The organism is Sutcliffiella horikoshii, from assembly GCF_021991925.1.
Lineage (GTDB): Bacteria > Bacillota > Bacilli > Bacillales > Bacillaceae_I > Sutcliffiella_A > Sutcliffiella_A horikoshii_F.
Genome location: NZ_RXZI01000002.1, coordinates 1 through 230,686 on the forward strand (window position 1 = coordinate 1; position 230,686 = coordinate 230,686).

Genomic DNA, 230,686 nt, shown 5'->3' on the forward strand with positions numbered 1-230,686 from the left:
TGGGCTTTCACATCAGACTTAAAGGACCACCTGCGCGCGCTTTACGCCCAATAATTCCGGACAACGCTTGCCACCTACGTATTACCGCGGCTGCTGGCACGTAGTTAGCCGTGGCTTTCTGGTTAGGTACCGTCAAGGTGCGAGCAGTTACTCTCGCACTTGTTCTTCCCTAACAACAGAGCTTTACGACCCGAAGGCCTTCATCGCTCACGCGGCGTTGCTCCATCAGACTTTCGTCCATTGTGGAAGATTCCCTACTGCTGCCTCCCGTAGGAGTCTGGGCCGTGTCTCAGTCCCAGTGTGGCCGATCACCCTCTCAGGTCGGCTACGCATCGTCGCCTTGGTGAGCCGTTACCTCACCAACTAGCTAATGCGCCGCGGGCCCATCTGTAAGTGATAGCCGAAACCATCTTTCAATAAAGAACCAGGAGGTTCCTTATATTATCCGGTATTAGCTCCGGTTTCCCGAAGTTATCCCAGTCTTACAGGCAGGTTGCCCACGTGTTACTCACCCGTCCGCCGCTGACCTTTCAAAAGCAAGCTTTTGAAAGGTCCGCTCGACTTGCATGTATTAGGCACGCCGCCAGCGTTCGTCCTGAGCCAGGATCAAACTCTCCAATAAAGAGTCTGAGCTTTTGCTCAAAATTTGCTAGCTTGTGTTACTTAAAATCATTTTGCCAGTTCCGTAGAACCGACGTTATGACGCTGTTGTTTTGTTTAGTTTTCAAAGAACTCTTTAGTTGGTGTCACTTGTCGAAAGCGACTTCACTAATATATCATTTACCAGCGTGTAAGTCAACATCTTTTCATTATCTTTTTTTAAGATTGTGAGGATGTAACCTGCTGTCGTTGCTGACTTGATTGATTATAGCACGGTGGTGATAGGGATGCAATTACTTTTTTAATATATTTTTAATTTCTTTTTCTAGTGAGCTATTATCGATGCAGGTCTTGATCGGCCTCTCAGCCAAAAGAAAAGTAGGGGCAAATACAACCCCCTACTTAAAAGTCTATTTCACGATTTCTTCCATATAGATATCTAACTCCTGGGTCAACGTTATGAACCGATCGGAATCAAGTTCCCTTACCATTGGCCTTGGGGGATTATTGGGATCTAGAAAAACAATTTCAGCGATTTTCTTATTGGAAAGCCTGATTTTGTCTCCTATGCTGAAACTGCAAACATTTGTTATAAGGGCTTGGACGATAGATAGATCATATTTTCCGAAGGTTTCATGCTTGAGCTGTTCCAATACTTTAAAGGGTGATTGCTTGCTTCGATATTTTCTTGGTGATGTCATGGCATGGAAGACGTCTGCAACAGCAAGTATCTTTGTATAAGGATGGATCTTGTCTTCTGCAAGCCCAAAAGGATACCCGGTTTTATCATAGCGCTCGTGATGTTGGAGAACCGCAAGTTTTATTTCATCTTGGATGACCGGTTGTTTGCTAACCATTTGGTAACTCAAGATGGGATGTTCTTTGATCTGGGAAAACTCTTCTCTTTTTAGTACAGCCACATTTTTCAAGATTTTTTGATCAATGCGTGACATGCCGCAATCCATCAGGAATCCAGCTATTCCAACCTGGATGATGTCTTTCTTTTTATTCCCAAGGGCATTTGCTATAGCCGCAGCGATGAGTGCCACTGCCACGGAATGGTGATAGATGTATTCTTCTTCATTTGTATAATGATAGACGGTGAACACTTCTTCTTGGTGTTGAAGGGACTTCTCAATCAAAGGAATGATTGTCTTACGTACAGCGCTGTAATCGATGGGGGTCCCGGACTCCCAACCTTCATACATTCTTTTATAAGCTTGGGTCGCTTTAAAGTACAATTGCAGGAAGGAGTCTTCTTTTGGCTTTTTTTCTACCATTGCTAAAAGTTGAGGATTGAAGGGCTGTCCATTTGATAGAAAGGTTTCCACTTCTACTTTTTCCACAAGAAAAGATTCCAGTATTTCGATATGCTCGTTTGTCAGGACGGTTCTTTTGGTCATGATCGGTTTGGAGGTGAGTGCTTTTACCTCCTTTGCTAAGATACATCCTTCCACCAACTGCTCGGTTTTTACTAACATGAACGTCTCTCTCCTTATAAACAAAGAGGAACACATGAAAGTGCTCCTCTGTTAGAGTTGATCAATTACTATGCATCTTTTATTCTTCGACCTCTTGGGTGGAATTTCCTTCTTCGATTTCTGTATCTTCCGAACCATCTTCTGGTTCGTCTTCTTTGTCCACTCTTGCCACTGTCGTGACAAATTCATTATCTGCAAGGCGGATCAGCTTCACTCCTTGGGTGTTTCGGCCCATTTGAGAGATGCCATCCACTGACATACGAATCAGAACGCCGCTCGCAGTGATAAGCATCAAGTCCTCTTCGGTTGTTACAGTCTTCACTGCAACAAGCTCCCCATTACGCTCGGTAATGTTACACGTCTTGATTCCTTTTCCTCCACGGCTTTGGATTCGGTACTCTTCTGCCGGGGTACGTTTACCATATCCGTTCTTGGTTACGACCAATACATCAAGGCCCTCATCCAACAGCTCCATTCCCACTACTTCATCGTTGTCGGAAATGGATATACCTTTTACGCCGGTTGCTGTTCTTCCCATGGAACGTACATCTGTTTCATGGAAACGGATGAGCATCCCTTTCTTCGTCCCGATAATCATCTCTTTCGTTCCGTCCGTTAATTTGACTGAAATCAATTCATCGTTATCACGGAGTCCTAAAGCAATCAATCCACCTTTACGGATGTTGGCGAATTGGGATAATGGAGAACGCTTGGAGATACCATGCTTGGTTGTAAAGAATAGGTACCAGTCATCCACAAAGTCTTCTACCGGGATAATGGCATTGACCCATTCCCCTTTTTCCACCTCTAGAAGGTTGATGATCGGAATTCCTTTGGCTGTACGGCTGAACTCTGGAATTTCATATCCTTTTGCACGGTATACTTTTCCTTTGTTTGTAAAGAATAAAAGCGTATCGTGTGTGGATGTAGTCAATAGATGTTCGACAAAGTCGTTCTCATTGGTCCCCATTCCCTGTATCCCACGGCCACCTCTTCGTTGGCTACGGTAAGTGGAAAGTGGCAGACGCTTAATATAGCCATTATGCGTAAGGGTGATCACGACATTTTGACGTGGAATCAAATCCTCGTCCTCAATGTTTTCAAAGCCTCCGACCATAATCTCGGTACGACGAGTGTCATTGAATCGTTCTTTTACTTCTGTTAATTCCTCACGAATAATTTCAAGTACCTTTTCTTCATCTGCAAGGATTGCTTTCAGTTCAGCAATAAGCTGCATGAGCCCTTGATATTCTTCTTCAATCTTTTCGCGCTCTAAGCCTGTTAGACGTTGTAGGCGCATATCCAGGATAGCCTGTGCTTGTTTCTCAGATAGAGAGAATTCGGTCATTAAGCCTTCACGGGCTATATCAGCCGTTTGGGAACTACGAATCAGGGTGATAACAGCATCCAAGTGATCTAGGGCAATGCGCAGACCTTCTAAGATGTGTGCTCTTGCTTCCGCTTTTCGCAGTTCAAATGCTGTGCGACGCTTGATTACCACTTTTTGATGTTCTAAGTAGTAATACAGACATTGTTTCAAGTTCAATACTTTCGGTTCCCCATTTACTAATGCAAGCAGGTTGATACCAAAGCTTGTCTGAAGGGAAGTCTGTTTGTATAAATTATTGAGAAGGACATTGGCGTTTGCGTCTTTTTTGACTTCCATGACGATGCGCATTCCGTTACGGTCGGATTCATCACGTAAATCGGAGATGCCTTCTATCTTCTTATCACGCACAAGGTCTGCGATTTTTTCAATCAATTTTGCTTTGTTAACCTGATAAGGTAGTTCATGGACAAGGATGACTTCCCTGCCGTTCGGCTTCGTTTCAATCTCCACTTTTGCACGAACCGTGATGGATCCGCGACCTGTTTCATACGCTCTTCTGATTCCGCTTCTGCCCAATATTTGTCCAGCAGTCGGGAAATCCGGGCCAGGGATGATTTCCATCAATTCTGGAATGGTGATATCAGGGTCCTTACTTACGGCAAGTACCCCGTCTATTATTTCTCCAAGTTGATGAGGTGGAATATTCGTTGCCATTCCTACCGCGATACCAGATGCACCGTTTACTAGCAGGTTTGGAAAACGTGCAGGTAACACGATTGGTTCTCTTTCAGAACCATCGTAGTTATCTTGATAGTCAATGGTATCTTTGTTGATGTCCCGAAGGATTTCCATCGAGATCTTTGACATTCTTGCCTCGGTGTAACGCATTGCTGCTGCAGCGTCTCCATCGACTGAACCGAAGTTACCGTGTCCATCGATCAGCATGTAACGGAAGTTGAAATCCTGCGCCATCCGGACCATTGTGTCATAAACGGCAGAGTCACCATGTGGATGGTACTTCCCGATTACTTCCCCGACGATACGGGCGGATTTCTTATAGGCTTTATCAGCTGTCATCCCCAAGTCATTCATCGCATACAGAATGCGTCGGTGTACAGGCTTTAATCCGTCACGTACATCCGGCAGGGCACGGGATACGATAACACTCATGGCATAATCCAGGAAAGATGTTCTCATTTCCTGACTGATATTTATTTCTTTAACTGAGGACCTCTCAGACATAATTACGAACCTCCTTGCGAAATGTGAGTTCTAGACTACATTCGCTTTCGCTCTTCTCTATGTAAAAGACAGGATAGCATGACACTACCCCGCTTTCTTGTTTGGTTTTAGATTAGATATCCAAGTTCTTTACGTAACGCGCATTATCTTGGATAAAGTTTCTTCTTGGTTCTACTTTATCGCCCATCAATATCTCAAACGTTTCATCCGCTTCGATTGCATCCTGCAAACTTACTTGCAGAAGCGTTCTGGAAACAGGATCCATCGTTGTTTCCCATAGCTGCTCAGGATTCATCTCTCCAAGACCCTTGTAACGCTGGATGCCGGCTTTTGGTTGGTCGGACATCGTTGCAAGAATTTCCTCTAGCTGTCGCTCATTATAGGCATACTCGATCTTCTTGCCCTGTTGGATCTTGTACAACGGTGGTTGTGCAATGTAGATGAAACCATGTTCAATGATCTGACGCATATAGCGATAGAAGAACGTCAGCAACAGGGTACGGATATGGGCCCCGTCGACGTCGGCATCAGTCATGATCACGATTTTATGATACCGGGCACGGGAGATATCGAAGTCCTCGCCAATTCCGGTTCCAAGTGCCGTGATGATGGCACGTACCTCGTTGTTGGATAAAATCTTATCCAGTCTTGCCTTCTCTACGTTAATGATTTTTCCACGTAAAGGCAGGATTGCTTGGAAGTGGCGGTCACGGCCTTGTTTAGCGGATCCACCCGCCGAATCTCCCTCTACCACATATATTTCGCTGATAGCCGGATCTTTTGAGGAGCAGTCGGCCAATTTCCCAGGCAAGCTGGAGATTTCGAGCGCGCTTTTTCTTCTTGTCAGCTCTCTCGCTTTTTTTGCAGCCATACGGGCCCTTGAGGCCATCAAACCTTTTTCGACGATCTTCCTTGCCGCAGAAGGGTTTTCCAGAAGGAAGCCTTCAAACTTCTCGGTGAAAACAGAGTCGGTTACCGTTCTTGCCTCACTGTTTCCTAGTTTTGTTTTTGTTTGGCCCTCAAACTGCGGGTCCGGATGTTTGATGGATACGATCGCGGTCAAACCTTCTCGCACATCTTCCCCTGTCAGGTTGCCATCTGCATCTTTGAATATATTGTTTTTACGTGCATAATCGTTGATTACTCTCGTCAATGCCGTTTTAAAACCTGATTCATGTGTTCCACCTTCATAGGTGCTGATGTTATTGGCAAAAGAGTACAGGTTGCTTGTGTAGCTATCATTATATTGAAGTGCCACTTCGATGGAGATGCCGTCCTTTTCTCCCTCTACAAACACGACTTCCTCATGAATGACTTCTTTGGTACGATTCAAATGCTCCACATAAGATGCGATACCGCCTTCATAGTGGTATTCATTCTTCTTGGATCCTTCTTCACGCTTATCCTCAATGGTGATCCTTATTCCTTTATTCAAAAACGCAAGCTCACGCAAACGGTGCGCTAACGTATCGTAATCATATTCCTTCGTTTCTGTAAAAATCTCTTCATCGGGAACGAAATGAATGATGGTCCCTGTGATGTCGGTTTCCCCGATCACTTTCAGGTCCTCATTCGGTACCCCTTTGTTATATTTTTGATAGTGGATGTTTCCATCACGATGAACGTAGATCTCCAGTTCGGAAGATAGGGCATTTACTACCGACGCACCAACCCCGTGAAGACCCCCGGATACTTTATAACCGCCACCGCCGAATTTCCCTCCGGCATGAAGGACGGTCATGATGACTTCCACTGCAGGTCGGCCCATTTTTTCATGGATTCCAACCGGGATTCCACGACCATTATCTTTTACCGTGATACTGTTGTCTTTTTCCACAATGACATTGATCTCAGAGCAATATCCTGCCAACGCTTCATCGATACTGTTATCGACAATTTCCCACACCAAGTGGTGCAATCCTTTGGCACTGGTGGAACCGATATACATACCAGGTCTTTTACGAACGGCTTCTAACCCTTCGAGTACCTGTATATTACTCTCATCATAGCTATTTTCTTGCAGTTCTTTTTGGTCCATCGTCATATCTATCACCTTCACTTTTTATTTCTACACAATAGACTTCGTTTATGGTTAACGGGGTGCGTTCCCCCTTTTGAAAAGATAGTGGTTCTCCATTGGTGATTCTTACACAGGGCTGCGCTTTCCTTGGGGTCTCAAAAATGTCGCTATCCCCCTGCTGGAGTCTTCGCCTAGTACTTCATTCACCAGCTGAAATATCTGCTATATCTAATAGAGCGTCTCCTCAAAGGAGGTGTCCATTCTTTTTTTTAAGGTTGTCGAGGCTAAGGGAGAGAGATAAATATTCTCTTCGGTAATCACAATTGATTTGATATCATGCTTACTGATATTTTTGATGGATTTGCTTGCCACATCCGGAAGGGTGCTTTTCCAATCCGACTGCAACAATCTGCGATCTAATATGGCAATTATTTGCGAAGCTCGCACCATCACTTCTTCTCCAATGTGCAGATACATGCCCATTCACCTCAATTTCGTTTCTTGATCGTACCTGAAACCACTTCATACGTAGCCGCCTGTTTCAAGGTCTGATGATCTATTCCATCAACATTTGTCGTCGTCACGAAAGTTTGGACCTTTCCTTGTATCGTATTCAAAAGGTGGGACTGCCTATAGTCATCAAGTTCCGAAAGCACGTCATCTAGGAGGAGAATGGGATACTCCCCTACTACCGAGTGAATAAGATCTATTTCGGCAAGCTTCAGCGAAAGAGCGGTTGTGCGCTGCTGTCCTTGCGATCCAAATGTTTGGACGTCTTTTCCGTTCACTTGAAAGAGTAGGTCATCACGATGCGGTCCGAAGAGTGTCACGCCTCTTTCAATTTCTCTAACTTTTATTTTATCAAACTTTTCGTTATATGCTTCTATCATTTTCGACAAGTTTGTTGTTTCTGATACATAATCAATAGATGGTTTGTAGATAATGGTTAATTCTTCCAAACCTCTGCTGATGCTTTTATGGATGGGCTGAGCCCAGCTTTGTAACAATTGGACAAATTCCTGCCGTTTTTCCGTGATGCTTGCGGCAAGTTCAATGAGTTGCTCTGTCAGGACCAACAGCATGGTCTCGTCCTTTTGTTTTTTCGTCTGCAATTGCTTTAAATAATGGTTCCGCTGCTGCAATACCTTTTGATACCTAGAGAGGTCATGCATGTACCTCGGAGATACCTGCCCCAGTTCCATGTCGATGAAACGACGCCTTACCTGAGGACTGCCCTTCACCAGTGTCAGATCCTCAGGTGCAAACATGACGATATTCATATTTCCGATATACTGGCTTAATTTTGTTTGCTCGATATGGTTGATCTTTGCTTTTTTCCCTTTTTTACTGATAACGAGCTGCAAGGGCAATGGCCCATTTCGTTTATGTATCCTACCCTCTATTTTACCATACTCTTCGTCCCATCTGATAAGATCTTTATCATTGGACGTCCGGTGTGATTTAGCCATCGCCAGGACATAGATGGATTCCATGACATTTGTCTTGCCTTGTGCATTTTCTCCCAAAATAACATTCACACCGTTTTCGAATACAGCATGCAGGCTTTCATAATTCCGATAGTGTCTCAAGCTCAATTCTTCAATATACAATCCGCTTCACCAACTCATCAGGAAACAACAACATAGCTTCCTTGACCGTCTATTTCTACTACATCCTGCACGACTAGCTTTCTTCCTCTTCTATCTTCGAGCTCTCCATTCACCTTCACTTCATACTCCTGAAGGAACCACTTCGCCATCCCACCTGATTGAATGACATCTGCAAGTTTTAAGAATTGCCCAAGCGTAATAAACTCTGTTGAAATTTGGATTTCTTTCATCGATTCGCGCTCACTTTCTTTTTAAGGGTTATGTGATGTTTCCTGTCTTCTCGTTAACATTCCCTTATTGTCTATTTCCTATTGTACTAGAACTTCCCCATATAGAAAAGAAAGCCACTAGGAATGGTCGCTAGTAGCTTTCTTCATCACGTTCTTAATAGGTTCTGACAGGCAGGATAAGTTGAAGCATGGAATCGTCATGCAATGTTTTGATGACGAATGGTCTCATCGCTCCGGTAAAGTTGATCAGGATCTCGTTACCTTCAAGCGCTTTTAACGCATCCATCATGTATTTCGCGCTAAAAGAGATTTTCAATTCTTCGCCACTTATGGAGTTACTTTGGACTTGCTCCACTACTTTCCCTACTTCCGGAGAGTTAGAGGAAACCTCCAAAGCATCTGCCTCAAGTGTCGCCAACTTTACGACATTGTTTCTTCCCTCTCTTGCCAAAAGGCTTGCACGATCGATGGCCTGTAGGAATTCCTTCGTCGTTACCGTGATGTCTGTTTTACTTTCGGCAGGAATCAATCGGGACGTATCCGGATAGTTTCCATCAAGCAAACGAGAAAAGAAAAGAATGTTCTTGGCTTTGAACAGAACTTGGTTTTCCGTTACCACGATATCCAACAGTTCATTATTGTCATCAAGGATTTTATTTAATTCATTCAAGCTTTTACCAGGAATCACCACATTGCAAGAAATGTCGTTCTCCGCTTCTACCTTTGCCTTGCGTAAAGCAAGTCGATGACTATCTGTTGCAATACAGGTTAATTCATGGTTTTCAAGCTTCCAGTTTACACCTGTCAAGATAGGGCGTGTTTCTGAGGTGGACACTGCGAACACTGTTTGTCGAATAATATTTTTCAAAAGATCTGTCGGTACCTTGAATACATTTTGCTCTTCTACTTGTGGCAGATGAGGATATTCAGCGGCATCCTGGCCATTCAAGTTAAATTCAGAGTTACCGGAACGGATGGTCGTTACATATTGGCTTTGTACCTCAATCTCCACTGTATCCATAGGGAGTTTTTTAATGATTTCACTAAAAAAGCGAGCTTGGAGCACGACACTACCTGATGTTTTCACTTCTACATTTTCAGATCCTTCTTCTTCACTAGGAATGAAAGATTCTATAGAAATATCAGAGTCACTACCAGTCAGGGTTACCCCTTCTTCTGTCGCGACAATTTTTATTCCAGTAAGAATCGGAATCGTTGTCCGGGAAGAGACGGCTTTTAGTACATCTTGAACGCTTTGAACCAGCTTGTCGCGTTGGATAATAAATTTCATCGTAATCCTCCTTATAGGGCAGGTCTATTTATATATTTTTATTAATAAAAAACAGTAGAAGTAATAGTAGGGGCTGTGATTATGTGGATAAGTCCTTTTTCTGTAACAAGGAGTAGATATCCACATGTGTATAAACTGTGTTTAACTTAAGCCCACTTATGCACAGTTTCCACGGATGACTAACGAAACGCTTCAGGCTCCGTAGTTGATTTCCGCACTTGGCTTCGCTTTCCGCGGGGCGGTGCTTGAGCCTCCTCGACTTTGCCTGCGGGGTCTCCTCTAACCGCTACCTCCCGCCGGAGTCTTTGCCCTGTGCTACAACCAACTGCTAGGTTATCTATTATCTAGTTTAACTCTTAAGGGAATCGGCTATTGCTTGTATCTGTTTTTGCAAGGATGTATCTGTTTTTACTAGATTAGATATTTTTTCATGGGCATGAATGACGGTTGTATGGTCACGTCCGCCAAACTCCTCGCCGATTTTCGGTAAGGAGAAATCAGTGAGCTCCCTTGATAAGTACATGGCAATTTGACGAGGGAAAGCGACAGATTTTGTCCGCTTTTTCGCCTTGAAATCTTCTAGTTTCACGTTGTATTCTTCTCCGACGGTCCGTTGGATGTCATGAATGGTCACGACTCTCGGCTTGGAGCTTGGAATGATATCTTTTAACGCTTCCGCTGCCAAATCGGCATTGATATCTTTATTGATCAAGGAGGAATAGGCGACAACCCGAATAAGTGCCCCCTCCAATTCACGGATATTGGAATCAATTTGATTGGCGATATAAAGCATCACTTCATTCGGAATATCCAAACCTTCCGCTTTCGCTTTCTTTCGTAAAATGGCGATACGCGTTTCCAGGTCCGGAGGCGTGATGTCCGTTATCAGTCCCCATTCAAAGCGGGATCTAAGACGATCTTCCAATGTTGGAATCTCTTTAGGTGGACGGTCACTGGAGATGACAATTTGCTTGCTTTCTTCATGTAAGGTGTTGAAAGTATGGAAAAATTCTTCTTGTGTCTGTTCTTTTCCAGCAAGGAACTGAATATCATCAATAAGCAGCACATCGACATTTCGATATTTATTGCGGAAATCGACAGCTTTATTGTCACGGATGGAATTAATGAATTCATTGGTGAATTTCTCGGATGATAAATAGACCACCTTTGCCGCTGGGTTATGCTCGATGACATAATGTCCGATCGCATGCATTAAGTGGGTTTTGCCGAGTCCAACGCCCCCATAAATGAAAAGCGGATTATAGGCTTTTGCCGGCGCTTCCGCCACGGCCAAGGATGCCGCATGGGCAAACCTGTTCCCAGAGCCGATCACAAACGTGTCGAATGTGTATTTCGGATTCAACATATTTTGCGGAATTTCTATAGAATCATCGTCTTTTTTCACTTTTGTAGGCGGAGTTTTGATTTCTATCTCTTCATCCGCTTGGTTTTGAGGAATAATGAATTTAATGGATAGCTCTTCGCCTGTTATATCTGAAATGGTTTCTCCAATAAGACCAGAATATCTGGACTCAAGCCAGTCCCTGGCAAATTCATTAGGCGCGGTAATGACCAAATTATCACCTTGGAGTGAATGGGCCTTTGTACTCTTCAGCCATGTTTCAAAGCTTGGCTTGCTTATTTTTTTCTCTATCTGATTGAGTGCCTTGACCCATAGGTCAGAAATGTTTTTCATCCTGAATCCCCCTTTCGTCTGTGTATGGAAAACCTTTTAACAATAGAAAAAGGTGCTTATCTGTACAAGTTTTGTTCAACAAACACTCTGCTAGAAAAACACCCGATGTATGTTTATTCATTGATATACTGTGCAAAACATATAATATAGTAGAAAAGTAGTTTTCGACAAAAACACACACCTGTGGACAAATACTTACAAACACCCTTGGATAACTATCCACATCTTATCCACAATCTGTGGAAAACTATTTTCAGTCAAACTTTTATTAAGAGTGAAAACACAATAATAATATCAAAAAAAACCTTACGTTGCAATTGCTTTTTGATATTATCCACAATCACCACAAATTGTGGAGAAAAGTTTTCCACAACACAAGATACTGTGTAAACCTTGTCGATAACTGTTGTGGATGACGAAAAATAGCGAAAAAAGTTATTCACAGGTTAAAATTTATTAAACGCATAAAAGGGGTCAGACCCCTTAATGGTTCCAGACCCCGATTTTGAAATTGGCGAGGATGATCAAGTATTTGTTTTCGGGGTCAGGCACCTTTGGCATCTCCCTTATAATTTTTGTGGATTTTTTTGAACTAAATTTGGTTGTTAGTTTTTACTATATAAAAAGAAAGGGTTGCTTTGTGAGGCTGGGGAATTTATACTTACATTTGGGAAGTTGACATTCCGATGGTATATTCTCTATAATTAGTAAGACTGTCTGTAAAGAAATTTTATATTATAGGAAAGCAAGACTTTCCAGTGGTGTTGAAAAACGGCTTATAAATGTCTATCGATCATATAGAGGTGTTTTTCCACTTAGATTTTGAAGTATCCTCAGGGAGGTGTCATAGTAATGAAAAGAACGTTTCAACCAAATAATCGTAAACGTAGTAAAGTACACGGTTTCCGTGAGCGTATGAGTTCTGCAAATGGACGTAAAGTTCTTGCACGTCGTCGTCGCAAAGGAAGAAAAGTATTATCAGCATAAGGCCACTGACTGTCAGTGGTCTTTTTTACTATTTCGGGCATATTCCGGTTATTTTTTCTCTAGATTTGAGAAAGAATGTTGAAATAAGACTGAATTAGAGGATTTGTGTAAGGCAGGAGGAGACACATTGAGGAAAGAACAAAGAATCAAAAAAAATAAAGAGTTCCAACATGTGTTCCAAAAAGGAAAGTCGATGGCCAATCGGCAATTTGTCATATATGCTGTGCAGAAAGAGGACCAACCGGTATTCCGGATCGGCTTATCTGTAAGCAAGAAAATTGGAAACGCTGTAACAAGGAATCGAATCAAGCGGCTTGTCCGGCAAGCAATTCACGAAATGAAAGAACAGTTGCCTGGTGGAGTCGACATTGTCATCATTGCTCGAAAACCAGCTGCGGACATGTCATTTGAAGAAGTAAAGAAAAGCTTGCACCACGTAATAAGAAAACTACCGACACTATCTGCTAAGAAATAAAACATTAAGAGCTCCTTAAATATCCGAAAAGTTTATAGCTTTTGATTGGAGCAAAAGGCGGAGACTCCTGAGGGAGATAGCGCTAGGTGGAGAACCCGCAACGAAGTGAGGAGGCTCTCGTCAGCCCCTAGGAAAGCGAAGCCATTTGCGGAAGTCAAAAGCGGTGTTGAATGGGATAGGGAAAAAATGTGTTGGAAGTGTGACATATATTCAATTTGTCAGATAAAAATGATAGGATGTAAAAGGAATCATTTTTTTTGTGTAAAAAGGAGGAAAAAGAGGTTGAAAAATCGAATATGGCTACTAATGGCCCTTATTGGACTTGTAGCTTTGCTATCAGGCTGTACAGAAATCAATCAGCCGATCACCAATGAAAGTGAAGGCTTCTGGAACGAATATGTGGTTTATCCGCTATCTTGGTTGATTACTTATTTTGCTACATTACTAAACAATGATTACGGCCTATCTATTATTATTGTAACGTTATTAATCCGATTTGCTATCTTACCGTTGATGATCAAACAAACGAAGAATGCAAAGGCGATGCAAGCCTTACAACCGGAAATGAAAGCACTTCGTGAAAAATATAGCTCTAAAGACCAGAAAACCCAACAGAAATTGCAACAAGAAACGATGGGTCTTTTCCAAAAGCATGGTGTTAATCCGTTAGCTGGATGTTTTCCGTTATTGGTTCAAATGCCGATTCTTATCGGATTTTTCCATGCGATCACCCGTACGACGGAAATTGCCAACCATAATTTCTTATGGTTTGACTTAGGAGATCCGGATCCATACTTCATCTTACCTGTTGTTGCTGGTATCACGACGTTCATTCAGCAAAAAATCATGATGGCGGGCATGGACAATAACCCGCAAATGGTGATGATGCTTTGGATCATGCCGATCATGATCGTGGTCTTTGCGATCAACTTCCCGGCAGCACTTTCCCTATACTGGGTAGTAGGTAACATCTTTATGATTGTACAAACTTACTTTATTAAAGGACCGGAGCTGAGAAAAGCAAAAGAAACAGCTACTGGAACTGCAGGAGGAACGAAAAAGTGAGAGAAATAACTGCAACTGGTCCAACAGTCGAGGAAGCTGTCCAATCTGCTTTAGCTCAACTAAACACATCAAAAGACCGTGCAGACATTACAATCGTTGACGAAGGCAAGAAAGGTCTCTTCGGATTGTTTGGCTCTAAACCTAGTGTTGTAACTGTCAAATTGAAGCATGACCCAATCGAAGAATCAACGAATTTCTTGAAGAAAGTTCTTACCGAAATGAATATCATCGCTGAACTTGATGTAAAAGTGGAAGGTAGGAATATCTACATTGGCATCAGTGGCGAGAAAACCGCATTAATCATCGGGAAAAGGGGACAAACCCTTAATTCCCTGCAATACTTGACACAAATTGTCGCAAACCGCTATTCCAATCAGTACCTTTCTGTTGTCATTGATGCAGAAGGGTACCGTGAAAAGCGCCGGGAAACCCTAGAGCAGCTTGCGGAGCGGCTTGCACAAAAAGCAATGAAAACCAAACAGGATGTACATCTTGAACCGATGCCTTCTTTTGAACGCAAGGTGATGCATTCGATCATCTCTGCCTACCCTGAAGTAGAAACCTATTCGGTAGGAAAAGAACCGAACCGTTCCCTTGTCATCACAACCAAAAAGAAAGTCGCTAAAAGATAATCCAAAACGTAAAACGGCTGACCCTATGCAAAAGGGCCGGCCGTTTTTTTGATTTATGAGAATATACCTAGAGATTTAGTGAAAGGTTTGAGGGAGATAGGGAGATAGGTTATGGTCAATGAAAAACCTAAAAACTTACTTTTTTATGGTTTCTAGCTGTTAATTGGAGCAATAGGCGAAGACTCCAGCGGGGGAATAGCGACAATCTTGAGACCCCGCAACGAAGTGAGGAGGCTCAAGGTCGCCCCGTGGAAAGCGAAGCCGTTTGCGGAAATTAACAGCGGTGTTTATCAGAATATAAAAATTCATTACTTTTTCAGTCTCCTAGCGAAGTTAAGAGGCTCAAACATCGTCCTGCGAAAACCGAACACCTGAAACGGAAATCTGAAGGAGTTGAATGTTATTAAAAGCTTTTCAACTCGTTAAGTTTTAATCGTCTGAAAAAAGGAAAAACTAATGACACAAATGTGCGAGATTTGTTTATTGTTATTCACATGTGGATAAGTTAAAATTATTCTAGCGGATTTACGTTTCGGGAAATTTTTGTGGATAACTGTCGAAGGGGAATACTTTAAAAGAAGAAAAAATTATGCTAACCTTAGTAGGTTAAAGGTCGATAACTTCCATTGATTATAGATAGGCAGTTTTTGTTGCCGAAAAAATGAAAAAGAAATGAGGTGAATGATATGTATGAGTTTGACACGATTGCAGCCATTTCGACTCCGATGGGAGAAGGGGCGATTGCCATAGTCCGATTAAGCGGAGAGGAAGCTTTTCGAATCGTTGATGAGATCTTTGTCACTCCCTCCGGTAAAAAAATGAAGGACGTTGCTTCTCATACCATTCACTACGGACATATCGTAGACCCAAAAACGGATAAAACCATAGAAGAAGTTATGGTATCGGTTATGAGAGGGCCGAAAACCTTTACTCGTGAAGATGTTGTGGAGATAAATTGTCACGGTGGACTTGTTTCCGTTAATAAATTGCTTCAGCTTGTATTAAGCAGGGGGGCAAGACTCGCAGAACCTGGAGAATTCACCAAACGTGCCTTCCTCAATGGGCGGATCGATCTTTCCCAAGCAGAAGCAGTGATGGATTTGATCCGTGCCAAGACGGACCGGGCAATGAATGTGGCACTTGGACAGATGGAAGGTCGATTATCAAACCTGATCCAGAAACTTCGTCAGGAAATTTTGGAGACATTGGCCCATGTGGAAGTGAACATTGATTACCCAGAATATGATGATGTGGAAGAGATGACCCATAATATGTTGCTTGAAAAGTCCACTTTTGTAAAAGAGGAACTGGAAAAGCTGTTACAAACTTCCCAACAGGGTAAGATATTAAGAGAAGGTCTCTCAACAGTCATTATTGGGCGTCCAAATGTAGGGAAATCCTCTTTGTTAAATAGTCTTGTTCATGAAAATAAGGCGATTGTGACCGATATTCCCGGAACCACACGTGATGTCATCGAAGAGTACGTCAGTGTTCGTGGTGTTCCGCTGCGCCTGGTGGACACAGCTGGAATCCGTGAAACGGAAGATATTGTGGAACGCATCGGGGTGGAGAGATCGCGTGAGGTACTTAAGAAAGCGGACTTGATTTTGCTCGTGCTAAACAATAATGATGAACTAACACATGAGGACAAGCAGTTGTTTGAAGCGGTGAGCGGAATGGACGTCATTGTCATCGTCAATAAAACCGATTTGCCTACGAGGATAAATCTTGCCGAAGTGAAGGAACTTGCTGACAGGCATACTGTCATCTCCACTTCATTAAAAGAGGAACAAGGGATCGATGAACTAGAAGAAGCGATTTCGTCCATGTTCTTCCAAGGTGACTTGGAAGCAGGCGACATGACATATGTCTCGAATTCTCGCCATATAGGTCTGATTACACAAGCCCAGCAAGCACTCGAAGATGCCATTCAAGGTGTGGAAAGCGGCGTGCCAATAGATATCGTTCAAATTGATTTGACAAGAACGTGGGAAATCCTTGGTGAAATCATTGGGGATGCTGTTCATGAAAGCTTGATCGACCAGCTTTTCTCACAATTTTGCTTAGGGAAATAGCGGCTATTTTCGTAAAATTAGAGAACATAGCCTATAGAATAGGAGGGAACAAACATGGAATATCATGCAGGTTCCTATGATGTAATAGTAATTGGCGCTGGTCATGCAGGAGTAGAAGCAGGACTGGCAGCAGCTCGTCAGGGAGCGAAAACGTTAATGGTGACCATCAACCTGGATATGGTTGCCTTTATGCCATGTAATCCATCTGTCGGAGGTCCTGCTAAAGGAATCGTCGTGCGTGAAATTGATGCACTGGGTGGAGAAATGGGAAGAAATATCGATAAGACGCATATTCAGATGCGAATGCTTAATACAGGAAAAGGTCCTGCCGTTCGTGCCTTGCGTGCCCAGGCGGATAAATTCCTCTACCAGCATGAGATGAAAAAAACCATAGAAAATGAAGAAAATATCACTCTTTTACAAGGCATGGTGGAAAAGCTAATCGTAGAGGACGGTGTGTGTAAGGGTGTCATCACCCAAACAGGTGCCATCTATGAATCTAAGACGGTGGTCATCACCACAGGGACCTTCCTTCGCGGAAAAATTATACTGGGAGAACTTCAATATTTAAGTGGACCGAACAACCAACAGCCTTCCATTACGCTATCTGAGCATTTGGAGGAACTTGGGTTTGATTTGGTTCGTTTTAAAACAGGAACACCTCCTCGTGTAAACAGTGCATCCATTGATTACAGCAAAACGGAAATTCAACCAGGCGACGATGTACCGCGGGCATTTTCCTATGAAACGACAGAATACATCACCGATCAACTACCATGTTGGTTGACATATACTAGTGCCGAAACACATCAACTTATAGATGACAATTTGCATCGTTCACCGATGTACTCTGGAATGATTAAAGGGACAGGCCCTAGGTATTGCCCATCGATTGAGGATAAAGTAGTTCGATTCAACGACAAACCTCGACACCAAATCTTTTTGGAGCCGGAAGGGCGTAATACGCAAGAAGTATATGTACAGGGGCTTTCCACAAGCCTTCCTGAAGATGTGCAGCGTAAAATCCTTTCCACCATTCCGGGACTCGAAAATGTGCGGATGATGCGTGCAGGTTATGCTATTGAATACGATTCTATTGTTCCAACACAACTTTGGCCGACATTGGAAACGAAAAAGGTACAAAACCTGTATACGGCAGGTCAGATAAATGGGACCTCGGGGTATGAAGAGGCTGCCGGGCAAGGAATCATGGCCGGAATTAATGCAGGCCGCCGTGCCCTTGGGAAAGAGGACCTTATCCTCAGCCGTTCCGATGCTTATATCGGGGTATTAATCGATGATCTTGTCACCAAAGGCACCAACGAACCATATCGCCTGTTGACATCCCGTGCGGAATACCGCCTTTTGCTCCGCCATGATAATGCGGACTTGCGCCTGACGGATATCGGGCATGACATCGGCCTAATTTCTCCAGAACGCTATGAGCGGTTTACGGCGAAAAAGCAGGAAATTGAAATGGAAAAAGAACGCCTTCAGTCCATCATTATCAAACCGAACGAACAGGTCCAAACCATCATAAGAGAAGCTGGTGGAAGTGAGCTGAAAGATGGCATCAGAGCGGCAGATCTTTTAAAGCGCCCTGAAATGACTTACCAGCATATCCACAGAATGGTACCTGCGGACAAGGAAATTTCTCCTGATGTGGCGGAACAGGTGGAAATACAGGTGAAATACGAAGGATATATCCAAAAATCGCTTCAGCAGGTAGACCGCCTGAAGAAAATGGAGAATAAAAAGATACCGGAAAATATCGATTACGATGATATTCACGGGCTTGCGAATGAAGCAAGGCAGAAGCTGAAAGAGGTACGCCCTCTATCTGTCGCACAGGCTTCGCGGATCTCGGGAGTGAACCCTGCGGACGTATCCATCTTGCTTGTGTATTTGGAACAGGGGCGGATAGCAAGAGTATCCAACGAGTAAATCCAAAGATAGAAAGGATACGAGCACATGAATAAAGAACAATTTATTTCCCTGTTGGAGGAGAAAGGGATTTCCCTATCTCCCCAGCAGCTTTCTCAATTCGATACATATTACAAGCTGCTTGTGGACTGGAATGAAAAGATGAATCTTACAGCCATCACAGATGAAGAAGAGGTTTATCTGAAGCATTTCTACGATTCCATCACGGCATCGTTTTATGTGGATCTCAATCAAGAACTGACTCTTTGTGATGTAGGAGCGGGTGCTGGTTTCCCAAGCATTCCTCTTAAAATATGTTTTCCAAACCTTAAGGTTACGATTGTAGACTCCCTTAATAAGCGAATTACGTTCTTACAGAATCTTGCAAGTGAACTAGGTTTGGAGAATGTCCATTTTGTTCATGACAGAGCCGAAACCTTCGGTAAAAATGCGGATTACCGTGAAAAATTCGACCTTGTTACTGCAAGAGCGGTGGCTCGGTTGTCTGTGCTAAGTGAATTATGTTTGCCATTGGTAAAAGAAGGCGGCATGTTTGTGCCAATGAAAGCTGCCGCAGCAAGCGAGGAACTTGAAAAAGGGAAAAAAGCCATTCAAATCCTAGGTGGAAAATTAGAAGAAGTACATTCTTTTTCTTTGCCTTTAGAAGAAAGTGAAAGGAATATCCTTATCATCAACAAAATAAAGCCTACACCTAAGAAATACCCACGCAAACCGGGAACACCTAATAAACAACCTCTAGAATAGGCAACTCCCTTTGCAAATAGCTATAGGCGCTATATTTCATAGCGGGTATATCGCCTCCCGCTATGGGCATCTATTCATGATAAGGCTGAAGTTACAACAAAATTTGCAAAGTGTGTTTCATGTGAAACATTTTGATCGGCAAAACAGGACTTATTGGCGTATAGAGCGAATTACGTTAATAGGATTCTATCCATAAGGTGGTGGAACTATGAAGTCTCCGTTCTCTCGATTTTTTGGAATCGGCGAAAAAGAAGAACAGGAAATAGTAGAAAAGACTGATCATGAAAAAATAATGCAGGTACCTGTAAAGGACATTGTTCCGAATAGATACCAACCTCGTACTGTTTTTGTAGATGAAAGAATAGAAGAATTATCCTTGACCATCCGTACACACGGAATCATTCAACCGATAGTTGTTCGTCAGTTTGATGAAGGCCAATATGAAATCATCGCTGGTGAACGCCGTTGGAGAGCAGTCCAGAAGCTAGGCTGGGAGACGATCCCTGCGATTGTAAAGGAATTTAACGATGCGGAAACAGCCTCTGTTGCTCTAATTGAAAACCTTCAACGGGAAGAATTATCCGCCATTGAAGAAGCAATTGCATACTCCAAGCTGTTGGAGCTGCATAGCCTGACCCAGGAAGCATTAGCCCAACGTTTAGGAAAAGGTCAATCCACGGTAGCCAATAAGCTGCGCTTGCTAAAATTGCCTTCTGAAATACAGGATGCCCTCCTTCAAAAGAAGATAACAGAACGTCATGCACGTGCTCTTATCCCTTTGAAACAGCCGGAAAAACAAGTGGCCATCCTTGCTGAAATCCTTGAAAAGCAATTGAATGTAAAGCAGACAGAGGAACGTGTAGTGAAAATGCTCGAGTCCTCTAATCCCAAACCTAAAGCTAAACGTAAAGCGTTCAGTAAGGACATGCGTATCGCCATGAATACGATTCGTCAGTCTCTTACAATGGTTAACGATAGTGGAATCAAATTGGATTCCCAAGAAGAAGAAACCGAGGAATACTACCAATTCACTATTCGTATCCCCAAAAAATAATTAAATGAAGGGACGGATTTTTCCATCATTCTACGTGTAAAACCTTGCACTCTATTCATCTATCATAATGATGATAAGGTTGGAATGATTGGAGTTTCCGTGCCCTTTTTTCATTATTTCCCGAGAAACATTCTTCGACATGATCCTTCTTTTCACTCGAATTTAGTCGATTTTAGATTCTCCCAGCGACAATAAGGCCTGAACTCCTCCCTTTAATACCTGTCCATATTAATTCTCAAAAACAAGTTAACTTTCTGTCAATTCATGATAAAATAGGTGAGAAACGAAAACTCAGTTAAAACTAATGTTAAAATCAACAGCGGTGTAACCCAGAACCAACGAATAAAAAGTATGTTCTTTTCTGAAGGCAGGTGACGGCATGGGCAGAATTATTGCTATTGCTAACCAAAAAGGTGGAGTTGGAAAAACAACTACATCTGTTAATCTAGGTGCTTGTTTAGCATATATTGGTAAAAAAGTACTTTTAGTGGATGTGGACCCACAGGGAAACGCCACTAGTGGTGTTGGTATTGAAAAAGCAGAAGTCAATCAGTGCATTTATGATATTTTAGTAGAGGATGTAGAAGCCAAAAAGGCGATTCTTCCCACCAAGGTCGAAAACCTTTCTATCATCCCTGCAACCATACAACTGGCAGGTGCGGAAATTGAATTAGTTCCCACTATTTCAAGGGAAGTGCGATTAAAAAGGGCATTGGATGATGTGAAGCATCTATTTGATTACATAATCATAGATTGTCCCCCGTCATTGGGATTGTTGACGATCAACGCCTTGACAGCTTCTGATGCTGTTGTCATTCCTGTACAGTGCGAATATTACGCGTTGGAAGGTTTGAGCCAGTTATTAAATACGGTGCGATTAGTACAAAAGCATCTGAATAAGGAACTGATGATTGATGGGGTCCTATTGACGATGCTTGATGCAAGAACGAATCTTGGCATCCAAGTGATTGAAGAAGTGAAAAAGTATTTCCAAGATAAAGTATATCGGACCATCATTCCTCGCAATGTTCGTTTGAGTGAAGCGCCAAGCCATGGAGAACCTATTATCATTTATGATCCGAAGTCACGTGGAGCGGAAGTTTACTTAGATTTAGCAAAGGAAGTGGTTACGCATGGGTAAAGGATTAGGTAAAGGCATTAATGCTCTCTTCCCTTCCATTGAAGCTTCCAAGGAAGAAGCCGTTCAAGAAATCGCGATTAAAGAGATTCGTCCCAACCCCTATCAGCCACGAAAATACTTTGAGCCGGAAGCGATCCAGGAACTGAAAGAATCCATCCTCCAGCATGGGATCCTTCAGCCTATCATAGTGCGCAAAAGTATCAAAGGCTATGAAATCGTTGTGGGAGAACGACGTTTCCGAGCTGCGAAAGAGGCAAACTTAACAAAAGTTCCAGTAGTGGTTCGGACTCTTACGGAGCAGCAAATGATGGAGCTAGCCCTCCTAGAGAATCTGCAACGTGAGGACCTTACACCGATTGAAGAGGCAGCCGCCTATCAATCGCTTATGGCTAAGCTCGAGCTGACCCAGGAACAATTGGCAAGCAGGCTCGGTAAGTCCAGACCGCATATTGCCAACCATATCCGTCTATTATCTCTTCCTAAATCTGTACAGGAACTGATGAACGACGGCAAGCTTTCCATGGGGCACGGCCGGGCACTACTCGGACTAAAAAGGAAAGAAAAACTTAAAGCGGTCATTGAAAAAGTATTGCAAGAACACTTGAATGTGCGACAGTTGGAACAACTTATCCAGCAATTAAACGAGAGCGTTCCACGTGAAACGAAAAAAGACTCGGAAGAAAAGGATATCTTTCTACAAGATCAAGAGTCCTTCCTACGGGAGCGTTTTGGCACTTCGGTGTTTATCAAACGTACAAAAAACAAAGGGAAAATTGAAATTGAATTTTTCTCTGATGATGATTTGAACAGACTGCTGGAATTACTGGCTCAATCAGAAGAATAAAAAGCAGACCACTTAGCGGTGGTTTGCTTTTTTGGATGGTTCCTTTCACCAGTTTTGTTGCTTATTGAACGTCTGAGTATAGTGACTGCAGCGAAAAGGAACGGTCAAACTTGAAGTAATGACTAGTTGGCCACGTTGCCCCGTGCCGGGTACGGGGCAACGTGGCCTTATAACAGAGAAAAACATCTATTGCTCACAATAGGTTAAAAGAAATGGGGCTTTGAAGTGGTTTTATTAGGAACCATTGTAAATGGTATATGTATTGTTCTGGGAACACTCCTCGGAAAGTTATTCACCCGGATCCCTGAAAATACAAAAGAGACGGTCATGAAAGTAATCGGTCTTGCGGTATTTCTCCTTGGGACGCAAATGGGCTTTAAAAGTAATGAATTTCTGATTGTCATTATCAGCCTTGTTGTAGGGGCTGTCCTTGGCGAGTGGATCAATCTGGATGGAAAACTGAACAGTGTGGGCAATTGGCTTGAACGCAGGCTGGGGTCTAATCAACAGGGTTCCGTATCAAAGGGATTTGTCACGGCTACGCTTATTTTTGTTATCGGAGCAATGTCCGTTGTCGGTTCATTGGATAGTGGGCTCAGAGGGGACCATCAGGTTCTTTATACCAAATCAATCATTGATGGTTTCACAAGCATTGTGCTTGCAACTACTCTGGGAATCGGTGTGTTATTCTCCGCTATCCCCGTTATGCTCTATCAAGGCAGCATTGCTCTTTTTGCCACACAAATAGATTTATTTGTGCCACCGGAATTACTGGAGTTACTAATCTATGAAATCACTGCTACCGGGGGTGTCATGATTATGGCGATCGGCCTCAATATTATCGGCATCTCCGCGATCCGAGTGGCCAATCTGCTTCCCGGAATTATTGTGGCAGCAGGCTTAGTGCTTGTTCAATATTTCTTTTTACTTTAACGCTAAGTTTTTATGAAGGCTGACCGTCCATGGTTGGTCTTTTTTTAGCTTTTTTAAAAGGTGTTGCCTTACTTATTCCTGAGCCTGGATAAATGGTGGCTCCTGTTCTCTAGCGGCAGAAGCGATGAAATTCTTCCGCTCAATGGACTTATCGAGCTCCTGGATGGAGTTTGCCACTACATTAGCCATTTTCATTACTAGGCTAAGCCTTGTATTTTGCAGGACGAAGAACTCCATAAACCCACTAACGTTCACAATTCCCGTAATATGAATATCCCCAACAGGAGGCAAGTCTTTTTTTACCCCAGCACCAGGCATGACGGGTCCATCTGCAATCGTGATCTGTCCGACACTTTTTAACCTGCCAAGGCATGCGTCGATGGCAATGATAAATGGTGTCAAATGCTTTGTTTGAATGTAGGCAAGTTTCTCTTCCAAATTGACGGCATGAATAGGATCATCCAGCGTGCCATATACATGAACATGCTCCAAGTTTTTATCAAACAGCTTTGTCCCGACGAGTGGTCCCAGGGAATCCCCTGTTGAACGATCTGTACCGATGCAGACAATGACAATGGGACGGTAGATAAGGCTTGTAGGAAGGTGGGATTGTAAAGTGAGTGCCAGTTCTTTATAGGCATCTACTTCATCATGAGCAATACGAATATTGCCTCCCTTCTTCTCGAAAAAATTAGATTTAAGATTCATAGGTTCCACTCCTTCTTAATAGTAGTAACAGTATACGACTATTGTTTGGAAACTATACGTCCACTTTTTTATTTTGGACATTCAGGAGGTTACTTTTTATGTGGAAAAGCGGGTTTCGCTGGATGTTTTTAATTTTAGGAACGGTGATTGGTGCAGGGTATGCCTCTGGCCGTGAGCTTTGGCAATTTTTTGGCACAGAAAGCGGACTGGCTATTCTCTTATTTACCTTTTTCTTTATCATTTCTTGCTATGTTATCCTCCAAATCAGCAGGAAGGAGCGTACGGAGCACTTTTCTCCGGTTCTCCAAAAGCTGGTTGGGGAGAAGGTGTCTCATTTATATAACATCATCATGGTAATCTATCTATTTACTACCACAGTTGTCATGCTTGCAGGAGGAGGCGCTGCCTTGCAAGTCTTTTCTATCCCTTATTGGGCTGGAATTGCCATCATTTGCCTTCTGCTGATTTTATTATTTGTGTACGATGTCAAAGGGATGGTAACGGTGAATGTAGTGATCATTCCTGTTATTGTCTTGACGCTGGCATTTGTATTGGTCCATAGTGTCATGAACGGTACGCAGGAGGTCACCTCTTCTTTTTCCAAACAAAGCAATTGGCCGGCTGGATTCACCTTTACGGCTCTCAATATCCTGCCGCTGGTCGCTGTCTTGTCTGCTATTGGAAAAGAGGTGAAAAGCAAAGGTGAGATTATCGTTGCAAGTGTTGGAAGCGGGGGCATATTAGGGGTCATCTCGCTCTTTTACAACCAAACACTCATTTCGGTAGAAAGTAAGCTTGCTCTTTTTGAAATTCCGTTGTTTGCCATTATACAAAGCTACCCTTTTTATATGCTTTTCCTGATGACCATCCTGCTTTGGATCGCCATCTATACCACTGCTGCTTCAGGTCTGCTCGGACTTGTCACCAGATTCAGGAACACCATGCCGATTCCGCTTTGGACTCTTTGTTTGCTGTTCATTCTCCTGATGGTTCCTTTTACCGCGGTCGGCTTTTCTGTCCTTGTAGCAATCCTTTACCCGCTATTTGGTCTTATCAACCTTTATCTGCTAGTTTGCATTCTACTTTATCCAATTAAAAACCGGGAAAACTGGTGAGGTATCTATCTGATTTGTCAAAATGATGGGGTATTTATTTTAGTAAAATAGTATTTTCTTGGAGAATCTAAAAGCAAACCAATTAAAGTGCCGAGGTAGGATGCAAATGGAATGGTTAAACCGTGTGTTATTGAAAATGGCAGCTTCTTTAACAAATGAGGATCTATGGGTCTCGATAGGCGAAGGATTGCTCCGGGTCTTTCTTATTATCCTTGTCGCGGGGCTTGTCATTAAAGTCGGGAAAACGCTTATCCAAAATTTCGTGAAGCTTCGGGAAAAAGGTCCCATCCGTATATCGGAACGAAGAGAAAATACTTTGTTGAAGCTTCTTCAAAATGTGTTAACGTATGTGGTGTATTTTGTTGCTTTTATCATGATTCTGGATATCGTACATATTGACGTCAGGGCTCTCTTGGCCGGTGCCGGGATTGTCGGTCTTGCGGTTGGGTTTGGGGCTCAAAACCTAGTCAAGGATATCATTACCGGATTTTTTATTATATTTGAAGATCAATTCTCTGTCGGTGATTATATCAGGACCGGAGCTTTCGAGGGGTATGTCGAGGAAATCGGACTGCGGACAACCAAGATAAAAAGTTGGACAGGGGAATTGCATATATTGCCCAATGGCAGTATTGTAGAATTAACGAACTTCTCCATTCATAATAGTGTGGCGGTGGTAGATGTGAGCATCGCCTATGAAGGAAAAATAGATGAAGCGGAACGAGTGATCCAGGAGCTCCTATCCGAGCTGCCGGCTAAATACGGAGATATGACTGAACCACCAGAGTTATTGGGAATCCAGACACTCGGAAACTCAGAAGTCGTCCTCAGGATCGTATGCGAGACGGTGCCGATGAGACATTGGTTCATCGGGCGAGCGATAAGAAAGGAAGTCAAGAACCGCCTGGATGAAGCGGGTATTGAAATTCCATTTCCGCGGCTCGTATTATATAACCGTGACCCAAAGGGAGAAGGTGCATTGGAATAGGAATGTTCCTTCCATGATAAGGAAAGATTGTTGGTAGGGAGTGTAGAAAAAAATGACAGATAAAGAATTCGGATTGAATGATGTGGTGGAAATGAAAAAAGCACACCCATGTGGAACAAATAGATGGAAAGTCGTCCGGATGGGAATGGATATCCGCATCAAATGTGAAGGCTGCGACCACACCGTGTTGATGCCCCGTAAAGAATTCACAAGGAAAATAAAGAAGATTTTGGTGAGAAGTGAAGAGTAGGGCTGGCTTGGGTAGGGAGAAAATTGCAGGAAATGAATGGTGAAAAGGGATTTAGAAACTATTCGGACATTTTGGCGATTGGTTTGGACATTTAAACACGAAAAAAAGCGTGTGTTCGGACAATTTAACGCTTCGTTCGGTCAACTATTAACGAGTTTCGGTTATTTGATAATTTCGTTCGGACACCTTTTTCAAAACTTCGGACAACAATGCGAAAACTTTGGACAACTTCGCTGAAACTTCGGACAAAAAACCTGAAAACTTCGGACATTTGCAATCTGCAACATCCAAATTCTCCGAAAAGTTGAGTAAACCCCAAACTTCTGTCGTGTGATGCCATAGCTGCTCTGCTGGAATTCAAATAAACTTGTCTTTTCCTCCCATTCTCTCTATAATTGTGGGAGGTTTAAATATGTGTTAACGGAAGTTAGGAGTGGATAAAATGGCTTTAACAGCAGGTATCGTTGGTCTTCCAAACGTAGGGAAATCAACGCTTTTTAATGCAATCACACAAGCGGGGGCGGAATCTGCCAACTACCCGTTCTGTACCATAGATCCGAACGTAGGAATCGTAGATGTTCCAGATGAGCGTTTACAAAAATTAACAGAACTTGTCAATCCGAAGAAGACTGTTCCAACACACTTTGAGTTTACCGATATTGCCGGAATCGTAAAAGGTGCAAGCAAAGGGGAAGGTCTTGGAAACAAGTTCTTGTCTCACATCCGTCAAGTAGACGCCATTTGTCACGTGGTTCGTTGTTTTGCTGATGACAATATCACCCACGTATCCGGTGGGGTGAATCCGATCGATGATATCGAGACCATCAACCTGGAGCTTATCTTAGCCGACTTGGAATCTGTCGATAAGCGTCTAGAGCGTGTAGCGAAATTGGCGAAGCAAAAAGATAAAGAAGCAGTGTATGAGCATGAAGTGCTTGTAAAAGTAAAAGAAGCACTTGAAGCCGAGCTTCCTGCACGTACAGTGGAAGTAACGGACGAGCAAGTGAAATACTTAAAAGGTATGCATCTATTAACGAGCAAACCTGTCCTTTATGTAGCAAATGTTGGGGAAGACGATGTAGCAGACACTTCAGACAACGAATACGTACAACAAGTTCGTGAATTCGCTGCAAAAGACAATGCAGAAGTCATCACCGTGTGTGCGAAAATCGAGTCCGAGATTGTCGAACTAGATGCAGACGAAAAAGCAATGTTCCTTGAAGAGCTTGGCATTAAAGAATCTGGTCTAGATCAACTGATCCGTGCTGCTTACAACTTGCTTGGTCTTGCGACTTACTTCACTGCAGGTGTACAGGAAGTCCGCGCATGGACATTCCGTACAGGCATGAAAGCTCCACAATGTGCAGGAGTCATCCATACCGACTTTGAGCGTGGATTCATCCGTGCGGAAACGGTATCATACGAAGACCTACTAGCTGCCGGCTCTCATACAGCTGCAAAAGAAGCTGGAAAAGTCCGCCTAGAAGGAAAAGAATACATCGTAAAAGACGGAGACGTCATTCACTTCCGTTTTAACGTATAAATTTGGTTCAATGAGAGGGGAATATCCCTCTCTTTTTTGTGTTTTTTGGAGAGTTCGTGCCAAAATGAGGCAAGTTGATGCCAAAATGACCCGAGTTCATGCCAAAATAAGGCAAGTTCGTGCCAAAACACCCCAAGTTGGTGCCAAACCGAAAATGTGCCCTCTTTCAATCGATCTAATAGGACATGTTGCAATAAATCCTCCCCTCTGGTATAATCTTAATTTGTGAGTAATGATTATTTATAATTGATTGCTCCTTGCCCACCAAGGGCCGCTTAGACCAAAAGGAGGTGACTGTGATGAACAAGTACGAAATCATGTATATCATCCGTCCAAACATTGAGGAAGACGCTAAAAAAGCTCTTACAGAACGTTTCAATACGATCCTAACTGACAACGGTGCAGATCTATCTGAATCAAAAGAGTGGGGCAAACGCCGCTTAGCTTACGAAATCAATGATTTCCGTGACGGCTACTATATGCTAGTAAACGTAGCTGCTGAGCCAGCTGCAGTTCAAGAGTTTGATCGTCTTGCTAAAATCAGCGAAGACATCATCCGTCATATCGTTGTGAAAAAAGAAGAAAAATAATAGTTGTCCTCTTTATGGACGTCGTCTCAAGGAGGAGTGGTTCTGATGTTAAATCGCGTAGTATTGGTCGGTCGCTTGACCAAAGACCCTGAATTGCGTTATACCCCAAGTGGAGTGGCGGTTGCTACTTTTACATTGGCAGTAAACCGTACGTTCCAGAATCAGCAGGGCGAACGTGAAGCTGATTTTATTAACTGTGTTGTCTGGAGAAAGCAAGCCGAAAACGCAGCAAACTTTCTGAAAAAAGGAAGCCTCGCTGGTGTGGATGGCCGTGTGCAGACACGCAATTATGAAGGCCAAGATGGAAAACGTGTATACGTAACGGAAATAGTGGCAGAAAGTGTTCAGTTCTTGGAGCCTAAGGGATCCGGTGGTTCTGGAAATGCATCTCGTCCTAATCCAAATCAAAATCAAGGCTATGGTTCATCACCTAACTTTGGGTATGATCAGAACCAACAGCGCAGCAATAACAACAACCAAGGTTATACTCGTGTTGATGACGACCCATTTAAGAATGATGGCCAACCAATTGATATATCCGACGACGATTTACCGTTCTAATTCTAGAAGGTATCGTTTTATAAAAATGGCTCTATAAGCCGAAAAATCTAAAAAAGAAGAGGTGAATAAAATGGCAGGAGGACGCAGAGGTGGACGTAACAAACGTCGTAAGGTTTGTTATTTCACAGCTAACGGTATCACTCATATCGATTACAAAGATACTGATGTACTAAAGAAGTTCGTTTCTGAGCGTGGTAAAATTTTACCTCGTCGTGTAACAGGAACTAGCGCTAAGTACCAACGTAAATTAACGATCGCGATCAAACGCGCTCGTCAAATGGCATTACTACCATACGTATCTGGTGAGTAATACAGCCGAATAAAAGTTAAAAGGAAGGCAGTGAGAGAATATCTTGCTGCCTTCCTTTTTGCTAGTCGTTTAATATAAGTTCCACCCTGTTGCCTGAAGCGCAAGGTGTGAGACTCCTCGCTAACTCATTTTCTTCGTGCGATGAATCGCTGTCGTAGCTTTCCTTGTCCTGCGGGGGGAAACGGTAGCTTGAGACCCCGCAGGCGAAGCCGAGGAGGCTCAAACACCGTCCCGCGGAAAGCGAACACCTGGAACGAAGGACAACAGGGAGTTTACGATACTGTCCAACATAACATTTGATTGTAATAGAATCTTAAGGATAAACTATACATATTGTGTAACTAAGCGTTCTTGGAGGTTTATATAGTGAAAACCAAACAAATAACAGAAGGAGCCACACTGCTTGGCATCTACGTGCTGCTCCTCCTCATCACACTCTATATTCCATTTCTAGGCATGATCACCCTCCTCGCGATGGTTGTCCCATTTGTCGTGTTCACCGCCAGAAACGGTTGGAAATCAGGGGTTTGGCTTACTGTAGTCGCCGGTCTATTAAGCGTTCTGCTTGGATCGCCATTGGCCTTGGTATTGAGTATTCCAGCCAGCACGGTTGGTGTCGTGATGGGACACCTCATCGGAAACAAAGCCAACCGTTATGCTATTCTAGGCGCTGCTACAGGGGTCTATTTAATCAATTATATTCTGGCATACATTGTTGCCATCGTTCTTTTTAACATTGATTTCATGGAAGTATTGCAGGGGATGATCAGGGAGTCGATGCAGGCATCAGAAGCCATTGCCACTTCTCTTGGGCAGGAGAATGCACAAGAGGGTCTAGAAAGAATGGAGGAGTACCTTAGCTATTCCACCTATCTTTTGCCGGCAATGTTTGTGCTTACTTCATTTGTGCATGCCTTTTTCTCTCAGCTCTTCACTGTTTTTATTGTGCGAAGATTGAAGATGCAGGTGACACCTTTCCCACCATTCAGGGAATTGATGCTGCCAAGAAGCTTGCTTTGGTATTATTTGATTGTACTGATTTTGTCCCTCATGCAACCGGAACAGGGATCGACCTTATATATGGCGGTACTTAACCTTTCGTTTATCCTGATGCTATTGATGACGGTACAAGGATTTTCATTCATTTTCTTCTTTTGTTATAAAAAAGGAATATCAAAAGCGGTGCCGATTACCGTCCTAATTTTATCCTTCCTAATCCCACCTTTGGTCTATATAATAAGAATGATAGGAATAGTAGATATCGGCTTTCAATTAAGAGAGAGAATACAGGGCAATAATAAAGGAAAATAACTAGCGAAACTATTAATTAGGAGCTGAACATACATGCCTAATTATTTTGAAAAACTGAATTTGCGTTATCCCGTTTATTTACTTTTTGTCATTGCACTGATTCAACTTGGGATAATCGTGTTTTTCCAATGGCAAATAGGGATTGTCAGCTTTCTGCTCCTAGGCTTGGTTGTATATCTTTACATCAAAGTGGAACAAAAGGCTAAAAAAGAAATGGAATCGTATATTTCCACCCTTTCCTATCGGTTAAAAAAGGTCGGGGAAGAAGCGTTGATGGAAATGCCAATTGGGATCATGCTTTACAATGATGATTATCAAATCGAATGGACCAACCCCTTTCTTGCTTCCTGTTTTCATGAGGAAACATTGGTAGGAAGGTCTTTATATGATGTTGGGGAGAACATGATCCCTCTTTTGAAACAGGATATCGAGACAGAAACCATTCCCTTGCATGATCGAAAATATAAAGTGGTCATCAAAAAGGCAGAACGTCTCATTTACTTTTTTGATATTACAGAACAGACTCATATCGAGAAGTTATATGAGGATGAGCGGACGGTTCTTGGCATTATTTTCCTTGATAACTATGATGAAGTGACACAGGGAATGGATGATCAGACAAAAAGTGCGATCAACAGTCAAGTGACCTCTATTATCAATAAATGGTCCATGGAAAATGGCGTCTTTTTGAAAAGAACGTCCATGGAGCGTTTTATTGTCGTGCTGAATGAACATATTCTTGTTCAATTGGAGAAGAACAAGTTCTCTATTTTAGATGAAGTACGTGAGCAAACATCCAAACAAAACATGCCTCTAACCTTAAGTGTTGGTATTGGTACAGGGGTTCCTTCCTTACCGGAGCTTGGACACCTTGCCCAATCAAGCCTTGACTTGGCATTAGGTCGTGGTGGGGATCAGGTGGCGATCAAGCAGACAAACGGAAAGGTTCGCTTTTATGGAGGCAAAACCAATCCGATGGAAAAACGCACACGTGTACGTGCACGCGTCATTTCCCATGCATTGAAGGAATTGATTCAAGGTAGTGACAAAGTCATCATTATGGGACATCGCTATCCAGATATGGATGCACTTGGCGCGGCAATTGGTATCGCCAAGGTGGCGGAACTTAACCACAAAGATGCCTATATCGTGTTAAACCAACAGGAAATGGATGCAGGCATTCACCGCCTGTTGGAAGAATTAAAAAATCATAGTGAGCTATGGGAAAAATTCATTTCACCAGAAGATGCCCTAGAGATAGCGACAGGTGATACCCTTCTGGTCGTGGTGGATACGCATAAGCCTTCCCTTGTGATCGAGGAAAAGCTGTTAAATAAAATGGACAATGTCGTCGTCATTGACCACCACAGACGTGGAGAAGATTTTATAGAAGATCCATTGCTCGTATATATGGAGCCATATGCCTCCTCCACGGCAGAGCTGGTAACAGAGCTCCTGCAATATCAGCCAAAGCGGATCAAAATCACAATGCTTGAAGCGACCGCCCTATTAGCTGGTATAATAGTAGATACGAAAAGCTTCACGGTCCGGACCGGTTCCCGTACATTTGATGCCGCATCCTACCTACGTTCCCAAGGTGCAGACACGATTCTTGTCCAAAAGCTATTAAAAGAAAATCTGGAACGCTTTGTAAAACGTGCCAAATTGATTGAGAGTTCCTATCTATTCCAAGAAGGCATTGTCATAGCCAAAGGAATACCTGAGGAGTCGTTTGATCAGGTCATGATTGCGCAGGCGGCAGATACCTTGCTAGCCATGAGCGATATCAATACATCCTTTGTCATCGCCCATCGGAATGGGGAGCAGGTCAGCATCAGTGCGAGATCGCTCGGTGATATCAATGTACAGGTCGTGATGGAAAACCTCGGCGGAGGAGGTCACCTGACCAATGCGGCGACCCAGATGAACACGACCATCGATGAAGCGGAAGAAAAACTAAAACAAGCAATAACAGAGTACTTAGAGGGAGGTTCCAAGGAATGAGGGTAATTTTTTTAAAAGATGTTAAAGGGAAAGGCAAAAAAGGCGAAGTGAAAAACGTGGCAGATGGTTATGCCCATAATTTTCTACTAAAACAAGGGTTGGCGATGGAAGCTTCAAATGGTAACCTTAAATCATTGGAAGCTCAAAAGAACAAAGAAGTCAAAGAAGCCGAACAAGAACTTGAAAATGCGAAAGAGCTAAAAGCGACGCTGGAGAAGCTGACGCTTGAATTCCATACAAAGGCTGGGGAAGGCGGCAGGCTATTCGGCAGCATCACCACCAAACAAATTGCAGAAGAGCTTCATAAGAAGCATAAAATAAAGATCGACAAGCGCAAAATGGAGCTGAACGATGCCATTCGTGCCTTAGGATACACAAATGTGCCAGTGAAGCTGCATACAGACGTTACAGCAACCTTAAAGGTGCATGTGACAGAACAAAAGTAAGAAAGATGCTCGGCTATTGCCGAGTTTTCTTTATGAGAGCTCTTTTCTAAAAATTAGGCTCTGTTAAAATATACTGTTGATTTAGCAGGAACCTAAGCTGTTGTGATAATCAACAGCTGTGTTAAACAGAGCCAAAAGATAAAAGAGCATTGCCGGAAGTAGACAATACGGTTTTCCGGGGAGGAGGAACAGGGATGAGTGATATTTTTGAAGATAGAATTCCACCGCAAAATATAGAAGCGGAACAGGCGGTCATCGGAGCCATTTTTCTAGAGCCGTCCTCACTTACATTGGCATCGGAGCTTGTCATGCCTGATGACTTTTATCGTGCCGCCCATCAAAAGATATATGACTGCATGCTCAATCTTTCCGACCGCGGGGAGCCGGTCGATTTGGTCACCGTCACATCGGAGCTTGCAAATCTGAAACTTTTGGAAGAGGTCGGAGGGGTTTCTTACCTAAGTGACATCGCTGGCTCTGTACCAACGGCAGCGAACATTGAGTATTACGCAAAGATCGTGGAGGAGAAGTCCATTCTTCGCCGTTTGATCCGCACCGCAACGAACATCGCACAAGAAGGATATAGCCGGGAAGATGAGGTAGCGGGATTATTAAACGAAGCAGAAAAACAGATTCTGGAAGTGTCCCAGCGAAAAAATTCCGGTGTATTCCAAAACATCAAAGATGTCTTGGTAAAAACCTATGACAATATCGAAACCCTTCATAACCGTAAAGGGGAAGTGACAGGGATTGAGACAGGCTTTACCGAATTGGATAAAATGACCGCAGGATTCCAGCGAAATGATTTGATCATCATCGCTGCCCGTCCTTCTGTTGGTAAAACGGCATTCGCCTTGAATATTGCACAAAACGTTGCAACAAAGGCCCGTGAAAATGTTGCCATCTTCAGTCTGGAGATGGGCGCGGAGCAGCTTGTCATGAGGATGCTTTGTGCAGAAGGAAACATCAATGCGCAGAACCTTAGAACAGGCCAGCTGACAGCAGAGGATTGGAGCAAGCTGACCATGGCCATGGGAAGCCTCTCCAATGCAGGTATCTACATTGATGATACCCCGGGTATACGTGTAAGCGAAATTCGCTCCAAGTGCCGTCGTCTAAGACAGGAAAGCGGACTTGGAATGATTCTGATTGACTACCTTCAATTGATCCAGGGAAGTGGACGTGGAGGCGGAGAGAACCGTCAACAGGAAGTATCCGAAATCTCCCGTTCCCTAAAAGCATTGGCAAGGGAACTGGAAGTCCCTGTTATCGCCCTGTCCCAGCTATCTCGTGGGGTGGAGCAACGTCAAGACAAGCGACCGATGATGTCCGATATCCGTGAATCCGGAAGTATCGAGCAGGATGCCGATATCGTTGGTTTCTTATACCGTGATGACTATTACGATAAAGAAAGTGAAAACAAGAACATCATCGAGATCATCCTGGCAAAACAGCGTAACGGCCCTGTTGGAACGGTTTCACTGGCTTTCGTAAAAGAATATAATAAATTTGTTAATTTGGAGCGGCGATTTGATGATGAATCCGTCCCTCCAGGGGCATAATAAAAGGCATCTACGTCATGTAGGTGCCTTTTTGGTTATACAAAGCTGTTTTCATCTTCAATATGCAGTAACCATGTTGATCGTAGTGGAAGGCGCGAAGACTTCTGCGGGAGGAAGGGACAAGGAAGACCCCGCAACGTAGTGAGGAGGCTTCCGGACCGCCCGCGAAAAGCGAAGCGCCTGAAACGGAGATCAACGAGCTAAGTGCAGTATATAAGTTAATTTAGGTTTAGATGTTAGTCTTAATTACGAACAAATAAGTTTTACTTTTATATAATTGTTCGTGTTTTGGTTGACTTTCTTGCGATCAGCTGATAAACTTACTTTGGTTGAAAAATGAATTTAAAAAGTTACATATTTAGTGGAGGTGTACGCTCTATGGCATCAGTAGTCGTAGTAGGAACACAATGGGGAGACGAAGGAAAAGGGAAAATTACCGATTTTCTTTCTGAGAATGCAGAGCTTATTGCACGTTACCAAGGGGGTAACAACGCAGGACACACAATTAAATTTAACGGTGAAACATATAAATTACACTTAATACCTTCTGGAATTTTCTATAACGACAAGACTTGTGTTATCGGGAACGGAATGGTTGTAGATCCTAAAGCATTAATCAAAGAATTAAAATATTTACATGACCGCGGTGTGAGCACAGACAATCTGCGCATTTCAGACCGTGCCCATGTGATCCTTCCATATCACTTGAAGCTTGACGAAGTGGAAGAAGAGCGCAAAGGCGCAAACAAGATCGGTACAACGAAAAAAGGAATCGGACCAGCTTACATGGACAAAGCAGCTCGTGTTGGTATCCGTATTGCGGACTTGCTTGACCGTGAACTTTTTGAGGCGAAGCTTGCACACAACTTAGCTGAAAAGAACCGTCTTTTAGAAAGAATGTACGAAACAGAAGGATTCAAGTTAGAAGACATCTTAGATGAGTACTACGAGTACGGACAGCAATTTGCAAAGTACGTAACCGACACTTCTGTTGTGTTAAACGATGCGCTTGATGATGGCCGCCGTGTTCTTTTCGAAGGCGCTCAAGGGGTTATGCTTGATATCGACCAAGGAACATACCCATTCGTAACATCTTCCAACCCTGTAGCAGGTGGAGTTACAATCGGTTCTGGTGTTGGCCCATCAAAAATCGACCATGTGGTAGGTGTGGCGAAAGCTTACACTACTCGTGTTGGTGACGGTCCTTTCCCAACAGAACTAGACAATGAAATTGGTCACCAAATCCGTGAAGTAGGAAGAGAGTACGGTACCACTACTGGCCGTCCGCGCCGTGTTGGTTGGTTTGACAGTGTAGTTGTACGTCACGCACGTCGTGTAAGTGGTATGACAGACCTTTCCTTGAACTCCATCGACGTGTTAACAGGTATTGAAACGCTGAAAATTTGCGTAGCTTACAAATATAAAGGTGAAGTGATGGAAGCATTCCCTGCAAGCTTGAAAGTACTTGCTGAATGTGAGCCAGTTTACGAAGAAATGCCAGGCTGGACGGAAGACATCACAGGCGTCAGAAGCTTGAGTGAGCTACCAGAGAACGCTCGTCATTACATTGAGCGCGTATCTCAGCTTACAGGCATTCCATTGTCCATCTTCTCTGTAGGGCCAGATCGCTCTCAAACGAATGTGGTACGCAGTGTGTATGCGAAGTAATTAAATTAGTGTAGCCCTCCTTTGTGGGGGCTTTGTTTTTTGTCTGATTTAGACAGAACGTGCGGGACTTTTTTAGAAACTATTATTTTTTTGAAAAAGTTATTGCAAGGTTCGTAGATAGTATGCTATTATTAAAAACGTCGTCAAAAGAGATTCTGAAATACATAAGGCGAAGTTGATTTTAGGTGCCGTTAGCTCAGTCGGTAGAGCATGTTGGATAAGCTGCGAAGCGCAACTTCAGCGCACTCGTTGACATTCATCCAGATTAAGCTAGTAGAAACGAGGGCGTCTACAGAGTATGCTTCCTCGAACCTATTAAAGATTTTAAATAGTATCAATATTGTAATTAATCACTTTAATTAGGTGCCATTAGCTCAGTCGGTAGAGCATCTGACTTTTAATCAGAGGGTCGAAGGTTCGAGTCCTTCATGGCACACCATTCCTTTTAAAAATAGTAAGGCCCATTGGTCAAGCGGTTAAGACACCGCCCTTTCACGGCGGTAACACGGGTTCGAATCCCGTATGGGTCACCATTTTCTTTTAACTTAGGTCCCGTGGTGTAGCGGTTAACATGCCTGCCTGTCACGCAGGAGATCGCCGGTTCGATCCCGGTCGGGACCGCCATTTATACATATTCTTAGCTCTTTTTAAGAGTTCTAGGCTCGGTAGCTCAGTTGGTAGAGCAATGGACTGAAAATCCATGTGTCGGCGGTTCGATTCCGTCCCGAGCCATCTCAAAGCAGCGCGTTCATCTTATGGTGAACGTGCTGTTTTTTAGTTTGGAGTCTAGGTAATTCAAACTTTTTCTAAAAGCCCGAAACATCTCCGGAAGTCATACAAGGGTCAAATAGTAGTACTCTAATCACCAATTTAACTTTCGCTCTAAGCCCAGCCATTCCAGCAATGTTACCCCTCTGTAACAATAAAGGATAAATTCCCCTTCCATTCCAGCCACAACATTAAAACTATGTAAAATTACCCATAAAACATACCTAAATAAGGAAAAAAACCTATGAATCGCCTAAATATGACAAGAATAATACAATTCTATTACATCTTTCGTTCTAGTATTCTATTGGATTATGGACATATGGTATGGTAAAGTAGTCGGAAATTTTAAATGGGTATCATTAGACCTAATACGAGGAATCTAGTAAACCTAAATAAAAACTGTTTAAAGAACGGGGAAAGAAATCAGGGGGAAATAAAGACCATGATGAACCGATTAAAGCGTATATATAGTACATACACCAAAAAACAAAATAGTAAACATATATCTCAAAAAAATCGTTTTTCTACTTTTACAAAAAGAGTTATGGTGGTAACGACTGTAGCTGCTTCTACCATCTCGTTGGGCGCTATGGCTGTCCATGCAAGTGAAAATTCCCTACTAGGTACTATTTATCATGTGTACCTGAATGGTGAGCGTGTGGGAGCTGTGGACGATAAACAAGCGTTGGATAAAGCGGTAAATGAAAAGATCGATTCTGTTCAGAAGCAATTTAAAAATCTGGAGCTTTCCGTTGGTAACCAAGTTTCTGTCGTGCCTGAAAAGGTATTTCGACCATCAGCTGAGAACCAAGAGACGATTGATACGGTTGTCGAGCAGGTAGAAGTGAAAGCAAGCGCGTCCGCATTGACCATTAACGGGAAAGAAGTAGTACTTCTTAAAGATCAGGAAGAAGCGGAAAAAGTAATGGAGCTTCTCAAATTGGATTATGTGTCCAAGGAAGATCTAGAAGCTTTAGAGAAAAAGCAAAATGATGAAAACGCTGATAAGGAACTTCCTGAATTGAAAAAAGGTGAGTCTCGTATATTAGACGTTTCCATCTCGGAAAAAGTTTCATTTTCTAACAAAAATGTTGAACCGGAAAATGTAGTTTCTGTTAAAGAAGCACTTGAACAGATTAAAAAAGGAACAAAAGAAGCAAAAAAATATGAAGTACAAGTTGGAGATTCCTTAGGGGATATTGCGGAAAAGCATGATTTGACTTCAGAAGAGTTATTGAAATTGAATCCAGATATCGAAATGAGTTCATTGCTTGCAGTCGGGAAAACATTGAATGTGTCCGCTAAAAAGCCGTACCTCAAAGTATTGGTAAAAGAAGAGGCTTCTAAAAATGAAGAAATCCCTTACGAGCAGGAAGTCATTGAAGACAAAGAACTTCCAAAGGGAGAAACGAAAGTGAAGCAACAAGGAGTAAATGGTGAAAAGAACGTCCGCACCATTACGACGAAGGAAAATGGCGTTACGATGAAAACGGAAGTAACGCATGATGAAACGTTGAAAGAACCTGTGAAACACATCGTGATAAAAGGTACAAAAGTGATTCCTTCCCGCGGAAGCGGCTCACTTGCATGGCCTGCAGTAGGCGGCTATATCTCCAGTAAAATGGGACACCGCTGGGGCAAAATGCACAAAGGGATCGACATCGCCCGTCCAAGTGACAGAACGATTAAAGCAGCCGATAACGGCGTTGTGGAATCTGCCGGTTGGGATGGCGGTTACGGAAACAAGATTGTCATCAACCATCAGAATGGCATGAAAACCATTTATGCTCACCTTGATTCCATGAGTGTATCCGTAGGAGAAACTGTTTCTCGTGGATCAAAAATTGGTGTCATGGGAACGACTGGTCAATCAACAGGCGTCCACTTACACTTTGAAGTATACAAAGACGGTCAGCTAAAAGACCCATTGCAATATCTAAACAACTAAACACATACACCAGCCTCTAGCAACCTGAAAGACAGCTAGAGGTTTTTATTTGCTATAGAGCCATACAAATTCACCTTGTAGTGCAAGGTGTGAGACTCCGGACCCCGGCGTGGGTTGAGCTCCCTGAAGCAATGTGAGGAGGCACAAGCAGCGCCCTCTGGATAAGCGAACGCCTGGAATGGAAATCTACAAGGAGTTACCAAAGCTTTCCCTTAATAGATGCTTTACAGAGCACTACATGGTAAAGTAAATAGTATAATGCTTTCGTAAATACTGAATGATATAAATAGATAGAAGTTGAAGGAGCGAAACTCAGATGGAAAAGAAAATATTAGTGGTAGACGACGAGAAACCAATTGCCGATATATTGAAATTCAACCTTCAAAAAGAAGGCTATGAAGTGTACTGTGCTTATGACGGCGAAGAAGCGGTCAATAAGGTAGAGGAAGTACGCCCAGATTTAATTTTACTCGATATCATGCTACCGCAACGTGACGGCATGGAAGTATGCAGGGAAGTACGTAAAAAATATGAAATGCCAATCATCATGCTGACAGCAAAAGATTCCGAAATTGATAAAGTACTCGGGCTTGAGCTTGGGGCTGATGACTATGTAACGAAGCCATTCAGCACGCGTGAGTTGATTGCACGTGTGAAGGCCAACCTGCGCCGTCACCAGCAAAAGGCTGCCGACACGGAAGAACCGACGGAAATCACGATTGGGTCCCTTGTGATCCATCCTGATGCCTATATGGTGACAAAACGTGGAGACATGATCGAATTGACGCACCGTGAGTTTGAATTGCTTCATTATCTTGCCAAGCATATTGGACAAGTAATGACACGTGAGCATCTCCTGCAGACAGTTTGGGGTTACGATTATTATGGAGATGTGAGAACCGTGGACGTAACGGTACGTCGCCTACGTGAAAAAATTGAGGATAATCCAAGTCATCCGACATGGATAGTTACAAGAAGAGGAGTTGGCTATTACCTGCGACAAACCGAGCAGGAATAATATACATGAAAAAGGTAGGTTTTTTTCGATCCATTCATCTTAAGTTTGTGGTGATTTATGTATTGCTGATATTGGTTGCCATGCAGATCATTGGGGTTTATTTTGTCAGTAAGCTGGAAAGTCAGCTGATTGAAAACTTTAATGAATCCTTGAATGAGCGTATCAACCTTTTGGCATACAGCATTGAACAAGAAATAAAGAAGCAACGGGATGATACCTCTCCAACCATTGAGGAGGATATCCGTGCCGTGCTGCAAGATGTAACAATGGAAGACATTGATGAGATTCGAGTCATGAATGCAAACAGCAGGGTTTTGGGGACCTCTAATCCATACAACCAAACAAGTGTCGGAAAAAGGACGACAGAGCTTCTAGTAAAAAGGGCTTTAGTCACAGGAAAGTCAACTCCAAAGGATGCAATAGATCGGCAGACCTTGAATCGGATTAGACAAATAGCCACTCCTGTAAAATCGAATAACCAAGAGATTATCGGTGCCATTTATGTAGAGGCTTCCATGGAAAAGCTCTATACACAGATGCGTCAGATCAATGGGATATTTGCCACAGGAACGATCATTGCCATGGCATTTACTGCGGTACTTGGAGTCATCCTTGCCCAGACTATTACAAGACCGATGTCTGATATGAGAAAACAGGCCCTGGAAATGGCAAGAGGGAACTTCTCTCGTAAGGTTAATATCTACGGAAACGATGAAATCGGTCAATTGGCGCTTTCCTTCAATAACTTGACAAAAAAGTTGCAGGAAGCTCAAGCGACCACTGAGGGTGAACGTAGAAAGTTGAGTTCTGTTTTATCCCATATGACTGATGGCGTAATTGCCACTGATAGAAAAGGAAGGATCATCCTCATTAATGAACCTGCCTTGGGAATGTTAGATGTTCCACGTGAAACAGTCATAAACAAATCAATTATTGAAGTGTTAGGGATTGAGGAAACCCATACATTTGACCTCTTGATTTCCGAACAGGAATCCTTGATTCTTGATTTCAGTACGGAGAAAAAACCGTTTATACTCAGGGCGAGCAACTCTGTCATTCAGAAGGAGACAGGGTTTATTAATGGTTTGATTACCGTCTTGCACGATATCACCGAACAGGAAAAAATCGATCAGGAGCGGCGTGAATTTGTGGCGAATGTATCGCATGAATTAAGAACGCCACTGACTACGATGCGCAGTTATTTAGAGGCATTGGCTGATGGGGCCTGGAAGGATGACGAGATCGCACCTAGGTTCTTGGATGTCACGCAAACCGAAACGGAAAGGATGATCAGGCTCGTAAATGATCTATTGCAACTTTCCAAAATGGATTCCAGAGATTATCATTTTTATAAGAAGCAGATAGATTTTGGTGAATTCTTTAATCGAATTATTGACCGATTTGAATTATCCAAATCTCAGAAGGTTTCTTTTATCCGAAACATTCCTAGCCAAGAGGTTTTGGTTTCTATTGATACAGATAAAATCACGCAGGTCTTGGATAATATTATTTCCAATGCCATGAAATATTCGCCAGAGGGTGGGACCATTATCTTCACCGTTGATATTGAGGAATCAGCCAATCAAATCTTGGTAAGCATCAGTGATCAAGGAGTTGGAATTCCAAAAGCTGATATTAATAAAATCTTTGAGCGTTTCTATCGAGTGGATAAAGCAAGAACAAGAATGCTTGGGGGTACTGGACTGGGGTTGGCGATTGCCAAAGAAATGATCCAAGCCCATGACGGTGATATATGGGCATCGAGTGAAGAAGGAAAAGGCACTACCATCTACTTCACACTTCCTATCTCCCAAGAGGAACAAGAGGATGACTGGGCATGAATTATGAAACTATTAAATCATTAATTTTAACCTTTCTTGTACTACTAAGCCTCGTTCTTACATGGAATCTGTGGACCTATCAACCTGATTATGAATACATCAATAGCGATCGGGTCATCAGTGATGTGGAAATCAGGGAAAAGAAGGAAATCAACCAACTTATAAAACCAAGCTATATGCTTTTTCATTATGATGATGTACATCATGGCAATGTGGATACAGATCGTTTTATGAATGAGTTTAAAAGTTGGAGCCTTTATGATATTGAACGGGTGGACAATAACAACCATGACTTTACTTCTTTCGTGCATGGCAACAGAAAAATGGAAGTGGTATTTCCTGATGACATCCCGTTGCAGACATTCCGTTATCTAACAAACTTTAGGGATAGTGAAATCCCGGAAATTAATATCAACAGAATATTGGTTGATTTTAACGTCGTATCGGAAGGTAGTGAGCAAACCATCTTCTTGGTCAACTACGAAGAGAAGGATGTTTATTCGGCAAGAGTAAGCAACTTATCCCTTAACCAAATGGAGCGTGCCTTTTATCAAACAGGAAGAACAAATCCGCTCTACCTCTCTTTAAAAGCGGAGGATGATCGATATGTATTCTTCCCTGCCCTGGATAGGAAAGAGGAGCAAATACGCACCTATAGTTACTTTACCGATCAGTTAAATCCGGAAGATTTCAAGGATGCACTTTTTAGCGATCCGAGTATTGTAACAAAAGACATGACGCTCGATGCGGAGGTATACCGTGATGATTCCAGGCTGATGAGGGTAACCAATCATGATTATAAACTCCAATATGTAAACCCCGGGAACACCGGACAAGGAAATACGTTGGAATTCAATGTCATTGAGCAAGGAATCGAGTTTGTGAATAATCATAGCGGCTGGACGGGACCTGTAGAAAATTATAAGCTGGATAAATGGAATAGAAGTACTCTCGAGGACACCGTTTCCTTTCGAATGTATGTGGGTGACTATCCAATATTCAACTTTAATTCAGATGCCGTCACAGAGATTGTGCAATCTTGGAGGAATAATGAACTGCGTGAATATACCCGGCCAATTTTTGAATTTGGCATCATTGTGCCAAGATCGCCCCAAAAGAAACTTCCTAGGGGCGAGCGTGTATTGAGGGAAATGGAAAAGTGGAACATCGATACAAGCAAAGTGACGGATATTAAAATCGCTTATGAACTCAAGCGAAGTTCTGAAACAACGGAGATCATCACGATTGAACCGATATGGGTTTACCAGGAAAACCATTCAACATGGTCTAAGCTTACCTTTACGGAAAACGATGATCTAGAAGGGGGAATGTAAGATGGATTGGAGGAAAACCAAGACAATCTTCATCCTTACGTTCCTTGTCTTAAATATCTTCCTTGGTGCAAAAATACTTGATAAAAGAGAGAAAAGTCAGTTGGAATTACTTGCTGAAGCCTCTACAGAGGAAAAGTTTGAGGTAGATGAAATTACCTATGCAGACCTTCCAAAAGCACCTTCCAAAGAAAGCTATATCAGCGGGAGCAGCTATGTGTTCACGGATGATGATGTGAAAAAGTTAATGGAGGAAAAGGGGCAAGAGGTAAAGCGTATAGATGAAACGACCATACATGCAGAGTGGAAGGAACCGATCGCGCTTCCAGAAACGAATATGACCTCAAAGCTCCATACTATTTTCCAAGATCAAATCCTTTTTGCAGACCAATATAAGTTTTGGGGCTTTAATCCTGTGAGCAATACGTTATATTTTTTCCAGCAATATGATGGTAAGCATATTTACAGTAACTCAAGTGGGATGGTAACGGTGCAATTAAACGAGCTTGGTGAGATTGTTGCCTATATGCAGACATATATCACCGATCTTGAGGAAATGGATGTAGAGCAAGACGTCATCTCCGTTTTCAATGCATTGGAGAACTTATACAACAGCGGCGATTTACGGTCAAGAAGCCATGTCAGTCATATGGAACTCGGTTATTACACCTTGTTGGATAATACGAACTCACATGTATTGATTCCGACTTGGCATATCGTCATCAACGAGAACAAGAACTTGGAACAGGACTTTTTCGTAAACGCATTTGAAGGATCCATTATTAAAAAAGACAATCGAACATTGGAGTGAAGTGACATGAGCCTGCATTTTAGCGTGCTAGCAAGCGGCAGCACAGGAAATGCAATTTATGTCGCGACAGAGGAGCATTCTTTATTAATCGATGCTGGTTTGAGCGGCAAAAAAATGCAAGAACTGTTTAATGGGATAGGCAGAAAAATAGAAGATCTATCCGGAATTTTGGTGACACATGAGCATAGCGATCACATCAAGGGGCTTGGCGTTCTTGCCAGAAAGTACAAGCTCCCGATCTATGCCAATGAAAAGACATGGAAGGCGATGGACGGCCTGGTTGGCGTCATCCCGACAGAACAAAAATTCACGTTTGAGATGGAGCAGGTGAAAACATTCGGTGGACTTGATGTCCAATCCTTCGGTGTATCTCACGATGCAGCAGAGCCGATGTTCTATTCCTTCCATGACGGTGATAAAAAAGTAGTTGTCATCACCGACACAGGTTATGTCAGCGACAGGGTGAAAGGCATCATTTCCGATGCCGACGCCTATGTTTTTGAGAGCAATCATGACGTGCAGATGCTGCAAATGGGACACTATCCATGGAGCATCAAACGACGTATCCTAAGCGATGTAGGACACGTATCCAATGAGGATGCAGCCCTTGCCATGGCAGATGTCATGGGAGACAAAACGAAGCGTATTTATTTGGCGCATTTAAGTAAAGATAATAACATGAAAGATCTAGCGAGGATGTCTGTCCAGCAAACACTTGCCACACAAGGTGTAATCGTGGGGGAACAAGTGGAATTGTATGACACAGACCCTGAGAAACCAACCGCGCTTGCTTTCGTGTAAAAGTCTTAGGCTTATAGCGCCTTTCTTTTTGTCTTTTTCCTGGACTTTTACATGAAGCGTCGAGGGTAGTAGCGATGTGAAGGAAAGGAAGGTCAACATGGGATATTACGACAATCAAGATCCATCCAAACATTCTAAGCAAAAAGGAAACAGAGGGAAGTATTTTCTCCCTGGTATCGTGGCATTATCACTTGGTGTTTTATTACTCGTCGTGGCATTCCCCGGACTGACAGGAAGAGTGATGCCAGATGGAAGTGACCGTCAGGCGGTGGAGCAACGCGAGCAGCTCCCAAATCAGCCTGAATCAGGTGGGACAGCCGCAGAGATCCGCAATGTCTCCGTTAATGTAACATCAGGTGTAACAGAAGCGGTCGACAATGTCGCAGAAGCAGTGGTCGGCGTCATCAACCTGCAAAATGCCTCCTTCTGGAACGATACAGAAGTGGAAACAGATGAGGAAGGCGAAGCAGGGACAGGCTCTGGCGTCATCTATAAAAAAGAAAATGGAAAAGCCTATGTGGTGACGAACTATCATGTGATTGAAGGGGCATCCCAAGTGGAACTCAGCCTGATTGACGGTACAAGGGTACCGGCAGAAGTGCTTGGTGAAGATCCGCTGACAGACCTTGCTGTGTTATCCATGACAGATGAAATGGTGACAAAGGTGGCGGACTTTGGCGACTCTGACAGCGTGCGTACAGGCGAGCCCGTCATCGCGATCGGAAACCCACTTGGACTGCAATTTTCCGGCTCGGTAACACAAGGAATTATCTCCGGAACAGACCGGAGCATCCCTGTGGATGTAAACAGGGATGGCACACCGGACTGGCACTCAGATGTGATGCAGACAGACGCTGCCATCAACCCTGGTAACAGCGGAGGCGCATTAATTAATATCCAAGGGAAAGTCATCGGCATCAACTCGATGAAAATTGCCCAGTCTGCGGTAGAAGGAATCGGCTTGGCCATTCCGGTCAACTCGGCGATCCCAATCATTAATGACTTGGAGCAATACGGTCAGGTAAAACGTCCATACTTCGGTGTCAGCATCGGTTCTTTGTCCGATGTATCAAGCTACCACTGGCAACAGACCTTGAAGCTTCCGAAAGAAGTAAGTGCAGGAGTGTATATTACAGGAGTGACACCTGGTTCACCGGCAGCAAAAGCAGGGTTGCAGGAGTATGACGTAATTGTGGACCTTGACGGCGAACAGGTGCGGGATGTCATTGAGTTGCGTAAGCATCTTTATAATGAAAAACAGGTCGGCGATGATATGACGGTTACGTTCTATCGAGGCAAGGATCAAAATTCAACGACTGTGAATTTGACGGAAGACACAACAGGCGAATAAGAAGAAAAGGGGAGGGATGGCAGAAATCTCTCCCCTTTCTGTTTTCACACATGTGGATAAATGGTATCCTAGTGAAGTTAAAGAAGGATTGGAAAGGACTGTGGATAAAATGAAATGCTGTTTAGAACATATCGAGTTAGCAATGGAAATGTACATAGATGAACACGAGGAAGCACCAATTCTAGAGATGTTACCGGAAGAAGAAAAGTTATCAACAACCTGTGAATTTTGTAAAGAAGCTGCAATATATATGGTGGGGAACTAATATTCGCCCACTAAATGTGGATAGAAATTGTTGATATGTGGATAACTTTTGTGGATAAACTGTTTGCAAGGTGGTATGACATGTGAATATCTCAATAATCACAATAGGAAAACTAAAAGAGAAGTATCTGAAACAAGGAATCAATGAGTATTTGAAACGTTTGAGCGCCTACGCAAAAATAGACATCATTGAGCTCCCAGACGAAAAAGCACCAGAACAACTAAGCGACGCCGAAATGGAACAAGTAAAAAATAAAGAAGGCGAACGGATCCTAGGGAAAATTTCCGATGACACGCATGTGATTGCTTTGGCGATTGAAGGAAAGCAGCGTTCATCTGAAGAGTTAGCAAAGGAAATGGACAAGCTTGCGACATATGGAAAGAGTAAGGTGGCGTTTGTGATTGGGGGATCCTTAGGATTGAGCGGGGACGTGATGAAGAGGGCGAATGATACGTTGTCTTTTTCGAGGATGACGTTTCCGCATCAGTTGATGAAGTTGATACTCTTGGAGCAGGTTTATCGGGGGTTTCGGATAATAAGGAATGAACCATATCATAAGTAGTTAATGTATAAAAAAGAACCACCTAGAACATTTAAACTATAGAGTTTTAGGTGGTTTTAAAATTATAATTTTCATTTCTTTACCCACTTTCTACCTTTCTCTTGGGTTGGTGGAAGTCGGTCTCCCTTATCAATTTTTACTTCGCGTGGTTTAGGCACTTCCCCACCTCTTGGACCCACTTCTACATATTTTCCAGGGGATTGATTATCCATACCAGGCTTTTTTAAGTTGCTCAAATTTTTCACCTCCTTTTCAAATTGCTACTACTGTCTGTAGTTGTTATTTTATTATTTAAAGTTCAGTTCTTACTATATTGCTGTAAGGTCTCAGCTAGGATTTTTTTGAGTTAAACTCACAACTGGTAGAGTTCCCATGAAAACCAACTCAGTATCTTTCTTGGTCCTCCGCAACCTTCCCAACCTTAGGCGACAAATCTTCATACACAACAGACTTGTTCAGTCGCTTTCTAAAATACATGTTCAACTCCGGGTCTGTACAAAAAATAAAACAACCTTTTTGTCCCCTAGTCATAAGTGTCCTATAGGTATTGCGAATAATCTGATCTGCCAGCGCCTGAGCTTTTTCAGGGTCTTCTTTTGCAATAGTTTTAATCCCTTTAAGTGACTGATCTGTTTTTGCTCGTTTTTTATAATCTGTTACAACTTGTTCATCTTGATAGGCAAGATCTGGCCCAATAATAACTCCTACGTAATCAAACTCTAGTCCCTGAGAGGTATGAATACAGCCGGCTTCGGTTACGGAATCAGGTTCAATAGCCCATATGCTGTCATTTAGATTCCAGCTGATGTTAAAGTTGTGTTCAGGAATTTCGATATCTTTATGAAGCGTATTATTCCTACCATTCTTCGGCCATTCCCAACAGTAGCCTGCAAGAATACGTGATTTATTATTTTTCATGTTGAGCTGTTCAATTTCTTTCAATATGGCATTCGGATCATCGTATACCTGGAAATCATAATCAATTCCACGGTCGTGGGCATTGGCGGTTTCCCTGATCTGAAGCACATCATCAAGCCATGCCATATATGCATCCGAACCGTCACAGCGGAATTGTGAAGAAAGTTTGCCTTGAATCAGTTCTGCACCAAATTCTTCTGCATACTTTTTAATTAAGTCAATGCTGCCAATGTCTTTTAGTGTTACCTTTTGATTTTCATCAATAAAGAATAACGTAAACTTAGAGGAATGGATGACTTCTTTTATTTGATTCTCCCCTTTATTGCTGAACAGACCTGATTTTTCATTCAATCGGTGGGCTTCATCAATAATAAGAACATCAAATTCATTCTCATCAGATTCCGTAAAGCTACCAGATCCTTTAAACAGATTGTCTATTTGTGTTTTTTTAATCGTCCCTTTCAGTTTAGAAGCATACACATTGCGAGGTGCTGAATTCTTCGAGACGTACATTGCAGTTAGACCTTGGTTAATGAGATTTACTAGTAAGTTAATTGCCATAACAGACTTTCCGGTTCCCGGTCCACCTTCAATAACCATGACACTCTTCTTGTTATTTTTAATGCTCTCCAGTGCTAGCTGGTAGGCGTCCTCATAGAACACTTTTTGCTCATCAATTAATACAAATTCCTGGTTTCCTTTCAGCAAGCTTGCAAGTGAGTCCTGTAACGATTTGGATGGTCGAATTTTCCCGTGCTCAATCTGGTAGATTAGCTGGTTGCGGTCACCGAAGCGCACGTATTTTTTAATAAAATCCCTTAATCTCTGAATTTCTCCTTTTCCAAAGACAGGTGCTTTGGCTATATGATCCGCATAGTGAGGATCCAATATAGGATCGTTCTCTGCCTTTCGGTAATTATGTAAATAGGCGCATGGATTCAACGCAATATGCTGATTCTGCACATTTTGATTAAAGTCTTCGATTAAGGCTGCATAGGACCAAGCCTGATAAGAAGGGTGAGTCACAGTCCGCATACTTCCCCCAAGGTAGGTAGAGACAAGGGCATCCTTGGTAGTTACTTTTTCCACCTCAGACCACTGTTTCAACTCCACAATCACCACATGATCCTGCTCACCATCGTGGCCGGCTATTAGAAAATCAACACGTTTTGATGTATTTGGAATCTTAAATTCTATTGCGACAGATGTATCACTAGGAATCTCTTGATCCTGCAAAACATTCGACATTCGGTGGAGAGAATTCTCCCAAGAGTTGATTTCACTTTTGCTTGTGCGGCCAATTTTTTTTTGATAGGACTCGTATAAGCGTTCTACTAGAAGTTCATTTGTAACATCGAATATAAACTCGGTTTTGGTAGCTTCGTAAATGATCAATGGGGTTCACCTCTGGAAGGGTTGTTTTGTTATATATTATCATTTATTGGAAAGTTCAGTGGTATAAAAATACAGATAAGTGTAAAAAGTTCATACTCATATATTATAATAGAGTGTGAAAGAATATTATGGCGAACTTTAATTTATTCTACTTCTTACAATAATTAGTATAATTTATAATGAAGATGCTTTTGAGAATAGAGGGGTCGGTATTTTATGAGAAACCAAATAAAATTACAAGACATTAATGAACATTTCAATGAAGATAAAAAACTAATTTCTGATGAAGAACAAGACAAGCTATTATTAGTAAATGTTAGATTATTTAAATGTAGACTTTATAATTTAGGATTGAAATATCTAATAACTTCTACTTGTGCGATTACTCAATCAGATATTGAAAAGTGTTATTTAAGGTATGCTACGTTTAATAATGTTGATTTTACTGGTACAAATTTTATTAATTGTGATTTAGAAAATGCAATTTTTAATTCTTGTAACTTGCGATATGTAACTTTTAGAAACTGCAAGTTAAATCTAAAAGAAATTTTAGGATGTTTACCTTCAGAGATAAATTTAAAAGTATCTTTACTAAAAGAGTTAAGGATGAACCAATTAAGTTTAGGAGATAACAAAACAGCAGATGAATTATTAATAAAAATTCATGATGCAGAAAAGGATTTACTATTAGAAAGGGTTAAATGTAATACTAGTTATCATAAAAAAAGGGAAGATGGCATTTCAAGAACAATAGCGTTTTTCAATTACATAATGTTACAAATAAATGATTTTGTTTGGGGGTATGGCCTCAAATTAAAAAAATTATTTAGAACAGGGGTATTAATATTACTTTTATTTGCTGTATTAATATATTTTTTTACAGGTGAAGAGTATATGGTTATTCTTGAAACATCCCATGATAATAAAGTTAAATTGAATTTTTGGGAATCACTATATGCAAGTTATACTAATTTTACGACTATAGGATACGGCCATTATATCCCCACAAGATTAACAAGTATAATACTATTTTCAATACAAAATTTATTGGGATTAGTTTTTTTAGGGTTTCTAATTTCTGGTGTCTACAGGAGAATTGCTAAATGAAAATAGTGGATTTCTCGTATACAACAGACATAATAAATGTAATCCTATTTGGATCAACAGCTAGAGAAGACGCAGATGAGTTTTCTGATGTTGATATATTCTTGTTAGTAGAGGATGTATCCCAAGAAAGAACAGAGGAATTAATTCAATTCGTTAAAGAAAAATTAGAATATGACAATATAGGATTTTCTTTATACAGGAAATCAATTTTTGAAAAATTAATGTCGGAAGGCTCAATGTTTTTATGGCACCTAAAAACTGAAGGTAAGTATATATATTCTAGAGATAACCTAGATTTATTTAAAGACTTAAAACCTTTTGAAAACTTCACGAAAAATTTAAATATTTATACAAAGTTATACTCTCAAACCATTAACAGTATAAAAGTAAATGGTAGTAATGCTTTTGATTTTTCTCAATTATTTTTTATATGTAGAAACATTTGTCTATTAACTTGTTATAGATTAGGATTCCCGACATTTGGTAGAATTGAAGTTTACTCAAAATTAGTTGATTACTTAAATTTTACACCAATAGATTGGGAGAATTATATCTATTTATCAAAATGGAGATTGAACTATACGAGGGGGGTGGGTTTAAAAATAAATCAACCTAATGCTAAAAAGTTATTAGAACTATTTCAACAAATAGAAGCATTAGTTAAAATTTGTACTGAAATTATTATACAAGGGGAAAACAATGAGAGAATTAGATACGCTGAGAAAAATACTTGAAGATATAAGAGAAAATAAAACTATAATTTTTGATTATGAAAAAGTAAGTAACCTCGAGAGGGAACTTTTTCTATCTGTAAATAGGTTAATGAAAGTAAAGTTTGATTATGAATTAGATGGTTTTAATAATACTCATTTGATGAAATTTTTAGATTATCTAAAAAGATCAAAAGTAGATGTAGACGAACAGGTGAGAGATTTAATAACAACTGGATTTATTCTTAATTCAATGATTACAAAAAGAAATTTAAGTTTAGGTTATGGAGATTCACACAAAGTAATTGAGAATAAAAATTTAGTACAGTTTTTAGAAACTCTAGAAAAGTATATAGAAAATTATGAATATATATTAGCAAACATGTAATTATGTTTAGGGCAAATTTATGTGTATGGATTCCAGTGTTATACTTGCTGTGTTAGTAGTAAAGGAGTATAAAGCTGTTAAACGGATGAAAAAAACAAGAGTCAATTATGGTAAAAGCTTAAAAAGTGCCCTTTCTAAATTGTAGAGGGACTTTTTTATTAGTCAAGGGGGATAGGGAATACTGCTCACTCCACAAATATAGGAGGAAGGTTAGACGTTAGCCTTGCATCTTTTTCTCACAATTACCTCGCAAAAGATTAAGTTATAAAACCTCTACTAAGAGGTATTGTTACCTTTACACGGAATTTGTGGAGGTAACAATATGCGTGTTGGTGGATTGGGATTAGTCATTTTAGCAGCAATTTTATGGGGGATTTCCGGAGGACTCGGCGGCTTCTTAATGGATAAAGGTTGGGATCCCTTGGTCATCTCCTTTTATAGGGGAACAGTAGGTTTATTATGTATTCTTATTTGGTTTTTGTTCCAGCCGACCCGGTGGAATAAGCCGCTAATGTTATGGTCTATAGTTGCTGGTATTGGAGTAGCAGGAAATTTTATTTTATACTTTATCAGTATCTCTGAAGCCAGTATTGCGGTAGCGGCAACATTGATGTATACTGCGCCCGTTTTTGTTCTTCTTATTTCTTTTATCTTTCGCCTTGAACAGGCGTCATTATTTAAATGGTTGGCTATTGGTTTTGTGATGGCTGGAGTGGTATTGCTGACAGAGGTTTACAGCATTGGCTCCGACAGCATCACGATCCTTGGACTTGTTACAGGGTTAGGCGCGGGGTTCTCGTATGCATTGTTCATTTTTGGATTTAAATATGCATCCCGCCACGGGCAACCGCAAGGAATTCTAACGATTGCATTCCTTGCCTTTACAATCATCACGCTGTTTTTCACTGACCGCAGTGAAGCTGTTTCTGTTTTTTACTCAACGGACTTATTATGGATGATTCTTTTAGGGGTAATAGGAGCAGGCTTGTCCTTCTTCTTGTATGTAGTTGGTTTAAAACGGACATCACCGACCTCGGCTTCCATTATTGCAATGGTGGAACCGGTCACTGCATCCCTTTTTGGATTTATTGTTCTGAGTGAACTGCTTACAGCAACCCAACTTGGGGGTATGGCCATCATCTTGGTGACAGTGACCATCTTGAGTGTGAAACAGAGTTGAAAAAGCACCTCTAGGATTCATTAAAATACAATACAGGGACGGGTTCACTGCTAATCAAAGCAAAAAAACCGTCCCTGTTTGTTTGAACCTAGAGAAAATTATCGATCACATGTAACGACAACAAATTCCCCTGTTCTCATGGATACCGTTTGTGTTGGCGGAGTACTTACTCTTCTTTCACAAAATACATCAAGTGTGGTTAAACCGCAAAAAATTCTAACATATTGGTTTCCTCTTAGGTTGACGTCTGGTAATCTTCTCGTTGGAGCACCAAAAATAGGCAAACAGAACACGACACCGATCTCCCCGGGTCTTAAAATCTCTTCACTTGCTAGGGATGTTCTACTTCTGCCTTCTGCATCGACGATGGTAATTAAATGACCGCCGACGTGAGGAATATTGCAGAGATTACCCAAGCCCTGTCTGATAGACTTAAGGATATTTTCATCCATCTTTTTAACCTCCTTATTATTTTCATAGATTCATAGATATAATATGAACTTTGAGAGAAACTGACAGGGCATTCATACATAAATCGGATATCTTTTTAAAGAATAATAATCCGAAAGTTTCGACTATCTAAATAGTCCATTAGAAGGTCTGTCTACTAATTAGTCAGAAAAATATGATTATTAGTTCCCATCTCCTTATTTAGTGGTTTAGTCATATCTGATCATTTTTCGGAACCCGAAAGGAATCGAGCGTAAAATGTAGAAATCCTTCCTTGCAACTACATAAAAGCATGGAGGGATTTAGAATGAAGAAGGTTTGGAAAATTTTAAGTTCAACAGCGCTGGCAGCTTCATTAATGGCTGTACCGACGATGGGTTCTGCTAACCCGGGGCCGAGTCCACAGCCGAATGAAACTTTGCCTATTAATGGGTACATCAATTATGAGGAGCTTGGAAGAAAATTAGAACAAATTCAACAGACAAGTAAAGGAAAGGTAACGGTGGAGACTGCCGGCTATACGAATCAGGGGCGTGGTATTTACAAGGCGTCTGTGGGGCGTGGCGATAAGGTAGTCCTGATCCAAAGTGAAATCCACGGTAACGAGAAAACCGGTACGGTTGCACTTCTTAATATTTTGCAAAAACTAGGATCCAGCAATTCTCCTGAAGTGAATAGAATATTGGATGAGCTGACGCTTGTGGCCATTCCTATGCTGAACGTGGATGGCTCCGAGTTAAGTCGCCGTGCAAATGAGATGGAATGGGCAGAAGTGGTGGCAGCATTCCCACAGCTAGCAGGGGTCTCACCTGCATGGAACTACTATACCTATCCTGGCATTTGGAACTATGACCAAAACCCTGGCTTTGACGTGAACCGTGATTTCAACCCTGACTTGGACTATGTTCCACGGGCGGAAGATTTCCCTGGGGCGTCCAATGCCTATGGATGGTATATCACACCGGAAGCACAAACTGTACGTGATGTGTACAAGGACTTAAAAGCGGAGTTTGGAAATGTGGATGTATTCGTTGATCTTCATCATCAAGGGTTCCCATATATCGAGGGGACAGATGACCGGGTGACCATGTCCATCTCAGGTAAGTTTGTCACGGATCCTAACAGTCCTGGTGGCGAAAAATATGCTGCTTACGCGGACAATTATGACTACGATTTCTCTCGCCAGTTGAACTTGGCACTTTATGATGCCCTGCAGGCAAAAGGGGAATCCGGCTTCACCAAAATTTCTCTTTATGATCAAAATATTGATTTGCCTGGTACGGCCCTTGGTTCTTTCGCATTAAACGGTAGCGGAACCGTCCTATTTGAAGTAAGCGGCCAAACCCAGAATTTCGGTCAAAAGAAAAAAGGACAGCTGGTAAAAACAGTCGAAACAGGCATTATGGGTATCATTAACGGCGTAGCCGATGGCTCTGTGAACGAACTAGATCCTGAAAGATATGAGGATATTCCATTGAGTTCGCGCACTCCTGGGTTTTAATAGAATTGAATAATCAAGGGGACAGGTATTTCAAACCGTTTTACACATAAAGCGTAAACGGATCGACGGGCCTGTCCTCTTTCAGGTGTAGTATAATAAGAACTGAATTACATTTAAAGCTTAAAAATAGGAGATTAAAAAATGGAAGTAATATATTTTGCAGGTGGATGCCTTTGGGGAGTACAAGCATTTATAAAGACGTTGCCAGGCGTTACGTTCACCGAAGCGGGAAGAGCTAATGGCACAAGTCATACCCTTGAGGGTGAGTATGACGGCTATGCAGAATGTGTCAAAACAGAATTTGACCCCCAAGTTGCAACTGTAACGAGATTAATGAAATATTTCTTTGAAATAATTGATCCATATAGTTTAAATCGACAAGGACCTGATAGTGGGGAGAAGTATAGAACGGGAGTGTATAGTGAAGAACCTAAACATTTGGAAGAAGCGAAGGCGTTTATTAGTAACAGAAACGATTCGGACCGTATAGTTGTTGAAGTATTACCTCTTACAAACTATGTGAGAAGTGCTGAAGAACATCAAGACAGGTTAACAAGATGTCCAGATGATTATTGTCATATTCCAGAAGAGCTATTAAGTAAGTATAGGAAGGGTTAAGGGATAGGTAAATTTACCCGTTCTTTTTCTTATACAATACATAAAAAATGTTAATGACAACCAACAGTAATGATCCGCTTAATGCACCTAGTATATAACTTGAACTAGGATTTATGATTAAGCTCCCAATGACGCTACCTATGAAAACCAATAAAGCATACCCGCTAAGACTCCACTGAGAAGATAATATATTTTTCATTAAATCCAACCTCTTTCCTGTATAGATTTCATGTGTTTTTATCATTACCATTCAACTAAAATAGTAACATGATTCAAAAAATTTACAATTAAAAATAAAAATAGATTGTTCTCTCGAGGAGAGATTCCACTAATCAATTCAATTTACCAAATACCTAGCCGTAAGGAGTAGATGAAATGACAGACCTGTTTCTCTTACACAAATACAGCTATAATAAAATTTAACAAAAAGAAAAAGAGAAGGGAGGAGGCACTCGCATGTGGAGGTTTTTTAGGCGTTTAAAATTCATCTTTACCTTTTGGAGGTTCATTCCTTTCCTACTAGATTACTTTAGATCAGTTGAAGTATCGGGGACAAAAAAGATCATGGGTTTGTTGCTTCTTCTTATCTATGTGATCTTCCCTTTTGACTTGATTCCGGATTATCTTCTGTTTTTTGGTGTATTGGATGACATTATGATTGTGACATTTGTGCTGGAGCGGATGGTGAAGATGGCGCCGGTTTCCTTAAAAGAGAAGCACAAGCTGTTGGATAAGTAACAGTTTTTTAGAGGTGAGGATAATGAATGAAAAAATAGCTCCTTTTCTTATTGTAATGGCGGCGGTACTTTGGGGAACGACCGGTACGGCGCAGACTTTTGCACCTGAAGCGGCACATCCGGTTGCCATTGGGGCGGCCCGGTTGGCAGTGGGAGGTCTTTTTTTATTGGCGCTTGTTTTTATGAGCGGCGGATTGAGCTTGAAAAATTGGCCAATGAAGGCAACGATTTTAGCTGCTTTAAGCATGGCGCTGTTTCAACCATTATTCTTTACTGCCGTGACGGTAACAGGGGTAGCTATTGGGACAGTGGTTGCGATAGGCAGTGCGCCAATTATATCAGGTTTATTGGAATGGGTTTTCCTTAAAAGGCGACCAAGTAGGATTTGGTGGGGATCGACTTTTTTGTCCATCACGGGCTGTCTTATGCTCTTTTTAAATAAGGAGTCAGTAGTAGTGGATCCAGCTGGGGTGTTGATGGCATTGGGTGCAGGGTTGTCGTTTGCTGTTTATGCGATTGTCAGCCGGGATTTGGTGGGGAAATATCCATCCCTCTCGATAGTTGCGGTGGTGTTTACGCTTAGTGCCATTTTTTTAGCGCCATTTATGTTTGTACTTGATATGTCTTGGGTGGCGGATGTGAAAGGCTGGGGCATTGTTCTTTATCTAGGGGTTATGACAACAGGGGTGGCCTATTTCCTGTTCGGGAAGGGGCTTACCTATGTCTCCTCTTCCACCGCGGTTACCCTTGCTTTGGCAGAGCCGTTAACAGCAGCTTTATTTGGAGTGTTTCTTTTAGGAGAACAGTTGAATGCAACCTCATGGATTGGGATGGTCCTTTTGTTGCTTGGGATTGGGTTATTGGTTGTTGGAGCCAAGGGGACAGGTAATTCTGCCCGTTTATCTTTTAAAGGATAGATGGGTTGATGCACCTGTATCTTCAACGAAAGGAAAATATTTGATTTTGTGGGTCGTTGGACCTGTCCCCTCCCCCCACTTTTCCTATATAATGGAGAAATATAAGTTTTTTACAGGATGTGGATGGAATGAAGGCTTTGTTGGATCGTGCTTATCGGTCACACCATGCTCTTGAGGTAATCTTTTCTTCGTTGCGCTGGTTTTTCTTAGTGTTGTCCATCGGTGTATTCAGCGTTCAATATGTGGAAAATCCCAATGAGGACAAGTTATTTTTCTTTATTGTGTTAGTGGTCTTTGGTTTTATCTATATGGGCGTTTCTGATTATTATTTACATAAAACCCCGGAAGGATCAAAGATGTACACCCTCATGACAAAATGTGGGCCATTTTTTGATTTTATTGCCTTCTCAGCCCTGATCCCGTTAACTGGTGGATTGAAAAGTCCGCTTTTCCCATTAGCTTACTTGATTATTTTGCATGTGGCAGTGTACTGGAGATTCCTTGGTGGAATGATTGCAGCCGGATGCTTTACACTGGTCTATTCCATTATTTTTTTCATGCAGGCACAAGATGCCACTTCCATACATAGTATGATCGACTTCTTCAGTGCGGTGTTCTTTCTGCTATTAATTGGAGGCTTAGGAGGCATCATTGTTTCAAGGGAGCGGAAGCATCAGTGGGAAAATAGCATATTAGTGGAAGCGGCAAATCGGGATTACCTTACTAATCTAGCAAATCATCGCTCGTTTCAAGAATGCTTGCGAAAAGATTTAGAGCAAGGAAAAGAATTCTATCTTGCCCTAACGGATATAGATAAATTCAAATCGATTAATGACAAATATGGGCATGTGACAGGAGACAGGGTGCTTCGCCAAATCGGCGAGATTCTTACAACTGTTCTATCTAACAAGCAGGGAAAGGCATTCCGCTATGGAGGAGAGGAATTCGCACTCATCCTTTATTACCACGACGAGAAAGAGGTAAAAGAACTTCTCGATGAAATAAAAGAAGCAGTAGCCAGCCATAATTTCTACGATAAAGGAGAGGCATTCTCCGTCACCATGAGCTTTGGCTCCGGTAAACAAAACGGGGAACGACCAGACTTATTAGTGGAAAAAGTGGACAAACTGCTATACATCGCCAAAAACGGTGGAAGGAACAGGATTGTCTGGGCAGAGGTTGGCTAAACAAAAATAGTTTTTAAGATCAAACCATTACTTGTAAAAAATTGCTATAATAAACCATATACATGTGAACAAAGGGGGAGAGAAAATGGCCGAAATGAATGAAAATCCTTTATTGAAGAGGGATGAAAATAAACCCAAGGTCAAAGTGGAAAGAAAAGAAGGCGAGCCGACTGCCGCGTTTAAAGGGGCAAGCTGGGCTGCCCTTGTGGTAGGGGTTTCCGCTTATCTCATCGGACTGTTCAATGCCGCGATGGAACTGAATGAGAAGGGCTATTATTTTGCTGTATTGGTATTCGGCCTGTACGCTGCCGTATCTCTCCAAAAAGCGGTAAGGGATAAAGAAGAGGATATCCCTGTTTCCGGCATCTACTACGGACTCAGCTGGTTTGCAGTCATTGTAGCGATTTCCTTGATGGCGATCGGACTGTACAATGCGGGCAGTATCATCTTAAGTGAAAAAGGATTCTACGGCATGTCCTTTGTGCTAAGTCTATTTGCTGCTATCACGATCCAGAAGAATATTCGAGATGCGCAAAATGCCAGAGAACGAGATTAATAGGTAGGGCGGTACTGTCGGCTTTGATCTAACAAAGCCTGTCAGTACCGTTTTTTTCTTGTGTATGAGGACTACAGTGATGGTGGAAAAGGTTGGGAGAGGTCTTATGTGGGTTATGAGGACATCGGTAACGCGGGAATGGAGCGAAAGAGGTCTTCATGAGGGCTATGAGGACTTCAGTAACGGGGAAATGGAGTAGGAGAAGTCTTCATGTGGGTTATGAGGACTTCAGTGACGGTGGAAAAGAATGGGACAGGTCTTCAAGGAGGTAATGAGAACCTCGGTGACTTGGGAAACGAGTGGTAGAAGTCTTTATGGAACTTATCAGCACCCACTTGCCAAAAGCAAAACCCGGTGCCAAAGTCAGTAGTGATGCTAACTCAGTACATATCGCTAAAGTGACAAGCCTTGCCATCTTACGCTATAATTAGGAACGTTGTGATTACACACCTTTCAATGTAATGGGAAGGGGTTTTTTTATGATTACATTACATCATGTCAGTAAAGAATTCGAAGGTTTTCAAGCGGTAAAAGCTGTTTCGTTGAAAATAGATAAAGGAGAAATCCATGGGATTATTGGAGCAAGTGGTGCTGGGAAGTCAACCTTGCTGCGTTTGATCAACCTATTGGAAGTCCCGGAAGCCGGACAGGTGGAAGTGAACGGTCAGGATCTCACAAAGTTGCGGGGCAACAAACTCCGCGAGGCTCGAAAGGCCATCGGGATGATTTTTCAGCATTTTAATCTTGTGGCAAATAAAACGGTTTACGAAAATGTTGCTGTCTCCCTTCAATTGTCAGGCTTTCCGTGGAAAAAACGCCGTCAACGAGTAATGGAATGCCTTCAATTTGTAGGGATGGAAGGTTTTGTGGAGAAATACCCTGCACAGTTGAGCGGGGGACAAAAGCAACGTGTGGCCATTGCAAGGGCCTTGGCGAATAATCCCCAGGTGCTATTGTGCGATGAACCCACCTCTTCGCTTGATCCCAACACAACTGCTGAAGTCCTGCGTGTATTGGAAAATGTCAACAGAAGTCTTGGTGTCACGGTGGTTGTGGTCAGTCATGAAATGGAAGTCATCAAGAGTATCTGTCATAACGTGACGGTCATGGCAAACGGGGAAGTATATGAGTCTGTGCGGACAAAACCCCAGGGTGTCAAACAGATAGACAGCAATCCCCAGTATTTTGTCGACCAGCTGGTGAAGGAGGCTGTCACCGATGATGCCTGAAATTTTACTCCAATATGAAGCAGAAATCTGGCGGTCCATCGGGGAGACATTCATCATGGTCGGCGTGTCGATTCTCGCTGCTATTTTGGTTGGGCTTCCGGTAGGGACACTTCTTTTCCTATGCAGAAAAGGGAACTTGCTAGCCAATCAGCTTACTTTCTCCACGTTGAATTTATTGGTGAACATCATCCGCTCTTTCCCATTTTTGCTATTGGTCGTATTTCTGATTCCTTTTACCCGCTGGATTATCGGGACAGCTATCGGAACGGCGGCAGCAACCGTGCCGCTTGCGATCATTGCCATCGCGCATTACTCCCGTCTTGTCGAGCAGTCCTTATTGGATGTGCCAAAAGGGGTGCTCGAGGCAGCTGTCTCAATGGGTGCTTCCGTAAGGGAAGTGGTCTTCAAATTCCTTTACGTAGAAGCCCGGTCCGGCCTTGTCCTTGGATTGACCACCTCGATCATCAGCTTTATTTCCTACTCTACCATCATGGGCGTGGTAGGCGGCGGAGGAATTGGGGATTTCGCCATCCGCTATGGCTATCAACGATTTGAAACTGAATTGATGATGTATATGATCATCATTATGGTCATACTGGTACAACTGATACAATTTACAGGCATGACTGTATCAAGAATGATTGATAAAAGATAAGCATGAATGTGCAACAGGAGGATATTCTTAATGAAAAAATTAATATTACTAATGACGTTAGCTATCGTAATGCTAGCTGGCTGTGCGCAAAATAATCAAGGAAATGAAGGAGAGGCCGGGGATGCTGGCCAGAATCAAGAAAAAGAACAAGTAACACTAAAGATAGCTTCCTTGATCCCGCCAATGACAGAGATTTTGGAGCTTGTGGAACCAAAGCTTGCAGAGGAAGGCATTGATTTAGAAGTGGTGGTATTAGGCGATAATGTCCAACCAAACAGCGCCCTTGCAAACGGAGAAGTGGATGCAAACTTCTTCCAGCATGTCCCTTACATGGAGGATTTCAACCGTAACAACGACACGGAGTTGGTTGGGATCACACCAATCTATTACGCGAACTATGGAGTATACGCGAAAGACTACACCGATATGGAAGAACTGCCAGAAGGCGCTGTCGTTGCCATTGCAAATGACGTTTCCAATATCGACCGCTCATTAGCACTCCTTGCCCAACACGATGTCATCAAGTTAAAAGAAAAAACAGGTCCATACTATACACAAGCAGATATCGTAGAAAACCCGAATAATTATAAATTTGAAGAAGTAGACCTGCTGATGCTTGCTAGAATGTACGATGACGCAGATGCGGTTGTCATGACGCCTGCTTATGCAGCTCCGCTTGGGTTGACGCCAAAAAGTGATGCCCTTCTTACAGAAGGAACCGACAACGAATTTGCCATCACACTTGTAGCGCGCGAAGATAATAAGGACTCAGAAGCTATTAAGAAGCTTGCTGACGCCATGACAAGCCAGGAAGTACGTGAATTCTTAGAAGAAAACTATGACGAAACGGCGATTCCGGCATTTTAAGAGTATATTCGAAAAGACCCTTTCCCTATATGAATAGGGGAAGGGTTTTTCATTAATAGTAGGTCTTTCGCTAGATTTGGCGTTCGAACGATTGCTCGTGAAAAGCGCCCGTAAAATCAAATTATCGCCCGATTCCACTTAAGAAACGCCCGTAAATATGAATTATCGCCCGTTTATACGGAAAAGCGCCAGAAAGCCCTCCAAAATCGCCCGAATGCCTTTTAGGCGAACTCCCTCCGAATTTTTCCTTGACGGATTTATTAGGCCACTTGCTCCAAATTTCTCTTGGTTTATTTATCAGGCCACCCGCCCCATGGAAAGACTTCACACTTTTGTAAGTGCTCAAAATAGTTTATAATAGTCAGATAAATAGAATGATACTCTTATGAAAAATTCTAGTAGAATATGATATGATAGAAATTAAGATGGACAAGTGTGTTTATAGGTGGTGTCTTGCTTAAGGTACCTTTTTAGCAAGTATGCCTGCTCTTTATTATAGGCTGTTTTCGTAAATTTTGTTGCTGTTTCAGATACTCAAAATAGCCGTTATATGACGTGCTCTTTTATCAGCATACTACTTGTGATTTTCAGGGTATGTAAGCAATGAAAAGTCCAATTTCCGACTTTTTACCAATGAATAGCAACAATCTTCGAGAAACGAGCTTTTTTATAAACTTAGGGGATGTGTAATGATGAGCAACATGCAGAAAAAAACAGACGTTATCTTAATTGGTGCCGGGGTCATGAGTGCGACGCTTGGATCGTTATTGAAGGAGTTAGCGCCAGATTGGGAGATTAAAGTATTTGAGAAGCTGGCAAGCGCTGGGGAAGAGAGCTCGAATGAATGGAATAATGCGGGTACGGGACATGCGGCACTGTGCGAACTTAACTATACATCCGTGAAAGCGGACGGCTCCATTGATATCAGCAAGGCGGTCAAAGTGAACGAACAGTTCCAACTTTCCAGACAGTATTGGTCCTATCTTGTAAAACGCAACCTGATTAGCAATCCGCAGGACTTTATCATGCCAATACCACATATCAGCTTTGTGGAAGGGACAGAAAATGTCACGTTTTTGAAAAAACGGATGGAAGCGCTGTCAAGAAATCCGTTGTTCAAAGGCATGGAATATTCCGAGGATCCGGCAAAACTAAAAGAATGGATGCCTCTTATGATGGAAGGGCGCACCTCGAAGGAGCCGATTGCGGCAACGAAAATTGACTCTGGTACAGATGTAAATTTTGGTGCGTTGACCCGCATGTTGTTTGACCATTTAGAGAAAAGCAACGTGGAAGTCCATTATGAGCATAGTGTGGAGGACCTGAAGCGTGCCAAGGACGGCTCTTGGGAATTGAAAATCCGTGATATCAAATCTGGAAAAGTCGAATCTCATTATGCCAAGTTCGTCTTTATCGGCGGGGGTGGCGGAAGCTTGCCGCTATTGCAGAAAACCGGTATCCCGGAATCAAAGAATATTGGCGGTTTCCCGGTAAGTGGCCTCTTCCTTGTATGTAACAATCCGGAGGTCGTCGAGAAGCATCATGCGAAAGTCTATGGAAAGGCAAAAGTTGGAGCTCCTCCGATGTCTGTACCGCATCTTGATACAAGGTATATCAACAACAAGAAGAGTCTGCTGTTCGGCCCATTTGCAGGCTTCTCACCAAAGTTTTTGAAAACAGGCTCCAATCTGGATTTAATCGGCTCCGTGAAGCCGTATAATGTCATGACGATGTTATCGGCAGGATTCAAGGAAATGGCTCTGACGAAATATTTGATTCAACAGGTGTTGCTATCCAATGAAAAGCGTATGGATGAGCTGCGCGAGTTTATCCCGAACGCGAAAAGCGAAGATTGGGAGATTGTCGTGGCGGGTCAACGTGTTCAAGTCATCAAGGATACAGAAGCTGGCGGCAAAGGAACACTTCAATTCGGTACGGAAGTGGTCAGCGCCAGTGACGGTTCGATAGCAGCATTGCTGGGAGCTTCTCCAGGGGCTTCTACCGCTGTTCATGTCATGCTGGAGGTCTTTGAGAAATGCTTCCCAGAGCAGATGTTTGAATGGAAAGAGAAAATCCAAGAGATGATACCGAGCTATGGTGTATCTTTAGTAGATAACCCTGCACTATTTGATGAGCTTTTTGCATCCACGGCGGAAACTCTTTTTCTTAGTAAGGAACAAAAAGTGCTTTCCTTTCATTAAAATTAGAATAAACGGTAAAACCTTCGATCCTCCACTGGATTGAAGGTTTTTTTGTTGCTTTTAAAGCCGGAAACTTGAGATGGAGATTCCAACTTCTGTATGCTGAAAGTAATAACCAAGATTTTAAGGAGGTATTTTTATGAAAAAGGCTAATCGAGTAATCAGGGACCACTGGAAGGTGCAATATAAAAATCCAGGTTATCCCCATGTCCAGCAAGGGTGGGTATTGCCCCCGGACCGGATGTATGAGTATGACCCGTTCATCCTGATGGCGGATGATTGGTTCAAGCGGGGAACCTTCTCCGATCACCCTCACAGGGGCTTCCAAACCATTACCTATGTGATCGATGGCAGGCTAGAGCATACCGATAACCAGGGCGGTCATTCTGTCTTGCACGCAGGGGATGTCCAGTACATGAATGCGGGGAGCGGCGCCCGCCATGCCGAGGAAGCGGTCGATGAGGATGTCATCCACACGTTGCAGCTCTGGTTGAATTTGCCGAAGAGCTTGAAGCAAACGGATTCCTCGTATCAGAATGTTCTTTTGGAAGATGCTCCTTTGGTCGAAGTGGACGGTGGTTCGTTGCGAATCTACTCGGGAAGTGTGGAGGGAGTGACAGGTACGATGAACTCATTGGTCCCAATTAATATGTTTGAAATCTACTTGAGAGCAGGAGAGCAATATTCTTTGGAGTTGCCTGCAAATCACAATGGTCACGTGTACATGCTGCAAGGCAAGATGAGTTTTGGAATAGAAGGAGATGGAGTGGTGACGTTAGGGAAAACAGAGGCGGGGCTACTGTCTTACGATGAGAAGGCGAAAGATGGGGAGACGGATGTTCTTCACATCAAGGCTTTGGAGCGGTCGAAAATGCTAATCTATACAGGTAAGCCTATTGGGGAGCCCCTTGTTGCGAGAGGACCGTTTGTGATGAATACCGAGGCGGAGATTGAGGAGGCGTTTGAGGACTACCGTAGGGGAAGGTTTGGGCCGTCTTCCCAATAATAGCGGAGCATTTTTTTAAAGGTTGGTTGATAGATAGGGTAAATATAGTTATTATAGGCGAAGGTGAAGCTTGAAACGATAATTGGTATCGTTTCGACAACCAGTTATGGGAGCTTACATATTTACTATCTATTTTGTTCAAATAGGGAAATGAGGATGGACATGTTAAACACTACCAAACGTAAATATATACTACTCTACCTTATTTTAGCCATCTGCATGTTCTCCTCCTTTTTCTTTGTCCAACATAACCATTCCTTTTATGACCGGCCAATAGCCAAAGTAGTGGATACAAAGCTTGAGGATCAGAAAAAGCTAGTTGATATGTACGAGAATGAAGATGTCCTATACAGGCAGCAGGTTATTGCGGAAATGCAAAACGGACAGCACAAAGGTGAGCGAATCTCTTTAATAAATGAGTATTCGAATTCCGGGGGTTACGACCAGGAATACCGTGTTGGTAATGAACTTTTTGTTTCCTTCCAATCTTCCCAAGAAGAGGGTGCCATGCTAAAAGGTAACATAGAGGACGTGAAGCGGGATAAATTTCTTCTTTTAACGGCATGGTTCTTTGTCTTGGTGTTAGTACTAGTAGGAAAAAAACAGGGAATATACTCGATCGTAAGTCTCGTCGTGAACGCGATGTTACTCTCCTATGCATTAACTATTTATATGAAATCCTCCAATATTAGCTTGGTGTTGATATGTGGCATCAGTGCCATTTTGTTCACGGTCATTTCTCTCTTGCTGGTGAATGGACGGAATGAAAAGTCCTATGCGGCGGTCATATCGACCTTACTGGGCACGTTGGCATTAATGCTCATTACCTATCTCGTTATCGGGGCGACTTCCGGCAATGGATTAAGGTATGAGGACATGCAGTTTTTAACTCGGCCTCCTGAGGTGGTGTTCACGGCTGGGATCTTGGTGGGGTCGCTCGGTGCGGTAATGGATATTGCCATTACGATGTCCTCTTCCATTTTCAGCTTATATGAAAAGAAGCCGAACATATCGGTTAAGGCACTCGTGGCATCTGGAATGGATATCGGGAAAGATATCATGGGAACCATGACCAACATTTTGTTCTTCGCTTATGTGAGCGGTTCTATTCCCATCCTGATTTTATATTTCATGAACGCTTCTCCTTTCGGCTACACCCTATCCCTTACCCTTTCCTTAGAGCTTGCCAGGGCGTTGGCTGGGGGAATAGGAATTGTGCTGACGATTCCAATCGGTTTATATGTGTCGATATTTTTTGTCAATCGGAAGAGGGCGAGGGCATGAATGTATTAATGGTACTTGCAGCGATTTTGTTCCTCTTGATGGTTCTTGTTGGTGGGAAAAAAGGGGTGCGTTCCTTCATTGCACTCTTCGTTAATTTCGGTGTACTTTTTATGACCATACTGTTTATGACAGATCCCAATGCCAATCCGATTGTCCTGACCTTGATAGCCTGCATCATCATTAGCTGTGTCAGCCTGTTTTATATTAATGAATGGAACGTCAAAACAACCATTGCATTTATTTCGACGATCATTTCGATCATCATCATGCTACTTTTTATATTTTTTATCACGAAATATTCCATGATCCAGGGGTTCAGTGAAGAGGAAATAGAAGAGATGGGCATGTATTCCATGTATCTAGGAGTAGATTTTGTGAAAATTGGGGCTTCCGTCATCATCATGAGTACAATCGGCGCCATGGTTGATATTGCCATCTCCATCACCTCCCCCATGCGTGAAATACATCATCATAACCCGAACATCAGCCGAAAAGAGCTGTTTCTGTCCGGAATGAGCATAGGAAGGGATATTTTAGGGACAAGTGCCAACACCATCTTTTTCGCCTTTTTCGGAGGCTATCTGGCCTTGCTTATCTGGTTTAAGGAACTGTCCTATTCTGCCGGGCAGATCATCAATTCTAAAGTGTTCAGTGCCGAGATGATCACGATCCTTTGTGCCGGGACAGGTATCGCCATTGTGATTCCAATCGCTTCCTGGATTACGGCGTATGTTTTAGTGAAAACAAATAAGGAAGGGCATTAGAGGGAGAAGGTTACCATTCTCCCTCTTTCCTTTTTTTACCCTCCAACAATTTACCTGAAAAGAATAGTCTATTAAAGCCCTTTCAGTTAAGATGAAGGCAGTATGTTTTTATTGGAGGAAATGAATGATTAAATTAATGGCAGATTCAACTTGTGATTTATCCAACGAAGTGCTGGAGATGTATGACATTAGTTTGGCACCATTGAGCATTAATATTGAGGGGAAGACCTTTAAAGATAGAGTTGACATAGAACCTGATGAATTTTACGGCATGATGGAGGCACTTTCGGAGTTTCCGACGACAGGGATGCCTAGTCCGGTGGAGTACCTGAACATTATCAAGGAGGCCATCGAGAGTGGCTACAAGGAAATCCTTTGCATTTGCATGTCCAGTGGGACAAGTGGATCCCACCAGTCAGCTGAACTGGCCAAAGGATATTTCTTTGAGGAGAATCCAGATTCACCAGTGAAAATTCATGTGGTAGATTCCAGATGTATGAGTCATGGAAGCGGCTGGCTTTTGTTGAAGAGCGCGATGATGAGGGAGAAAGGCGCCTCTTTCCAAGAGTTGATTGATTTTAATGAGAACTATAAAACCAATGTGAAACACTTTTTGTCCGTGGACGATCTGGATCATTTAATCAAAAGTGGAAGGCTGTCAAATGCCAGTGCATTCCTCGGAAAGCTGCTGATGCTTAAGCCGATTATGACCATGAAAAATGGGAAAGGCGCCATCGTTGCGAAGGAAAGAGGCTTGAAAAGGGTTCTCAAGCATTATGTGGAGGAGTTCATCAAGCGGAATGATGAAGCGGTGACCGACTTTATTATCATCGGCTACACATCTGACATCAAGATTGCCGAGAACCTGAAAGTGAAGCTAGAAAAGGAAACAGATTTTACCGGAGCCATTCACATCATGCAAATGGGGGTATCTGTTGGAACCCATGTGGGACTTGGTGCCCTTTCCATGTTCTTTGTTGAAAAAAAATAATGTCCGTGAAGCCACCCATAGAGGTGGTTTTTTTTTTTGAGAATTTTTATCCTAAGGGCTTTTGTGTTAGTGTTAGTATATTGGAATAATAGTTTTAATTTTATAAAATCATACTACCAAAGGGGGGATCCACATGTCTTCAAAACAGAAGAACACGTACGATGATTTACAAAAGCCTAAAAGTAACTGGAGTGTCTTGCTTGGTGCGGCTTTCCTGATGGGGGCTTCTGCCATCGGGCCTGGATTCTTAACACAAACGGCTGTCTTCACCGAACAACTTTTAGCTAGCTTTGGATTCGTGATATTAATGTCCATCATCCTGGATATCGGGGTACAGGTAAATGTATGGAGAATCATTGCGGTTTCTAAAAGAAGGGGGCAGGATATTGCCAATATGGTCCTACCTGGACTTGGGTATTTCCTCGCTTTTGCCGTTGCCTTGGGTGGTCTTGCATTCAACGTAGGTAACATTGGTGGAGCGGGCCTCGGAATGAATGTACTTTTCGGTATCGATGTGCGAATTGGAGCCGTCATCACCGCTGCCATTGCCATAGGGATTTTCCTATCCAAAGAGGCAGGAGTGGCAATGGACAAGATTGCTCGTTATTTGGGGTTGATGATGGTTTTGCTCACCCTTTATGTGGCATTCCAGAGCAATCCACCTGTAGGTGAGGCTGTTTTCCGTACGTTCGCACCGGAAACGATTGATGTCTTTGCCATCATCACCCTGGTTGGGGGAACAGTTGGGGGCTATATCACGTTCGCTGGTGGACACAGGCTATTGGACGCCGGAATCAGCGGAAAGGAAAACCTGCATCATGTGACGAAGAGTTCTGTATCAGGAATTGTCATCGCTTCCATCATGCGAATCTTCTTGTTCCTTGCCGTGCTTGGTGTTGTTGCCACCGGCTTTACATTAGATCCAAACAATCCACCTGCATCCGTGTTCATGGAGGCAGCGGGAATGGTTGGTTATAAAATGTTCGGTCTTGTGCTCTGGGCTGCGGGGATCACCTCTGTTGTCGGGGCAGCTTATACATCCGTTTCCTTTTTACGAACATTGTCTAAAAAGATTGATCGAAATAACTCGAAGGTCATCATTGGGTTCATTGTCGTTTCCACAATTATTTTTGCTTTCATCGGCGAGCCAGTTCTATTGTTGATCTTGGCAGGTGCGTTTAACGGACTTATTCTGCCTGTCGCACTTGGAACACTTCTGATAGCAGCTTACAAAAAAGAGATTGTCGGGGATTACAAACACCCATTGTGGCTGACGATTTTTGGTGCAGTTGTGTTTATCGCAACAGCTTACTTGGCAGCGGTCACGTTAATCAACCAGGTGCCAAAGCTGTTCTCATAATATAGACAGAACTTAGGAGGGGAGCCAAATTGAAAGTCCAATTTCACCCATTAGGGGATACAGGAATACAGGTTCTATTTGGGTCCGACATATCAGAAAAAACGAATTATCAGATTAGACTGATTGCGGATACCCTTAGGAAGCAAGAGGTAGAAGGTATTATAGAGTGGGTGCCGGCCTATACGACGCTCACCATTTTCTATCAACCAGATAAAATCATCTATAAGGATTTGTGCAAAAAGCTCGAGGATATTCTAGACCAATTACAGAGGGAAGAGGTACAGTCCAACTCTACTGTCTATGAAATCCCTGTCTTGTATGGAGGGGAGGTCGGGCCTGACTTGTCAGAGGTGGCAAGCTGCAATGGTTTGACAGAAGATGAAGTCGTAGCTATCCATTCTGCCCAGTCCTATCTTATATACATGATGGGGTTTGTCCCGGGCTTTCCTTACTTGGGTGGCATGGCGAAAGATATTGCCACACCAAGACGAGAAAATCCAAGGGTAAAAATCGAGGCTGGATCTGTAGGAATAGCGGGGGAGCAAACAGGTGTCTATCCTTTAGAAACTCCAGGCGGCTGGCAGATTATCGGGAAGACGCCCGTAAAGCTCTATGATCCAGATAGGGAGGAGCCGATCCTTTTATCTGCCGGAGATTATATCCGCTTCGTTCCTGTTGGGCAAAAAGAATATGAAAAGATAGAAGAAGCCATCAAGCTTGATAAATATAAGGTGAAAAGCTATGAAAAAGGGGGAGGACATGATGAAAACCATTGATCTGAACAGTGATTTAGGCGAAAGCTATGGAGCGTATACCATCGGAAATGATCAGGAAGTGCTGAAGTATATTTCGTCTGCAAACATTGCCTGCGGGTTTCATGCCGGGGATTACAATGTGTTGATGGAAACCGTCAAGACAGCTGCAGGCCTTGGAGTTTCCATTGGGGCCCACCCTGGATTCCCTGACCTGGCGGGGTTTGGTCGACGTGATATGCTTATGAACCGGGAAGAGATCTTCAACCTAGTAGTCTATCAGATCGGAGCAATACAGGCTGCTGCAAAAGTATATGGCACACACGTCCATCATGTGAAGCCGCACGGTGCTTTGTATAACTTGGCATCTAAAGACAGTGAGGTGGCTATGGCCATTGCAGAAGGGGTCCATGCGGTCGATTCAAATCTGATTTTATTCGGCTTGGCAGGAAGTGAACTCGTCCGGGCAGGAGAAAAAATCGGCTTAAAAGTGGCGCAGGAAGTATTCGCCGATAGAACCTACCAACCTGATGGGACACTCACCCCAAGGTCCCATGCCAATGCGATGATACACGATGCGGATATTGCAGTAGAGCGCGTGCTGAGAATGGTGACGGAAGGAAAAGTGGAAGCCGTAGATGGACAGGACATTTCCATCCAAGCCGATACCATCTGTGTGCACGGAGATGAACCGGAAGCATTGGAGTTTGTGCGAAAGCTAAGAGCAAAATTAGAGGAAGAACAGGTGGAGATTCAAGCCTTTGGGGTGGTGGAAATCCATGAGTAAACCTCTGTTTCAAGTAATGAAACCAGGCCTATTAACAACCTTTCAGGATTTAGGGCGAACAGGACTTCAGGAATTTGGGGTGGTTGTTTCAGGCGCGATGGATGAGTACGCCCTTCAGATAGGTAACCTTTTGGTCGGGAACGATAAAGGAGAGGCAGCACTCGAAGTCACCATCGTGGGACCAGAGCTGAAGGCGCTGGAGGATATGGTGGTCGCCATTTGCGGGGCCAATCTTTCTCCCAAGGTCAATGGGAAACAAGCACCCATGTGGAAGAGCTTCAAAGTTAAAAAGGGAGAGCTCCTTGAGTTTGGGAAGCCAATAGAGGGTGCCCGTTCTTATATTTGTGTGGCAGGTGGGTTCGATGTCCCGGTTGTAATGGGAAGTAAATCAACCTTTTTAAAAGCGAAAATTGGCGGATTGAATGGCCGAGGGCTCGAGAAGGATGATATCTTGCACGGAGAAGGTCATGTTGGAGTGCGGACAGGTAGATCCATCCATCCTGACAAAATCCCTACCTATAAAAAAGAGATGGAAATCAGGGTATGCCTCGGTCCTCATCTGGATGCCTTTCCTGAATCTTCTGTGGAAACGTTCTTGTCCTCGACTTATGAAGTGACCCCACAATCAGACCGAATGGGGTATAGGATTAAGGGGCCGAAGATCGAACACAAAACATCCGCAGACATCATCTCGGAGGCCATTCCGCTTGGCGGGATTCAAGTTCCTGCAGACGGAAACCCGATACTTTTGATGGCCGATAGGCAGACAACCGGTGGATATACAAGGATCGCTACCGTCATTTCCTATGATATACCGCTGCTTGCCCAGGCCCAACCAGGCACGAAGATTCGTTTCCGTGACGTTACAGTAGAAGAAGCACAGGCTCTTTTTCAGAAGAGGGCCAAGCTTTTTCGCGTATTGGAGAAAGTTACGTGAGGATTATCAGCATTAGGGGAGATTGCGCCCCTAGTGTTTTTATGTTGGGGGAGGCTGGGGAGAAGGGAAATTAGGGTTTGGCACGAACTCCGCAATTGAGACACACTCACTTCCAACATCGCCATCGAATTATTAGGAATATGTAACAAAAGAGCCTAATATACTAGTCAAACCTCATTTCAAACTGAAAAAGTCTACAAAAAGACCTCATATCACATAAAACACCTGCCCCCAAATAAGTCGGAGGCAGGTGTTTTCATATTAATTCGCTTCCCTTACAGCTTTCTCCGCACCTTTTCCTGTGTTGCCTCGCTTCCAGAATATCTGTAAAGCTAGCATTACACCAAAGGCGATGAATCCGAAGATATCTGTATTGGCCTCAGGGTAAATTAAAAGCAACCCTGTAGAAACGGTGAGGATACGTTCGATCCAGTGAAGCTTTCTGTACCAGAACCCGATAAGGCCGGCACCGATGGATATCATTCCGACGATGGAGGTCACAAGTATCCAGGAAACTTCCGGAATGGTCGTATCGATCATAAGCAACTGTGGCTGGAATACAAACATGTACGGGATGATAAATGCCGCAATGGCTAGCTTGGAGGCATTTATTCCGGTACGTATCGGCTCCCCTTTGGATATCCCTGTTGCTGCAAAGGCGGCAAGGGCTACAGGTGGAGTGATATCGGCTACAATTCCGAAGTAGAACACGAACATGTGCGCAGCAAGAATCGGAATGGCAACATCTAATTGGTTATTCAATGCGATGATGGCAGGTAGCGCAATCGTCGATGTAATAATATAGTTGGCTGTCGTCGGTGAGCCCATCCCCAAGATGATCGAAGCAATCATTGTGAAGAAAAGAGTCAACAATAACAGCAAGGTTGGAGTGGACGTGATGGAAGCAGCAATGCTTACAAGGCTGTTCCCCATTTTTAATCCAAGTCCTGTTTTCGTCACGACCCCTACGATGATACCGGCACAGGCAGTGGCAGCAGCAACACCAAGTGCGGTACGTGCCCCATTTGTCAGGGCAAGAATGAATCTCTCTAAATTAATTCTTGTATCTTTTCGGAACATACTTACGATGATCGTACTTAAAATCCCAAGTAGGGCAGTACGTTCAATACTGAAACCTTGGAATAAAAGGAATACGATGATAAGTATAGGCAATAACAGGTGAATCTTCTTTAGTACTTCGCGCTTTTTTGGTATTTCTTCTTTTGGCAAGCCATGCAGGCCTTGCTTTTTCGCTTCCAGGTGAGTCATGATCCAAATCCCTGAGAAATAAAGAATGGCTGGGATGGTAGCGGCTTTGGCAATATCCCAATAAGCCACACCTGCAAATTCAATCATCAAGAACGCGGCAGCACCCATGATTGGTGGCATGATTTGTCCACCAGTGGAAGAAGCTGCTTCTACCGCTCCGGCAAAGTTGCGGTGGTATCCCAGTCGCTTCATCAAAGGAATGGTGTAGGAACCAGTTGTGACGGTGTTCGCAACAGAGCTTCCAGAGATGGTACCTTGCAAGGCACTGGAAAAGATGGCAACTTTCGCGGGTCCACCGGTTCTTCTGCCTGCTAGGGAAATAGCCAAATCATTAAAGTAGTTACCGACACCAGTTTGAACAAGGAACGCACCAAATAATAAGAATAAGAAAATATAGGTAGATGATACCTGTAGCGGTGTTCCTAGAATTCCTTCTGTCGTAAAGAACATGCTCTGGATGAATTGATTAAGGCTGAGACCTCTATGTGCAAGCATTCCAGGCATATATGGTCCGAATAAAGCGTAAATCATAAACACGGTAGCGATGATGGTGATCGGTAGCCCGATCGCACGCCTTGTCGCTTCTATAACCAAGAGGATGGCGAGTCCACCGATTACCGCTTGTTGGGAATTGATGCTGCCGATCTGTTGGATCATCGTGTCATAAAATACTGGCCAGTATCCGCAGACGACAATGGTCAATCCGACAAGGATGTAATCGTACCAAGCGACCTTATTTTTAGGTGCCCCTCTTCTGGCAGGGAACAACAGAAAGATCAGTGTAAGGGCAAAGCCCAAGTGAACAGTACGTTGGATATATGCCGTAAATTGGCCGAATATCCCTGTGTAAAGTTGAAAAAGGGAAAAGGCGATCAACATGAAAAAGACTACTTTTCCTGCGTAACCTGTCAGATGGCGGGTCTTCGCATCTGGATCGTACTTTTCAAGCAACTGTTCTTGCTCTTCTGCCGTCAATGCCTTGTCCTTATTAGCGTTTGTATCACTCATGAATTTTCATTCCTTTCATATACTGCCATAATGTCAACTTTTCGACTCTTACATTATACCAGTCTCCTGGAGTAAAGTATTCGTTGAACCAAATCATTTTTGTTCCGTTTTCGCCCCAGGAAAGGCGGTTTTTTGAAACGGTTTTACCATTTCGGATATTCATAGAGGAGAAGACATTATTCAAATCTTTGATATGGTATTTACCATTTTCATAGACGAATTCCTCTCCTTCTTCTGCATTGGACGGCATGCCAATTCCGAATTCTTCATAGATGATCTCGGTTTGCAGGATTTGGAGGTCATCGGTCACTTCATACTTTTCCACTACATCTGTCAGATGGATGGAGTGTGTAAAGGTGATTTGAAAGGTTTCCTCTTTATTAATGGGGAGGTACGCTTGGATGTGTCCGGTGTTTTGCGTATCGAAAACAAGTGCGGTCCGCAAAGGAACCAAGAAGAGAACCGATAATAGCAAAACGGTGGTAGAGGATAATATGATAGCAAGCATTCTTTTCTTCTTCATGTTAACCCACCTAGTAATATAAAAAGAAGGACCGACAGCAAAGTATAACCAAGTGTCGGTCGATCTGTTCTATATAGCTGATATTAGTCGATGATGCCTTCTTCTTTGAAGTATTTCTCAGCACCTGGGTGGAAGTCGATACCGATTCCGTCTGTTGCCGTTTCAAGAGTGATAAACTCACCTTTTGCATGGGCAATTTCCCCAGTGTTTTCATAGATTGCTTTTGTAATTTCATATACAAGGTCCTCGGAAAGATCCGCAGAAACAGCTAACATCGCAAGTACCGCGACAGTCGTCACTTCGTTTTCCATGTTGTACGTTCCCGCTTCGATTGTATCAGCAGCATAGTATGGATATTTTTCCACTAGCTCATCAATTTTATCTTGAGCGATTGGAACGATACTAACGGATGTAGAAGCAGATAGACCTTCTACCGCACCAGTTGGTGTACCGGAAGTGATGAACGCAGCGTCGATGTTACCATCCTGGATTCCACCAGTGGACTCACCGAAGTCAAGGTTTTGTGCATTGATGTCGTCCATTGTCATGCCATGCACTTCAAGGATTTGTTGTGCGTTGATGTACGTACCGGAACCAGGAGCACCTACAGAAACTGTTTTACCTTTCAGGTCTTCTACACTGGAAATGCCGGAGTCAGCCTTTGTAACGATTTGGACTGTTTCCGGATAAAGAGATCCAAGAGCCAAAACGTTATCAACAGCTTTTCCTTCAAAAGCGTTCGTGCCTTCCACTGCATTAGCCATAACATCCGTTTGTACGAATGCAAGCTCTGCATCACCTTCAGATAAAGCGATTACATTGTCCGCAGATGCGTTGGAAGAAACTGCGTCCGTCTGAATGTCCGTTTTCTCACCGATAATTTTTGCCATTGCTCCACCTAGCGGATAATATGTACCACTTGTTCCACCAGTTAGCATGCTCAAAAATTTCGGATCTTCACTGCCGCCTTCCCCGCCAGAACCATTATCTCCGCCACCACAAGCAGCTATGAATAATGATAATACTAGAACCATAGATAAGGCTAAGAAACTATTCTTTTTCATCAAACTCCCCCTAATTATTAATTTAACATCTCTTATTTTACAATCATTACAGAGATTTATCAAATGTGAACCCAGTATTTAGGCGATTTTCTGTTATACTCACGCATTTTTAGAGGGGGGTGTGCTATTACACTTATACTCTACCATGCTAAAATAGTGGATAAATAAAACGTAGCAGTGGGGAGTGCTCTTTTAATGAAAATAAATAATATCCTTTTTACAGGTAGGTTGGTAAAAGAGTTAGATTCGTTGTTAGATTCTTGTGAAGCATTGAAAGGAAGAGGTCTGCGTTTTATTCCTGAGAGTGTCGTCAGCCGGGAGGACTTGGAGTGGGCGGATGCATATGTGGCATTTCAACCGACAGAGAATTTTCACTTTGGCAATGTGAAGTGGATACACTCGCTTGGTGCCGGGGTAGACCGATACATGGCCCTGGGGAATTGGCCTGATGATGTCCTACTAACAAGAACGATCACCTCATTTGGGCAGAAGATCGCAGAGTACACGCTTAGTTATATGCTAAAAGACTTACAGCATCACGATACTTTTCGTGATCAGCAGGGACGTGGGGAATGGAAGATGGTTGCTCCACGGGCCTTGAATGAAGTGAAGGTGGTCATTTTTGGGACAGGGGAGATCGGACATGAGGTAGCGCGGATCCTTGCTTACTTTGGGGGGAAGGTGTACGGGGTATCCCGCAGTGGGACGGACAAAGAGTACTTTCGTGAAGTGATGCCTTTAGTGGGGGTACGGGATAGTCATCTTGGAGAAGTGGATTATGTGATTAACACATTGCCACTAACTGAGGAGACGGAGTGTTTGTTTGATGAGGATTTTTTCGGGAAGATGAATCAAGCGGTGTTCCTGAACGTAGGAAGAGGGGGAACCGTTGATCATGGTGCTTTGTTGGCTGCATTGGATAGCGGGAAGCTGAAGGCGGCTGTACTTGATGTATTCGAGGAGGAGCCGTTACCTGCGGAAAGTCCGTTATGGAGTCATCGAGGTGTGACGATCACCCCACATATTTCGGCGATTACGACGCCTGAAGAAGCGGTGGCATGTTTTCTGGAGACGTTGGAGTGTGTGGAGAGCGGAGGGAAGTTACGGAATGCGGTTAATGTTGGGCGGGGGTATTGATGGAAGAAGTGGGAGATGGTTGGCAGGGGAAATGGCGCGGCGGTTCCTGTTGGTTTCCTGATAAAATGTAGTACTTCATGATATATGGTAGGAATTCATGATATAAATGGAAATTCATGATATCCTTCGAAAATTCATGATATATTTCAAAAATTCATGATATATCTCAAAAATTCATGATATATCTCAAATTTTTCCTGATATCCAACTGGAGTTGGTTAGATTCTGTTGATATTTCAGCCTAATTGGTTGAGATATCCACCAATCCAGTTGATATTTCCCCGAAAGTGATTAGTACCCTACCGAATCCGGGTGATATTCCATCAAAAGTGGTCCATACCCCCATTAAATCAGGTCAATCTTCCCACCACTAAGTAATTTTTGTCGCTCCTCCTTACCCAACCCCTACAAACAAGATCCAGGTTTCATTTTCCAAAAAATGTGCTATGTAACTAGTAGTGCTTTTCGTCTGCTTGGGTGTAAATCGACTTACTCCGCACAAACCTGTCCTATTCTCGCAAAATAGTATAAATTACCCATCTTAACTCATTCAAAAATAAATAGTTTTCATCATTTTGGTATTTTTCTTCCATGTTATAGTAAAAGGTATTGAGAAAATGATCTATCCAGTTGTTTACATAAGAGCAATAAATATATTCCTATTGAGGTGATGAAATTGTCTATCGCATACTATAATTCTCTGCTGAGGGAAAAGCAGCAGCATCTCCAGCGGCTTCAGGACTGTCAAAGTCAACTAAAGGGTAAACAGCAGGAGTTTGCCAGATTTAGAGCTTCTGTCACAAGGCCTGAACTTTCCTCATTCACCTGGCAGGGCACACTTGCCAACCGATTTGAGGATATCAGGACAAATGGGATGCTTCATTATTATTCCGAGATGGAACAAAGTCAGTTCAGTGCCATCTTCTCCGGTATAGACAACAAAATCCAACAACTTCATCGTGAAATCAACTCACTAAAGCAGACCATCGCTTCATTGGAATTGCAGCTTGCAGAAGAACGGGCTGCGAAAAGGTACAATTAATTCATAGGAGGTCTCCATATGAGCACAGAAATTAAAATCAAGCAAAGTGAAATAGAGCAGGCACTCACACAAATGAAATCCTCCTCAGAAGCTCTTACTTCCTCATTCCCCTCCTCTATTGGAAGCGGTAATCAATTAGATGTAGTCAATAGATTAAATGAAATAAACCGTAAATTGGAGCAGCTGACAGAAAATTATAAAGAACTCTTGCTTCATAATGAAGAGATGACCAGACAGTCAGTCCAGCAGATGGTAGAAAAAGATCAGCAGCTATCCTCCAATATGCAGCTCCGGTAGCAGGAAGGAGAAAAATAGATGAAAACGCTTGAAGTATCGACCTTACAATCTGGTGTGGACCAATTGCTGACAAAGTTATCTCAGCATAAAGAGCAAGTGAACTCGTTGGAATCTGCGGTGAAAAACTTCACCTCCCTCGATGACTCTTTTACAGGCCAAGCAGGGCAGTCCATTCGGGGTTTTTATCAGGACAGCCACCAGCCTTTTCTGCAATTCTTCAAAGAAATAGTGGATACATATGAATCCACTTTAAATGCGCTCAAGAATGAATTAAGCAGTGTGGAGCCGGCCTCAAACGGCGTCATAAAGGAAAGTTTCCTTCAGCACGATGTAGACCAGGGATTGAACCAGGCGAGGGACTTTGTGATGGATCTTGCTGACGAAACCAATCGGAAGGTCCAAAGTGTATCCGATATCGTATCCTTGCCAAGAATTCAGGATGGTTCTTTTCAAGGGCAGGTTCATGCAGCAAGGAATCATGTCGACCAAACACTTGAAAAATTGCACCGCTTTGATCAGACACAGACAAGCGCCCTTGACCCGGTAGAGCAGGGCCTTCAGTTTATGAATCAGTATGTCCAGCAAGTACAAGGCCTTTTTACAAGTGGAAATGTCTCCATCGACACCTATAGCCCCAACTTTTGCTATGCACCAGAGTACCTGGAGCAAGGCGGTAGCAGGGACCCATTCTATGGATTTTCCACAGATCCACGTGTTGTCGCAAACGGGGTGGATGCAGCCGATACTGGTAGAGATGTGCCGTTTCATTGGGATCCTACCCCGACGCTCGGTTTGAATTTTGATCAATGGAGAGAGCAGCCGATCAATGCAGCAACTAATTTCGGGGTCGTTACTGCCACGGCATATGGGGCGTCCAAGCGAATCAATCTTGCCAGACAAGGTTTTGGCGTGCAATTATCCAGTTATACAACCGCACAAGGAGTGACCAAGCCGCGAATTACAGTAAGTGAGCCCCAACTAGCTGGGGTAAATAAGAAAACGTATAGTGGTACCAATGCCACCAACCATCCTAAGTTGTGGAAGATGGTCAATCCCGCTGCAAGCGTGAAAGATGCCTTTAAATGGACTAGTAATCGCTTGGGTTATATTGGAGTAGGTGCTACGGTAACAGGAGATATTGTCCATGGGGTACAGAACAACCAATCTGCAAGTGAGATTGCGGGGAATGTAACGGGTGATGTAGTGGTTGCCGGTGCCTCCATTGCAGGTTCCGCATACGCCGGTGCCAAAGCTGGTGCTGTAGCTGGGGCATTCATTGGTGGTCCTGTAGGTGTGGCTGTAGGAGCAGTGGTTGGAGCAGCGGCAGGAATTGTGGTCACGACGGTCCTTAGTGATGTGAAATTCATGGACGTCGATAATGATGGCAAGAAAGATTCCATCGGGGATGCCATTAAAAAAGGTACAACCAAGATTATTGATTCAGTAGGTTCTTGGTTTAACAAGTCTTGATTAGATGAGGTGCACGAGTGAAAAATCAACAAGAAGTAGATAAAGTAACAAAATCTTATTTAAATCTGCAGACTCCAAAGGCGCACAGAGGTAATATTATTATATTTTTTCTGATTTTCTTAGATGTAATGGGACTACTGCCAATCTTAGGGGAGCCATTCTCCCCATTGTACTTTTGGCTGGCAATTGGTCCAATCGTATTCATTCACGTATGGGGAATACTATATATTTTAGCCCCTTATAAATTTGAAAGATCATATTATCTGTTCTTTGGTGTATACGGAGTTATAAATACGTATGTGTATTTCTTGGTTATACAAAAATTCTTATATATGAATTTAGGTGTAACAAGTATGATTCCTTTTATCATTGGAGTTGTTTCTTTAATAGCTTTACTTATATTCTTTCAATATTTCAATCTTCGGATGCTGTATTCTGGGACATATGCCAAACTGCAAAAAAATAAGCAGAATACGAATATGTCCCCATATATTGGGGCGGCAGGGATTGGATATGTCATTGCGCAAGTTTTGATGTCTTCCTTGTTTGCCGATTCTTTCATTATTATCGTTCTAATTCTGCTAGTTTCCTTAATGTCTATTTTGACGGCATTCTTTTCCATTTATATACACAGGTATTTTTTCATCAAAAAGAATTACGATACAGTCAAGAGACTATATCCAGAATTTGGGTTACCTAAAAAGCAAAGGAAATATATTTTTTAACCCAAAGGGGATCTTGCAATGAGAAACGTTGATAAGAGGGAGATTGCCCTTTCTTATTTAAATCTACAAACACCAAAAGAAAATAGAGGGAACATCTTAGTCTTTTTCATCGTAGCGCTGGATTTGATTGGTTTGTTGCCACTACTTGCGTATCCATATGCATGGGATTACTTTATAGCTGCAATTTTTCCTGTAGTTATCATCCACCTTTGGGCAATTTTATATATTGTTGACCCATATAGATTTGAAAAATCTTATTATTTGTTTTTAGGAGTATATGGATATATCAACACGTATGTCTACTTCCTTGCAACACAAAAGCTGATGTATGCTCACTTAAATCTCACCTCTCCTATACCATTCATAATGGGAGTTATTCTATATGGAGGTTTGTTGATTGGTTTTAACGTTTTTAATGTTAAAGCCCTGTATTCTGGTCTTTACGCAAAATTACATAAAAATGGTAGTAAAGTAAATGTCTCGCCTATCATTGCATTTTCTGGGGTGGGATACTTTTTGGCACAATTAATTATGTCTCTCGTATATTCGGAATCCTTTATTATTGTTTTAATAGTTTCCCTATTATCTTTACTGGCAATTGTGACAGCATTCTTTTAAATATTTTTTTATTAAGAAAAATTTCAGCTTGGTAAAAGAAATTCATCCTGACTTCGGATTGCCGAAAAATCAGCGGAATATCTTCCAAATGAAACGTAAAAAAAAGTCTTAAAGGACTTATTGTTGAAAGGATGTATCACTTGAAAAAAGAAATAGATTCTATAACCGCGTCATATTTACGGTTCCAAGCCCCTAAGGAAAATCGAAGCAATATAATCGTGTTTTTTCTTATTTTTCTTGATTTCATCGCTTTTTTCCCAATTATAGGTGAACCTTTTGATAAAACGTTCTGCCTTGATACCTATGATTTTTATACATATCTGGGCAATCTTGTACATCATAGATCCATATAAATATGAACGTTCTTATTATTTGTTTTTTGGGGTATATGGTGTAATCAATTCATATGTATTATTTCTTTCTATTCAAAAAATCCTTTACTTAATAATAGGTGTTAAGGGGTATATGCCATTTATTATAGGGCTAATCTCGTTGGTAGCTTTAATATTAATAATGAATTTTGTTAATATTAAGGTGCTATACAGCGGAACGTATGCAAAGCTACAAAAAATGGAGTATAACAAAACTACAACTCCATACCTAGCTGCAGCTGGTATAGGTTACTTGCTCTCCCAGCTATTCCTGACTCTTGTTTATGATAAATCTATTAAAATGCTTTTTTATATTTCCCTTTTTTCTTTCTTTACCATCTTAACAGCTTATTTCTCAATTTTTATTCATAGATACTTTTTTATACGCAAAAACTACGAAGCTGTTAAAACTATATACCCAGAATTCGGACTCCCTAAAAAAATGAGGAAAGAAAATGCCAGCAACTATTTTTAAGTCTATGGAGGTGTAAAGAATGAACTGGACCCTAACAATAAAAGACCTCTACCTTTTAACCAAAATGCTAGGAGCAAAAGTCCTTGTCGGCATTCCAAATCCATTCCTCAGACACCGCGCTGAAGACATGGAGCAGGAATGGGAGGATACTTTCAAGAAGCTTCATAAAATGGAGCTGGTAGACCTGGTGGAAGGCGAGTTGAAATTTGAAGAAGATTTCATTCAAACGTTGTGGGTAATGGCAAAGTCCAACATGATTACCGAAATATTGACCGACCAATCCGATCAAAGCCTCTTTTATTTCAGCGAGGACAAGGTGGTGGAAGTGAGAAAGCGTGATGAAGAGGCGTATGATCTTCAAAGCCATCCTGCCCCCGATTGGACGTGGAATCAAGTGATCATTCCGCGGATGTTGACGGGGGTGGAGAATATTCCAGTCCGTCAGACTAAGAGTCTCTATCTTACTCCAGAAGAATACAATATTTATTGTGCGACTATGAAACTTGAAAACAAGGACGAGCTAGCAAAAAGGCATGCGTTACTGGTAGAAGAACCGATTATCAAACAACTGGACATGGCTATCCAAAGAAAAATACATACAAACCGACTGATGACCTTTTATCGGGGAGACGAGCAGTGGAGGGTCGAAGGGATGCACCTATTGACCTCTCCTTCTGCCAATTGGACATTAAGGATGGTACAAAAGGACGGAAACGAAGTGCTCGAGGCAAAGCAGTCACAAGGACAGGCACTCATGGACGAGATACTTGGTGTGGTTCAAAGGGTAAAAGTGAAACAGCCTTCCTAAATGGCACCGAAAGAAAGAAACAGAAAGGTGGAGGGTGTACATGTTTAAAAAGAAAAGGAAATATGAGGATTATGCTGTTGCCATTCTGGTAGAAGACGAATTATCCCGGGAGGAATATGACAAGCTTGAAGTGCAATTTAGTGACTTGAAAGCTGTTGGGTTAGTTAGCGAAGTTTTAGTTGATCGATTTGTCGAAGAGTGGGGAATATTTCAAAGAAAGTTCCCGGAAAGACAATTTTCTTCGTTCCCACGTTTTGTAGCCATCAAGGTTCATGAAGACAAAGTGAATCAGGCGGTAAAAGAGATGGAGCGAAAAAAATGGTGGGACTGGCTATTCAATGCCATTCACCCGGATGAGTATATGGTAACAGAGCTAAAAGTCATCTATGATTACGAAAACGCAGAATTTTACACAGATAATCTAGAAGAGGCCGTCGCCTATTTGAATAATAAATAAAATGAAAAAGAGTGTCCGACTTATCAAACAAAGGTTGACACTCTTTATTTATACAATTTGATTTCTAAAAATACAGAATATTATTTGAAGTGAAACTATTATTCTGGTAAAATATTTCCGAACGCTTATCCGAACGATTTTTCAAAACAAAGGGGAGGGTTAACAATGAAAAAATTCAAGAAATTAGGTACAACGATTGTAAGCGCTTTAGCTATAAGCTCCATGCTTGTGGCATGTGGCGGTGGAGAAGGTGCTAGTGGTGGGGACGGCGAAGGTTTGGATACTAGATTGGTAACAATCGGGACAGGTGGATCATCTGGCCCTTACAATATCATCGGTTCATCTTTGGCTAACATCTATTCTGATGAGTACGGGGTAAATTCTAAGTCACAGGCTACTGGTGCTTCTGTTGAGAACATCAACCTAATTAAAGAAGGCAAGATCGAAATGGCCTTTGTGATGAGTGATGTGTTGACAGAAGCGGTGGAAGGAACGGGTAACTTCTCTGAAAAGGTAGAAAATGTCGCACAAGTTGCAACGCTTTATCCGAACTTTGTACAGATTGTCACAACAGCGGATTCTGGAATCGAGACGATTGAGGACTTGGTTGGGAAACGTGTTGCAGTAGGAGATCAGAACTCTGGGGTGGAAGTGAATGCAAGAAACCTTCTTGCTGGTCACGACATTTCCTATGACGACATTACGGTCGACTATTTGGGGTATGCAGAAGCTGCTGATGGGCTGAAGTCCGGGGCGATTGACGCAGCCTTCCTGACAAGTGGATTACCGAATGCGTCTGTATTGGAACTTGCTAAAACAATTGATTTGAAGCTTGTATCTGTAGATCCTGCCAAAATTGAAGAGATTGCACAAGATCAACCATACTTTGTCGCATTAGAAATCCCGGAAGGCACATACGATAACGAAGAAGCCATACCGACTGCGGCAATTATGAATGCACTGGTAGTTAACAGTGATCTTAGTGAAGATGATGTCTATGAATTGACGAAAACGTTCTTTGATAGCTTGGATACACTAGGAAATGCCCACCAAGCTGCAACGGAAATCTCTTTAGAGAACGCACAAGAGGGCATGGTAGCGCCAATACATCCAGGAGCACAGAAGTTCTACGATGAACAATAAGATTTTCATTCTTGGGAGCACAGTTTTGATCGTGCTCCTTCTTTTCCTTTTTATGAAGGTTCCGACCCTTTATGTATCCTATGAAGGTGGCGGTTTTGCTTTAAAGGAGGACAGGTTTGAAGTCTCTTGGATCCATTCTGTTGAAAAAGAAGCGTGGATGGAAACTTATGAGAAAGAGGGGAGCCGTCTCTTTTTGGTGAAGACCAGATTTAAGACGTTTGGGGCAGGCACTCCATCTGATGGGGAAGTGATCCCATCCACCGATGGCTATGTCCATATGAAAATAGACCGTGAAGTGGAATCGGTCGATTTAATCGTTTCGGCGAACGTGGAAACAATGCTTATCACGGACTCAAAAGAGTACCGTCTCTATGAAATGGTAGCAGACTACGATAGTGTAAAAATTGAAATAAAAAAACTGCCAGTGTGGGAGTTCCTAAGAGGTGAGATACAGTGACGGATAAGCAAAAAGTGACAGATCCATTAAAGGATACAGACATGATATCGGAAGAGAAGAAGGCCGAGGTATTGGAAAAGTATGATGCAGAGTCCAAGGTCCGCAAATTTGCAAACAAAAAAATTGTTTTATTGGTTTCTGCCATCGCCATCCTTTATTCCTTATTCCATTTATACATTACTTTTAACCCAATGCCCGCCTTGCAACAAAGGGCCATTCACGTGGCGGTGGGGATTGCCCTGATCTTTGTTTTGTATCCTGTTACAAAAAAGCAGGACCGTAAAAAGGTAGCTTGGTATGACTGGATTTTATTTTTCCTGGCCCTTGGGTCTGCAGGCTATCTGATTGTAGAATACACGCAAATCGTTACTTCCCGTGGAGGGATTCCAAATACATTGGATATCTTGGTGGCCATCATGACCGTCGTTCTGGTCTTGGAGGCGGCAAGGCGTGTAACAGGAATTATTTTACCGATCATTGCACTCATTTTCCTTGCCTATCCTTTTGTCAGCCATATGAATTGGATGCCGCTTAAAATGGCAACACGTCCATATGACCTTGGGGACATTTTTGGACAGCTATTTTTGAAAACGGAAGGGCTTTATTCCACTGCCATCGGTGCTTCGGTAAACTTCATCTTCCTGTTCATCCTGTTCGGCGCCTTCTTGGCACGTTCTGGCATGGGGCAGTTCTTCAATGATCTTGCTTTGGCTCTAGCTGGACATAAGCAAGGGGGACCCGCAAAAGTGGCGGTCATCTCGAGTGGATTCATGGGAAGTATCAACGGGGCAGCAGTAGCAAACGTGGTTGGTACAGGAGCATTTACCATTCCTTTGATGAAAAAAATCGGCTACTCAAGGAATTTTTCCGGTGCGGTAGAGGCAAGTGCATCCGTTGGTGGACAAATCCTGCCGCCGATCATGGGGGCAAGTGCCTTCATCATGGCCGAAACAACGGGTATTGCCTACGGTACGATTGCGCTTGCTGCTTTAATCCCAGCTGTCCTTTACTTCCTTGGTGTCATCATGCAGGTCCATTTCCGTGCAGGAAAGGACAACCTGAAAGGCATCCCGAAAGCGAACCTGCCGAAAGTAAAGGAAATCATGAAAGAGCGCGGTCATTTATTACTGCCGATCGTCTTTTTAATCGTATTGCTTTATCAAAATCTTCCGATTGCGCATGCTGCGTTCTATACCATCATCTCGACGGTGGTTGTGGCGGCATTTAGGAAGAACACCAGAATGTCCTTCAAGGATATCCTTGGAGCGCTTGAAAATGGTGCGAGACAGTCCCTATCCGTGATGGTGGCCTGTGCGGTAGTGGGAATCATCATCGGTGTCGTCAGCTTAACAAGTTTTGGTAATGTGATGACAACATCCATCACAAGCCTTGGGGCAGATTCCCTGTTCCTTACTCTGTTCTTCACGATGATTGCATCCATGGTATTGGGAATGGGGTTACCATCGATCCCGGCCTATATCATTACGGCTACGATGGCTGCTCCTGCGTTGGCGGAGTTCGGCATTCCTATCCTGGTTGCGCATATGTTCGTGTTTTACTTTGGGATTTTCGCCAATATCACACCACCTGTTGCACTTGCAGCATTTGCAGGAGCTGGGATATCGGGTGGCGATCCGATGCGAACCGGTTTCAACGCCCTGAAGCTGTCCATTGCAGGTTTTATCATTCCATATCTATTTGTCTATAATCCTGCAATGTTAATGATTGATACGACAGACGTCGCGGTAAATGCAAGGGATTTCGCCATGCCTCCGATCATGGAGATCCTTTTAATATCTGTAACGGCCATCATCGGAATTATCGCGTTGAGTGCAGCGGTGGAAGGCTACTTCAGAACAGGACTGAATGTCATCTTACGTATCCTGATGGGTGCTGGTGCGCTAATGATGATCCTGCCTGAATCCAATTCAGATATTTACGGGATTATTATGGTGGGAGTGACCATGGCAATCAATTTTATCCAAGGAAAGAAGCAAGACGAGAAACCTAATATTACGGTATAAAAAAAAGCAAGGTCCCGGTATGTTGATAGGGTCCTTGCTTTTTTTAGCTTATCTTTTTATTACGGTGTACAAGTCGCTTCCTCTTCTCCTTGAACCAGTTAAAAAATCCGCTCGCTTCTTCCATCGACACTCCATGAAGTTCACTTATGTGAAGTGGGTTTGCCCGGTTGTGAAAGTACAAAGAGGCAATCCCGAATTTTCTCTGCAGCCAGGAGTGTTCCACCGACACCTGTTGAATTCGTTTGTAATGTGTGATAAATGTTTCGTTTGTAAGTCCACCCTTGCGAATCTGAACGGTGTTTTCTTGGCGGAGATAACTGGTGAAAAGGTAGTCCAATATGCGAGTAATCAGCGTGACTGCTAAAACAATACCCGCAATCCAGATCCAATCCTTTTTGAAAATAAATAGCCCAATAGCTGTAATGATAGTGAAGTAATAAGGTACAAGCAATTTGTAACAGAGCACTTTAATTGGAAATCGCTCCATTTCTTCTTGTATTGGATAGTGTGGCAACAGGGCCTCCATTAGCTGATATGCCTCTTGTTTAGGCATAAAAGGATAGAGAGAACTTGTCTCCTGTTCTTCAGTTTTCATAGCACCAACACTGATCAATTTTACAGAAGCAAGACCCAGAAGGCGTTTAATCATTGATTGTTCCACTACAACAGCTTGTACTTTTTCTTTTTGAATGACAAAACTGCTCGTGCTTCCTACACCTTTTTTTATATAAATTCTCTCTTCATCGTCACTGATTTCATAGTTTCCATACTTGATGGTTGTTTGCAAATAGCCGATGCCTACAGAAATGGCCATTGCCAGCAAGAAAAGGATGATCAGCATCCACCAATGCAAAAGCAAATAATCAAAAGCTCCTTCTGCTGTATCCTCTACGTCGAAGAAATCGGCCAGGTTGAAATATATCGTAGATAGCAAAGGGAAAATGGCCAGAAAGCTTAAGGAAGTAAAGGAGGCCTTCCATAAATCTTTTTTGTTGGAACGGAAGTGAATATTCCTTCCTTCCTGCCCTACCTCGATATCGGAGATTTCCACTGTTTCAGGATCTTTATTTTCAAGTCTAGATAGGATTCGTTCCTTTTCGTCTGTTTTCAATACAGGAAAATAAACCACTGCTTCCTCAAGTGAAGTTCCTGTTTCAAGTGTCAGAGAGGTCAAGCCTAACCATTTATGCAAGAAGGTGGTCTTGGTATGATGATTTTGTATCTTATCAAAAGAGACAGTCCGTTGCTCTTTTATGAAGATTCCTTCTTTAAGGGCAATAGAATCTCCGACTACTTCATACCGATAGAAGACCCATTTTAATAGAATCATAATCAGTGTCCAGCCGATACCAACCAAAAAGAGGTAACGTCCCCATATTACCCATTCGGATGTAGAGTTGATTTTTAAAACAAATAGGAAGAGAAAGATGGCGATGGAATTCTTCATCAGTTTGACTACCTCAAACATCATCCACGCTGGATGAAATCTTTTTACCTCTTGGGTCATCAACCTTCCTCTCCTTCAGCCAAATCACTTTCTTTCACCTTTGCCAGATGTGCTATTTTTATTTTTAACAATTTGGCCTTTTTTGCGGGAATGGCGGGAATGGTATGCTGGCTAGTGGTAGTCCCTATTATAAGGTTGTATAGTCCGTACTTTCTCATAATCGGACCTTGCTCTGTCCGGACAAATTCCACCTTTTCCATGGGTACCAACGTATGACTTTCATTCCATCTTCCATTTTTCATCTGAATAAATTCCTCATCGATCTCATAACGCCATGTTTTTTGTAAAAAAACCGGTTCTACAAAGATGGAAAATATGGCGGATAGTCCAATTAAACCAACTAGCACAAATAAAGTGATTTGTATCCAACTGTACCAATTAAAGTGCTCACTGCTATATAGGAGGATTCCTAAAACGATGAGTGCAATGCCATGTCCAATCGTATTAGAAATGCGCCATACTTGAACGGCTTGATTAGCTATCTTCTCCCTTGGTTCATTCATTGTTATATTCATATCATTCACACTCCTACTACCTATACGATCTGGTCAAAAGGAAGGTTTCACTAAATAATTCCAAAGGTTAAGGAGAAGCTATCTAAGGGAATAAAAGAATTATATCGGACCAAAGAATAAAGGAGGTAGAGCATGTTACTGAAATACTTTTATGACGAGAACTTGGCGCAGGCTTCTTACATGGTAGGATGCCAAGCATCGAAAGAGGCATTCATCATCGACCCTGCGCGTGATATCTTGCCTTATATAAAGGCTGCCACAAAGGAAGGTCTAAAAATTGTAGGCTCACTAGAAACACATATACATGCTGATTTTGTTGCAGGGTCAAGAGAGTTGGCCAAACAGATAGGAGCGAAAATGTATCTCTCCGACGAAGGCGATAATGAATGGAAATATGAAAATATCGAAGAGCTTCCTCATCAATTGGTGAAGGACGGAGATGAAATAATGCTTGGTAATATTTTATTCCAAGTGATCCATACTCCAGGCCATACACCTGAGAGCATTTCTTTTTTAGTGACGGATGGAGGAGCGAAAACGGAACATCCCATGGGTATTTTCACAGGTGATTTTGTTTTTGTGGGGGATGTGGGAAGACCAGATCTCTTAGAAAAGTCGGCACAAAAGGAAGGTTCGGCTGACAAAGGTGCAAGAGATATGTATGGTTCTTTAAGCAAATTCAAGCGCCTCCCTGATTATGTACAAGTGTGGCCAGGTCATGGGGCAGGAAGCCCATGTGGGAAGTCATTGGGTGCCATCCCTTCTTCCACTGTTGGCTACGAGAAACAAGTAAATTGGGCATTTAAACATGAAGAGTATGATTCCTTTGCCAAGGAGTTATTGGAAGGACAACCGGAGCCGCCGAAGTATTTTGGGGTGATGAAGCGCGTAAACAAGGTTGGCCCTAATTTCATAGAGGATATGGAGAAGCCTAAACGCTTGGATGATATATCAGTTTTGAACAGGAACATAAAGGAAGGGGCACAGGTCATTGATACCAGGGAGGCTGCACTCTTTTCAAAAGAGCATATTCAAGGAACAATGAATATCCCATTCAACCAGGCATTCACTAATTGGGCTGGGTGGATCATTGATTACGAACGTCCACTTTACCTTTTGACTGACCCCAATAAACTGGAAGAGATACAAAAGACGCTTCAATCCATCGGGATAGATAAATTGAAATGGTATATGGATGTAGACTTGGCAATCCGGATGACAGCTGAGCTGGAATCCTACCATGACATTACGCCGGAAGAAGCAAAGGAACTGATCAGTAGCAAGGATGCACAAGTAGTGGATGTGCGTTATGATTCCGAGTGGAAGAGTGGACATATTGAAGGGGCGCAGCATATCATGCTTGGCGACTTGCCTGATAGATTGGATGAAGTACCTAAGGATCAGCCCCTTATCCTTCAATGTGGCTCAGGGGTTCGGTCGGCGATAGCCATTAGTTTGTTGCAGGCAAATGGCTTCAAGGATGTCCATAATATGCTTGGTGGTTATGCAAGGTGGAAAAAGGATATGAAATAGTAAGGCACTTTTCTTAAAGATTGTTGCTATTCACATGCAAAAAGTCGACAATTGAAATTTTTCCGAGAAGCAACAACGTTTACGGAAAAAGCAAATAGTATTGATAGGTGCCATTCATGGAAGGGCACCTTTCTTTAATTGGCCTTGGAACGATAAGGAATGATATAGATACCATCATCTTTTATCCAGTCGGCATATAGTACATCATCTACCTTGGAATAACCTTTAGAACGAATCTGCTGCTGTAGCCACCCCATGTCAAAGCCAAGGTCTTTCACATTGTCTTCTAGGACCTCGCCATCGATAATCAAAGATGTACTTAGGTAGGTTGGTTGAGGGGGGATTTGTAGATCTTGAAGGGTAACCTTCTGGTATTTACTTTTCTTCATTATGCTGATAGAACCATTGGATTCCAGGATGGCAAAGGCAACTTCTCTTATCGAGAAGGTCTCACTTTGTCGTAATACACTAAGCAACTGATTAATATTCATACGGTTCTTCTTTAGTTGATAGCGGTCAATCTGACCATCCCGGATGATGATGGATGGATTTCCTTCCAAAACACCTCTTAGCTTTTTGAATTTCAAAAGCAACTTTTCCATGATTACCAATAATACTCCCCAAGTGAAAATAGTGAAAAAAATATAAGCAATATGGACCTTTTCTTCATAGATTCCGTTCCCAAGTAGCTCTGAAAGAACTATGGCAGATATAAAATCAAAGGGGGTCAACTGCTTAATGGTGGTTTTCCCAAGTATTTGGGTAATCGTGAATAGCATAAAGAAACCAACTACAACTTTTATCAAAATTTCTATCCAATTAAGTTCCACTTTAAATAACCTCTCCCTACCAATTAGATCCTTCTCTTTATCTAGCAGTCTGTACGAAAAATAGAGCTTTTAATCTTTATAAATGGCTGGAAATAGAGAGTTTCACGTGAAACATAAAAAAAATACAGAAAAAAGCTAAAATAGCATTGACTTGAAAATGATTATCATTACAATAGTAAATGAGAGTGATTATCATTTTTAATAAAACTAATATATTTATAGGGAGTGTACATAGTGAAAAAGTTTACTGTCATCTTAAGTATGATGCTGGCTCTAATGTTGGCATTAACAGGCTGTGTGAGCAGCACGAATAACAACGGAAATACAGGAAATACATCTTCTCAAGGCAACAATACAGAAGAAGGTACCAACGAAGAAGCAACAAATGAGCAAGAGTCCGGAGAAGTGAACCTATATACAAGCCGCCACTATGAAGCGGACCAAGCACTTTACAAAAAGTTTGAAGAAGAAACTGGAATCAAAGTGAACGTGGTAGAAGGTAAAGGCGAAGAGCTAATGGAGCGCTTAAACATTGAAGGAGAAGCAACAGAAGCGGATGTTTATATCACAGCCGATGCTGGTAACCTTCACCAAGCAAAAGAGCGCGAACTATTACAAGCAGTTGAGAGTGATGTCCTTGCAGAAAACATCCCGGAAAAATTACGTGATGTGGATAATCATTGGTTTGGTTTGACAAAACGCGCTCGTGTTATTGTCTATGATAAAGAGCGTGTAAGCCCTGAAGAGCTTTCCACTTATGAAGCTCTGACTGAACCGGAATGGAAAGACCGTGTGGTGGTAAGATCTTCTGAAAATATGTACAACATGTCACTTTTAGCATCTTTCATCGACATCATGGGAAGAGACCAAGCAAAAGAGTGGGCACAAGGGATTGCAGATAACATGGCCCGTGATCCTGAAGGTGGAGACCGTGACCAAGCCAAAGCTGTAGTTGCAGGCGAAGCAGATGTAGCGATCATGAACACGTACTATATTGGTGTTATGTTAAATGGAATAGATGAAGAAGAGAAGAAGGTTGCTGAAAACGTTGGCGTATTCTTCCCGAACCAAGAGACAACAGGAACGCACATCAATATCAGTGGTGCTGGTGTTACTAAGCATGCGAAAAACAAAGAAAATGCCATCAAGTTCATTGAGTTCTTAAGTGGCGAAGAAGCACAAGGCCAATTTGCTGAAGCGAACTCTGAATACCCTGTGAATGCAAATGTAGAACCGTCCGAGCTATTAAAATCTTGGGGTGAGTTCAAGGAGCAAGACATCAACCTTTCCAAATTGGGTGAAAACCAACAAGAAGCGATCCGTATCTTCAACGAGGTTGGCTGGAAATAAATATGAACAAACCATGAACCGAAGCACACCAGATAGTGCTTCGGTTCTATTTATTTGCAATCTTCTGTTCCATTTGAGAATGATTTTCGTTATAATTTAGAATGGAGAAACAAAGAGGCAACAGGTCTTTACCAACGAAGGATGTGTCATCTGTGGGTCGGTTTCATTGGTCAAGGGTGCGCCATAAAGGATGGGCTCTTGCTAGTCTTCTTTTTATAACGATTATATTGATACCTAATTTACTGATAGCCGTTGAATTCTTTACAGAAGGAAATGACAACTGGCTTCATATAAGAGAATACTTACTGAAGGATTATCTTCAAAATACAGTAGTAATCATTATTTTTACGTCACTTGCGACGATGCTGATCGGTACAAGTCTTGCGTGGCTGATCACGATTTATCACTTTCCGATGCGGAACTTTCTGAAGTGGGCGCTGATTCTTCCGTTGGCGATTCCACCATATATTGCCGCTTATACGTTTCACGGTATTTTAAATTATACAGGTGTCATACAGACGACCCTGCGCAATTCATTTGATATGCAGGTTAATCAGTCCTACTTCAATATTATGAGCATACAGGGAGCTATCTTCATTTTTACCGTGACGCTGTTCCCATACGTATACGCAATTACGCGAAGCTTTTTCCAGAATTTATCTGCATCCGTATTAGAGAATGCAAGATTGCTAGGCGGAAATGATATAGATACATTCTTCCGGGTTGCGTTGCCGATCTCACGGGCTGCAATTGTGGGGAGTGTGACACTTGTCATCTTAGAAGTACTGAATGATTATGGGGTAACAAGCTATTTTGGCATACAGACTGTGAGTACCGCTATCTTCCGTACATGGTATGGGATGATGGATTTGGATTCTGCCTTGAAGCTTGCTGGGACCTTGATGATCATCGTGATGGTCGTCCTCATGTTTGAAAGGATTCTAAGGGGTAGGAAAAAATTCTTTGATCCCTCTTCCAAAGTCCGTCCGATCAAGCCCAAAAAACTTACGGGAGCAAAAGCCTGGGGGGTTTTTGCTTATTGTTTCGGGATTTTTACCATCGCATTCATCATTCCGTTACTTCAGTTGCTGCGCTGGGCATTCATGACGTATGAGAAGGTATTTAATGCACAATTCATCACCCTTGCTAAGAACTCTATTTTCGTAGCAACGATTGCTTCACTTATCATCATCTTTGTGGCACTGATCATTTCCAACTATACAAGGTTGCAATCAGGCCTTTTGACCAAGTTCATTTCAAGGGTGACGACACTTGGCTATTCCATTCCTGGTGCTGCTATAGCCATTGCGGTCATTACGATATTCATGTCATTGGATCAATACATTGTGACCTTCTTGGCGCAATTCAACCTGAAACCGGAGTTTGTGTTACGCACGACCCTGGTGATGCTGATATTTGCTTATGTGATACGATTTCTTGCCATTGGATTTAACAATATTGAGGCAGGCTTTGAAAAGATAGGGAACAGATACTCGGAAACCTCGAGGATGCTTGGAGCTTCGACGTTGAGGACATTTTTCCTTGTGGACCTTCCACTATTGCGCGGTGCGATCGCCAGTGGATTCATCTTGGTGTTTGTGGATATTCTAAAAGAACTACCGTTGACTTTGTTCTTACAGCCGTTCAATTTTTCCACACTCGCCACGCAGGCTTTCAAATATGCAAATGATGAACGAGTACAGGAGGCTTCCATCGCTTCCCTGATGATCATCTTCATAAGTGCTTTGTGTATCTTTATTTTTCACCGGGTACTTGATAAGGAGGCAAACTGATGTTTATTCAGATCAGAGACTTGCAGTTCCAGTATAAAAATACGAAAAAGAATACGCTCGACCATATCCAGGTCGATATTGAGCGCGGGGAGATCGTTTCCATACTAGGAAAAAGTGGAAGTGGAAAGAGTACGCTGTTACGAATCATTGCAGGACTCGAAAACCCTACGTCTGGAAGTATGAAAGTAAATGGGGAAGTGATGTTTGATCCCAAAACATTCATCGTACCGGAAAAGCGCGGAATAGGAGTGGTATTCCAAGATTATGCATTGTTTCCGCATATGACGGTAGCCCAGAACATCAAGTATGGATTACGAAAAATGAACAGGAAAGAAAAGCAGGAGCGACTAGAGGAAATGCTCCGCTTAATCAATTTGGCGGAATACGGACATCGTTATCCGTATGAGCTAAGCGGGGGACAACAGCAGCGTGTGGCCCTTGCCAGAGCCTTGGCGCCCGCACCGTCACTATTGCTCCTTGACGAGCCGTTCAGTAATCTGGACGCCCATCTGCAAGAGAAAATCCGTGACGAGTTAAAAGAGATCCTCAAGAAAACAGGCATCACCTCCATCTTCGTCACCCATGACTTTGCAGACGCCAAAGCCATCGCCGACCGCATCCTCTATATTGACGAAGGTCAACTAGTGAATAGGGCCTGTGATTTGGTAATGAGTTAAAGGGATAAAAGGGGTCTGACCCTCACCGCTTTACAGCGGTGAAGGTCAGACCCCTTTTTTATTTCTTCAACAACAAATACATAAAATAAGGCGCTCCAATCAATGCGACCATGATGCCTGCTGGAATCCCACTATCGATCAGGTTGCGTCCGATTGTGTCGGCAAACAATAACAGCCAGCCACCAATGAGGACCGCTACCGGGAGAAACAGTTGATTTCTAGGCCCGACCAAGGATTTGGCCATATGAGGTGCCATTAACCCGACGAAGGCAATTCCACCTGTCACCGAGACCGCCGAAGCTGCCAATGCCACTGCCGCCAACAACAATACCACGCGCTCTTTTTCAAGCGATACCCCAACCCCGATGGCTACTGGCTCACTCATGCCAAGCAAGTTCAAACGATTGGCTCTATACAGGGTAAAAGGAACCAACACAAGAAGCCATGGCAATAAAGCCAATATAAATGGCCAATCCGAGCCCCAAATGTTACCTGCCAGCCATTTGGCGATGAAATCCACTTTTACACGCTCAGCAGAAGATATCAAGATGATCATCATCCCCGAAAGTGCCATGGAAAAACCGACTCCGACCAATACGAGCCGGACAGGCTGAAGACCGCCAACCCTCTGATAAGAGAACAAATAAATCAATATTGCCGTAATCAGCGCACCTAAAAAAGCAACCGCTGGCAACATATAAACAAAAGAGCCCACATTAATCGGGACGTACAAGAAGAAAATGGATATTGCCACCCCTGCCCCTGCATTGATCCCGATGATTCCTGGGTCCGCCAAGTCATTACGGGTAATTCCTTGTAGAATGGCACCTGATAATGCGAGCGCCATGCCTGCAAGAATCGTGATCACAATACGTGGAAGCCTGATGGAAAACAAAACAAACTCTTCTTTAAAAGTACCTTGCCCCAAAATCGTTGGTATCAGCCGGTCAAATGACAAGGAGGCAGGTCCCACGCCGATTCCGACAACTACGGTGAGCAAGATAAGCAAAGTTAAAAGAAGCACGATAATACGTTGTTTTTTTATAATAGATGGATGGATCATGAGAATGCTTTCCCTCCTTTACGGACAATGACAAGGAAGAAAGGGAGCCCGACCATTGCCACGATAGCAGCTACAGGCGTTTCAAAAGGGGCGTTGATGGTACGGCCTAATGTATCCGCGAAAAGCATGAAGATGGCCCCAACGATCGCGGACATCGGCAAGATAAAGCGGTAATCCGTTCCCACGATGGCGCGCACGATATGTGGGACCATCAGCCCGATAAAGGCCATATTCCCGACAAGTGCTACAGAAGCACCCGTCAATAAAATAATGACGATAAATAATATCCCTTTGACCACTGCGATCTTTTGCCCCAACCCAACAGCCACTTCCTCGCTGAGACTGAGGATGGTAAGCTGTCTGGAGAGGTAAAGCGCCACAAGCAACCCAACCGTTATCAAAGGGATGATTAGTTGCAGTTGCCCCCAGGTGGTCCCGATAATCCCACCAGCTGTCCACATAGAAACATTTCGTGATAGCTTAAAGGTCAATGCTACTCCTTCAGCGATGGCAAAAAGAAAGGCGGAGACTGCCGCACCAGCCAGGACGATGCGAAGAGGGGAAAATCCGCCTTTTTTCATCGCACCTAAACCAAATACCATGATTGCCCCTACAGCTGCCCCAATGAAACAAGCAATGGTGATTCCGTAGTAGTTAATAGAAGGAAAGAATGCCAGTGTAATAGCAAGGGCAGCATTCGCCCCAGCTGTTAAACCAAGCAGTCCTGGATCTGCAAGGGGGTTTCTGGTCATTCCCTGCATAATGGCACCTGCAACCGACAAGCCAGCACCCACAAATATCGCAGCCACTTCACGTGGAAGCCTTATTTCACGAAGGATCAGAATTTTATCTCCACTTGATGTGGGAGAAGTTAAGGCCAACCACACATCCCGAATGGTAGTGTCAGCAGCCCCAAAAACCATCGCAGCAAAAAACACCGCCACAAAGACGATGAGCGCCACAATGAATTTAATTGTAAAGGGAATGCTTCTTTCCAACGAAATCTTCATATTCCTCATCTTTTCTATATCAGAATGGAGCTATACCTTGTTGATCCGCAGTGTCTTGAACAGAGATCAACGAGCTCAAGCAAAAACAAATGGTAACGATAGAATAAGAGGGACCTTCTACTAATAGAAGCATCCCTCCAAAAAGTCTTAGTTTCCTAAAAAGCTATCCTTAAAGAACTCCAACTGGAAATCAAGGGAAATTGGATCATTAAAATAGAACTCTTTCGCATCCGCCTCAAAAACCTGTCCATTCTTCACAGCCGGGATATTCTTATACGTTTCGGTTTCCTGGAAGGATGTATCTCCCTCTGAATTTTTACTAAAGACAACATAATCCCCAGCAAACTCAGGTAATACTTCAAAGGAAAGCATATGATACCCTGCTTCTAAAGCTTCTTCTTTTACTCTCTCAGGCATCTTCAACTTCATTTCTTGATAAATAATTTCTGTTCCGCGTCCCCAATTGTCGCCGAAAACGTAAAGCTCTTTATCAAAGTTTTCGATAACGGAGACAGTAGCATCTTCGCCGATTTTAGCGCGAATCTCTTCTCCAGCTTCTTGAGCGCGTGTCTTGAAGTCATCCACCCATTTTTGGGCTTCTTCTTCTTTGTTTAGTAGTTTGCCAATTTCAACATGCTGTGTAAGATAATCCACATTTCCATATGTGTACGCGACAGTAGGAGCAATATCCGCAAGCTTATCAAGATTGTTTGCATTGGAGGCAGCGATGATAAGGTCTGGATCTAATTCGATAATTTTCTCTAAATCTTGATCCGTCACTTCCACTGCATCTTTCAAGTATTCTTGGTAACGAGGATTTGCCATTGCCCAAGAGTCAGTCCCAACAATATTCGTTCCAAGGGCCATGACATTTCCAGCAACGAAAGAGTTTATGACAACGACTCTTTGAGGATTTGCTGGTACATCAATTGGTCCTGTTTCGGCTTGATAAGTAATGGTCTCAGAGGAGGAAGCATTTCCCTCATTTGAAGTATCACCATTGTTATTGGTTGCATTATTATTTGTGTTCCCGCAGGCACTAACGACCAGCAATAGCAGGAATACGAAGGGAATCATTAATTTTTTCATCATGGTTGTCTCCTTTAAGTAAGTTGTAGGTTAAGCACATAGGTTTATTTGTTCTTGGATCTCGGCCGATTTCGGCGTCGATTTGAAAGACTTGTCTTAATACATCCGGTGTAATTACTTCTTCGCAATTACCCGACTTGACGATGTTCCCATCCTTTAAGGCGATCAGGTAGTCGGCAAATCTGGCAGCTTGGTTCAAATCGTGGAGGACCATGATAATGGTGCGTTCCTGTTCTCTATTTAGCTTTTGTAAAAGTTCCAGGACTTCCAATTGGTGGGCCATGTCCAGATAGGTAGTAGGTTCATCCAGGAAAATGATTTCTGTTTCCTGGGCAAGAGCCATGGCAATCCAGACGCGCTGGCGTTGACCGCCGGATAGTGCGTCAACCGGACGATATTTAAACTCTGTTGTTCCTGTTACCTCAAGTGCCCAATCCATGACCTCATAATCCTTTTTGGTCAAACGTCCAAATCCTTTTTGATAGGGGAACCGGCCATAGGAGACAAGCTCACCGACTGTTAATCCGCTTACACTTTCAGGTGTTTGGGGGAGAATGGCCATCTTTTTGGCAAGAGATTTGGTGTTTTCTCTGGCAATCTCTTGTCCATCTAGTAGGATAGCGCCAGATTGATGGGAGATAATCCTGGTGATAGCCTTTAAAAGGGTGGATTTTCCGCAGCCATTGGATCCGATGATGGTCGTGATCTGCTTATCTGGTAGTTCAACCGATAAATCCTTTATTATCAAGCGTTCACCATAGCCAATGTTCAAGTCCTTTGTATGTAGGCGAACCATTTATGTAACCCCCAGTTTATAGTAAGTTTACACTAGTGATAATGATTATCAATGTCGTAACAATTATTACTATAAGACTATTAATAGGGGTTGTCAATGACTAATTGAGAAATATTTTCAATGAAAAACATGGATAAAAAAGAATCTCCCTAAATAAAAAGTAGGAAGGGAGCAATTCCCTTTCCTACTATAGTGCGTCTTTGATGACTTTTTTATAGGACAGGACAGACAGGAATCCAAAGATGGAGTAAAGTCCTGTATAGATAATCATCACGATAATCATCGGCGTCCATACTTCCGTTCCGAAGAAGAACCAGCCTGATTGTACAGCGAAGTAGCTGTGTAGCAACCCGACAACAAGTGGAATACCAAAATTAAATAGCTGTTTAGCCTGAATGCCTCTTAACAAGTCCCATTGAGTAAACCCTAATTTTCGTAAAATAGTATAGTTAGGTTTTTCCTCTTCACTTTCGTCCACCTGTTTAAAGTAAAGAATGCAGCCGGATGTGACGAGGAAGGTCAAACCAAGGAATCCTACGATAAACATCACAAACCCCATGTTGTTTTTCATGCTGTTACTTGTAAGCAGCTGTGAATCATTGGGTCCTGTACTCCCTAAATCCAGGTCCTCAAAAATAGAAATGGCTTGATTCAAATCTTGCTTATCAGAAATATCTATTCCCGTATATAAATAAGAGGATCGCTGTATTTCTTGATCTAAATCGACAGATAATCTTTCCATGACGGTATTATCCACTACCACTATCGGAAATCCACTTGATGTAAAGGGAAGGGATAAAAGGTAATCATCCCGTAATTCCAAATAGTCGAGGGGAATACGTTCTGTCATGCCGATGAGTTCTATCCTTCCGGAATCCTCAAAGCTGATAATGGAAGCTAGCATACTGCTGAAACCGGTCAATATCGCTTCACCCTCTGATAGTTCAAGGCCTTCCACTGAATTCTCCCCGATAACAGCTGTCTGTATGGAAGCAATATCAACATATAGTCCTTCCGCATTTGAATTTATTACCTCTTCCATATTTACTTTTGCCTGGTACACTTCTATTTCCTTAGCAGAATAGAGGATATCTACTTCGTCCAGCGATTTTCTGAAGGTATCTGCATCCTCAGAATGATAAATGGAGAAATCATTCGGCACATTTTGTTCTGCGGATTTTTCGGCAGAATAATAAGAAATATAACTTAACGACAACAAACCGATTGCCAAGGCAGAAACGGTGGTGATGACCGTTAACAGAAAGGCGTTCGATTTCATTCGGAACATGATGGAAGAAAGGGACAAGACTTCGTTGATGGACAAATAACCATCTTTTTTCTTTCGGATCAAATGAAAGATAAATCGAACAGAGCCCTTATAAAATAAATACGTCCCGATAATGACTGACCCAAGTATATAAATCATGGTCAAAAAAAGCATAGTAGCAGAGGTCAAGTCACCGTCAAACATTTTAGATGACATATAGTAACCGGAGCTGATAAGGCATAACCCAGCAATGCCAATGAGGATTTCCCAAACAGAAATTCGCTTGACCATTTCCTCTGATGAGGAGAGGACACGGAACAAGGAAAGAATGGTCTGCTTTTTGATAAAAAGATAATTCATCGCCATGATCAATAAAAAGATGCATCCAAACACAAGTAGCGTCTGCGAAAGAGCCTCTGGTGAAAAGCGTAACTGGGCAACAGAATCGACACTTGTCACCTTAAACAAAATCAGTAAAATGAGTTTGGAGAAAGAGAACCCGGCCAAAACCCCAAGCAAGATGGAAGAGAAATAAAGAAGGAAGTTCTCCATGGTCAGTATCCGGAAAATCTTCCCCTTTGTCATGCCGATTAATTGAAAGAGTCCAATCTCCTTGCTCCGGCGCTTGATGAAAATCGTGTTGGCATAAAGCAAGAAGACAGTGACAATCCCAATTAATAAGACAGAAGCTGCTTTAATGGCACCTGCCCCTTTAATCGAGCCTTCTGCTGCATCCATGGATGGATCGAATTGAAGCGTCACGAAGGCAAAATAAAGGGCCACAGTAAAGACCAATGCAAATACATAGAGCAGATAATTCTTTAGGTTCTTTTTTAAATTTCGAAGGATCAATTGATTAGTGCTCATACTGCACCCCACTAAGCACACCTTGTGTTCGCATGATGTCCTTGAAAAAATCCTGTCGCGTTTCATCCCCTCTGTTTAATTGTGTGTAGACTTGTCCGTCTTTAATAAAGATGATTCTGCTGCAATAGCTTGCCGCGACAGGATCATGCGTCACCATGATGATGGTCGCCTTGCGTTTCTTATTCAGATCACTCAACTTATCTAATAGATCAGAAGCGGCCTTTGAATCCAGCGCACCGGTTGGTTCATCCGCAAAAATGATGCTTGGCTCATGGATGAAGGCCCTTGCTGCAGAGGTTCTTTGCTTCTGGCCTCCGGATATTTGGTTGGAGTATTTATCTTTTAAATCAAATATGCCCAATTCATCCGCTACTGTCTTGAACTTTTCATCTGCAGTCTTCTTTGAAACCTTGGCAACGGAAAGGGGTAGAAGAATATTTTCTTTAACGGTCAATGTATCAAGCAGGTTGTATTCTTGGAAGATAAAGCCGAGGTGGTGCTTGCGAAATTCCGCTAACTGTTTTTCTTTCATGATCGTGATTTCTTTATTGTTTATTTGAATGGTCCCATCTGTCACTTTGTCGATGGATGATAAGACATTTAATAGGGTGGTCTTCCCAGAACCGGAAGCTCCCATGATGCTGACGAATTCGCCTTCTTCCAAACTAAGATCGATTCCTTTTAGAACTTCTTGTCTGTTGAATCGATTACCGTAACTTTTTTGTATATTTGATGCATGCAGGATGCTCATGCGTTTCACTCTCCTTTTCTAACACCAGTATAGTACGGAGGTTTTTTCTTTTCCTGCGATTCTCCTAACAAAATGAAGAAGCGTGTGACAGTTTTGTCACATGCTCCAAATATCTACAAATTCATTGTTTCTGGAAAAGGTCAGGATGAAGGTGGAGCCTTGTGCAGGTGTGGATTTTACATCGATGTATATGGAGAGCGCATCTGCTGCCCTTTTAGCCAAAAATAACCCCATCCCAGTTGCTGCCTGATTATGGTGATTGCTGGTGGAAGTGAATCCTTTATCAAATATTCTTGGCAAGTCACGGCTGCTTATACCTAGTCCATGATCTGTTATGGATAATATGATCAATCCATCATCAGTAAAGCTTTTTATTTCAATGTCCCCTGAATGGCTGTACTTGACGGCGTTGGTAAGCAACTGTCGAATAATAAAGGAAAGCCATTTACTGTCACTCACTACATTTCTTTCAGAAAGCTCCACATCAAATCCTATGCCTTTTTGAATGCACCACGATTGAAGGGTCTTGATTTCATCAAAGATTAGCGCTTCCATGTCTACTTTTTCCATATATAAATCATTTTCCATGGAGGGGATTCTGCGCCGATGAAGCTGTTGGTCGAGGAGAAGGTGTATGCGCAACCATTCATAAGTGATTTGCTTTTTCACTTTGGGATCATCCAGCCTATCCATCATCAGCTTCATTGCTGTCAGCGGGGTTTTTACTTCATGAATCCATGCAAGCATTTCCTCTTTCTCCAACTCTAACTCCTTCGTGTGTGCTGATTGTCGGCGTTTTTGGTATTGGATATGGTGGACAAGGGCGGTTTGGACAACCTTTTCAAAAGGTAGATTTGCTTCCCTCATCTCTGAAAGATCCATGGTAGGATCCAATTCCTTTAGCTCCTTATAGAAAATCGTTTCTCTCTGATAACGATATACAAGGAAACCGATAAAAAGGATGGTAGAAAGGAAGGTGTAATAGGCAATGGAAGTGATATTTATCGAGGCATCCAGATAGGCGATGAAAAGAAGTAGTGAATGTATGCATAGAAAAAAAACCAGCCAACTTTGCCTTTCTTTTAGAAAAAGTTTAACCATGGATGTTTTCCTCTTCCCAAGCCATATAGCCTTGTCCTACCTTCGTCTCAATGTATTGACCAAGCCCGATCTCCTCCAAGCGTTTGCGAAGCCGGTTGACGTTTACAGTCAAGGTATTATCACTCACAAATCTTTTGTCGTCCCACAACCGGTTTATGATTTCATCTCTGCTGACAATCGTGTTTTTATGTTCAATCAATAATTGCAAAATGAACAGCTCATTTTTGCTGAGCTCAATGGTTCCGTTAGGATTGGAGACCGTATTCTTCTCATAGTGAATGGTAGCTCCGGCCCATGTTTTCAAAGTGACTTTTTCGAAACTGTAATTATAGACGCGTCTTAGGGTAGCTTGTATTTTGGCAATAAGCACATCAAAATGGAACGGCTTTTGAACGAAGTCATCCGCTCCTAGCTGCATCGACATGACCATGTCAGTCGGATGGTCTCGTGAAGATAGAAAGATGATGGGAACCTTGGAATGATTCCGGATCATCCTGCACCAGTGGAAGCCATCATACTTTGGCAACTGGATATCAATGATGACAAGGTCTGGCTCGATGTTTGTGAATTCCTGCAGCACGGAGCTGAAGTCAGACACGCCATGCACATCATAAGTCCATTGCGTCAAACGTTCTTCCAATTCTGCAAACAATGTTTGGTCGTCTTCTATAATGAAAATTTTGAACAAAGGTATCACCACACGTTTTTTTTCAGACTGTTGACAAACTCTAATTATATTTAGTTTTGCATTTTCTTGTTGTTCTTCGTTACAGGCGCTTCGCTTTCCAGCGGGCGGTCCGTAAGCCTCCTCACTCCGTTGCGGGGTCTTACCTGTCCCTTCCTCCCGCAGGAGTCTGCGCGCCTTTCACTACGATCAACATGGGTATTGCATATTTCATTAAGATTATACTTTGTCTACACACTGCAAGGAAATATTTCCTTTTATTGTAGCGGAAAAAATGGAAAAAAAGAAGGTGCCAGTCCTCCTTGCATGGAGGACTGGCACCTTCAAACCTATTTACTGTGCATCTTGAACTCTAAGAACAGTTCATTGTAATAAGCTAAGTTCCGTTTTCCGAGGTTCTCGTATACCTCAAGCTTTTCCGTCAATTCTGGCGGAGGATAGAAGCGCTCGTCACCTGTCAGCTCCTCATCAAGCAACGGCAATGCCGCTTTGTTTGGCGTTGAATAGCTCACATAATCGGTGTTTTCCGCTGCAACCTCCGCATCAAGGATAAAGTTGATGAACTGGTGGGCCGCTTCCACATTCTTAGCTGTTTTCGGGATGACCATATTATCAAACCAAAGGTTAGATCCTTCAATCGGTACGACATATTCAAGATCCTCGTTCTCCCACATCAATTCCGCCGCAACCCCGGACCAGACAAGTCCGATCGCAGCTTCTTCATTCTCAATCAGCATCCTGCTCTCGTCCCCCACAATGGCTTTGAGGTTGGGGGTGAGCGTATCGAGCTTTCTTTTTGCTTCAAGCAGGTGCTCTTTGTTTGTATCGTTTAAGGAATAGCCTAAACTGTTAAGGCCCATCCCCATCACTTCGCGGGCACCATCGATCAGGAGGATTTCATTTCTAAGATCCTCATCCCAAAGGTCGTTCCAGCTTGTAATCTCTTTTCCTCCAAGCATGGAAGGATTGTAGACAATCCCGACCGTCCCCCAGAAGTAAGGCACAGAATATTTATTTTCCGGATCAAAAGGAAGATTCATGAACCGCTCATCGATGTTCCCGAGGTTGGGGAGCTTCGAGTGATCCAACGGGAGGAGCAAGTCCTCCTGAATCATTTTATCAATCATATATTCAGATGGAACCGCGATATCATAGGTGGTTCCGCCTTGTTCTATTTTCGTTTTCATCGCTTCGTTGGAGTCAAAAGTCTCGTAAATGACCTTTACACCGGTCTCATCTTCAAACTGCCTGACCACATCCATGTTGATATAGTCACCCCAGTTATAGATGGTCAGGGTGTTACCGCCTGAGTACCCTTGAGAGGAGTTCAACTCGGTGATCGTGTACCAAAGTACAGTCGAGACGACCACAACAGCAAGAAAGAACTGGACTAGTTTTTTCATCGTCTAACCCCCATTCCAGTGGGCTTATTTCTTACGGTGATGAAGTAATACACAATCACCAGCACGATTGTGAACAAGAACAACAGGGTGGAAAGTGCATTGATGTTTAAGGCGATTCCACGGCGCGCAAGCGAATAAATTTCTACAGAAAGTGTCGTAAATCCGTTTCCTGTCACAAAGAATGTGACGGCGAAATCGTCAAGGGAATAGGTCAGTGCCATAAAGAAACCAGCAAATATTCCTGGTGTGATGTATGGCAGGACGACCTTTCTCATCACATCCCAACGGCTTGCTCCAAGATCATGTGCCGCGTCGATCAATGTTGGGCTCATTTCCAAGAGCTTTGGCAATACCATCAATACGACAATCGGTACACAAAAGGCAATATGGGAAAGAAGAACCGAATACATCCCAAGCTTGATCCCAGCCATCGTGAACAATATCAGGAAGGAAGCACCGATAATGACATCAGGGCTCACAATCAAAACATTGTTTAAGGATAATAAGGTACTCTTTGTCCTTCTATTTTTAAACGAATAGATAGCGATGGCACCCATCACCCCAATAATGGTTGAAATCAACGCCGAAAGCAGGGCGATAAGTAGCGTGTTCAAAACGATAATCAGCAGTCGCGTATCCGCGAACAGCTCCCGATACCACTCCAATGTAAAGCTTTCAAAGTCATACATCGATCCCCCGCTGTTAAACGAGTAAAACACGAGGAAGAAAATAGGTAAATACAGAATCGCGAAAATCAAGACGAGAAATAACGTCGATAACGGAGATGTTTTTCTATTACCCATGTTAAATTCCTCGCTTTCTGCTGCTTGTCATTTTCATGAATAGGAACATGATGATAATCAAAAATACGGCAATGGTCGAACCCATCCCCCAGTCTTGAGTGACAAGGAAATGCTGTTCAATTGCCGTTCCAAGTGTGATGACCCGGTTTCCGGCTATCAATCTTGTAAGCATAAAAAGGGATAGAGCTGGAATAAAGACAATCTGACATCCGACCTTTACTCCGTCCATCGTAAGAGGTAAGGTGACCCTCCAAAACGTCGTGAAACGGGAGGCACCAAGGTCATTGGCCGCATCGATCAATGTCGGATTCAACTCATTCAATGCGTTAAAAATAGGTAAGATCATAAACGGAATAAAAATATAGACCGAAACGAACACAAAGCTAAAGTCTGTGAACAAAATTTGCGTGGATCCGATCCCGATTACTTCTAAAAAGCTGTTGGCGATTCCGTACGTACCGAAGATACCCAGGAAGGCATATGCTTTCAGGAGCAGATTGATCCAGGAAGGAACAATGAGCAACAAAAGCCATAAGTACTTATGACGGGTTCGTGTTAACAATAATGCCGTCGGATAGGCGATCAGTAGGGTGATGGCTGTGATCAAAAACGCATACCAAAACGAACTCAACGTCATTTTTAGATAAACAGGTGTAAAGAATTTTTGATAGTTTTCAAGTGATAGATTGCCCTCGATGTTAAAAAAAGAATAATAGAGGACAAGTAGGATCGGCGCTATAACAAACAGCGCGATCCAAAGTGCATAAGGGATAAAATAAAGGTTTTTCGTCAGTCTATTTTCCATGGCTCTCTCCGCTTGCAAGGGAATAGCCTTCTAGTCGTCTATCAAAATCTTCTTCCGATTCCCCAAGGCGCATGACGTGGATAGCTTCGGGGTCAAAGAATAAACCAATCTGATCCCCAACGGTCGCTTTCTTGGTAGAGTGAACAAGCCACTCATTGCCTTCTTGGTCATAGCTGCTTATCTCATAATGAACACCTCTGAACAGCTGCGAGTCCACCCGTACCTGCAGCTTGCCTTCTGCTGGCGTGGTGATGGCCAAATCCTCAGGTCGGATGACAATGTCCACCTTTTCGTCGTGTTTAAGCCCCTTGTCCACACACTCAAATTGTTTGCAGGCAAATTCCACAAGGTAATCCTTGATCATCCGGCCTTCAACGATATTGGATTCTCCAATAAAGTCGGCGACAAATCGGTTAATCGGCTCGTCATAAATATCTGTCGGGGTCCCGCTTTGAATGATTTTCCCTTCATTCAAGACGAAGATCTCATCTGACATGGCCAATGCTTCCTCCTGGTCATGGGTGACAAAAATGAAAGTGATGCCAAGGCGTTGCTGAAGTTCTCTTAATTCGTACTGCATCTCTGTACGGAGTTTCAGGTCCAATGCGGATAGAGGTTCGTCTAGTAGAATCACTTCTGGTTCATTTACGATGGCACGAGCAATCGCTACACGCTGGCGCTGACCACCGGACATCTCCCTGATTTCGCGAGTTTCGAAGCCTTCGAGATTAACAAAGCTAAGCGCTTCGGTCACCTTTTTTTCAATATCCGCTTTTTTCATCTTTTTAATCTTCAGCCCAAATACCACATTTTCAAACACATTCAGATGAGGGAAAAGAGCGTAGTCCTGAAAAACGGTATTTACCTGACGTTTGTTGGCCGGTACATCGTTCATCTTTTTGCCGTTAAAATAAATGTCCCCTGCAGACGCTTCCGTAAATCCGGCAATCAATCTAAGGATGGTAGTCTTCCCGCAACCGGAAGGTCCAAGTAAGGTATAGAATTTTCCCCGTTCAATTTCAAAACTAACATCATTAAGCACAGCAGGATCGTTGTCGAACTGCTTGCGAACATCTTTAAACTGAATAATTGCGTTAGTCATAGCAACCTCCCTATATATAAGCTTCTATTAATTGATTTCTGTAAAGTATCATCTAGCTGGTTGTTGGAGCGAGCAATAGGCGAAGATTCCGGCGCGAAGTAGCGTTAGGTGGAAACCCGGCAGGCGGGGCTCGAGGAGGCTCGAGCAGCGTCCCGTGGAAAGCGAAGCCCGACGCATCAACCAACATCCGTAATTAACAGAACAAACATGTATTTTCCAGTATATTAATTCGTGATTCGGAACAATTATACAGGAATGGTTTCAAAATACAATATAAAAAAACGCCCGTCCCCCCTAGCCAATTTATGGACAACGGGGACAGGCGTTTTTTTACCATTCTTTCGGTTCATAATTCAACTCTGCAAATAGCTGGCGTTTTTCCTTTTTGCTAAGGTCACGCCATTGACCCATCGGCAAGTTACCAAGCTCGATATTCATGATCCGGGTCCGCTGAAGGCGGAGCACCTCATATCCGAGCTCTGCACACATGCGGCGGATCTGACGGTTCAACCCTTGCGTCAGGATGATTTTAAAATCAAACTTTGAGAGTTGCTCCACTTCGCATGGAAGGGTTTTGGTTCCAAGTATTTTGACACCTTCGGACATCTGCTTCACAAAGTCCGGGGTGATTGGTTTATCGACAGACACCATATATTCTTTCTCATGCTTGTTTTCAGGGCGCAAGATCTCATTGATGATATCCCCATCGTTGGTCAGTAGAATCAAACCTTCCGATTCCTTGTCCAAGCGTCCAATATGGGAAAGGCGAAGCGGATGGTTCACAAGGTCAATGATATTACCCTTCACATGTTTTTCAGTCGTTGAGGTGATGCCAATCGGTTTATTCAAGGCAATATAAACATTGTCTCTTGCAATTCTGATTAGCTGTCCATTGACCAATACCTCGTCCCCTGGGTTAACTTGTCCACCGATCTTGGCGACCTTACCGTTAATTTTAACTCTACCTTCTTCAATCAGTTTGTCGGCTCCGCGCCTTGAGGCGACACCGGAATCACTGATAAATTTATTGATTCTCATACTATTACACGTCCTTATATGAAAAATGAACTCACTCTTATATAGGAAGAGGAGAGAAAAATTTCTATATATGTACCCTATCATACAATAAACAAAGGACCGCTTACAAATAGGGGGAAACGAGTAGGAAGGTGGAGGGGGGTGGTAGCGCTTTAGTGCTTTAACGGGGAGCGGGTCAGACCCCTCTATGAGACCCCTCTATGTAATTTCTACCAGTGAAGGTAGTAGAAAGCTAGTATTTATCTGCAATTTTTCGACAAGTTCTTGAATTAGGTCCTTTTATTCATGGAATTATGATTATATTTGTAAAATCATATATTGAAATATAATAAATTTAAGAATATAGTAATGTTAGTAAAGGTTTTCAATTTACTATCAATTTTAATTTTGGGGGAGTTCAAGCATGAAAAAGGGTTTAATTGCAACGATCATCACTGTTATGACAACGATGATCTTTTTGGTAGGTTGCGGTTCCGACAATACTGGTGGCTCTGAATCTGCATCAGGTGATAAAAGCGGTTCTGGTATGTTAGTAGGAATGGTTACGGACGCTGGTACGATTGATGACAAATCTTTCAACGAAGGTACTTGGAAGGGAATTCTTCAAGCGAAAGAAGATTTCGGAATTAAAGAGAAATACTTAAAACCTGCAGGTACAACAGAAGCAAACTATATGCAAGAGATCACTAACCTGTATGACGCTGATTTCAAATTTATCGTTACTCCTGGTTTCAAATTTGAAACCGCTGTATTCCAAGCACAAAGCCAATTTGAAGATGCTAAATTCGTTCTAATCGATGGAGCTCCACACAATGGGGATTTCAATCCTGTAGTAGGCGAAAACACGGTTTCTATTTTCTTTGCTGAGCATGAGGCTGGATTCCTAGCTGGTGTTGCAACTGCATTAGAATTAAAAGAAGGCGAAGCTGGATTCATCGGTGGTATGGAAATTCCTCCAGTTCAAAAGTTCAACTGGGGCTTCCAACAAGGTATCGCGTATGCAAATGAAAACTTAGATACAAATGTAAGCATTAAAGCAGAAAACGTAATATACCAAGGTACGTTTGACGCAGTAGCTGCTGGTCAGCAAATTGCTGCGGCAATGTTCGATCGTGGAGTAAATGTTATTTTCGCAGCAGCGGGTGGAGTTGGCGTTGGGGCAATCAACGAAGCAAAAACTCGTGTTGAAGGCGGAGATGATGTATGGATGGTTGGAGTAGACGTTGACCAATACGAAGAAGGAAAGATGGACAATGGCGATTCTGTTATCTTAACTTCTGCAATGAAGAAAATCGACACAGCAGCTGCTGACATGATCAAAGCGGAAATCGATGGAGAGTTCCCAGGTGGAGAAACTCTTACATTTGATGCAACAAACGATGGGATTGGACTTCCTGAAGAAAATCCAAACCTAAGCGATGAAACAACTTCTAAAGTGAAAGAGATCTTTGAATTGATTAAATCCGGTGAAGTAAAAGTTTCTTCTGAGCAAGGCGATTTGATCAAATAATATTAAATGCCTGGCAGATGAATAAAGAAAAAGGCGGGGGGACCCGCCTTTTTTAATGCCAATGAAAGAGGTTAGTTGTCTGTCCTCTTGGGATAAAAAAACAAAAAAGGGAGAATCGCTCTATGGACTATGTAGTGGAGATGCTCAATATCCGGAAAGAGTTTACTGGAATAGTTGCCAATGATGATATTACACTTCGTCTGAAGCAAGGAGAAATTCACGCCCTCCTTGGGGAGAATGGTGCCGGGAAATCAACGCTGATGGCGATACTGTTCGGAATGTACCAACCGGATAGAGGATCGATAAAAATCAATGGCAAGGAAACGAAAATTGCCAATCCAAACGTCGCGACGAAACTTGGAATCGGGATGGTGCATCAGCATTTCAAACTGGTCAGTAACTTCACGGTAACAGAAAATATTATGCTAGGCTCTGAGTTGCATAACATGTATGTACTAGATAAGAAGACTGCCAGCAAGAGAATTGAGGACCTGTCCAAAAAGTATGGACTGAACGTAGATCCTCATGCCAAGATTGAAGACATTTCCGTTGGGATGCAACAGCGTGTGGAAATTTTGAAGATGCTGTATCGTCAAGCAGACGTGTTGATTTTGGACGAACCTACTGCAGTTCTTACTCCTCAGGAGATCATAGAACTTGGGAAGATCCTGAAAAACCTGATTGCAGAAGGCAAATCGATCATCATCATCACCCATAAGCTGAAAGAGATCAAAGCGATGGCAGATCGTTGTACCGTTATCAGAAGAGGAAAGACAATTGGCACTGTTAATGTAGCAGAAACAAGTAAAGAACAAATGGCTGAAATGATGGTAGGACGCGAAGTAAACTTCAAAGTCAGCAAAAAAGAAGCAACACCAGGTGAAGTCGTTCTAAAAATGGATAATGTGTCTGTGAGAAAGGGCAAAGATGTAATCGCCCTTAAGAACATGTCCTTGGAACTGAAAAAAGGGGAAATCCTTGGAATTGCAGGAGTAGATGGGAACGGTCAGTCTGAAATTGTGGAAAGCATCACAGGCCTGAAGCAAGCAGACTCCGGATCGATTCTATTTGAAGGAAAAGATATAACAAAAATGCCGGTTCGCTCACGAATCGCCAGCGGAATCGCTCATATCCCGGAAGACCGCCATAAGCATGGACTTGTGCTTGATTACACGATTGAAGAAAATATGGTGTTAGAGCTATATCATAAAGAGCCGTATTCCAAACGTGGCGTGTTAAACTTTTCCGCCATTAAAAAGCATGCAGATACTATCATCAAAAGCTTTGATGTTCGTTCAGGAGAAGGTGGGAAATCGATTGCCCGTTCTCTATCAGGCGGAAATCAGCAAAAAGCGGTTATTGGACGGGAGATTGAGCTTGATCCAACGCTATTGATTGCTGTTCAGCCAACTCGAGGTTTGGATGTTGGGTCGATCGAGTACATTCATAAAAGGCTTGTGGAACAAAGGGACAAAGGAAAAGCTGTTCTGCTTGTATCCTTGGAATTGGATGAAGTAATAAATGTTTCAGATCGCATTGCCGTTGTGAATAATGGCCAATTAGTCGGAATCGTGAATGCAAAAGAAACAAACGAAAACGAACTTGGTCTGATGATGGCTGGCGTGATGAAGGGGGAAGAAGAATGAGAAATGGCATAATCTCGTTACTTGCTGTCCTTTTCGGTCTGATTGCAGGTGCGATATTGATGGCAGTCACAGGTAACAATCCTGTGGAAGGATATAAATACTTATTCGAAGGCGGTTTGAAAAACCTGTCTAGAATAGGGAATACGCTAGCTACAGCAACTCCACTTATTTTTACAGGTTTATCGGTAGCTTTTGCATTCCGTACAGGCTTGTTTAATATCGGAGCTGCCGGACAAATGCTTTTCGGAGGTTTTTGTGCGGTTGCAGTTGGCTTGACATTTGATATGTCGAGACCGCTATTGTTGGTGTGTATGGTGTTGGCAGGTTTCATCGGAGGAGCTCTATGGGCATTCATCCCTGGCTTATTGAAGGCCAAATTCAATGTTCATGAAGTAGTATCCACCATCATGATGAACTGGATTGCTTACTGGACGGTTTATTATGCGGTACCGGCTTACTTTAAGGGTGAGTTTTTGGAAACGGAATCTAAAAAGCTACCAGAATCTGCGTCTTTGCGCACACCTATTTTAACAGACATGTTTGATGGTTCGTACATCAACTTAGGATTATTCATTGCGGCCATCACCGTCATCATTTTCTCTTTTATCATCAATAAAACAACACTTGGATACGAGTTGAAAGCGGTAGGGTTCAACCGTGACTCGGCAGAATATGCAGGGATTGCGGTAAACCGCAGCATCATCACTTCCATGGTCATTGCAGGTGGACTTGCAGGACTCGGTGGGGTGGCATTTTATGCAGGAAATGCGACAAGCATCCAGATCGGAATTTTGCCGACTCAAGGATTTGATGGAATTGCTGTAGCACTTCTTGGGGCGAACACTGGAATCGGCGTGTTACTTGCGGCAATCTTCTTCGGTCTTCTATATTCCGGCCGTGGATTCATGAATGCGATGACAGACATTCCACCGGAAATTGCGGATTCCATCATTGCGATCATTATCTACTTCGCTGCGACAAGCATCCTGATAGATAGAATGATCCGTTACTTCATCAATAAAAAGAAAAATAAAAAACAACCAGCAATAGTCCGTAACACGACCGAGACTGAGAAGAAGGAGGAGGTATAAGATATGTGGACAACGATTCAACAGATAGCTCCGTATGCAATTATCTTTACTATCCCTCTTTTGATCACAGCGCTGGGAGCTTTATTCAGTGAACGAAGTGGTGTTGTTAACATCGGTTTAGAAGGATTGATGGTCATCGGTGCTTTCACAGGTGCCCTTGTCATTCTGAAGATGCAGGCAATGATGCCTGGTCAGCAAAAAGCAATCTGGATCGGTCTTGCCCTGGCAACCTTGATGGGATTATTGTTCTCCCTCCTCCACGCCTTTGCAAGTATCAATCTTCACGCCAATCAGATTATCAGTGGTACAGCCATCAATATGATTGCCGCTGCTATCACAGTCTTCTTGGCACGTAACATTACAGGAAGTGGAAACATCCAAATCAGTACGTTAAAGCCATTCAATGTTCCGTTTTTATCAGATATCCCTGTGATTGGCAGTTTACTTTTCACACGAACCTATGCCACTACTTGGTTGGTTCTGGCTATTTTGCTCTTTAGTGCGTTTTTACTCTACAAAACGCCATTTGGATTGCGCTTGCGTTCTTGCGGAGAGCATCCTCATGCAGCTGAAGCAGCAGGAATCAGCGTATATAAAATGCGTTATATCGGCGTTATGATCTCCGGTGCTTTCTCTGGACTTGGTGGAGCGGTATTCATCGTCACAACAGGTGGGGAGTTCAACGGTACGGTTGCAGGCCTTGGTTTCTTAGCACTTGCATCCTTGATCTTCGGGCAATGGAAGCCGCTGGGTATCCTTGCAGCAACGCTATTCTTTGGCTTTGCCACTACGGTTGCAAACGTATCACAGGTGGTTCCTTCATTGGCTGTCATTCCGCCAGTTTTCTTGAAGGTATTCCCTTATGTGGTCACATTGATCGCATTGATCATTTTCTCGAAATCCTCCCAGGCACCAAAAGCTGTTGGTGAACCGTTTGATTCTGGGAAACGATAAGAGGTTGGTTTTAGTTTTGTGGCACGCTCTCTATTTGAGGGCGTGTTTTTTTGTAAGGGAATTTATGCGCTTACATATCTGATTATTAAGAATAAAATATATTGACAGAATTTTTACTAGGTTTATAATGAAGTTAACATATGTTCATCAGTAAATTTACAAAAGTTTATAAAAACGCTTACGACTACCGAAAGAACCTAAATTTCTACAAAAGTCATCATGTTTCTAAGCACTTTCGTACTCTTTCCATGAACATAATTTGAAATCGGGTGAAACGAACATGTCGAATGAAAAAATAGCCCGTTTAGTAGAAGTGGCTAAAATGTATTATCTATTCAATTACAGCCAACAGGAAATCGCCAAAAAGCTTGGTGTATCCCGTCCTACCGTATCACGCCTGCTTGATCAGGCAAAACAGGATGGCGTTGTACATATCAAAATTTGTGATCCGACAGAAGATGTAAACGGGCTGGCAGCTAGACTTCAAGAAACCTTCGGACTGAAAGATTGCGTGGTCACATCCGTTCCGGCCTATGAAGATAACCATATCAAAGGCAGAATCGGGGAGGCAGCGGCCGAATACTTGTACGGCATTGTGAAAAATGGCGACACAATCGGCATTACTTGGGGGACGACACTTTATCAATTGTCCCAGCAGCTTAACCCTAAAAGCGTTCATGATGTGGAAGTTGTCCAATTGAATGGCGGTGTGAGTTACTCGGAACTTAACACCCACGCTTCTGATATCATCAATGGACTCGCAACGGCATTCCATACCACACCACATTTCCTGCCTGTCCCGGCAGTGGTCGATCATCCTGTTGTAAAGCAGGCGATTGTCGCAGACAGACACATAAATAAGGTGCTGGAGCTCGGGCGAAAAGCCAACATCGCTATCTACACGGTAGGAGAAGCTGGGGAGCAGTCGACACTTATGCGGGCGGGTTACTTTTTAGACACAGATGTGGAAACGTTGATAAAGAATGAAACAGTGGCAGATATCTGCTCGCGCTTCATCGACATCAATGGTCATATCAGTAATCAATCCCTAAATGACCGCACCATCGGTATCGAACTTTCCCAATTGGCGGAAAAAGACTACAGCATTCTTGTGGCAGGCGGTAACAAGAAAGTGGAAGGGATCTTAGGGGCACTTAACGGTAATTATGCCAATGTCCTGATAACCGATCAATATACAGCAAAAGCTTTGTTGGAAATGGGGGGGAAGAACAATGGATCGAGCGACCATTAAGGCACTGGTCCAAGAGGTGGTTCAGAACACCTTGAAGATTTCTACGAAACAAGTCCCGATTGCCGTATCCAACCGACATATCCATCTGTCTCCCGAACACGTGGAACGCCTTTTCGGGAGGGGCTACGAGCTGAAAAAGCTGAAGGAGCTCTCGCAACCCAATCAGTTTGCCGCAAAAGAAACGGTCACACTGATTGGGCCAAAAGGAAGAATCCCAAATGTGCGGGTTCTCGGACCGGCAAGAGGGAAAACCCAAGTGGAAGTCTCCTTGTTTGATGGTTACACCTTGGGGGTGACTCCTCCGGTCCGCCAATCGGGAGATCTAGCAGGCTCGGAATCCATCACGATCATGGGGCCAAGAGGACAAATAAAAGTGGAAGAGTGCTTGATTTGCGCCTCCCGTCATATCCATATGCACCCAGATGATGGAGGTAGATTTGGCGTGAAGGACGGAGACATGGTGGACATAAAAGTAGATGGTCCACGTGGTGTCACCTACTCCAACGTTCTTATCCGAGTCTCACCTATATACAAATTGGAGATGCACATCGATCTAGATGAGGCCAATGCAGCCAATATTAAAAATGGCCAGCTCGGTGAAATTACCGCAATAAAGTGTTCTCCAGAAAAGGAGGGAGGTTGTGGCTGTGGATGTAAAGGAAACGGTTAGAGAGCTTGTCAAGAAGGCTGTCGAAGCGTACATGTCCGAACAAGCCAAAGACACCCTTACCAAAAGCGTCAAAAAGAAGCCATCCATAACCGTCCTATTAAGCTACCAATCTACTGATCCTAACAGTATTTTGAAAGCGGTTACGGAAATGAAGTCGTCATTTCAGGTGAGGATAGCAGCTTCAAAGGAATGGGAGGAGCTGCTTGAAGGAGAAGGGGAGGTGCTCCCGTTGGAAGGCGCAGTCTACCAGGAGCTGGAGGCACTCTGGACATCCACGGACCTACTAATTCTACCGGTTGCATCCTTCCAGCTAGTAGCCAAGCTTGCACTGATGCTGGATGATGATCGTGCAGCCAAGACAGCCATTCAATTCCAGCTATTAGGCAAGCCGGTCGTAATCGCCAACAATGAAGTGGAGCTCGGAGTGTATCAACAAATCCTCGCTCCGCATTCTGTCCAAGAAAAACTGCAAACTTACATGCGCACCACCCAAAAGGACCAAGTGAAATGGGTACCACTGAATCAGCTTGTACGCATAGCAAAAGAACAACACAAGCTATATCAGGAAAAACAGCCACTTGTCCTGGCAAAGCACATGGAGCGTGCATCCAGAGAAAATGTAAAAGCCATCAAGGTCCCGAAGAATAGCAAAATCACACCAGTCGCCAAAGACATGGCCAGAGAACTGAAGATTCAAATCCAAAAAGAAACATAAGGCTGACGGGAATAGTGGATTGGAGCGGAAGGCACTCGACTTCTGCGGGGGGATAGCGACAATCTTGAGACCCCGCAGGGCGTAGCCTGAGGAGGCTCAAGGTCGCCCTCTGGATAAGCGAAGCCGTTTGCGGAAATCAACAGCGATGCTAACCAAATCATTAGTGTTCATTACTTTTTCGGTGGCCTCGGCAAAGCCGGAGAGGTTCCCGAACCTCCCCGCGGAAAGCCAGTGCCTGCAGCGAAAAGGAACGGTTAAACTAAATGTTACACGAGGCTCCTAGAAAGGAGGCAACGTACTCATGATCATTGCAAAAGTAACAGGCTCCATCGTCGCAACCACCAAAGCGGAAAAACTCAAAGGCAAAAAACTGCTGATCGTCACACCGCTTGATATGAAAACAATCGAAGAAAATGGCAAGCCCCTTGTTGCCATTGACACAGTCGGGTCTGGCGTAGGGGAAGTCGTTTTAATCGTAAGCGGAAGCTCTGCGAGACAGACAGAAATTACGAACGGGGTACCCGTCGATGCGGCCATAGTAGGAATTGTAGATCAGATTGAACTAAATGGATCCCTGACCTTTTCAAAAGGAGGTAATTAAACGTGCAAATCAAGGAAAGCGACATAAAGGAAATGGTTGCGCAAGTCCTTGCCCAGCTTGGGGATGAAAGCAAACAGCCCTCACCTGGTCCAGAACAGGCACCCAGCGAAGTTCCACTGGGAAATGGGGTGTTCACAACCGTTGATGAAGCGGCAGATGCTGCAACAGAAGCATGGGACAAGCTGAGAGCGACCCCACTTGAAACACGAAAGAACATGATTGAAAAAATGCGGGAAGTGAGCCGGGAGCACGCAAAAGAACTGGCAGAACTTGCAGTAAAAGAGACAGGGCTTGGACGGGTGGAGGATAAAGTGGCGAAGAACCTCTTGGCCGCTGATAAAACTCCTGGAGTGGAAGACATTGTTTCTACCACCTATTCCGGGGATGGGGGTCTGACCCTAGTCGAGTATTCACCGGTTGGCGTGTACGGTGCCATCACCCCATCCACGAACCCTGCAGCAACCATCATCAACAACTCTATCTCTCTAGTGGCAGCAGGGAACGCGGTTGTTTTCAACCCACATCCAAGCGCCAAACTAGTATCTATTAAAACGATGCAGCTTTTGAATGCAGCGATTGTGGCTGCAGGAGGACCTGCAAATACCCTCACTTCCGTTGCGAGTCCCAATATCGAGACATCCAACGAAGTGATGAAGCATCCGAAAGTAAAGGCGTTGGTCGTAACTGGCGGTGGCATCGTGGTACAGGCGGCAATGAGTGCTGGGAAGAAAGTAATCGCCGCAGGCCCCGGGAACCCACCGGTGGTCGTTGATGAAACAGCTATCCTTTCCAAAGCTGCAAAAGACATCGTAACAGGCGCAAGCTTTGATAACAATGTCCTCTGTACAGCGGAAAAAGAAGTGTTTGTAGTTGAAAAAGTAGCAAACTCCTTAAAAAGTGAGATGACCAAAAACGGTGCCATCGAACTGAAAGGTTACCAGTTGGACAAGCTCCTTGAAAAAGTGCTGGTCAAAAAAGGAGAGAAGTACTATCCAAACCGTGATTTTATTGGAAAGAACGCTTCCGTCCTGCTTGAAGTGGCAGGCATCAGGGCTGACGCCAATGTAAGGCTCATCATTGCCGAAACGAAGGAAGAACACCCTTTGGTACACACAGAAATGCTCATGCCGATCCTGCCAATTGTCAGGGTGTCAGATGTGGATAAAGCGATCAGCCTTGCTGTGAAAGCAGAAAAAGGCAACCGACACACTGCCATCATGCATTCTCAGAATGTCACCAACCTGACAAAGATGGCAAAAGAAATTCAAGCAACCATCTTTGTGAAAAACGGTCCATCTGTTGCAGGTCTCGGCTACCAAAGTGAAGGGTTTACCACCCTCACCATTGCAGGTCCGACGGGGGAAGGGTTGACTTCAGCCAAAACCTTCACGCGCCAAAGACGCTGCGTGCTGGTAGACGGCTTCAGAATTGTTTAGGGGGGATGAACAATGGCAGAACGGAATGAACTACCTCAGGAAGGACAGCCTGTGGAACCACCTAAAAATAAGAAAAAGCAAACAAAATCCAAAACTACTAAACAACCATTAGGAGGAATTCAAATGAGTCAAGAAGCATTAGGAATGATTGAAACAAAAGGTCTTATAGGGGCAATTGAAGCAGCAGACGCAATGGTAAAGGCAGCAAATGTAACACTTGTAGGAAAAGAATTCGTAGGTGGCGGACTTGTGACAGTTATGGTACGCGGTGACGTAGGAGCTGTAAAAGCGGCAACAGAAGCAGGAGCGGATGCAGCAGGACGAGTGGGGAACCTTGTATCGGTACATGTCATTCCACGTCCAAACTCCGAAGTAAACGGAATATTACCGGCAGCGAAATAGGAGATAGGTAGAGCAGGATGGATCAATCCATAAAAGCCTATATCAAACAACTTGTCCAAGAGGCAGTAGAGCAATCCGCGAGTTCATTGAACAACTTGCCACCTAGCACTGACAGGAAGCAATACATCATCGCCAATTGGAAAATGAACAAAAACATCCAGGATACGCTGGAGTTTTTACAACAGCTTAAAGAAGGAAACGGAGTGGAAGTGGTGGTTTGCCCACCTGCTCCACTTCTGTACCCTGCAAAGCTTTACGTACAAGGACAAAATAAAAAGATTCATATAGGTGCCCAAAATGTTCATCAGGAAGACAAAGGCGCCTACACAGGGGAAACGGCAGCAAGCCTGTTAAAAGACATCGGCTGCTCCCATTGCATCATCGGACATTCCGAAAGAAGGCAATATGCTCATGAAGATGACGCAATCGTGAACCTAAAAGCAAAACAGGCTTTAAAAAGGGGTCTGACCCCTATCATCTGCATTGGGGAAACATTGGAACAAAAGCAACAGAACCAGACAGAAAAGGTGTTGACCAAACAGATACTCGGCGCCATGGACGGAATCGATGTTCCCCAGGTAGTATTTGCGTATGAGCCAGTATGGGCAATCGGAACTGGGGAATCCGCTACAGCGGAAGAAGCACAGCGCATCCATGCATATATCCGGTCCGTTCTTGATTATCTGGATGAACACAACGCCGAGAAGGTCAGCATTTTATATGGTGGATCTGTAAATGAAAATAATGCGCAAGAGTTCGCTTCTATGACCGACATTGATGGAGTCCTTGTCGGTGGTGCGAGCTTGAAGGTAGATTCTTTCCAGAAAATAATCGCTGTATTTGCCAAAGGAGCGTAGAAAATGAAAAAAGTTGCAATCGGTAGCGACCATGGTGGATACGAGCTAAAAGAAGCAATAAAAGGCTATTTGACGGAGCTTGGCTACGAATACCTCGATTTCGGCTGTAAAGCTAAAGAATCAGTGGACTACCCGGATATAGCGTTCTTCGTTGGGGAATGCGTCGCGACCAACCCTGATTACGTTGGCATCATGATTGATGGAGTTGGCGTGGGTAGCGGAATGGTATTGAATAAGATTCCAGGCGTACGTGGAGCTGTCTGTTGGGACCTATCGTCCGTCATCAATAGCCGTGAACACAATAACGCCAACGTCTTATCCATCGGTGGCCAGTTCATCGGAGAAGGCCTTGCCAAGCAATTGGTGAAAAAATGGCTGGAAACCGAATTTGCAGGTGGCCGCCACGATCGTCGTGTCACAAAAGTTATGGAAGTCGAAAGTCGTTTTATTAAACGCTGAAAGCAGGTTTAGAGCATGTTTGTAGCAAAAGTGATTGGAAATATGATCTGTACCCATAAAGACGAAAACCTGAGAGGGTTGAAGCTTTTAATCGTCCAACCAGTAGATGATCAGTTGCAGGATAAAGGCAAACCACTTGTTGCTATTGACACAATCGGTCAATCGGGAGAAGGGGACCTTGTTTATCTTGCTAAAAGCAGGGAATCCTCTCTGCCATTGAACAAAGACCTCGTCCCATCGGATGCCGGGATACTAGGAATCATTGACTATTACAACGTAAAACGAATGGAGGAAATATAAATGAGCAACGCACTAGGAATGATTGAAACAAAAGGTTTAGTAGGTGCAATCGAAGCAGCAGATGCCATGATGAAGGCTGCAAATGTTTCTTTAGTTGGAAAAGTTCAAGTTGGCGGCGGATTAATCACTGTATTGGTACGCGGTGATGTAGGAGCTGTAAAGGCAGCTACGGAAGCGGGAGCGGATGCAGCGCAACGTGTAGGCGAATTTCTATCTGTACATGTGATTCCAAGACCACACTCCGATATCGAAAAAATTCTTCCTACCACTCTATGAAACTAGCAAAAGTCGTTGGAAATGTCGTTTCGACGATTAAAACACCAAGCCATCAAAACAAAAAGCTCATGGTCGTCATCCCGGTGGACGCGAGCGGCAAGGAATGTGGAGATGCCATGATTGCTTTCGACCGCTTTCACGCTGGTCCCGGCGACTATGTACTGATACTCGAAGAAGGTGGAGCGGCAAGAGACATATTAGAAGATCCCAAAGGCTCTTTTGATGCCGTCATTGCCGGAATTGTCGACCGATTACATTAATGCGAGGTGAACACAATGCAAATGGAAGCATTGGTGGAACAAATTACGAATCAAATCATGGAACAACTGACAAATAAACAACAGCTGGCAGAAGGAAAACCTGTAGCTTCAACTTCAACTGCTTCAACCGGCAACAGCTATGCGAATGTATCATCCAACCTGATCACAGGACCTTCAATCGCAAGGATGATCGACCATACTTTACTAAAGCCCGAAAGCACGAAAGAGCAAGTCGTCAAACTATGTGAAGAAGCGAAAGAATACAACTTTGCCACAGTATGTGTGAATCCTTACTGGGTACCCACAGCTGCCAAAGAACTAAAAGGTTCCAATGTAGGAATTACGACCGTAGTCGGCTTCCCTCTTGGTGCAACCAACAGTTTTGTAAAAGTTTCCGAGACACGTGACGCGATTGCAAGTGGTGCAACGGAGATAGATATGGTCATAAACATCGGTGCCCTTAAATCCGGGGACTTTGAAACGGTCAAAAAGGACATCGAAGCGGTCGTGCTTGCGGCAAAAGGACATGCCCCAGTCAAGGTCATCATCGAAACAGGTCTTTTGGAAACAGAAGAAAAGAAGAAAGCTTGTATTCTGGCAAAAATGGCCGGAGCAGATTTCGTGAAGACTTCCACAGGCTTCGGACCAGGCTGTGCCACAGCTGAAGACATCAAACTCATGCGTGAAGCAGTCGGCCCTGACATGGGCGTCAAAGCGTCAGCATGTGTACGTGACCTGGATACGGCAAGAAAACTGGTTCAAGCAGGCGCAACAAGAATCGGCGCAAGCTCCGGGATCGCCATCGTAACCGGCGGTAAAGGCACTGGATACTAAGCTTAAATGGATAACAGGATGCCAACAGGATGACCTCCATGGCATCCTGTTGTTTTTAGTAATTAGCCTCTGATAAAGTATACGGTTGACTTTTCAGGCAACCTAGCTGTTAATTGGAGCGATAGGAGCGAAGACTCCTAAGCGCCCTTAGGAAAACGAAGCCTAGTGCGGAAAACAGCAGCGGTATATAACAGATGTTTTTGATGTTGAAAAATTCTAAATATTTTTATATAATATATTGTAAGCGTTTGCATAAAAATTACTGGAGGGGGATTAAGGTGAACCATATTGGAAATCAACTTAAGAATGCAAGAACAAGACAAGAGATAGAGATCGACCATCTTGCCGCACTATCAGGCTTGCCTGCAGACACCATCGCAGCAATCGAGGCAGGTACAATGGACGTGCAAGTTTCCACCCTACATAAGCTCTCAGAAGTATTAAGATGCTCATTCTCTGTTGGAGACATGTCTATATAATAGTTTTTAAAGGAACCGGGGGGAAACTCCGGTTCTTTTTTATGTGGCAACTATCTCCCTCCTTTACACCAAGGACAATACATGCGGTAGCTTTGTGGTTGCATAAGTCCGCAATGGCGACTCACTTTTTCTATGATTATCCTTCTGGTTAATAGGGTACTATTTTATATGAAAAATAGAGTATAGAAGGAGGGATGTCCGATTGAACATGTCTCCTGAATTAATAGGTTTCAGCTTCATAATTTTAGGAGCCCTTTTGATTGCCGGAAAGTGGCTACGTGTATCGCTCCCATTTTTGCAAAAGTTTTTTGTCCCAAGTTCCATTTTAGCAGGTCTTATTGGACTCCTTTTAGGCCCTGAAATACTTGGCAAGCTGGGAATGGAACTGTTTGATACTGGAGGGCTTTTTCCGGAGAATATGCAAAAGGTATGGGGAGAGCTTCCCGGATTGTTGATCAGTGTCGTTTTTGCATCTTTTTTTCTTGGTAAATCACTTCCTCACATTAAGAAAATCTGGAAAATATCAGGACCCCAAATTACTTTTGCCCACTTTATTTCATGGGGACAATACGTGGTTGGGATCACGTTGGCTATATTGGTCCTCGCCCCCCTATTTGATTTAAATCCTGCTGCTGGTGCGCTGCTTGAGATAAGTTTTGTAGGTGGTCACGGGACTGCTGCTGGTCTATCAGGGACCTTTTCGAGTGTAGGCTTTGAGGAAGGAAAGGATCTGGCGGTTGGCTTAGCTACAGTCGGTGTACTGACTGGGGTACTGTTAGGGATGGCACTTATTAATTGGGGTGCGCGCAAGGGGAAGACCGAAATACTTTCAAGCCCCAACGATATTTCGGATGAACAGTTGGTCGGGATTATTGCAAAAGAGGATCAAGAGGAAGCACCGGTAGGCAATAAAACGACACGTTCTGAATTTATTGAGACGTTCACCGTACATTTTGCTTACATTGGTGTTGCTATTGGGATAGGGTTTCTCATATTGGAGGGATTAATTCTTCTCGAGGAAGCACTGTGGGTGGATCAAATCGAATTGTTCACCCATTTGCCATTATTCCCCCTCGCAATGGTGGGGGCCATCCTTGTTCAACTCTTAATGACCAAATTTGTGAAGCGTAGCATACTGGATGTTGGCATCATTAACAGAATTCAAGGATTTGCCCTTGACCTCTTAATCACCTCTGCTATCGCAACCCTTTCCCTCACAGTGATTGGGGAATATTGGTTGCCGTTCTTACTAATGTCCTTGACGGCAATCGGCTGGAATGTTCTGGCTTTTATTTTTATCGCTCCTCGAATCATGCCAAATTACTGGTTTGAAAGAGGAATTGGAGATCTCGGACAAGCAATGGGAATGAGTGCTGCTGGAGTATTACTGATTGATTTAGTGGATCCAGAGGAAGAGAGTCCTGCCAAGGAAGGATTCAGCTATAAACAGCTGTTACTTGACCTTATCGTCGGGGGCGGCATAGCGACAGCTGCATCCATTCCCTTCATTGTCGCGTTTGGACCAATCCCAGCTCTCATTCTAGCAACTGTAGTCATGATCGGGTGGTTGTTGCTAGGTATCTTCCACTTTGGAAAAAAGCAGGGAAGTCAGGAAAGTTGAGAATTCGCAACGAAGCGCCTGAAACGAAGATCAACAGTTAAATGCAAATCTAATAATTTTTAGGGTTTGTCAACAGTATCAGAGGAACCGGAAAAACTCCGGTTCCTCTTCTATTTTAGGGCATATTTCTTCCCCAAAACAATTACGTGAAACAAAACTACAAAATAATGATTGATTTATGAAACTTTATTTTATAAAATAAAGAGTAAGAAATATCTGAAAAAGAGGAAGACCTTATGAATAGAGAATTAATTTTTATCCAGGAAAGCTTACATACCTTTAAGCCATCAGAACGAAAAGTAGCTGAATTTATACTGGAAAAGCCGGCTGAAGTGGTGAATATCTCCATACAGAAGCTAGCGGAGAATGCGCAGGTCAGTGAAGCGACCATCATCCGCCTTTCCCGTTCGCTCCAGTGCAGGGGATTCAAAGAGCTTAAATTAAAAATTGCCTACGACCTGGCAAAGGCGAAAGCAGAAAAGAAGCTGGAAGGCTACGAGGATATCCCGAGGGATGATTCGGTTTCCTCGATGATTCATTCTGTTTCCCACAACAATATACAAGCAATCCATAACACGGTGGATGTGTTGGATGAAGCAGAGCTAGAAAGAGCCATAGAGCTGATTTCAAAGGCCAGAGTGGTGGCGGTTTATGGGATCGGGGCTTCGGGCCTTATTGCCATGGACTTCAAACAGAAGCTCACTCGGATCAACAAATGGTGTGAGGCCGCTTATGACAAAGACACCCAGGTGACCATTGCCGCCAACCTATCTGAGGCGGATGTCGCATTTGGCATTTCCTATAGCGGCCAGACGAAAGATATCATCGAATCGCTAAAGGTGGCAAAAGAAAATGGTGCATCTGTTATTTCACTAACAAGATCAGGTGAGAATCCGACATCTGCACTTGCTGATGTAAAACTGAATACCACAAGTTTAGAAAGAAATGTCCGGAGTGGCGCAACAAGCTCACGGATCGCCCAGCTGAATGTCATTGATATTTTATTCTTCGGAGTGATGAAGCTGGATCAGGACCGAAATATCAAAGCACTCGATAAAACGCGTAAGGCAGTGGAGGCGTCCAAGCAACATGTATAAAAAATATATCGATAGTTTGATAGAAAACAAAGAGCTGCCAGGAGCAGTACTTTATGTGAGCAGGAAAAAACAACCTTTATGCCATAAAGCTGTCGGTAGCTATATAGGGACCGATGAGCAGCAATTTCCCGTAACGGAAAATACTTTATTTGATGTTGCCTCCCTGACCAAAGTAATTGCAACTTTGCCTGCAAGTCTACTGTTGTTGAGTAAAGGAGACTTGCACCTTGAAGATCCGGTGCAACACTATCTGCCTGAATTCAAGCATGCAGCAGTGACAGTAGAGGATCTTCTGTCACACCGCTCAGGGCTGCCAGCGGATCTTCCGTTTGTAGCACGGGACGGGCAAAGAGATGTGATGGCTGTCATCTATCAAACGGAGCTTCAGCAAGCTCCAGGAAAGACGGTTGCGTATAGTGACCTAGGGATGATTCTGTTGGGGAAAATCATGGAGAAAATCGCAGGTCAGCCACTCGATGTATACACGAGCGAGCAAATTTTCACACCATGGGGATTACATAATACACGCTTCAATCTTCCGGCAAATCTGAAAGCGCTCTCTGCTTCTACCGAAAAGGTCGGAACTCGTTTCGTTCAAGGGGAAGTTCATGATGAGAAAGCCTTCCATCTAGGAGGTGTGAGTGGCAGTGCCGGGTTATTTTCCACGGCAGAAGATGTCGCTAGGTTTGCAACACACTTTCTGTATCCGGAGGAGCAGGATGTCATTCCACCAGATCTGATGCGCATGGCAACGAGGCATAGACAATCGAACCGGGGGTTTGGTTTTGAAGTATGGAACGGGGAAGGGGACCCGCTGTCGTGCGGGCAAAGCTGGTCCATCGGTTCATTCGGCCATACAGGGTTCACCGGAACCAGTGTCTGGGTCGACCCGCAGGAAGAATTGATCGTAGCATTCCTGACCAATGCGGTCCACTATGGAAGGTCGACCAACATAAGAACCATCAGAAAAACATTACACACGATGATATACTCCTCCATCCAAGAGGAGATTTCATAAATATTTTGGCTCTTATAATACATGGTATTTCCAGCTGTTGATTGGAGCGATAGGCGGAGACTCCTGCGGGAGGTAGAGCTAGGTTGAGACACCGGAGCGTTGTGAGGAGGCTCAAGCAGCGCCCCGCGGAAAGCGAAGCCTGGCGCGGAAATCAACAGCGGTGTACGAACAGAGCCATATTTTAAAAACAAGGGGGATTCACAATGAAGGGTATAGGGAGAATTTGGTTAATGGGCTTAATGGCCCTAATGCTAGTCGTTTCATCAGCATGCTCCAACGAATCTGGAGGATCAAACAACGACAACAACAATGACGAAGAAAGTGTCACATTGACCATCGGAAGCTGGAGAACAGAGGATGGGCCAAATTATAAAAAAGTGATTGAGGCTTTCAATGAAAAGCACCCAGAAATCAAAGTAGAATTCAAACCGTCAAAAAATACAGAGTATAACACGATTCTAAACACTTCCCTGCAAGCAGGAGAAGGGCCAGACATCATTCACCTTCGTCCATATGCGCCAGGTCTTGAATTGGCAAAAGCAGGCTATGTGGAGCCGATCGATGGCTTAAACGGCTTAGATACATTCCCGGATGAAACGTTGCAGGCTTCAAGAGGCGAAGACGGCACACAATATGGTGTTCCTTTGAACTTAAGTACAACACAAGTATTTTACAATAAAGCTATTTTCAAAGAGCATGGTCTAGAAGAGCCGAAAACTTGGGATGAGTTCATGGCAATCAATGAAAAGCTGAAAGAAGAAGGAGTCACACCGCTAGCATTCGGAACGAAAGAGGGCTGGTTACTATCCCTAGCTCACGGTATCTTCGGTCCAGCACACTGGGGTGGAAATGAATTCGTAGAGAAAATCTCAAAAGGGGAAACAGATTTCACAAGCCCTGAGTTCGTGAAATCCATTGAAGTAATGGAAGAATTGAAAGAATACTTCCCTAACAACTCAGAAGGTCTTGGCATGGAAGATATCCGTACGCTATTCTTCACAGGTCAGGCAGCAATGTTCCCTCTAGGAAGCTGGGAAATTGAAGTATTACGTGAAATGAACCCTGATTTGGAGCTTGGTTTCTTCCCTATGCCTTCAGCAGTTGGTGGAGAGCCTACGCTAACAACATGGGTGGATGGATCCTTTGGTATCAACGCCAACTCCAAGCATAAAGAAGAAGCGAAGAAATTCTTGGAGTTCTTAACAACAGAAGAGTTTGGTGAACTGTTCACAACAAACTTCAAGATGATTAGTGCGATTCCTGGGGTGCAATCCGATAACGAATTGGTAAACGACCTTAGCGCAGCGGTAAGTGACTACTCTACACCATACATGATGCTTGTTTACTTTGCTGGTGGTAACCCATCCTCCAAAGTAACCATCGAAACAGAACTGCAAGGAATGTATATCGGTGAGCAAGATGTAGACGGAGTTGTTAAAACATTGCAAGAAAACACAGAAGCTTGGTTTGAGCCGTTTCAATAAGTATTATAGTTTTCTAGCTGTTGATTGGAGCAAAAGGCGGAGACTCCAGCGGGAGGGTAGCGGCAATGTTGAGACCCCTGAAGCGTTGTGAGGAGGCTCAAGGTCGCCCCGCGGAAAGCGCAGCCATTTGCGGAAATCAATAGCGGTGTTCAAGCAGAAAAGCACAATAATGTAAGGTGGCGGAGAATATGCAAATCGAAACCAGTACACCCATAGTCAAACAAAAGAAAACGAGAAACTGGAAAAGATGGGCCATCCATCTTTTCCCTGTTCCCGCCCTGCTTATCTTCAGCATTTTCATCGTTTATCCACTAGTAGCTGCCTTATCTTACAGTTTTTATGACTGGAATGGGATTACAAGAGGGTCATTTGTAGGGCTTAAGAACTTCATCGATCTCTTCACGTTGCAACCATTCAGCGGTATGTTCTGGAATGCCGCACAGAACAATGTTTTGTATTTTGTCGTACAGATGGTTGTCCAAAATGGAATTGCATTTATCTTGGCGTACATTATCTACAAAAAAATCAAAGGGGCGGAATTCTTTAAGATTGCCTACTTTTTACCGCGATTATTGTCCGTCATTGTTGTAGGTTTCCTATGGAAGCTGATCTTGAATCCGAACTTTGGTGCTTTGAATGTCATTTTAGGCGAGTTCGGCTTGGACTCCTTACAGAAGGCGTGGCTTGGGGACCCTAAGACAGCACTTATGGCGATTATTTTGGTCAACTGTTGGTTTGGCATCGGATTTGCGATGTTAATTTTCCTGGCAGGTCTGCAATCGATTCCGAAAGAACTGGTGGAAGCGGCCAAGCTTGATGGAGCAAATGGTACGAAGGTAATAACAAAGATCATCCTTCCATTAATGGTTCCCTCCATCATGATCATGACAGTTTTAACCTTCATTCAGTCCTTTGAGGCGTTTGAGCTTGTCTATGCCATGCAGGGGTCACAAGGTGAGCCTTATTACTCCACAGACTTGCTGGCAGTATTCTTTTACCGCCTAGCATTCGGTGGTTCAGCAGCCGGCAGTTCAACGGCAGTCGGCTTAGGTTCCGCGCTAGCAGTAGTATTGTTCTTATTTATTGCAACATGTACCGCGCTATTGCTTAAATTTATGCAGAAAAAACAAGTGGAAATGTAGGTGAAAAAGGTGAAACAGACATTATGGACGAGACCACTATACTATATCATTGCCTTTGCATTCGCCACGATCAGCTTGTATCCCATTTTATTAATGGTGTTGTCCTCCTTTAAACCGAGTGCAGAGATATTCATGAATCCTCTATCTTTTCCAAAGAGCTTCAGTTTGGATACGTATAGAAAGTTGTTAGAGGAAGTGCCATTTGGTACCTATTTTTTCAACAGTGTGTTTGTGAGTGTTATTTCTGTCCTCCTTATATTGATCACTACATCGTTAGCTGCATTTTATATTGCTAGGTATACGTTTTGGTGGAATAATATTTTATTCTTCTTTTTCCTGATGGGGATGATGATTCCAATCAAACTTGGAATTGTGCCATTATTCATTTTGATGAAAGACCTTGGCTTGTTGAATTCTCTATGGTCCCTTATCTTTATGTACACAGCAGGAGGGATTCCATTATCCATCCTCATATTGACCGGCTTCTTCCGGACGATGCCTGTGGAATTGGAGGAAGCAGCAAGAATGGATGGTGCAAGTGATCTAAGAGTCTTGTGGAGCGTATTGATCCCTTTGATACGACCGGCTCTAGGGACGGTGATGATTATTAACTTCATCTCCTCATGGAATGATTTCTTCTTCCCATTAATATTTATTACGGATGAAATGAAAAAGACAATCCCTGTGGGTATGCTTTCACTATTTGGGGAATATTCCGCGGACTGGGGGACGCTTTTTGCCGGATTGACCTTATCCTCCCTTCCTATGATCATCTTATTCTTTATCGCATCTAAACAATTTATGGATGGCCTGACAGCCGGGGCCGTGAAATAAAGTGTCTGCTTGAACCGGATTGGAGGAACGTAATGAATGATTTTGATATCAACCCTATACATTTAACAGAAATGAAAAATCTTCACTCGGAGAATCTTCACGACTTTACCACGATGAAAATAATCCAAGTGATGAATCAAGAAGATAAAACGGTTGCCAATGTTGTAGAAAAAGCGCTGCCCCAGATTGCAAAGGCTATAGATGCCATCACAAGCGTGCTTGAATCTGGGGGAAGGCTTTACTATATAGGAGCGGGAACAAGCGGCCGCCTTGGCGTGCTGGATGCCTCTGAATGTCCTCCTACCTTCGGGGTGCCGGGGACATTGGTCAATGGAATAATTGCAGGTGGGGAGAAAGCCATTCGCTTTCCCATTGAAAACGCAGAAGATGACGAACAAGCAGGAGCGAACGAGGTGGCCTCCCTCCTGACGAAACAGGATGTGCTCGTGGGGATAGCATCTAGTGGGAGAACACCTTATGTGCTCGGTGCCATAAAAAAGGCCAATGAGCTAGGCATTCCAACAGTGGGTATTTCTTGTAACGAAGGATCGGTATTATGCTCCTTATCAAAGTATCCGATCGATCTTCCGGTAGGACCGGAAGTTGTGACAGGATCGACCAGGCTAAAGGCCGGCACTGCCCAGAAGATGGTCCTGAACATGATCACAACAGCGACCATGATCAAGTTGGGCAAGGTCTACAACAATCTGATGGTCAACGTGCAAGCAACAAATGAAAAGCTGAGAAAGCGGTCGATCTCAATCATCCAGGACATCACAGGAGCGGATGAAGCGACAGCAAAAGAGATGAACGGGAAAGCAAACGGGGACACAAGAGTGGCGATTCTGATGATTCTTTATGGAGTGGATGTACAGGAAGCCCAGAATGTGATTCGCGAGAACCATGACCACTTCCCAAAGGCGATCAAGGCTCTAGAGAAAAGAAAATAGTGAAGGAAAAGGCATGCATTCCAATTGGGGTGTGTGCTTTTTTTGAATTTTTCCATACATCCAGTTTGTTCCTCTTTTTAATAGGGTACGGAAAAAAGGTATGTCCTTTTTACATAATCTAATTTAAGGAGTGGAGCGGCTAAGTGAGTAAAAAAGTGAACGAGCAAAGCAAACATGACCAATTAGATCAGTACCGGGTGGATGATGAAGGAAAGACGTTGACCACCAATCAGGGACTCAAGGTTTCAGAGGATGAGTTTTCCTTAAAAGCCGGTGAACGGGGACCAACCCTGATGGAGGACTTCCACTTTAGAGAAAAGATGACACACTTCGATCATGAGCGTATCCCTGAGAGAATTGTTCATGCAAGGGGATTTGCGGCACATGGAGAATTTGAATTATATGAATCAATGGAAAAGTATACGAAAGCGAAATTCCTTCAGGATCCTTCCGTAAAGACCCCTGTATTTGTACGTTTTTCGACGGTTGCAGGATCAAAAGGATCTGCGGAGACTGTTCGTGATGCACGTGGCTTTGCAACAAAATTTTACACAGAAGAAGGAAACTATGACCTTGTAGGAAACAATATCCCGGTATTTTTCATACAGGATGCCATTAAATTCCCTGATCTCGTGCATGCCCTAAAGCCTGAGCCACACAATGAAATGCCGCAAGCGGCTTCTGCCCATGACACGTTCTGGGACTTTGTCGCCAACAACCAGGAAGCGGCACATATGGTGATGTGGGCGATGTCAGACCGTGCCATCCCTAGAAGTCTGCGCATGATGGAGGGCTTTGGCGTCCATACATTCCGATTCGTAAACGCAGAAGGGAAAGCACACTTTGTGAAATTCCACTGGAAACCAGTCCTTGGAACGCATTCCCTTGTTTGGGACGAAGCACAGAAAATCAATGGGAAAGATCCGGATTTTCACCGTCGTGACCTTTGGGAATCCATTGAAAATGGGGATTATCCCGAGTACGAGTTTGGTGTCCAGTTACTTTCAGAAGAAGACGAGTTCAAGTTCGACTTTGATATTCTCGACCCGACAAAAATTTGGCCGGAAGAAGATATTCCCGTCAAAATCATTGGTAAATTGACCTTGAACCGCAATGTGGACAATGTATTTGCCGAAACGGAACAGGTGGCATTCCACCCTGGTCATGTTGTTCCAGGCATTGATTTCTCCAATGACCCATTGTTGCAGGGACGTCTGTTTTCCTATACAGATACACAGCTTATCCGATTAGGTGGTCCGAACTTCCATGAGCTGCCGATCAACAGACCGGTATGTCCGTTCCATAATAATCAGCGTGATGGCTACGGTCGCCAAACGATCAATAGGGGACAGGTAAGCTATCATAAAAACTCCTTGGCTTCCAATACCCCTAGACCGGCTAGTGAAGAAGAAGGCGGTTATGTGCACTACCAGGAGAAAGTGGAAGGCAGGAAAGTGAGAGCGAGAAGTGACAGTTTCAAGGACCATTTCACACAAGCGACCCTTTTCTGGAACAGCATGAGTAAGCCGGAAAAAGAACATATCAAAGAGGCGTTCAGCTTTGAACTTGGAAAAGTAAAGAGTGAGGACGTGAGACAGCAGGTGGTCGACATGTTTGCCAATGTGAGCTTGGAGCTTGCACAAGCAGTGGCAGAAGAGATTGGGGCAACTCTGCCAACAGGGACAGGCTCATCTGTCACGAAATCATCTCCTGCTCTCAGTCAGGAAAATACGGTGAAAAAGCCTGCCACGCGAAAAGTGGGCGTTATCATCTCTAATGAGTTCAATGGCAAGGAAGTGGCCTCTGTATTGGAATCCTTGAAGGCAGAGGGAATGCAGCCAGAGATTATCAGTAGCAAGCTCGGTAAGGTGACTGGTAATAGTGGCGTTGAGCTGGAGGTAGACCATACGTTCCTGACGTGTGATTCTGTTCTTTTCGATGCGCTTTACGTAGTAGGTGGAAAAGACGCCGATAAGAAATTCGACCGCGAAACAACCTACTTCGTGGAGGAAGCTTATGATCATTTCAAACCGATCGGGGCTACACATGAAGGAAAGCAATGGTTGGAGAAATTGGAGATTTCGGGTGCTCCAGGTGTGGTAAGCGGTGAAGCAGAGCACTTTGTGAGCGCTTTTGTGGAGGCTGTTGCGGCACATAGACATTGGAACAGGGAAGCGATTTAGTTTGATCATATGATGAAGAACAGTCCAATTAGATAGATGATTGGGCTGTTTTTTTATAGTAGGGGAAGAATGCTATCGGAAAAATGCCATCACTTATTCCTTCCCTTCACAGCTCCCCGTTCCCCATTTACACAGCGATTTCATCATTGGCTGCAAGGTGAAGGCTTCATCTGTCAGCTCATATTCCACATGCAACACCTTACCAGGATATTCTGTTCTTGTTACCATGCCTAATTGCTCCAATTCCCGAAGCTGATCGGTCAACACTTTCCGGTTGATCTCGGGAATCTCTCTTTCTAGTTCGGAAAAGCGTTTAGGACCATTTTCAAGGGCACAATACACTTGAGGTCGCCATTTGCCACCGATTACGTTTAGAGCGCGGTTTACAGGGAATTCTGTCGGTTTCACGTGAAACAGTCCTTTCTTTGTCAGGTCAGTTACTTAAAAGTGCGTACTTTTTTATTTAAGCATTATATTTTACCCTATCATTATTAGCAAATTTTAAAAATCGAGGAGGATGACCATTGAGATATCCAAGAACTTTTTCGCACATAGGATTATCCGTTCCCAACTTGGAACAAGCAGTGGAATTTTATAAAGAAGTGATGGGTTGGTATGTCATAATGGAACCCTCTGAAGTAGTGGAAGATGACTCTGCCATTGGTGTCATGTGTACGGATGTTTTCGGAGAAGGGTGGGGGAGATTCCGCATCGCCCACCTCGCAACTGGTGACAAGATCGGAATCGAATTGTTTGAGTTCCCGGAAAATGAGAAGCCGGAAAGCAACTTCGAATACTGGAAGACAGGCATCTTCCATTATTGCGTTCAGGATAACGATGTAGAAGGGCTTGTAGAGAAAATCGTCGAGCATGGAGGCAAACAGCGCATGCCAATCCGTGAATACTACCCAGGAGAAAAGCCATATCGCATGGTCTACTGTGAAGATCCATTCGGCAATTTAGTAGAGATTTATTCGCACTCCTATGAGCTGACGTATTCAGAAGGAGCTTATTAACTGGCTCTTTTCTCAAAGATTGTTGCTATCCAATAGTAAAAAGTCGGCAATTGGACTTTTTACTGCTTAGATATATTAGGAAAAGCAGCGGCAAATTTTGTATTTCAGGGAAAAGAGCACGACAATAAGGTATATAACGGTTGGTTCTTACGTACGTAAAAGCAACAAAGTTTACGAAAAACGCCTATTAATTTTAGGAGGGAAAAACGTAATGAATGCATGGTTATTAAGAGAAGCGGGCAGTCTGGACAACATGGAATGGGGAGTGATCGCTGACCCGAAAGAGGATAACGGCGAGCTGCTGGTCAAAGTAAAAGCAGTTGCCTTGAATCCTGTTGATTATAAAGTGGCCATAAATGGTAATCCGGCTTGGAGCTATCCGCATATCATCGGGGTGGATCTTGCTGGTGAGGTGGTGTCGGTCGGAGCAGGCGTAACGGATTATAAAGCTGGCGACCGTGTTGCTGTTCACACAAGCCTTGGGAAAAAAGGTGCGTTTGCCGAGCTTGCGGTAGTGGATGCCCGAGCGGCAGGACGCATTCCAGATGGCGTATCGTACGAAGATGCCGCAGCCATTCTGTGCGCCGGCATGACTGCATATGAAGTAGTGGTTCAGAAATTGAATGCTACCCATAAAAAGAATATCCTCATTCATGCAGGTGCAGGTGGTGTTGGTGGGTTTGCGATCCAGTTGGCGAAAATGCAGGGGTTAAAAGTATTCACAACAGCTTCTGCTTCGAATCATGATCGGGTGAAGAAGCTCGGAGCGGATGTAGCCATTGATTATAAAGAGGAAAATGTGACAGAGCGCATCAGGAAGGAAACAAACGGGCGTGGAGCCGATCTGATAGTAAATACAGTTGGCAGGGATGTCGCTACAGAAGATTTGGATCGCCTCGCCTTCTCAGGTCATCTAGCGTACATTGCAGGCGGACCAGACCTTTCCGGTGTCAAACCATTCACCCTGTCTCCTTCGATCCATGAGGTGGCTCTGGGGGCGGCACATGCTAGCGGTGAAGACCGGGCAGTCAAGAATCTTGCTTTCATGGCGGAAGAGTTAATGGGAATGGTGAAAGATGGGAGACTGGATTCTCTCGTCACAAAAGTACTTTCTCGGGAAGAGTTGGTGGAAGGATTGAAGGAGCTACAAGGAAGGCATGTTAAAGGGAAAATTATTGTGAAAATGTAGGATTTGATGAGTCGGGATAACTTCCCGGCTTTTTTACTTGGAAGAAAGGATAAATATCAGGAGAGCCCGTCTTCAGCTGGTTTTGCCGTTCGCCCGAATACTTGTTAGAATCGCCCGTAAAATAAAATTTCCGCCCGATTGCATTACAAAAACGCCCGTAAATAAATTGTATCGCCTGTTAGTTCTGGTTTTTCGCCCGAAACCCCTTCATAATCTCCCGAAGCTCATAGCCGAGCTGAATCTAATCGGGCTGATCCCTTCTCTAACAAAATATATATGACTAAATGACATATATATATTGCATAAAGTAATATAAACTGTATAATGTAAGTATAATCCATATTTTACAAAGGGGTGTTGGGAATGAATTTTTTCGGAGGGGCAACAAAGGTGGAAGATGAGCGGATTGTGACTGCTCAAAACAAGATTTATAGAGAAATCTATTATCTTGTAATGGGAATCTGTCTTATATCCATCGGATTCAAGTTTTACCTTTACGGATTTGATGTTAGTCCAATCTACACGGAGCTAGCAATATTGTTCCTGCAAGGCGCTTACTATACGGCAAGGGGTTCAAGTCTAGGCGTACTTTCAGATGAGGTGGAGATGCATGATCGTAAAAGTAAAGTTCCGATGAAATGGAAGACACTTCTATGGGGGCTTGGCATTGGGGCCATCATAGCAATCTTTTTCGGTTTAAACAGTGCCTTTAATTATGCGGACACAACTGCACAAGCATATTCCTACTTTTTTATGGTGTTTTTTGTTTCCTTAATCATTTATATACCTGTCCTGGTGTTATTATCAGGTGGTACCTTCCTTGCTGCTATGAACCGCAGCAAAAGGGCATCAGATAAAGAACTAGATGAAGACGAGATAGAGCGGTGACCAACATGAAAAACATAAAAATGAAATTGGCAAGAGTGGAAAAGGACTTATCTCAAGAAGAACTGGCCAAGATCGTAAGGGTTTCCAGGCAGACAATCGGGCTGATCGAACTTGGTAAATATAATCCAAGCCTCAGTCTATGCCTTTCCATCTGCAAAGCTTTATCGAAAACCTTAGACCAGTTATTTTGGGAAGAGTAGTAAAAGAGATATTTCCCCTAATAGGTAAATATACATGTTGTATGACAGTTTATTAGGGGGGATACTTTTGCCGAAAATGGAAGTTGAACCTGGCGTGGAGCTCTTTTACGACGACCAGGGTGAAGGAACGCCGGTCATCTTTATTCATGGGGTTTGGATGAGCAGGAAGTTTTTCCAAAAACAACTGCCGTATTTCAAAAAAGAGCACCGTGCTATCACTCTGGATTTAAGGGGACATGGCGATTCTGCACAAGTAACGGAAGGGCATACCATTTCCACGTATGCGAGGGACCTACAAACGCTCATTTCGAAGCTGGAACTGAAGGATGTTGTGCTGGTTGGCTGGTCCATGGGTGCATTTGTCATATGGGACTATCTACACCAGTTTGGAGAGGCAAATGTAAAAGGAACGGTCATTGTGGATGAGCTCGCGTCTGACTTCAAGTGGCCCGATTTTCCTATCGGTGCCTTTGACCTGCCGACTCTCACCCATTTTATGAGAGAGGTTCAGGAAAACAGGGAAGGCTTCCTCAAAGGATTTATTCCCCTTATGTTCAAGGAGGAAGTGGAGCCTGCAGAAATGGACTGGATGCTTAAGGAGACGTTGAAGCCTACACCAGGGGTCGCAAGTGCCATTCTCTTTGATCAGTCCATTGTGGATTATCGTCCCACTTTTTCTTCGATCACCAAACCAACCTTGCTCTGTTTTGGAAAAGAAGAAAAGCTCATACCGGTAGCAGCAGGGGAGCACTTGAAAGAATCCATCACAAATAGTGAATTGGTTCTTTTTGAGGATAGTTGCCATTGTCCCTTCCTGGAGGAGACTGAAAGGTTCAATGAGGAAGTATCCAAATTTATTAAATCACTCTAAGATGAGCCTGGCCACAGTTGAAATGACTGTCCAGGCTCTTTTCGTGTTGAAGAACCAGGTCTTTTTCCTTAGAATTAAAGTATGGAATTTTCAGAAAAAAGGTGTTGAATGATTTGAACTTGACCGAGGAACTAAAAAGATTTCCCTATCCATTTAAAGGAGATACTTACCGATATTCTAATAACTCGACCCTACTAACTCCACCCAGAAGCATTGAAATCGCAGGAGCTTATCAAAAGGAAATAAAACTAAAAAGGTCCTTATTAACCGAGTATCATACCCGATGTTTTCAATCATTTCCGACTACAAACAAGGCTCAGTGGGAGGCGCTGGAACTTGTGATGACACATCTAACCACCTATTTTCCAGAAAGCTTTTCCCTTAAAGTGGAAGGTGAGAAGCACATCTTCACTAACCACATTCTTAATGAAAAACATGAATTTATTATGGGCGACGACTCCACTTTACCTTATGAGCCTTTGGATTTCATTGGACGACATGTTCAAGAAGATCTTATCCTCATGATGCAGCGGGACGGCGACTTATATCTGGATGCCGGTCAACTGTGCTTTCCTGCAAACTGGTCACTGGCATTTAATCATGGCCTAAGTTTTAAAAACATACATTTTCCCATTCCTGGGTTTAAGGAAGAGGGATTGGACGAACGGATCCTTCAATTTTTATTAAACTTGGAGGCAGGTAATCCATGGGGGAGAAAAAACTGGTCCCTCATGGCGGGAAACAGATTGGATACATCTCTAGAAACCTTCCATGTTTGGGGCAAAGATAGAAAGAAGGTAACGAAAGAAAATGCAGGTGAATTCGTCCATTTGCGAGTGGAGGATCAAAAGCTATTTCGACTGCCGCGTTCCAATGCCATTTTGTTTACCATTCACACCCATCTTTTATCTCTTGAGAATCTGATAGAGATTCCTGAGTGGCGAAGCCAACTATATCATATATTAGTAGAGCTTCCAGCACATATAACAAATTATAAAGGGATTTCATTATATAAGGATAAGGTTTTAGCCTATATCGAACAGAAAAGGGACAATGATCTATGAACGATATAAAGAACGAATGGATCTTTCAACCAGGTAAAAAGCACTATGTTCTTTGTTGGGATGAATGGGGCTTAAGTAGATTGAATCCATTAAAGAAAATCCTAACGAATCAAGCGTTGTCTTTTGAAGAAATACACTTGAATCAAAGGTGTTCTTCTGAGGTGGACGATTTGCTTGGTAAACAGAAGATAGGAACTTATTTATATGTTGCAGCAGGAAGGGAGAAGCTTAGGGAAGTTATATGTTTAGCTGAAAAACTTGGGTATTCTTCTCAAGAAGCGCAGTTCATTAGAGTAGGAGAAGAAGATAGGAGGGTGTTTTGCAGTAGATGTCACTTCATATCTAGAGTGGAAAACACAGTGAATACGGGGCAGTGTATAACGTGTATTGCATGCGGTATGAAGCTGGAAATGTCGGATCATTATTCTCCTATAAAAGATGCCTATTTAGGCTATGTAGGTGAAATATAGGGAGAGGAAAGGGGGGATTGTAATGCTACCAGATAACAGGTTAGAGGTGAGGATAAAAGCAGTATCACAAGAAACCACCACGATTAAACGTTTTACTTTCATGCAGACAAATGGGGAACCATTACCTTCATTTAGTGCTGGTTCTCATATCATCGTATACATGAAGGGAAAAGGAGGGGAGCTTGAAAGAAGATATTCGCTTGTTGGAAGTCCTGAGAGCAGCTGTTACTACCAGATTGCGGTCAAACTTCAAGAAAGATCCTCAGGAGGATCAGTCTACTTACATAACAATATCAAAGTAGGAGATATCCTACAAATTAGTTTTCCTAAAAACTATTTTCTTCTTAGTTTTCGTGCCAGGCACCATCTTTTCTGTGCAGCGGGAATCGGCATCACTCCTTTTTTATCTATGATGCGTGAATTAAAAGAACAAGAAGGATCCTTTGAACTTCATTATTCTACCAAAACAAAAAAAGACTGTGCTTTCTACTCCTATTTATTAAAGGAATTCCCGCAACAGACACATTTCTACTTTTCTAAGGAAGGGAATCGAATGGATCCCAGCATACTCACAGACCAGTATATAGGTACGCATATTTATTTATGTGGTCCGGAGAGGTTTACTACCTCTTTTTCTCATGCTGCGACCGCCTTTGGCTACCCTTCTACAAGCATTCACCACGAGTATTTTGCAACACCCAGCATATATGAGTCTCGTCCATTCATTTTAGAACTCACAAATGGTAGTTTTCTGTCTGTTCCTGATGAAAAGTCCACCCTTGATACTTTATTAGATGCGGGCTACCATATCCCATACTCTTGTAAAGTCGGTCGTTGTGGAACTTGTGAGCTTCCCATTTTAGAAGGGGAGGCGGAGCACCACGATTTTTTCCTATCATCCAAACAAAAAGAATCACAAATGAGCTTTTTGCCATGTGTATCCAGAAGCCGAACAGAAAAACTTAAGATTGGGCTCTATTAAAATACACATTAGAAGTGGAATTTATTAGAAGTATACGAAATGTGTAGACAAGTTTACAAGTTGTATACAATTGTAAACAAAATAGTAGACAGGTATACAAAAGCGTGTACATGTTGATTTAAAGGGATGTGTACACAAAAGAAAACAAGTAAACAAAATATGTATACATGTAAACGTTTGTATGCATAGTTGTATACAATTTTTACACTTTCATTACTTTTCATGAGAATGATTGAATAGTAGAGAAACTTTCTGTACGCTTAACGTATACTTACTAGTTTTATTTTCTTCTATAGGAAACAAATAAAGTATTGAGGAAAAGAAAGGAAGATGTATGATGAGTTATTCAAGAATTGCAGCAGTTGACGTAGGTAATGATTCTATTAAAGCTATTTTTGGAAAATTGGATTCTGAATTAAACATTCCAAATGTTATCGCTAGAGATATTGAAGATCGCCCAGTAATTGGAATTGAAGAATTGGACAGCAAGGATCCTTTAGATGGTATCCATGTTCGTGTTCACTCCCCTGCCCTAATGGACAATAATGCCATCTATCGTATTGGGAATTTAGCAACGAAAAGCAACAATGCGACAGAACTAGACCCAGGTAGCAGCAAATCAGAAGAAGATCAAACTTTGGTTATGCTTTTTGCTACATTAGCTTTGGATGCAGTAAGTGCAAAAAATGAAAAAACATTCCCTAAAAACAAAAATGTAGTAGACGCAAACTATACACTAGGTACAGGTCTTCCACTAAGAGAAGTAAAAGAGGGCAAGGATGCTGGCTATCGTTCCAAATTACTAGGTTCTGTCCATCAGGTGGAATTCCTGATCACACCAAAATACCAAGGCATTAAAGTTAATATAAAATTTGACGAAATCAAAGTTTATCCAGAGGGGTTTGCAGCTTACATAAACCTTGTGCTGGATAACAACGGAAACATCATCAATAAGGATCTGATTGACAAGCGTATCCTTATTCAAGATATTGGTGGCCTATCCACGGATATTGCTGTCATCAAGAACCGTAATGTGGACGACGATAAAGCACAGGGCTTTAACCTTGGGGTTTCAGAAGCACTGGAGCAGATCCGTGAAGAAATCCGTTCCAAGCACGGCATCGAGCTTGATAGCAGAAGAGATGTTGTAGAGATCATCACAAAGAAGAATGACCGTAACCACATCATGGTACGCGGAAGCAGAACGAGCGTACATGATATTACGGACCGTATTCTTTTGGACCTTGCCAAAAAGCAATATCGCCTTTTGAGAAATGTTTGGCAGAAAAACTCCCAAACAGAGATCTGCTATTTTGTCGGTGGGGGATCAACTGTACTAAAAGAATACTTAAAAACACTAAACAACAATTTAGACGGCTACAACATCGATTTCTTTGAAGATGAAAAGGAAAGCATCTGGATGATGGCAAATGCCTACTACAAATTGATTGCTGACTATGTCAAGAAAACAGGCAAGGATAAAGAGTCCAAAGATCAACAAAAACCTGTGAAAGCGTAAATAAGGTGATCGGATGAAGAATTCCAGTTCCAGTCAGGGAATACAGAGGGGACAAGCCATTTCATTTCGGATCCCTTCTGATACACCTGACCATCTAATCAAGCATTTACAGCGTCTTAAAGAGACGGAAAGAAGGAATTTCTCTAGTAAAATTGCTGAATTTGTCCTTCAGGGAGTGACTAATTCCCATTCGCGGGAAAAAGAGACCATCTCCATCCCACTTCCCAAATCTCTATCTAAAACACAAAGAGATTGGTTAAAGCATCAGCATTCTGAAGCGTTGCTAGGAAACATCGTGTATCAATTACTGTCTGATCCTGTTAGGGCAACCAGTATTTTGGCGGCAATGAACAGCAATTCCATAGATATTGACCAAGCCTTGTACCTTCAGGAGGAAAAGCCTTACAAAACTACTGAAGAGACAGAGGAAACGCCAAACGCTAACGTGTTAAACGATGACGATTTAGACTCTTTTGACTGGGATGTAGCCCTCCAAGAGCAAGCGTCCACCGAAGAAGAGGAAGAATTGGATGTAGAAGACGTAGACAAGCTGCTGGGTGACTTTCTCTCCCACATGAATAAGTGATTCACATGAAAGGCCGCTATGAAGTTAGCGGCCTTTTTAACTGTGTTTTTGGTTATTTGAACTCTTTTTCAATTCCCAGGAAATATGGTAGGATGGGGACATTAAATTATTTGCAAAGATAGTTATAGTAACTGTGGAAAGGGTATAGAATAGAATGGTCCAAAAATCAAAAAGACATTCGAACTATATAACAGTAGAACTATAATAGATGCAAGAGACGAAGATACTAGATCATTTTAATTACGAAAGGCTATTTTCGTAAGCTTTGTTGTTATAACATATTTTTAAACCGACCTCATATATTCCTTACTGTCGTGCTCTTTTTCCCAGCATTACTGAATATGCTATATGCATGTCTATAGTAAGTAAGCAGTAAAAAGTCCAATTGCCGACTTTTTAGTAGTGAATAACAACAATCTTTGAGAAAAGAGCCTTACGAAAATAATGTGAAATGATTGGTGGAGGATAAAATGACACAAGAAAACAAATTTATCAGTAAAACGTATTTTGAAACTTTCATGATGGATGCTGAAACGAAACATCCGGTTCAAGTGCTAGGGGAAGCATTCTTGGCAGAGCAGACAAACGAAGTGTATGACCTTTCGTTTATTCGCTATGCACAAGGTGAAGTCTATTTCCATAGCAAAGATTACGAGACTGCCATTTTTAAATGGGAAAATGTTCACAATGAATTGGAACCTTGGGCAAAAAAGAATATCGCAGATGCCTATTATGAACTGGGAATGCTGGTTGAGGCGGAAGATATCTATTCCAAGATTAGTACTGATAATAATACATTGAAAATTGAAGTGGCTCTTCAATTATTTACACTATACATCCAACGGGGCAAGCTAGATCATGCCTATAAAAATATTAAAAGAGCAATTGCCATCAACCCTGACTATCCGCACGTCACCCAGACGGCACGGACATTCTATGAAGAACAGGAAGACAGCCAACATGCGGTGGAGCTTGCTGTAAGCGAGGCACTGAGAACGGGTTCAGAAGCATGGTACGATTGTCTGAAAAATTATATAGAAATAGGTTATACCAAAGAATTTGCTCCTGATTACTTCCAAGAGGTCCTACTTCAGTTGATGGAGATCAACCAACAGAAATTTGAGGGCATCACTGCGGCCCTGTGGTACAGCTATGAAGGTCACCAGCTCTACTTGGAGTGGGTAAAGACAGCAAACAGCTTATTCATGACGTTAGAAAGGGATTCAGAGGTCTCTTGGACGAAAGTAGAAGAGCTGCACCAACGAACATACTTGTCTCTCATCGAAGGAAAGTACTTGATCAAAGAACTTCAGGGGATTGTACCGGATTTACTCGGAAACTGGCTTAAAGTATCCAATAGATCCAAATCCTTATTTGCATCTGCGGCGGTCATGTCCTGGAATGAGGTATTCCCGACAGCATTGCCTGCCCATGTCCTGGATGATGCAGAGAATAGGATCTTCCATTACGAGCATGACAGCATCCAGCTGAGCTACACGGTCGAACTGTTCAAAACATTGATTAACTGGGCGAAAGACAACCACCTGGAAGTGGCACACCAGAAAAAATGGTTATTCTCTCAACTTAGCAATCTGAACAGAAAGCATCTGGTTGTCACAGGTACCGTACAAAACGGGAAGACGTCCTTCATTAACTCCCTTATAGGTGAAAAACTCCTTGGAGATGAAACGGTTCCGGTATTTGTTTCTTCCGACGGAGATATTGCGGAAATGAATGAGATTTCTACTTCCGGTACTTCAGCACTGGGGGATATTAGTGAGCATCAGCAAGGTTCCTTGATTGATTTAAAATGGCCATCACAGTTCTTAGAGGATCAGGAGTATTCCTTGATTAGCACGCCTGAATTCACTGTAGGTCAAATTGAAAACAATGAAACAATGAAATACATCCCGTTAGCAGACGGATTGCTATACATTTTAGACGCACAAACGCCATTTACCGAAGACGAACTGAAGGTATTGGTGAAAATTAAAGAGCGTGCACCAGAAGTACCGGTTCATTTTGTCATTAATAAAATGGATACAGCGTTCCATGAAGCGGAAGCAACGCAAATTGTGGAGGAGGCAAAACACCGCATCAATGAATTTTTCCCTGATGCAAGAGTGTTCCCATATTCTTCCCTTCGTTCGGCAAGCAAACAGCACCAAGGGTTGGCAAGCTTTATGGAGGCCAATTTCAAGCTTCGTGCCAAAGCAGTGGAAGAACGCCGTACGACCAAGCTGCTTCAGTTGATCCGTTCCACTTTGACAGAATTGCTTGATAGCCGCATCGCCATGGAAAATAACCTGACAAGTACCGTAGAGTTCAATGAGGATATTTTAAGTAGATTGAGTGGTTTCATCAATCACTTGCACGATGCGGAATCCGAAAAGATCGCTAGCATCACAGAAAATTACCGCGCAGTGACGATCGAAATGAAACGCGAAGCTGCCAAAACCATCCCTCGTTTGCTAAGGGAATGCTCAAGTTATGTCAAAGAAGATAGCAACTTTAAAACGTTGCACCATGAGTTGAATGAGCGCATGAATGAGACAATCAGAACCTATATGCACTCTGATCTGCTTCCTAGGTTGCGACAAGAATTGCAATTATGGCTCGATACATCCAACCGTGAACTGATTGAGAGCCAAGAATATCTGCAAGAAATGAGTGCGACGTTCAACGGCCTTTACAAAGAAGAAAAAATGCATCTTAATTGCGACTTCAAGGTTATGGAAGACTGGCGTCGTGATATCAATCGTGTCCTAAGCAGAGTGGAAGTGGAAAAGGAGAACATCCTGAACCGTCCAAGCACCACACAGTACCTTTTAAAAGGGGCAGGTCGCCTGTTCGGCTCCTTGCAGCAGAGTAACCAGCTACTCTTCACCCAATACAAAAAATATATCGAAAACGAGCGTTTCACGGATGTGGCACAATCTGTCGTGGATAAGTTCTTCCTCGAATTTGACCTGTTTGAAAAGGCGTTGAAAGCGGACATCAACATGTTCTACGAAGCACCATTCACAGAGCTCAACCAGACAGTGGAAGACACAGAACTTGCCATCCACAACGCCAACAAAAAGCTCGAACAAATGAAAGCAAGCCCAGAACGCTACTACGACCCACTGAAACTATTCGAAGTACGCCTACTTCAATACGAATTCATGGTCAAAGCATGCGAAGAAAACGAAATGCTCCCAACGCACTAATACAAAAACCAAAATAAATAAAACAAACCAGGGCAAGTGAAAAACGGGTCTGGCACCTAAAACAAACAACGTCATGAATGACAGCAAACCAATGCAGGTGCCTGACCCTCCCCGCTCTTACCAATATCCAACGCTCAACCCATCGATAAAAGAGTGCGATTGAGGAAGAAAAATAAATAACACGAAAAATAGCAGGCTAATTCGCATATGAATTAGACCTGCTATTTTTTGTTAGCAAAAACTAATGTGTAAGTGATTATATGATATTATTGAAAATAATGGATATTCAGTTAAAGGGTAGTATTGTGGAAGAAGATCAATTAACCGTTTTTATGGAACCTACTTTTTTAGGCAAATAATGTCGGACTAAACTTTTCCAGATCTTTTAGAATTGATATTGAAAGGGGGGATTATATGGAATGGCTAGATAGAATGAATAATGTATTAGATTTTATAGAGGAAAGTTTGGAGCAGGAAATAGATTACAAACAATTAGCAAAGATTGCTTGCTGTTCTGAGTTTCACTTGTCTAGAATGTTTGCATCTATAACAGGAGTACCACTGTCAGAATATATCAGACGCAGAAGATTGACACTTGCTGCATTCGAATTGCAAAAAAGCGATATACGAATTTTAGAAGTTGCAAATAAGTACGGTTACGAATCTGCTGATTCATTTTCCCGTACTTTTCAAAAAACACATGGTATAAAACCATCTGAATGTCGTCATCAAGGGATGCAATTAAAAGCCTTTCCTAAAATATCCTTTCAATTATCGATAAAAGGAGACATTGAAATGAAGTATAGAATTGAAAAATTAGACTTTGAAATAAGAATTGTAGGTAAGAGTAAGCCGGTAAAAACAAATAGAGCCTTTAAAAGTATCCCGACACTTTGGAGCAAAGCTAAAAAAGAAGGATTTATGCAGAAATTTATAGATATGTCTTGGGAAAATCCGAAATGTTCACTAGAAGGCATTTTAGGTGTATGTGGAAATGAAGCAGCTATCACGGATGAAGAGTTTAGTTACTTTATGGGAGTAAGGTATGATGGTGAATTACCTGAAGAAATGCAAGCTTTAACTATTCCGCCAAGTACATGGGCTGTTTTCCCCAATATTGTTGAGGCATGGAAACGTTTATATTCTGAATGGATACCTACATCAGGATATGAACTTGCTAATTTACCATGTATTGAATGTTATTATGGACCAGGACATAACCCCCGTCATGAATTGTGGGTCCCAATTATTCTAAATAAATAAGGATTCTTCAACAATCTAGGAGCGATTGCAGCATAATGGTTGATATTGTTAAAGAAGGAGCGATCGGATGATATTACTTAATGGGATAAGTGATTCTGGGGGGCAAGATACATTAGTAGATGGAAATCAATTCAAGAGGGTTTGCTACTCCATTGTAACAAATCTAGGGGGCAGGATTTTGTCCTTTCGTGAGCCAGTCGTTGCACAAAACTATTACTATGCAGAAGTAAGTTTCGCCAACGAGGATAGGCTATATATTCTAATAAACAGCAACTATCCCTTCATTGCCTTTACGACATCTCCCGTTCCTTTCAATATGACCTTTGTGGATCACAAGCAACTGACAGTATCTATTAACCAACTTTGCGGCGAGGTATACAGAGTACTTCAACCAGACGAATTATATGAGCCGTTGCGACTGAAGGAAGCTAAAGGAAATCTAGTAGTGGTAAATGAGAATACCCTTAACAAATGGGATTTGTACAACATTAAATACTGGCAACCTAAAACAGTAGGAGATGTTGTATTTAACTACTGGGATTGACGTCTTTCTTTAAGATAATAGGGCGATTACAGCATAGTTGGTCTTAAGAAGTAGCTATTTAGGAGTGAGTTATATGGATAGATTTTTATTTATCTTTGGCATTATTGTATTTTTCCTTAGTTTTATTTTCTTTGTAATGAATTTCTTTTCCGATTTTGAAAGTACTATTATGGTAGGCTCTGTATTAATAATGCTTAATGCAAGTATAGCAATAGGTGTTTCGGAGATTTTAACAAGAACAAAAAACCTAACATAACATTCAATTCTCATTAAACAATCTGAGAGTATTTAAGGAGCTTTAATATAAATTTAAACTTCTCAATTGAATATCACTCATTCAAGTTTTATAAAAACCCCTCCTGAATCTGTTACAATTCAGGAGGATTTTTTATAACCTTTTCGGGAGATATGCAAAAACCATATTAGGTTTTGGTCTGCAATCTAACTGTCTACGTTAAAATCAGTGGTACACACTGTCCTCCAAGACCGCTACTCGGTGGGAATCCCACTCGCTATAGGACACGACCTAGGCTCGGTTGCTCTGCCTATCGACTTTAACCATCTATTGAATGGGCTGGGGTACTCTTGAAGAATTCTTTCCTAACTTCTGCAAACCGAGTAAGTCAATGAGGCTAAAACCGGCTTTGGAGAAGATGGGTAAAAACACAAAAAGTATGGTATCTGTTACTTGGCCAAAGATGTGAACTCCAGAAGGGCCTAGAATCCAGAATGCAGGGTAACCGAACCAAAGTATGGTTAAGTATCCGGCCACAATGAGATAGAAACGGTGTAGCTTACTGCTTTGCGCCATGGCTTTTCGTCTAAGGGGCCACCAGATGATATACATGATAAACATCAGCCCTATCCACCCTAAACCATACCAGAAGTACCTTACTGGAGTGGGAGATAAGTCTGCGATCAGGCCTGTCAAAATCATAAACACATCCGCAGCAATCAGCCCTCCAATTAGCACCTTATCTTTTGGTATATAATGCATCGCGGTAAAAGCTAGCGCCACAAGTAAAAGTGGCGTCGTCACCAACCAGTCTAAATAACGTGCATAATAGGTGACTTTATCTCCTATGGTGACATGGCCCTGCCCCAATGCCATGGCAGAATAAGCAGTTCCAGACCAAGCGACAATAATGAAAGCGATTAGATATTCTGCCCTTGGCAACTTTTTTCTCTTAAACCCCATCATTGCAAAAAAAATTGCAGCAATGAACATGACAGCAACATAAAACCATAAAAGATTAACCTCAATTGGATACATCTCAGTGTACAAATGATTCAACTCGCTTCACCAATATTATATATGGTTATTCTTTCCTGTAATGTCGAGATTATTCTTTTTAATGCTCTAATAAATCCTTGCGGTACCCTGTTTTGCACAAAGAAATGCTCCCCTCTAGGAATCAAACAACCTAAAGGCGAGCATGAAGCAACTCCAATTACTTTTTAGATGTGCTGGTTTTGTCCGTGAACTTCAACAAGTCGATCAAAACTGTGGAGAAAGTGGATAGTCTCTCTTCCAATCTACCAGGGTAGGCTTGTTGAATGAATTCCAATGTGTCATTATTCGTATGCCATATGCCGCCATACTCTTCCGTCTGCTCATATCCATCCAGATCCCCGATCTCCCAGTTTGTTGATTCAAAATAAGCAATTGGGATTCCCGCTTTCTTGAAAGGAGCATGGTCACTCCAATCACCGGTTGTACCTGCAGGGTAATCAGGGTTTAAACCTTCGTTGATGCGTAGGTCCAATTTTTTCTTATCAGCAATCGCAAGGGCTTGATCACGTAAGAACCCTTCCTCCCCAGGACTTCCATGAACATACATATAATCCCCGACTGCCAAGCTGTCCAAATTAATCATTCCAACTGTATTTTGAATATCTTCGGCACTCATTTGACTGACAAAGTAGTTCGACCCTTGCAGTCCGACTTCCTCAGCTCCAAAAGCTACAAACAGGATACTGTAAGGCGTTGGGATCTTTTTCAGTACTTCAGCCGCTTCAAGCATCACCGCGACACCAGAAGCATTATCATCCGAACCCTTCCCTGCTGCCACAGAATCGTAGTGCGCTCCAACCACTAATACTTTTTCGCTTTTTCCTGGTTTAAATGCAACCACATTGGCAGAATCGTACGAGCTTCCTCTGCGTACATAAGAAAACTCCTGTACATTCGTTTCATAACCCATCTTATTGAATTGATCGTTAAGATACGCCTTTGCCTGAGCTTCTTGATCAGAAGCAGCTACACGGGCCCCGATTGTTTCTGATAGGTATTGGGTGTGCTTGTAGGAAAGAGATCCTGTTTTATGTACCAAAGAAGCGCCATTGGCCGCGGAAACCGCTGATACTGCCACCATCCATATTAATGTTGTAACTAACATTATCTTCTTCATATTACGCCCTCCGTATTAATAATTATTAATATACTTGAATAATTATAAGTTAGAAGTTTTATAGTTTCAACAATTTTACAGTCCATAAAAGCAAGATAGGTCTTAATATCTATTTCGCCTATTATTAATTCTATTAATGGAGGCATATTTTTTTATCTTGTTTTATATCTCTTATTTTTTGACGATATTAGTACGGAAGGGCAAGTTCTAAGCTCTATTTTTTCAGCATATACAGATAATAACCCGTGCCTTTGGACAAGCCTATAAAGTGGAGGAAAAATGAATGAGATCACAATATATTAAACCGTTAGAAAGCTTGAGGGACTCCAGCATTATTGTCATGGTTAGTGGTATGTATGAAGATGTTCTGGAACCATTGGCGAGACACTTGGAGGCCATAGAAGAACCTCGGCGGTTATCCCTATTCCTAAGAACTGGTGGTGGTGATACAACCACGTCTTTTAATATAGTAAATATGATCAAGCAGTACGTGGAAGAGTTTGAGATTATCATCCCTACTGTTGCCCATAGTGCAGGGACATTGCTGAGCCTTGGGGCAAGCAGGCTCCTAATGACCAGGCAGGCAAGCTTAAGCCCTTTTGATCCGTCTGTACGCAATGAACGGATAAATAATGGAATGAATATCAGCTGGCGGGACATGAACTATTTTATGTCCAGCGCGAACGGTCATATGAGCAGGAGTGGGATCGATGTTCCAACGCAGCCATTGCATGCGCTTATTGATAGTCAAGTACATCCCCTGCTGATCGGTCATGCCGAAAGAACCGTCTCTCAGATAAGGACCTATGCCCCTCATCTTATCGGGTGTAACAGCAACCGTCCGCCTGAAGAGATCATCCAGCACTTCTTGGAATCCAATACCCATCATAATTACCGGTTCTACCGGGATGAGGTGGAACGAATCGGCCTACCCGTTGTCCACCCCACAAAGGCAGAAGAGAAGCTGATCCTTTCCCTTTTTGACGACATATCTAAAGAGCTGGATTTGAATAACACGGATAATAAGCGTGGGAAAGTGAAGGCCCTGATCGAATCGACTCAATACGGTAAAACCGTCTGTATAAATACCAAGGACTATGAAGGCTGGATCGATGAGAGCGAGCGGTTCGTAAAAGCGAAGAAGTCATCATGATGGTAAAATGCATGCCTCTTGGGATAAATGTTAAAACGCTTGGATAGAGCAAATCCAAGCGTTTTGTTTTTTTCAGGCTGGCAATGTCCTCTCTTTTTCAACACCACCTTCGAAGGGTATTTCTGTTACCCCCCCAACATTCGGCTTTTTTCCTCATTTACGTTATAATACAACCACAATCAAAACCAAAAAAGAATGGATGAAAGCATGCGACAGCAACTGACACTTAAAGTGAAAAATAAATTCGCCAAACAATATAAAAGTGGGTATCCTCTTATCTCAAAGCAATCCCTCCTTAACGGCAATGATTTAAAGGAAGAAGGCACACTCGTAAAACTGGTAGATGAGCAAAACAACTTCCTCGGTAAAGGATACTATGGTAACCAAAACAAAGGGTACGGCTGGATTGTCAGCAAAGACGCCAACGAAGAAATGGATATCCCTTTCTTCCAACGTGCGCTTCAAAAAGCTGTAAACAAACGTTCAGCACTTATGAATTCAGAAGACACTAATGCATTCCGCTTTTTTAACGGAGAAGGCGACGGAATCGGTGGCTTTACCATCGAATACTTTGATGGGTACCTGGTCATTAACTGGTACAGCAAAGGAATCTATTCCTTCAACAAGGAAATTCTTGAAGCTATTGAAGGAATCATCGAGTACAAAGGAATTTATGAAAAGAAACGATTCAACACGGATGGTCAATATGTAGAGGACGATGATTTTGTAAAAGGAGAACGAGCACCATCACCCCTTATCATCAAAGAAAACGGCGTCCATTTTGCTGTGCATTTAAACGATGGTGCGATGGTTGGAATATTCCTTGACCAACGGGAAGTAAGGAAAACCATACGGGATAAATACGCCAAAGGGAAAACGGTCTTAAACACCTTCTCGTATACAGGTGCATTCTCTGTGTATGCAGCATTGGGTGGTGCCGTCAAAACAACAAGCGTAGACCTGGCAAAACGCAGCCTCCCAAAAACGACTGAGCAATTCAACGTAAACAACATAGATGAAAAAACGCAATCCATTTTAGTCGAAGAAGTGTTCCACTACTTCAAATATGCGAAAAAGAAAAACCTGAAATTTGATGTAGTCATCATGGACCCTCCAAGCTTTGCGCGCTCCAAAAAGGTGACATTCCGAGCGGAAAAGGATTACACAAGCCTTGTATCTGATGCCATTGCCATCACGGAAAAGAATGGCCTGATAGTCGCTTCCACCAACGCCGCCACTTTCGGTATGGATAAGTTCAAAGGCTTCATCGACCAAGCCTTTAAAGAAAACAAAGTGAAATACAAAATTGTAGAGGAGTTTTCCTTGCCAGGCGATTTCGCGACAATTAAGGAGTTTAAAGAAGGGAACTACTTGAAGGTATTATTTATTAAGCGAATAGGATAAAGAAAAGGAGTCAGCCTCTCAGCTGGCTCCTTTACATTTAAGACCCGTCCCTCAACATATACTGATAAGACTTAGATTCCTCCACCAACCCCATCTCGAGATAAAGCTTCGATAGCCACTTGATGGAGCGAACATTGGTCGGATCCAACTCCAATTCCCAGTTAAAACACTCCACCGCTTCTGACAGTTGTTTAAATTCATAATATAGTTCTCCAAGTGCGTACATGTTGTCTGGGTCGTCCTTCAGGGTAGCCATCTTCTTTACTTTCATCAGAATGGGGATGCCTGGATATCTTGAGCAATATGGGGTGATCCACTGCTCTGTATAGTCCAGTCCTTTTGACTCAAGTAAGTTCGGCACAAAGGATTGAAACAAGGCCTGAACTTGTTTTGGTGCTATGTCATCATCAAATTGGAAGGTGAGTTCACTCAGCCAATCGGAATTCCCCATCCATTTTACATGGAGCAATGCTTCCTGCAGGTCTGGCAGGTCTTTAGCGGTGACAGGAGCTTTGTTTTTCGTAAGAAGAATTAACAGGTCTTCATACTGATTGGATTTTTTTAATAAACCGAGCAAATCACGATACAGCGATTCATGATGAGTGGGGCGGTTTCTCATGATATAACGGAGGAGGTTCACTTTTTCATCATTTGTGAAATCAGGCGGTAAGTTTGCAATCATATGTTTATAGTAACTGTGGTCATCCTTTTGATGGGTGATAAGTAAGTGTGTATAGACGCAGAGCAGTTCCATTTTCCGGTCTTGTTTTTGCAGTAGTTGCAGCAGTAATGCCATGGACTCGTCTTGTTCTAAATGGTGGTAGCAACATTTCTCCACATATAGCGGATCCTTGGAGAGCAGGGAGGATGGATGGGCCTTATAGAGTGATTGATAGGACTGGTATTGAAGATTTTTGGACATTTCTTGTGCCCATTTGTTGGTTGGATATATGTCTGTTAGGAGATGCAGTAGTTGATAGGTGTGCAGTAGTTGGCCTTCTCTACGATATTGCAAGGCAAGCTCCTTCATTACCCTGGTTATTTTATCTTTTTTCATATAAGTATCGAAAATGGTAAGGATATTGGAAGCTTCAAGTGGCGAATATCGTTTCTGTATTTTTTCCCAAAGCGGAGTCAGGGCAGGAAATGTGTGAATTCGATTATGATGGAGTAGGTAAGTTAAGAATGGATGGTCTGGTGAGAAATGAATGCCTTTTTGTAGAATGGTGCTTAATCGGGATTTTCGCTTCATTTTAGGTGTGGATTTTCCGGTGAGGTAGGATGTTTTATAAAAAAATAAATAATAACATTCTGCGTGATCATGATGATAGGCTTCTATGACTTGAAACCCTTGATACATATATAAGTTTGTAGGTTTAAGGTGTAATTGTTTTTTCTCGTTCTGAATGGTTATCATGGTCGTTTCATTTGTCATCTAATTCCCTCCTAATTGGTCGTACGCCTTTTTTGAGAGACTGCTTATATAGAGTGTAACACGAAAAAGGAAAAAAGAAAAAACGAAGAAGCGGACGACCATGGGCCATCCGCTTCTCTCTATAGTTAAGGGGGGAGTTAAGCTCGTTCAAATTATCGATTAAAATGTTGTGCTGGCTGTTGTATCTTTTACAACTAAAATCACTTTACCGTGATCCAGTTTTTCCTCTAATACTTCCGCTTCTGGAGCTGTAAATCCTAGCTCTTGGAACTGAGCGCGAAGCTCATCGCCTTTGCTGCGGAAAATGTTTTTCACGTAAGTATCCAAACCAACTTGACCGGCGCCAACAGTATTAGCATCAGCGTTGTCAGCTACACGTTTCGTACGGTCATCATCATGAGTGATGACAAAGATATCATCGTCATGAACACCTCTAGTTTTTAGCTCTTGTACTGCTCCTACTACTTGTTCGTCATTTTGAAACTCTTTATAAGTTGGTTTCATTTTTTATCGCCTCCTTGGTTATGTAATAAAGATACCCGGCTGACAGAAAGTGAAACATGCTCTAAAAAATTTTTTTCAATCCACAAATTAAACTTGTTTGATAATACGCCGAAAACTTCAAATACTATAAAGCATATGATGAAAGAATGGAGAGCTTACTGTGGTGTATGACTGTATCATTATCGGGGGAGGTATTGCCGGACTGCAGGCAGCCATCCAACTGGGAAGATATCAACATAACGTGCTTGTTTTGGATGATGGAAAAGGGCGGTCGAGTATCTGTCACTGTTATCACAACCTCTTGGGATGGCCGGATGGGGTAAGTGGAGAAAAGCTTAGGAGCATTGGAAAAGCGCAAGCGGGGAAGCTGGGAGTGCAATTTGAGAATCATCGAGTGGAGGCCGTGCGAAAAGTGGAAGAGCAATTTTGTGTAACCACCACGTCCCAGGAGTACTTAGGAAAAAGACTTTTACTTTCAACAGGAATTAAAGACAATATTCCACACTTTCCAGGCCTAATACCGTGCCTTGGTATTAGTGTATTCGTCTGTCCGGATTGCGATGGGTATGAAATTCTGGATAAGCCAGCCCTTGTGATTGGTTCTGGTAATGCAGGGGCCTCAATGGCGCTGACCCTGACATACTGGACAAGTGCGCTTACCTTTATTAATCACGGAAAAGGGGAAGTTGATGCAAGTTTAAAGGAAAAGTTAGTCGAAAAAAGCATTACACTTCTTTCAGATGAAATAAAGGAAATACATACGGATCATGATTGTTTCAAGGGAGTAACGCTGACAAACGGAGAACGCATCGATTCTTCCTATGCCTTTTTAGCTCTTGGAGGCAACAAGCCGAACACCGAACTTGCTTTGCAGCTGGGAGTGCAGTTGGAAGACAATAAACATATCCTTGTAGATCCTCGCACAAAAATGACCGCTGTGGAGAATGTTTGGGCGGCGGGTGATATAACCGTCCACTCGGAACAAGCGGCAATTGCGATGGGGGACGGCATACAGGCGGCAATCTGGATTCATAAAAGCTTGCTGGAAAATTGATTAGGTCATTATAAAACCTGAAAACCTATCTTTAATATGGTTTCTAGCTGTTGATTGGAGCAATAGGCGAAGACTCCTACGGGGGGATAGCGACAATATTGAGACCCCCGCAGGGCTTAGCCCGAGGATGCTCAAGGTCGCCCCGTGGAAATCAACAGCGCTGTTAACCAAATATTTCATTACTCTTTCAGTGGCTTCAAAGTTAACGGGGTCTCATTTGTAGCTTGACAGTTATTTGTCCGAGTGCGTAACATGAATGTAAGGGGTTACATAAACGTGTGAATGGAAGATAGAAGACATTAGTTGCTAGCGACATTCCATTTATCCGGTATTTGGAGGAGAAGAAATGGAAGAGAAAAAAGTGACAGATTATGAAAAGTATATTCGTACGGAAGAGCTATTAGGCTTACAAAAGGGAGCCGGGGAACTTTCTTGTGATGACGAACTCACGTTTCAAATGATTCATCAAATCGCTGAGCTCCATTTCAAGCTGATCATTCAGTACATTCACTTAGCAGATGCCAATATGCAGCACGGGGAAGTGATGGAGGCAACACAACAGCTCCAAAGGGTGAATATGCACCTTAAACATCTTCCTCCAGTCTTTGATATGGTGAAAGTGATCAGTCCAAGAGATTACCATACTATCAGACTCGCTCTCGGACGTGGAAGCGGTCAGGATTCACCAGGCTTCAATGAAATCCTAAGGCTTGGACCGACCTTATGGGCACCGTTTGAACAGCTTCTGAACGATAAGCAGATGACACCGTTCATGCTGCATAAGGCCGCGAAAGATAATTATGAGCTTTACTTGCTCATGCAAGAATTGATTGCGTTTGATGAAAACTTCCAGACGTTCCGTAAGCACCACATCCAGCTTGTTCGCAGGATGATCGGTTTGAATACGAAAAGCTTGAAGGGAATCCCTGCCCAGGCGTTGGAAAGAGGGGCAAAGTTCGAATTTTATCCCAAGCTTTGGGAAGCAATTTGTGAATTGACGGACTGGACGGGTTCGAGTTACGATCCGAAGCCGTTGTAAAACTACTAAAAGACAAATAAAAGAGCAGCAGGGAATGCCCCATGCTGCTCTTTGTTGTCTCTCTATTGTTTTTGGTCCGCCCATTCTTCCACGTTCCACACCTTTGTCACCCAGTCTTCATAAAAGCTAGGTTCGTGACAGACAAGGAGGATAGTGCCTTTATAGGCTTTGATAGCACGCTTTAATTCCTCTTTCGCTACCACATCCAAGTGATTTGTCGGCTCGTCAAACAGCAGCCAGTTGCTTTCATGCATCATCAGCTTACATAATCTTACTTTGGCTTGCTCCCCACCGCTCAGCTGGCTCAACGGACGGGAGATGTGCTCATTCTTTAACCCGCAACGCGCCAAGATCGCGCGAACCTGATGCTGATCAAGGGAAGGAAACTCGTTCCACACATCATCAATTGGCGTGATATCCTTCGCTTTTACTTCCTGCTCAAAGTAAGAAGGGAAAAGGAAGTCACCGCGGATGACGGAACCGCCAAGAGGATCAATTTTACCCAAAATCGTCTTCAGCAAAGTAGATTTACCAACTCCATTGCACCCGACAATCGCAATCTTATCCCCGCGCTCGATTTCCATCGTAAGCTTTGGTAATAGTGGATCAGCATATCCAATCTCAAGGTCCTTCGCTTCCACCACATAACGGCTGCTTGCACGAGACTCTTTAAACTCAAATGTAGGCTTTGCAGCTGTCTCTGGGCGGTCGATACGTTCCATGCGGTCCAGTTGCTTCTGACGGCTTTTCGCACGGCCCGTCGTGGAGTAACGCGCTTTATTTTTCGCAATAAAGTCTTCTTGCTTCTTAATGAACTCTTTTTGCTTCTCATAAGCGTTAATATGTTGATTTTTATTAATTTCCGCAAGCTCCAAGAACTTTTCATAAGAAGCTGTATAGCGAGTCAGCTTGGAGAATTCCAGGTGGAAAATCACATCCACCACCCCGTTCATGAACTCGGTATCATGCGAGATCAATAGAAAGGCATGCGGGTATTCCTTCAAGTACGAGCTCAACCAGCGGATATGCTCCACATCCAAGTAGTTCGTCGGCTCGTCCAGAAGTAACACTTGCGGCTGCTCAAGCAACAGCTTTGCCAACAGGACCTTTGTTCGCTGTCCACCACTTAGTGCAGCAACGTCACGCTCAAGCCCAATCGCGTCCAAACCAAGACCGCGTGCCGCTTCCTCTACCTTGATATCCAAATTGTAAAATCCACCTGCATCCAAATGGTCTTGAATCTCTCCCATTTGTTCCAAAAGCTCTTCCAACTCTTCCGGAGTGGCCGTTCCCATTTTGTCGGTGATGGCATTCAGTTCTTTTTCTTTTTCATATAAAGGCAGGAATGCATCGCGCAGGACGTCCCTGATCGTTCTTCCAGGCGTCAGGACCGTATGCTGGTCCAAATATCCATAATGTACACCAGGCGTCCACTCCACGCGTCCTGTGTCGTACACGATCTCCCCTGTGATGATATTCATCAACGTCGATTTACCGACTCCATTTGCCCCGACAAGGCCAACATGCTCGCCTGCCAATAGGCGAAGGGAAACATCTTTAAATAACGTACGGTCGCCAAAGCTATGGCTTACCCCATCTATGCTCAATAAACTCATGATTGTATCCATCCTATCTAAAAAAATATCTACTTTTCATCATACTAAAATTTTCTAGGAATGGCTATGTGGGAAATGAAAGAAGTTTCTTCCTCTAATGGCGATTATCTATACTAAAATCTACCAATCTACTATAAAATGAAGAGTAGATAAAAAGGATGGTGGGGGAACCTGATGAAGAGACGGGCACCGTGGATCGTGGTAGTGGTTTTGCTAGTGATTATAGGAAGTGGATTTATTCCGACCGGATATGATGTCCTCTTGGCGGGGGATCCAATAAATTTAGATGAATTCGTCCAATATGAGGGCGGCTCGGAGCTTGATGGGGACTTGGGCATGACCTATGTGGCCAGCCTTGAAAACACCATCTGGCCATTTATGATCATAACGCTACTTCTGGAAGAGGGGGTAGAAATTGTTCCAGCCGTATCAGAAGAACTCGATATGCCAATAGAGGACCTGGACTATCAATATAAACAGATGATGGACCAGTCGAAAATCAAGGCGGAATACATAGCAAGAGGGGTACTTGGCGAGGATCCGAATCTTGAGCTACGCGGCTTCTATCCAGTTCATTTTTTACCGGACTGGGCTGATAAGGATCAGGTAGAGGTAACAGACCTCTTAATTGAACTGGACGGAGAAAAGCTGGAATCATATGAACACTTGGATCAACTGATCGTGGAAAAGGAAGCCGGAGAGGGCACCACGTTAACGCTGCTGCGTGACGGGGAGGCGATCGAAGTCGAGGTAACCACCTACCCGCATAAGGATTACTACGGAAATACGATGCTAGGCGTGTTTTTTGAAGAAGTGTTTGAAACGAGTAAGGACGAAAACATTCAATGGCAAAACATAGAGAATCTCGGCGGGCCAAGTGCCGGCCTGATGATCACCCTCACCCTCCTCGACAAAATGATGGAGGAATCTCTACTCAAAGGAAATGCGGTCGCAGGTACGGGAACCATTACGATTGATGGAGAAGTGGGGCCGATCGGCGGGGTGAAACAAAAGGTGATAGGTGCTGCCAACGCAGGCTTCGACTACTTCATCGTCCCTCAAGATGACGGCTGGGAAAATAACGAAGCGATTGCGAGAAAAACCGTAAAAGAAGAAGAGCTGGACATTACCTTGATTCCAGTGGCCACAATAGAAGACGCTGTGAAAGCCTTGGAGAAGCTACCGAAGAAGAAGGGAAGAGAATAGGGGAGTTACATACTTGTCATTCAAATTGGGGTAATTTTACTAGCAGTATTGTTAGGCTATATATTTGCCAGAGGAGAATACAAAAACTATACAACAGAACAAAAAGAGCAAGTGAAAAAGGAACTAAGAAATCCTATTTTAGTCTTCCACATACTACCCATCATCGGATATTTCCTCTTCTTTATAGGATTTGTACTTGATATTAACGCATTAAAATACCTAGCCTTTCTGTTAACAGGTATAGGTTGGATAATTGAAGGAGCTGACATATGGAAGGCCGATAGTAAAAGGGGGCTTATATTTATATTACTAGGGTCCATAACGTTTCTAATCACGATATTTTTAGCCTTAAAGTTCTTTATGGATTTTTCTCTTCTCTAGCTTTGCCTTCTCTTTTTGACTACCCTCACACAATATGTAAAGATTAGAAGAGAAGAAGCTTGAAAGGATTGTTATTATGCCAAAAACTGTCGTCCTTGCAGAAAAACCTTCTGTAGGTAGAGATATAGCAAGAGTATTAAAATGTACGAAAAAAGGAAACGGATTTTTCGAAGGGGACAAGTATATCGTCACATGGGCGCTAGGTCACCTCGTCACCCTGGCTGACCCAGAAGCCTACGACGCAAAATTCAAAGCGTGGAAGCTTGAGGACTTGCCGATGCTGCCGAACGAAACGAAGCTTGTCGTCATCAAAAATACAAGCAAGCAATATAGTGCGGTGAAAGCACAGCTCACCCGCAAGGATGTAAAGGAAATTGTCATCGCAACAGATGCCGGCCGTGAAGGGGAGCTTGTTGCCAGATGGATTTTAGAAAAAGCCCGCATTCAAAAACCAGTAAAGCGACTTTGGATTTCCTCTGTCACAGACCGCGCCATAAAGGAAGGCTTTGCAAAGCTTCGTGATGGAAAAGAATACGAAAACCTTTATTACTCTGCCGTTGCCCGCGCCGAAGCCGACTGGGTAGTCGGGATGAACGCAACTCGCGCGCTTACCACCAAGCACAATGCCCAGCTTTCCTGTGGAAGGGTCCAGACTCCTACACTCGCCATGATTGCCAAACGGGAAGAGGAAATCAGAAGCTTTGTTCCAAAAGAATTCTTCGGAATGAAAGCCATCACAGAAAAAGGATTCCAGCTGGTTTGGCAAGACGCCAAAACAAAAGAACGAAGAAACTTCAACAAGCAGGCAATGGAAAGCTTGCACAGCAAAGTGAAGAATCAGGATGCAAGGGTAACCGATATTAATAAGACGGAGAAAAAAAGCTACGCTCCTGCCCTTTATGACCTGACTGAATTACAGCGCGATGCCAACCGAATCTTCGGCTACTCTGCAAAAGAGACGTTATCTATTTTGCAACGTTTATACGAACAACATAAAATCGTTACGTACCCAAGAACGGATTCCAGATATATCTCCACTGACATGGTGGATACATTAAAAGAGCGTGTGGAGGCGATTCGTGCACACTCCTACAAGTCGATTGCATCCAAATTGCTCACAAAACCTATTAAAGCGAACAAGTCTTTTGTGAACAATGAAAAAGTGACCGATCACCATGCCATCATCCCGACAGAGGAAGCGGTGCTCTTAAGCAAGCTATCCGACAAGGAGTACAAAATTTACGACCTGATTGTGAAGCGATTCCTTGCTGTACTTTTACCGCCGTTCCTATATGAACAGACAAACATCACTGCCTCTGTTGGTACAGAACAGTTTGTGGCAAAAGGAAAAACGGTTATCTCCCAAGGCTGGAAGGAAGTATTTAGCTCAATGGAGGAACAGGAGGATGGAAGTGACGGACTTTCCGATCAACTGTTGCCGAGCTTGAATAAAGGTGACGTTTTGAAGATCAGGAAGGTTGAACTTACTTCCGGAAAAACAAAGCCGCCTGAGCCATTTAATGAGGGTACATTGCTTTCTGCGATGGAAAATCCGGCAAAGTACATGGAACAGACCGACCAGAAGCTTGTGAAGACACTGGGTGAAACAGGCGGGATCGGAACGGTCGCCACCAGAGCGGATATCATCGAAAAGCTTTTCAACAGCTTCTTAATGGAAAAACGCGGCAAAGGCTTGCACATCACCTCTAAAGGGAAACAGCTGTTGAACCTTGCACCGGAGGACTTGAAATCTCCAGCCCTCACAGGAGAATGGGAGCAAAAACTTGGCATGATCGCAAAGGGGCAGCTGAAAAAAGCAGCATTCATCAATGAGATGAAGGCTTATGCCAAACAGATTGTCCATGAAATAAAAAATACAGACCAAAAGTTCAAGCATGACAACCTGACAGGCAAACGTTGTCCGGACTGCGACAAGCCGATGCTTGAAGTGAACGGGAAAAAAGGAAAGATGCTCGTTTGCCAGGACAGAGAATGCGGGCATCGTAAAAATGTGTCCAAGGTGACAAATGCGCGTTGTCCAAAATGCCGTAAGAAGCTGGAACTGCGTGGGGAAGGGGAAGGGCAAATGTTCGCTTGTGTTTGCGGACACCGCGAGAAATTAAGTACCTTCCAGGAACGCCGCAAGAACAACTCCAACCAGAAAGCATCCAAACGTGATGTGAATCAATACTTGAAGAAACAGAATCAGGACGAGCCGGTGAATACCGCACTTGCGGACGCATTGGCGAAATTGAAGTTGAAATAATGATTGGGACCGCACTCTTTTTAATAGGGGTGCGGTTACTTGATGTTTCGTTTGCCCGATATATCAGGAAATATTTAAGGATATCATGAAAAATCGGAATATATCATGAAATTTATAAATATATCATGAAAAATCACAATATATCATGAAATTTTAAGATATATCGAGAAATATTCCATTATATCAAGAAATCACCTACTTCTCCCTAGGAGCCAGCCACCCACTCACCAAGCTAGGCTTTCACCCAAACAAACCCTGCCGCATAGGCTAAAAGGAATCGCAATTGTAAGATAACCTACCATGGAAAGGGTGTTAGATCTTGGCAGGGAAAATTTTAAACTATTATGCTGGTGGAAATACAGCGCGTGGGTTTTATAGCCTTTATGAATCAAACATAGAAGGATTGGACCGCATATTTATATTAAAAGGGGGACCAGGGACAGGGAAATCGTCACTTATCAAAAAGATCGGGCAAGAGTGGAATGAGAAGGGATATGACATTGAACTGCTTCATTGTTCATCTGATACAACGTCGGTGGACGGAGTGGTCATACGCGCGCTTGGCATTGGGATAGTCGATGGTACTGCGCCACATGTTATTGAACCGAAAGCTCCGGGAGCAGTGGAGGAGTACGTCAACCTTGGTGAAGCGTGGGATTCCAAATTACTCGCAGAACAAAAAGCGGAAATACAACACTTTGCAACCAAAAAGAAGGAAGCCTTCCAGACAGCTTATCAGACTTTCGCAAGAGCGCTGAAAATACATGATGATTGGGAAAGATACTATATCCATAATATGAACTTTGAAGCTGCCAACAAGCTTACACATGATCTTGTGGAGCAATTGTTCCAAGGGAAGACATTGGATAAAAAAGCAGATGTGAGACACCGTTTCCTCGGGGCGGCGACACCTGCTGGAGCTAAGGACTTCGTACCGAACCTGACAGAAGGACTGACACATCGTTACTTTATAAAAGGCCGTCCGGGTTCAGGTAAGTCCACCATGCTGAAGAAACTGGCTAAGGCTTCAGAGGAGAAAGGATTTGACGTCGAAGTTTATCATTGTGGGTTCGATCCATACAGTCTTGATATGATCATTTGCCGGGAACTTGGTTTTGCCATTTTTGACAGTACTGCCCCGCATGAATATTTCCCAGAGCGAGAAGGGGATGCCATCGTGGATATGTACGATATCACCATCCGTAATGGGACGGACGAACGATATGAGAAAGAAATTGTATCTGTTAAAGACCGCTACACCGAAGCGATGCAACAAGCAATAGGCAAACTTGCAGAAGCAAAGGAATGGCACGGTAAACTAGAGGAGATCTATGTAAAAGCAATGGACTACAGAGTAGTGGATGAATGGACAAAGAGAATCCAAGCAGAGATAGAAGCCATTGCTGCTACCAAGTAATTACCCGCTCGCATACAAAAAAGGTGAACAGCATCTAAGTGCCGTTCACCTTTTGACATTTTCCCAGGAAATACGTCAAAAGTCGACTATATTTCCAAAGATACTTCTACCCCATAATGGTCCGATACAACTTCTCTATTTTGCCCGTTAAAGACCACTCTTGAAGAAGTCACCACAGCAGGGGAGCTTGTCAGGATCAAGTCAATCCGCAAATCCTGTTTGTTTTCATCCCAGCCAGCAATCTTTCCTTCCACCGTCACTCCTGAATCCTTTTCAGAAGCCAGCAAAAATGTATCATGTAGTCCTGCTGTGGAAGTCAGATATTCATAGCCTTCTCCTTTGATGTGGGCGCTATTATTAAAATCACCCATCAGGAAGTAAGGTTCAGTTCCCTTCACTTTTTCAAGAAGCTGATCCATCTGATACTTCGCAGGCTCCTCTTCATCACTCCACCAACCGAGATGACATGTGTAAAAGGACAACTCTTCTCCCTTCACCTCAATGGTCACACCGACTATTTTCCGTGTTTTCCAAAAGTCCGTGTCCGTACTTTTCGATACAAAGTAGGAATGTGTCTCTTTGATAGGGTGGCGAGTCAAGATGGCAAGGCCTTCCTCATACGTGTCATACCCCATATGGGCGAAGTCCCAGACCAACTCGTAGTCTGAAACCCCAAGCTTCTCAAGCTCCTGCTTTAAAACAAGGCCGAAGTTGTTTTCTTTAATGTTCCCTGTTACAACTTCCGCATCGATGCTTTGACTAACCTCTTGAAGAGCGATGACATCGTATGCTTGTTCCTTAATGGCTTTCGCGATATGCTGTATCTTTTCCATTTGGTTCTCTTCCTGCCAAGAGTGGCAGTTTAAGGTTAGTAGTTTCATCGTTTTTTACGCTCCCAACAAGTCTTGGATATCAGATTTGATGACATCTGCTTTTGGTCCATAGATCGCCTGTACTCCTCGGTCCTTCACAATCAGCCCAAGTGCACCTTTTTCTTTCCATGCAGCTTCATTTGCAACTTTTTCTCTATCTTTTACTGTAACACGCAGACGAGTCATACATGCATCGACATCTTCAATATTTTCTGCTCCACCAAGCAATCCGATGATCGCAGGTGCCAAGGAATCAGCTTGTACACTTGCAGCCGCACCGTTGCCAGCGCCTTCTTCTTGCTCGATATAGTTGCCGTTACGTCCCGGAGTAGGGAAGTTGAATTTCTTGATCATGAAGTTCGCTACCGCAAAGTTCAATCCGAAGAATACTAGACATGCAATCACAAAGTTCACAAGATCTAACCATAAGCCAGCTTTTACAATCATCGGTGTACGAGTCAATAACTCAATTACACCGAAAGCATGAACACGAATGTCAATGATATCAACAATAGCGAAAGCAAGTCCTGTCATGATCGCATACATCACATATAACACAGGAGCCGCAAACATAAACATAAATTCGATTGGCTCAGTAACACCCGTTAAGAATACTGCAAGTCCAGCAGAGAAGAACATAGACTTGTACTTTTTACGCTTATCCTTGTCCACATTGCGATACATTGCATAAGCAATACCAATCAATGCCGCACAGGAAAGGATCATTTGTCCTACTTTAAAACGAGCAGGTACCACTTCGCGTAGAAGCGCTTCATAAGATTCTGTATCGCCAGCCGCTAGGAAGTTGTTCAGGTCGGCAATCCAAGCCAACCATAATGGATCTTGTCCTGCTACAACCGAACCAGCGCTGCCGCCAGTAAGAATAGTGTAAGTACCACCAAGTGACGTGTAGTTCATCGGAACCGTCAACATATGATGTAATCCGAATGGTAATAATAGACGCTCTAACGCACCGAAAATGAACGGTGCAATGATTGGTGCACTGTCTCTAGAAGAAGCGATCCAAACACCAAAATCGTTTAACAATCCTTGAATGAACGGCCAAACAACACTAAGTGCAACACCTGCGATGACAGATCCACCAATTACAACGAATGGTACAAAACGTTTACCGTTAAAGAAAGATAAAGAGTCTGGTAATTTACTATAGTTGTAAAATTTATTGAATAGGTTAGCACCAAGGAAACCGGCAATGATACCAACGAATACTCCCATGTTTAATGCAGGTGCACCCAACACAGTAGTAAAGTAGTCACCAACAACCAGTTCTTGTCCAAAAAGGGTGGTGAAAGTAGCTTCAGGGTCCGCCACCATATCATTGTTAACACCAAAGATCGCACCAGTGATACGGTTAATTAAAACGAATGCAATCAGTGCAGCAAAAGCTCCGCCTGCACGCTCCTTTGCCCATGATCCCCCTATGGCAACCGCGAATAATACATGCAGATTGGTGATAATTCCCCAACCGATATCTTCCATCACTCTTGCAATCGTTTGCACAAGAGCCATGTCTCCACCAGTCATCCCAACCAACTTGCCAAGAGAAATCATAATACCAGCTGCAGGCATTACTGCAACCACTACCAATAAAGCTTTTCCGAATTTCTGCCAGAAATCGAAAGACAATAAATTTTTCATTTTAACAGCCTTCTTTCTATCGTTTTTTCTATTTTTGATGAAAACGAATTCATTTTTATATAAATAAGTGCACAAATAGTGCAACCGTTTGCATTTTCCTATTGTAAGAGATGTCGGGTGACAATGCAAGAAGAAAATATTATTTTAATAAATAATTAACAAAGAATATGAAAATGACATGAAATTATTCCGGAAAAATTTTTTGAAGAATCTAACATTGCAGTTAGCTCTATACAGTGAGCATGAAAACGAGTACACTATTTCCGTAATCAATGAAGTAAAGGAGATTTGAATATGAAAAAATGGATTTTTTCTATGATACTTGTCTTAATAATTGTCTTATCTGCATGTACAGAGGATACAAATAAAGTGGAAACTAATGAGTCAGAAAAGGTTGCTGCGGATACTGACCAAAGCGGGGACACGGTAACAGTGCTAATGAATATACAGATGGAAATGATTCAGACCATCCGCAAGCATCTTGAACCTGTAACATCTTATGAAAGATCAGAAGGAGCGGGAGATCTTGAAGCTGCTGTAGAAGCAAGCAACCGCATTGCGAACGAACTTCGCGGGATAGAGATAGCGGAAAGTTTAGATGCTGACCTTCAGAATGACATGAAAGATTCCATCGAATTGCTAGCCATATATTTCGAAGAGCGTGCCGCAGCGTTATCAGGAGGTTCTGATGTAGAGGAAATGGATGCTGCACTGCAGAGTTTCCACGAGAAAATTGGAAAGACTTTTGAAACAGCAGGCTTGCATGCGCCAAATTTTGAAAAAGATTTACAGTAATAGTTTTTAGAGGAGCGCCTTCCATGTTGGAGGGCGTTTTTTAGGTCGGATTTTTTTGTGATTTCTATGAAGACAATTCTAGTATGCTTAGAAGTACGAAAGTGTCTTCATAAGGTGGATGAAGACAATCTCGAGAAAAAATTAAGTTTGAAAGTATCTTCATCCCCGCACAAAACAAGCAAAAACCAAATCATCTAATCATTAATTAACCATCCAATAAATAAGCTAACATAACCACACCTTTATTTAGTTATACGAAAGACTTGTCCATTCCCAAGTTTCATGATAGGATTAATATAGTTAATAATAATTGAATAGTAAGTTTTCTTATCAAGAGAGGTGGAGGGACTGGCCCTATGAAGCCCGGCAACCATACAGACGATGTATTGGTGCCAATTCCAGCAAGACAAATGTTCTTGAGAGATAAGTGGATGTTACGGGATCATACTCAAACTTCTTCTTATCGGAGAAGTTTTTTTGTTTGTCTTTTTCCACTTAAAGGATTTGTTGATGCACCACTGTTGATTTCCGCGGGGCACAGAGGGAGCCTCCCCGGATAGCTTACTGGGTATCCACCGAGCGCTACCTCCCGCAGGAGCGCACAAACAACACCTAAGTTTGGTTGCCGACATATTCTAAAAGGCTTTACAACCAATATAGAGGGGGAAGTGTGAGATGAAATTTGGTTTTTGGTTGCCGATATTTGGCGGATGGTTACGAAATGTGGAGGACGAAAATATGCCCCCGACATTTGATTATGCGAAAAAAGTAATTCAGCAGGCCGAACAGCTCGGATATGATACGACATTGATTGCGGAGTTATTTTTAAATGATATAAAAGGACCGCAAGAAGATACACTTGAAGCTTGGTCGACGGCGGCTGCCCTGGCTGCAGTCACGGAAAAGATTGAGATCATGACGGCGATTAGGCCAGGGTTCCATAACCCGGCAATTGCTGCGAAGGCAACGGCGAATATCGATCATATCAGCAACGGACGCTTTACCCTGAATGTTGTTTCTGCTTGGTGGGAGGAGGAAGCTCGTCAATATGGGGGAATCTTCACGGAACACGACGAGCGATACGACCGCACGAAGGAGTTTATAGAGGTACTCAAAGGATTATGGACGGAAGATTCTTTCAGCTATGACGGAAAATATTATCAACTGAAAGACACAAGACTTTTCCCGAAGCCTGTTCAACGTCCTAACCCGATCCTTTATGCAGGCGGGGAAAGTCCAAAAGGCAAAGAGGTCATTTCTTCCCACTGCGATGCGTATGTGATGCACGGCGGAACCGTGGAAGAAGTGAGTGCAAAAATCGCCGGAATGAAAGAAAAGAGAGCTGAGACCTCTAACCAACCTTTTCAATCCTTTGGGATGGCTGCTTATGTCATTTGCAGGGATACGGAGGAAGAGGCGCAGGCAGAACTAGCGCGGATCACAGATGTAAAGGAATCGGAAGCATATGCGGGATTTAAGGATTTTACAAGCAAATCCCAATTAGAACAGCAACTGCAGCTTCAGGATTATTCCGTATCCAATAGAGGATTGCGACCTAACCTTGTTGGCACGCCCGAGCAGATCGCCAACAGGATAAAAGAATACGAGAAGGCAGGCGTGGACTTATTGTTGTTGCAGTTCTCCCCACAACTAGAAGAGATGGAGCGCTTTGCCAAGCAGGTAATGCCACTTGTCCATCCTCAAGCGGAAGAACTTGCAAAAGCTTAACATCAGCAGAAAATATTAAAAAATGGAGGCAAACATCGTGGCAAAAATCTATATTATTCATGAAAATAGTGAATGGACGACACATCTTACAAATAGATTGGAAGAATTGGATCTTCCATATGAAGAATGGCATTTGGACGAAGGGGTGGTCCCTTTGACAGAAGCTCCACCAGAAGGCGTATTCTACAACAGAATGAGCGCTTCTTCCCATACCCGAAACCATCGCTTTGCACCGGAATTGACTGGTTCGGTGCTTGCATGGCTGGAACATCATGATAGGAAAGTGCTGAACGGCAGCCGCGCCCTCCAGCTGGAGCTAAGCAAGGTCAACCAGTATACCGCGCTTGAGAAAGCAGGGGTAAAAACACCAAAGACCATTGCCGCAGTGGGGAAATCAAACATCCTCCAGGCTGCCAAACGAATCGGGACAGATTCCTTTATAACGAAGCATAATCGCGCAGGGAAAGGGCTTGGAGTACAATTGTTCCACTCAACTGCCGCCCTTGAGGAATATCTTTATGGACCTGATTTTGAAGAACCGGTGGATGGCATTACACTCATCCAAGAGTATATCCAGGCTCCACAGCCTTTTATCACCCGTTGTGAATTCATCGGAGGAAAGTTTATCTATGCGGTCCAAGTAGATACCTCGGAAGGGTTCGAACTGTGCCCGGCGGATGCCTGCCAAATCGGAGACCTCTTCTGTCCGGTAGGCGAAGAAGTGGAGGAAAAGCCAAAGTTCCGCATCTTAGAAGGCTTTGCCGACCCGATCATTAAAAAATACGAAGATTTCCTGCAAGCTAACAACATTCAAGTAGCAGGCATTGAATTCATCCGTGATGAAAAGGGCGTCATTTATACGTATGATGTCAACACGAACACCAATTATAATGCTGACGCCGAAAAAGCAGCCGGCAAGTACGGGATGTTGGAACTTGCGAAATTACTTGAAAAAGAATTAGAGAGTCTAAAGGTAGCGGAAGTCCTTTAAAACGCATATAAAAAAGCTATCCAAAGGTCCTTAAAAAGACCCCTCCGGATAGCTTTTTCTTCATTCTATTAAAAGAAAAATAAATGCGCCATTAATGCGATGACAGGTAATGTAATTAACGTACGCAGGATATAGATGACGAACATTTCCCAAAGTGAAACAGGTACTTTAGAGCCTAAGATAACGCCCCCGACCTCAGATAGATAGATCAGCTGTGTGACAGAAACGGCCGCCACGACAAAGCGGGTTAACTCACTTGGGATTTCAGATGCCAAAATCGCTGGCAGGAACATGTCTGCGAATCCGACGATAAGAGACTTGGATGCCTCGGCTGCATCAGGTATTTGCAATAGTTCCAGTAGTGGAATGAAAGGCATACCAAGATAAACGAATAGTTTCGTATTTTCCGCTAAAATAAGAGCGATCGTACCGAATGTCATGACGATCGGTGCAACGCCCATCCACATATCAAGGACATTGCGGCCGCCATCACGGAAGAATTTACCGGCACTCTTATTTTTTGCGGCACGCTCTACCGCTTGGGTGTATCCCCATTTCAGTGGGGAAGTTCCTGCTGGGATCAATTCTTTTTCATCCTGTTCCTCACCGTTATAATACGTATCCGGCTTTCTGGATAACGGAGGGATACGCGGCATGATAATCGCGGCGACTAAACCTGCAACACCAATGGTGATATAAAACGGGATGAACATGTGGCCAAGATTAACTTGAGTGATGACAACCAAACTGAACGTGATGGAAACGATAGAGAACGTGGTTGCGATGACCGCTGCCTCACGCTTTGTGTAATAACCTTCTTCATACTGCTTACTTGTGAGAAGAACCCCTATAGTCCCATCTCCCAACCAAGATGCAAGCGCATCGATGGAAGATCGACCAGGCAACTTAAAGAGCGGGCGCATAATTTTAGTAAGGAGCGCCCCGAAAAGCTCCAAAAGACCGAAGTTCAATAACAATGGTAAAAATAGACCTGCAAAAAGGAAAACGGTCAATAATACAGGCAGTAAATCATAAAGGATGACAGCACCTGTCACCTCGCTCCATACTGCTTCCGGTCCGATTTCAAACAAGGTCATGATGGCAAGGAACATTGCCAGCACCCTCACGACTGTCCAGAAGATGGAGACATTTAACAAATTATTAAAGAAGCCGGCTTTTTTTGTAAAAGATGGCTTGGCAATTTTGGTGACGACCGTAGCGATAGCTGTAATGGTGATGATCGCGGTCATGATGGCTGGGATGGTGTTCCCTAGCAATTCGCCCAAAAGTTTGGCAAGAATGGCGATAGGAATCGTCAATTCGTCTTTATACATAACTGGGAACATGAATAAACCGATCCCAATAAGTGAAGGTATAATAAATTTAAGTATATCCGTAGTTCTGAAAGATGTATGGTTTTTCAATGTAATAGTCTCCTTGTGTGTAAATATGCAACGTTAGTCATTTTAATACATTTTTGAAATTTTTCAAAGGTAGTAATTGGAATCAGGTATTTCCCCTCATTTTCTTACCCTTCTCCTAAAACCTGCAAACATACTAATTTTCGGCTAATTTGCAAAATCCAAAATCTCTAACTCTTTATTTTTTCGAAGATCGATAAAGTGGTCATCTACCTTAATAATCGGTAAGTGTGGTTCGTCTGCGTGAATAAAGATAATCTCAGCAAGCTGACCATTATTCAAGACAACCTCCTCACGTAGGTGATTGGATAGGATATATCTTACAAATGGGTAGACAATGGCTGGGTTTAGTCTGTTATAATTTGCCTCTTGTATCAGAATTTTAGTAGTGGTGAATATATTTTGCTTCGGTCGATAGCTTCTTTCCGATGAAAGGGCATCATACATATCCGCGACAGATAGGATCTGAACGAAATAAGGAATCTTGGAGTGCTTGATCCCTGTCGGGTAACCGCTTCCATCCAAACGTTCATGGTGGAGAAGGGCCCCTTGAAGAATATGGGGATCGATGGTTTTATTTTTTCGAAGCAAATCATAGCCGTACGTCGTATGCTTTTGGATTTCCAGCCACTCTTTTTCAGTCAGGCGTCCAGGCTTTTGCAGGATGTCCTTGTCGATAAGGAGTTTCCCGACATCATGAAACATCCCCATTTGACCGAGCAAACTGATGCTGCTTTTATCCAGTCCTTGGAGCTTACCTATCAAAGAGGAATAGATCCCCACATTCAAGCTGTGAGTATACGTGTAGTTATCATAGCTTTTTACTTGTTCTATGTAACGGGTGAAAACAGGGTCGTCCACAAGTTTATCGACTAGCGGAGTAAGCATCTGCTGAATATCTTCCAATGGTGGCAGGCTATCCTGCTCAAGATTCGAGAAGATGGATTGAAAGGCATGGATGCTTGTTTCATACATATTCTTAACATGATGAAAATACTCTTTGGACAAATGATGAGGCTCGTCCACAACAAACGCTTGGTCGAAATAATAGGCATGCTTCTGCAGACTTTCCACATGCTTTGCATTCAGAACCGTCCCCTTCTTCAGCAATAGATTGCCTGATAAAGAGTAAATATCATTCTTTAGGATTTTTCCTATATGATTAGAGGAAATTTTCATAGAGCTCTACCTCACCCAATCCGATTAATACCTATATTATAAGGGATAAGCTCGTTTTTAAACAGAATTAATTATACTTTTCAAAATTTTTAGCATAATGTTTTCGCAGTATAATGTTTGAAAAGCGAAGGGAGATTAACTAGGATAGAGGATATAAATACATAAAAGAAGGTGAAATCACTTGGTAAAATGCATAGCGATAGATATGGACGGGACTTTATTGAACAACAACCATGTGGTGAGTGAAGAGAACGCGGACGCGATTAAACTTGCCCAAAAGAACGGAGTGGAAGTGGTAATCGCGACGGGAAGAGCTTACTCGGAGGCAAAGGATGTCCTGGCGGAAGCAGGGATTGTAACCCCGATCATCTGTGTAAATGGAGCAGAAGCACGCAAGTCGGACGGTACGATTGTCTCCACAAATCCTATTGCAAACAGCGAAGTAAGAAAGCTTGCTGAAATTTTGGACAAACACGATATCTATTTTGAAATCTACACCCAGGATGGGACCTATTCAAAAGACTACGACAAAGCTGTTGCAACCATCATGGACGTGTTTATGTCTGCCAGTGAGGAAAATGACTATGAAAAAGTACTAAAGGCAGCCAAAGAACGAATGGAAGAGGGCAACGTGAAGCTTGTCGATAGCTTTGACCCAATCCTGGCAGAGGACAGCCATGTCATCTATAAACTGCTTGCTTTCTCCTTGGATAAGGAAAATCTCGAGGCGGCGCGATCTGAACTGCTTGACCTTGGGATCGTTGCGGTCAGCTCCTCCGGTAAGGACAACTTGGAGATCACAAGTGTGGATGCGCAAAAAGGCATTGCCTTGACCACATTCACTGCCGAACGTGGCATTACCATGGAAGAGACGATGGCACTTGGTGACAACTACAATGATGTTTCCATGTTTGTGCGTGTCGGCAGAGCGGTAGCAATGGGAAATGCACCGGATGGCGTTAAGGAAAAAGCACATATAATCACGGATACGAATGTTAATAGCGGTGTTGCCAAGGCAATTTTAGAGGCAATGGCGAAGACGGAAGTTGGTTGATGGACGGACAATGGACCAGGTGGCTTGTGGGCTGCTTGGTTTTTTGAATTTTAGGGGCAGAATCATGTGTGGAGGGGCCATTTGCTCGCAATTTTAAGAGAAGGGTCCGTGGGCTATCAGGGGAGTTTTAGATATATCATGAATTTCTGGGATATATCATGAATTTAAAAGTTATATCATGAAATTTTGAAATATATCATGAATTTTTGAGATATATCATGAAATCGACACGAATCGTCACCACTCGACATACCCATCACCTGCCACTCAGCCCCCACGGCCCCTCCCAACCCTCTACCAAAACATCCCAAAAATCCATCATTGTTCCTCTAGCCTCCCATCCCTTATAATAGACTAGTTACAACAAAAGAATTTCGGTTAATAAAAGAACTATTCTCATAGATTTAAGGGGGTCTGCTGCCATGAAGTTTCGTGCTTCTGCTGTGCAATATCCATTGCATACGATTTCAAGCTTTGACGAGTTTGCAAATCAAGTGATTCATTATGTCAAAACTGCCGCTGAGTTTGACGCGGATTTTGTCCTGTTCCCTGAGTTTTTGACGACCCAACTGATTTCTTTTCCAGTAGACGGGAGAGAACAGACCATTCATGATCTTCCGAAATATACAGAACACTATCAGCAGTTGTTCAGTGGAATTGCCATTCAGACTGGTATGCATATCATCGGTGGCACACACATCATTGAAAAAGAAGGCAAACTTTATAACGCAGCCCACCTCTTTTACCCAGATGGACGGATAGAAACGCAGGCAAAGCTGCACCTGACACCAACAGAAGTGTATGAATGGGGTCTGACCCCCGGGGAGGACCTGCGAATTTTCCATACAGATTTTGGTCCCATCTCCATGCTAACATGCTATGACATCGAGTTTCCGGAAGCAGTAAGACTTGTGAAGGCAATGGGGGCGGATGTGGTGTTCTGCCCATCCTGCACAGACGATCGCCATGGCTTCCATCGCGTAAGATACTCCTGCCACGCACGTACGATTGAAAATCAGATCTATGTCGTGACAACAGGGACAATCGGCTCCTTGCCGACCGTTGACTTCATGCGAGGAAACTTTGGACAAGCTGCCATCATTTCACCAAATGATGTACCATTCCCTCCAAAAGGGATCGTGGCAGAAGGGGAATTGAACACAGATATGATCATCACGGGAGACCTGGATTTGACACTTCTCTACAAAGTAAGAGAAAGCGGATCGGTGACGACCTGGCGTGACCGACGCAACGACCTCTACCCAGACTGGGAAAAGCTAGTCAAAGGCACCCTCACGTATTGATTGACAAATAGAGAGATCTGTCTTAACTTTATAACATAATAGCTCTGTTAGAGAAGACTCTCCAATGCGGGAATGTTTAACTGAGCGCTAATAAAAATACTCACACATTTAGGATTGTGACTGGTGATGCAGGCAAGACCTAATACGCTTACTCGATAAAGGAGTAGCGTATTGGGTCTTTTTCTATTTCCGCACAATTCAGACATTTAGGAGGAAAATACATGTCATTTTTCAAAAAGCTTTTCGGAAGCAAAGAAGAAGTAAAGACAGAAGAAGTCTTGGTAGCACCAATCACTGGAAAGATCATTCCGCTTGAAGAAGTGCCAGACCCTGTATTCGCACAAAAAATGATGGGAGACGGCATCGCGATCGAGCCGACAGAAGGTACGGTGGTATCACCTGTCAACGGAGAAATCGTACAATTCTTCCCTACAAAACACGCGATCGGAATCAAATCGGAAACGGGTGTGGAAGTGCTTATCCACGTAGGTCTTGAAACAGTAGGCATGAAAGGCGAAGGGTTTGAGGGACTTGTGGAAGTAGGCGATAAAGTAAAAGTAGGAACTCCACTCCTAACATTTGATATCGCACTTATAAACGAAAAAGCAAAAAGCATTGTGACACCTGTTATCCTAACAAACGGTGACATCATTGATACAGTGACAAAACATGCTGTTAAAACAGCAACAAAAGGTGAAACAGCATTGGTGGATTGGAATATAAAAGCGTAATTTTCCGGTTGTCGCCCTGTTTTCTTTTACAGTTGCAAGTAACTGCTTTGTATAGCCAATTCGATTGGTTATAATAAAAGATAAATAGGGCGGTTAAATTGGGGAGAGACGAGATTGAAAATAAGTAAAGTATTAAACAATAACTCGGTCGTCGTGAAAGAGGATGACCAGGAAAAGATTGTGATGGGGCTTGGGGTCGGATTCCAAAAGCGAAAAAACGACCTGGTCGACCGGAGCAAAATCGAGAAGATTTTTGTCATGAAAGAGGAAAACGACAAGTTTCAAGAGTTGCTTTCTACCCTTCCTGTCGAGCATATCGATGTGGCGGAGGAGATCATCAGCTATGCCGAAGGGAAACTGATGGTGCCTTTAAGCAACCATGTGCATATTTCCTTGACGGATCACCTCTCGTTTGCGATTGAACGGTTGGAAAAAGGCTACACCATACAAAACAAATTGCTGAACGAAATCCGGGTCTTGTACAAGCCCGAATACGAAATTGGCCAATGGGCACAGCAGTTGATAAAAGAACGACTTGGCGTAAGCATTCCTGATGATGAAGTCGGACATATCGCCCTGCATCTCCACACCGCGAAAATGGGATCGAAAAGCATGCAAAACACCATGCAGCTTGCTTCCATCATCAGAGATGCGATCGACATGATCGAGAACGAATTTGACATGACGATTGAAGAGACATCAATCAACTATCAACGTTTGCTCACACATCTTCGATTTGCCATTAACCGTGTGGAAGAAGGGGAACCTTTCCACTCCATGGACCCGGAAATGCTGGAATTGCTTCAGATGAAATTCGGGAAAGCATTCGGAACGGCGCAAAAGATTGCGGATTTTTTGCTTGCAGAGTATGACATCCACTTCCCTCTATCCGAAGTTGGTTACATCACACTCCATATCCAACGCTTAACGGACTTGAAGGGAAAATAAACAAAGTTTTACTATTGACGAATTTTGTCGAACTGGTTAAAATGTAAACGTATTCGCTAACATGTATATACAGGATTGTGACTGGTAATGCAGGCAAGACCTAAAACTAGCAAGGAAGTAGGGAGAGCTCTACCCACCTTGTGAGTTTTAGGTCTTTTGTTTTTGATAAAAATAATAGGAAAATGAGGTGCTCATCATGAATTATAAAGAGGTAGCAAAAGACTTAATTCCCTTACTTGGGGGAGAAGACAATGTCATCAGTGCCACACACTGTGCCACACGGCTCAGACTTGTCTTGAAAGACGACGATAAAGCGACAGCCAATCGTGACAAAATAGAAGAGCTTGATGGGGTAAAAGGGGCGTTTGCAAGCTCTGGACAGTTCCAGGTCATCTTTGGGACAGGTATCGTCAATAAAGTATATGCTGAATTTGCTGAAGAAGTGGGCTTGAAAGAAAAAGATACACAAGATCATTCAGAAGCGGCGAAAAAGAAAATGAACCCGTTTGCCCGTTTTGCAAGAACGTTATCTAATATTTTTGTACCAATCATCCCGGCCATCGTGGCAAGCGGTCTATTGATGGGACTGCTTGGAATGGTGACGACATTCGGATGGGTAGCGGACGACAGCTCGTTTGTGAAAATGCTGAACATGTTCTCCAGTGCGGCATTCATCATCCTGCCAATTTTGCTCGGCTATAGTGCAGCAAAAGAGTTCGGGGGAAATCCATTCCTTGGAGCAGTTATCGGTGGAATCATGACACACCCTGATCTTCTGAACCCATGGGGCTTAGCAGAAGCAAACCCTGAATACATGGACTTTATGGGAATGGACGTTGCCTTGATCGGTTATCAAGGAACGGTCGTACCTGTCCTTCTTGCCGTATTTGTCATGAGTTTGATTGAAAAGAACCTACGTAAAATAGTACCAAGTGCAGTAGATTTGCTTGTCACTCCATTTGTTACCGTCATTTTGACTGGATTTATCACTTTACTTGCAATCGGACCATTAGGAAATGCAATTGGATCGGGTATCACGGTTGTCCTGAACTTTGTTTATGAATACGGTAGTGTCTTTGCCGGCCTTATTTTCGGTGGATTGTACTCCCTGATCGTTATTACAGGAGTCCACCACAGTTTCCATGCAATCGAAGCCGGTCTCCTTGCAGAATTAGGCTTCAACTACCTGTTGCCAATCTGGTCCATGGCCAATGTGGCGCAAGGCGGGGCAGGTCTTGCCGTATACTTCCTGGCAAAGCGCGCAAAAACGAAAGAACTGGCATTGCCTGCATCCCTATCTGCCTTCTTGGGAATTACAGAACCAGTAATCTTTGGGGTAAACTTGAGATACCGTAAACCATTTATCGGAGCCGCGATCGGTGGTGCATTAGGTGGGGCGTATGTCGTCTTGACCAATGTAGTCGCCAACGCTTATGGCCTGACAGGGATCCCGATGATTGCCATCCTTGTTGAGTTCGGAACAGTCAATGTCGTCAACTACCTGATTGGTTTCGCGATTGCGGTAGTGGGTGCCTTTGTTGCGACATGGATTATGGGGATTAAGGAAGAAGAGGTAAAAGGGTAATATTCAATTAAAAGGTCTCTATTGAACACCGCTGTTGATTTCCGCAAAATGGCTTCGCTTTCCGCGGGGCGTGTGCTTGAGCCTCCTCACAACGCTTCAGGGGTCTCAACCTACCGCTACCTCCCGCAGGAGTCTTCGCCTTTTGCTCCAATCAACAGCTATAAATCTTTATATATCAAGAATACCTTTATCAGAACTAAACAAAGGAGGAACCATCCCATGAAAAAAGGAATCATCTCACTAGGAGAAGCGCTGATAGACTTCATCCCGCTTGATCCCGACAACATCACCTTTCAAAAAAGCCCTGGTGGTGCCCCGGCAAACGTAGCTGTCGGAGTTGCACGCCTTCAGGCAAAGTCCACTTTCATCGGCAAAGTGGGGAATGACGTACTAGGGAGGTTCCTGCATAAGACCCTTTCAGACTACGGTGTCAACACAAACTCTATGCTTCTGACAGACGATATCCGCACAGGTGTCGTGTTCGTCACCCTAGAAGATGGCGAACGCAGCTTTGACTTCTACATCAATCCAAGCGCGGATCGCTTTTTAACAGAAGAAGAGTTGGAAGAGGAGCTTTTTGAGGAAAATAAAATCTTGCATTTCGGCTCCATCTCCCTTATTAGTGAGCCTTCAAGAAATGCAACCATAAAAGCAGTGAAGCTTGCAAAAGAAAAAGGCATGACGGTTTCCTATGACCCGAATCTTCGCCTTGGTCTCTGGGACAGCGAGGAAGCGGCGAAAGAACAAATCATCTCCATGCTTCCTTATGCCGATATCCTAAAGATTTCCGAAGAAGAACTGGAGTTCATTACAGGCGAGAAAGATATTGAAAAAGGGGCGGCAAAGCTTGCTGATTATGAGATTCCTCTGCTACTTGTGACACTTGGCTCAGAAGGAAGTTTTGTTTTTACAAAAGAAGGTCATCAGCATGTACCTGCCCGCAAGGTAGAAACGGTGGACACGACAGGTGCGGGTGATGCATTTGTCTCCGGAATTCTTTATAAGGCGAATGAATGGGAAGGGGATATCCGTAGCCTCACGCTTGAAACTGCCGTGGAAATGGCGACTTTCGCAAGTATTTCTGGTTCCCTTGCTGCCTCTGAAAAAGGTGCGATGACCGCACTTCCTACATTAGATCAGGTTCAATCCATCCTAGCAAAATAAAGGAGTTTTTCTTTTATGACAGAAAGAGAACAAGAACTTATCAGACTTGCAGAGGAAGAAGTCGAGAAAAATAAAAAGGTGGTAGAGAGCGACCCTTACCGTCTGCGCTTCCACCTTATGCCACCTGTCGGCTTATTGAATGATCCCAACGGATTCATCCAATGGAACGGGACCTATCACCTCTTCTACCAGTGGATGCCATTCAAAACCGGCCATGGTGCGAAATATTGGGGGCATTATTCCTCGGCAGATCTCGTTTCATGGAAGCATGAGCCGGTTGCCCTTGCCCCAAGCGAATGGTTCGAAGTGAACGGTTGCTATTCAGGAAGTGCCATCGAGCATGACGGGAACATGGTTCTCTTTTATACAGGAAATGTGAAGGATGAGGCAGGAAACCGCGAGACTTATCAATGCATGGCTGTCTCGGAAAACGGTGTGACTTTTGACAAAAAGGGTCCGGTTGTAGAGCTGCCGGAAGGATACACCGCCCATTTCCGGGATCCCAAAGTATGGAAGAAAGGGTCGGAATGGTATATGGTCGTCGGTGCGCAAAGTGAGGACCTGACTGGTAAAGTCGCCCTTCTGCGGTCAGCTGATTTTAAGGAATGGCAGCATCTTGGTGCCATTGCCGGCTCAGGAATGAATGGCTTGGGCGATTTCGGCTATATGTGGGAATGCCCGGACCTGTTTAAATTGGATGGGGTGGATGTGCTTATCGCATCACCTCAGGGCCTTGAATCAGACGGTATGAAGTATCAAAATGTTTACCAGGCAGGCTATTTTATTGGAAACCTTGATTACGAGAACGCTACATTTGAACATGGAGATTTTGTAGAGTTGGACCGAGGCTTTGAATTCTATGCCCCACAAACCACCTTGGATGAAAAAGGACGTCGCTTGATGGTCGGATGGATGGGTGTTCCGGAACAGGACGAGGACAAACATCCTACTATCGCCCATAAGTGGATTCATGCCCTGACCTTACCACGTGAGTTGAAATGGGTGGATGGGAAATTGCTGCAGGTACCTGTCGAGGAGTTAGCCAAAATGAGACAGGAAAATTTGGTCGAGCTTTCGGATGTGCAACTATCCGAGGACAAAGTAGGACTTGCGATGGAAGAGGGGGGAACGTTTGAGATGAACTTTTCTTTCGGAAGGGATTTGTCCTCCTTTGATCTTAACCTGGGTGAAGCTGCACAGCTAACTTATGACGCTTCGTCGAGTGTATTTTCTCTTCATCGCAAGAGCTTTGTGACAGGAGAATGGGAAACAAGGAGCTGCAAACTAGGAGCCATGACAGAGTTGCGTGCGTTTTTGGACACGTCCTCCATCGAAGTGTTCTTGAACGGTGGGGAAGAAGTATTTACGGCAAGGGTATTCCCTGACGTGTCTGTTGCAGGGGAAGTTAGGGTTTCTGGGAGCGGCACGGTGGAGAAGGTACAAGCGTGGGAGTTGTGAAACTATGCTTGGCATCAATGGAGCTGTAGTTGGAGGATGATGACAATCACAGTCTCGACGGAAAAAGCAGCTGGGGATTGTCATCATAAGTGGTATAAAGACAATCTCGACGGAAAAAGCAGCTGGAGATTGTCATCATAAGTGGTATAAAGACAATCTCGACGAAAAAAGCAGCTGGGGATTGTCATCATAAGTGGTATAAAGACAGTCTCGACGGAAAAAGCAGCTGGGGATTGTCATCATAAGTGGTATAAAGACAATCTCGACGAAAAAGGCAGCTGGGGATTGTCATCATAAGTGGTATGAAGACAATCTCGACGAAAAAAGCAACGTGAGATTGTCATTATAAGAGGTATAAAGACAATCTCGATGGAAAAAGCAACGCGAAATTGTCATTATCTCAATCTCACCAGAACCAAACTCAAAAAAACAAATGTATTAGATAGCCACGATGCGGAATGCTAAAGGGAAGCCAAATTCATTTAAACGGCTTCCCTTTTTTTAATGCGCTTATAGGAAAAAAGACTCAATTTATACATTCAAAGGAGGCGCCAAAATGGAATTGGTAATCTATCTTATCCTCACATGGTTTATCGCAAGCTATTTCCTCTTTCAAAAGAAGCCCCTTCTCATGATAGAAAATTTATTGCTGTTCTTATTTTTCCTTTTTGTGAACAAATGTGTACTTACCATGATCAGCATGAACCTAAGTCTCATCATGTACAACAAGGAACCGTATTTGTTCATTTGTTTTTGGCTTCAACGCAATATTATCTTTCCGTTGATCTTGTTGATTTACGTCAACAGTGTATTCCAGAAATCACGTGGCCTTCAAGTGATGGGAGGGGTTTTCACGATGATAGTCATTTTGTTGAGTGAGGCAATGGCCATCCACTTCTCCATCATTCATTATCATATGTGGACATTTTTCATCTCCTTTGTAGTAACGGCCATTTACCTTGTCGCTGCCTTGGGAATTACCGCATTCTACCGCCGTCTATTAATAAAAGAAGGGATGGTGAGCAATGGAAATGGAACCAACACCAATCATAAATTATGATTATTATTTCAATTCCAATGAATGGTTTATCATTGTTTCGCTGCTTGCTGGCTATGCCCTCATTTTCTTTTTACCGAAAAGATTCCCATTACCGCTCACTCTCTTATTTCTCATCATTGGGGTCAATAGCGGTATCATTTTTGATCATACCATCAGCATCCCACCATTTGATTTTTATGATGTGAATGATAGCTCGTATTTTGAACTTTTCGATTTCCTTTCCTATATTCAGTACGGACCATTTGGCTACCTTTTCTTCTACTTTCATAGCTATCTCAAAATCAAGGGGTATTTCAACATGCTTTATATTGTCATGTGGTCGATCATAGCGATGTTTACAGAGGGGATAGCTACCTATCTCGGGGTTTTTCATTATAAAGAGGGGTATGTATTCATATATTCTTATCCCTTCTACTTTTACATTCAATCCCTTACTTTGGCCATATATCTCTACATCATGAAAGTAACAAAGATTCCACAAAAATACCCTCCACACCAATGATTGTGAGTGGAGGGTTTGGTTTAAGAATGGTACCCGGCCCGTACCCGGTCCCGTCATAGCAGTAAGAATGCCAGTGAAATAATGGTGCCACTTACAAAAAGGACAATGACACAGAAGCCCATGATGTCCTTTGCCTTCAGTCCGGCAATTGCGAGAGCTGGCAATGCCCAGAACGGTTGGATGAGGTTCGTCCACGCATCGCCCCATGAAACGGCAAGAGCAGTCCGCGCAATGGATACATTCATTGTTTGAGCTGCCTCCAACATAACGGGTGCCTGTACGGACCATTGTCCGCCACCTGAAGGTACGAAAAAGTTCACAATTCCAGCGCTAAGGAAAGCAAAGAAATGGAATGTGTGTTCATTGGAAATGTTGACGAACGCTTTGGACATAACGGCAGCTAGACCAGATAAGGTCATCATCCCCATGATTCCTGCATAGAAAGGGAACTGGATGATGATGCCGCTAGCTCCCTTGACGGCATTCGTAACGGATTCAAGGAAGTTCTTTGGACGCCAGTGGAACAGAATTCCTAGGAATAAGAAAAGAAAGTTCACAATATCTAGATTAAGTTTAAACCCATTATCGGCAAAGTAGTAGAATAGGAATACTAGACCCATAACGGAGACTGCGAGGGAGAGAACCCAACTGTTCTCCAAACGCTCAGCTGGTGTCATTTTTGATTGCTCGACTGTTGCCGCCTGAAGGCTTGATGCATCATCCAACAGAGTAGGATCGACTGTGACCGTTTCATCCTTTGATGGCATCATGAATCGATTTAATAGTGGCAATGTCACAAAAAGTGCAGCCAATATGATCAGGTTGAATGGAGCGAAAATGGTCTGATCCGTAGAAATGACCCCAATCAACCCTTCTGAAAAATGACCTTCGGTTGCAATGGTTAACGGGATGGAGCCAGAAAATCCTCCATGCCATACAATGAATCCGCTGTAAGCGCTTGCAATTAATAGTCTATAGTCGACATTTTGAACTCGCTTCGCAAGTTCCTTTGCAAATAAAGCCCCAATAACAAGTCCAAAGCCCCAGTTGATCCAGCTAGCAATGATAGAGACAATGGTTACAATAATGATTGCGCTTCCTGGAGTTTTAGCGGTGGAAGCCAAGGCGCCTAGAAACTTTTTGAAAATGGCGCTACTAGCCAGTACGTACCCAGTGACCAGAACCAGTACCATCTGCATGGAAAATGTAAGCAGAGCCCAGAAACCCCCACCCCAATGCTGTACCATTTCTGTAGGGCCGCTGTCAGTGAAAATGAGTCCAAGACCGAATACCACAAGTGTCAGGATAATAACAAACAAGAATGGATCCGGTAAATAACGCTGCATAATACGGTTGAAAAATGAAATGATTGCTTTCACATATATTCCCCCCAATAGGTTTTTTGTCGAAATTTATCCCATCCCTCCATTACATTTCTCTACTTATAGATATTTTCCTGCTTTTTTAGACAATACAAAAAAACACCCTCCGTTAAAAGAGGGTGCATAGCCGTATGTTTTCCGCATTCTTTATAACTTTCTATTACTCCTTTTCAACCCGGGCTCCCTCCTTAAAGATTTAAAAAGGGAATAGCAAATTGCTATCAAGATGACCGTAAACGGCAACGCCGAGACAAGAGAGGCGGTTTGCAGACCCTCCAGTCCACTTGCCATCAGCAAAACGGCGGCAATCGCGGCCATCAAGGTACCCCAAATGACTCGCAAGAAAAGGGGAGGATTCAAGCTTCCCCTAGAAGTCATCGTGCCTAAAATATAGGTTGCAGAGTCTGCGGAAGTAATTAAGAAGGTAAAAATAAGCAATATCGACAGCAACGATAAAATAAATGTAAATGGCAGCTGTGCAAAGGTTGCGAACAGGGCCGAGGTGATATCATTATCTACCGCCTGGGCAATCTCTGTTCCGCCAAACAAATCAAAATGCAGGGCGGTCCCGCCAAATACCGCAATCCAGAACAAAGCGATAACAGGAGGTACAATCAGTACCCCGAATACGAATTCCCGAATCGTTCGTCCCCTGGAAACCCTGGCGATGAATGCTCCGACAAATGGGGACCAGGCGATGGCCCACGCCCAATAGAAAATCGTCCAATCACGTACCCATGTCCCTCCTTGATATGGAGTTAGTCGTAAGCTTGTGTTAAAGAAACTCGAAATATAATCACCAATTCCCAATGTGAATGTATTCAAAATAAAGACAGTCGGACCTGCAATAAACACAAAAAGCATCAATAGCAAGGCCAAAGTGAGGTTCAAGTTGCTTAAGTATTTGATGCCACGCTCAATTCCGGTAGTAGTGGAGGTTAGGTAGAGCACCAACAGGACCACCATGATAATAAGCTGGATCATGCCATTATTCGGAATGCCGAACACTACATTCAATCCCCCATTGATCTGGAGGATCCCCAGTCCGAGTGAGGTGGCAACTCCCATTACTGTCGCAATGACCGCAAGAATATCTATCGGTTTTCGTATGTATTCACGCTTCTTTTCCCCGATAATCGGTTTCAGTGTCGTAGAGATAAGCCCGTCCTCTTTTTTCCGGAATTGAAAATATCCGATGGCCAAACCTACAATGGTAAAGACCGACCACTGACTAACACCCCAATGAAAAAAGGAATACTGCATGGCCACACGTGCGGCCTCTTCCCCTAAAGCATCCACTGTTTCTCTGGGTGGCGTGAAAAAATGACTCATCGGTTCGGCAATTCCCCAGAATACCAGTCCGACGCCAAATCCTGCACTGAAAAGCATCCCGACCCAAGTGAAAAAAGGAAATTCAGGCCGGTCCTCATCACTTCCAAGGCGTACCCTTCCATACTTAGTCAAGGCAATGACTATACAAAATAAAACAAAAAATAATACCGCTAATAAATAAAACCAGCCAAACGCATAAGTGGTGAAATTGAAAATTTCCGTTGCCACAGAAGCAAAAGCTTTCGGCGCAACTGCACCTATTATCACCAACAATGCCACCACTATGGCAGAAAACCAAAACACAATATCTAGCTTTTTCACCCTCAGATCTCCTTCTCTCTTTACTAGGTCAATATTTTATCTTTCCCTATAACGAAAGATTTACACTTTCTATTGACAGTTGGGCCGTCTATCCAGTATGTTTGAGTAGAAAAAGTGAGTAATCACTCACTTTAAGAAGGAGGCAATAAAAATGACCAATCATGTCTGCATTGTATCTCAATTATCTATTTCTTTCGGAAATACAGATGTTATAAAAAATATCAGTTTATCCATAGAAAGAGGGGAGATTTTCGGTTTTTTGGGGCCATCTGGAGCTGGTAAGACAACACTTGTAAAAGCAATTGCAGGCCTTCAGAGAATCCATGATGGGGAGGTGGAGGTACTGAATGTTAAAATGCCAAGCCTGTCACTTTCGGAAAGGATCGGGTATATGGCACAGTCAGATGCGTTGTATCAAGACCTGACAGCATGGGAAAACCTTCAATTTTTTGCAACACTTTATACTATGAAAACGGCGGAAAGGAAAAAAAGAATCACAGATGTGATAGAACTTGTAAACCTTCAAGAACATCTTCATAAACCTGTTCAACAATTCTCGGGTGGGATGAAACGCCGCCTCTCCCTTGCAATCTCTCTTTTACACAATCCAGAAATACTCATACTTGATGAACCTACCGTTGGGATTGACCCTCTCCTCAGGAAGTCTATTTGGGAGGAACTGAGAAAACTCAGTGAGAAAGGCACCACCGTCCTGGTGACCACCCATGTAATGGATGAAGCGCAAAAATGCGACAGGCTTGCCATGATCAGAGAAGGAGAGTTGCTTGCGGTAGGAAGTACAGCTGAACTTGAAAGGGCAACAGGGACAACGAATATGGAAGACGCATTCTTGACACTTGGAGGTGCAACAGTATGAGAGTCACTGCTGTAATCATTCGTATTTTACGTCAATTTGTTCGCGATAAAAGAACGTTAGGCCTAATGATAATTGCGCCTATGCTTATTTTAACTTTGATGAATGTGGTGTTTGCAGATCAGGAACAAACGCTTGATATAGGTCTGGTTGGAGATGCTCACCAATTAGAGTCCCGTTTACAGAATCCTAACCTTGAAGTGACATTACTAGATACAGAAGCACAAGGATGGGGAAAAGTTAGAGACTCTGAATTGGATGCTTTTCTGACAACCGATAAAGTGGTTTTAGAGGGAAGTGACCCGTCCGTCAACCGAGCAATCCTGCATAAAATACAAGCTTTGATGCAACCAACCGAAGATAATGGCATTACACTGGACATACAGTATGCAAATGGATCGGAAGCAATGGAGATGTTTGATAATATTGGACCCTTTCTTATCGTATTCTTTGTTTTCTTTTTTGTCTTTTTGATTGCAGGTGTTTCGTTTCTGAGGGAAAGAACAAGTGGAACGCTCGAACGGTTGATGGCTACACCGATCAAGAGGTGGGAGCTTGTCATGGGGTATGTTGCGGGCTTCGGAATATTTACGCTCATCCAATCTAGCATCATCGTCCTCTTTACGATCTACATTCTGGACATTCAGATGGCAGGAAGTATTTTCTCCATCCTTTTTGTTACCTTTACTGTTGCCATCACAGCATTGACGCTTGGTACTTTGTTGTCCGCATTCGCCCGGAACGAACTGCAGATGATTCAATTCATTCCGCTTGTTGTCGTACCGCAAGTTTTCTTTTCCGGACTGTTTTCCATTGAAGCAATGCCTGGTTGGCTCCAGAAAATCAGTTTGATTATGCCGTTGACCTATGCAGGAGAAGCGATGAAGGATATTATGATTAGAGGGAAGGGACTCGAAGAAATAGTTGGAAATGTCCTTCTGTTGTTTGGATTCTCTCTTCTGTTTATCCTGTTGAATATAAGAGCATTAAAAAAATATCGTCCGACATAAATGACTTGAAGCGGAAAGGGGCAGGCATGAATAATCAAGAGGAAAAGAAAATGAGTGAAAAGCACCGCAAGATACTAGAGGCGGCCATCGAAACCTTTGCCGAAAAGGGGTATGCCGCAACCTCCACGAATGAAATTGCCAAAAAGGCTGGCGTGGCCGAGGGTACTATTTTTAGACATTATCGAACAAAAAAGGAATTGCTTCTTTCCATCGTTTCCCCGACGGTTGCAAAATTTGTCGCACCACATATGGCTAAATCTTTTTCTAAGGAAGTGCTGGAAGGAGAATATGAAAGTTATGAAGCGTTCCTTAGAAAACTAGCATACAACCGCTATGAATTTATCAATCAGAACTTTCCTATCCTGAAGATATTCATTCAGGAAGTGGCATTTCATGAAGAGTTTCAGAAGCCATATTTCACCCTCTTCCAAGAAGTGATTCTTCCTAATTTCACCAAAGTGGTGGTGCACTTTCAGGAAAAAGGGGACCTGAAAAATCTACCACCCGAAACAATCATTCGCTTGACGATCTCCACCATTGCCGGAACGATCTTTACGCAGCGCTTCCTGGATAAAGATCAGGATTTTGATCAAGAGTTGGAAGTGGCGATCACATTTTTAATGGATGGACTAAAGCAACAAAAGGACTGAAAGTGGAAATATGTTCCCTCTCCTGTGTACAATAGGGAAAAAGCAAACAGGAGGGGAAACTAGCATGAACCCAACCATTGAAACGATTCTATCGCACCGATCCGTCCGTAAATTCGAAGACAAAGCCTTGACGGACGAGCAAATAAAAACCATCGTCCAAAGCGCACAGGCAGCGTCGACCTCAAGCTTCGTTCAAGCGTATTCCATTATTGGGGTAAAAGATAAGGAAAAGAAAAAGCGGCTGGCAGAACTGGCAGGAAATCAACCATATGTAGAAGAGAATGGCCACTTTTTTGTATTCTGTGCCGATTTCCACCGCCATGCTTTGATTGGAGAAATGGAAACAACAGTTGTTACCACATCCATTGAGAGTACGGAAAAATTCATGGTAGCCGTCATCGACGCATCCCTTGCCGCACAAAACGCTTCCGTTGCGGCCGAATCCATGGGCCTTGGGATTTGTTACATAGGAGGGATCCGTTCCAATATCCAAGAGGTGGCGGAACTATTAAAGATGCCAGCCAATACTATTCCGTTATTCGGGCTTGCTGTAGGCTATCCGGCCCAGGAAACCGGGGTGAAGCCTCGTTTGCCAATGGGAAATGTTTACCATGAAGACGTGTATCAACAGGATGGATCAGTATTTAAGAGTCAATTGCAGGATTATAACGAAGAGATCTCTGCCTATTACCACGAACGCACGAAAGGGAAGCGTTCCGACACTTGGACCAGTCAGATGGCCAACATGCTTCGAGATCCAAAGAGGATGCATATGAAAGATTTCATCGAAAAACAAGGGTTTGCAAAGAAGTAGAACTCTGGAAGAAATATAGGTAAGAAGGAGGACAGCCAGGCAATGGCTGTCTTTTTTCATGCTTTAGTAGGACAGCGAACTGTTTCCTTTGCCTCTTTAAAGTGATAACAACTACTAGTATCGTTTTCATTAGGAGTTTTTTTAATATTAAAATTATTGGTTTTGTTCCAACATACTTTTAATTTCTGCAGTACTCTAGCTGTTGATTGGAGCAATAGGCGAAGACTCCTGAGGGAGATAGCGTTTAGGGGAGACCCCGCAGGCGAAGCCGAGGAGGCTCCCCAAACGCCCCTAGGAAAGCGAAGCCTAGTGCGGAAAACAACAGCGGTGTTTTAGAGTCATAATATTAAAAAACTCGGTCACATTTGAAAATGATAAAGGAGTTGGAGAGATGAACGTTAACTGGAGAAAGCCGTTTTTGGCCTTCTTATCTGTTTGGATGCTTCTAGCCGTTGCAATCCCAATGCAGGGGGCACAGGCGGAAACCATCGTACAAACCGTTGCAGAAGAAGAGATATCAACAAGTATTTCCACTGTTTCCATGACAGAAAAAAGACAGATGGAAATCCAGGTGGATTTTGGTGAAAGAATCCCGCTGGAAAAGCTGGAGTGGACTTTTGGAAATAAGCCATTAGAAGAATGGAAAACATACAACACAAAGGACAATGATTATACGGGAGAACCCTTCATCACATTCGCAGAACCTCCTGCCTATGTCGGAGAATCCACAACCGTAAAGGCAGTCCTCGACTTTGACCTCTTATATGGAACAGACAATTTAGCGCCACGGAATATAAGAGTCTTATATCCGGAGATTATCGGTACATATGAGTTGGCAGTGACACATAAAGAGTCTGGTGAAAAGTTAAGTAAGGAAATTACATACAATGTTTATGATGAATACTTAACATATGAACAACTGAAGCCGGAATTGGATGAAATAACAGAGGCAGCACAATCGGAAAATGGTAGATTCATAGAATACAAGTCTCTTGGACAGTCCTATGAAGGAAGGGACATACATTTCATTACCCTGGCAAAAGATCAGGCAGCAGTAGATAAATATTTGAATGAAACCTTACCTGTCGCCTTGGAAAATCCGGCAGAGCTTTTGCAGAAAATAGAGGAAGGGACCATCGGTGATTATCAGGTGCCAATCTGGTTCAATAATATCCACCCGGATGAAGTGGAAGGAGTGGACGCACAGGTTGAACTGTTCCGAAAGCTCTCACAAGATAGGGAAATCACCTTTAAAACAGTGAATGAGAATGGGGAAGAAAGAGAGATTACACTGAACGTCGAAGAAGCGTTGGAACATGTGATATTCCTTTTCAACTTCACCCATAACCCTGATGGCCGCGTCCATAACACCCGTGCCAATATCAATGGATTCGATTTGAACAGGGATAATGCGTTTCAAACACAACAAGAATCTATCTATGTCACGGAAGAGATCGCGAAATGGTCTCCGTTATCCTTTTTAGACATGCATGGCTATGTGAGCGACTTTCTGATCGAACCATGTACACCGCCACATAACCCGAACTTTGAATACGACCTGCTATTGGAAAACATGCTTTCACAGGCACATGCCATGGGACAGGCAGGCGTGGCGAACTCTGACTATGAGTCATATGCCATTCCTTATGAAGACTATGAAAATGGCTGGGACGACATGACTCCTGCCTACACGGCCATCTATTCCATGCTACATGGATCGCTTGGGCATACGATCGAAGTCCCGGGATTAAATCAACAATCCTTGTATGCCATGGTCCATACCGGCCTTGGGGCAACGAATTTTGTACTGGAAAATAAAGACGAGCTTTTCAAACAACAATTGGAATTATTTAAGCGCGGGGTAGAAGGCGAAGATAACCGTGCAGTCGATGAGCACCTTGTGAATCAAAACAGGGACATCATCGGTCGTGACCGCGGGGAAAATGAAAACTTCTTCCCAGAATACTATGTACTACCTATGCATGACTTACAAAAGAACAAATGGGAAGCGGCAGAAATGGTAGAATACCTTTTGAGAAACGGGATTAAGGTAGAAAAGACCACTTCTTCCGTAGAAATTGCTGGAATCGTTTACCCTGAAGGCACTTACGTGGTCCCGATGAAGCAGGCAAAGCGTGGATTTGCGAACGCTGTCCTTTATCAAGGAGATGATATTTCCGACTGGAATGCCATGTACGATGCCATAGTCGTGAACTTCCCGGACCTGCGCGGCTTCACAATCGAAGAAGTACGCACGGAGGATGCTTTTACAGGTGTGGTGGAACAAGTACTAGAAGCAGAATATCCAACAACAGCAGTGGACCAGAACAAAGGCCACTATGTGGTGAAAAACGTGAACAACGAAGCCGTCAAAGCAGTAAATGAGCTATTAAGCGCTGGGAAATCGGTAAGCGTAGCGACAGCAGATGGCAATGGCTATAGCAAAGGGGACTACGTAATTCACCGCAACGATTTATTGGCTGTAAAAGATCACTACTATTTAGAAGTGGTTCCATTGGACAATAAATCAAAGGTAGAAGAACTTTCTGGTGCACCTAAAGTCGCCGTCATAGGCAGTGGCGCAAGTCGTTTTGTTTTAAAACAATTAGGCTTTGAGATCACTAGTATAGAAGAAGCCGATGTGATTGTAGACGCTACAGGCCAGGTAAACAAGGAAGCCATTGAGGCCGGAACCTCCTACATCGGCATTGGCGGCAGGGTCCTTCAGTCAGTCAAACAAAGCGGAATTCTCGATGGCTTTGATTTTGGCCGAACAAATTTCACACATGAAGGATTGCTTAAGACATCCGTAAACACAGACTCTTTCCTCACTTCCGGTTACGGTGCGGAGGAAGTGTTATACGGGACCACTGGCTCATGGATAACAAGTGTGCCAGACGGAGCTGAAACACTGATTCAAGTAGCCGATACAGATGATTACTTCGTTGCAGGCTGGTGGCCAGGGAAAGAAAATGCCAAAGGCCAGACTTGGGCATTCACCACCACTGTCGAAAGCGGAGCAAATGTCACCCTTTTCGCAAACGACCTATTGTTCCGAGCACACACAGAACATAGTTACCGCCTGCTTGCGAATGCTATTTTACTAGATGAAGTAAAAGAGTCGAAGAAGGGAAAAGGTAAAGGAAAGAAGAAGCATAGGTAACAAAACTAAACGGAGTAGAGCTAATAGTGGCTCTACTCCGTTTTTGATTATGAAGCGGGAAGCGGAGGGCTGGAGATTACCTAAGTATAAGCACCCTTTGGAACCTAGGGTACAAGGCGTAGCCGATATAAAACCCAAGGACATTCAGAATCAAGTCATCCATATCAAGGCTCCCTCTGCGTGTCAGATATTGGCTAAGTTCAATCGCGCTTACCAACAAAAAAGGAACGGACAAAAGAAACAGCTTGTTGGATGTTGTCGTTCTAAAAAGAAACCCAAACGGAATAAAAAGCCCAATGTTCGCAGCCAAGTTATAGAAAGCAATCACCCAGTGGACGTTGCCGGAAAAATAAAAATGAATGGTATCAAAGGGTAACAGGTTCACTGAATTCATTCCTGTATCATTAGGTCGGATGAATAAAAGTATCAACAGGGCGACCGTGTAAAGGAAAAAGCATCCGTAAAATAGGCTCCGAGGGATAGTGATGGAGAGCTTCCACACGAACAAATAAATAGCGGTGGTTGCTACAAAAATGCAAACAAACACCACTAAAAGAACAATCGGATGCAGGTTGGCTGTCAGGTGTGCGAAGATAGGACGCAACAACAGAAATAAACAACACGAAATTATGCTCGGGACTAATAACTTTTTTACCATAAGGGTACCACTTCTATAAAGGCTCTTTTCTCAAATATTGTTGCTAATTACTTGTAAAAAGTCGGCAATTGGACTTTTTACTGCTTACATACTCCAAAAGGTGCAAGTAGTTTCTTAAGTATGGCAAGGAAAAGAGCACAACAGTAGGGAAATAACGATGGATGTATCCATACGAAAAAGCAGCAAAGTGTACGAAAAGAGCCTTTAAAAAAATCCGGACAGGTATTCCTGCCCGGTCATTCCTCTTCCTTTTTCGTTTCCACTTCCTCCGCTGTCCCTTCAATGAGACGCTTCAGCTGATTCAGGTGATCCCCATCTTCTTTTTTCAAGATTTTTCGAATGATAGACTTGGTCAACTTCATGATGATGCCGGAAGTGTAAATATCCCCATGAAAATTCACCTGTGTGCCGCCTTCAACAGTTGGCTTGAAATCATAATGGTAGACGACCTTCAACCCATTAGCTTCACTTTTTACGACATACCGTTCACTTGGGACATATTCCGTAAATTCAATAATGGATGAAGCTTGGCGCCCGCGAATCTCACGGGTTTCTTTAAATTTGCTTCCCACCTGTAATGGGCCTTCTGTCAGCTTTTCGATAGCGACAACATTTTCCATGATTTTTGTGGAATTGTCCATGTCGGAAGCAAAAGCAAAAACTTCTTCCACCGGCTTGGAGATGATAACGGAATCCTGGATATCTGGCACTGTATTCGCTCCTCTCGTAAATTGTGATTTGGTAATTTTATAATAGCACAGAAAAAGGAAGCGATAGCTAGTGTTTTTGATAAGGGAAGTTTAAAAAGTTCAATCAACGGAAATATACACAGTAACAAGCTGAACAACAAATAACACTAAGGAGGAAAACATTATGTTAGGATTATTAATTACCATTATCATAGCAATCGTGATTGGAATGATCGGTAGTGCCATCGCACCAGGTAGAATGCCAGGAGGAATTTTGGGAGCCATGCTTGCAGGTTTAGTTGGTGCATGGATTGGTCACGGGTTATTCGGTTCTTTAGGACCTGTCGTTGCTGACTTTGCCATCATTCCAGCCATCATCGGTGCCGCTATCTTTGTATTCTTGTTAACATTAATTTCAAGAGGACTTAGAAGCGCGACATAATAGTAGGATAATGAAATGATAGAAAAGAAAACCTAGTTGATCGCAGTGGAAGGCGCGCAGACTTCTGCGGGAGGAAGGGACATGGAAGACCCCGCAGGGCGAATGCCCGAGGAGGCTTCCGGACCACCCACGAAAAGTGAAGCGCCTGGAACGAAGATCAACGGTTATATAGCTATATTAAAAGAGGCAACCAATTCGGCTGCCTCTTTTAAATGCTTATATTTATTTCGCTTCCAAACGGCGGATACGCTCGTTTAAATCAGGGTGAGTAGAGAACAGGGAGCTCTTTCTCTTACCGTTGATCTTAAGAGATGCAATCGCAGTATCCTTCTCTTCTGTCACACGGTTTGTGTAAGCCTGAAGGGAACGCAATGCATGAACCATTTTGTCTTTCCCTGCAAGGTCTGCGCCTCCACGGTCTGCGTGGAACTCACGGTAACGGGAGAAGGCGAATACGACAATGCTTCCAAGGATGGAGAATGCGATCTGGAATACAATGATTGCAATGAAATGCACAATCGGTGCCATTTCTTCTTTTACAAAACGGGACGCGATAAATGCGGCGATACGTGCCAAGAATACAACGAATGTATTCACAACACCTTGCAATAAAGTCATGGTTACCATATCGCCATTGGCAATGTGGGCAACCTCATGGGCAATAACACCTTCAACGGCAGCATCGTCCATTTCTTGTAATAAACCAGAGGAAACAGCAACCAATGAACGGTTCTTGGAAGGACCCGTTGCAAAGGCGTTTACTTCTGGGGAGTGGTAAATTCCAACTTCCGGCATTTTTGTGATGCCAGCAGCGCGAGACATGCGGTGAACCATGTCAACAATTTGACGCTCTTGTGAATTCATCGGACCATCTGGATCGATGACCTTCACGTTCATCATTTTCTTTGCCATCCAACGGGACATCAATAAGGAAATGAAGGAACCTGTGAAACCGATGATGGCACTGAAGATTAAAAGTGCGCCAAAGTTGATTCCGCCATCTTCAATGTAGCTTCCTGCACCAGTCACCATAAAGATGATGGAAATCGTCGTTAAGACAAGTACGTTCGTAAGAATAAAAAAGAATATACGTTTTGCCATGTTTTTCCTCCTGATTGTTTTGAGGTCTTATGAACCTCTATCTCTCTTGTCTATATTATAGATGGAATTGCCTAACTTTTCAACGAAAGTGTCTGACATAATTTGACGAAACGGGCTTGCCAATTTACTATAAATGCATGAATGTCGGATGAAAAGGGTGTGTGGGCCATGGTCAAAGAGTGGACCAGGATGGAGATGGCAGAGTTTTTGAAGAAGATGGGCCAAGGGGAATTCCCTGTGGAATATAGGCAGTCTATGCCGAAAAATTTCCAAAATCTTTTTCGGAAAAAGAGCGGGGAAGAGTTCGGCCTGACAATGTCCAATATCGTGTGGCTGGGAAATCAACTCGAGAGCGCGGATTATTCAGAGCCAGCTCTGAAAAATTGGGTGAAACGAGAGATAAAGGAATATATCGGTGCGCCCCAAGTCGGCCGTAAATACTCCATCCAACAAGTGGCGTTGCTATTTATTGTAAAAGATCTGAAGGTGCTGCTTGATTTTGAAGCAATACGGAAAATCCTTGGTTCGATTTTCAACAACCCGGTGGAGAGGGAAGATGACATTATCAGCCCGATACATTTCTATATCGCTTACTCTTGGTTGTATGAGCAATTAGTGAGTCAGACAGAATTATTATCGGAAGAAAATATAAAAGAGGAAATCCAGCAATACCTGCAAACAGAAGAGAGTTTTACGGCAGAGGACAAGGGGAAGATATTCGCTGCTTTAATGGTGGCGATCCTTGCCGTTCGCACCAATTTTCTTAAAGCGTGGGCAAAGCGGTATGTGATGGATGGAAAAGGAAAAGAATAAAAGGAAGTGTGTAAACGCTTCACTTTTCCTAGTTAGGTTATAATAGGTGTAAAGCTTGATTCCACTTGAGTTTGTATGGTATTTTCAATTGGGACTAACGCGAAATAAATTACCTTGAAGAAGGGAAGTTTTTATATTATGGCAAAGCAGCAAATCGGTGTGATCGGTTTGGCGGTTATGGGAAAAAACCTGGCAATGAACATTGAAAGCAGAGGTTATTCCGTTTCTGTATTCAACCGTTCCCCTGAAAAGACAGAGGAATTTTTACAAGAAACAGAAGGAAGAAATTTTAAAGGTACATATAGCATCGAAGAGTTTGTACTATCTCTGGAATCCCCTCGCAAAATCTTACTAATGGTAAAAGCAGGCGGACCGACGGATGCAACAATCGACTCATTAAAACCGTATCTTGATAAAGGGGACATCCTGATTGATGGCGGAAACACGCTTTACACAGATACAATCCGACGCAACAAGGAGCTTGGCGAGCTTGGCTTGAACTTCATCGGTACCGGCGTATCCGGTGGGGAAGAGGGAGCGTTGAAAGGTCCTTCCATCATGCCTGGCGGACAGAAAGAAGCTTATGAACTTGTGGAAGATATTCTGAAGAGCATTTCCGCAAAAGTAGAAGGCGACGCTTGCTGCACATACATCGGTCCAGACGGTGCCGGTCATTACGTAAAAATGGTGCATAACGGGATCGAGTACGGCGACATGCAACTGATCAGTGAAGCGTATTTCTTGCTGAAGAATGTTCTTGGTCTTTCGGCTCAAGAGCTTCACGAAGTGTTCTCTGAGTGGAACAAAGGGGAGCTTGACAGCTACCTGATCGAGATCACAGCAGACATCTTCACAAAAGTGGATGCCGAAACAGGCAAGCCACTTGTGGATGTTATCCTGGATACAGCTGGACAAAAAGGTACTGGTAAATGGACAAGTAAGAGCGCATTAGATCTAGGCGTTCCACTTCCGATCATCACAGAATCCGTATTCGCACGCTTCATTTCCGCGATGAAAGAAGAGCGCGTGAAGGCAAGCAGCATCCTGCGCGGACCAGAAGCAGTTAGTTTTACTGGAGACAAAGAAGCATTCATCGAGAGCGTGCGCAAAGCACTTTACATGAGCAAAATCTGCTCTTATGCTCAAGGATTTGCACAACTGCGTGCAGCATCTGAAGAGTACGGCTGGGACCTTAAATACGGCGAGATCGCGATGATCTTCCGTGGCGGTTGCATCATCCGTGCGCAATTCTTACAAAAAATCAAAGAAGCGTACGACCGTGAAGCGGGCCTTGCAAACCTATTGCTTGACCCATACTTCAAAGAAATCGTGGAAAGCTACCAAGGCGGCCTTCGCGAAATCCTTGGCGTTGCTATCCAGCACGGCGTACCTGTACCATCCTTCTCGAGCGCGCTAGCATACTATGACAGCTACCGCTCTGAGACATTGCCTGCAAACTTGATTCAAGCACAACGTGACTACTTCGGTGCCCACACGTATCAACGCTTGGACAAGGAAGGTATCTTCCATACGGAGTGGATGAAGTAAGTTGAAATTGGACCAATCCATGGTTCCCGCGTGAGAGCGGGGGGTGGGTTGGTTTTTTTGTGGGTATAGGATATCCCGACCGCTATGATTTCCGGATATATTTTAAAAATTCATGATATCAGCTGAGAATTCCGGATAAAACTCAAAAATTCATGATATCAGCTGAGACTTCCGGATAAAACACAAAAATTCATGATATCCACCCAGACTTCAGGATAAATCCGAAAAATTCATGATATCCACCGAAAATTCAGGATAAATCTCGATAAACCCTGATATCCCAAAACGCCGATTCCCCTCAAACTCCCCACTAACCTCAATCCGCAAAAATTCCACACACAAAAAGCCACCCTGCCCCCAAATTCCCCGGGGCAAAGTGGCCAATCAACATAGTTCAACTCAAAAATCACTTCATATCCATCAAAACAATACGAGCAGGAGAAGCATCCACGCCACTCAGCTTCAATGGCGCCGCACACATGATATACTCGCCTTCCGCGATATCCTTCAGGCGCAGGCCTTCAATGATGATCACGTTGTTTGCGAAAAGCGTTTTGTGTGTCGGGTGGCCTTCCTGGCTGCGCTCGATGCCAAGTGCATCCACACCAACGCCGCTCACGCCGATTTCAGCCAAATACGCAGCAGCGTCTTCCGCCACAAACACAAAGTCAAAGTTGAACTCTTCATCAAAAGAGTTTTTCGTTTTAAATAACAGGAAATCGTCCTTTTGAATATCAAGGCCTTCAATATCCTTAACTGTAATGCGGTCCTCAACAGCAGTCAGGTCGAACACTTTACATGGCCCGACAAGCTTGTCCAATGGCAGTGTCTCGATGGTTTCGCCATCCACCACCATATGTAGCGGCGCATCCACATGTGTACCGGTGTGAACATCCAGCTCCAAGCGGGTTTCCGTTACATAACCGTTCGTGTTGGTCGTTTGTTTCGGTTGTTTTTCTGGCTTGTTTTTATAAACTGGCATACCCGTATAAATCGGGGAAGATACGTCATAAACTTTCATGTGTAAAAAACTCCTTTCTATTTTGAAGCATATGCGTTCAAGTGCTTACAACGGCCACCAATGGAAGCCGTCCTTATAAAGCAGCTCATCCGCCTGCTTTGGCCCCATGGAACCAGACTCATAGTTCGGGAAGTCAAATGCTCTCGTGTTTTCCCATGCTTTTGAAATCTCATCAATGAAGCTCCAAGACAACGCCACTTCATCCCAGTGCGTAAAGTTCGTCATGTCACCGCGCATCGCATCATAAAGCAGGCGCTCGTAAGCTTCTGGTGTGTTGATGCCATCGATGCAATTGTTTGTATAGTCAAGTCTGATCGGGGTCGTTGTAATATCCTTACCCGATTTTTTTGCGTTTAAATGCAACGTGATGCCTTCTTCTGGTTGGATGTTGATGACAAGAAGGTTAGGGTCCACCTTTTCCCCACGGTTGTAGTATAGGTTCATCGGGATATCTTTGAACTGCACGACTACTTTCGTGGACTTCTCGCTCATTCTTTTTCCGGTACGAATATAAATCGGTACGCCTGCCCAACGGAAGTTATCAATCAAAAGCTTCCCTGCCACATATGTCTCCGTGTTGGAGTTGGTGTCAACAGAGTTCTCGTCACGGTAGCCTTGTACTTGGTTGCCGTCCACCATTCCAGCTCCATATTGGCCGCGAACAAAATAATCCTCCACATCATCGGGACCGATTTTGCGCATTGCACGAAGCACCTTGACTTTTTCGCTGCGGATCTCTTCCGGATTCAGCTTGATTGGTGGTTCCATCGCAAGCAACGCGACCATTTGAAGCATATGGTTCTGCACCATATCCCTTAATGCACCCGAGCTTTCGTAATAACGACCGCGGTCTTCCACACCCAACACTTCACTTGAGGTGATTTGGATATTGGAGATATAACGGTTGTTCCAAAGCGGTTCAAACAGAGCATTGGCAAAACGGATCACCTCGATATTCTGCACCATCTCTTTTCCAAGATAATGGTCGATACGGTAGATTTCCGACTCATCGAATGCTTGACGGATCTCTGCGTTCAAATCTTTTGCGGAAGGAAGGTTGTGCCCAAAAGGCTTTTCAATGACAAGACGCTTCCAGCCGTCCGTTTCGGTCAATCCTTCCGATTTCAAATTGGTAGCAATAGTGCCGAAGAACTCCGGTGCCATGGCAAGATAGAAGATGCGGTTGCCGTTTGTGGCATAGTCGGAATCCAAATCACCCAATAGGCCCTTCAACTGTTGGTAGGACTCGCTGCTTGTTACATCAAAAGGATGATAATAAAAATGGGAACTGAATTCTTCGACATTCCCGTCACCATTAGCCACTTCCTTCACAGAAGTGGATACGTTCGAACGGAACTCTTCATTGGATAGCGGGCGTCTTGCCACGCCGACTACCGCAAAATTTTTGGAGATGCTTCCATTTTTATAGAGACGATAGATGGAAGGGTACAGCTTGCGTTTCGCTAGATCCCCTGTTGCACCAAAAATGACAATCAAGGAAGTCGGATTTTCTTTTTTATTCACAGATAAGAACCTCGCTTTATGTACTAGTCTCAAAAGAATGTGCTATCTTAATCAGTTGATTAGGATAAACATTTATGTAAATAAGTAACAAATTCACTTAATAAGTATGGGACATTGTGAAAAAAGACCACTCAGATATTTTATATGGAAGTGGATAGGAATTCAATATATTAATCAAGCTTATGCTCGAGTGGAACCTTTTCGTTTCACTATAACACATCCAGCAAGCAATCCCTGAATGATAGGCTCGTCGTTAGTATGAAAAAATACAGGCAAAACCATGCATCCACAAACTTCCCATCCCAAAAATAAATGGCTATATGATAAAGTAAGAGGGACAGAAAGGAACGGAGGATCATGCAAGTGAAAAATCTGAGCGGTGATTGGAAGGCTTTATTGGAAAAGGAGACCTCCAAAGATTACTACAAAAAGTTAATGCAGTTTTTAGATTATGAATATGCCTCTACCATTGTTTATCCCGAAAAGGAGGCTATTTTTTCTGCGTTCGAGGCGACAAGCTATGAGGACGTCAAGGTTGTCATCCTCGGACAAGACCCCTACCATGGCAAGGACCAAGCCCACGGAATGAGCTTTTCCGTCCAAAAGGGGATGAGGGTCCCGCCATCTCTGAAAAACATCTACCAAGAGCTTCAGGATGACCTTGGGATTGCTCCGGTCCAGCACGGATTTTTAATGGAGTGGGCAAAGCAAGGTGTGTTATTATTAAATACGGTCTTAACCGTCAGGGAGAAAAAACCCAACTCCCATAAAGGGAAGGGCTGGGAACGGTTTACAGACGAAGTGATACAAGTGTTGAATGACCGGGACAAGCCGGTGATCTTTATCCTTTGGGGAAAACATGCAGAACAGAAAGAAAACTTGATTACAAACAGGCGTCACTACATCATCAAAAGCACGCATCCTAGTCCATTTTCTGCGAGAAAAGGATTTTTTGGAAGCAGGCCGTTTTCAAGAGTGAATACGATCCTGGCTGAAAATGGTGAAGACGCGATTGATTGGCGATTGACGCCGTAGATAAGAAAAACAAGATAAACAAGAGGAAGTGCACGACATGCAAACGTGGAAATCAACGATACAACATATAGTCGGACACCGGTACTTTATGAATGCCGTCATGTTCGTCATCCTACTAAATGCGATTTTGATAGGGGTGGAAACATACCCTGCACTGCGAGCGGATTATTACGATATCATCCATGGCTTTGAAGTTTTCTTTTTATGGTTCTTTACCATAGAAATCATCCTGAGAATGTTAGCGGAGAAAAAGATATCCCACTTCTTTCGCAGCAGGTGGAACCTCTTCGACTTTTTCATTGTGGCAGGAGTGCTTTTATTTAGTGGAACCTATTTCATTTCCGCCATCCGTATCCTACGGGTATTCCGGGTCCTGCGCGCCATCACGGTCGTTCCGTCCCTGCAAAGGCTTGTGACGGCATTCCTGAAAACCATCCCATCCTTGGGTACCATCATGATGCTATTATCTTTAGTATTCTATATTTTCGCCGTACTGGGTGTCATGTTTTTCGGTGAAATCTCGCCAGAATATTTCGGGTCGCTTCACCTCGCCCTTGTGACACTATTCCAGGTCATCACTCTAGAATCTTGGGCAAGTGGAATATTCCGTCCCATCTTCGCGGAGAGTCCATTGTCTTGGGTCTATTTTGTTTCCTTCATCCTTGTTGGAACCTTCATCGTCCTGAACCTGATCGTCGGGGAAATCCTCAACAATATCCAGGAAGCAAAGGAAGAAGAATTGAAGGAAGAGAAGATAGAAGTCAGCAAAAAGGAACTTGCAAAGATTACGGACGAAATTGCGGAACTGAAGCAGCTTCTGATAAATAAAGAGAAAAATAGTGGATAATGATTTTCAAAGAACACGCGGGCAGTGGACTCCGTGTTCTTTTTTTATAAAAATATCTCCTCCTATTACTAAAGACCCAGCCGCCTCCTGCCGAAATAATAAACAAAGAGAGAAAACGTAAAAACAGATTTGTGCAAACGGTTTCATTATTTATTGGCAGTTTTACTAGGGGGAAGAAGAATGGGGAGTATGAGGAAAAGGTTAATCGTGCTGATTGTTTTAATAGGGGGCATAGGGCTCGCTGCCTCCGTTGTTATTTGGATGAATAGCATGCAAGTACAAAAAGGGGTTAACGAGTTAGATGAAATTACAAAGCTGAATGAAAGTTATTTTGAACTGGTGCAGTCGTATCAAAATAACCTAGCAGATATGTATTTTGTCGTATCCAATGGCTATTCCAAAACACACGTTACAAAAATCGAAGAGAGTCTCAAAGAGAGCGAAGAAAAACTACAAGATTTCGAGCCATATTTTACGGAATTTGAAGAATTAGGACAGTGGAAGCAGTATTTTGTTGTTTCACATGGAACATTGTCAAAACAATTCGACATCATCAGTGATGTTTCCAATGCAGCCAATATGGACCGCCTCCGAATTACGACATCGGAAGACCTGGCTAAAGCCCGGAATCAGGTGGAGCGAGCGAATGAGGGTGGAATGGAGTTCCTGCAAACATACAATGATGAAAATAGACAAGCAATCCAGGCAAAAGTTTCCTCGACAGAACGCTGGACCTTATTAACACTAGCTATCCTTGTTGTCGTGCCAATCCTTGTGCTGTTATCGTTCAGAATGGCTTTCAACAAAGGAGTCAATCAAGTGTTGCGACGGGTAAACGCCTACCAGGAAGGCGACTTTATGTATGAATCTTCTCATTCAGCGCGAAAAGATGAGTTCGGTCAAATTGAGGGTGCCTTGACAACGATGGGAGGAAATATAGAGCAGTTGATGAAAGGCAGTATGGGCGCAAACCAGCGTCTGCAGGTAGTCATGCAGGAGCTATTGGTAGTCGCAGAGGACAATCTGACGGAATCGTCGGAGATCAAGCAGCGTTCCGAACAGGTGACGGAAAAAGTTTCGATGCAGTACGAGGGGACGACCGCCATTTCCGCCGTAACCGAACAGGCCTCTGCCAGTACACAAGAAATTTACAGCATCGTGGATGAAATGAAACGCAACCTCGAAAGCATGGAGGTCCTATCCAAAAGAGGGGCGGATTCGCTACAGCAGATGGTCACCACCATGCATCAATCCTCCACTGAAACAGAAACGATCGTAGAAAGGTTCTCGAAAATTAAGGAAGATATTGATGAGGCAAACAGTTTCCTGAAGGGGATAACGGAAATTACGACACAGACCAACTTGCTTGCCCTTAATGCCTCGATTGAAGCGGCACGTGCGGGAGAGGCGGGAAAAGGCTTTGCCGTTGTAGCAGAGGAAATTCGCAAGCTTTCCGGCCAAACCGATTTATTTTCCAAGCAAATCAATAGCATCACTGGTCGTATCCAGGAAGATACCAATGAAGTCCTGAAAGAGTTCCAACTTTTCAAGGAAACGATCGAGCAGACGAACGAAAAAAATGAAGCATCTGCAACACTATTCCAAGACATTGCTTCAAGCAGTGGAGCATTGCTGGAACAGGGAACACACATTACCGTCACAATGGAAGAAATCAGTATGGGTGTCAATGAAATCGTCCATTCTGTAAATGATCTGGTCGCTTCCTCTTCTGAACTGACGCAGGATATGGCTGAAGTCGTGAAGGCTGCCGATCATCAAGTGGATCTCTCTAATAACATGAGACGGACGGTTGATACAGTAAAAGAGACAGCGGAAGATCTGGCCGCAAGCATCGCCTCCATAAACATGAATAAATCGTGAACAAACAACCTGTGGAGTGGATTCTCCGCAGGTTTTATATTTTATGGGAAGTTGGAAAATGGTAGAATGAAGGATGGACAAAGCAGGTGCTGATAGAAAGGGTGGGTAGCATGGCCAAACGGATAAATTGCTTGAAATGCAAGCATTACTATGTCACATGGGATGCCAAGTTCCCCAAAGGCTGCCGGGCATTCGGTTTCAAGACGAACCAGGTCCCGTCCGTTGCCGTACTTCGCTCCTCCGGAAGCCCGTGCTTGAAATTCGAATCAAAAGATGAACCAATAAAACCCGGCCCGAACGGGTACTATGTGTAAAAGGAGATTACTTAATGAAAAAGATAAATTTCTTGCCTTGGATCATCGGCATATCCATTGCAGTAAATGCTGTGGTGGTCGTGTTGTTCTTCCTCCCCCAGTATGAAGGATTGGCCCATGTGGATTTGACCTTCTTACCGATGATGAATGCTATATTCAACAGCTTCACCTTCCTATTTTTAGTAGGTGCACTTATTGCAATCAAGAAAAAAAACATCACCGTGCACCGACGTTTCATCCTGGCGGCATTCTCGTCCACGACCTTGTTTTTGATAACATATGTGACGTATCATTCCCTGACAGAATCCACGCCATTCGGAGGGGAAGGAATCATCCGATCCATCTACTTCTTCATCTTGTTGACGCATATCGTGTTGGCGGTCGTGATTGTGCCACTGGCGTTGTATTCTTTGGCGACAGGCCTTAGCATGCAAAAGGAACGCCATCGCAAAATCGCACGCTGGACCATGCCATTATGGTTATATGTGAGTTTGACAGGTGTTATTGTGTATTTGATGATATCGCCGTACTACTAAAGTCGGGAGAGGCTCTTTTCTCAAAGATTGTTGTTATTCACTGGGGAAAATTCGACATTTGGACCAGTCTTGCAGGGAAAAGAGCACGACCGTTTGTTTTAAAAATACGAAAAACTACACAGTTTACGAAAAGCCTTTGAAAAAAAGGAGGGATGAAAGATGAGCATAACACTGGATAAGGTTCTCGCACGCCTGGAGTCCGAGCTTGAGCGGGCGATGGACACGGGAAATGTGCAAAAAAAGCGCGAGCATCTTGCTGCGATGAAATCCTTGTGTGAGCTGGCGTTGGAGACAGATGCGGAAGAGGGATCCTCGTATACGAGAACGGCAGGATTGCCAACAACAGCACCCAGCCCCCAACCGGGCCACCAAGCACCATCATCCTTTAAGCAAGCAGCACCAATCTACACACCACCAACCCAAGCACCACCAATCGCTAACATCCCATCCAAACCAATCAAAGAAGACGACGCGAATGGTGATTCGTTGTTTGATTTTTAACAAAAGGGGTCAGACCCCTTTTATCTCTCTAATGAGTGAAAGTGAGTTGACCACCACAACTTACCATACTAAAAATGGCGTGGTAACTTAAACTATAAACACCCCAGTAAGTAATGGAGGTGTTTTACATGCCTGGTGGTACAGACGGATCGATGTATGGTTTAATGGCGGCGTTCGTAAGCACTAATTATGACACGTCGACAAAACTTTCCCACGATCGTTATGAAGTGTATGTAAATGGTGACTTTGTTGGGCAGAAGAACTTGCTCTCCACTAGAGAAGATGTCACAAGTGTCAATGAATTCTTACATTCACATGGATATAATGACTTTTTGTCTAACATAGATGGTGATCATTATCATATACAAACGGAAAAAAAAGAACGCGAGCTAAAACAGGCTCTACAGATTTATCTTCACTCAAGATAAAAATATTGCCCCATCCGCTTGAAAGTTTGAGCGGTGGGGCATTTTTTGTGAATTGATGAAGAATGGAAGTGAACATTTTGTGTACGGGAAGATTGCGTTAGGCGATAAGCGGCAGGGTACAGCTTGGTCACAGAGGGCCAATGCTATATAATTCATTGTATTGAAGTAATTAAAGAAAGGTGGAAAACGACCATGAATTTATTTATTATCCTCGCAGCAATCAACGGATTTCTTGCAGTCGCACTAGGTGCATTCGGAGCCCATGGACTAGAAGGAAAAGTGTCCGAAAGAATGATTGAAATCTGGAAAACCGGTGTCACCTACCAAATGTTCCATGCAGGTGGCCTCTTCGTCGTAGCGCTACTGATGGAACGCTTCAGCAGCACTGGACTACTTAACACAGCAGGATGGTCATTCCTCATCGGAATCATCCTATTCTCCGGAAGCCTATACATCCTCACCCTCTCCGGCGTCAAAATACTAGGAGCCATCACCCCACTCGGAGGCGTAGCCTTCCTCATCGGCTGGGTACTCATCATCGTGGCCGCGGTGAAAGGGTAAAGCGCTAAAAGGGGTCTGACCCGCTTTGCGTTAATGCGGTAACAAAGTAAAAGGGGTCTGACCCGCTCTGCGTTAATACGTTAACACAGCGCAGCTAGACCCTTAATTTTATTCCACTTTATTTTTCAAGGCTATCTTGGTTGGAATTGGCTGAGGCCTTGGGTACCGCCGTTGAATGGGTATTCGTAGTCGAGTTCTTCGTCGAATGTGATGTAGTCAAGGTAGACCATGAGAAGCAGGTAGCGTTTGCCTGTTTGCGGATCGCTCAGGATGATGTGATCCCGCCCTGCGGCCTCAATGATTCCCTTGAATATTTTGGCATTCCACTCTCGGTTGTTCTCAAATGTCATGTATACGGTTGCCAGCTTGCCTCGATTTAAACGGAGTATGTTTTCAATATAGGATTGCTCCAGTGGAAGCATGCCCGGCACATCGGGACCAGTTAACTGACCTGTAGTTTGAAACTGAGTCGGATACGAAGGTATGCCTGTTTGCTGACCTGCAACTTGTTGCTGTTGAGGTTGTTGTTGCACCTGTTGCATCGGATAACCGCCACCACCACCGCCATACCACTGCTGTCCATAGTTTCTGTAATAGGATGAGTAAGGATCTGCTCCGTACCCCGCAGAAAATGGGGCACCTGCTGCCTGTGAAAACTGATGATTCATCTGTCATTCCCTCCTCAAAAACTTTTATCTGCTTCCTTGTGAGAAATAACCCCCATTTCCAAACCTCAAAATCCCTATTGATTCGGTCGGGAAGGGTGCTAAGATTCAAATAATTAATTCACACTACTTGATTGTATGAAAATTGAAGAAGGAATATGACAGGGGTGTATGGGAGTAAGACCTGCTTTTAAACGTCAAAAGCCTATTACAAAAAAACGCCAAGCCACCAAACTGGAAATCCAGTTGGTTGACTTGACGTCAACTCACACTCAATATTTTATTTTAAACATGCAAGAAGGAGTAAACGCGATCCTCTTCTAACAGATTCCCTACATAGAACGCACCGAATTCACCAAAACGTGCACTCACTTCATCAAAGCGCATTTCATACACAAGTTTTTTAAACTGAAGTGCTTCGTCAGCAAATAATGTAACGCCCCACTCGTAATCGTCGAAACCGACAGAACCAGTGATGACCTGCTTCACTTTTCCTGCATACTGGCGGCCGATCATACCGTGGCTGCGCATCATGCGACGACGATCTTCCATCGGTAGCATGTACCAGTTATCTTCCCCGTTACGGCGCTTGTCCATCGGATAGAAGCAGACATGCTTCGCTTTTGGCAATTCCGGGTATAGTCTAGCAAGGATTTGCGGGTTTTGATAAGGATCCTCGCCTTCTGGTAAATAGTTGCTTAGCTCTACAATCGACACATACGAGTGTACGGGAATTGTGTATTGAGCCAAAGTGGTTTTATTAAATTCGTTTTCGATCTCATTCAATTCCTCAAGCGTCGGACGAAGGAGCATCATCATGAAGTCCGCTTTTTGACCCACTATGGAGTACAATGCGTGGCTTCCGTTCTTTTCTAACTGGACTGTGTTCCATTTCTCCACAAGGCCAAGGAATTCATTGATAGCCGTTTGGCGTTCTTCACTAGAAAGCGTCTTCCAAAGGGCCCAATCTACTGTACGAAAATCATGGAGGCAATACCAGCCATCCAATGTTTGAGCTGCTTCACTCATTACAATCACTCCTTAAAAAGATTGTCTATGTATCCTTCCTTACTATATCACAGTTTTGCCATGACTTCCTGTAAGTAAAACTCCGAAATTGTGAAAGCTTCATGAATAGGAAAGGTCAGCACAGATAAAATAGTAGGGCGTAGTAGAAGCAGTTTTATTAGAAAATAAAGACTTTTTTCTGTAAGCGATAACATTAGATGGTATCGGTTGCTTTTCCAATTTGAAGGAGTATCCTAAACTGTAGAAGCGAAAATAAAGCGGATTAAGGAGTGACCTTTGTGAGCGATTTATTTCAAACATTAAAAGACAAAGTAGCAGGAAAAGATATTAAGATTGTATTCCCGGAAGGTAATGATGAGCGTGTATTAACGGCAGTTGCGCGTTTGGCTGCGGAAAACATGGTTCAACCGATCGTAGTTGGAGACTTGGAGGAGATCAACGGCCTTGCTTCCGAGCTGAAATTAACGTTGGATGGCGTAGAAATTTATGACCCAAAAACATATGAAAACATGGACGAGCTTGTAGCTTCTTTCGTGGAGCGTCGTAAAGGAAAGGCGACAGAAGAGGATGCACGCAAGATCTTATTGAACCCTAACTACTTTGGCACGATGCTTGTACACGTTAACCGTGCGCAAGGACTTGTAAGTGGAGCGGCACATTCCACAGCTGACACTGTGCGTCCGGCCCTACAAATCATCAAAACAAAAGAAGGCGTACGCAAGACTTCCGGTGTCTTCATCATGGTTCGTAACGACGAGAAGTATGTTTTCGCAGACTGTGCGATCAACATTTCGCCTGATAGCAACGACCTTGCGGAAATCGCAGTGGAAAGTGCTGCTACAGCAAAAATGTTCGGGATCGAGCCGAAAGTAGCGATGCTAAGCTTCTCTACAAAAGGATCTGCGAAATCTCCTGAAACGGAGCGTGTGGTAGAAGCGGCGCGCATCGCTTCAGAACGAGCGCCAGAACTAGTAGTGGACGGGGAATTCCAATTTGACGCAGCATTCGTCCCATCTGTAGCGGAAAAGAAAGCACCAGGCTCTAAAATCCAAGGGGACGCAAACGTATTTGTCTTCCCAAGCTTAGAAGCAGGAAACATCGGCTACAAAATCGCCCAACGACTAGGAAACTTCGAAGCAGTAGGACCGATCCTTCAAGGACTCAACAAACCAGTAAACGACCTATCGCGCGGCTGCAGCGTAGAAGACGTCTACAAACTGGCACTCATCACAGCAGGACAAGCGGTAAACTAACACCTGTTCCACTCACGATAAAAACAAGACGAACCAAATAAACTATATTCCACATAAAAAAGAGGTATGTGCCAACCAAAGCACATACCTCTTTTAAGTATTCGACGTTGAAGGGGAAATTCCTTTGGGGGTCTGACCCCCAAAGGCTACTTTCTTTCTCCAAAAGCATGTATTATAATGCTAAAGGAATCATAAGTACGGAAGTAAAGAGGAGCAATAAGGATTATGGCAGAACCAATGGAACCAACTTACGAGCAGCTGGCGCTGCAGCTGTTGAAGCAGCCGAGCTGGCGAATTATCGATCAATCATCTTTGGGGGCAAACTTTCACGCATTGCAATCTTTTGCGATGGATGACACGCTATGCACCGCTGTTGGCAAAGGCGACAGTGAAGCAACATGCAGGACGTGGGTGCACCATAACACGGTTGTATTGGGTATTCAAGACACCCGTCTTCCCCATCTACAAGCAGGGATTGACTATTTAAACAGTCAAGGCTATGAAGTGATTGTCAGAAACTCAGGTGGACTGGCCGTCGTCTTGGATGAGGGCGTCCTGAACATTACCCTTGTTTTTCCGGAAGGGGAGAAGTCGATTGACATCAACCGGGGCTACGATGCGATGTGGGAGCTTACAAAGCATATGTTCAGAGATTTACCGCATAACATGGAAGCGAAGGAAATTGTCGGTTCCTATTGTCCTGGCAGCTATGACCTTAGTATAGAAGATAAAAAGTTTGCAGGTATTTCTCAACGCCGGATCCGCGGAGGGGTGGCGGTGCAAATTTATCTGTGCATCGACGGCAGTGGATCCAAACGTGCCGAAATGATCGGCGAATTCTATAGACGGTCCCTTAAAGGAGAACAAACCAAGTTTGCATTTCCGACCATTGTGCCAAACGTGATGGCTTCCCTGACAGAACTGACTGGCCAGAACCTGACTGTGCCAGACGTGATGTTGCGTCTCCTAACCTCATTAAAGGAAATAAGCGGTTCCATCTTCTCCAACACCCTGCAAGGACAGGAAATGAACCTGTACGAGCAATACTACGAGAGAATCGTGGAGCGGAACGAAAAAGTACTAGGAAAAAAATAAAGGTGCCTGACCCCACTTTAACGCGTTAACGTAAGTGGGGTCAGACCCCTTTTTCTTTTTATCTCTATTCCGCCAGTTTCTCCAGATTACCATTACGGTCCATCATGAATTTGGATGGCACGTGTTCTTCGTCGTCGAATAGGACGAGTTTGCGGGCGCGGTTCATGATTTTCATGAGTGTTTCGTAGTCTTCTTGGACGGTGACTTGTTCGTCTTGTAGCTTTTGAACGCGTTTTTCCAGGTCACTGTTCGCACGCGCAAGTTCTGCATTTTCTTTTACTAATCTCTCATTTTCCTGTTGTAGTGCACTAGTATGAACGTTTGAGTGTTTCATGGATTGTAAGAAACTTATCACTTGATCCATGGAAAGGGATGAGGTATTTCCACCGCCATAGCCTAGGAAGGAAGGTTGTGACTTCATCTCGGCCGCTCTTCTTTCCACCCTCGTTTGTGGGGCGGTCACAGGTTGCTGGGACGGCTGTTGTGCATAGGATTCAAAACCTTCAAATGCATCCGCCGATGGCTTTTCCTCCAGCTGTTCCAACACAAATGGCAGTTCCTCATTCACCACCGTCTCAGGTGGAGTGTACAATAGCTTTTTCGTAGGCTGCCCGAGGGCGCGCTGGCGTTGTTTTCGTTGCTTTTTCGCAAGCTGTAGCGCCTTTTCATAATCATGGCGTACGACTGCGTTCCAGCGGAATCCACATGCAGCGGACGTACGGTTCAGCTTGTCGCCGACCTCCTCAAAGGCATTCAGCTGTGTGCTTCCTTCACGGACATGGCGCAGGACGGTTTCTGCCAACAACAAATCATTTTCTTCGGACCAAGCATCTTGACGATCTTTCATATATAATCCAACTCCCTTATCTAATCATCGTTCTGTCTATATTTTTGACGGAGAAAAAAATATTTATACATATTCATAGAAAAAATTACTAGATTGTTATCTGTCAGCATTTCGCCAAAAATCTCATAGAAACGAACTTGCATTGTCCATGGATTCCCTGTAAAATACCTTTTAGCTAACGAACGATAAAGTGATTTCCATCACTTTTTGAATAGAAAGGGCTGTGTAGAACCATGGCAAATGAGTTTCGCATTTGTGATGACTGCGACGCAACCAACGTGAAAACCCTCATTCCTAAACTGAAAAAAGTGGATGACGGGGCATGTGTGGAAGTGGGCTGTCAATCCTATTGCGGGCCGGGAAGAAAAAAGTCGTTTGCATTCGTGAACAACCGTCCGGTATCCGCGCCAACGGAAGATGAACTGATCGAGAAAATTATGAAGAAACTAAAGAAATAAAAAATCGCCTCTGTATTCCTGCATAGGTGATTTTTTATTCGCCATTTCTGCAAAAAGTAAGACTAATTGCTGAAAGAGTAGGGTAAACCTTAAGAGATTGTAATGTTGCTAAGAAAAAAGTTTCCCTTGTTAGTCGAAATGCAGGAAGTTCTACTTCGGCGGAGGTAACCCTCCAGTACAAGCCGCGAACACACGGAACGAAGACTAACAGGTGTTAACCCTAACCCCATACAATCCATCCTTTTCTTGTAAAATATTTACGATATAATAGAGTTAGATAATATTATGCCGAAAATAAAGAGGTCAATGAGATGAGTTATGCAACGGAAAAACTGAGTGAAGAAAAGGTATTTAAAGATCCCGTGCACCGCTATATTCATGTTCGGGACAGGGTCGTTTGGGATTTGATCGGAACAAGGGAATTTCAGCGTTTGCGCCGAATCCGCCAACTTGGCACCACCTATTTGACGTTCCACGGAGCGGAGCATAGCCGACTTAACCATTCACTGGGAGTATACGAGATTGTCCGCCGCATCATTGATGACGGGTTTGAGGGAAGACAGGACTGGAATCCAGATGACCGCTTGTTATGCCTGTGTGCCGCACTGCTGCACGACCTGGGACATGGTCCGTTTTCACATTCCTTTGAAAAGGTGTTCCACTTAGATCATGAAGATTTTACCCAGGCCATCATCCTCGGGGATACGGAAGTAAACGCCGTCCTAAAAAAAGTCCATAAGGATTTTCCGAAAGACGTGGCTGAAGTCATCGCAAAAACATATAAAAATAAATTGGTAGTCAGCATGATTTCCAGTCAAATTGATGCAGACAGGATGGATTATCTGCAGCGTGATGCTTATTTTACAGGTGTCAGCTACGGGCATTTCGATATGGAGCGTATCCTTCGTGTCATGCGCCCTCAGGAAGACCAGGTTGTCATCAAATCTAGCGGGATGCATGCGGTTGAAGACTATATCATGAGTCGCTATCAAATGTATTGGCAGGTTTACTTTCACCCCGTCACACGGAGTGCGGAAGTGATATTGACCAAGATCCTGCATCGTGCCAAACAACTACACCAAGATAACTACACATTCAAATTTCATCCTGTTCACTTTTACTCCCTTTTTGAGGAAGAAATTTCAGTTGAGGACTACATAAAGCTTGATGAAGCAGTGATTATGTATTATTTCCAATCCTGGCAGGAAGAAGAAGATTCGATATTAAGTGACTTATGTCGACGATTTATGAACAGGAATTTGTTTAAATACGTCGAATTTAATCCTAATAAGCAAATGATGGACTTGATGGAACTGACAAGTCTCTTTAAAAAAGCGGGCATCGACCCTGCATACTATCTAGTGGTGGACTCCTCCTCCGACTTGCCGTACGACTTTTATCGTCCGGGAGAAGAAGAGGAGCGCCTTCCGATTCACCTGCTTATGCCAAACGGGGATGTGCGTGAGCTATCAAGGGAATCTGAGATCGTGGATGCCATATCCGGCAAAAGAAGAACCGATCACAAGCTTTATTTTCCACAAGACATGCTAGAAGATCTATCGTCTAAAAAGACGGCAAAGAAAAAAATCAGAGAGATACTAGGAATATAGGCAACGGATAAGGTTAGGAGATGAAAGGGTTTGTTGACAGATCACGCAAAATTAATGAAGGTGTTTGCATCGGCAGGAGAAGTCATCGGAAGAAAAAAGCTACAGAAAATGGTGTATATCGCGAAAAAGCTGAACTACCCATTCTATGAAAAATACAATTTCCATTTCTACGGACCATATTCAGAAGAAGTGACGTTAAGAGTAGAAGAACTCTGCAATCTAGGCTTCCTAAGCGAGCTCAAAGAGAACAAGGGTGGTTACTCCCAATATCGCTACTCCCTGACCGAAAATGGGGAGGAGTTCTTGACACATTATGACCTGGAAATGCCACAACTGAACGAATGCATGAGGCAGATGAACGAACAGAGCTCCCGCTTTTTAGAGCTTGTCTCCACCGTGCTGTTCTTTGAGAACCTGCCGCGGGAAGAGGTTAAGGAGAAAGTCTTCACCTTGAAAAGCAAGCAGCGCTACACAGAGGAAGAAGTGGACGAGGCATACGAGTACATCGAGAGCCTGCGCGCATGCATCACCCAATAGCATTTGTAAAAGCCCAAGGGGATGCCTTTTGGGCTTTTTGATTTGCGGATGACATTGGTCAAATTGTACCATTGTTACAATAACTGCTGAAAAAGTCACAATCCGCTTCAGAAATGTCACAATCCCCTTTAAAAAAGTTAAAATAACCGTTCAAAAAGTCACAATAACGTAAATCTCACACACCAGGCACCTAAATTCCTCATGACTGGACCTGCCTACCGCATTAAAAAGCTTAACCTCACCACAAAAAGGGAATGCTACCTACAAAAAGCTTACAAAAAGAGGAGCAACAATCATATGGAGAAATGGACCCTTAGAGCACGGAAGGAAATTTGGTTTGTTCCAAGCCTGTACGCACTGGCAAGCATCATCCTTACCGCCATTATCATATCCATCGATACCGTTTTTGCCGATTCCGTACAAAACTACCTTCCGAAAGTGTTTTTCACCAATGTCGACCTGAGCACGACCATCCTAAGCTCGATTGCAACAGCCATCCTTACGATGACGACCATCTCTTTTTCCACCATCATGGTGGTGCTGACCACCTATTCGAGTCAGTTCTCCCCGAGGACCCTGCAGGATTTCATGACAGAAAAGACCACGCTGCGCGTACTTGGTGTATTTGTCGGTTCTTTTATCTACACGGTTTCATCCTTGCTATTCATGAAAGATTGGCTCGATGATCAGCGTGTGCTGGCATCTGGTGTCGGGGTGATCCTCGCCGTCATCTGTGTCGGGTATTTCGTTTTCTTCATTCACCATGTGGCAAGGTCCATACAGGTCAGCAAACTGATCGAGCGGCTCATGAAAGAAGGGCTGATTTCACTAAAAAAGAAAAAGCTCCTTTATAAAGCCGAAAAAATAACATTTGAAACATTGCAAGCACCAACAGACTACACGGAAACGAAAGAACTCCAGCCAAAAGCGACCGGGTATATCCAGGTCATCGATATGGAAGGACTGACCAAAGAGGCGAAAGAGCACGGATTTCACCTCGTATTGAAAAAACGAATCGGTGATTTTGTGACCGAACGCAGCACGATTGCCACGGTTTATTTTACAAAAAAGCCTTCCAAGGAACTCGATGTGACCGCCTATATAGAAGTAGGGGAGGAGCGGACGCCGTTGCAGGATGCAGAATTTGCACTTCAAAAGCTTGCGGAAGTCGCGTTGCGTGCGATATCTCCTGGGATCAATGACCCAAACACCGCCAACAACTGCATCCGCTATATGAGCAGGCTATTGATAGAGTTCGGCGAAGTGGATGCAGAGGCCATTTCCTACCTGGATGAAAACAAAGATCAGCGCGTCACGATCCCACAACGCACCTTCCAAGAGATCCTTTACACCGCCTTCTACCAGATTCGCATCTATGGAGAAAGGGATATCTCTGTGGTGCTGACGATACTGGAATGCCTGATCCTGACCGCGGAGGGAAGTGAAAAGGCAATCCGAAACAACATAAAGGAAATGTATGAGTTTCTAGTGGGGAGCATCAAAGAGGACTACTTCGAGCCGCTTGATGTAAAAAAGATCGAGGAGAAGAAGGCGGTATTAGAAGGGTTGTTAAAATAAATTGGCTGTTTTCTAAAAGATTGTTTTTATTGGCTATAAAGTTTGACCGTTCCTTTTCGCTGCAGTCACTCGCTTTCCGCGGGGCGGTGCTTGAGTTTCCTCACAACGCTCCAGGAGTCTCAAGCTACCGCTACCTCCCGCAGGAGTCGAGTGACTTTCGCTCCAAACCACTCGTTTGTCGAATTTTTCTACAAGCATCAAACTTTGCGATAACAGCGCAATAAAAGGGATCCGAACCCAGGTCCGAATCCCTCTAAAGTCAAATACATTATTGGTCGCTCAAACGCTTCCCGCCGACAGCATAATGGCCTTTTGTCATCTCTTCGATAAACACCACAATCTTTTCTTCCGGGGCACCGGTTGTCTCGCTGACAGCCGTGGTCACCTTCTCTACCAATGCCTTTTTCTGTTCATCGCTGCGTCCTTCTAGCATTTTCACTGTTACGTATGGCATCACATGCACGCTCCTTTAAGCTTCTATTGTTTTTCCATCTCTCATAAATTATTGTATAATGAAAAGAAAAGCGCAAGTGGCAGGAACGCATCAGCCACTCTAGCGCAGTTACATAAAAGGTAAGGGGGCAAGAAAGATGGATCAGGAAAAGAAAAAGAAACCGATAGGCTTTAATATCATAAAAAATGACCCGACAGATGGGCACGGCGGATTCGGGATCGGGGCATTGAGCCTTGATAATGTGTCACCTGTATTTGTAGACGTGGAAGCAGGAGATGCGTTTGTCGACATCGGTGCGATGCATGCGCGCAGCACGGTAGAACGCGGCATCAAGTTCCTTCCGAACAAGGAGGATGTACCGAACGGAAAACCGTACTGGCTTGTATGGGTAACGATTGACCGCAAGCAGGAGGGGCCATATTATGCCGGTGTGACGGCATGTGAAATGACCGTGGACCGTGAAATCCGCAGAGGATATAAATCGCTTCCGGAGCACGTCAATAAGATGGATAAGTCGATGAAGCGCCACATTATGGTGGACCACATGGATGATCGCTCCAAAGCTATCCTGCAAAACTATCTGGAGTCACATGACAAAGGAATGTGGGAACGGGCATCGGAGGATCTGAAAAAAGGATTGGCCACAAACTGATTTGTCAAGAGCTTACCGAAAATAAAGTTGTGACATTTTTTTGAATGTTCGACTCTACCTACTTGAGTTATTACGACAAAAAAAGTAAACTTAACCTACATGTGTAGAACACATGGAAAGCTAGGACACCTAAAACCCCCGGGAGACATCCCGGGGGTTTTAACTTTTTTAGGATATTATTTCTGGTTAACGAACCTTTTGTGGATTGGATGTCATTACAATTACAGAACTTTGGGTCTCTTCTCGACGTTGCGGCTTGGAATTAAGCATTGCGTATTGCAAATGTCCGAAGTTTTGAAAAAGTTGTCCAAACCAGATTTTCAAATGACCAAACCTCCATAAAAGTTGTCCAAAGGTTGCCTCGGATTGTCCGAACATACACCCTTTTCAATGTTCAAATGTCCGAACCTACCAATCAATTGTCCGAATGAATTTTCCAAAGCAAAAATAGCTACAAAAACCCTTTAAAACACCTATTTTTGGCTATTTCCTGGCCAGGTATCCCATGCAACTCAACCCCCACCAAAAATGCCAGGGACTCAAGCTACCGCCATCTCCCTAAGAAAGCAATCTTACATCCAAGGTAAAAGCTTCTTCCACCACTTCTTAGGTGCTTCCTCTTTAGGGCTCTCTTCCGGCACAGTTTCTTCTGTGGAACCGTCATTCAAGTGGGCCATGCAATATTCTGTCGGCTCCGTTCCCTTTATATAGTAGCTCAACCGGGAAACAGGACAGTCGCTTGTGGCAAGGAGCCCGCTTTGTGGATTGACCTGCACCCCGACGACGCCTTCTGTTGGAGCGAAAGCCATGACCGATTTGTTATCCAGGGCACGTTCCATAAAGCCGGCCCATAGATTTTTCGCGTAATGCTTTTCTTCCCAGAGTGTGATGGATTGGTCGCGGTCATAGCCTGTCCAGACAGCACTGACCAGTTGTGGCGTGTATCCAATCATCCAGCTATCGGTTTCGGTAGACCCAGACTTTCCAGCATACGGTCTTGTCAGTTGGTCACGGATGGCATTTCCGGTGACGGCCATATAACCGTTCAATGCGGGATCGAACATTCCTGTCATCATATGGTTCAGTACAAATGTGACATCAGGATCCAACAGTTGCTTTGTTTCTTTTTCCCGCTCAAAAAGCACCTCTCCACGGTAATTCACTACTTTTTCAATAAAGACGGGCTTGACCGCTTTTCCCCCATTGGCAAACACACTATAGGCATTGGCCATATCAAGCACACGCACTGGGGAGGTCCCAAGGGCAAGTGACGGGACATCCTTGACCTTTGACTTGATACCAAGTTCTTTTGCCTGTTCTGTCAGCTCTTTCTCGCCAAGCAACAGATGCGTTTTGACAGCATAAATATTATCCGATAAAGGTAGTGCTTGCATCATCGTCAGCGTGTCGTTGGCATAATAGTTATTGAAATTGTGCGGCGTGTAGGTCGAGCGCCCCTCATCCACCTGGAAGGTCGTCACTTCACTCCGGAACCCGGTCGATGGGGTGAATCCTTGTTCAAGCGCCCGGTAATACAGTAACGGCTTGAACGTGGACCCTGGCTGTCTTTCCGCCTGCGTCACCCGGTTATAAGGGCTCTCTTCATAATCCCTGCCCCCGACAAGTGCCAGCACCCTGCCTGTTTTCGGGTCCATGGATACAAATCCGACCTGCATCGCAGACTCCGGATTGAACGTTTTCTCGACTTCTTCCTCAGCGATGGCTTGGAGTGCGGGATCCAAGGTGGTATAAATATGGAGTCCACCCATCTCCAACTCCTTTTGCAGGTTCAGTTCATTCCTGATAACCGCCCTTACCGCATCCTGAAAATAAGGAGCCATGAATTCTTTCGGCAAATGCTCACGATTGCCGTAAGTCAGTGGCTGTGCCAACGCTTCCTCGACCGCCTCTTTCGTTAGGGAGCCGTTTTCCACCATGGAGTTCAGGACCACTTGCTGCCTTTGGCTAGCCCGTTCGCTGTCCACATAAGGGGAAAATACCCCAGGACCTTTAGGGATTCCGGCAAGCATGCTTGCTTCTGACAACGTCAACTCCTTTGCAGGCTTGTTAAAATAGTAATAAGACGCCGATTCAATCCCATAAGCGCCATGACCATAATAAATCGTATTCAAATAGCCCTCAAGGATCTCTTCCTTCGAGTAGTTGGCTTCGATTCTGATGGTATAAAGGGCCTCTTCCATCTTGCGCTTCCATGTCTTGTCATGCACAAGGAAAAGATTCCGCGCATACTGTTGGGAAATCGTGCTCGCCCCCTGAACCTTTGCGCGAGCCTTGATATCTGCTAGGATCGCACCGCCAATACGCTTAGGATCAAAGCCATGATGGGTGAAAAAGCGTCGATCTTCCACTGCGATCGTCGCATCGATCAAATAGGGGGATATATCCTCAAGCGAAACCCAATACCGCTTCTCGCCACTATGAGCCTCCCCGATGATCGAGCCATCCTTGCTATAGATAATCGAAGACTGCGTCACAGAAAGGGGAGGGGCACCCTTGGATTTAGCATAAATCCACACACCGCCAACCAGCAGAAAGAAAGAGATTGATAGGATAATTCCAATAAAAAACAAAGCACGAACATATTTAATTACCTGCTGAAACCGGTCATTAGTGATTAACTCCACTTTTCTCAACCCCCTATCTGATAGCATGAGTATTAGTAATAAAAATAATTTAGCACCCTAGTTGATTGCAGTGGAAGGCGCGCAGACTCCTTGAAAATGCTAACTCATTTTCTTCGTGCGATGAACCGCTCACGTAGCCTTCCTTGTCCTGCGGGAGGAAGGGACTTGGGAGACCCCGCAACGGAGTGAGGAGGCTCCCGGACCGCCCGCGGAAAGCGAAGCGCCTGGAACGGAAATCAACAGCTATTTATAGAATCAAAATAATATAGTACATAAACAGTTTTTATTTCCTAGTATGAAATTCTTTGAACCTTTTTAAACATTTATCAAAAAATAAAATTAATACTTGAATTTTCGCTAGATTCATCTATACTTTTTTCTTGGTGATTAGAAAAGCAGCGGCAGTTTTTTGTGAACAGCCATGCAAGAAATCCCGAACAATCAATGTTTCATTTTTTATCGATAGGGAACGATAAAAACGAGCATTTTTAGCATAGAAACTCAAAGCTTATGGCCGCAAGATAGATAGTAAATCTTATGTTGGAAGGGAATGTTGTACAAAATGGAATTATGGTACACAGAATATCAAACAAAAAACTTCGGAATCACAGCGAAGATCAAACGCACTTTACATACAGAGCAGACGGAATTCCAAAAGCTTGATATGGTAGAAACAGAAGAGTTCGGCAACATGCTTGTTTTGGACGGCATGGTCATGACGACACAAAAGGACGAATTCGTTTACCACGAGATGGTGGCACACGTACCTTTATTCACTCACCCGAACCCTGAAAACGTATTGGTTGTAGGTGGAGGAGACGGCGGCGTAATCCGTGAAGTCCTAAAACACCCTAGTGTGAAAAAAGCGACACTTGTAGAAATTGACGGAAAAGTAATCGAGTACTCCAAAAAGTACCTTCCTGAAATTGCAGGAGAGCTTGAAAATGAGCGCGTGGAAGTAAAAGTCGGCGACGGCTTCATGCACATCGCGGAAAGCGAAAACGAATATGACGTCATCATGGTAGACTCCACGGAGCCAGTTGGACCAGCTGTAAACCTATTCACAAAAGGCTTCTACGCAGGAATCTCCAAAGCATTGAAAGAAGATGGTGTATTCGTCGCGCAAACGGACAACCCATGGTTCACACCAGAACTAATCACAACGGTACAACGCGACGTACGTGAAATCTTCCCGATTACACGCCTATACATCGCAAACATCCCAACATACCCAAGCGGCATGTGGACATTCACCATCGGATCCAAAAAACACGACCCACTGGAAGTGAGCGAAGATCGCTTCCACGAAATCGAAACCAAATACTACACAAAAGACCTGCACAAAGCAGCATTCGCCCTACCAAAATTCGTTGCAGATTTAATTAAGTAACGTGGTAGTAAGTTAAATGGCTAAAAGGGGTCTGACCCTCAACGCTTTAAAGCGCTAAGGGTCAGACCCCTTAAATAAATTTATAATAATAAGAGGGTTGTAAAAGAGATGCTTCAAAATAAAAGTTGCCTCCCCTGTTGATTGAAGTGCAGGATGTGAGACTCCTACGGGAGGTAGCGGTAGCTTGAGACCCCGCAGGCAAAGCCGAGGAGGCTCAAGCACCGCCCTTAGGATAAGCGAACACCCGGAACGGAAATCAAAAGGGAGTTAACCAGGTAAGCTCCCTTTTTATGAGACCATACCCTCGATAAAGGAGGAACCCCCCCATGCGTTTTGATGAAGCATATTCAGGCAACGTGTTTATTAAAAGCCACCCAAGCTTTGAAGATAGCCAAGCGGTAATTTACGGCATGCCGATGGACTGGACAGTGAGCTACCGTCCGGGATCCCGCTTCGGCCCATCCCGTATCCGCGAAGTTTCGATCGGACTGGAAGAGTACAGCCCGTACCTCGACCGCGAACTAGAAGAAGTAAAATATTTCGATGCCGGTGATATCCCATTGCCTTTTGGTAACCCGCAAAAAAGCATCGAGATGATTGAAGAATACATCGATGGACTTTTAGAAAAAGACAAGTTCCCACTTGGAATGGGTGGGGAGCACCTTGTATCTTGGCCTGTCATCAAGGCGATGTACAAAAAGTATCCGGATCTTGCCATCATCCATATGGATGCGCACACAGACCTTCGTGACGATTACGAAGGCGAGCCGCTTTCCCACTCCACACCAATCAAGAAAGCAGCAAACCTGATCGGCCCGACGAATGTGTATTCATTCGGAATCCGTTCCGGCATGAAGGAAGAGTTCCAATGGGCGAAGGAAGTGGGCATGCACATCTCCAAATTTGAGGTACTTGAGCCATTGAAGGAAATCCTTCCGACACTTGCAGGCCGTCCGGTTTACGTAACGATCGACATCGATGTCCTTGATCCTGCACACGCGCCTGGAACAGGAACAGTGGATTGCGGCGGCATCACATCCCGTGAATTGCTTGCATCCATCCATGCAATCGCAGGCTCCGATGTGAACGTAGTGGGGGCAGACCTTGTGGAAGTTGCACCAATCTATGACCCATCCGAGCAGACTGCCAACACAGCGAGCAAACTGATCCGTGAAATGATTTTAGGTTGGGTGAAATAAGAATTAGAAATTCAGCCCTGTTCTCTGAGCCCGAAAGTGCTTGGGGATAGGGTTGTTTTTTTAGCTAAATAAAAGGGGTTTAAGGTGGATTTTGCAAAGTATAGTTGAGTTCTCATCTAATCCCTTCATAAGAATGTGGAATCCCGTCATATCTAGTGAAAATCCCGTCACCATTCATTCTCTCTCACCAAGTTTTAGCGCAGGAATAAAGGCAGAAGACTGGAATCCCATCATAACGAGTGATAATCCCATCACAAGTTAAGAAAATCCCACCACAACTCCCCTGAATCCCTTCACAAGCCCCCATAATCCCGTCACAAACCAAATTGCCCCCTCACACAGCAGACCGTAGACCATTTCTCCAACCAAAATCCATCAAATTTCCCTTCTAATCCACATCCTCTATTGAACTCCCACCACTACTTGTTTTATACTATGAAGGTTATAGATAAAATCGACGCGAACCAATAAGCGTAAAAGATAAAAGGATGTGGGGCCAGATGGCAGACAATCAAAATCACTTAAAGATGCCGATAAAGGTGACGTTCCAGTCGGAAATAATACATGCGGATAATGACAGGGAATTTGTTGTGTTTGGAGCAGATGGTCAATACTACATAAAAGGTGAATCAGAATACATCGTCTTCTCAGAGGAACTCGAAGGCAAGGAGAAGGTCGATTGTTTTTATAAAATAACGGACAAAGAGGTACGCCTGAAGCGCTCAGGTGACATCAACATGCTGCAATCCTTCCGTGCCGGTGAAACGACAGAAGGAAGCTACCAGGGCGTTGGCGCAGGGTTCCAATTTGAAACGGAAACTGAAAAAGTGGTCATGATGAAGGATCCCGAAAAGAAAAGAGGCTGTTTACAGCTCGATTATAAATTGAAGGTTCAAGACCAAATAACCGGTCAATACTTGATAACAATCAATTACGAGGAGGAACAGGCAAGATGAATATAGTAGAACAAGTGCAAGAACGCCTGAAAGCGGAGATCAAGGCTTCCGTACTGAAAGCAGGCTTGGCAACAGAAGAACAGATTCCGGACGTTGTACTGGAAACACCAAAAGATAAAGCAAACGGGGACTACTCCACCAACATGGCGATGCAGCTTGCACGTGTTGCGAAAAAAGCGCCACGCATGATTGCGGAAGAAATCGTGAAGAATTTCGACCAATCCAAAGCTTCCATTGAAAAAATTGATATCGCAGGTCCTGGATTCATCAACTTTTACATGGATAATGCCTATCTTACAGAGCTAATCCCGACAATCCTGAAAGAGGGATCCAACTACGGACGTTCCAATGTTGGCAACGGTGAAAAGATCAATGTCGAGTTTGTTTCTGCAAACCCTACAGGCGACCTTCACCTTGGACATGCCCGTGGTGCGGCAGTGGGGGATTCCCTATGTAATGTGCTTGATAAGGCAGGCTACGAGGTAACACGCGAATATTACATCAACGACGCTGGTAATCAAATCAACAACTTGGCCCTTTCTGTCGAGGCACGTTACTTCCAAGCGCTTGGACAAGACATGGAAATGCCGGAAGACGGTTATCATGGTAAAGACATCATCGGGATCGGCCAGGCAATCGCAGAGGAGTTCGGCGACCGTTTCGTCAACGAATCAGAAGAGGACCGCCGTAGCTTTTTCCGTGAATATGGCTTGAAATACGAAATGAAAAAATTGCAACAGGACCTAGAAGAGTTCCGTGTCCGTTTTGACGTTTGGTACTCCGAGACTTCCCTATACAACAACGGAAAAATCGAAGAGGCACTATCGACCTTACGTGAACAGGGCCACATCTATGAAGAAGAGGGGGCGACATGGTTCCGCTCCACAGCATTTGGCGATGACAAAAACCGTGTATTGATTAAAAATGACGGATCTTACACATATCTGACACCAGATATCGCGTACCATCAGGATAAACTGAAGCGCGGCCATGACAAGCTGATCAACATTTGGGGAGCTGACCACCACGGCTATATCCCTCGTATGAAGGCGGCAATCGAAGCATTAGGCTATGGAAAAGACGCACTGGAAGTGGAAATCATCCAACTTGTCCACCTTTTCCAAAACGGTGAAAAAATGAAAATGAGCAAGCGTACCGGTAAAGCGGTAACGATGCGTGATTTGATGGAAGAAGTGGGCCTTGATGCTGTACGTTACTTCTTCGCCATGCGTTCAGGCGATACGCATCTTGACTTCGACATGGACCTTGCCGTTTCACAGTCCAATGAAAACCCGGTATTCTACGCACAATACGCACACGCACGTATTTGCAGCATGCTTCGTCAAGGAGAAGAGCAAGGCTTAAGCTTAGAAGGGGACTTCGCGCTTGAACACATCTCTTCTGAAAAAGAGATCGACCTTTTGAAAAAGCTTGGTGAATACCCTCTTGCGGTAGCGGAAGCGGCAGAAAAACGCATTCCTCATCGCATCACGAACTATACATTCGAACTCGCATCCGCGCTGCACAGCTTCTACAATGCGGAAAAAGTATTGGATCCTGACAACCAAGAAAAATCCAGAGCGCGCCTCGGGTTGATGAAAGCCGTTCAAACCACGCTACAGGACGCATTAAAACTGATTGGGGTTTCTGCACCGGAAAAAATGTAATGCCAGAAAGCTCTCTACCTGAATTTAGAGTAGAGAGCTTTCTTTTGGCCAAAATAACTAACATAAGACAAAAACAACAAGGGAGTTTTCCACAATGAAAGAAAGCTTACTCGCACTTGCAACAGGCATGGTCGTAGGATTCCTCTTCGCCCTATTCCGCCTGCCAATCCCAGCACCACCCGTATTCTCCGGCATCGTAGGAATCGTCGGCATCTACCTCGGCTACCGCCTATTTACTTGGGTGGCCCCGATCTTTCAATCAAGCAACTAAAAAAGATGAAAAAGGGGTCTGACCTTCATCGCTTTAAAGCGGTGAGGGTCAGACCCCTTTTATTACTTTACCACTCCACCGCACCACCGCTAATCCGTTTCACACCTCGGATTTTTCCGATGTCTTCGCAAAGCTGGAGTGCTGCTTCATCTTTTCTTTTCGCTTCCACCATAAAATCGACATCCTGCCCTATACCAACCACAACTTTTAAAAACTCCATCAGAAAATGCAGATCCACAAAGTCCGCATGGTGCCGCAACTTCTTTTCCGAAATAGGGGAGGAGATATGGATCTTTGGAATGATGCCGATATCCTTCCACGTCGCATACACCCTTGGCAACAGCTCCTCCCACGAAACAGAACTAGGATTGGCGTATTCATGATGGTAATCGAACGCAAGTGGGATCCCAAGCTCCTCGCACAGCACCAAGGTCTCCTCCGTTGTATAGGTCTTATCATCATTCTCAAGCGTCATCCTCGCCCGCACCTCATCAGGGAGCGCCACGATATTTTCACGGAACCGCTCCACCGCTTGCTCCTTGTTTCCGTAAGCACCACCCACATGGATATTGATGGTGCCCTCATCCTCCAAGCCCATCGCTTTCAGCATCTCGTAATGGTAGATCATATCAATCACAGCATTCTCCGTGATATGCGGCTTATCGCTCGTGAAAAGGGTGAATTGATTGGGATGAAAGCTCGAACGCATCCCATAGCGCTTCACCAAATCCCCGATCTCCTTGAACTCCTTACCAAACTCATGGACAAAATCCCACTTCACATCCGGATGGGTGGCAAGCGGGACGATGGAGGAGGAGAAGCGGAATACTTGGATTTCATGGGCGATGCAGAAATAGATGGTACGCAGCGTGTTCTTCAAATTTTCACGGGTCACCGAAAGCAGCTTTTCCCTTCCTTCATCCGCGGACATCTGCTTATAACGTGTATAAGTCAACGCCCTGGCAGGGGAAGCCTCCCAGAGCGTCCAAGATTGTGATACAAACCCAAAACGAATCCTCATGCAACAAGCGTCTCCTTTCCAAAAGGCCCTTTTCTCAAAAATTTGTGCTATCTACTTGTAAAAAGTCGGCAATTGGACTTTTTACTGCTTTCGTACTTTATAAGGTGCAAGTAGTTTCTTAAATACGGCAGAGAAAAGAGCACGACAGTAAGGAAACTAACGGTGAATATATCCATACGAAAAGCAGTAAAGTATACGAAAATAGCCTTCAAACCTCACATCAACGGAGAAAGAATCTTAGAGAGCTGTTCCCGACTTTTATCCATAAATGAACGTTTCTGGATAAACTCAAGCGTCAGCTTTTCCGAATTATGAATGTCCTTGTGAATCTCCTCCACCGTTCTGTGAACGAATTCCTTATCAAATATCAAACAGTTAATTTCATTATTCAAAAATAAACTTCTCTTATCAAAGTTGGCCGTTCCGATATCACAGGTGTGATCATCGATGACCATGACTTTTGCATGATAAAAACCAAGATAAAACCGGTATACTTCCGCGCCGGCCCCAATGATGGTCTTAAAGTAAGGAAAGGCCGCATCCATGACAAGCGGATGATCCGCTTTTGCAGGAACAAGCACCGTGACCTTCACACCGCGACCGAGCGCCGCCAAAAGCTCCTCCAACAGCGGGTCACTTGGAATGAAATAAGGGGTGCAAATGATGATCGATTTCTCCGCGCGCTGTAAAAGCGTCAGGAACGTTTCACTCAAATGTCCTCCATTTGTCGGAACAAGCTTATGCGTAATCGGCCCCTTTTCCGCAACAGGAAAGTACGCCTCGCCCCACTCAAGGGAAGGGAAGTCCCCGGCCTGCTCCCAGTTTTGCATAAACTGTGACTGTAGGTCCTGCACACCTTCCCCTTCAAGCTTCAGGTGATAGTCCCGCCACACGCCGAACTCCGGATCCTGTCCAAGATACTCTTTTCCGATATTAAAGCCTCCAAGATATCCAATCTTGCCGTCCACCACGGTTATCTTCCGGTGGTTTCGCTGGTTGATGCTGAAAAAGAAAAACGGAAAAGCTGGCTTATGGTAGTATTCCACTTCAATGCCATGTGATTTCAACTCTTTCACTGTTTCTTTTTTCACATCAAACGACCCAAAATAATCAAGAAGCAACCGCACTTCCACGCCTTGGTCCGCCTTCTCCTTTAAAATGGACAAAAACTCTTCACTCGCATGGTCATTACGTACCATGTAAAAAAGGGAATGAATGTGATGGCTGGCCTTACGCATATCATCATACAAATCCTTATACAAGAGGTTTCCATCCGAATAAAGAAGGATGTCACTCTGCCTTTTCGGGAACTTCAACCGCTTTACTTCTTTCAAGTGCTTCTTTCGTCCCAAATATAAATCCAATGCCAGCCAAGCAATAAATAATCCGATCACTAACAAAACGTACAACACTACATTCATAGCTTTTCCCTCCCGCGAACACGTCCATTTAGTTTTTACGAAATCGCGTCATCTTATCCTATAACTAATTACCCATACCCACATTCCTTTAAAATAAGCCTTAGAAATTCAACTAAATGTGTTGACTGAATGCTCATTCAGTTATAAGATAAAGGTAAATTACTAAAGTTCTGAAAATTATATTCTTTCCAAACATTGAGGCTCTTTCGTAAACGAAAAACGCAAATGGCCGACAGTAAAAGGGGACACGAAAGGAGTGGGGAGATGTGAGTAACGGTTTGTTAATCGCCAATTGGATTTTAACGATAATTGTAACCGCTTACGCAGTATCGCTATTTGTTTACTTGATCAGAACAAGGATTCAATTCATCAAGCTTGGTAAAAAAGTTGAATTCGACAACAAAGTGAAAGAACGACTAGACAAAGTCTGGGTCAATGTTTTTGGTCAGAAAAAATTATTGAAGGATAAGAAAAGTGGAATCATCCACGTCATGTTCTTCTACGGATTCATCATGGTGCAACTGGGGGCCATTGACCTGATCATCAAAGGACTTGCTCCAAACGCGCATTTGCCGCTTGGACCATTGTATCCGGCCTTTACTTTTTTTCAAGAGCTTGTAACGCTGATGATTCTAGTAGCGGTGGTATGGGCCTTCCATCGTCGTTATGTTGAAAAATTAGTTCGCTTGAAAAGGGGCTTCAAGTCCGGTCTTGTCCTATTGTTTATCGGCGGACTAATGCTCTCCGTATTATTTTCAAACGGAATGGGACTCATCTGGCATGACCATGGCTTGACATGGAGCGAGCCTGTGGCATCTTTATTCGCCCTCATGTTTAGCTGGATCAATGAAACGGCAGCCATCGCATTATTCTATGTCGGCTGGTGGATTCACCTGTTGTTCTTATTGACGTTCTTGGTCTACGTGCCGCAATCCAAGCATGCGCATTTGATTGCAGGACCTGCGAATGTATTTTTCCACCGTACAACCAACGCTGGGAAACTGGAAAAGATCGACTTTGAAGACGAAACACAAGAAACATTTGGTGTCGGGAAAGTAGAAGACTTTACCCAATACCAATTGATCGATATGTACGCATGTGTCGAGTGTGGCCGCTGTACCAACATGTGTCCGGCTACAGGCACAGGAAAAATGCTTTCACCGATGGATTTGATCATTAAAATTCGTGATCACCTGACTGACAAGGGAGCAGCCATCACGTCCAAATCCCCTTGGGTACCGACTTATGCGTTCAATAACACACAAGGAAATCAGCTTGCCATGGCGGCTGCAGGAAAAGGTGCACAAGAAAGCGCAGCAACCATCGAATATAGCCCGAGTCTGATCGGCGATGTCATCACAGAAGAAGAGATCTGGGCATGTACGACCTGTCGTAACTGTGAGGACCAATGTCCGGTAATGAACGAGCATGTTGATAAAATCATCGACCTTCGCCGTTACCTGGTTCTTACAGAAGGAAAAATGGATGCCGATGCACAGCGCGCGATGACCAACATCGAACGCCAAGGAAATCCTTGGGGTCTGAATCGCAAAGAGCGCGAAAACTGGCGCGAAGCAGCACCGGAAGTAAGCATTCCAACCGTAAAAGAAATGAAAAAAGCAGGCGAAGAGTTCGAGTACCTGTTCTGGGTAGGGTCCATGGGATCCTTCGACAATCGTTCCCAGAAGATCGCCATCTCTTTCGCAAAATTGCTGAACGAAGCCGGCGTGAAATTCGCGATTCTCGGAAACAAGGAGAAAAACTCCGGTGACACGCCGCGCCGCCTAGGAAACGAATTTCTTTTCCAAGAGCTTGCAACAAGCAACATCGCAGAATTCGAGAAAAACGAAGTCAAAAAAATCGTCACAATCGACCCGCATGCCTATAACATTTTCAAAAACGAGTACCCTGATTTCGGCCTCGAAGCTGAAGTTTACCATCATACAGAAGTCTTAGCCGAACTTGTAAAAGAAGGCAAACTGACTCCGGTATACGAGGTAAAAGAAACCATCACCTATCACGATTCTTGCTACCTCGGCAGATACAACGAAGTCTACGAGCCGCCTCGTGACATCCTAAAAGCCATCCCAGGCGTCAACGTGGTCGAAATGAACCGCAGCCGCGAAACGGGGATGTGCTGTGGAGCCGGTGGAGGTCTCATGTGGATGGAAGAAGACACAGGCACACGCGTCAACGTCGCCCGTACCGAACAAGCACTCGAAGTCGCACCAAGCGTCATCAGCTCCGGCTGCCCATACTGCCTGACGATGCTATCTGACGGCACGAAAGCCAAGGAAGTGGAAGAAAATGTCGGAACCTACGATGTAGCAGAACTCTTAGAGCGTTCTGTCATAGGTGAAAAAAGAGAATTAGTATCTTAATAGAAAAATAGATTCAAGTCTCAAGGTGTACGTAGTTTACTGCGTACACCATATGCTTTTCACCAAAACTGAGCGGTCGTTCAGTTTTATAAAAATAAATATTGTAAGCGGTAACAAATAGTGTTGAAATAAATTTCCTCAGTTGCTTGGAGTGCAAGGTGTGAGACTCCAGCGGGGGGAAGGAACAGGGAAGACCCCTTAAGCGTTGGAGGCCACTGAAAAACCCAAAAACTTATCATTATTACAATTTCTAGCTGTTGATTGGAGCAATAGGCGAAGACTCCTGCGGGGGAGTAGCGACATTCTTGAGACCCCGCAGGGCGTAGCCCGAGGAGGCTCAAGGTCGCCCCGCGGAAAGCGAAGCCGTTTGCGGAAATCAACAGAGGTATGAAACAGATTACTAAAATAATGTACTTTTTCAGTGGCCTTGAAGCGTTGTGAGGAGGCTCAAGCACCGTCCCACGGAAAGCGAACATCTGGAACGCAAATCAACTTGAAGTCAAAGCGATATTTTTCTAAATAAAAAGGAGGAAATCAACCATGGGAAAAACAGTAATCGTTAGCGCAGTCCGCACACCAATCGGCCGTTTCGCAGGAGGACTAAGCACATTATCCGCCTCAGACTTAGGAGCAACGGCCATCAAGGAAGCCTTATCAAGAGCAAGCGTATCAGGCGACCAAGTCGGCGAAGTCATCATGGGAACCGTCCTTCAAGGCGGCCAAGGCCAGCTTCCATCCCGCCAAGCCTCCCAAAAAGCAGGGCTGCCATGGGAAGTACGCACAGAAACCATCAACAAAGTTTGCGCATCCGGCATGCGCAGCGTCACACTCGGCGATATCCTCATCCGTTCAGGTGAAGAGGAAGTCATCGTAGCTGGCGGAATGGAATCCATGAGCAACGCGCCATACATGCTGCCAAAAGCTAGATGGGGCCTTCGTATGGGCGACAGCACCGTGCAGGACTTGATGGTCCATGACGGCCTGACTTGTACGTTTACAGGCGTGCACATGGGTACGTACGGAAACAGTGTGGCAAAGGAAATGGAAATCACCCGTGAAGACCAGGATGCATGGGCATACAGAAGTCATCAACGTGCCATTGAAGCAGCAGAAAATGGCACATATGATGCAGAAATCGTCCCGGTTTCCGTACCACAACGAAAAGGCGACCCGATTGTCGTGAATAAGGATGAGTCTCCTAGAAAAGACACCTCCATCGAAAAATTGGCATCCTTAAGACCGGCATTCGACCATGACGGGACTATCACGGCCGGAAATGCACCAGGCGTGAATGACGGCGCTAGTGCACTTGTGCTGATGAGCGAAGATCGTGCGGCAAAAGAAGGGAAAGAAGTGATGGCGACCATCCTTGGCCACGCTTCGATCGCAGTGGAAGCAAAGGATTTCCCGAAGACTCCGGGACTTGTCATCACGGAACTTTTAAAGAAAACAGGAAAAAAGCTTGAAGACATTGATCTTTTTGAAATAAATGAAGCATTTGCGGCGGTAGCGTTGGCATCGGCTAATCTTGCTGGGCTTGATCTGGAGAAAGTGAATGTAAACGGCGGTGCGGTAGCACTTGGACATCCGATCGGAGCAAGTGGAGCACGTATCATCGTTTCGCTGATTCATGAGCTGAAGCGTCGCGGCGGCGGCCTTGGGATTGCCTCCATCTGCTCAGGTGGCGGACAGGGCGATGCAATTTTGATTCAAGTATAAGAGATAACTTTTTAGGAGGAATCAGAACATGACAATTCAAAAAGTAATGGTGATCGGCGCAGGACAAATGGGCTCAGGCATCGCGCAGGTTTGTGCGATGGCCGGCTATGACGTATATATGAACGATTTGAAGCAGGAATTCTTGGAGCGGGGGCTTGCGGGCATCACGAAAAATTTAAGCAGATCCGTGGACAAAGGTCGTATGACAGAGGACGAAAAGACAGCAGTTTTGGAGCGCCTGCAAACGACGACCACCCTTGAAGATGCGAAGCATGTCGACATCGTCATTGAAGCAGCAGTTGAAAACATGGATATCAAAAAGAAAATTTTCGCCGAGCTTGACCAGCATGCTCCGGCTCACACCATTTTAGCGACAAATACATCTTCGCTTCCTATCACAGAGATTGCGGCAGCAACGGGCAGACCTGAAAAGGTAATCGGGATGCACTTCATGAACCCTGTTCCTGTCATGAAGCTTGTCGAAATTATTCGTGGCTTGCAAACGGCAGACGAAGTATATGGTGCGATCGAGGATATGACGAAAAAACTTTCCAAAGTGCCGGTGGAAGTGAACGACTTCCCAGGATTCGTCTCCAACCGTGTGTTGATGCCGATGATCAATGAAGCAATTTTCACCGTTTACGAAGGTGTGGCAACGCCAGAAGCAATCGATGAGGTCATGAAGCTTGGCATGAACCATCCGATGGGGCCGCTCACTCTTGCCGATTTTATCGGACTCGACACTTGCCTTTACATCATGGAAACATTGCATGAAGGCTTTGGCGATGACAAATATCGTCCATGTCCGTTGCTAAGGAAATATGTGAAAGCAGGCTGGCTGGGACGCAAGACGGGCCGCGGTTTTTATACGTACGAGGCGTAAGGGTGTATTAATGGCAAGAGGTCACTGTAAACGGAAAACTTTATAGCGATTGATAATTTCTAGTGTGGATTGGAGCAAATGCGAAGACTCCTGCGGGGGAGTAGCGACAATGTTGAGACCCCGCAGTGAAACGAGGAGGCTCAAGGTCGCCCTCTGGATAAGCGAAGCTATTTGCGGAAATCAACAGCGGTATTTAATAGCACACTAAAATTATCCAATTTGTTAGTGGCCTCAAAGATAGATTAGGATTTTTTGTAGACAGCAGGAGAGGGGACGAATGGCATGAATTTACGTTTTACAGAAGAGCAGGAAATGGTCCGGAAAATGGTACGCGATTTCGCGGAAACCGAAATCGCACCTTTCGTGGAAAAAATGGAACAGGGAGAATTCCCTCGTGAAATATTGAAGAAAATGGCGGACCTTGGCTTGATGGGAATGACAATCCCGGAAGAGTATGGCGGAGCCGGAATGGACTTTCCTTCCTACATCATCGCGATCAATGAGCTGTCCCGCGTAAGTGCGACAGTAGGGGTGATACTGTCCGTACACACCTCGGTCGGGACGAATCCAATTCTTTATTTTGGAACAGAAGAACAGAAACAGAAATACGTCACAAAGCTTGCTTCCGGTGAGTACCTTGGTGCGTTCTGTTTGACGGAGCCAAGTGCGGGATCTGATGCAGGAAGCTTGAAAACACGTGCAGTGAAACAAGGTGACCACTATGTGCTGAACGGCGCGAAAGTGTTCATCACAAATGGCGGGGAAGCGGACACGTACATCGT

General features: G+C 43.5%; 215 protein-coding genes, 4 tRNA genes, 1 rRNA gene and 1 riboswitch (1 of these 221 cut by a window edge). Of the genes, 164 read left to right on the forward strand and 56 right to left on the reverse strand.

Annotated elements, in window-relative coordinates; genetic code table 11:
• From EKQ44_RS05440 to dnaA, 9 genes are all read right to left on the reverse strand, one after another.
• Positions 1–622 (reverse strand): 16S ribosomal RNA (locus tag EKQ44_RS05440); the annotation flags it as partial.
• Positions 623–1,010: 388 nt separating this feature from the next.
• Positions 1,011–2,081, reverse strand: coding sequence for an HD-GYP domain-containing protein (locus EKQ44_RS05445; protein WP_237662574.1), 1,071 nt, complete (start codon positions 2,079–2,081; stop codon positions 1,011–1,013).
• Between the two features lie 79 nt (positions 2,082–2,160).
• Entirely contained in the window at positions 2,161–4,653 is a 2,493-nt protein-coding gene (gyrA, locus tag EKQ44_RS05450) for a DNA gyrase subunit A (protein WP_237662575.1), read from the reverse strand.
• A gap of 112 nt (positions 4,654–4,765) precedes the next feature.
• On the reverse strand, positions 4,766–6,691 hold the full coding sequence (gene gyrB, locus EKQ44_RS05455; RefSeq protein WP_237663296.1) for a DNA topoisomerase (ATP-hydrolyzing) subunit B: 1,926 nt from the start codon (positions 6,689–6,691) through the stop codon (positions 4,766–4,768).
• 210 nt (positions 6,692–6,901) lie between these two features.
• Positions 6,902–7,150, reverse strand: coding sequence for an extracellular matrix regulator RemB (gene remB / locus EKQ44_RS05460; RefSeq protein WP_237662576.1), 249 nt, complete (start codon positions 7,148–7,150; stop codon positions 6,902–6,904).
• Positions 7,151–7,161: 11 nt separating this feature from the next.
• On the reverse strand, positions 7,162–8,283 hold the full coding sequence (recF, locus tag EKQ44_RS05465; RefSeq protein ID WP_237662577.1) for a DNA replication/repair protein RecF: 1,122 nt from the start codon (positions 8,281–8,283) through the stop codon (positions 7,162–7,164).
• A gap of 17 nt (positions 8,284–8,300) precedes the next feature.
• On the reverse strand, positions 8,301–8,513 hold the full coding sequence (yaaA, locus tag EKQ44_RS05470) for a S4 domain-containing protein YaaA (RefSeq protein ID WP_237662578.1): 213 nt from the start codon (positions 8,511–8,513) through the stop codon (positions 8,301–8,303).
• A gap of 154 nt (positions 8,514–8,667) precedes the next feature.
• A complete protein-coding gene (gene dnaN, locus EKQ44_RS05475; protein WP_237662579.1) occupies positions 8,668–9,804 on the reverse strand; it encodes a DNA polymerase III subunit beta in 1,137 nt (378 codons plus the stop codon).
• A gap of 349 nt (positions 9,805–10,153) precedes the next feature.
• On the reverse strand, positions 10,154–11,500 hold the full coding sequence (gene dnaA / locus EKQ44_RS05480) for a chromosomal replication initiator protein DnaA (RefSeq protein WP_237662580.1): 1,347 nt from the start codon (positions 11,498–11,500) through the stop codon (positions 10,154–10,156).
• An 852-nt stretch (positions 11,501–12,352) separates the two neighbouring features.
• Here dnaA and rpmH point away from each other — a divergent pair.
• The 11 genes from rpmH to EKQ44_RS05535 all read left to right on the forward strand — a co-directional run bounded on the left by rpmH (position 12,353) and on the right by EKQ44_RS05535 (position 23,394).
• Entirely contained in the window at positions 12,353–12,487 is a 135-nt protein-coding gene (gene rpmH, locus EKQ44_RS05485; protein ID WP_010197888.1) for a 50S ribosomal protein L34, read from the forward strand.
• Positions 12,488–12,614: 127 nt separating this feature from the next.
• Complete coding sequence (gene rnpA, locus EKQ44_RS05490) at positions 12,615–12,962, forward strand: ribonuclease P protein component (RefSeq protein ID WP_237662581.1); 348 nt, start codon at positions 12,615–12,617, stop codon at positions 12,960–12,962.
• 282 nt (positions 12,963–13,244) lie between these two features.
• Positions 13,245–14,027, forward strand: a complete 783-nt coding sequence (spoIIIJ, locus tag EKQ44_RS05495) for a YidC family membrane integrase SpoIIIJ (protein WP_237662582.1) — start codon at positions 13,245–13,247, stop codon at positions 14,025–14,027.
• Positions 14,024–14,659 (forward strand): RNA-binding cell elongation regulator Jag/EloR, encoded by a 636-nt coding sequence (jag, locus tag EKQ44_RS05500; RefSeq protein ID WP_237662583.1) that lies wholly within the window; start codon positions 14,024–14,026, stop codon positions 14,657–14,659. Before spoIIIJ ends, jag begins: the two co-directional genes overlap by 4 nt.
• Before the next feature lie 686 nt (positions 14,660–15,345).
• Complete coding sequence (gene mnmE, locus EKQ44_RS05505; protein ID WP_237662584.1) at positions 15,346–16,734, forward strand: tRNA uridine-5-carboxymethylaminomethyl(34) synthesis GTPase MnmE; 1,389 nt, start codon at positions 15,346–15,348, stop codon at positions 16,732–16,734.
• A 54-nt stretch (positions 16,735–16,788) separates the two neighbouring features.
• Positions 16,789–18,678 carry a tRNA uridine-5-carboxymethylaminomethyl(34) synthesis enzyme MnmG gene (mnmG, locus tag EKQ44_RS05510; protein WP_237662585.1) on the forward strand — a complete coding sequence of 630 codons (1,890 nt, stop codon included), beginning with the start codon at positions 16,789–16,791 and terminating at the stop codon, positions 18,676–18,678.
• A gap of 27 nt (positions 18,679–18,705) precedes the next feature.
• Positions 18,706–19,422, forward strand: coding sequence for a 16S rRNA (guanine(527)-N(7))-methyltransferase RsmG (rsmG, locus tag EKQ44_RS05515; protein WP_237662586.1), 717 nt, complete (start codon positions 18,706–18,708; stop codon positions 19,420–19,422).
• A gap of 208 nt (positions 19,423–19,630) precedes the next feature.
• The gene (gene noc, locus EKQ44_RS05520) at positions 19,631–20,476 is read left to right on the forward strand and encodes a nucleoid occlusion protein (protein ID WP_237662587.1); all 846 of its coding nucleotides are present in this window, start codon (positions 19,631–19,633) and stop codon (positions 20,474–20,476) included.
• 379 nt (positions 20,477–20,855) lie between these two features.
• Positions 20,856–21,617 (forward strand): ParA family protein, encoded by a 762-nt coding sequence (locus EKQ44_RS05525; protein WP_237662588.1) that lies wholly within the window; start codon positions 20,856–20,858, stop codon positions 21,615–21,617.
• Entirely contained in the window at positions 21,610–22,461 is an 852-nt protein-coding gene (locus EKQ44_RS05530) for a ParB/RepB/Spo0J family partition protein (protein ID WP_237662589.1), read from the forward strand. The genes EKQ44_RS05525 and EKQ44_RS05530 overlap by 8 nt, the downstream gene beginning before the upstream one ends.
• 225 nt (positions 22,462–22,686) lie before the next feature.
• Entirely contained in the window at positions 22,687–23,394 is a 708-nt protein-coding gene (locus tag EKQ44_RS05535; protein WP_237662590.1) for a DUF554 domain-containing protein, read from the forward strand.
• A 72-nt stretch (positions 23,395–23,466) separates the two neighbouring features.
• Here the strand turns inward: EKQ44_RS05535 and yyaC are convergent, their stop codons facing one another.
• Positions 23,467–24,102, reverse strand: coding sequence for a spore protease YyaC (yyaC, locus tag EKQ44_RS05540; protein ID WP_237662591.1), 636 nt, complete (start codon positions 24,100–24,102; stop codon positions 23,467–23,469).
• A 98-nt stretch (positions 24,103–24,200) separates the two neighbouring features.
• On the opposite strand from yyaC, the gene EKQ44_RS05545 reads away from it, so the two are divergent.
• The 25 genes from EKQ44_RS05545 to rlmH all read left to right on the forward strand — a co-directional run bounded on the left by EKQ44_RS05545 (position 24,201) and on the right by rlmH (position 47,149).
• Complete coding sequence (locus EKQ44_RS05545) at positions 24,201–25,217, forward strand: YkvI family membrane protein (RefSeq protein ID WP_237662592.1); 1,017 nt, start codon at positions 24,201–24,203, stop codon at positions 25,215–25,217.
• Between the two features lie 106 nt (positions 25,218–25,323).
• On the forward strand, positions 25,324–26,205 hold the full coding sequence (locus EKQ44_RS05550; protein WP_237662593.1) for a mechanosensitive ion channel family protein: 882 nt from the start codon (positions 25,324–25,326) through the stop codon (positions 26,203–26,205).
• Positions 26,206–26,257: 52 nt separating this feature from the next.
• Complete coding sequence (locus EKQ44_RS05555; RefSeq protein ID WP_060665641.1) at positions 26,258–26,455, forward strand: DUF951 domain-containing protein; 198 nt, start codon at positions 26,258–26,260, stop codon at positions 26,453–26,455.
• 442 nt (positions 26,456–26,897) lie between these two features.
• Entirely contained in the window at positions 26,898–27,998 is a 1,101-nt protein-coding gene (gene ychF, locus EKQ44_RS05560; protein ID WP_237662594.1) for a redox-regulated ATPase YchF, read from the forward strand.
• A 299-nt stretch (positions 27,999–28,297) separates the two neighbouring features.
• Positions 28,298–28,588: a 30S ribosomal protein S6 gene (rpsF, locus tag EKQ44_RS05565; RefSeq protein ID WP_237662595.1), complete on the forward strand. Its 291-nt coding sequence runs from the start codon at positions 28,298–28,300 to the stop codon at positions 28,586–28,588.
• 45 nt (positions 28,589–28,633) lie between these two features.
• The gene (ssb, locus tag EKQ44_RS05570) at positions 28,634–29,149 is read left to right on the forward strand and encodes a single-stranded DNA-binding protein (protein WP_237662596.1); all 516 of its coding nucleotides are present in this window, start codon (positions 28,634–28,636) and stop codon (positions 29,147–29,149) included.
• Positions 29,150–29,219: 70 nt separating this feature from the next.
• Complete coding sequence (gene rpsR, locus EKQ44_RS05575; protein ID WP_010197852.1) at positions 29,220–29,459, forward strand: 30S ribosomal protein S18; 240 nt, start codon at positions 29,220–29,222, stop codon at positions 29,457–29,459.
• Between the two features lie 366 nt (positions 29,460–29,825).
• A complete protein-coding gene (locus tag EKQ44_RS05580) occupies positions 29,826–30,770 on the forward strand; it encodes a YybS family protein (RefSeq protein ID WP_237662597.1) in 945 nt (314 codons plus the stop codon).
• Positions 30,771–30,803: 33 nt separating this feature from the next.
• On the forward strand, positions 30,804–32,774 hold the full coding sequence (locus EKQ44_RS05585) for a DHH family phosphoesterase (protein WP_237662598.1): 1,971 nt from the start codon (positions 30,804–30,806) through the stop codon (positions 32,772–32,774).
• Complete coding sequence (rplI, locus tag EKQ44_RS05590) at positions 32,771–33,220, forward strand: 50S ribosomal protein L9 (protein WP_237662599.1); 450 nt, start codon at positions 32,771–32,773, stop codon at positions 33,218–33,220. The genes EKQ44_RS05585 and rplI overlap by 4 nt, the downstream gene beginning before the upstream one ends.
• Positions 33,221–33,414: 194 nt before the next feature.
• The gene (dnaB, locus tag EKQ44_RS05595) at positions 33,415–34,782 is read left to right on the forward strand and encodes a replicative DNA helicase (protein WP_237662600.1); all 1,368 of its coding nucleotides are present in this window, start codon (positions 33,415–33,417) and stop codon (positions 34,780–34,782) included.
• A gap of 378 nt (positions 34,783–35,160) precedes the next feature.
• Entirely contained in the window at positions 35,161–36,450 is a 1,290-nt protein-coding gene (locus tag EKQ44_RS05600) for an adenylosuccinate synthase (RefSeq protein WP_237662601.1), read from the forward strand.
• A 363-nt stretch (positions 36,451–36,813) separates the two neighbouring features.
• Positions 36,814–36,889: transfer RNA gene (locus EKQ44_RS05605), tRNA-Lys, on the forward strand.
• Between the two features lie 19 nt (positions 36,890–36,908).
• Positions 36,909–36,983 (forward strand) — tRNA-Glu (locus EKQ44_RS05610).
• 15 nt (positions 36,984–36,998) lie between these two features.
• Positions 36,999–37,074: transfer RNA gene (locus EKQ44_RS05615), tRNA-Asp, on the forward strand.
• Positions 37,075–37,109: 35 nt separating this feature from the next.
• Positions 37,110–37,182: transfer RNA gene (locus tag EKQ44_RS05620), tRNA-Phe, on the forward strand.
• A gap of 481 nt (positions 37,183–37,663) precedes the next feature.
• Complete coding sequence (locus EKQ44_RS05625; RefSeq protein ID WP_237662602.1) at positions 37,664–39,169, forward strand: peptidoglycan DD-metalloendopeptidase family protein; 1,506 nt, start codon at positions 37,664–37,666, stop codon at positions 39,167–39,169.
• 316 nt (positions 39,170–39,485) lie between these two features.
• Positions 39,486–40,187 carry a response regulator YycF gene (gene yycF / locus EKQ44_RS05630; protein ID WP_064099774.1) on the forward strand — a complete coding sequence of 234 codons (702 nt, stop codon included), beginning with the start codon at positions 39,486–39,488 and terminating at the stop codon, positions 40,185–40,187.
• Between the two features lie 5 nt (positions 40,188–40,192).
• Positions 40,193–42,028, forward strand: coding sequence for a cell wall metabolism sensor histidine kinase WalK (gene walK / locus EKQ44_RS05635; protein ID WP_237662603.1), 1,836 nt, complete (start codon positions 40,193–40,195; stop codon positions 42,026–42,028).
• Positions 42,025–43,362, forward strand: a complete 1,338-nt coding sequence (locus tag EKQ44_RS05640; RefSeq protein ID WP_237662604.1) for a YycH family regulatory protein — start codon at positions 42,025–42,027, stop codon at positions 43,360–43,362. Before walK ends, EKQ44_RS05640 begins: the two co-directional genes overlap by 4 nt.
• A 1-nt stretch (position 43,363) precedes the next feature.
• Positions 43,364–44,170, forward strand: a complete 807-nt coding sequence (locus EKQ44_RS05645) for a two-component system regulatory protein YycI (RefSeq protein WP_237662605.1) — start codon at positions 43,364–43,366, stop codon at positions 44,168–44,170.
• Positions 44,171–44,176: 6 nt separating this feature from the next.
• Positions 44,177–44,971 carry an MBL fold metallo-hydrolase gene (locus EKQ44_RS05650; RefSeq protein ID WP_237662606.1) on the forward strand — a complete coding sequence of 265 codons (795 nt, stop codon included), beginning with the start codon at positions 44,177–44,179 and terminating at the stop codon, positions 44,969–44,971.
• 97 nt (positions 44,972–45,068) lie between these two features.
• Entirely contained in the window at positions 45,069–46,322 is a 1,254-nt protein-coding gene (locus EKQ44_RS05655) for a S1C family serine protease (protein WP_237662607.1), read from the forward strand.
• 16 nt (positions 46,323–46,338) lie between these two features.
• Positions 46,339–46,587 (forward strand): CxxH/CxxC protein, encoded by a 249-nt coding sequence (locus tag EKQ44_RS21540; protein ID WP_331254647.1) that lies wholly within the window; start codon positions 46,339–46,341, stop codon positions 46,585–46,587.
• Positions 46,588–46,669: 82 nt separating this feature from the next.
• Positions 46,670–47,149, forward strand: coding sequence for a 23S rRNA (pseudouridine(1915)-N(3))-methyltransferase RlmH (gene rlmH, locus EKQ44_RS05665; protein WP_237662608.1), 480 nt, complete (start codon positions 46,670–46,672; stop codon positions 47,147–47,149).
• Between the two features lie 71 nt (positions 47,150–47,220).
• On the opposite strand, the gene EKQ44_RS05670 is transcribed toward rlmH, so the two are convergent.
• The gene (locus EKQ44_RS05670) at positions 47,221–47,385 is read right to left on the reverse strand and encodes a YjzC family protein (RefSeq protein WP_237662609.1); all 165 of its coding nucleotides are present in this window, start codon (positions 47,383–47,385) and stop codon (positions 47,221–47,223) included.
• A gap of 148 nt (positions 47,386–47,533) precedes the next feature.
• Positions 47,534–49,462 (reverse strand): DUF2075 domain-containing protein, encoded by a 1,929-nt coding sequence (locus EKQ44_RS05675; protein ID WP_237662610.1) that lies wholly within the window; start codon positions 49,460–49,462, stop codon positions 47,534–47,536.
• A 216-nt stretch (positions 49,463–49,678) separates the two neighbouring features.
• Here EKQ44_RS05675 and EKQ44_RS05680 point away from each other — a divergent pair, with 216 nt between their 5' ends.
• The 4 genes from EKQ44_RS05680 to EKQ44_RS05695 all read left to right on the forward strand — a co-directional run bounded on the left by EKQ44_RS05680 (position 49,679) and on the right by EKQ44_RS05695 (position 52,847).
• On the forward strand, positions 49,679–50,569 hold the full coding sequence (locus EKQ44_RS05680) for a pentapeptide repeat-containing protein (protein ID WP_237662611.1): 891 nt from the start codon (positions 49,679–49,681) through the stop codon (positions 50,567–50,569).
• On the forward strand, positions 50,566–51,303 hold the full coding sequence (locus EKQ44_RS05685; RefSeq protein WP_237662612.1) for a nucleotidyltransferase domain-containing protein: 738 nt from the start codon (positions 50,566–50,568) through the stop codon (positions 51,301–51,303). The genes EKQ44_RS05680 and EKQ44_RS05685 overlap by 4 nt, the downstream gene beginning before the upstream one ends.
• Positions 51,269–51,667, forward strand: a complete 399-nt coding sequence (locus EKQ44_RS05690; RefSeq protein WP_237662613.1) for a hypothetical protein — start codon at positions 51,269–51,271, stop codon at positions 51,665–51,667. Before EKQ44_RS05685 ends, EKQ44_RS05690 begins: the two co-directional genes overlap by 35 nt.
• 322 nt (positions 51,668–51,989) lie before the next feature.
• Positions 51,990–52,847, forward strand: a complete 858-nt coding sequence (locus tag EKQ44_RS05695; protein WP_237662614.1) for an EamA family transporter — start codon at positions 51,990–51,992, stop codon at positions 52,845–52,847.
• Between the two features lie 98 nt (positions 52,848–52,945).
• Here EKQ44_RS05695 and EKQ44_RS05700 read toward each other — a convergent pair whose 3' ends face one another.
• Positions 52,946–53,299 (reverse strand): hypothetical protein, encoded by a 354-nt coding sequence (locus EKQ44_RS05700; RefSeq protein WP_237662615.1) that lies wholly within the window; start codon positions 53,297–53,299, stop codon positions 52,946–52,948.
• 305 nt (positions 53,300–53,604) lie between these two features.
• Between EKQ44_RS05700 and EKQ44_RS05705 the strand changes: the two genes are divergently transcribed.
• The 18 genes from EKQ44_RS05705 (at position 53,605) to EKQ44_RS05790 (ending at position 71,646) form a co-directional block, all read left to right on the forward strand.
• Positions 53,605–54,798: a M14 family zinc carboxypeptidase gene (locus EKQ44_RS05705; protein ID WP_237662616.1), complete on the forward strand. Its 1,194-nt coding sequence runs from the start codon at positions 53,605–53,607 to the stop codon at positions 54,796–54,798.
• A gap of 141 nt (positions 54,799–54,939) precedes the next feature.
• Positions 54,940–55,416: a peptide-methionine (S)-S-oxide reductase gene (locus EKQ44_RS05710; protein ID WP_237662617.1), complete on the forward strand. Its 477-nt coding sequence runs from the start codon at positions 54,940–54,942 to the stop codon at positions 55,414–55,416.
• A gap of 456 nt (positions 55,417–55,872) precedes the next feature.
• Complete coding sequence (locus EKQ44_RS05715; protein WP_237662618.1) at positions 55,873–56,154, forward strand: YkvA family protein; 282 nt, start codon at positions 55,873–55,875, stop codon at positions 56,152–56,154.
• Positions 56,155–56,176: 22 nt separating this feature from the next.
• Entirely contained in the window at positions 56,177–57,070 is an 894-nt protein-coding gene (locus tag EKQ44_RS05720; protein ID WP_237662619.1) for an EamA family transporter, read from the forward strand.
• Positions 57,071–57,198: 128 nt separating this feature from the next.
• On the forward strand, positions 57,199–58,257 hold the full coding sequence (locus EKQ44_RS05725; RefSeq protein WP_237662620.1) for a GGDEF domain-containing protein: 1,059 nt from the start codon (positions 57,199–57,201) through the stop codon (positions 58,255–58,257).
• Between the two features lie 85 nt (positions 58,258–58,342).
• Positions 58,343–58,813: an inner membrane protein YiaA gene (yiaA, locus tag EKQ44_RS05730; protein WP_237662621.1), complete on the forward strand. Its 471-nt coding sequence runs from the start codon at positions 58,343–58,345 to the stop codon at positions 58,811–58,813.
• A gap of 479 nt (positions 58,814–59,292) precedes the next feature.
• Positions 59,293–60,042: a methionine ABC transporter ATP-binding protein gene (locus EKQ44_RS05735; RefSeq protein ID WP_237662622.1), complete on the forward strand. Its 750-nt coding sequence runs from the start codon at positions 59,293–59,295 to the stop codon at positions 60,040–60,042.
• Entirely contained in the window at positions 60,035–60,697 is a 663-nt protein-coding gene (locus EKQ44_RS05740) for a methionine ABC transporter permease (protein WP_237663297.1), read from the forward strand. Before EKQ44_RS05735 ends, EKQ44_RS05740 begins: the two co-directional genes overlap by 8 nt.
• A gap of 30 nt (positions 60,698–60,727) precedes the next feature.
• The gene (locus tag EKQ44_RS05745; protein WP_237662623.1) at positions 60,728–61,564 is read left to right on the forward strand and encodes a MetQ/NlpA family ABC transporter substrate-binding protein; all 837 of its coding nucleotides are present in this window, start codon (positions 60,728–60,730) and stop codon (positions 61,562–61,564) included.
• A 692-nt stretch (positions 61,565–62,256) separates the two neighbouring features.
• Positions 62,257–63,765, forward strand: a complete 1,509-nt coding sequence (gene mqo, locus EKQ44_RS05750; RefSeq protein WP_237663298.1) for a malate dehydrogenase (quinone) — start codon at positions 62,257–62,259, stop codon at positions 63,763–63,765.
• 139 nt (positions 63,766–63,904) lie between these two features.
• Positions 63,905–64,771 (forward strand): pirin family protein, encoded by an 867-nt coding sequence (locus EKQ44_RS05755; RefSeq protein WP_237662624.1) that lies wholly within the window; start codon positions 63,905–63,907, stop codon positions 64,769–64,771.
• A gap of 156 nt (positions 64,772–64,927) precedes the next feature.
• Complete coding sequence (locus EKQ44_RS05760; RefSeq protein ID WP_414491250.1) at positions 64,928–66,055, forward strand: YibE/F family protein; 1,128 nt, start codon at positions 64,928–64,930, stop codon at positions 66,053–66,055.
• Positions 66,052–66,819, forward strand: a complete 768-nt coding sequence (locus tag EKQ44_RS05765; RefSeq protein WP_237662626.1) for a YibE/F family protein — start codon at positions 66,052–66,054, stop codon at positions 66,817–66,819. Before EKQ44_RS05760 ends, EKQ44_RS05765 begins: the two co-directional genes overlap by 4 nt.
• 124 nt (positions 66,820–66,943) lie before the next feature.
• On the forward strand, positions 66,944–67,810 hold the full coding sequence (locus EKQ44_RS05770; protein ID WP_237662627.1) for a DegV family protein: 867 nt from the start codon (positions 66,944–66,946) through the stop codon (positions 67,808–67,810).
• 133 nt (positions 67,811–67,943) lie between these two features.
• Complete coding sequence (locus EKQ44_RS05775) at positions 67,944–69,170, forward strand: NRAMP family divalent metal transporter (protein WP_237662628.1); 1,227 nt, start codon at positions 67,944–67,946, stop codon at positions 69,168–69,170.
• Between the two features lie 29 nt (positions 69,171–69,199).
• Positions 69,200–69,946: a 5-oxoprolinase subunit PxpB gene (pxpB, locus tag EKQ44_RS05780; RefSeq protein ID WP_237662629.1), complete on the forward strand. Its 747-nt coding sequence runs from the start codon at positions 69,200–69,202 to the stop codon at positions 69,944–69,946.
• Positions 69,933–70,709 (forward strand): LamB/YcsF family protein, encoded by a 777-nt coding sequence (locus EKQ44_RS05785; RefSeq protein ID WP_237663299.1) that lies wholly within the window; start codon positions 69,933–69,935, stop codon positions 70,707–70,709. Before pxpB ends, EKQ44_RS05785 begins: the two co-directional genes overlap by 14 nt.
• Positions 70,702–71,646, forward strand: a complete 945-nt coding sequence (locus tag EKQ44_RS05790) for a 5-oxoprolinase subunit C family protein (protein WP_237662630.1) — start codon at positions 70,702–70,704, stop codon at positions 71,644–71,646. Before EKQ44_RS05785 ends, EKQ44_RS05790 begins: the two co-directional genes overlap by 8 nt.
• Positions 71,647–71,907: 261 nt before the next feature.
• Here EKQ44_RS05790 and EKQ44_RS05795 read toward each other — a convergent pair whose 3' ends face one another.
• The 3 genes from EKQ44_RS05795 to EKQ44_RS05805 all read right to left on the reverse strand — a co-directional run bounded on the left by EKQ44_RS05795 (position 71,908) and on the right by EKQ44_RS05805 (position 75,510).
• Positions 71,908–73,923, reverse strand: a complete 2,016-nt coding sequence (locus EKQ44_RS05795; protein ID WP_237662631.1) for a TRAP transporter permease — start codon at positions 73,921–73,923, stop codon at positions 71,908–71,910.
• Positions 73,916–74,446 carry a DUF1850 domain-containing protein gene (locus EKQ44_RS05800; protein WP_237662632.1) on the reverse strand — a complete coding sequence of 177 codons (531 nt, stop codon included), beginning with the start codon at positions 74,444–74,446 and terminating at the stop codon, positions 73,916–73,918. Before EKQ44_RS05800 ends, EKQ44_RS05795 begins: the two co-directional genes overlap by 8 nt.
• A gap of 83 nt (positions 74,447–74,529) precedes the next feature.
• Complete coding sequence (locus EKQ44_RS05805) at positions 74,530–75,510, reverse strand: TAXI family TRAP transporter solute-binding subunit (protein ID WP_237662633.1); 981 nt, start codon at positions 75,508–75,510, stop codon at positions 74,530–74,532.
• A gap of 195 nt (positions 75,511–75,705) precedes the next feature.
• Here EKQ44_RS05805 and EKQ44_RS05810 point away from each other — a divergent pair, with 195 nt between their 5' ends.
• The 12 genes from EKQ44_RS05810 (at position 75,706) to EKQ44_RS05865 (ending at position 86,534) form a co-directional block, all read left to right on the forward strand.
• Complete coding sequence (locus EKQ44_RS05810; protein ID WP_237662634.1) at positions 75,706–76,647, forward strand: D-2-hydroxyacid dehydrogenase; 942 nt, start codon at positions 75,706–75,708, stop codon at positions 76,645–76,647.
• A gap of 670 nt (positions 76,648–77,317) precedes the next feature.
• The gene (locus tag EKQ44_RS05815) at positions 77,318–77,689 is read left to right on the forward strand and encodes a YwqH-like family protein (protein ID WP_237662635.1); all 372 of its coding nucleotides are present in this window, start codon (positions 77,318–77,320) and stop codon (positions 77,687–77,689) included.
• Between the two features lie 18 nt (positions 77,690–77,707).
• On the forward strand, positions 77,708–77,986 hold the full coding sequence (locus EKQ44_RS05820; protein WP_237662636.1) for a YwqI/YxiC family protein: 279 nt from the start codon (positions 77,708–77,710) through the stop codon (positions 77,984–77,986).
• Positions 77,987–78,004: 18 nt separating this feature from the next.
• Entirely contained in the window at positions 78,005–79,456 is a 1,452-nt protein-coding gene (locus EKQ44_RS05825) for a ribonuclease YeeF family protein (RefSeq protein ID WP_237662637.1), read from the forward strand.
• Between the two features lie 17 nt (positions 79,457–79,473).
• A complete protein-coding gene (locus EKQ44_RS05830) occupies positions 79,474–80,181 on the forward strand; it encodes a hypothetical protein (protein WP_237662638.1) in 708 nt (235 codons plus the stop codon).
• A gap of 18 nt (positions 80,182–80,199) precedes the next feature.
• Positions 80,200–80,799, forward strand: coding sequence for a hypothetical protein (locus tag EKQ44_RS05835; protein ID WP_237662639.1), 600 nt, complete (start codon positions 80,200–80,202; stop codon positions 80,797–80,799).
• 276 nt (positions 80,800–81,075) lie between these two features.
• Positions 81,076–81,645 (forward strand): hypothetical protein, encoded by a 570-nt coding sequence (locus EKQ44_RS05840; protein ID WP_237662640.1) that lies wholly within the window; start codon positions 81,076–81,078, stop codon positions 81,643–81,645.
• A 19-nt stretch (positions 81,646–81,664) separates the two neighbouring features.
• A complete protein-coding gene (locus EKQ44_RS05845) occupies positions 81,665–82,453 on the forward strand; it encodes a hypothetical protein (protein ID WP_237662641.1) in 789 nt (262 codons plus the stop codon).
• A 40-nt stretch (positions 82,454–82,493) separates the two neighbouring features.
• Entirely contained in the window at positions 82,494–82,910 is a 417-nt protein-coding gene (locus EKQ44_RS05850) for a hypothetical protein (RefSeq protein ID WP_237662642.1), read from the forward strand.
• A gap of 165 nt (positions 82,911–83,075) precedes the next feature.
• On the forward strand, positions 83,076–84,053 hold the full coding sequence (locus tag EKQ44_RS05855; protein WP_237662643.1) for a TAXI family TRAP transporter solute-binding subunit: 978 nt from the start codon (positions 83,076–83,078) through the stop codon (positions 84,051–84,053).
• Positions 84,043–84,510 (forward strand): DUF1850 domain-containing protein, encoded by a 468-nt coding sequence (locus EKQ44_RS05860; RefSeq protein ID WP_237662644.1) that lies wholly within the window; start codon positions 84,043–84,045, stop codon positions 84,508–84,510. Before EKQ44_RS05855 ends, EKQ44_RS05860 begins: the two co-directional genes overlap by 11 nt.
• A gap of 41 nt (positions 84,511–84,551) precedes the next feature.
• Positions 84,552–86,534, forward strand: coding sequence for a TRAP transporter permease (locus EKQ44_RS05865; RefSeq protein ID WP_237663300.1), 1,983 nt, complete (start codon positions 84,552–84,554; stop codon positions 86,532–86,534).
• A gap of 43 nt (positions 86,535–86,577) precedes the next feature.
• Here EKQ44_RS05865 and EKQ44_RS05870 read toward each other — a convergent pair whose 3' ends face one another.
• Both EKQ44_RS05870 and EKQ44_RS05875 read right to left on the reverse strand, forming a co-directional pair.
• Positions 86,578–88,041, reverse strand: coding sequence for a PH domain-containing protein (locus tag EKQ44_RS05870; RefSeq protein WP_237663301.1), 1,464 nt, complete (start codon positions 88,039–88,041; stop codon positions 86,578–86,580).
• Positions 88,041–88,556, reverse strand: a complete 516-nt coding sequence (locus EKQ44_RS05875) for a PH domain-containing protein (RefSeq protein WP_237662645.1) — start codon at positions 88,554–88,556, stop codon at positions 88,041–88,043. Before EKQ44_RS05875 ends, EKQ44_RS05870 begins: the two co-directional genes overlap by 1 nt.
• 132 nt (positions 88,557–88,688) lie before the next feature.
• Here EKQ44_RS05875 and EKQ44_RS05880 point away from each other — a divergent pair, with 132 nt between their 5' ends.
• Positions 88,689–90,089, forward strand: a complete 1,401-nt coding sequence (locus EKQ44_RS05880) for an MBL fold metallo-hydrolase (protein WP_237662646.1) — start codon at positions 88,689–88,691, stop codon at positions 90,087–90,089.
• A 134-nt stretch (positions 90,090–90,223) separates the two neighbouring features.
• On the opposite strand, the gene EKQ44_RS05885 is transcribed toward EKQ44_RS05880, so the two are convergent.
• Positions 90,224–90,919, reverse strand: coding sequence for a DUF421 domain-containing protein (locus tag EKQ44_RS05885; RefSeq protein ID WP_331254648.1), 696 nt, complete (start codon positions 90,917–90,919; stop codon positions 90,224–90,226).
• Positions 90,920–91,180: 261 nt separating this feature from the next.
• Between EKQ44_RS05885 and EKQ44_RS05890 the strand changes: the two genes are divergently transcribed.
• From EKQ44_RS05890 to EKQ44_RS05900, 3 genes are all read left to right on the forward strand, one after another.
• Positions 91,181–92,269: a Fe(3+) ABC transporter substrate-binding protein gene (locus EKQ44_RS05890; RefSeq protein ID WP_269151589.1), complete on the forward strand. Its 1,089-nt coding sequence runs from the start codon at positions 91,181–91,183 to the stop codon at positions 92,267–92,269.
• Between the two features lie 152 nt (positions 92,270–92,421).
• A complete protein-coding gene (locus EKQ44_RS05895) occupies positions 92,422–94,062 on the forward strand; it encodes an ABC transporter permease (RefSeq protein ID WP_237662648.1) in 1,641 nt (546 codons plus the stop codon).
• The gene (locus EKQ44_RS05900) at positions 94,062–94,739 is read left to right on the forward strand and encodes an ABC transporter ATP-binding protein (protein ID WP_237662649.1); all 678 of its coding nucleotides are present in this window, start codon (positions 94,062–94,064) and stop codon (positions 94,737–94,739) included. The genes EKQ44_RS05895 and EKQ44_RS05900 overlap by 1 nt, the downstream gene beginning before the upstream one ends.
• 58 nt (positions 94,740–94,797) lie before the next feature.
• Here the strand turns inward: EKQ44_RS05900 and EKQ44_RS05905 are convergent, their stop codons facing one another.
• The 13 genes from EKQ44_RS05905 to rluF all read right to left on the reverse strand — a co-directional run bounded on the left by EKQ44_RS05905 (position 94,798) and on the right by rluF (position 108,519).
• Positions 94,798–95,802, reverse strand: a complete 1,005-nt coding sequence (locus EKQ44_RS05905) for a FecCD family ABC transporter permease (RefSeq protein ID WP_237662650.1) — start codon at positions 95,800–95,802, stop codon at positions 94,798–94,800.
• Positions 95,799–96,812 (reverse strand): FecCD family ABC transporter permease, encoded by a 1,014-nt coding sequence (locus EKQ44_RS05910; protein WP_237662651.1) that lies wholly within the window; start codon positions 96,810–96,812, stop codon positions 95,799–95,801. Before EKQ44_RS05910 ends, EKQ44_RS05905 begins: the two co-directional genes overlap by 4 nt.
• A gap of 147 nt (positions 96,813–96,959) precedes the next feature.
• Positions 96,960–97,901 (reverse strand): iron-hydroxamate ABC transporter substrate-binding protein, encoded by a 942-nt coding sequence (locus EKQ44_RS05915; RefSeq protein WP_237663303.1) that lies wholly within the window; start codon positions 97,899–97,901, stop codon positions 96,960–96,962.
• Entirely contained in the window at positions 97,852–98,697 is an 846-nt protein-coding gene (locus EKQ44_RS05920; protein ID WP_237662652.1) for an ABC transporter ATP-binding protein, read from the reverse strand. Before EKQ44_RS05920 ends, EKQ44_RS05915 begins: the two co-directional genes overlap by 50 nt.
• A 187-nt stretch (positions 98,698–98,884) precedes the next feature.
• On the reverse strand, positions 98,885–100,831 hold the full coding sequence (locus EKQ44_RS05925; RefSeq protein ID WP_237662653.1) for an ABC transporter permease: 1,947 nt from the start codon (positions 100,829–100,831) through the stop codon (positions 98,885–98,887).
• Positions 100,821–101,582: an ABC transporter ATP-binding protein gene (locus EKQ44_RS05930; protein ID WP_237662654.1), complete on the reverse strand. Its 762-nt coding sequence runs from the start codon at positions 101,580–101,582 to the stop codon at positions 100,821–100,823. Before EKQ44_RS05930 ends, EKQ44_RS05925 begins: the two co-directional genes overlap by 11 nt.
• A gap of 96 nt (positions 101,583–101,678) precedes the next feature.
• Positions 101,679–102,683, reverse strand: a complete 1,005-nt coding sequence (locus EKQ44_RS05935) for a sensor histidine kinase (RefSeq protein WP_237662655.1) — start codon at positions 102,681–102,683, stop codon at positions 101,679–101,681.
• Positions 102,676–103,371, reverse strand: a complete 696-nt coding sequence (locus EKQ44_RS05940) for a response regulator transcription factor (protein WP_237662656.1) — start codon at positions 103,369–103,371, stop codon at positions 102,676–102,678. The genes EKQ44_RS05935 and EKQ44_RS05940 overlap by 8 nt, the downstream gene beginning before the upstream one ends.
• A gap of 326 nt (positions 103,372–103,697) precedes the next feature.
• Positions 103,698–104,771, reverse strand: a complete 1,074-nt coding sequence (locus EKQ44_RS05945) for an ABC transporter substrate-binding protein (RefSeq protein ID WP_237662657.1) — start codon at positions 104,769–104,771, stop codon at positions 103,698–103,700.
• Positions 104,768–105,574 (reverse strand): ABC transporter permease, encoded by an 807-nt coding sequence (locus tag EKQ44_RS05950; protein ID WP_237662658.1) that lies wholly within the window; start codon positions 105,572–105,574, stop codon positions 104,768–104,770. The genes EKQ44_RS05945 and EKQ44_RS05950 overlap by 4 nt, the downstream gene beginning before the upstream one ends.
• Position 105,575: 1 nt before the next feature.
• Complete coding sequence (locus EKQ44_RS05955) at positions 105,576–106,379, reverse strand: ABC transporter permease (protein WP_237662659.1); 804 nt, start codon at positions 106,377–106,379, stop codon at positions 105,576–105,578.
• Positions 106,369–107,481 (reverse strand): ABC transporter ATP-binding protein, encoded by a 1,113-nt coding sequence (locus EKQ44_RS05960; protein ID WP_237662660.1) that lies wholly within the window; start codon positions 107,479–107,481, stop codon positions 106,369–106,371. The genes EKQ44_RS05955 and EKQ44_RS05960 overlap by 11 nt, the downstream gene beginning before the upstream one ends.
• A 330-nt stretch (positions 107,482–107,811) precedes the next feature.
• A complete protein-coding gene (gene rluF / locus EKQ44_RS05965) occupies positions 107,812–108,519 on the reverse strand; it encodes a 23S rRNA pseudouridine(2604) synthase RluF (RefSeq protein ID WP_237662661.1) in 708 nt (235 codons plus the stop codon).
• A gap of 403 nt (positions 108,520–108,922) precedes the next feature.
• Here rluF and EKQ44_RS05970 point away from each other — a divergent pair, with 403 nt between their 5' ends.
• The 25 genes from EKQ44_RS05970 to EKQ44_RS06090 all read left to right on the forward strand — a co-directional run bounded on the left by EKQ44_RS05970 (position 108,923) and on the right by EKQ44_RS06090 (position 132,590).
• Entirely contained in the window at positions 108,923–110,029 is a 1,107-nt protein-coding gene (locus tag EKQ44_RS05970; RefSeq protein ID WP_237662662.1) for a BMP family lipoprotein, read from the forward strand.
• Between the two features lie 122 nt (positions 110,030–110,151).
• A complete protein-coding gene (locus tag EKQ44_RS05975) occupies positions 110,152–111,675 on the forward strand; it encodes an ABC transporter ATP-binding protein (protein ID WP_237662663.1) in 1,524 nt (507 codons plus the stop codon).
• Positions 111,672–112,766, forward strand: a complete 1,095-nt coding sequence (locus EKQ44_RS05980) for an ABC transporter permease (protein WP_237662664.1) — start codon at positions 111,672–111,674, stop codon at positions 112,764–112,766. Before EKQ44_RS05975 ends, EKQ44_RS05980 begins: the two co-directional genes overlap by 4 nt.
• Before the next feature lie 3 nt (positions 112,767–112,769).
• Entirely contained in the window at positions 112,770–113,720 is a 951-nt protein-coding gene (locus EKQ44_RS05985) for an ABC transporter permease (protein WP_237662665.1), read from the forward strand.
• 280 nt (positions 113,721–114,000) lie between these two features.
• Positions 114,001–114,972 (forward strand): sugar-binding transcriptional regulator, encoded by a 972-nt coding sequence (locus tag EKQ44_RS05990; RefSeq protein ID WP_237662666.1) that lies wholly within the window; start codon positions 114,001–114,003, stop codon positions 114,970–114,972.
• On the forward strand, positions 114,953–115,642 hold the full coding sequence (locus EKQ44_RS05995; RefSeq protein ID WP_237662667.1) for a phosphate propanoyltransferase: 690 nt from the start codon (positions 114,953–114,955) through the stop codon (positions 115,640–115,642). The genes EKQ44_RS05990 and EKQ44_RS05995 overlap by 20 nt, the downstream gene beginning before the upstream one ends.
• Positions 115,614–116,357: a hypothetical protein gene (locus EKQ44_RS06000; RefSeq protein ID WP_237662668.1), complete on the forward strand. Its 744-nt coding sequence runs from the start codon at positions 115,614–115,616 to the stop codon at positions 116,355–116,357. The genes EKQ44_RS05995 and EKQ44_RS06000 overlap by 29 nt, the downstream gene beginning before the upstream one ends.
• Positions 116,358–116,658: 301 nt before the next feature.
• Positions 116,659–116,958: a EutN/CcmL family microcompartment protein gene (locus EKQ44_RS06005; RefSeq protein ID WP_237662669.1), complete on the forward strand. Its 300-nt coding sequence runs from the start codon at positions 116,659–116,661 to the stop codon at positions 116,956–116,958.
• A 2-nt stretch (positions 116,959–116,960) separates the two neighbouring features.
• The gene (locus EKQ44_RS06010) at positions 116,961–118,394 is read left to right on the forward strand and encodes an aldehyde dehydrogenase family protein (protein ID WP_237662670.1); all 1,434 of its coding nucleotides are present in this window, start codon (positions 116,961–116,963) and stop codon (positions 118,392–118,394) included.
• A 123-nt stretch (positions 118,395–118,517) separates the two neighbouring features.
• Positions 118,518–118,796 carry a BMC domain-containing protein gene (locus EKQ44_RS06015; RefSeq protein WP_064099827.1) on the forward strand — a complete coding sequence of 93 codons (279 nt, stop codon included), beginning with the start codon at positions 118,518–118,520 and terminating at the stop codon, positions 118,794–118,796.
• A 17-nt stretch (positions 118,797–118,813) separates the two neighbouring features.
• Positions 118,814–119,653 carry a triose-phosphate isomerase gene (gene tpiA / locus EKQ44_RS06020; protein WP_237662671.1) on the forward strand — a complete coding sequence of 280 codons (840 nt, stop codon included), beginning with the start codon at positions 118,814–118,816 and terminating at the stop codon, positions 119,651–119,653.
• Positions 119,654–119,656: 3 nt separating this feature from the next.
• The gene (locus tag EKQ44_RS06025; RefSeq protein ID WP_237662672.1) at positions 119,657–120,112 is read left to right on the forward strand and encodes an RpiB/LacA/LacB family sugar-phosphate isomerase; all 456 of its coding nucleotides are present in this window, start codon (positions 119,657–119,659) and stop codon (positions 120,110–120,112) included.
• A 15-nt stretch (positions 120,113–120,127) separates the two neighbouring features.
• Positions 120,128–120,412: a EutN/CcmL family microcompartment protein gene (locus EKQ44_RS06030; RefSeq protein ID WP_064099690.1), complete on the forward strand. Its 285-nt coding sequence runs from the start codon at positions 120,128–120,130 to the stop codon at positions 120,410–120,412.
• On the forward strand, positions 120,413–120,688 hold the full coding sequence (locus tag EKQ44_RS06035; RefSeq protein ID WP_064099689.1) for a BMC domain-containing protein: 276 nt from the start codon (positions 120,413–120,415) through the stop codon (positions 120,686–120,688).
• The gene (locus EKQ44_RS06040; protein WP_237662673.1) at positions 120,685–120,948 is read left to right on the forward strand and encodes a EutN/CcmL family microcompartment protein; all 264 of its coding nucleotides are present in this window, start codon (positions 120,685–120,687) and stop codon (positions 120,946–120,948) included. The genes EKQ44_RS06035 and EKQ44_RS06040 overlap by 4 nt, the downstream gene beginning before the upstream one ends.
• A 186-nt stretch (positions 120,949–121,134) precedes the next feature.
• Positions 121,135–121,782 carry a deoxyribose-phosphate aldolase gene (deoC, locus tag EKQ44_RS06045; RefSeq protein ID WP_237663304.1) on the forward strand — a complete coding sequence of 216 codons (648 nt, stop codon included), beginning with the start codon at positions 121,135–121,137 and terminating at the stop codon, positions 121,780–121,782.
• A 278-nt stretch (positions 121,783–122,060) separates the two neighbouring features.
• Positions 122,061–122,261, forward strand: coding sequence for a helix-turn-helix domain-containing protein (locus EKQ44_RS06050; RefSeq protein ID WP_237662674.1), 201 nt, complete (start codon positions 122,061–122,063; stop codon positions 122,259–122,261).
• Positions 122,262–122,469: 208 nt separating this feature from the next.
• A complete protein-coding gene (locus EKQ44_RS06055) occupies positions 122,470–123,882 on the forward strand; it encodes a sodium/glutamate symporter (protein WP_237663305.1) in 1,413 nt (470 codons plus the stop codon).
• A gap of 236 nt (positions 123,883–124,118) precedes the next feature.
• Positions 124,119–124,979 (forward strand): MurR/RpiR family transcriptional regulator, encoded by an 861-nt coding sequence (locus EKQ44_RS06060; RefSeq protein ID WP_237662675.1) that lies wholly within the window; start codon positions 124,119–124,121, stop codon positions 124,977–124,979.
• Complete coding sequence (locus EKQ44_RS06065) at positions 124,972–125,997, forward strand: serine hydrolase domain-containing protein (RefSeq protein WP_237662676.1); 1,026 nt, start codon at positions 124,972–124,974, stop codon at positions 125,995–125,997. The genes EKQ44_RS06060 and EKQ44_RS06065 overlap by 8 nt, the downstream gene beginning before the upstream one ends.
• Positions 125,998–126,200: 203 nt before the next feature.
• Complete coding sequence (locus tag EKQ44_RS06070; RefSeq protein ID WP_237662677.1) at positions 126,201–127,481, forward strand: ABC transporter substrate-binding protein; 1,281 nt, start codon at positions 126,201–126,203, stop codon at positions 127,479–127,481.
• A 188-nt stretch (positions 127,482–127,669) separates the two neighbouring features.
• Positions 127,670–128,623: a carbohydrate ABC transporter permease gene (locus tag EKQ44_RS06075; protein ID WP_237662678.1), complete on the forward strand. Its 954-nt coding sequence runs from the start codon at positions 127,670–127,672 to the stop codon at positions 128,621–128,623.
• Positions 128,624–128,632: 9 nt separating this feature from the next.
• Positions 128,633–129,457 (forward strand): carbohydrate ABC transporter permease, encoded by an 825-nt coding sequence (locus tag EKQ44_RS06080; RefSeq protein ID WP_237663306.1) that lies wholly within the window; start codon positions 128,633–128,635, stop codon positions 129,455–129,457.
• A 32-nt stretch (positions 129,458–129,489) separates the two neighbouring features.
• Positions 129,490–130,407, forward strand: a complete 918-nt coding sequence (gene murQ, locus EKQ44_RS06085; RefSeq protein ID WP_237662679.1) for an N-acetylmuramic acid 6-phosphate etherase — start codon at positions 129,490–129,492, stop codon at positions 130,405–130,407.
• 143 nt (positions 130,408–130,550) lie between these two features.
• Complete coding sequence (locus EKQ44_RS06090) at positions 130,551–132,590, forward strand: catalase (RefSeq protein ID WP_237662680.1); 2,040 nt, start codon at positions 130,551–130,553, stop codon at positions 132,588–132,590.
• Positions 132,591–132,683: 93 nt separating this feature from the next.
• Here the strand turns inward: EKQ44_RS06090 and EKQ44_RS06095 are convergent, their stop codons facing one another.
• Positions 132,684–132,998 (reverse strand): winged helix-turn-helix transcriptional regulator, encoded by a 315-nt coding sequence (locus EKQ44_RS06095; protein WP_237662681.1) that lies wholly within the window; start codon positions 132,996–132,998, stop codon positions 132,684–132,686.
• Positions 132,999–133,114: 116 nt separating this feature from the next.
• On the opposite strand from EKQ44_RS06095, the gene EKQ44_RS06100 reads away from it, so the two are divergent.
• The 14 genes from EKQ44_RS06100 to EKQ44_RS06165 all read left to right on the forward strand — a co-directional run bounded on the left by EKQ44_RS06100 (position 133,115) and on the right by EKQ44_RS06165 (position 146,647).
• Complete coding sequence (locus tag EKQ44_RS06100; protein WP_237662682.1) at positions 133,115–133,606, forward strand: lactoylglutathione lyase family protein; 492 nt, start codon at positions 133,115–133,117, stop codon at positions 133,604–133,606.
• Positions 133,607–133,817: 211 nt separating this feature from the next.
• On the forward strand, positions 133,818–134,795 hold the full coding sequence (locus EKQ44_RS06105) for a zinc-binding dehydrogenase (protein ID WP_237662683.1): 978 nt from the start codon (positions 133,818–133,820) through the stop codon (positions 134,793–134,795).
• Between the two features lie 363 nt (positions 134,796–135,158).
• Positions 135,159–135,683: a DUF6773 family protein gene (locus EKQ44_RS06110; RefSeq protein WP_237662684.1), complete on the forward strand. Its 525-nt coding sequence runs from the start codon at positions 135,159–135,161 to the stop codon at positions 135,681–135,683.
• A gap of 5 nt (positions 135,684–135,688) precedes the next feature.
• Entirely contained in the window at positions 135,689–135,883 is a 195-nt protein-coding gene (locus EKQ44_RS06115; RefSeq protein WP_237662685.1) for a helix-turn-helix transcriptional regulator, read from the forward strand.
• Positions 135,884–135,950: 67 nt separating this feature from the next.
• Positions 135,951–136,754, forward strand: a complete 804-nt coding sequence (locus EKQ44_RS06120; RefSeq protein ID WP_237662686.1) for an alpha/beta fold hydrolase — start codon at positions 135,951–135,953, stop codon at positions 136,752–136,754.
• A 101-nt stretch (positions 136,755–136,855) separates the two neighbouring features.
• On the forward strand, positions 136,856–137,818 hold the full coding sequence (locus tag EKQ44_RS06125; protein ID WP_237662687.1) for a heme-dependent oxidative N-demethylase family protein: 963 nt from the start codon (positions 136,856–136,858) through the stop codon (positions 137,816–137,818).
• On the forward strand, positions 137,815–138,288 hold the full coding sequence (locus tag EKQ44_RS06130) for a dimethylamine monooxygenase subunit DmmA family protein (RefSeq protein WP_237662688.1): 474 nt from the start codon (positions 137,815–137,817) through the stop codon (positions 138,286–138,288). Before EKQ44_RS06125 ends, EKQ44_RS06130 begins: the two co-directional genes overlap by 4 nt.
• Before the next feature lie 22 nt (positions 138,289–138,310).
• Positions 138,311–139,270 carry a PDR/VanB family oxidoreductase gene (locus EKQ44_RS06135; protein ID WP_237662689.1) on the forward strand — a complete coding sequence of 320 codons (960 nt, stop codon included), beginning with the start codon at positions 138,311–138,313 and terminating at the stop codon, positions 139,268–139,270.
• 337 nt (positions 139,271–139,607) lie between these two features.
• Positions 139,608–140,789, forward strand: coding sequence for a ParM/StbA family protein (locus EKQ44_RS06140; RefSeq protein WP_237663307.1), 1,182 nt, complete (start codon positions 139,608–139,610; stop codon positions 140,787–140,789).
• A gap of 13 nt (positions 140,790–140,802) precedes the next feature.
• On the forward strand, positions 140,803–141,375 hold the full coding sequence (locus EKQ44_RS06145) for a hypothetical protein (RefSeq protein ID WP_237662690.1): 573 nt from the start codon (positions 140,803–140,805) through the stop codon (positions 141,373–141,375).
• A gap of 470 nt (positions 141,376–141,845) precedes the next feature.
• The gene (locus EKQ44_RS06150; RefSeq protein ID WP_237662691.1) at positions 141,846–144,584 is read left to right on the forward strand and encodes a GTP-binding protein; all 2,739 of its coding nucleotides are present in this window, start codon (positions 141,846–141,848) and stop codon (positions 144,582–144,584) included.
• Between the two features lie 414 nt (positions 144,585–144,998).
• On the forward strand, positions 144,999–145,847 hold the full coding sequence (locus EKQ44_RS06155; protein ID WP_237662692.1) for an AraC family transcriptional regulator: 849 nt from the start codon (positions 144,999–145,001) through the stop codon (positions 145,845–145,847).
• A gap of 67 nt (positions 145,848–145,914) precedes the next feature.
• Complete coding sequence (locus EKQ44_RS06160; protein ID WP_237662693.1) at positions 145,915–146,391, forward strand: hypothetical protein; 477 nt, start codon at positions 145,915–145,917, stop codon at positions 146,389–146,391.
• Between the two features lie 73 nt (positions 146,392–146,464).
• Complete coding sequence (locus tag EKQ44_RS06165; RefSeq protein WP_237662694.1) at positions 146,465–146,647, forward strand: hypothetical protein; 183 nt, start codon at positions 146,465–146,467, stop codon at positions 146,645–146,647.
• Positions 146,648–146,953: 306 nt separating this feature from the next.
• Here EKQ44_RS06165 and EKQ44_RS06170 read toward each other — a convergent pair whose 3' ends face one another.
• Both EKQ44_RS06170 and EKQ44_RS06175 read right to left on the reverse strand, forming a co-directional pair.
• Positions 146,954–147,685 (reverse strand): bacteriorhodopsin, encoded by a 732-nt coding sequence (locus EKQ44_RS06170; RefSeq protein ID WP_237662695.1) that lies wholly within the window; start codon positions 147,683–147,685, stop codon positions 146,954–146,956.
• A 157-nt stretch (positions 147,686–147,842) separates the two neighbouring features.
• Positions 147,843–148,802 (reverse strand): M20/M25/M40 family metallo-hydrolase, encoded by a 960-nt coding sequence (locus EKQ44_RS06175; RefSeq protein WP_237662696.1) that lies wholly within the window; start codon positions 148,800–148,802, stop codon positions 147,843–147,845.
• A gap of 283 nt (positions 148,803–149,085) precedes the next feature.
• Here EKQ44_RS06175 and EKQ44_RS06180 point away from each other — a divergent pair, with 283 nt between their 5' ends.
• Positions 149,086–149,955 carry an SDH family Clp fold serine proteinase gene (locus EKQ44_RS06180; RefSeq protein ID WP_237662697.1) on the forward strand — a complete coding sequence of 290 codons (870 nt, stop codon included), beginning with the start codon at positions 149,086–149,088 and terminating at the stop codon, positions 149,953–149,955.
• A gap of 207 nt (positions 149,956–150,162) precedes the next feature.
• Positions 150,163–151,359 carry a class I SAM-dependent rRNA methyltransferase gene (locus EKQ44_RS06185; RefSeq protein ID WP_237662698.1) on the forward strand — a complete coding sequence of 399 codons (1,197 nt, stop codon included), beginning with the start codon at positions 150,163–150,165 and terminating at the stop codon, positions 151,357–151,359.
• A 37-nt stretch (positions 151,360–151,396) separates the two neighbouring features.
• Here the strand turns inward: EKQ44_RS06185 and EKQ44_RS06190 are convergent, their stop codons facing one another.
• The gene (locus tag EKQ44_RS06190) at positions 151,397–152,794 is read right to left on the reverse strand and encodes a hypothetical protein (RefSeq protein WP_237662699.1); all 1,398 of its coding nucleotides are present in this window, start codon (positions 152,792–152,794) and stop codon (positions 151,397–151,399) included.
• 159 nt (positions 152,795–152,953) lie between these two features.
• Positions 152,954–153,298 carry a YflT domain-containing protein gene (locus EKQ44_RS06195; protein ID WP_237662700.1) on the reverse strand — a complete coding sequence of 115 codons (345 nt, stop codon included), beginning with the start codon at positions 153,296–153,298 and terminating at the stop codon, positions 152,954–152,956.
• Between the two features lie 160 nt (positions 153,299–153,458).
• Between EKQ44_RS06195 and EKQ44_RS06200 the strand changes: the two genes are divergently transcribed.
• A complete protein-coding gene (locus EKQ44_RS06200; RefSeq protein WP_237662701.1) occupies positions 153,459–154,352 on the forward strand; it encodes an NAD(P)/FAD-dependent oxidoreductase in 894 nt (297 codons plus the stop codon).
• A gap of 346 nt (positions 154,353–154,698) precedes the next feature.
• Positions 154,699–155,391 (forward strand): tryptophan 2,3-dioxygenase family protein, encoded by a 693-nt coding sequence (locus tag EKQ44_RS06205; protein WP_237662702.1) that lies wholly within the window; start codon positions 154,699–154,701, stop codon positions 155,389–155,391.
• A 62-nt stretch (positions 155,392–155,453) separates the two neighbouring features.
• Here EKQ44_RS06205 and EKQ44_RS06210 read toward each other — a convergent pair whose 3' ends face one another.
• Positions 155,454–157,007 (reverse strand): ABC-F family ATP-binding cassette domain-containing protein, encoded by a 1,554-nt coding sequence (locus EKQ44_RS06210; RefSeq protein ID WP_237662703.1) that lies wholly within the window; start codon positions 157,005–157,007, stop codon positions 155,454–155,456.
• A gap of 174 nt (positions 157,008–157,181) precedes the next feature.
• On the opposite strand from EKQ44_RS06210, the gene EKQ44_RS06215 reads away from it, so the two are divergent.
• The 3 genes from EKQ44_RS06215 (at position 157,182) to EKQ44_RS06225 (ending at position 162,277) form a co-directional block, all read left to right on the forward strand.
• Positions 157,182–158,213 (forward strand): S16 family serine protease, encoded by a 1,032-nt coding sequence (locus EKQ44_RS06215; protein WP_237662704.1) that lies wholly within the window; start codon positions 157,182–157,184, stop codon positions 158,211–158,213.
• Between the two features lie 457 nt (positions 158,214–158,670).
• Positions 158,671–160,860 carry a DNA topoisomerase III gene (locus EKQ44_RS06220; RefSeq protein ID WP_237662705.1) on the forward strand — a complete coding sequence of 730 codons (2,190 nt, stop codon included), beginning with the start codon at positions 158,671–158,673 and terminating at the stop codon, positions 160,858–160,860.
• A 319-nt stretch (positions 160,861–161,179) separates the two neighbouring features.
• Positions 161,180–162,277, forward strand: coding sequence for a PRK06851 family protein (locus EKQ44_RS06225; RefSeq protein ID WP_237662706.1), 1,098 nt, complete (start codon positions 161,180–161,182; stop codon positions 162,275–162,277).
• Between the two features lie 86 nt (positions 162,278–162,363).
• On the opposite strand, the gene EKQ44_RS06230 is transcribed toward EKQ44_RS06225, so the two are convergent.
• Positions 162,364–163,158, reverse strand: coding sequence for an endonuclease/exonuclease/phosphatase family protein (locus EKQ44_RS06230; protein ID WP_237662707.1), 795 nt, complete (start codon positions 163,156–163,158; stop codon positions 162,364–162,366).
• Between the two features lie 6 nt (positions 163,159–163,164).
• Complete coding sequence (locus EKQ44_RS06235) at positions 163,165–164,808, reverse strand: PTS transporter subunit IIBC (RefSeq protein WP_237662708.1); 1,644 nt, start codon at positions 164,806–164,808, stop codon at positions 163,165–163,167.
• Between the two features lie 294 nt (positions 164,809–165,102).
• Here EKQ44_RS06235 and EKQ44_RS06240 point away from each other — a divergent pair, with 294 nt between their 5' ends.
• The 3 genes from EKQ44_RS06240 (at position 165,103) to EKQ44_RS06250 (ending at position 168,322) form a co-directional block, all read left to right on the forward strand.
• Positions 165,103–165,603: a hypothetical protein gene (locus EKQ44_RS06240; RefSeq protein WP_237662709.1), complete on the forward strand. Its 501-nt coding sequence runs from the start codon at positions 165,103–165,105 to the stop codon at positions 165,601–165,603.
• A gap of 324 nt (positions 165,604–165,927) precedes the next feature.
• Positions 165,928–166,033, forward strand: a riboswitch (SAM riboswitch).
• Positions 166,034–166,278: 245 nt separating this feature from the next.
• Positions 166,279–167,331: an LLM class flavin-dependent oxidoreductase gene (locus EKQ44_RS06245; RefSeq protein ID WP_237662710.1), complete on the forward strand. Its 1,053-nt coding sequence runs from the start codon at positions 166,279–166,281 to the stop codon at positions 167,329–167,331.
• 37 nt (positions 167,332–167,368) lie between these two features.
• Positions 167,369–168,322, forward strand: coding sequence for an ATP-grasp domain-containing protein (locus EKQ44_RS06250; protein ID WP_237662711.1), 954 nt, complete (start codon positions 167,369–167,371; stop codon positions 168,320–168,322).
• A 68-nt stretch (positions 168,323–168,390) separates the two neighbouring features.
• Here the strand turns inward: EKQ44_RS06250 and EKQ44_RS06255 are convergent, their stop codons facing one another.
• Positions 168,391–169,746 (reverse strand): YjiH family protein, encoded by a 1,356-nt coding sequence (locus tag EKQ44_RS06255; RefSeq protein ID WP_237662712.1) that lies wholly within the window; start codon positions 169,744–169,746, stop codon positions 168,391–168,393.
• A 144-nt stretch (positions 169,747–169,890) separates the two neighbouring features.
• Positions 169,891–170,922, reverse strand: a complete 1,032-nt coding sequence (locus EKQ44_RS06260; RefSeq protein ID WP_237662713.1) for an HD-GYP domain-containing protein — start codon at positions 170,920–170,922, stop codon at positions 169,891–169,893.
• A 181-nt stretch (positions 170,923–171,103) separates the two neighbouring features.
• On the opposite strand from EKQ44_RS06260, the gene EKQ44_RS06265 reads away from it, so the two are divergent.
• The 9 genes from EKQ44_RS06265 to EKQ44_RS06305 all read left to right on the forward strand — a co-directional run bounded on the left by EKQ44_RS06265 (position 171,104) and on the right by EKQ44_RS06305 (position 180,728).
• Positions 171,104–171,976, forward strand: a complete 873-nt coding sequence (locus EKQ44_RS06265) for a Cof-type HAD-IIB family hydrolase (protein ID WP_237662714.1) — start codon at positions 171,104–171,106, stop codon at positions 171,974–171,976.
• Positions 171,977–172,398: 422 nt separating this feature from the next.
• Positions 172,399–173,280, forward strand: a complete 882-nt coding sequence (locus tag EKQ44_RS06270) for a carbon-nitrogen hydrolase family protein (protein ID WP_237662715.1) — start codon at positions 172,399–172,401, stop codon at positions 173,278–173,280.
• 221 nt (positions 173,281–173,501) lie between these two features.
• Positions 173,502–174,011, forward strand: coding sequence for a PTS sugar transporter subunit IIA (locus EKQ44_RS06275; RefSeq protein WP_237662716.1), 510 nt, complete (start codon positions 173,502–173,504; stop codon positions 174,009–174,011).
• 114 nt (positions 174,012–174,125) lie between these two features.
• Positions 174,126–174,959 carry a PRD domain-containing protein gene (locus tag EKQ44_RS06280; RefSeq protein WP_237662717.1) on the forward strand — a complete coding sequence of 278 codons (834 nt, stop codon included), beginning with the start codon at positions 174,126–174,128 and terminating at the stop codon, positions 174,957–174,959.
• A gap of 196 nt (positions 174,960–175,155) precedes the next feature.
• A complete protein-coding gene (locus EKQ44_RS06285; protein ID WP_237662718.1) occupies positions 175,156–176,544 on the forward strand; it encodes a sucrose-specific PTS transporter subunit IIBC in 1,389 nt (462 codons plus the stop codon).
• 219 nt (positions 176,545–176,763) lie between these two features.
• Positions 176,764–177,708: an aminoimidazole riboside kinase gene (locus tag EKQ44_RS06290; protein ID WP_237662719.1), complete on the forward strand. Its 945-nt coding sequence runs from the start codon at positions 176,764–176,766 to the stop codon at positions 177,706–177,708.
• Positions 177,709–177,723: 15 nt separating this feature from the next.
• Positions 177,724–179,166, forward strand: coding sequence for a sucrose-6-phosphate hydrolase (locus EKQ44_RS06295; protein ID WP_237662720.1), 1,443 nt, complete (start codon positions 177,724–177,726; stop codon positions 179,164–179,166).
• A gap of 556 nt (positions 179,167–179,722) precedes the next feature.
• Positions 179,723–180,226 (forward strand): hypothetical protein, encoded by a 504-nt coding sequence (locus tag EKQ44_RS06300; RefSeq protein WP_237662721.1) that lies wholly within the window; start codon positions 179,723–179,725, stop codon positions 180,224–180,226.
• Positions 180,192–180,728, forward strand: coding sequence for a hypothetical protein (locus EKQ44_RS06305; RefSeq protein ID WP_237662722.1), 537 nt, complete (start codon positions 180,192–180,194; stop codon positions 180,726–180,728). The genes EKQ44_RS06300 and EKQ44_RS06305 overlap by 35 nt, the downstream gene beginning before the upstream one ends.
• Positions 180,729–180,781: 53 nt before the next feature.
• On the opposite strand, the gene EKQ44_RS06310 is transcribed toward EKQ44_RS06305, so the two are convergent.
• Both EKQ44_RS06310 and EKQ44_RS06315 read right to left on the reverse strand, forming a co-directional pair.
• Complete coding sequence (locus tag EKQ44_RS06310; protein ID WP_237662723.1) at positions 180,782–182,107, reverse strand: short-chain fatty acid transporter; 1,326 nt, start codon at positions 182,105–182,107, stop codon at positions 180,782–180,784.
• Between the two features lie 150 nt (positions 182,108–182,257).
• Positions 182,258–183,763: a BCCT family transporter gene (locus EKQ44_RS06315; protein ID WP_414491252.1), complete on the reverse strand. Its 1,506-nt coding sequence runs from the start codon at positions 183,761–183,763 to the stop codon at positions 182,258–182,260.
• A 151-nt stretch (positions 183,764–183,914) separates the two neighbouring features.
• On the opposite strand from EKQ44_RS06315, the gene ccmA reads away from it, so the two are divergent.
• The 5 genes from ccmA to EKQ44_RS06340 all read left to right on the forward strand — a co-directional run bounded on the left by ccmA (position 183,915) and on the right by EKQ44_RS06340 (position 190,274).
• Positions 183,915–184,640: a heme ABC exporter ATP-binding protein CcmA gene (gene ccmA, locus EKQ44_RS06320; RefSeq protein WP_237662724.1), complete on the forward strand. Its 726-nt coding sequence runs from the start codon at positions 183,915–183,917 to the stop codon at positions 184,638–184,640.
• Positions 184,637–185,647: an ABC transporter permease gene (locus EKQ44_RS06325; RefSeq protein ID WP_237662725.1), complete on the forward strand. Its 1,011-nt coding sequence runs from the start codon at positions 184,637–184,639 to the stop codon at positions 185,645–185,647. The genes ccmA and EKQ44_RS06325 overlap by 4 nt, the downstream gene beginning before the upstream one ends.
• Positions 185,648–185,673: 26 nt before the next feature.
• A complete protein-coding gene (locus tag EKQ44_RS06330) occupies positions 185,674–186,297 on the forward strand; it encodes a TetR/AcrR family transcriptional regulator (RefSeq protein WP_237662726.1) in 624 nt (207 codons plus the stop codon).
• Between the two features lie 64 nt (positions 186,298–186,361).
• Positions 186,362–187,111 carry an oxygen-insensitive NADPH nitroreductase gene (nfsA, locus tag EKQ44_RS06335; RefSeq protein ID WP_237662727.1) on the forward strand — a complete coding sequence of 250 codons (750 nt, stop codon included), beginning with the start codon at positions 186,362–186,364 and terminating at the stop codon, positions 187,109–187,111.
• 391 nt (positions 187,112–187,502) lie between these two features.
• Positions 187,503–190,274: a M14 family metallopeptidase gene (locus EKQ44_RS06340; protein ID WP_237662728.1), complete on the forward strand. Its 2,772-nt coding sequence runs from the start codon at positions 187,503–187,505 to the stop codon at positions 190,272–190,274.
• A 76-nt stretch (positions 190,275–190,350) separates the two neighbouring features.
• On the opposite strand, the gene EKQ44_RS06345 is transcribed toward EKQ44_RS06340, so the two are convergent.
• Complete coding sequence (locus tag EKQ44_RS06345; RefSeq protein WP_237662729.1) at positions 190,351–190,932, reverse strand: VanZ family protein; 582 nt, start codon at positions 190,930–190,932, stop codon at positions 190,351–190,353.
• A 236-nt stretch (positions 190,933–191,168) separates the two neighbouring features.
• Complete coding sequence (locus EKQ44_RS06350; RefSeq protein ID WP_237662730.1) at positions 191,169–191,642, reverse strand: SRPBCC family protein; 474 nt, start codon at positions 191,640–191,642, stop codon at positions 191,169–191,171.
• A gap of 163 nt (positions 191,643–191,805) precedes the next feature.
• On the opposite strand from EKQ44_RS06350, the gene EKQ44_RS06355 reads away from it, so the two are divergent.
• Positions 191,806–192,063, forward strand: a complete 258-nt coding sequence (locus tag EKQ44_RS06355; protein ID WP_237662731.1) for a GlsB/YeaQ/YmgE family stress response membrane protein — start codon at positions 191,806–191,808, stop codon at positions 192,061–192,063.
• 222 nt (positions 192,064–192,285) lie between these two features.
• Here the strand turns inward: EKQ44_RS06355 and htpX are convergent, their stop codons facing one another.
• Positions 192,286–193,164 carry a protease HtpX gene (htpX, locus tag EKQ44_RS06360; RefSeq protein ID WP_237662732.1) on the reverse strand — a complete coding sequence of 293 codons (879 nt, stop codon included), beginning with the start codon at positions 193,162–193,164 and terminating at the stop codon, positions 192,286–192,288.
• 168 nt (positions 193,165–193,332) lie between these two features.
• On the opposite strand from htpX, the gene EKQ44_RS06365 reads away from it, so the two are divergent.
• Together EKQ44_RS06365 and gndA are read left to right on the forward strand one after the other, a co-directional pair.
• Positions 193,333–193,977, forward strand: a complete 645-nt coding sequence (locus EKQ44_RS06365; protein WP_237662733.1) for a DUF1836 domain-containing protein — start codon at positions 193,333–193,335, stop codon at positions 193,975–193,977.
• Between the two features lie 138 nt (positions 193,978–194,115).
• Positions 194,116–195,525, forward strand: a complete 1,410-nt coding sequence (gene gndA / locus EKQ44_RS06370) for an NADP-dependent phosphogluconate dehydrogenase (protein WP_237662734.1) — start codon at positions 194,116–194,118, stop codon at positions 195,523–195,525.
• Between the two features lie 406 nt (positions 195,526–195,931).
• Here the strand turns inward: gndA and EKQ44_RS06375 are convergent, their stop codons facing one another.
• Both EKQ44_RS06375 and zwf read right to left on the reverse strand, forming a co-directional pair.
• Positions 195,932–196,546 carry a cyclase family protein gene (locus EKQ44_RS06375; RefSeq protein ID WP_237662735.1) on the reverse strand — a complete coding sequence of 205 codons (615 nt, stop codon included), beginning with the start codon at positions 196,544–196,546 and terminating at the stop codon, positions 195,932–195,934.
• A 45-nt stretch (positions 196,547–196,591) separates the two neighbouring features.
• The gene (gene zwf / locus EKQ44_RS06380) at positions 196,592–198,070 is read right to left on the reverse strand and encodes a glucose-6-phosphate dehydrogenase (protein WP_237662736.1); all 1,479 of its coding nucleotides are present in this window, start codon (positions 198,068–198,070) and stop codon (positions 196,592–196,594) included.
• Positions 198,071–198,427: 357 nt separating this feature from the next.
• On the opposite strand from zwf, the gene EKQ44_RS06385 reads away from it, so the two are divergent.
• The 8 genes from EKQ44_RS06385 to EKQ44_RS06420 all read left to right on the forward strand — a co-directional run bounded on the left by EKQ44_RS06385 (position 198,428) and on the right by EKQ44_RS06420 (position 204,173).
• Complete coding sequence (locus tag EKQ44_RS06385) at positions 198,428–199,105, forward strand: uracil-DNA glycosylase (RefSeq protein ID WP_269151575.1); 678 nt, start codon at positions 198,428–198,430, stop codon at positions 199,103–199,105.
• A gap of 37 nt (positions 199,106–199,142) precedes the next feature.
• The gene (locus EKQ44_RS06390; RefSeq protein ID WP_237662738.1) at positions 199,143–199,952 is read left to right on the forward strand and encodes an ion transporter; all 810 of its coding nucleotides are present in this window, start codon (positions 199,143–199,145) and stop codon (positions 199,950–199,952) included.
• 180 nt (positions 199,953–200,132) lie between these two features.
• Positions 200,133–201,833: a methyl-accepting chemotaxis protein gene (locus EKQ44_RS06395; RefSeq protein ID WP_237662739.1), complete on the forward strand. Its 1,701-nt coding sequence runs from the start codon at positions 200,133–200,135 to the stop codon at positions 201,831–201,833.
• Between the two features lie 110 nt (positions 201,834–201,943).
• Positions 201,944–202,147: a hypothetical protein gene (locus tag EKQ44_RS06400; RefSeq protein WP_237662740.1), complete on the forward strand. Its 204-nt coding sequence runs from the start codon at positions 201,944–201,946 to the stop codon at positions 202,145–202,147.
• Positions 202,148–202,161: 14 nt separating this feature from the next.
• On the forward strand, positions 202,162–202,683 hold the full coding sequence (locus tag EKQ44_RS06405; protein ID WP_237662741.1) for a DUF420 domain-containing protein: 522 nt from the start codon (positions 202,162–202,164) through the stop codon (positions 202,681–202,683).
• 159 nt (positions 202,684–202,842) lie between these two features.
• A complete protein-coding gene (locus EKQ44_RS06410; RefSeq protein WP_237662742.1) occupies positions 202,843–203,184 on the forward strand; it encodes a YwdI family protein in 342 nt (113 codons plus the stop codon).
• A 128-nt stretch (positions 203,185–203,312) separates the two neighbouring features.
• Positions 203,313–203,612 (forward strand): hypothetical protein, encoded by a 300-nt coding sequence (locus EKQ44_RS06415; protein ID WP_237662743.1) that lies wholly within the window; start codon positions 203,313–203,315, stop codon positions 203,610–203,612.
• A gap of 192 nt (positions 203,613–203,804) precedes the next feature.
• On the forward strand, positions 203,805–204,173 hold the full coding sequence (locus EKQ44_RS06420) for a DUF423 domain-containing protein (RefSeq protein ID WP_237662744.1): 369 nt from the start codon (positions 203,805–203,807) through the stop codon (positions 204,171–204,173).
• Between the two features lie 131 nt (positions 204,174–204,304).
• Here the strand turns inward: EKQ44_RS06420 and gerQ are convergent, their stop codons facing one another.
• A complete protein-coding gene (gene gerQ / locus EKQ44_RS06425) occupies positions 204,305–204,841 on the reverse strand; it encodes a spore coat protein GerQ (RefSeq protein WP_237662745.1) in 537 nt (178 codons plus the stop codon).
• A gap of 282 nt (positions 204,842–205,123) precedes the next feature.
• Positions 205,124–205,867 carry a hydrogen peroxide-dependent heme synthase gene (gene hemQ / locus EKQ44_RS06430; RefSeq protein ID WP_223491536.1) on the reverse strand — a complete coding sequence of 248 codons (744 nt, stop codon included), beginning with the start codon at positions 205,865–205,867 and terminating at the stop codon, positions 205,124–205,126.
• Between the two features lie 278 nt (positions 205,868–206,145).
• On the opposite strand from hemQ, the gene pta reads away from it, so the two are divergent.
• Positions 206,146–207,120, forward strand: coding sequence for a phosphate acetyltransferase (pta, locus tag EKQ44_RS06435; RefSeq protein WP_237662746.1), 975 nt, complete (start codon positions 206,146–206,148; stop codon positions 207,118–207,120).
• A 225-nt stretch (positions 207,121–207,345) separates the two neighbouring features.
• Complete coding sequence (locus EKQ44_RS06440) at positions 207,346–208,215, forward strand: lipoate--protein ligase family protein (protein WP_237662747.1); 870 nt, start codon at positions 207,346–207,348, stop codon at positions 208,213–208,215.
• Positions 208,216–208,279: 64 nt separating this feature from the next.
• Here the strand turns inward: EKQ44_RS06440 and EKQ44_RS06445 are convergent, their stop codons facing one another.
• Positions 208,280–209,062: an RsfA family transcriptional regulator gene (locus EKQ44_RS06445; RefSeq protein ID WP_237662748.1), complete on the reverse strand. Its 783-nt coding sequence runs from the start codon at positions 209,060–209,062 to the stop codon at positions 208,280–208,282.
• Positions 209,063–209,295: 233 nt separating this feature from the next.
• On the opposite strand from EKQ44_RS06445, the gene EKQ44_RS06450 reads away from it, so the two are divergent.
• From EKQ44_RS06450 to EKQ44_RS06465, 4 genes are all read left to right on the forward strand, one after another.
• Entirely contained in the window at positions 209,296–209,520 is a 225-nt protein-coding gene (locus EKQ44_RS06450; RefSeq protein WP_237662749.1) for a YuzB family protein, read from the forward strand.
• 311 nt (positions 209,521–209,831) lie between these two features.
• Positions 209,832–211,130, forward strand: coding sequence for an HD domain-containing protein (locus tag EKQ44_RS06455; protein WP_237662750.1), 1,299 nt, complete (start codon positions 209,832–209,834; stop codon positions 211,128–211,130).
• Between the two features lie 30 nt (positions 211,131–211,160).
• A complete protein-coding gene (locus tag EKQ44_RS06460) occupies positions 211,161–211,667 on the forward strand; it encodes a YwgA family protein (RefSeq protein ID WP_237662751.1) in 507 nt (168 codons plus the stop codon).
• A 297-nt stretch (positions 211,668–211,964) separates the two neighbouring features.
• Positions 211,965–213,245, forward strand: coding sequence for a DUF2254 domain-containing protein (locus EKQ44_RS06465; protein WP_237662752.1), 1,281 nt, complete (start codon positions 211,965–211,967; stop codon positions 213,243–213,245).
• Positions 213,246–213,513: 268 nt separating this feature from the next.
• Here EKQ44_RS06465 and EKQ44_RS06470 read toward each other — a convergent pair whose 3' ends face one another.
• Positions 213,514–213,699: a 2-hydroxymuconate tautomerase gene (locus EKQ44_RS06470; protein ID WP_237662753.1), complete on the reverse strand. Its 186-nt coding sequence runs from the start codon at positions 213,697–213,699 to the stop codon at positions 213,514–213,516.
• Between the two features lie 136 nt (positions 213,700–213,835).
• On the opposite strand from EKQ44_RS06470, the gene EKQ44_RS06475 reads away from it, so the two are divergent.
• A complete protein-coding gene (locus EKQ44_RS06475) occupies positions 213,836–214,351 on the forward strand; it encodes a YwhD family protein (RefSeq protein ID WP_237662754.1) in 516 nt (171 codons plus the stop codon).
• 572 nt (positions 214,352–214,923) lie between these two features.
• Here EKQ44_RS06475 and EKQ44_RS06480 read toward each other — a convergent pair.
• Complete coding sequence (locus EKQ44_RS06480; protein ID WP_237662755.1) at positions 214,924–216,996, reverse strand: transglycosylase domain-containing protein; 2,073 nt, start codon at positions 216,994–216,996, stop codon at positions 214,924–214,926.
• Positions 216,997–217,558: 562 nt separating this feature from the next.
• Here EKQ44_RS06480 and speE point away from each other — a divergent pair.
• From speE to EKQ44_RS06505, 5 genes are all read left to right on the forward strand, one after another.
• Positions 217,559–218,386 carry a spermidine synthase gene (gene speE, locus EKQ44_RS06485; RefSeq protein ID WP_237662756.1) on the forward strand — a complete coding sequence of 276 codons (828 nt, stop codon included), beginning with the start codon at positions 217,559–217,561 and terminating at the stop codon, positions 218,384–218,386.
• 326 nt (positions 218,387–218,712) lie between these two features.
• Complete coding sequence (gene speB, locus EKQ44_RS06490) at positions 218,713–219,585, forward strand: agmatinase (protein WP_237662757.1); 873 nt, start codon at positions 218,713–218,715, stop codon at positions 219,583–219,585.
• A gap of 500 nt (positions 219,586–220,085) precedes the next feature.
• Positions 220,086–220,541 (forward strand): YwiB family protein, encoded by a 456-nt coding sequence (locus EKQ44_RS06495; protein ID WP_207556172.1) that lies wholly within the window; start codon positions 220,086–220,088, stop codon positions 220,539–220,541.
• Positions 220,538–222,208, forward strand: coding sequence for an arginine--tRNA ligase (argS, locus tag EKQ44_RS06500; protein WP_237662758.1), 1,671 nt, complete (start codon positions 220,538–220,540; stop codon positions 222,206–222,208). Before EKQ44_RS06495 ends, argS begins: the two co-directional genes overlap by 4 nt.
• 94 nt (positions 222,209–222,302) lie before the next feature.
• Positions 222,303–222,479 (forward strand): XapX domain-containing protein, encoded by a 177-nt coding sequence (locus tag EKQ44_RS06505; protein ID WP_010197488.1) that lies wholly within the window; start codon positions 222,303–222,305, stop codon positions 222,477–222,479.
• Positions 222,480–222,546: 67 nt separating this feature from the next.
• Here EKQ44_RS06505 and uvsE read toward each other — a convergent pair whose 3' ends face one another.
• Positions 222,547–223,500, reverse strand: coding sequence for a UV DNA damage repair endonuclease UvsE (gene uvsE, locus EKQ44_RS06510; RefSeq protein WP_237662759.1), 954 nt, complete (start codon positions 223,498–223,500; stop codon positions 222,547–222,549).
• 215 nt (positions 223,501–223,715) lie between these two features.
• Positions 223,716–224,921: a cardiolipin synthase gene (gene cls, locus EKQ44_RS06515; protein WP_237662760.1), complete on the reverse strand. Its 1,206-nt coding sequence runs from the start codon at positions 224,919–224,921 to the stop codon at positions 223,716–223,718.
• Positions 224,922–225,187: 266 nt separating this feature from the next.
• On the opposite strand from cls, the gene EKQ44_RS06520 reads away from it, so the two are divergent.
• From EKQ44_RS06520 to EKQ44_RS06535, 4 genes are all read left to right on the forward strand, one after another.
• The gene (locus tag EKQ44_RS06520; RefSeq protein WP_237662761.1) at positions 225,188–227,302 is read left to right on the forward strand and encodes a (Fe-S)-binding protein; all 2,115 of its coding nucleotides are present in this window, start codon (positions 225,188–225,190) and stop codon (positions 227,300–227,302) included.
• 540 nt (positions 227,303–227,842) lie between these two features.
• On the forward strand, positions 227,843–229,021 hold the full coding sequence (locus EKQ44_RS06525; RefSeq protein ID WP_237662762.1) for an acetyl-CoA C-acetyltransferase: 1,179 nt from the start codon (positions 227,843–227,845) through the stop codon (positions 229,019–229,021).
• Between the two features lie 28 nt (positions 229,022–229,049).
• The gene (locus EKQ44_RS06530) at positions 229,050–229,904 is read left to right on the forward strand and encodes a 3-hydroxybutyryl-CoA dehydrogenase (protein WP_237662763.1); all 855 of its coding nucleotides are present in this window, start codon (positions 229,050–229,052) and stop codon (positions 229,902–229,904) included.
• Between the two features lie 282 nt (positions 229,905–230,186).
• Positions 230,187–230,686: the beginning of an acyl-CoA dehydrogenase gene (locus EKQ44_RS06535; protein WP_237662764.1), read on the forward strand. Its footprint extends 637 nt past the window's final position; the window shows 500 of its 1,137 coding nt (coding positions 1–500); its start codon is at positions 230,187–230,189; its stop codon lies beyond the right edge, outside the window.

Coding starts and splice junctions, on each gene's coding strand:
- EKQ44_RS05945 (WP_237662657.1), bottom strand. CDS start 104,771: ATGAAAAAACTAGTCCAGTTCTTTCTTGCTGTTGTGGTCGTCTCGACT.
- EKQ44_RS06195 (WP_237662700.1), bottom strand. CDS start 153,298: ATGAAACCAACTTATAAAGAGTTTCAAAATGACGAACAAGTAGTAGGA.
- EKQ44_RS05555 (WP_060665641.1), top strand. CDS start 26,258: ATGACAGATAAAGAATTCGGATTGAATGATGTGGTGGAAATGAAAAAA.
- EKQ44_RS05650 (WP_237662606.1), top strand. CDS start 44,177: ATGAGCCTGCATTTTAGCGTGCTAGCAAGCGGCAGCACAGGAAATGCA.
- EKQ44_RS05855 (WP_237662643.1), top strand. CDS start 83,076: ATGAAAAAATTCAAGAAATTAGGTACAACGATTGTAAGCGCTTTAGCT.
- EKQ44_RS05445 (WP_237662574.1), bottom strand. CDS start 2,081: ATGTTAGTAAAAACCGAGCAGTTGGTGGAAGGATGTATCTTAGCAAAG.
- murQ (WP_237662679.1), top strand. CDS start 129,490: ATGAATGATTTTGATATCAACCCTATACATTTAACAGAAATGAAAAAT.
- EKQ44_RS05985 (WP_237662665.1), top strand. CDS start 112,770: ATGTGGACAACGATTCAACAGATAGCTCCGTATGCAATTATCTTTACT.
- EKQ44_RS05860 (WP_237662644.1), top strand. CDS start 84,043: ATGAACAATAAGATTTTCATTCTTGGGAGCACAGTTTTGATCGTGCTC.
- EKQ44_RS05625 (WP_237662602.1), top strand. CDS start 37,664: ATGATGAACCGATTAAAGCGTATATATAGTACATACACCAAAAAACAA.
- EKQ44_RS05680 (WP_237662611.1), top strand. CDS start 49,679: ATGAGAAACCAAATAAAATTACAAGACATTAATGAACATTTCAATGAA.
- ssb (WP_237662596.1), top strand. CDS start 28,634: ATGTTAAATCGCGTAGTATTGGTCGGTCGCTTGACCAAAGACCCTGAA.
- EKQ44_RS06110 (WP_237662684.1), top strand. CDS start 135,159: ATGAATTTTTTCGGAGGGGCAACAAAGGTGGAAGATGAGCGGATTGTG.
- EKQ44_RS06340 (WP_237662728.1), top strand. CDS start 187,503: ATGAACGTTAACTGGAGAAAGCCGTTTTTGGCCTTCTTATCTGTTTGG.
- EKQ44_RS06150 (WP_237662691.1), top strand. CDS start 141,846: ATGACACAAGAAAACAAATTTATCAGTAAAACGTATTTTGAAACTTTC.
- EKQ44_RS05825 (WP_237662637.1), top strand. CDS start 78,005: ATGAAAACGCTTGAAGTATCGACCTTACAATCTGGTGTGGACCAATTG.
- EKQ44_RS05900 (WP_237662649.1), top strand. CDS start 94,062: ATGTTTATTCAGATCAGAGACTTGCAGTTCCAGTATAAAAATACGAAA.
- EKQ44_RS06390 (WP_237662738.1), top strand. CDS start 199,143: ATGCAAACGTGGAAATCAACGATACAACATATAGTCGGACACCGGTAC.
- remB (WP_237662576.1), bottom strand. CDS start 7,150: ATGTATCTGCACATTGGAGAAGAAGTGATGGTGCGAGCTTCGCAAATA.
- EKQ44_RS06025 (WP_237662672.1), top strand. CDS start 119,657: ATGAAAAAAGTTGCAATCGGTAGCGACCATGGTGGATACGAGCTAAAA.
- mnmE (WP_237662584.1), top strand. CDS start 15,346: ATGTATGAGTTTGACACGATTGCAGCCATTTCGACTCCGATGGGAGAA.
- gyrB (WP_237663296.1), bottom strand. CDS start 6,691: ATGGACCAAAAAGAACTGCAAGAAAATAGCTATGATGAGAGTAATATA.
- EKQ44_RS06450 (WP_237662749.1), top strand. CDS start 209,296: ATGGCAAATGAGTTTCGCATTTGTGATGACTGCGACGCAACCAACGTG.
- EKQ44_RS06075 (WP_237662678.1), top strand. CDS start 127,670: ATGCAAATCGAAACCAGTACACCCATAGTCAAACAAAAGAAAACGAGA.
- EKQ44_RS06295 (WP_237662720.1), top strand. CDS start 177,724: ATGACAGAAAGAGAACAAGAACTTATCAGACTTGCAGAGGAAGAAGTC.
- rpsR (WP_010197852.1), top strand. CDS start 29,220: ATGGCAGGAGGACGCAGAGGTGGACGTAACAAACGTCGTAAGGTTTGT.
- EKQ44_RS06305 (WP_237662722.1), top strand. CDS start 180,192: ATGGAAATGGAACCAACACCAATCATAAATTATGATTATTATTTCAAT.
- hemQ (WP_223491536.1), bottom strand. CDS start 205,867: ATGAGTGAAGCAGCTCAAACATTGGATGGCTGGTATTGCCTCCATGAT.
- EKQ44_RS06240 (WP_237662709.1), top strand. CDS start 165,103: ATGAAAAAATGGATTTTTTCTATGATACTTGTCTTAATAATTGTCTTA.
- EKQ44_RS05880 (WP_237662646.1), top strand. CDS start 88,689: ATGTTACTGAAATACTTTTATGACGAGAACTTGGCGCAGGCTTCTTAC.
- EKQ44_RS05870 (WP_237663301.1), bottom strand. CDS start 88,041: ATGACCCAAGAGGTAAAAAGATTTCATCCAGCGTGGATGATGTTTGAG.
- yaaA (WP_237662578.1), bottom strand. CDS start 8,513: ATGAAAGAAATCCAAATTTCAACAGAGTTTATTACGCTTGGGCAATTC.
- EKQ44_RS05685 (WP_237662612.1), top strand. CDS start 50,566: ATGAAAATAGTGGATTTCTCGTATACAACAGACATAATAAATGTAATC.
- EKQ44_RS06130 (WP_237662688.1), top strand. CDS start 137,815: ATGAACGATATAAAGAACGAATGGATCTTTCAACCAGGTAAAAAGCAC.
- EKQ44_RS06330 (WP_237662726.1), top strand. CDS start 185,674: ATGAATAATCAAGAGGAAAAGAAAATGAGTGAAAAGCACCGCAAGATA.
- EKQ44_RS06260 (WP_237662713.1), bottom strand. CDS start 170,922: ATGAAAATTTCCTCTAATCATATAGGAAAAATCCTAAAGAATGATATT.
- EKQ44_RS05645 (WP_237662605.1), top strand. CDS start 43,364: ATGGATTGGAGGAAAACCAAGACAATCTTCATCCTTACGTTCCTTGTC.
- yyaC (WP_237662591.1), bottom strand. CDS start 24,102: ATGAATCTTAAATCTAATTTTTTCGAGAAGAAGGGAGGCAATATTCGT.
- EKQ44_RS06035 (WP_064099689.1), top strand. CDS start 120,413: ATGAGCAACGCACTAGGAATGATTGAAACAAAAGGTTTAGTAGGTGCA.
- EKQ44_RS06395 (WP_237662739.1), top strand. CDS start 200,133: ATGGGGAGTATGAGGAAAAGGTTAATCGTGCTGATTGTTTTAATAGGG.
- EKQ44_RS05585 (WP_237662598.1), top strand. CDS start 30,804: ATGCCTAATTATTTTGAAAAACTGAATTTGCGTTATCCCGTTTATTTA.
- EKQ44_RS05970 (WP_237662662.1), top strand. CDS start 108,923: ATGAAAAAGGGTTTAATTGCAACGATCATCACTGTTATGACAACGATG.
- rpsF (WP_237662595.1), top strand. CDS start 28,298: ATGAACAAGTACGAAATCATGTATATCATCCGTCCAAACATTGAGGAA.
- EKQ44_RS06470 (WP_237662753.1), bottom strand. CDS start 213,699: ATGCCATACGTAACAGTGAAAATGCTAGAAGGACGCAGCGATGAACAG.
- EKQ44_RS06230 (WP_237662707.1), bottom strand. CDS start 163,158: ATGAAACTACTAACCTTAAACTGCCACTCTTGGCAGGAAGAGAACCAA.
- walK (WP_237662603.1), top strand. CDS start 40,193: ATGAAAAAGGTAGGTTTTTTTCGATCCATTCATCTTAAGTTTGTGGTG.
- rsmG (WP_237662586.1), top strand. CDS start 18,706: ATGAATAAAGAACAATTTATTTCCCTGTTGGAGGAGAAAGGGATTTCC.
- EKQ44_RS06005 (WP_237662669.1), top strand. CDS start 116,659: ATGATCATTGCAAAAGTAACAGGCTCCATCGTCGCAACCACCAAAGCG.
- EKQ44_RS05890 (WP_269151589.1), top strand. CDS start 91,181: ATGATGCTGGCTCTAATGTTGGCATTAACAGGCTGTGTGAGCAGCACG.
- EKQ44_RS05725 (WP_237662620.1), top strand. CDS start 57,199: ATGAAGGCTTTGTTGGATCGTGCTTATCGGTCACACCATGCTCTTGAG.
- EKQ44_RS05915 (WP_237663303.1), bottom strand. CDS start 97,901: ATGAAAAAATTAATGATTCCCTTCGTATTCCTGCTATTGCTGGTCGTT.
- EKQ44_RS06440 (WP_237662747.1), top strand. CDS start 207,346: ATGGCAGAACCAATGGAACCAACTTACGAGCAGCTGGCGCTGCAGCTG.
- rplI (WP_237662599.1), top strand. CDS start 32,771: ATGAGGGTAATTTTTTTAAAAGATGTTAAAGGGAAAGGCAAAAAAGGC.
- EKQ44_RS06220 (WP_237662705.1), top strand. CDS start 158,671: ATGCCAAAAACTGTCGTCCTTGCAGAAAAACCTTCTGTAGGTAGAGAT.
- EKQ44_RS05755 (WP_237662624.1), top strand. CDS start 63,905: ATGAAAAAGGCTAATCGAGTAATCAGGGACCACTGGAAGGTGCAATAT.
- EKQ44_RS06525 (WP_237662762.1), top strand. CDS start 227,843: ATGGGAAAAACAGTAATCGTTAGCGCAGTCCGCACACCAATCGGCCGT.
- EKQ44_RS06400 (WP_237662740.1), top strand. CDS start 201,944: ATGGCCAAACGGATAAATTGCTTGAAATGCAAGCATTACTATGTCACA.
- EKQ44_RS05995 (WP_237662667.1), top strand. CDS start 114,953: ATGGATCGAGCGACCATTAAGGCACTGGTCCAAGAGGTGGTTCAGAAC.
- EKQ44_RS06530 (WP_237662763.1), top strand. CDS start 229,050: ATGACAATTCAAAAAGTAATGGTGATCGGCGCAGGACAAATGGGCTCA.
- EKQ44_RS05700 (WP_237662615.1), bottom strand. CDS start 53,299: ATGGATGAAAATATCCTTAAGTCTATCAGACAGGGCTTGGGTAATCTC.
- EKQ44_RS05600 (WP_237662601.1), top strand. CDS start 35,161: ATGGCATCAGTAGTCGTAGTAGGAACACAATGGGGAGACGAAGGAAAA.
- deoC (WP_237663304.1), top strand. CDS start 121,135: ATGATCGACCATACTTTACTAAAGCCCGAAAGCACGAAAGAGCAAGTC.
- EKQ44_RS05710 (WP_237662617.1), top strand. CDS start 54,940: ATGGAAGTAATATATTTTGCAGGTGGATGCCTTTGGGGAGTACAAGCA.
- EKQ44_RS21540 (WP_331254647.1), top strand. CDS start 46,339: ATGGCAGAAATCTCTCCCCTTTCTGTTTTCACACATGTGGATAAATGG.
- EKQ44_RS06275 (WP_237662716.1), top strand. CDS start 173,502: ATGTCATTTTTCAAAAAGCTTTTCGGAAGCAAAGAAGAAGTAAAGACA.
- gerQ (WP_237662745.1), bottom strand. CDS start 204,841: ATGAATCATCAGTTTTCACAGGCAGCAGGTGCCCCATTTTCTGCGGGG.
- EKQ44_RS05810 (WP_237662634.1), top strand. CDS start 75,706: ATGAAAATAAATAATATCCTTTTTACAGGTAGGTTGGTAAAAGAGTTA.
- EKQ44_RS05845 (WP_237662641.1), top strand. CDS start 81,665: ATGAACTGGACCCTAACAATAAAAGACCTCTACCTTTTAACCAAAATG.
- EKQ44_RS05905 (WP_237662650.1), bottom strand. CDS start 95,802: ATGATCCATCCATCTATTATAAAAAAACAACGTATTATCGTGCTTCTT.
- EKQ44_RS05805 (WP_237662633.1), bottom strand. CDS start 75,510: ATGAAAAAGAATAGTTTCTTAGCCTTATCTATGGTTCTAGTATTATCA.
- EKQ44_RS05930 (WP_237662654.1), bottom strand. CDS start 101,582: ATGAGCATCCTGCATGCATCAAATATACAAAAAAGTTACGGTAATCGA.
- ychF (WP_237662594.1), top strand. CDS start 26,898: ATGGCTTTAACAGCAGGTATCGTTGGTCTTCCAAACGTAGGGAAATCA.
- EKQ44_RS05990 (WP_237662666.1), top strand. CDS start 114,001: ATGTCGAATGAAAAAATAGCCCGTTTAGTAGAAGTGGCTAAAATGTAT.
- EKQ44_RS05820 (WP_237662636.1), top strand. CDS start 77,708: ATGAGCACAGAAATTAAAATCAAGCAAAGTGAAATAGAGCAGGCACTC.
- EKQ44_RS06185 (WP_237662698.1), top strand. CDS start 150,163: ATGCGACAGCAACTGACACTTAAAGTGAAAAATAAATTCGCCAAACAA.
- EKQ44_RS05785 (WP_237663299.1), top strand. CDS start 69,933: ATGAAAACCATTGATCTGAACAGTGATTTAGGCGAAAGCTATGGAGCG.
- speE (WP_237662756.1), top strand. CDS start 217,559: ATGGAATTATGGTACACAGAATATCAAACAAAAAACTTCGGAATCACA.
- EKQ44_RS05770 (WP_237662627.1), top strand. CDS start 66,944: ATGATTAAATTAATGGCAGATTCAACTTGTGATTTATCCAACGAAGTG.
- EKQ44_RS05815 (WP_237662635.1), top strand. CDS start 77,318: ATGAAATTGTCTATCGCATACTATAATTCTCTGCTGAGGGAAAAGCAG.
- EKQ44_RS05795 (WP_237662631.1), bottom strand. CDS start 73,923: ATGAGTGATACAAACGCTAATAAGGACAAGGCATTGACGGCAGAAGAG.
- EKQ44_RS05850 (WP_237662642.1), top strand. CDS start 82,494: ATGTTTAAAAAGAAAAGGAAATATGAGGATTATGCTGTTGCCATTCTG.
- EKQ44_RS06135 (WP_237662689.1), top strand. CDS start 138,311: ATGCTACCAGATAACAGGTTAGAGGTGAGGATAAAAGCAGTATCACAA.
- EKQ44_RS06505 (WP_010197488.1), top strand. CDS start 222,303: ATGAAAGAAAGCTTACTCGCACTTGCAACAGGCATGGTCGTAGGATTC.
- EKQ44_RS06155 (WP_237662692.1), top strand. CDS start 144,999: ATGGAATGGCTAGATAGAATGAATAATGTATTAGATTTTATAGAGGAA.
- tpiA (WP_237662671.1), top strand. CDS start 118,814: ATGGATCAATCCATAAAAGCCTATATCAAACAACTTGTCCAAGAGGCA.
- EKQ44_RS06345 (WP_237662729.1), bottom strand. CDS start 190,932: ATGGTAAAAAAGTTATTAGTCCCGAGCATAATTTCGTGTTGTTTATTT.
- EKQ44_RS06235 (WP_237662708.1), bottom strand. CDS start 164,808: ATGAAAAATTTATTGTCTTTCGATTTCTGGCAGAAATTCGGAAAAGCT.
- EKQ44_RS06355 (WP_237662731.1), top strand. CDS start 191,806: ATGTTAGGATTATTAATTACCATTATCATAGCAATCGTGATTGGAATG.
- EKQ44_RS06190 (WP_237662699.1), bottom strand. CDS start 152,794: ATGACAAATGAAACGACCATGATAACCATTCAGAACGAGAAAAAACAA.
- rluF (WP_237662661.1), bottom strand. CDS start 108,519: ATGAGAATCAATAAATTTATCAGTGATTCCGGTGTCGCCTCAAGGCGC.
- gyrA (WP_237662575.1), bottom strand. CDS start 4,653: ATGTCTGAGAGGTCCTCAGTTAAAGAAATAAATATCAGTCAGGAAATG.
- EKQ44_RS05745 (WP_237662623.1), top strand. CDS start 60,728: ATGAAAAAATTAATATTACTAATGACGTTAGCTATCGTAATGCTAGCT.
- EKQ44_RS06245 (WP_237662710.1), top strand. CDS start 166,279: ATGAAATTTGGTTTTTGGTTGCCGATATTTGGCGGATGGTTACGAAAT.
- EKQ44_RS06040 (WP_237662673.1), top strand. CDS start 120,685: ATGAAACTAGCAAAAGTCGTTGGAAATGTCGTTTCGACGATTAAAACA.
- EKQ44_RS05525 (WP_237662588.1), top strand. CDS start 20,856: ATGGGCAGAATTATTGCTATTGCTAACCAAAAAGGTGGAGTTGGAAAA.
- mqo (WP_237663298.1), top strand. CDS start 62,257: ATGAGCAACATGCAGAAAAAAACAGACGTTATCTTAATTGGTGCCGGG.
- yiaA (WP_237662621.1), top strand. CDS start 58,343: ATGGCCGAAATGAATGAAAATCCTTTATTGAAGAGGGATGAAAATAAA.
- EKQ44_RS05705 (WP_237662616.1), top strand. CDS start 53,605: ATGAAGAAGGTTTGGAAAATTTTAAGTTCAACAGCGCTGGCAGCTTCA.
- EKQ44_RS06455 (WP_237662750.1), top strand. CDS start 209,832: ATGAGTTATGCAACGGAAAAACTGAGTGAAGAAAAGGTATTTAAAGAT.
- EKQ44_RS06160 (WP_237662693.1), top strand. CDS start 145,915: ATGATATTACTTAATGGGATAAGTGATTCTGGGGGGCAAGATACATTA.
- EKQ44_RS06285 (WP_237662718.1), top strand. CDS start 175,156: ATGAATTATAAAGAGGTAGCAAAAGACTTAATTCCCTTACTTGGGGGA.
- EKQ44_RS06015 (WP_064099827.1), top strand. CDS start 118,518: ATGAGTCAAGAAGCATTAGGAATGATTGAAACAAAAGGTCTTATAGGG.
- mnmG (WP_237662585.1), top strand. CDS start 16,789: ATGGAATATCATGCAGGTTCCTATGATGTAATAGTAATTGGCGCTGGT.
- EKQ44_RS05975 (WP_237662663.1), top strand. CDS start 110,152: ATGGACTATGTAGTGGAGATGCTCAATATCCGGAAAGAGTTTACTGGA.
- EKQ44_RS05640 (WP_237662604.1), top strand. CDS start 42,025: ATGAATTATGAAACTATTAAATCATTAATTTTAACCTTTCTTGTACTA.
- EKQ44_RS06410 (WP_237662742.1), top strand. CDS start 202,843: ATGAGCATAACACTGGATAAGGTTCTCGCACGCCTGGAGTCCGAGCTT.
- EKQ44_RS05835 (WP_237662639.1), top strand. CDS start 80,200: ATGAGAAACGTTGATAAGAGGGAGATTGCCCTTTCTTATTTAAATCTA.
- EKQ44_RS06365 (WP_237662733.1), top strand. CDS start 193,333: ATGGTCAAAGAGTGGACCAGGATGGAGATGGCAGAGTTTTTGAAGAAG.
- EKQ44_RS05720 (WP_237662619.1), top strand. CDS start 56,177: ATGAATGAAAAAATAGCTCCTTTTCTTATTGTAATGGCGGCGGTACTT.
- EKQ44_RS05760 (WP_414491250.1), top strand. CDS start 64,928: ATGGACATGTTAAACACTACCAAACGTAAATATATACTACTCTACCTT.
- EKQ44_RS06060 (WP_237662675.1), top strand. CDS start 124,119: ATGAATAGAGAATTAATTTTTATCCAGGAAAGCTTACATACCTTTAAG.
- EKQ44_RS05530 (WP_237662589.1), top strand. CDS start 21,610: ATGGGTAAAGGATTAGGTAAAGGCATTAATGCTCTCTTCCCTTCCATT.
- EKQ44_RS05865 (WP_237663300.1), top strand. CDS start 84,552: ATGATATCGGAAGAGAAGAAGGCCGAGGTATTGGAAAAGTATGATGCA.
- EKQ44_RS05715 (WP_237662618.1), top strand. CDS start 55,873: ATGTGGAGGTTTTTTAGGCGTTTAAAATTCATCTTTACCTTTTGGAGG.
- EKQ44_RS06180 (WP_237662697.1), top strand. CDS start 149,086: ATGAGATCACAATATATTAAACCGTTAGAAAGCTTGAGGGACTCCAGC.
- EKQ44_RS06445 (WP_237662748.1), bottom strand. CDS start 209,062: ATGAAAGATCGTCAAGATGCTTGGTCCGAAGAAAATGATTTGTTGTTG.
- EKQ44_RS05925 (WP_237662653.1), bottom strand. CDS start 100,831: ATGAGCACTAATCAATTGATCCTTCGAAATTTAAAAAAGAACCTAAAG.
- EKQ44_RS06175 (WP_237662696.1), bottom strand. CDS start 148,802: ATGAAGAAGATAATGTTAGTTACAACATTAATATGGATGGTGGCAGTA.
- nfsA (WP_237662727.1), top strand. CDS start 186,362: ATGAACCCAACCATTGAAACGATTCTATCGCACCGATCCGTCCGTAAA.
- speB (WP_237662757.1), top strand. CDS start 218,713: ATGCGTTTTGATGAAGCATATTCAGGCAACGTGTTTATTAAAAGCCAC.
- dnaB (WP_237662600.1), top strand. CDS start 33,415: ATGAGTGATATTTTTGAAGATAGAATTCCACCGCAAAATATAGAAGCG.
- ccmA (WP_237662724.1), top strand. CDS start 183,915: ATGACCAATCATGTCTGCATTGTATCTCAATTATCTATTTCTTTCGGA.
- yycF (WP_064099774.1), top strand. CDS start 39,486: ATGGAAAAGAAAATATTAGTGGTAGACGACGAGAAACCAATTGCCGAT.
- EKQ44_RS05920 (WP_237662652.1), bottom strand. CDS start 98,697: ATGGTTCGCCTACATACAAAGGACTTGAACATTGGCTATGGTGAACGC.
- EKQ44_RS05875 (WP_237662645.1), bottom strand. CDS start 88,556: ATGAATATAACAATGAATGAACCAAGGGAGAAGATAGCTAATCAAGCC.
- EKQ44_RS06375 (WP_237662735.1), bottom strand. CDS start 196,546: ATGAAAGTTTATGACGTATCTTCCCCGATTTATACGGGTATGCCAGTT.
- EKQ44_RS06475 (WP_237662754.1), top strand. CDS start 213,836: ATGGATCAGGAAAAGAAAAAGAAACCGATAGGCTTTAATATCATAAAA.
- EKQ44_RS05740 (WP_237663297.1), top strand. CDS start 60,035: ATGCCTGAAATTTTACTCCAATATGAAGCAGAAATCTGGCGGTCCATC.
- EKQ44_RS06270 (WP_237662715.1), top strand. CDS start 172,399: ATGAAGTTTCGTGCTTCTGCTGTGCAATATCCATTGCATACGATTTCA.
- EKQ44_RS05775 (WP_237662628.1), top strand. CDS start 67,944: ATGTCTTCAAAACAGAAGAACACGTACGATGATTTACAAAAGCCTAAA.
- uvsE (WP_237662759.1), bottom strand. CDS start 223,500: ATGAGGATTCGTTTTGGGTTTGTATCACAATCTTGGACGCTCTGGGAG.
- EKQ44_RS06210 (WP_237662703.1), bottom strand. CDS start 157,007: ATGAGTTTATTGAGCATAGATGGGGTAAGCCATAGCTTTGGCGACCGT.
- EKQ44_RS06415 (WP_237662743.1), top strand. CDS start 203,313: ATGCCTGGTGGTACAGACGGATCGATGTATGGTTTAATGGCGGCGTTC.
- dnaN (WP_237662579.1), bottom strand. CDS start 9,804: ATGAAATTTATTATCCAACGCGACAAGCTGGTTCAAAGCGTTCAAGAT.
- EKQ44_RS06405 (WP_237662741.1), top strand. CDS start 202,162: ATGAAAAAGATAAATTTCTTGCCTTGGATCATCGGCATATCCATTGCA.
- EKQ44_RS05545 (WP_237662592.1), top strand. CDS start 24,201: ATGTGGAAAAGCGGGTTTCGCTGGATGTTTTTAATTTTAGGAACGGTG.
- EKQ44_RS06140 (WP_237663307.1), top strand. CDS start 139,608: ATGAGTTATTCAAGAATTGCAGCAGTTGACGTAGGTAATGATTCTATT.
- EKQ44_RS06495 (WP_207556172.1), top strand. CDS start 220,086: ATGGCAGACAATCAAAATCACTTAAAGATGCCGATAAAGGTGACGTTC.
- EKQ44_RS05980 (WP_237662664.1), top strand. CDS start 111,672: ATGAGAAATGGCATAATCTCGTTACTTGCTGTCCTTTTCGGTCTGATT.
- EKQ44_RS05695 (WP_237662614.1), top strand. CDS start 51,990: ATGCGTGTTGGTGGATTGGGATTAGTCATTTTAGCAGCAATTTTATGG.
- EKQ44_RS06300 (WP_237662721.1), top strand. CDS start 179,723: ATGGAATTGGTAATCTATCTTATCCTCACATGGTTTATCGCAAGCTAT.
- argS (WP_237662758.1), top strand. CDS start 220,538: ATGAATATAGTAGAACAAGTGCAAGAACGCCTGAAAGCGGAGATCAAG.
- EKQ44_RS05935 (WP_237662655.1), bottom strand. CDS start 102,683: ATGGTTAAACTTTTTCTAAAAGAAAGGCAAAGTTGGCTGGTTTTTTTT.
- EKQ44_RS06115 (WP_237662685.1), top strand. CDS start 135,689: ATGAAAAACATAAAAATGAAATTGGCAAGAGTGGAAAAGGACTTATCT.
- EKQ44_RS05800 (WP_237662632.1), bottom strand. CDS start 74,446: ATGAAGAAGAAAAGAATGCTTGCTATCATATTATCCTCTACCACCGTT.
- EKQ44_RS06070 (WP_237662677.1), top strand. CDS start 126,201: ATGAAGGGTATAGGGAGAATTTGGTTAATGGGCTTAATGGCCCTAATG.
- EKQ44_RS06290 (WP_237662719.1), top strand. CDS start 176,764: ATGAAAAAAGGAATCATCTCACTAGGAGAAGCGCTGATAGACTTCATC.
- EKQ44_RS05735 (WP_237662622.1), top strand. CDS start 59,293: ATGATTACATTACATCATGTCAGTAAAGAATTCGAAGGTTTTCAAGCG.
- EKQ44_RS06465 (WP_237662752.1), top strand. CDS start 211,965: ATGGAGAAATGGACCCTTAGAGCACGGAAGGAAATTTGGTTTGTTCCA.
- EKQ44_RS05655 (WP_237662607.1), top strand. CDS start 45,069: ATGGGATATTACGACAATCAAGATCCATCCAAACATTCTAAGCAAAAA.
- dnaA (WP_237662580.1), bottom strand. CDS start 11,500: ATGAAAAACATTTCTGACCTATGGGTCAAGGCACTCAATCAGATAGAG.
- EKQ44_RS06215 (WP_237662704.1), top strand. CDS start 157,182: ATGAAGAGACGGGCACCGTGGATCGTGGTAGTGGTTTTGCTAGTGATT.
- noc (WP_237662587.1), top strand. CDS start 19,631: ATGAAGTCTCCGTTCTCTCGATTTTTTGGAATCGGCGAAAAAGAAGAA.
- gndA (WP_237662734.1), top strand. CDS start 194,116: ATGGCAAAGCAGCAAATCGGTGTGATCGGTTTGGCGGTTATGGGAAAA.
- EKQ44_RS06385 (WP_269151575.1), top strand. CDS start 198,428: ATGCAAGTGAAAAATCTGAGCGGTGATTGGAAGGCTTTATTGGAAAAG.
- EKQ44_RS05765 (WP_237662626.1), top strand. CDS start 66,052: ATGAATGTATTAATGGTACTTGCAGCGATTTTGTTCCTCTTGATGGTT.
- EKQ44_RS06145 (WP_237662690.1), top strand. CDS start 140,803: ATGAAGAATTCCAGTTCCAGTCAGGGAATACAGAGGGGACAAGCCATT.
- EKQ44_RS06325 (WP_237662725.1), top strand. CDS start 184,637: ATGAGAGTCACTGCTGTAATCATTCGTATTTTACGTCAATTTGTTCGC.
- EKQ44_RS06030 (WP_064099690.1), top strand. CDS start 120,128: ATGTTTGTAGCAAAAGTGATTGGAAATATGATCTGTACCCATAAAGAC.
- EKQ44_RS05955 (WP_237662659.1), bottom strand. CDS start 106,379: ATGGAAAATAGACTGACGAAAAACCTTTATTTTATCCCTTATGCACTT.
- EKQ44_RS05790 (WP_237662630.1), top strand. CDS start 70,702: ATGAGTAAACCTCTGTTTCAAGTAATGAAACCAGGCCTATTAACAACC.
- EKQ44_RS06055 (WP_237663305.1), top strand. CDS start 122,470: ATGTCTCCTGAATTAATAGGTTTCAGCTTCATAATTTTAGGAGCCCTT.
- EKQ44_RS05550 (WP_237662593.1), top strand. CDS start 25,324: ATGGAATGGTTAAACCGTGTGTTATTGAAAATGGCAGCTTCTTTAACA.
- EKQ44_RS06420 (WP_237662744.1), top strand. CDS start 203,805: ATGAATTTATTTATTATCCTCGCAGCAATCAACGGATTTCTTGCAGTC.
- rpmH (WP_010197888.1), top strand. CDS start 12,353: ATGAAAAGAACGTTTCAACCAAATAATCGTAAACGTAGTAAAGTACAC.
- EKQ44_RS05910 (WP_237662651.1), bottom strand. CDS start 96,812: ATGAAGATTTCGTTGGAAAGAAGCATTCCCTTTACAATTAAATTCATT.
- htpX (WP_237662732.1), bottom strand. CDS start 193,164: ATGGCAAAACGTATATTCTTTTTTATTCTTACGAACGTACTTGTCTTA.
- EKQ44_RS05690 (WP_237662613.1), top strand. CDS start 51,269: ATGAGAGAATTAGATACGCTGAGAAAAATACTTGAAGATATAAGAGAA.
- EKQ44_RS06165 (WP_237662694.1), top strand. CDS start 146,465: ATGGATAGATTTTTATTTATCTTTGGCATTATTGTATTTTTCCTTAGT.
- EKQ44_RS06105 (WP_237662683.1), top strand. CDS start 133,818: ATGAATGCATGGTTATTAAGAGAAGCGGGCAGTCTGGACAACATGGAA.
- EKQ44_RS05960 (WP_237662660.1), bottom strand. CDS start 107,481: ATGACTAACGCAATTATTCAGTTTAAAGATGTTCGCAAGCAGTTCGAC.
- EKQ44_RS06205 (WP_237662702.1), top strand. CDS start 154,699: ATGGAAGAGAAAAAAGTGACAGATTATGAAAAGTATATTCGTACGGAA.
- EKQ44_RS05950 (WP_237662658.1), bottom strand. CDS start 105,574: ATGGGTAATAGAAAAACATCTCCGTTATCGACGTTATTTCTCGTCTTG.
- cls (WP_237662760.1), bottom strand. CDS start 224,921: ATGAATGTAGTGTTGTACGTTTTGTTAGTGATCGGATTATTTATTGCT.
- EKQ44_RS06065 (WP_237662676.1), top strand. CDS start 124,972: ATGTATAAAAAATATATCGATAGTTTGATAGAAAACAAAGAGCTGCCA.